220 protein-coding genes, 3 tRNA genes, 2 pseudogenes and 1 riboswitch (2 of these 226 running past the window's edge) are annotated in these 224,386 nt (G+C 63.5%); of the genes and pseudogenes, 95 read left to right on the top strand and 130 right to left on the bottom strand.

What is annotated here, in order from left to right:
- Positions 1-18, bottom strand: partial view of a DUF2165 domain-containing protein gene (locus FJ443_RS19795; protein WP_140494019.1) — the start only. 483 nt of this gene lie to the left of the window's left edge; 18 of the gene's 501 nt are visible here — the first part of the coding sequence; it begins with the start codon at positions 16-18; its stop codon lies beyond the left edge, outside the window.
- On the opposite strand from FJ443_RS19795, the gene FJ443_RS19790 reads away from it, so the two are divergent.
- Positions 1-331: the 3' portion of a hypothetical protein gene (locus FJ443_RS19790; RefSeq protein WP_246681225.1), read on the top strand. 11 nt of this gene lie to the left of the window's left edge; the window shows 331 of its 342 coding nt (coding positions 12-342); the start codon falls outside the window, past its left edge; its stop codon occupies positions 329-331. The genes FJ443_RS19795 and FJ443_RS19790 overlap by 29 nt on opposite strands.
- Positions 332-356: 25 nt before the next feature.
- On the opposite strand, the gene FJ443_RS19785 is transcribed toward FJ443_RS19790, so the two are convergent.
- The 5 genes from FJ443_RS19785 to FJ443_RS31220 all read right to left on the bottom strand — a co-directional run bounded on the left by FJ443_RS19785 (position 357) and on the right by FJ443_RS31220 (position 4,718).
- A complete protein-coding gene (locus tag FJ443_RS19785; protein WP_140494023.1) occupies positions 357-1,106 on the bottom strand; it encodes an ABC transporter permease in 750 nt (249 codons plus the stop codon).
- Positions 1,103-2,041: an ABC transporter ATP-binding protein gene (locus tag FJ443_RS19780; RefSeq protein WP_140665445.1), complete on the bottom strand. Its 939-nt coding sequence runs from the start codon at positions 2,039-2,041 to the stop codon at positions 1,103-1,105. Before FJ443_RS19780 ends, FJ443_RS19785 begins: the two co-directional genes overlap by 4 nt.
- Positions 2,038-3,201 carry an ABC transporter permease gene (locus FJ443_RS19775; RefSeq protein WP_140583725.1) on the bottom strand — a complete coding sequence of 388 codons (1,164 nt, stop codon included), beginning with the start codon at positions 3,199-3,201 and terminating at the stop codon, positions 2,038-2,040. The genes FJ443_RS19780 and FJ443_RS19775 overlap by 4 nt, the downstream gene beginning before the upstream one ends.
- A gap of 316 nt (positions 3,202-3,517) precedes the next feature.
- Positions 3,518-4,429 (bottom strand): ABC transporter substrate-binding protein, encoded by a 912-nt coding sequence (locus FJ443_RS19765; RefSeq protein ID WP_140665442.1) that lies wholly within the window; start codon positions 4,427-4,429, stop codon positions 3,518-3,520.
- A gap of 79 nt (positions 4,430-4,508) precedes the next feature.
- Positions 4,509-4,718 carry a hypothetical protein gene (locus FJ443_RS31220; RefSeq protein WP_181165181.1) on the bottom strand — a complete coding sequence of 70 codons (210 nt, stop codon included), beginning with the start codon at positions 4,716-4,718 and terminating at the stop codon, positions 4,509-4,511.
- Here FJ443_RS31220 and FJ443_RS19760 point away from each other — a divergent pair.
- On the top strand, positions 4,635-5,207 hold the full coding sequence (locus FJ443_RS19760) for an NADPH-dependent FMN reductase (protein ID WP_140494031.1): 573 nt from the start codon (positions 4,635-4,637) through the stop codon (positions 5,205-5,207). The two genes, FJ443_RS31220 and FJ443_RS19760, sit on opposite strands and share 84 nt — an antisense overlap.
- Before the next feature lie 14 nt (positions 5,208-5,221).
- Here the strand turns inward: FJ443_RS19760 and FJ443_RS19755 are convergent, their stop codons facing one another.
- From FJ443_RS19755 to FJ443_RS19695, 13 genes are all read right to left on the bottom strand, one after another.
- Positions 5,222-6,436, bottom strand: a complete 1,215-nt coding sequence (locus FJ443_RS19755) for an MFS transporter (RefSeq protein ID WP_140494033.1) — start codon at positions 6,434-6,436, stop codon at positions 5,222-5,224.
- Positions 6,433-6,933 carry a transcription antitermination factor NusB gene (gene nusB / locus FJ443_RS19750; protein WP_140494035.1) on the bottom strand — a complete coding sequence of 167 codons (501 nt, stop codon included), beginning with the start codon at positions 6,931-6,933 and terminating at the stop codon, positions 6,433-6,435. The genes FJ443_RS19755 and nusB overlap by 4 nt, the downstream gene beginning before the upstream one ends.
- Positions 6,930-7,424, bottom strand: coding sequence for a 6,7-dimethyl-8-ribityllumazine synthase (gene ribH / locus FJ443_RS19745; protein WP_140494037.1), 495 nt, complete (start codon positions 7,422-7,424; stop codon positions 6,930-6,932). Before ribH ends, nusB begins: the two co-directional genes overlap by 4 nt.
- 237 nt (positions 7,425-7,661) lie before the next feature.
- A complete protein-coding gene (locus FJ443_RS19740) occupies positions 7,662-8,279 on the bottom strand; it encodes a riboflavin synthase (RefSeq protein ID WP_140494039.1) in 618 nt (205 codons plus the stop codon).
- An 11-nt stretch (positions 8,280-8,290) separates the two neighbouring features.
- Positions 8,291-9,421 carry a bifunctional diaminohydroxyphosphoribosylaminopyrimidine deaminase/5-amino-6-(5-phosphoribosylamino)uracil reductase RibD gene (gene ribD / locus FJ443_RS19735; protein ID WP_181165168.1) on the bottom strand — a complete coding sequence of 377 codons (1,131 nt, stop codon included), beginning with the start codon at positions 9,419-9,421 and terminating at the stop codon, positions 8,291-8,293.
- Positions 9,418-9,897 (bottom strand): transcriptional regulator NrdR, encoded by a 480-nt coding sequence (nrdR, locus tag FJ443_RS19730; RefSeq protein WP_010915593.1) that lies wholly within the window; start codon positions 9,895-9,897, stop codon positions 9,418-9,420. Before nrdR ends, ribD begins: the two co-directional genes overlap by 4 nt.
- Positions 9,898-10,036: 139 nt before the next feature.
- Positions 10,037-10,621, bottom strand: a complete 585-nt coding sequence (locus tag FJ443_RS19725) for a hypothetical protein (RefSeq protein ID WP_140494043.1) — start codon at positions 10,619-10,621, stop codon at positions 10,037-10,039.
- Positions 10,622-10,702: 81 nt separating this feature from the next.
- Positions 10,703-12,016 (bottom strand): serine hydroxymethyltransferase, encoded by a 1,314-nt coding sequence (glyA, locus tag FJ443_RS19720; RefSeq protein ID WP_140494046.1) that lies wholly within the window; start codon positions 12,014-12,016, stop codon positions 10,703-10,705.
- A 181-nt stretch (positions 12,017-12,197) separates the two neighbouring features.
- Positions 12,198-13,838, bottom strand: coding sequence for a Na+/H+ antiporter (locus FJ443_RS19715; RefSeq protein ID WP_140494048.1), 1,641 nt, complete (start codon positions 13,836-13,838; stop codon positions 12,198-12,200).
- Between the two features lie 163 nt (positions 13,839-14,001).
- Positions 14,002-15,255 (bottom strand): murein L,D-transpeptidase, encoded by a 1,254-nt coding sequence (locus FJ443_RS19710; protein WP_140494050.1) that lies wholly within the window; start codon positions 15,253-15,255, stop codon positions 14,002-14,004.
- 346 nt (positions 15,256-15,601) lie between these two features.
- Positions 15,602-16,117: a winged helix DNA-binding protein gene (locus FJ443_RS19705; protein ID WP_013896002.1), complete on the bottom strand. Its 516-nt coding sequence runs from the start codon at positions 16,115-16,117 to the stop codon at positions 15,602-15,604.
- Positions 16,118-16,354: 237 nt separating this feature from the next.
- Positions 16,355-16,777 carry a DUF6163 family protein gene (locus FJ443_RS19700; protein ID WP_140665439.1) on the bottom strand — a complete coding sequence of 141 codons (423 nt, stop codon included), beginning with the start codon at positions 16,775-16,777 and terminating at the stop codon, positions 16,355-16,357.
- Positions 16,774-17,817, bottom strand: a complete 1,044-nt coding sequence (locus FJ443_RS19695) for an enoyl-CoA hydratase/isomerase family protein (protein WP_140665436.1) — start codon at positions 17,815-17,817, stop codon at positions 16,774-16,776. Before FJ443_RS19695 ends, FJ443_RS19700 begins: the two co-directional genes overlap by 4 nt.
- Positions 17,818-18,012: 195 nt before the next feature.
- On the opposite strand from FJ443_RS19695, the gene FJ443_RS19690 reads away from it, so the two are divergent.
- The 3 genes from FJ443_RS19690 to FJ443_RS19680 all read left to right on the top strand — a co-directional run bounded on the left by FJ443_RS19690 (position 18,013) and on the right by FJ443_RS19680 (position 20,831).
- Positions 18,013-18,843 (top strand): DUF2066 domain-containing protein, encoded by an 831-nt coding sequence (locus FJ443_RS19690; RefSeq protein ID WP_140565191.1) that lies wholly within the window; start codon positions 18,013-18,015, stop codon positions 18,841-18,843.
- A gap of 88 nt (positions 18,844-18,931) precedes the next feature.
- Positions 18,932-19,963: a porphobilinogen synthase gene (gene hemB / locus FJ443_RS19685; protein WP_140631536.1), complete on the top strand. Its 1,032-nt coding sequence runs from the start codon at positions 18,932-18,934 to the stop codon at positions 19,961-19,963.
- A gap of 220 nt (positions 19,964-20,183) precedes the next feature.
- Positions 20,184-20,831 carry a dihydrofolate reductase family protein gene (locus tag FJ443_RS19680; protein WP_140665434.1) on the top strand — a complete coding sequence of 216 codons (648 nt, stop codon included), beginning with the start codon at positions 20,184-20,186 and terminating at the stop codon, positions 20,829-20,831.
- A gap of 43 nt (positions 20,832-20,874) precedes the next feature.
- Here FJ443_RS19680 and ppk2 read toward each other — a convergent pair.
- Positions 20,875-21,794 (bottom strand): annotated as a pseudogene (ppk2, locus tag FJ443_RS19675) (polyphosphate kinase 2).
- Between the two features lie 239 nt (positions 21,795-22,033).
- Between ppk2 and FJ443_RS19670 the strand changes: the two are divergent.
- Both FJ443_RS19670 and FJ443_RS19665 read left to right on the top strand, forming a co-directional pair.
- Entirely contained in the window at positions 22,034-23,077 is a 1,044-nt protein-coding gene (locus tag FJ443_RS19670; protein WP_140515679.1) for an aldo/keto reductase, read from the top strand.
- 80 nt (positions 23,078-23,157) lie between these two features.
- Positions 23,158-23,304, top strand: a complete 147-nt coding sequence (locus FJ443_RS19665) for a hypothetical protein (RefSeq protein ID WP_140494066.1) — start codon at positions 23,158-23,160, stop codon at positions 23,302-23,304.
- A 27-nt stretch (positions 23,305-23,331) separates the two neighbouring features.
- Here FJ443_RS19665 and FJ443_RS19660 read toward each other — a convergent pair whose 3' ends face one another.
- Both FJ443_RS19660 and FJ443_RS19655 read right to left on the bottom strand, forming a co-directional pair.
- The gene (locus tag FJ443_RS19660; RefSeq protein WP_140494068.1) at positions 23,332-23,592 is read right to left on the bottom strand and encodes a DUF982 domain-containing protein; all 261 of its coding nucleotides are present in this window, start codon (positions 23,590-23,592) and stop codon (positions 23,332-23,334) included.
- Between the two features lie 103 nt (positions 23,593-23,695).
- Positions 23,696-24,361: a GntR family transcriptional regulator gene (locus tag FJ443_RS19655; protein ID WP_140494070.1), complete on the bottom strand. Its 666-nt coding sequence runs from the start codon at positions 24,359-24,361 to the stop codon at positions 23,696-23,698.
- A 118-nt stretch (positions 24,362-24,479) separates the two neighbouring features.
- Here FJ443_RS19655 and FJ443_RS19650 point away from each other — a divergent pair, with 118 nt between their 5' ends.
- Together FJ443_RS19650 and FJ443_RS19645 are read left to right on the top strand one after the other, a co-directional pair.
- A complete protein-coding gene (locus FJ443_RS19650) occupies positions 24,480-25,733 on the top strand; it encodes a multidrug efflux MFS transporter (protein ID WP_140557018.1) in 1,254 nt (417 codons plus the stop codon).
- 36 nt (positions 25,734-25,769) lie between these two features.
- On the top strand, positions 25,770-26,135 hold the full coding sequence (locus FJ443_RS19645; RefSeq protein ID WP_140650032.1) for a DUF423 domain-containing protein: 366 nt from the start codon (positions 25,770-25,772) through the stop codon (positions 26,133-26,135).
- Between the two features lie 15 nt (positions 26,136-26,150).
- Here FJ443_RS19645 and FJ443_RS31215 read toward each other — a convergent pair whose 3' ends face one another.
- Positions 26,151-26,300, bottom strand: coding sequence for a hypothetical protein (locus tag FJ443_RS31215; protein WP_181165119.1), 150 nt, complete (start codon positions 26,298-26,300; stop codon positions 26,151-26,153).
- A gap of 64 nt (positions 26,301-26,364) precedes the next feature.
- Complete coding sequence (locus tag FJ443_RS19640; protein WP_140494076.1) at positions 26,365-26,508, bottom strand: hypothetical protein; 144 nt, start codon at positions 26,506-26,508, stop codon at positions 26,365-26,367.
- 164 nt (positions 26,509-26,672) lie between these two features.
- On the opposite strand from FJ443_RS19640, the gene FJ443_RS19635 reads away from it, so the two are divergent.
- Entirely contained in the window at positions 26,673-27,749 is a 1,077-nt protein-coding gene (locus tag FJ443_RS19635) for a substrate-binding domain-containing protein (RefSeq protein ID WP_140665431.1), read from the top strand.
- Between the two features lie 15 nt (positions 27,750-27,764).
- On the opposite strand, the gene FJ443_RS19630 is transcribed toward FJ443_RS19635, so the two are convergent.
- Entirely contained in the window at positions 27,765-28,943 is a 1,179-nt protein-coding gene (locus FJ443_RS19630; protein WP_140665428.1) for an OpgC family protein, read from the bottom strand.
- 201 nt (positions 28,944-29,144) lie between these two features.
- Between FJ443_RS19630 and FJ443_RS19625 the strand changes: the two genes are divergently transcribed.
- The gene (locus tag FJ443_RS19625) at positions 29,145-29,804 is read left to right on the top strand and encodes an alpha/beta hydrolase (protein ID WP_140515667.1); all 660 of its coding nucleotides are present in this window, start codon (positions 29,145-29,147) and stop codon (positions 29,802-29,804) included.
- Between the two features lie 24 nt (positions 29,805-29,828).
- Here the strand turns inward: FJ443_RS19625 and FJ443_RS19620 are convergent, their stop codons facing one another.
- Positions 29,829-30,449: a TetR/AcrR family transcriptional regulator C-terminal domain-containing protein gene (locus FJ443_RS19620; RefSeq protein ID WP_140494084.1), complete on the bottom strand. Its 621-nt coding sequence runs from the start codon at positions 30,447-30,449 to the stop codon at positions 29,829-29,831.
- An 80-nt stretch (positions 30,450-30,529) separates the two neighbouring features.
- On the opposite strand from FJ443_RS19620, the gene FJ443_RS19615 reads away from it, so the two are divergent.
- The gene (locus tag FJ443_RS19615; protein ID WP_140665423.1) at positions 30,530-31,720 is read left to right on the top strand and encodes a TCR/Tet family MFS transporter; all 1,191 of its coding nucleotides are present in this window, start codon (positions 30,530-30,532) and stop codon (positions 31,718-31,720) included.
- A 24-nt stretch (positions 31,721-31,744) separates the two neighbouring features.
- Here the strand turns inward: FJ443_RS19615 and sthA are convergent, their stop codons facing one another.
- Positions 31,745-33,133, bottom strand: coding sequence for a Si-specific NAD(P)(+) transhydrogenase (gene sthA / locus FJ443_RS19610; protein WP_140494088.1), 1,389 nt, complete (start codon positions 33,131-33,133; stop codon positions 31,745-31,747).
- 201 nt (positions 33,134-33,334) lie between these two features.
- On the opposite strand from sthA, the gene FJ443_RS19605 reads away from it, so the two are divergent.
- From FJ443_RS19605 to FJ443_RS19595, 3 genes are all read left to right on the top strand, one after another.
- A complete protein-coding gene (locus FJ443_RS19605; protein WP_140521755.1) occupies positions 33,335-33,805 on the top strand; it encodes an RDD family protein in 471 nt (156 codons plus the stop codon).
- A 138-nt stretch (positions 33,806-33,943) separates the two neighbouring features.
- On the top strand, positions 33,944-34,708 hold the full coding sequence (locus FJ443_RS19600; protein WP_140494092.1) for an arginyltransferase: 765 nt from the start codon (positions 33,944-33,946) through the stop codon (positions 34,706-34,708).
- Between the two features lie 126 nt (positions 34,709-34,834).
- Positions 34,835-35,731, top strand: a complete 897-nt coding sequence (locus FJ443_RS19595) for a DMT family transporter (RefSeq protein WP_140631524.1) — start codon at positions 34,835-34,837, stop codon at positions 35,729-35,731.
- Here FJ443_RS19595 and FJ443_RS19590 read toward each other — a convergent pair.
- Positions 35,719-36,918: an AI-2E family transporter gene (locus FJ443_RS19590; RefSeq protein WP_140515657.1), complete on the bottom strand. Its 1,200-nt coding sequence runs from the start codon at positions 36,916-36,918 to the stop codon at positions 35,719-35,721. The two genes, FJ443_RS19595 and FJ443_RS19590, sit on opposite strands and share 13 nt — an antisense overlap.
- 244 nt (positions 36,919-37,162) lie before the next feature.
- A complete protein-coding gene (parC, locus tag FJ443_RS19585) occupies positions 37,163-39,415 on the bottom strand; it encodes a DNA topoisomerase IV subunit A (RefSeq protein ID WP_140557024.1) in 2,253 nt (750 codons plus the stop codon).
- A gap of 312 nt (positions 39,416-39,727) precedes the next feature.
- On the opposite strand from parC, the gene FJ443_RS19580 reads away from it, so the two are divergent.
- Complete coding sequence (locus tag FJ443_RS19580; RefSeq protein WP_140557026.1) at positions 39,728-40,918, top strand: hypothetical protein; 1,191 nt, start codon at positions 39,728-39,730, stop codon at positions 40,916-40,918.
- A 123-nt stretch (positions 40,919-41,041) separates the two neighbouring features.
- Here FJ443_RS19580 and aspS read toward each other — a convergent pair whose 3' ends face one another.
- Complete coding sequence (aspS, locus tag FJ443_RS19575; protein WP_181175033.1) at positions 41,042-42,832, bottom strand: aspartate--tRNA ligase; 1,791 nt, start codon at positions 42,830-42,832, stop codon at positions 41,042-41,044.
- Positions 42,833-43,011: 179 nt separating this feature from the next.
- Positions 43,012-43,878 (bottom strand): LysR family transcriptional regulator, encoded by an 867-nt coding sequence (locus tag FJ443_RS19570; protein ID WP_140624643.1) that lies wholly within the window; start codon positions 43,876-43,878, stop codon positions 43,012-43,014.
- Here FJ443_RS19570 and FJ443_RS19565 point away from each other — a divergent pair.
- From FJ443_RS19565 to rnd, 3 genes are all read left to right on the top strand, one after another.
- On the top strand, positions 43,878-44,882 hold the full coding sequence (locus FJ443_RS19565) for a DMT family transporter (RefSeq protein WP_318012625.1): 1,005 nt from the start codon (positions 43,878-43,880) through the stop codon (positions 44,880-44,882). The two genes, FJ443_RS19570 and FJ443_RS19565, sit on opposite strands and share 1 nt — an antisense overlap.
- A gap of 99 nt (positions 44,883-44,981) precedes the next feature.
- Positions 44,982-46,226, top strand: coding sequence for an MFS transporter (locus tag FJ443_RS19560; protein WP_140494106.1), 1,245 nt, complete (start codon positions 44,982-44,984; stop codon positions 46,224-46,226).
- 75 nt (positions 46,227-46,301) lie between these two features.
- Positions 46,302-47,453 (top strand): ribonuclease D, encoded by a 1,152-nt coding sequence (gene rnd / locus FJ443_RS19555; protein ID WP_140494108.1) that lies wholly within the window; start codon positions 46,302-46,304, stop codon positions 47,451-47,453.
- A gap of 30 nt (positions 47,454-47,483) precedes the next feature.
- Here the strand turns inward: rnd and FJ443_RS19550 are convergent, their stop codons facing one another.
- The 5 genes from FJ443_RS19550 to FJ443_RS19530 all read right to left on the bottom strand — a co-directional run bounded on the left by FJ443_RS19550 (position 47,484) and on the right by FJ443_RS19530 (position 50,844).
- Positions 47,484-47,903 carry an MAPEG family protein gene (locus FJ443_RS19550; protein WP_140494110.1) on the bottom strand — a complete coding sequence of 140 codons (420 nt, stop codon included), beginning with the start codon at positions 47,901-47,903 and terminating at the stop codon, positions 47,484-47,486.
- Positions 47,904-47,932: 29 nt separating this feature from the next.
- A complete protein-coding gene (locus FJ443_RS19545) occupies positions 47,933-48,562 on the bottom strand; it encodes a hypothetical protein (protein ID WP_140494112.1) in 630 nt (209 codons plus the stop codon).
- Positions 48,513-50,015 carry an IMP dehydrogenase gene (gene guaB / locus FJ443_RS19540; protein WP_140494114.1) on the bottom strand — a complete coding sequence of 501 codons (1,503 nt, stop codon included), beginning with the start codon at positions 50,013-50,015 and terminating at the stop codon, positions 48,513-48,515. The genes FJ443_RS19545 and guaB overlap by 50 nt, the downstream gene beginning before the upstream one ends.
- Positions 50,016-50,152: 137 nt before the next feature.
- Positions 50,153-50,602, bottom strand: a complete 450-nt coding sequence (locus tag FJ443_RS19535) for a PIN domain-containing protein (protein ID WP_140515645.1) — start codon at positions 50,600-50,602, stop codon at positions 50,153-50,155.
- Entirely contained in the window at positions 50,599-50,844 is a 246-nt protein-coding gene (locus FJ443_RS19530; protein ID WP_140521745.1) for a type II toxin-antitoxin system prevent-host-death family antitoxin, read from the bottom strand. Before FJ443_RS19530 ends, FJ443_RS19535 begins: the two co-directional genes overlap by 4 nt.
- A 209-nt stretch (positions 50,845-51,053) precedes the next feature.
- Between FJ443_RS19530 and FJ443_RS19525 the strand changes: the two genes are divergently transcribed.
- Positions 51,054-52,475 (top strand): MFS transporter, encoded by a 1,422-nt coding sequence (locus FJ443_RS19525; RefSeq protein ID WP_140624640.1) that lies wholly within the window; start codon positions 51,054-51,056, stop codon positions 52,473-52,475.
- A gap of 6 nt (positions 52,476-52,481) precedes the next feature.
- Here the strand turns inward: FJ443_RS19525 and FJ443_RS19520 are convergent, their stop codons facing one another.
- Entirely contained in the window at positions 52,482-53,279 is a 798-nt protein-coding gene (locus FJ443_RS19520; RefSeq protein WP_140665420.1) for an RlmE family RNA methyltransferase, read from the bottom strand.
- Between the two features lie 343 nt (positions 53,280-53,622).
- Positions 53,623-54,972 (bottom strand): Ppx/GppA phosphatase family protein, encoded by a 1,350-nt coding sequence (locus FJ443_RS19510; protein ID WP_140656146.1) that lies wholly within the window; start codon positions 54,970-54,972, stop codon positions 53,623-53,625.
- 427 nt (positions 54,973-55,399) lie between these two features.
- On the opposite strand from FJ443_RS19510, the gene FJ443_RS19505 reads away from it, so the two are divergent.
- From FJ443_RS19505 to FJ443_RS19490, 4 genes are all read left to right on the top strand, one after another.
- Positions 55,400-56,332 (top strand): lysylphosphatidylglycerol synthase domain-containing protein, encoded by a 933-nt coding sequence (locus FJ443_RS19505; protein WP_140494126.1) that lies wholly within the window; start codon positions 55,400-55,402, stop codon positions 56,330-56,332.
- Between the two features lie 123 nt (positions 56,333-56,455).
- Positions 56,456-56,529: transfer RNA gene (locus tag FJ443_RS19500), tRNA-Gln, on the top strand.
- 151 nt (positions 56,530-56,680) lie between these two features.
- Positions 56,681-57,175: a hypothetical protein gene (locus FJ443_RS19495; protein ID WP_224519168.1), complete on the top strand. Its 495-nt coding sequence runs from the start codon at positions 56,681-56,683 to the stop codon at positions 57,173-57,175.
- A gap of 350 nt (positions 57,176-57,525) precedes the next feature.
- Positions 57,526-58,530: a L,D-transpeptidase gene (locus FJ443_RS19490; RefSeq protein WP_140665544.1), complete on the top strand. Its 1,005-nt coding sequence runs from the start codon at positions 57,526-57,528 to the stop codon at positions 58,528-58,530.
- Between the two features lie 94 nt (positions 58,531-58,624).
- On the opposite strand, the gene FJ443_RS19485 is transcribed toward FJ443_RS19490, so the two are convergent.
- On the bottom strand, positions 58,625-59,311 hold the full coding sequence (locus FJ443_RS19485) for a D-lyxose/D-mannose family sugar isomerase (protein WP_140560557.1): 687 nt from the start codon (positions 59,309-59,311) through the stop codon (positions 58,625-58,627).
- Between the two features lie 186 nt (positions 59,312-59,497).
- Here FJ443_RS19485 and FJ443_RS19480 point away from each other — a divergent pair, with 186 nt between their 5' ends.
- Positions 59,498-60,556 carry a D-TA family PLP-dependent enzyme gene (locus tag FJ443_RS19480; protein WP_181175115.1) on the top strand — a complete coding sequence of 353 codons (1,059 nt, stop codon included), beginning with the start codon at positions 59,498-59,500 and terminating at the stop codon, positions 60,554-60,556.
- A 24-nt stretch (positions 60,557-60,580) separates the two neighbouring features.
- Here the strand turns inward: FJ443_RS19480 and FJ443_RS19475 are convergent, their stop codons facing one another.
- The 8 genes from FJ443_RS19475 to hutI all read right to left on the bottom strand — a co-directional run bounded on the left by FJ443_RS19475 (position 60,581) and on the right by hutI (position 78,443).
- Positions 60,581-61,345, bottom strand: a complete 765-nt coding sequence (locus tag FJ443_RS19475; protein WP_140521733.1) for a heme ABC transporter permease — start codon at positions 61,343-61,345, stop codon at positions 60,581-60,583.
- Positions 61,346-61,512: 167 nt separating this feature from the next.
- On the bottom strand, positions 61,513-63,285 hold the full coding sequence (locus FJ443_RS19470) for a glucan ABC transporter ATP-binding protein/ permease (RefSeq protein ID WP_140521731.1): 1,773 nt from the start codon (positions 63,283-63,285) through the stop codon (positions 61,513-61,515).
- A 354-nt stretch (positions 63,286-63,639) separates the two neighbouring features.
- Positions 63,640-72,216 carry a glucoamylase family protein gene (locus FJ443_RS19465; RefSeq protein ID WP_140560554.1) on the bottom strand — a complete coding sequence of 2,859 codons (8,577 nt, stop codon included), beginning with the start codon at positions 72,214-72,216 and terminating at the stop codon, positions 63,640-63,642.
- Positions 72,217-72,483: 267 nt separating this feature from the next.
- Positions 72,484-73,071 carry a HutD family protein gene (locus tag FJ443_RS19460; protein WP_140557047.1) on the bottom strand — a complete coding sequence of 196 codons (588 nt, stop codon included), beginning with the start codon at positions 73,069-73,071 and terminating at the stop codon, positions 72,484-72,486.
- 11 nt (positions 73,072-73,082) lie between these two features.
- Positions 73,083-74,753, bottom strand: a complete 1,671-nt coding sequence (gene hutU, locus FJ443_RS19455; RefSeq protein ID WP_140521725.1) for a urocanate hydratase — start codon at positions 74,751-74,753, stop codon at positions 73,083-73,085.
- A 36-nt stretch (positions 74,754-74,789) separates the two neighbouring features.
- Positions 74,790-75,605: an N-formylglutamate deformylase gene (hutG, locus tag FJ443_RS19450; RefSeq protein ID WP_140494141.1), complete on the bottom strand. Its 816-nt coding sequence runs from the start codon at positions 75,603-75,605 to the stop codon at positions 74,790-74,792.
- A gap of 70 nt (positions 75,606-75,675) precedes the next feature.
- Positions 75,676-77,211, bottom strand: coding sequence for a histidine ammonia-lyase (hutH, locus tag FJ443_RS19445; protein ID WP_140557048.1), 1,536 nt, complete (start codon positions 77,209-77,211; stop codon positions 75,676-75,678).
- On the bottom strand, positions 77,208-78,443 hold the full coding sequence (gene hutI / locus FJ443_RS19440) for an imidazolonepropionase (RefSeq protein ID WP_140631501.1): 1,236 nt from the start codon (positions 78,441-78,443) through the stop codon (positions 77,208-77,210). The genes hutH and hutI overlap by 4 nt, the downstream gene beginning before the upstream one ends.
- Positions 78,444-78,539: 96 nt before the next feature.
- Here hutI and FJ443_RS19435 point away from each other — a divergent pair, with 96 nt between their 5' ends.
- Together FJ443_RS19435 and hutC are read left to right on the top strand one after the other, a co-directional pair.
- Positions 78,540-79,895 carry a formimidoylglutamate deiminase gene (locus FJ443_RS19435; RefSeq protein WP_140646439.1) on the top strand — a complete coding sequence of 452 codons (1,356 nt, stop codon included), beginning with the start codon at positions 78,540-78,542 and terminating at the stop codon, positions 79,893-79,895.
- Between the two features lie 13 nt (positions 79,896-79,908).
- Entirely contained in the window at positions 79,909-80,655 is a 747-nt protein-coding gene (gene hutC / locus FJ443_RS19430; RefSeq protein WP_140557053.1) for a histidine utilization repressor, read from the top strand.
- 61 nt (positions 80,656-80,716) lie between these two features.
- Here the strand turns inward: hutC and FJ443_RS19425 are convergent, their stop codons facing one another.
- Positions 80,717-81,061 (bottom strand): RidA family protein, encoded by a 345-nt coding sequence (locus FJ443_RS19425; protein ID WP_140631496.1) that lies wholly within the window; start codon positions 81,059-81,061, stop codon positions 80,717-80,719.
- Positions 81,062-81,281: 220 nt separating this feature from the next.
- Between FJ443_RS19425 and aztA the strand changes: the two genes are divergently transcribed.
- From aztA to FJ443_RS19405, 4 genes are all read left to right on the top strand, one after another.
- A complete protein-coding gene (aztA, locus tag FJ443_RS19420) occupies positions 81,282-82,115 on the top strand; it encodes a zinc ABC transporter ATP-binding protein AztA (RefSeq protein WP_140494152.1) in 834 nt (277 codons plus the stop codon).
- A complete protein-coding gene (aztB, locus tag FJ443_RS19415; RefSeq protein ID WP_140631493.1) occupies positions 82,115-82,990 on the top strand; it encodes a zinc ABC transporter permease AztB in 876 nt (291 codons plus the stop codon). Before aztA ends, aztB begins: the two co-directional genes overlap by 1 nt.
- 29 nt (positions 82,991-83,019) lie before the next feature.
- Entirely contained in the window at positions 83,020-83,961 is a 942-nt protein-coding gene (gene aztC / locus FJ443_RS19410; protein WP_140631491.1) for a zinc ABC transporter substrate-binding protein AztC, read from the top strand.
- A gap of 144 nt (positions 83,962-84,105) precedes the next feature.
- On the top strand, positions 84,106-84,444 hold the full coding sequence (locus FJ443_RS19405) for a TIGR01244 family sulfur transferase (RefSeq protein WP_140494156.1): 339 nt from the start codon (positions 84,106-84,108) through the stop codon (positions 84,442-84,444).
- On the opposite strand, the gene FJ443_RS19400 is transcribed toward FJ443_RS19405, so the two are convergent.
- A complete protein-coding gene (locus FJ443_RS19400; RefSeq protein WP_140515609.1) occupies positions 84,441-84,908 on the bottom strand; it encodes an Lrp/AsnC family transcriptional regulator in 468 nt (155 codons plus the stop codon). The two genes, FJ443_RS19405 and FJ443_RS19400, sit on opposite strands and share 4 nt — an antisense overlap.
- Before the next feature lie 138 nt (positions 84,909-85,046).
- Between FJ443_RS19400 and hppD the strand changes: the two genes are divergently transcribed.
- The 3 genes from hppD (at position 85,047) to FJ443_RS19385 (ending at position 86,828) form a co-directional block, all read left to right on the top strand.
- Positions 85,047-86,159: a 4-hydroxyphenylpyruvate dioxygenase gene (gene hppD, locus FJ443_RS19395; protein WP_140515607.1), complete on the top strand. Its 1,113-nt coding sequence runs from the start codon at positions 85,047-85,049 to the stop codon at positions 86,157-86,159.
- A 70-nt stretch (positions 86,160-86,229) separates the two neighbouring features.
- The gene (locus tag FJ443_RS19390; RefSeq protein WP_023813589.1) at positions 86,230-86,454 is read left to right on the top strand and encodes a type II toxin-antitoxin system prevent-host-death family antitoxin; all 225 of its coding nucleotides are present in this window, start codon (positions 86,230-86,232) and stop codon (positions 86,452-86,454) included.
- Positions 86,451-86,828, top strand: a complete 378-nt coding sequence (locus FJ443_RS19385; protein ID WP_140494162.1) for a type II toxin-antitoxin system VapC family toxin — start codon at positions 86,451-86,453, stop codon at positions 86,826-86,828. The genes FJ443_RS19390 and FJ443_RS19385 overlap by 4 nt, the downstream gene beginning before the upstream one ends.
- A 9-nt stretch (positions 86,829-86,837) precedes the next feature.
- Here FJ443_RS19385 and FJ443_RS19380 read toward each other — a convergent pair whose 3' ends face one another.
- The 3 genes from FJ443_RS19380 to hmgA form a co-directional block, all read right to left on the bottom strand.
- Positions 86,838-87,374: a DinB family protein gene (locus FJ443_RS19380; RefSeq protein WP_140665413.1), complete on the bottom strand. Its 537-nt coding sequence runs from the start codon at positions 87,372-87,374 to the stop codon at positions 86,838-86,840.
- A gap of 19 nt (positions 87,375-87,393) precedes the next feature.
- Positions 87,394-88,407: a fumarylacetoacetate hydrolase family protein gene (locus tag FJ443_RS19375; protein ID WP_140665410.1), complete on the bottom strand. Its 1,014-nt coding sequence runs from the start codon at positions 88,405-88,407 to the stop codon at positions 87,394-87,396.
- 118 nt (positions 88,408-88,525) lie between these two features.
- Positions 88,526-89,839, bottom strand: coding sequence for a homogentisate 1,2-dioxygenase (hmgA, locus tag FJ443_RS19370; protein WP_140515599.1), 1,314 nt, complete (start codon positions 89,837-89,839; stop codon positions 88,526-88,528).
- 99 nt (positions 89,840-89,938) lie between these two features.
- Here hmgA and FJ443_RS19365 point away from each other — a divergent pair, with 99 nt between their 5' ends.
- From FJ443_RS19365 to FJ443_RS19350, 4 genes are all read left to right on the top strand, one after another.
- Positions 89,939-90,382 carry a MarR family transcriptional regulator gene (locus tag FJ443_RS19365; protein ID WP_140494170.1) on the top strand — a complete coding sequence of 148 codons (444 nt, stop codon included), beginning with the start codon at positions 89,939-89,941 and terminating at the stop codon, positions 90,380-90,382.
- A gap of 158 nt (positions 90,383-90,540) precedes the next feature.
- Positions 90,541-91,179 (top strand): lysophospholipid acyltransferase family protein, encoded by a 639-nt coding sequence (locus FJ443_RS19360; protein WP_140665407.1) that lies wholly within the window; start codon positions 90,541-90,543, stop codon positions 91,177-91,179.
- The gene (locus FJ443_RS19355) at positions 91,176-92,126 is read left to right on the top strand and encodes a phosphatidate cytidylyltransferase (RefSeq protein ID WP_140494172.1); all 951 of its coding nucleotides are present in this window, start codon (positions 91,176-91,178) and stop codon (positions 92,124-92,126) included. The genes FJ443_RS19360 and FJ443_RS19355 overlap by 4 nt, the downstream gene beginning before the upstream one ends.
- Positions 92,127-92,130: 4 nt before the next feature.
- Positions 92,131-92,778 carry a CDP-alcohol phosphatidyltransferase family protein gene (locus FJ443_RS19350; protein WP_181168490.1) on the top strand — a complete coding sequence of 216 codons (648 nt, stop codon included), beginning with the start codon at positions 92,131-92,133 and terminating at the stop codon, positions 92,776-92,778.
- A gap of 39 nt (positions 92,779-92,817) precedes the next feature.
- Here FJ443_RS19350 and tdh read toward each other — a convergent pair whose 3' ends face one another.
- Positions 92,818-93,852, bottom strand: a complete 1,035-nt coding sequence (tdh, locus tag FJ443_RS19345; RefSeq protein WP_140494176.1) for an L-threonine 3-dehydrogenase — start codon at positions 93,850-93,852, stop codon at positions 92,818-92,820.
- Between the two features lie 52 nt (positions 93,853-93,904).
- Positions 93,905-95,092 carry a glycine C-acetyltransferase gene (locus FJ443_RS19340; protein WP_140565147.1) on the bottom strand — a complete coding sequence of 396 codons (1,188 nt, stop codon included), beginning with the start codon at positions 95,090-95,092 and terminating at the stop codon, positions 93,905-93,907.
- Between the two features lie 306 nt (positions 95,093-95,398).
- Here FJ443_RS19340 and FJ443_RS19335 point away from each other — a divergent pair, with 306 nt between their 5' ends.
- Both FJ443_RS19335 and FJ443_RS19330 read left to right on the top strand, forming a co-directional pair.
- Positions 95,399-97,471 carry an EAL domain-containing protein gene (locus FJ443_RS19335; RefSeq protein ID WP_140494180.1) on the top strand — a complete coding sequence of 691 codons (2,073 nt, stop codon included), beginning with the start codon at positions 95,399-95,401 and terminating at the stop codon, positions 97,469-97,471.
- Between the two features lie 65 nt (positions 97,472-97,536).
- A complete protein-coding gene (locus FJ443_RS19330) occupies positions 97,537-98,271 on the top strand; it encodes a polysaccharide deacetylase family protein (RefSeq protein ID WP_140665402.1) in 735 nt (244 codons plus the stop codon).
- Positions 98,272-98,330: 59 nt separating this feature from the next.
- On the opposite strand, the gene FJ443_RS19325 is transcribed toward FJ443_RS19330, so the two are convergent.
- Complete coding sequence (locus tag FJ443_RS19325) at positions 98,331-98,729, bottom strand: MarR family winged helix-turn-helix transcriptional regulator (protein ID WP_224619525.1); 399 nt, start codon at positions 98,727-98,729, stop codon at positions 98,331-98,333.
- A gap of 146 nt (positions 98,730-98,875) precedes the next feature.
- Here FJ443_RS19325 and FJ443_RS19320 point away from each other — a divergent pair, with 146 nt between their 5' ends.
- The gene (locus tag FJ443_RS19320; protein WP_140560537.1) at positions 98,876-99,283 is read left to right on the top strand and encodes a hypothetical protein; all 408 of its coding nucleotides are present in this window, start codon (positions 98,876-98,878) and stop codon (positions 99,281-99,283) included.
- A 128-nt stretch (positions 99,284-99,411) separates the two neighbouring features.
- Here the strand turns inward: FJ443_RS19320 and FJ443_RS19315 are convergent, their stop codons facing one another.
- Positions 99,412-101,457 (bottom strand): NADH:flavin oxidoreductase, encoded by a 2,046-nt coding sequence (locus tag FJ443_RS19315; protein WP_140560536.1) that lies wholly within the window; start codon positions 101,455-101,457, stop codon positions 99,412-99,414.
- A gap of 141 nt (positions 101,458-101,598) precedes the next feature.
- Between FJ443_RS19315 and queF the strand changes: the two genes are divergently transcribed.
- The gene (gene queF / locus FJ443_RS19310) at positions 101,599-102,060 is read left to right on the top strand and encodes a preQ(1) synthase (RefSeq protein ID WP_140515582.1); all 462 of its coding nucleotides are present in this window, start codon (positions 101,599-101,601) and stop codon (positions 102,058-102,060) included.
- A gap of 9 nt (positions 102,061-102,069) precedes the next feature.
- On the opposite strand, the gene FJ443_RS19305 is transcribed toward queF, so the two are convergent.
- From FJ443_RS19305 to FJ443_RS19285, 5 genes are all read right to left on the bottom strand, one after another.
- Complete coding sequence (locus FJ443_RS19305) at positions 102,070-102,675, bottom strand: hypothetical protein (protein ID WP_140515580.1); 606 nt, start codon at positions 102,673-102,675, stop codon at positions 102,070-102,072.
- A gap of 4 nt (positions 102,676-102,679) precedes the next feature.
- Entirely contained in the window at positions 102,680-103,159 is a 480-nt protein-coding gene (locus tag FJ443_RS19300) for a DUF3828 domain-containing protein (RefSeq protein WP_140650049.1), read from the bottom strand.
- Between the two features lie 140 nt (positions 103,160-103,299).
- Positions 103,300-105,282, bottom strand: coding sequence for an FAD-dependent oxidoreductase (locus FJ443_RS19295; RefSeq protein WP_140665399.1), 1,983 nt, complete (start codon positions 105,280-105,282; stop codon positions 103,300-103,302).
- Between the two features lie 115 nt (positions 105,283-105,397).
- Entirely contained in the window at positions 105,398-107,047 is a 1,650-nt protein-coding gene (locus FJ443_RS19290) for an ABC transporter substrate-binding protein (RefSeq protein WP_140665396.1), read from the bottom strand.
- Positions 107,048-107,085: 38 nt separating this feature from the next.
- Positions 107,086-108,633 (bottom strand): trimethylamine methyltransferase family protein, encoded by a 1,548-nt coding sequence (locus FJ443_RS19285; RefSeq protein WP_140515574.1) that lies wholly within the window; start codon positions 108,631-108,633, stop codon positions 107,086-107,088.
- A 92-nt stretch (positions 108,634-108,725) separates the two neighbouring features.
- Between FJ443_RS19285 and FJ443_RS19280 the strand changes: the two genes are divergently transcribed.
- Both FJ443_RS19280 and mutL read left to right on the top strand, forming a co-directional pair.
- On the top strand, positions 108,726-109,628 hold the full coding sequence (locus FJ443_RS19280; protein WP_140557078.1) for a LysR substrate-binding domain-containing protein: 903 nt from the start codon (positions 108,726-108,728) through the stop codon (positions 109,626-109,628).
- 67 nt (positions 109,629-109,695) lie between these two features.
- On the top strand, positions 109,696-111,573 hold the full coding sequence (mutL, locus tag FJ443_RS19275) for a DNA mismatch repair endonuclease MutL (RefSeq protein ID WP_140665541.1): 1,878 nt from the start codon (positions 109,696-109,698) through the stop codon (positions 111,571-111,573).
- A gap of 246 nt (positions 111,574-111,819) precedes the next feature.
- On the opposite strand, the gene FJ443_RS19270 is transcribed toward mutL, so the two are convergent.
- Entirely contained in the window at positions 111,820-112,713 is an 894-nt protein-coding gene (locus FJ443_RS19270; RefSeq protein WP_140665393.1) for an EamA family transporter, read from the bottom strand.
- Positions 112,714-112,806: 93 nt separating this feature from the next.
- Here FJ443_RS19270 and FJ443_RS19265 point away from each other — a divergent pair.
- Positions 112,807-113,732, top strand: a pseudogene (locus tag FJ443_RS19265) (LysR substrate-binding domain-containing protein).
- 116 nt (positions 113,733-113,848) lie between these two features.
- Here FJ443_RS19265 and FJ443_RS19260 read toward each other — a convergent pair.
- Entirely contained in the window at positions 113,849-114,277 is a 429-nt protein-coding gene (locus FJ443_RS19260) for a hypothetical protein (RefSeq protein WP_210239612.1), read from the bottom strand.
- A 269-nt stretch (positions 114,278-114,546) separates the two neighbouring features.
- On the opposite strand from FJ443_RS19260, the gene FJ443_RS19255 reads away from it, so the two are divergent.
- On the top strand, positions 114,547-114,780 hold the full coding sequence (locus FJ443_RS19255) for a DUF2093 domain-containing protein (protein WP_140494196.1): 234 nt from the start codon (positions 114,547-114,549) through the stop codon (positions 114,778-114,780).
- A 92-nt stretch (positions 114,781-114,872) separates the two neighbouring features.
- Here the strand turns inward: FJ443_RS19255 and lpxK are convergent, their stop codons facing one another.
- The 6 genes from lpxK to FJ443_RS19225 form a co-directional block, all read right to left on the bottom strand.
- On the bottom strand, positions 114,873-115,898 hold the full coding sequence (lpxK, locus tag FJ443_RS19250; protein WP_140665388.1) for a tetraacyldisaccharide 4'-kinase: 1,026 nt from the start codon (positions 115,896-115,898) through the stop codon (positions 114,873-114,875).
- A gap of 1 nt (position 115,899) precedes the next feature.
- Entirely contained in the window at positions 115,900-117,216 is a 1,317-nt protein-coding gene (gene waaA, locus FJ443_RS19245; RefSeq protein ID WP_140494199.1) for a lipid IV(A) 3-deoxy-D-manno-octulosonic acid transferase, read from the bottom strand.
- On the bottom strand, positions 117,213-118,004 hold the full coding sequence (locus tag FJ443_RS19240) for a lysophospholipid acyltransferase family protein (protein WP_140521674.1): 792 nt from the start codon (positions 118,002-118,004) through the stop codon (positions 117,213-117,215). Before FJ443_RS19240 ends, waaA begins: the two co-directional genes overlap by 4 nt.
- Positions 118,005-118,009: 5 nt before the next feature.
- Positions 118,010-118,255, bottom strand: a complete 246-nt coding sequence (locus tag FJ443_RS19235; protein WP_140494203.1) for a DUF4170 domain-containing protein — start codon at positions 118,253-118,255, stop codon at positions 118,010-118,012.
- A 76-nt stretch (positions 118,256-118,331) separates the two neighbouring features.
- Entirely contained in the window at positions 118,332-119,135 is an 804-nt protein-coding gene (locus FJ443_RS19230) for a 3'(2'),5'-bisphosphate nucleotidase CysQ (protein WP_140665385.1), read from the bottom strand.
- Entirely contained in the window at positions 119,122-120,465 is a 1,344-nt protein-coding gene (locus tag FJ443_RS19225; RefSeq protein WP_140494207.1) for a TldD/PmbA family protein, read from the bottom strand. The genes FJ443_RS19230 and FJ443_RS19225 overlap by 14 nt, the downstream gene beginning before the upstream one ends.
- A gap of 157 nt (positions 120,466-120,622) precedes the next feature.
- Between FJ443_RS19225 and FJ443_RS19220 the strand changes: the two genes are divergently transcribed.
- Positions 120,623-121,039, top strand: a complete 417-nt coding sequence (locus tag FJ443_RS19220) for a VOC family protein (RefSeq protein WP_140521668.1) — start codon at positions 120,623-120,625, stop codon at positions 121,037-121,039.
- Positions 121,040-121,065: 26 nt separating this feature from the next.
- On the opposite strand, the gene epmA is transcribed toward FJ443_RS19220, so the two are convergent.
- Positions 121,066-122,112 carry an EF-P lysine aminoacylase EpmA gene (gene epmA, locus FJ443_RS19215; RefSeq protein ID WP_140583787.1) on the bottom strand — a complete coding sequence of 349 codons (1,047 nt, stop codon included), beginning with the start codon at positions 122,110-122,112 and terminating at the stop codon, positions 121,066-121,068.
- Between the two features lie 123 nt (positions 122,113-122,235).
- Between epmA and efp the strand changes: the two genes are divergently transcribed.
- The gene (gene efp, locus FJ443_RS19210) at positions 122,236-122,805 is read left to right on the top strand and encodes an elongation factor P (RefSeq protein WP_140494213.1); all 570 of its coding nucleotides are present in this window, start codon (positions 122,236-122,238) and stop codon (positions 122,803-122,805) included.
- A 190-nt stretch (positions 122,806-122,995) separates the two neighbouring features.
- A complete protein-coding gene (locus FJ443_RS19205) occupies positions 122,996-123,538 on the top strand; it encodes a dihydrofolate reductase family protein (RefSeq protein WP_140583789.1) in 543 nt (180 codons plus the stop codon).
- 97 nt (positions 123,539-123,635) lie between these two features.
- On the opposite strand, the gene FJ443_RS19200 is transcribed toward FJ443_RS19205, so the two are convergent.
- From FJ443_RS19200 to FJ443_RS19180, 5 genes are all read right to left on the bottom strand, one after another.
- Positions 123,636-124,505, bottom strand: coding sequence for a patatin-like phospholipase family protein (locus FJ443_RS19200; protein ID WP_140521662.1), 870 nt, complete (start codon positions 124,503-124,505; stop codon positions 123,636-123,638).
- Positions 124,502-125,878 (bottom strand): pitrilysin family protein, encoded by a 1,377-nt coding sequence (locus tag FJ443_RS19195; RefSeq protein WP_181168491.1) that lies wholly within the window; start codon positions 125,876-125,878, stop codon positions 124,502-124,504. Before FJ443_RS19195 ends, FJ443_RS19200 begins: the two co-directional genes overlap by 4 nt.
- A 2-nt stretch (positions 125,879-125,880) precedes the next feature.
- Positions 125,881-127,263 (bottom strand): pitrilysin family protein, encoded by a 1,383-nt coding sequence (locus FJ443_RS19190; protein WP_140557097.1) that lies wholly within the window; start codon positions 127,261-127,263, stop codon positions 125,881-125,883.
- A 140-nt stretch (positions 127,264-127,403) separates the two neighbouring features.
- Positions 127,404-127,958, bottom strand: coding sequence for a 16S rRNA (guanine(966)-N(2))-methyltransferase RsmD (rsmD, locus tag FJ443_RS19185; RefSeq protein ID WP_140557099.1), 555 nt, complete (start codon positions 127,956-127,958; stop codon positions 127,404-127,406).
- Positions 127,955-130,003 (bottom strand): pseudouridine synthase, encoded by a 2,049-nt coding sequence (locus FJ443_RS19180; RefSeq protein WP_140665383.1) that lies wholly within the window; start codon positions 130,001-130,003, stop codon positions 127,955-127,957. Before FJ443_RS19180 ends, rsmD begins: the two co-directional genes overlap by 4 nt.
- 182 nt (positions 130,004-130,185) lie before the next feature.
- Between FJ443_RS19180 and FJ443_RS19175 the strand changes: the two genes are divergently transcribed.
- Positions 130,186-130,635: a nucleoside deaminase gene (locus tag FJ443_RS19175; RefSeq protein WP_140515808.1), complete on the top strand. Its 450-nt coding sequence runs from the start codon at positions 130,186-130,188 to the stop codon at positions 130,633-130,635.
- Between the two features lie 43 nt (positions 130,636-130,678).
- Here FJ443_RS19175 and FJ443_RS19170 read toward each other — a convergent pair whose 3' ends face one another.
- Together FJ443_RS19170 and ileS are read right to left on the bottom strand one after the other, a co-directional pair.
- Complete coding sequence (locus FJ443_RS19170) at positions 130,679-131,356, bottom strand: hypothetical protein (RefSeq protein ID WP_140494227.1); 678 nt, start codon at positions 131,354-131,356, stop codon at positions 130,679-130,681.
- 202 nt (positions 131,357-131,558) lie between these two features.
- The gene (gene ileS, locus FJ443_RS19165; RefSeq protein ID WP_140665380.1) at positions 131,559-134,522 is read right to left on the bottom strand and encodes an isoleucine--tRNA ligase; all 2,964 of its coding nucleotides are present in this window, start codon (positions 134,520-134,522) and stop codon (positions 131,559-131,561) included.
- Positions 134,523-134,818: 296 nt separating this feature from the next.
- Between ileS and FJ443_RS19160 the strand changes: the two genes are divergently transcribed.
- Together FJ443_RS19160 and FJ443_RS19155 are read left to right on the top strand one after the other, a co-directional pair.
- A complete protein-coding gene (locus FJ443_RS19160; protein WP_140494231.1) occupies positions 134,819-135,262 on the top strand; it encodes an antitoxin Xre/MbcA/ParS toxin-binding domain-containing protein in 444 nt (147 codons plus the stop codon).
- A gap of 2 nt (positions 135,263-135,264) precedes the next feature.
- Entirely contained in the window at positions 135,265-135,699 is a 435-nt protein-coding gene (locus FJ443_RS19155; protein WP_140665377.1) for an RES family NAD+ phosphorylase, read from the top strand.
- 12 nt (positions 135,700-135,711) lie between these two features.
- On the opposite strand, the gene FJ443_RS19150 is transcribed toward FJ443_RS19155, so the two are convergent.
- Entirely contained in the window at positions 135,712-136,482 is a 771-nt protein-coding gene (locus tag FJ443_RS19150; protein WP_224519163.1) for a MipA/OmpV family protein, read from the bottom strand.
- Between the two features lie 227 nt (positions 136,483-136,709).
- Here FJ443_RS19150 and FJ443_RS19145 point away from each other — a divergent pair, with 227 nt between their 5' ends.
- Positions 136,710-137,264 (top strand): HdeD family acid-resistance protein, encoded by a 555-nt coding sequence (locus tag FJ443_RS19145; RefSeq protein WP_140494237.1) that lies wholly within the window; start codon positions 136,710-136,712, stop codon positions 137,262-137,264.
- 43 nt (positions 137,265-137,307) lie between these two features.
- On the opposite strand, the gene FJ443_RS19140 is transcribed toward FJ443_RS19145, so the two are convergent.
- Both FJ443_RS19140 and FJ443_RS19135 read right to left on the bottom strand, forming a co-directional pair.
- Positions 137,308-138,288 carry a bifunctional riboflavin kinase/FAD synthetase gene (locus tag FJ443_RS19140; protein ID WP_140495019.1) on the bottom strand — a complete coding sequence of 327 codons (981 nt, stop codon included), beginning with the start codon at positions 138,286-138,288 and terminating at the stop codon, positions 137,308-137,310.
- 6 nt (positions 138,289-138,294) lie between these two features.
- Complete coding sequence (locus tag FJ443_RS19135; protein WP_140656312.1) at positions 138,295-139,155, bottom strand: TIGR01459 family HAD-type hydrolase; 861 nt, start codon at positions 139,153-139,155, stop codon at positions 138,295-138,297.
- Positions 139,156-139,404: 249 nt separating this feature from the next.
- Between FJ443_RS19135 and FJ443_RS19130 the strand changes: the two genes are divergently transcribed.
- The 3 genes from FJ443_RS19130 to FJ443_RS19120 all read left to right on the top strand — a co-directional run bounded on the left by FJ443_RS19130 (position 139,405) and on the right by FJ443_RS19120 (position 144,247).
- The gene (locus tag FJ443_RS19130; protein WP_140665375.1) at positions 139,405-141,330 is read left to right on the top strand and encodes a pilus assembly protein; all 1,926 of its coding nucleotides are present in this window, start codon (positions 139,405-139,407) and stop codon (positions 141,328-141,330) included.
- 193 nt (positions 141,331-141,523) lie between these two features.
- On the top strand, positions 141,524-143,500 hold the full coding sequence (locus FJ443_RS19125) for a TadE/TadG family type IV pilus assembly protein (protein WP_181175114.1): 1,977 nt from the start codon (positions 141,524-141,526) through the stop codon (positions 143,498-143,500).
- A 114-nt stretch (positions 143,501-143,614) separates the two neighbouring features.
- Complete coding sequence (locus FJ443_RS19120; RefSeq protein ID WP_140494241.1) at positions 143,615-144,247, top strand: LysE family translocator; 633 nt, start codon at positions 143,615-143,617, stop codon at positions 144,245-144,247.
- Positions 144,248-144,269: 22 nt separating this feature from the next.
- On the opposite strand, the gene FJ443_RS19115 is transcribed toward FJ443_RS19120, so the two are convergent.
- Positions 144,270-145,094 (bottom strand): DUF2189 domain-containing protein, encoded by an 825-nt coding sequence (locus FJ443_RS19115; protein ID WP_140650058.1) that lies wholly within the window; start codon positions 145,092-145,094, stop codon positions 144,270-144,272.
- Between the two features lie 327 nt (positions 145,095-145,421).
- Here FJ443_RS19115 and FJ443_RS19110 point away from each other — a divergent pair, with 327 nt between their 5' ends.
- Positions 145,422-145,928 (top strand): CAP domain-containing protein, encoded by a 507-nt coding sequence (locus tag FJ443_RS19110; protein ID WP_140665372.1) that lies wholly within the window; start codon positions 145,422-145,424, stop codon positions 145,926-145,928.
- 53 nt (positions 145,929-145,981) lie between these two features.
- On the opposite strand, the gene FJ443_RS19105 is transcribed toward FJ443_RS19110, so the two are convergent.
- The 7 genes from FJ443_RS19105 to FJ443_RS19075 all read right to left on the bottom strand — a co-directional run bounded on the left by FJ443_RS19105 (position 145,982) and on the right by FJ443_RS19075 (position 153,965).
- Complete coding sequence (locus FJ443_RS19105) at positions 145,982-147,514, bottom strand: DHA2 family efflux MFS transporter permease subunit (protein WP_140494247.1); 1,533 nt, start codon at positions 147,512-147,514, stop codon at positions 145,982-145,984.
- 310 nt (positions 147,515-147,824) lie between these two features.
- Complete coding sequence (locus FJ443_RS19100) at positions 147,825-149,003, bottom strand: HlyD family secretion protein (RefSeq protein ID WP_140494249.1); 1,179 nt, start codon at positions 149,001-149,003, stop codon at positions 147,825-147,827.
- On the bottom strand, positions 149,000-149,479 hold the full coding sequence (locus FJ443_RS19095; protein ID WP_140495025.1) for a MarR family winged helix-turn-helix transcriptional regulator: 480 nt from the start codon (positions 149,477-149,479) through the stop codon (positions 149,000-149,002). The genes FJ443_RS19100 and FJ443_RS19095 overlap by 4 nt, the downstream gene beginning before the upstream one ends.
- 128 nt (positions 149,480-149,607) lie before the next feature.
- Positions 149,608-150,627 carry an iron ABC transporter permease gene (locus FJ443_RS19090; protein WP_181165125.1) on the bottom strand — a complete coding sequence of 340 codons (1,020 nt, stop codon included), beginning with the start codon at positions 150,625-150,627 and terminating at the stop codon, positions 149,608-149,610.
- An 8-nt stretch (positions 150,628-150,635) separates the two neighbouring features.
- Positions 150,636-151,583, bottom strand: a complete 948-nt coding sequence (locus FJ443_RS19085; RefSeq protein WP_140521643.1) for an ABC transporter substrate-binding protein — start codon at positions 151,581-151,583, stop codon at positions 150,636-150,638.
- Positions 151,584-151,622: 39 nt separating this feature from the next.
- Positions 151,623-152,411: an ABC transporter ATP-binding protein gene (locus tag FJ443_RS19080; protein ID WP_140560513.1), complete on the bottom strand. Its 789-nt coding sequence runs from the start codon at positions 152,409-152,411 to the stop codon at positions 151,623-151,625.
- 256 nt (positions 152,412-152,667) lie between these two features.
- Positions 152,668-152,877: riboswitch (cobalamin riboswitch) on the bottom strand.
- Positions 152,878-152,939: 62 nt separating this feature from the next.
- Positions 152,940-153,965 (bottom strand): LacI family DNA-binding transcriptional regulator, encoded by a 1,026-nt coding sequence (locus FJ443_RS19075; RefSeq protein ID WP_140494255.1) that lies wholly within the window; start codon positions 153,963-153,965, stop codon positions 152,940-152,942.
- A 181-nt stretch (positions 153,966-154,146) separates the two neighbouring features.
- Between FJ443_RS19075 and FJ443_RS19070 the strand changes: the two genes are divergently transcribed.
- The 7 genes from FJ443_RS19070 (at position 154,147) to FJ443_RS19040 (ending at position 159,997) form a co-directional block, all read left to right on the top strand.
- Positions 154,147-155,178, top strand: coding sequence for a Gfo/Idh/MocA family oxidoreductase (locus tag FJ443_RS19070; RefSeq protein WP_140631406.1), 1,032 nt, complete (start codon positions 154,147-154,149; stop codon positions 155,176-155,178).
- A 2-nt stretch (positions 155,179-155,180) separates the two neighbouring features.
- Positions 155,181-156,086: a sugar phosphate isomerase/epimerase gene (locus FJ443_RS19065; protein ID WP_181175113.1), complete on the top strand. Its 906-nt coding sequence runs from the start codon at positions 155,181-155,183 to the stop codon at positions 156,084-156,086.
- 85 nt (positions 156,087-156,171) lie between these two features.
- A complete protein-coding gene (locus tag FJ443_RS19060; protein WP_140565111.1) occupies positions 156,172-157,179 on the top strand; it encodes a substrate-binding domain-containing protein in 1,008 nt (335 codons plus the stop codon).
- Positions 157,180-157,264: 85 nt separating this feature from the next.
- Positions 157,265-158,062: an ATP-binding cassette domain-containing protein gene (locus FJ443_RS19055; protein WP_140560600.1), complete on the top strand. Its 798-nt coding sequence runs from the start codon at positions 157,265-157,267 to the stop codon at positions 158,060-158,062.
- Complete coding sequence (locus FJ443_RS19050) at positions 158,059-159,102, top strand: ABC transporter permease (RefSeq protein ID WP_140557115.1); 1,044 nt, start codon at positions 158,059-158,061, stop codon at positions 159,100-159,102. The genes FJ443_RS19055 and FJ443_RS19050 overlap by 4 nt, the downstream gene beginning before the upstream one ends.
- A 219-nt stretch (positions 159,103-159,321) precedes the next feature.
- On the top strand, positions 159,322-159,549 hold the full coding sequence (locus FJ443_RS19045; RefSeq protein ID WP_140515532.1) for a DUF4160 domain-containing protein: 228 nt from the start codon (positions 159,322-159,324) through the stop codon (positions 159,547-159,549).
- Positions 159,542-159,997 carry a DUF2442 domain-containing protein gene (locus FJ443_RS19040; protein WP_181175112.1) on the top strand — a complete coding sequence of 152 codons (456 nt, stop codon included), beginning with the start codon at positions 159,542-159,544 and terminating at the stop codon, positions 159,995-159,997. Before FJ443_RS19045 ends, FJ443_RS19040 begins: the two co-directional genes overlap by 8 nt.
- A gap of 139 nt (positions 159,998-160,136) precedes the next feature.
- Here FJ443_RS19040 and FJ443_RS19035 read toward each other — a convergent pair whose 3' ends face one another.
- The 3 genes from FJ443_RS19035 to FJ443_RS19025 are packed head-to-tail and all read right to left on the bottom strand — an operon-like array spanning position 160,137 to position 163,759.
- Positions 160,137-161,276: an alanine racemase gene (locus FJ443_RS19035; RefSeq protein ID WP_140665364.1), complete on the bottom strand. Its 1,140-nt coding sequence runs from the start codon at positions 161,274-161,276 to the stop codon at positions 160,137-160,139.
- A complete protein-coding gene (locus FJ443_RS19030) occupies positions 161,273-162,565 on the bottom strand; it encodes a D-arabinono-1,4-lactone oxidase (RefSeq protein WP_140665361.1) in 1,293 nt (430 codons plus the stop codon). The genes FJ443_RS19035 and FJ443_RS19030 overlap by 4 nt, the downstream gene beginning before the upstream one ends.
- A gap of 12 nt (positions 162,566-162,577) precedes the next feature.
- On the bottom strand, positions 162,578-163,759 hold the full coding sequence (locus FJ443_RS19025; RefSeq protein ID WP_140557121.1) for an MFS transporter: 1,182 nt from the start codon (positions 163,757-163,759) through the stop codon (positions 162,578-162,580).
- A gap of 126 nt (positions 163,760-163,885) precedes the next feature.
- Between FJ443_RS19025 and FJ443_RS19020 the strand changes: the two genes are divergently transcribed.
- The 3 genes from FJ443_RS19020 to groL all read left to right on the top strand — a co-directional run bounded on the left by FJ443_RS19020 (position 163,886) and on the right by groL (position 166,929).
- Positions 163,886-164,512 (top strand): TetR/AcrR family transcriptional regulator, encoded by a 627-nt coding sequence (locus FJ443_RS19020; RefSeq protein ID WP_246681224.1) that lies wholly within the window; start codon positions 163,886-163,888, stop codon positions 164,510-164,512.
- A gap of 395 nt (positions 164,513-164,907) precedes the next feature.
- Complete coding sequence (gene groES, locus FJ443_RS19015) at positions 164,908-165,204, top strand: co-chaperone GroES (protein ID WP_006203049.1); 297 nt, start codon at positions 164,908-164,910, stop codon at positions 165,202-165,204.
- 69 nt (positions 165,205-165,273) lie between these two features.
- Positions 165,274-166,929 carry a chaperonin GroEL gene (gene groL / locus FJ443_RS19010; protein WP_140494274.1) on the top strand — a complete coding sequence of 552 codons (1,656 nt, stop codon included), beginning with the start codon at positions 165,274-165,276 and terminating at the stop codon, positions 166,927-166,929.
- A 100-nt stretch (positions 166,930-167,029) separates the two neighbouring features.
- Here the strand turns inward: groL and FJ443_RS19005 are convergent, their stop codons facing one another.
- A complete protein-coding gene (locus FJ443_RS19005; RefSeq protein WP_140494276.1) occupies positions 167,030-167,641 on the bottom strand; it encodes a TetR/AcrR family transcriptional regulator in 612 nt (203 codons plus the stop codon).
- Between the two features lie 97 nt (positions 167,642-167,738).
- Between FJ443_RS19005 and FJ443_RS19000 the strand changes: the two genes are divergently transcribed.
- The 4 genes from FJ443_RS19000 to FJ443_RS18985 all read left to right on the top strand — a co-directional run bounded on the left by FJ443_RS19000 (position 167,739) and on the right by FJ443_RS18985 (position 170,009).
- Entirely contained in the window at positions 167,739-168,749 is a 1,011-nt protein-coding gene (locus tag FJ443_RS19000) for an NAD(P)-dependent alcohol dehydrogenase (RefSeq protein ID WP_140494278.1), read from the top strand.
- A 36-nt stretch (positions 168,750-168,785) separates the two neighbouring features.
- Positions 168,786-169,232 carry an OsmC family protein gene (locus tag FJ443_RS18995; RefSeq protein ID WP_140494280.1) on the top strand — a complete coding sequence of 149 codons (447 nt, stop codon included), beginning with the start codon at positions 168,786-168,788 and terminating at the stop codon, positions 169,230-169,232.
- Between the two features lie 17 nt (positions 169,233-169,249).
- Positions 169,250-169,624 (top strand): nuclear transport factor 2 family protein, encoded by a 375-nt coding sequence (locus FJ443_RS18990; RefSeq protein ID WP_140494282.1) that lies wholly within the window; start codon positions 169,250-169,252, stop codon positions 169,622-169,624.
- 106 nt (positions 169,625-169,730) lie between these two features.
- Complete coding sequence (locus FJ443_RS18985; protein WP_140494284.1) at positions 169,731-170,009, top strand: hypothetical protein; 279 nt, start codon at positions 169,731-169,733, stop codon at positions 170,007-170,009.
- Positions 170,010-170,109: 100 nt separating this feature from the next.
- Here FJ443_RS18985 and FJ443_RS18980 read toward each other — a convergent pair whose 3' ends face one another.
- From FJ443_RS18980 to FJ443_RS31675, 9 genes are all read right to left on the bottom strand, one after another.
- Positions 170,110-170,721, bottom strand: a complete 612-nt coding sequence (locus FJ443_RS18980) for a LysE family translocator (protein WP_140494286.1) — start codon at positions 170,719-170,721, stop codon at positions 170,110-170,112.
- A 77-nt stretch (positions 170,722-170,798) separates the two neighbouring features.
- On the bottom strand, positions 170,799-171,182 hold the full coding sequence (locus tag FJ443_RS18975) for a YkgJ family cysteine cluster protein (RefSeq protein ID WP_140521623.1): 384 nt from the start codon (positions 171,180-171,182) through the stop codon (positions 170,799-170,801).
- Between the two features lie 4 nt (positions 171,183-171,186).
- The gene (locus FJ443_RS31210; protein WP_181167560.1) at positions 171,187-171,354 is read right to left on the bottom strand and encodes a hypothetical protein; all 168 of its coding nucleotides are present in this window, start codon (positions 171,352-171,354) and stop codon (positions 171,187-171,189) included.
- A 1-nt stretch (position 171,355) separates the two neighbouring features.
- Positions 171,356-171,760: a hypothetical protein gene (locus FJ443_RS18970; protein WP_140494290.1), complete on the bottom strand. Its 405-nt coding sequence runs from the start codon at positions 171,758-171,760 to the stop codon at positions 171,356-171,358.
- Entirely contained in the window at positions 171,760-171,987 is a 228-nt protein-coding gene (locus FJ443_RS18965; protein ID WP_140515521.1) for a hypothetical protein, read from the bottom strand. Before FJ443_RS18965 ends, FJ443_RS18970 begins: the two co-directional genes overlap by 1 nt.
- A gap of 334 nt (positions 171,988-172,321) precedes the next feature.
- Positions 172,322-172,531 carry a cold-shock protein gene (locus FJ443_RS18960; protein WP_010915421.1) on the bottom strand — a complete coding sequence of 70 codons (210 nt, stop codon included), beginning with the start codon at positions 172,529-172,531 and terminating at the stop codon, positions 172,322-172,324.
- 491 nt (positions 172,532-173,022) lie between these two features.
- Positions 173,023-174,156, bottom strand: a complete 1,134-nt coding sequence (locus tag FJ443_RS18955; RefSeq protein WP_140665359.1) for a metallophosphoesterase — start codon at positions 174,154-174,156, stop codon at positions 173,023-173,025.
- Positions 174,157-174,266: 110 nt separating this feature from the next.
- The gene (locus FJ443_RS18950) at positions 174,267-174,932 is read right to left on the bottom strand and encodes a TetR/AcrR family transcriptional regulator (protein ID WP_140665356.1); all 666 of its coding nucleotides are present in this window, start codon (positions 174,930-174,932) and stop codon (positions 174,267-174,269) included.
- The gene (locus FJ443_RS31675; protein ID WP_224671835.1) at positions 174,929-175,219 is read right to left on the bottom strand and encodes a hypothetical protein; all 291 of its coding nucleotides are present in this window, start codon (positions 175,217-175,219) and stop codon (positions 174,929-174,931) included. Before FJ443_RS31675 ends, FJ443_RS18950 begins: the two co-directional genes overlap by 4 nt.
- Here FJ443_RS31675 and FJ443_RS18945 point away from each other — a divergent pair.
- From FJ443_RS18945 to FJ443_RS18930, 4 genes are all read left to right on the top strand, one after another.
- Complete coding sequence (locus FJ443_RS18945) at positions 175,112-175,834, top strand: NIPSNAP family protein (RefSeq protein ID WP_246675646.1); 723 nt, start codon at positions 175,112-175,114, stop codon at positions 175,832-175,834. The genes FJ443_RS31675 and FJ443_RS18945 overlap by 108 nt on opposite strands.
- A 376-nt stretch (positions 175,835-176,210) precedes the next feature.
- On the top strand, positions 176,211-177,608 hold the full coding sequence (gene fumC / locus FJ443_RS18940; RefSeq protein WP_140665354.1) for a class II fumarate hydratase: 1,398 nt from the start codon (positions 176,211-176,213) through the stop codon (positions 177,606-177,608).
- A gap of 179 nt (positions 177,609-177,787) precedes the next feature.
- A complete protein-coding gene (locus tag FJ443_RS18935) occupies positions 177,788-178,210 on the top strand; it encodes a DoxX family protein (RefSeq protein ID WP_140494302.1) in 423 nt (140 codons plus the stop codon).
- Positions 178,211-178,382: 172 nt separating this feature from the next.
- Positions 178,383-178,787 carry a DoxX family protein gene (locus tag FJ443_RS18930; RefSeq protein WP_140494304.1) on the top strand — a complete coding sequence of 135 codons (405 nt, stop codon included), beginning with the start codon at positions 178,383-178,385 and terminating at the stop codon, positions 178,785-178,787.
- Between the two features lie 280 nt (positions 178,788-179,067).
- Here FJ443_RS18930 and ppx read toward each other — a convergent pair whose 3' ends face one another.
- Complete coding sequence (gene ppx, locus FJ443_RS18920) at positions 179,068-180,603, bottom strand: exopolyphosphatase (protein ID WP_140515513.1); 1,536 nt, start codon at positions 180,601-180,603, stop codon at positions 179,068-179,070.
- Positions 180,603-182,795 (bottom strand): RNA degradosome polyphosphate kinase, encoded by a 2,193-nt coding sequence (locus tag FJ443_RS18915; protein WP_140494308.1) that lies wholly within the window; start codon positions 182,793-182,795, stop codon positions 180,603-180,605. The genes ppx and FJ443_RS18915 overlap by 1 nt, the downstream gene beginning before the upstream one ends.
- A 202-nt stretch (positions 182,796-182,997) precedes the next feature.
- On the opposite strand from FJ443_RS18915, the gene FJ443_RS18910 reads away from it, so the two are divergent.
- Together FJ443_RS18910 and FJ443_RS18905 are read left to right on the top strand one after the other, a co-directional pair.
- Positions 182,998-183,243: a zinc-finger domain-containing protein gene (locus FJ443_RS18910; RefSeq protein WP_140494310.1), complete on the top strand. Its 246-nt coding sequence runs from the start codon at positions 182,998-183,000 to the stop codon at positions 183,241-183,243.
- 19 nt (positions 183,244-183,262) lie between these two features.
- Positions 183,263-184,486, top strand: a complete 1,224-nt coding sequence (locus tag FJ443_RS18905; protein ID WP_140665351.1) for an FAD-dependent monooxygenase — start codon at positions 183,263-183,265, stop codon at positions 184,484-184,486.
- A gap of 34 nt (positions 184,487-184,520) precedes the next feature.
- Here the strand turns inward: FJ443_RS18905 and FJ443_RS18900 are convergent, their stop codons facing one another.
- The 5 genes from FJ443_RS18900 to FJ443_RS18880 all read right to left on the bottom strand — a co-directional run bounded on the left by FJ443_RS18900 (position 184,521) and on the right by FJ443_RS18880 (position 189,558).
- Entirely contained in the window at positions 184,521-185,183 is a 663-nt protein-coding gene (locus FJ443_RS18900; protein WP_140665348.1) for a TIGR02117 family protein, read from the bottom strand.
- 115 nt (positions 185,184-185,298) lie between these two features.
- Entirely contained in the window at positions 185,299-186,102 is an 804-nt protein-coding gene (locus FJ443_RS18895; protein ID WP_140494315.1) for an amino acid ABC transporter ATP-binding protein, read from the bottom strand.
- Positions 186,103-186,117: 15 nt separating this feature from the next.
- Entirely contained in the window at positions 186,118-187,275 is a 1,158-nt protein-coding gene (locus FJ443_RS18890; RefSeq protein ID WP_140565096.1) for an amino acid ABC transporter permease, read from the bottom strand.
- 3 nt (positions 187,276-187,278) lie between these two features.
- Entirely contained in the window at positions 187,279-188,466 is a 1,188-nt protein-coding gene (locus FJ443_RS18885; RefSeq protein ID WP_140656239.1) for an amino acid ABC transporter permease, read from the bottom strand.
- Positions 188,467-188,529: 63 nt separating this feature from the next.
- Positions 188,530-189,558: an amino acid ABC transporter substrate-binding protein gene (locus FJ443_RS18880; RefSeq protein WP_140494320.1), complete on the bottom strand. Its 1,029-nt coding sequence runs from the start codon at positions 189,556-189,558 to the stop codon at positions 188,530-188,532.
- 591 nt (positions 189,559-190,149) lie between these two features.
- On the opposite strand from FJ443_RS18880, the gene FJ443_RS18875 reads away from it, so the two are divergent.
- From FJ443_RS18875 to FJ443_RS18855, 5 genes are all read left to right on the top strand, one after another.
- Positions 190,150-191,334 carry a cystathionine beta-lyase gene (locus FJ443_RS18875; RefSeq protein WP_140515505.1) on the top strand — a complete coding sequence of 395 codons (1,185 nt, stop codon included), beginning with the start codon at positions 190,150-190,152 and terminating at the stop codon, positions 191,332-191,334.
- 212 nt (positions 191,335-191,546) lie between these two features.
- A complete protein-coding gene (locus FJ443_RS18870; RefSeq protein ID WP_140494324.1) occupies positions 191,547-192,635 on the top strand; it encodes an HPP family protein in 1,089 nt (362 codons plus the stop codon).
- 90 nt (positions 192,636-192,725) lie between these two features.
- On the top strand, positions 192,726-193,394 hold the full coding sequence (locus tag FJ443_RS18865; protein WP_140521609.1) for an RNA polymerase sigma factor: 669 nt from the start codon (positions 192,726-192,728) through the stop codon (positions 193,392-193,394).
- A gap of 115 nt (positions 193,395-193,509) precedes the next feature.
- Positions 193,510-194,034 carry a DUF4142 domain-containing protein gene (locus FJ443_RS18860; protein WP_140521607.1) on the top strand — a complete coding sequence of 175 codons (525 nt, stop codon included), beginning with the start codon at positions 193,510-193,512 and terminating at the stop codon, positions 194,032-194,034.
- Positions 194,031-194,351: a cupredoxin family copper-binding protein gene (locus FJ443_RS18855; protein WP_140521605.1), complete on the top strand. Its 321-nt coding sequence runs from the start codon at positions 194,031-194,033 to the stop codon at positions 194,349-194,351. Before FJ443_RS18860 ends, FJ443_RS18855 begins: the two co-directional genes overlap by 4 nt.
- A gap of 103 nt (positions 194,352-194,454) precedes the next feature.
- Here FJ443_RS18855 and FJ443_RS18850 read toward each other — a convergent pair whose 3' ends face one another.
- The 5 genes from FJ443_RS18850 to FJ443_RS18830 form a co-directional block, all read right to left on the bottom strand.
- Positions 194,455-195,675 carry an anion transporter gene (locus FJ443_RS18850; RefSeq protein WP_140656247.1) on the bottom strand — a complete coding sequence of 407 codons (1,221 nt, stop codon included), beginning with the start codon at positions 195,673-195,675 and terminating at the stop codon, positions 194,455-194,457.
- A 153-nt stretch (positions 195,676-195,828) separates the two neighbouring features.
- Positions 195,829-196,617: a GGDEF domain-containing protein gene (locus FJ443_RS18845; protein ID WP_140494334.1), complete on the bottom strand. Its 789-nt coding sequence runs from the start codon at positions 196,615-196,617 to the stop codon at positions 195,829-195,831.
- 185 nt (positions 196,618-196,802) lie between these two features.
- Entirely contained in the window at positions 196,803-197,027 is a 225-nt protein-coding gene (locus tag FJ443_RS18840; protein ID WP_140494336.1) for a hypothetical protein, read from the bottom strand.
- A 289-nt stretch (positions 197,028-197,316) separates the two neighbouring features.
- Positions 197,317-197,393, bottom strand: a tRNA-Arg gene (locus FJ443_RS18835).
- Positions 197,394-197,451: 58 nt separating this feature from the next.
- Positions 197,452-197,757: an ETC complex I subunit gene (locus tag FJ443_RS18830; RefSeq protein ID WP_140494338.1), complete on the bottom strand. Its 306-nt coding sequence runs from the start codon at positions 197,755-197,757 to the stop codon at positions 197,452-197,454.
- 141 nt (positions 197,758-197,898) lie between these two features.
- On the opposite strand from FJ443_RS18830, the gene FJ443_RS18825 reads away from it, so the two are divergent.
- From FJ443_RS18825 to FJ443_RS18810, 4 genes are all read left to right on the top strand, one after another.
- Positions 197,899-197,975 (top strand) — tRNA-Pro (locus FJ443_RS18825).
- A gap of 308 nt (positions 197,976-198,283) precedes the next feature.
- Positions 198,284-199,153, top strand: coding sequence for an ABC transporter ATP-binding protein (locus tag FJ443_RS18820; RefSeq protein ID WP_140494340.1), 870 nt, complete (start codon positions 198,284-198,286; stop codon positions 199,151-199,153).
- Complete coding sequence (locus tag FJ443_RS18815) at positions 199,150-199,938, top strand: ABC transporter permease (protein ID WP_140665345.1); 789 nt, start codon at positions 199,150-199,152, stop codon at positions 199,936-199,938. The genes FJ443_RS18820 and FJ443_RS18815 overlap by 4 nt, the downstream gene beginning before the upstream one ends.
- 27 nt (positions 199,939-199,965) lie before the next feature.
- On the top strand, positions 199,966-200,976 hold the full coding sequence (locus FJ443_RS18810; RefSeq protein ID WP_140665343.1) for an ABC transporter substrate-binding protein: 1,011 nt from the start codon (positions 199,966-199,968) through the stop codon (positions 200,974-200,976).
- A gap of 395 nt (positions 200,977-201,371) precedes the next feature.
- Here FJ443_RS18810 and hdaA read toward each other — a convergent pair whose 3' ends face one another.
- The 3 genes from hdaA to FJ443_RS18795 are packed head-to-tail and all read right to left on the bottom strand — an operon-like array spanning position 201,372 to position 203,827.
- On the bottom strand, positions 201,372-202,076 hold the full coding sequence (gene hdaA, locus FJ443_RS18805; RefSeq protein ID WP_140515482.1) for a DnaA regulatory inactivator HdaA: 705 nt from the start codon (positions 202,074-202,076) through the stop codon (positions 201,372-201,374).
- 34 nt (positions 202,077-202,110) lie between these two features.
- Positions 202,111-203,298: an AI-2E family transporter gene (locus tag FJ443_RS18800; RefSeq protein WP_140494346.1), complete on the bottom strand. Its 1,188-nt coding sequence runs from the start codon at positions 203,296-203,298 to the stop codon at positions 202,111-202,113.
- Positions 203,270-203,827: a CDP-alcohol phosphatidyltransferase family protein gene (locus FJ443_RS18795; protein WP_140495033.1), complete on the bottom strand. Its 558-nt coding sequence runs from the start codon at positions 203,825-203,827 to the stop codon at positions 203,270-203,272. Before FJ443_RS18795 ends, FJ443_RS18800 begins: the two co-directional genes overlap by 29 nt.
- Positions 203,828-203,999: 172 nt before the next feature.
- Here FJ443_RS18795 and purM point away from each other — a divergent pair, with 172 nt between their 5' ends.
- The 5 genes from purM to FJ443_RS18770 are packed head-to-tail and all read left to right on the top strand — an operon-like array spanning position 204,000 to position 207,000.
- Positions 204,000-205,076 carry a phosphoribosylformylglycinamidine cyclo-ligase gene (gene purM / locus FJ443_RS18790; protein ID WP_140494348.1) on the top strand — a complete coding sequence of 359 codons (1,077 nt, stop codon included), beginning with the start codon at positions 204,000-204,002 and terminating at the stop codon, positions 205,074-205,076.
- On the top strand, positions 205,073-205,786 hold the full coding sequence (gene purN, locus FJ443_RS18785) for a phosphoribosylglycinamide formyltransferase (RefSeq protein ID WP_140665340.1): 714 nt from the start codon (positions 205,073-205,075) through the stop codon (positions 205,784-205,786). The genes purM and purN overlap by 4 nt, the downstream gene beginning before the upstream one ends.
- Before the next feature lie 60 nt (positions 205,787-205,846).
- Positions 205,847-206,101: a type II toxin-antitoxin system HicA family toxin gene (locus FJ443_RS18780; RefSeq protein WP_140558881.1), complete on the top strand. Its 255-nt coding sequence runs from the start codon at positions 205,847-205,849 to the stop codon at positions 206,099-206,101.
- A complete protein-coding gene (locus FJ443_RS18775) occupies positions 206,098-206,439 on the top strand; it encodes a type II toxin-antitoxin system HicB family antitoxin (protein WP_140494354.1) in 342 nt (113 codons plus the stop codon). Before FJ443_RS18780 ends, FJ443_RS18775 begins: the two co-directional genes overlap by 4 nt.
- 51 nt (positions 206,440-206,490) lie before the next feature.
- Complete coding sequence (locus FJ443_RS18770) at positions 206,491-207,000, top strand: histidine phosphatase family protein (protein ID WP_140515478.1); 510 nt, start codon at positions 206,491-206,493, stop codon at positions 206,998-207,000.
- Between the two features lie 47 nt (positions 207,001-207,047).
- Here FJ443_RS18770 and FJ443_RS18765 read toward each other — a convergent pair whose 3' ends face one another.
- From FJ443_RS18765 to FJ443_RS31205, 6 genes are all read right to left on the bottom strand, one after another.
- Positions 207,048-207,287 (bottom strand): DUF680 domain-containing protein, encoded by a 240-nt coding sequence (locus FJ443_RS18765; protein WP_140584470.1) that lies wholly within the window; start codon positions 207,285-207,287, stop codon positions 207,048-207,050.
- A gap of 189 nt (positions 207,288-207,476) precedes the next feature.
- A complete protein-coding gene (locus FJ443_RS18760) occupies positions 207,477-207,704 on the bottom strand; it encodes a DUF680 domain-containing protein (RefSeq protein ID WP_140494359.1) in 228 nt (75 codons plus the stop codon).
- Between the two features lie 44 nt (positions 207,705-207,748).
- Positions 207,749-207,952, bottom strand: coding sequence for a DUF680 domain-containing protein (locus FJ443_RS18755; protein ID WP_140515477.1), 204 nt, complete (start codon positions 207,950-207,952; stop codon positions 207,749-207,751).
- Positions 207,953-208,455: 503 nt separating this feature from the next.
- Positions 208,456-209,229, bottom strand: coding sequence for a 4-hydroxy-tetrahydrodipicolinate reductase (dapB, locus tag FJ443_RS18750; protein WP_140665337.1), 774 nt, complete (start codon positions 209,227-209,229; stop codon positions 208,456-208,458).
- Between the two features lie 8 nt (positions 209,230-209,237).
- The gene (locus FJ443_RS18745; RefSeq protein ID WP_140494365.1) at positions 209,238-211,331 is read right to left on the bottom strand and encodes an ATP-dependent helicase; all 2,094 of its coding nucleotides are present in this window, start codon (positions 211,329-211,331) and stop codon (positions 209,238-209,240) included.
- 69 nt (positions 211,332-211,400) lie between these two features.
- Positions 211,401-211,574: a hypothetical protein gene (locus FJ443_RS31205; protein ID WP_181165130.1), complete on the bottom strand. Its 174-nt coding sequence runs from the start codon at positions 211,572-211,574 to the stop codon at positions 211,401-211,403.
- A gap of 110 nt (positions 211,575-211,684) precedes the next feature.
- On the opposite strand from FJ443_RS31205, the gene FJ443_RS31200 reads away from it, so the two are divergent.
- Entirely contained in the window at positions 211,685-211,825 is a 141-nt protein-coding gene (locus FJ443_RS31200) for a hypothetical protein (protein ID WP_181165131.1), read from the top strand.
- Between the two features lie 213 nt (positions 211,826-212,038).
- On the opposite strand, the gene FJ443_RS18740 is transcribed toward FJ443_RS31200, so the two are convergent.
- From FJ443_RS18740 to FJ443_RS18730, 3 genes are read right to left on the bottom strand one after another with little or no spacing between them, the layout of a single operon-like run.
- Positions 212,039-213,196 (bottom strand): M20 aminoacylase family protein, encoded by a 1,158-nt coding sequence (locus tag FJ443_RS18740; protein ID WP_140665334.1) that lies wholly within the window; start codon positions 213,194-213,196, stop codon positions 212,039-212,041.
- Between the two features lie 18 nt (positions 213,197-213,214).
- Positions 213,215-214,441 (bottom strand): Zn-dependent hydrolase, encoded by a 1,227-nt coding sequence (locus tag FJ443_RS18735; protein ID WP_140656267.1) that lies wholly within the window; start codon positions 214,439-214,441, stop codon positions 213,215-213,217.
- Positions 214,438-215,646 carry a diaminopropionate ammonia-lyase gene (locus tag FJ443_RS18730; protein WP_140515473.1) on the bottom strand — a complete coding sequence of 403 codons (1,209 nt, stop codon included), beginning with the start codon at positions 215,644-215,646 and terminating at the stop codon, positions 214,438-214,440. The genes FJ443_RS18735 and FJ443_RS18730 overlap by 4 nt, the downstream gene beginning before the upstream one ends.
- Positions 215,647-215,742: 96 nt before the next feature.
- Here FJ443_RS18730 and FJ443_RS18725 point away from each other — a divergent pair, with 96 nt between their 5' ends.
- On the top strand, positions 215,743-216,228 hold the full coding sequence (locus tag FJ443_RS18725) for an Lrp/AsnC family transcriptional regulator (protein WP_181165174.1): 486 nt from the start codon (positions 215,743-215,745) through the stop codon (positions 216,226-216,228).
- Positions 216,229-216,297: 69 nt separating this feature from the next.
- Positions 216,298-217,422, top strand: coding sequence for an NAD(P)/FAD-dependent oxidoreductase (locus tag FJ443_RS18720; protein WP_140665331.1), 1,125 nt, complete (start codon positions 216,298-216,300; stop codon positions 217,420-217,422).
- Positions 217,423-217,447: 25 nt separating this feature from the next.
- Here FJ443_RS18720 and FJ443_RS18715 read toward each other — a convergent pair whose 3' ends face one another.
- The 4 genes from FJ443_RS18715 to FJ443_RS18700 all read right to left on the bottom strand — a co-directional run bounded on the left by FJ443_RS18715 (position 217,448) and on the right by FJ443_RS18700 (position 223,066).
- The gene (locus FJ443_RS18715; protein WP_140665328.1) at positions 217,448-219,556 is read right to left on the bottom strand and encodes a molybdopterin oxidoreductase family protein; all 2,109 of its coding nucleotides are present in this window, start codon (positions 219,554-219,556) and stop codon (positions 217,448-217,450) included.
- A gap of 213 nt (positions 219,557-219,769) precedes the next feature.
- Positions 219,770-221,647 carry an ABC-F family ATP-binding cassette domain-containing protein gene (locus FJ443_RS18710; RefSeq protein WP_140494379.1) on the bottom strand — a complete coding sequence of 626 codons (1,878 nt, stop codon included), beginning with the start codon at positions 221,645-221,647 and terminating at the stop codon, positions 219,770-219,772.
- A gap of 136 nt (positions 221,648-221,783) precedes the next feature.
- Entirely contained in the window at positions 221,784-222,233 is a 450-nt protein-coding gene (locus FJ443_RS18705) for a MucR family transcriptional regulator (RefSeq protein WP_140494381.1), read from the bottom strand.
- Between the two features lie 320 nt (positions 222,234-222,553).
- The gene (locus FJ443_RS18700) at positions 222,554-223,066 is read right to left on the bottom strand and encodes a DinB family protein (protein ID WP_140494383.1); all 513 of its coding nucleotides are present in this window, start codon (positions 223,064-223,066) and stop codon (positions 222,554-222,556) included.
- A gap of 65 nt (positions 223,067-223,131) precedes the next feature.
- On the opposite strand from FJ443_RS18700, the gene FJ443_RS18695 reads away from it, so the two are divergent.
- A complete protein-coding gene (locus FJ443_RS18695) occupies positions 223,132-223,824 on the top strand; it encodes a glutathione S-transferase family protein (RefSeq protein WP_140515470.1) in 693 nt (230 codons plus the stop codon).
- Positions 223,825-223,888: 64 nt separating this feature from the next.
- Here the strand turns inward: FJ443_RS18695 and FJ443_RS18690 are convergent, their stop codons facing one another.
- Positions 223,889-224,137 carry a DUF2934 domain-containing protein gene (locus FJ443_RS18690; RefSeq protein ID WP_224620106.1) on the bottom strand — a complete coding sequence of 83 codons (249 nt, stop codon included), beginning with the start codon at positions 224,135-224,137 and terminating at the stop codon, positions 223,889-223,891.
- Between the last annotated feature and the right edge of the window lie 249 nt (positions 224,138-224,386).

The raw sequence follows: 224,386 nt of genomic DNA, 5'->3' as shown, positions 1-224,386 counted from the left end.
GGAGAAGCGCAAGGTCATGGCAAGAACTCCTGCTGAAGGATCGGGGCATCGGCCCAATCAATCGCCGAGTCCCGAAGATCGCGCAACTGGCAGGCGGGTGTTGATTACGCTCACGGCCAGCGCAAGACATTATGCCGGCAAGCAAGTCCTCGCCGAACCCATCGAGGCGCTCCAGCTCGGCAGCGATTGCGCCGTGGGTGATCTTGTCTCGTTCGTGAAAGCCGGCACACAACACGACTTTGCCGTCATCTGCCGCCGCTGGATCTGCAAAGAGCAGGGCATCAAACTCGAACTGACGCTCGACCACCCTGCCCGTTCAAGTGGACGTTGAAAGATCGGAGCACCGGGACAGAAGCCTACTCGGCCTGGCGCCCCATGCGCCGCGCGGCATAGCGTTCGACCGCCGACAACCCATCATAGATCAGCACGGCCAAGGCGGCGACGATCAGGCCGCCCTGCAAGATGAAAGCGAGATTGTTGGACAAGAGCCCGGCAATGATCACCTCGCCCAATGTCTTCGCTGCAACCGTCGAGCCGATGGTGGCGGTGGCCAGGCTGATAACCACCGACAGCCTTATGCCGCCGAGGATGACCGGCGCGCTGAGCGGCAATTCGACCTTCAGCAGCCTTTGCCAACCGGTCATGCCGGCACCGCGCGCCGCTTCCATGACATTGCCGGGCAACGTCGTCAGGCCGGTCAGCGCGTTCTCGAAGATCGGCAGCAGACCATAGAGGAACAATGCGATCAGCGTCGGCTTCTCGCCGAACCCGACCGCCGGCACGGCAAGCGCCAGCACCGCCACCGGCGGGAAAGTCTGGCCGATATTGACCAGGCTGCGTGACAGCGGCAGGAATTCGGCGCCGGCAGGCCTGGTGACCAGGATGGCGAGCGCGACCGCCACGATGGTGGCGGCGAGCGTGGCGATCAGCACGGTGCGCAGGTGCAGCAGCATCAGCGTCAGCAGGCTGCCCTGATTGTAGATCACCGGCGCGCCGTTCTCGGTCAGCGGCTTGAGCAGCGGCTCGAACCAGCCGGGGCTGGTGACGAAAGCGACCAGCAGCACCACCAGCGCAAGCCTGAGCAGCAACGGCAGCCAGGCTTTCATGCCGGCCTCGCCGCACGCTTCACCAAGCCGTCGATGGTAACGCGACCGAGCGGCTTGCCGTCGGCATCCTTGACCGGCAGCGCCGGACGGCCAGACCAGAGAAGTTCGGCCAGCGCGTCGCGCTGGCTGGCGTCGCCAGGAATCGCCTCACCTTCCGCCGCGCCCTTTTCGACTGCGTCGCGCACGCGGCCGAGCGACAGCAGCCGAAACGGTTTTTCGCTGGCGCCGACCAGGGTCTCGACGAAGCCGCTGGCCGGCCTCGCCAGTATCTCCGCCGGCCTGGCATATTGTACCAGCTTGCCGGCATCCATGACGGCGATCTTGTCGCCCATATGCACGGCCTCTTCCATGTCGTGGGTGACGAGGATGATGGTGGTGCCGAAGCGCCTCTGGATCGCAAGCAGATCTTCCTGCGCCTTGGTGCGGATTATGGGGTCAAGCGCGCCGAACGGCTCGTCCATTAACAGCACATTGGGTTCGGCCGCGAGCGCGCGGGCGACGCCGACGCGCTGTTGCTGGCCGCCGGAGAGCTCGTGCGGATAGCGCGGCCCGTAGGCCTGCGGGTCGAGCTGGTAGAGCGTCATCAGTTCGTCGACACGGGCCTTGATGCGATCCTTGTCCCAGCCAAGCAGCACCGGCACGGTGGCGATGTTCTGCGCCACCGTCCGGTGCGGGAACAGGCCGTGGCCCTGGATGGCGTAACCGATGCTGCGCCGCAGCTCGTAGCCGGGCACCGAGCGGTTGTCGGCGCCGTCGAGCTTGATGACGCCGGAAGTCGGCTCGACCAGCCGGTTGATCATGCGAAGCAGCGTCGTCTTGCCGGAGCCCGAGGTGCCGACGATGACGCAAAGGGTGCGGGGCTCTATGATCATCGAGACTTCATCGACCACCGTGGTCGCATCGTAGCGCTTGGTAATGCCTTCGATCTCGATCATGCGGGGTCCGCCCTGCGCTTGGTTGAGGTCATTTCGATCACCGCGTCGAGAATGATGGCAGCAGCGAAGGCGAGCGCAACCGTCGGCACGGCGCCAAGCAGCACCAGGTCCATCGCGGTCTGGCCGACGCCCTGGAACACGAACACGCCGAAGCCGCCGCCGCCGATCAGGGCGGCGATGGTGGCGAGGCCGATGTTCTGCACAAGCACGATGCGGATACCGGTGAGGATCACTGGGAAGGCCAGCGGAAACTCGACGCCGAACAGGCGTTGGCGATCCGTCATGCCCATGCCGCGCGCCGCGTCATTGGCGGCACGCGGCACACCGGCAAGGCCGACCACGGTATTGGCGACGACCGGCAGCAGCGAATAGAGGAACAGCGCCACGAACGCAGGTGCCGTTCCGATGCCGCGGATACCGAGCGCGGCCGCTCCCGGCACATGCGCCGCCACCCAGCCGAGCGGCGCGATCAGCAGGCCGAACAGCGCGATCGAGGGAATGGTCTGGACGATGTTGAGCACGTTGAGCACGCCGGCGCGCAGGCGCTCGACGCGATGGCACAGGATGCCAAGCGGCAGGCCCAGTATCACCGCCGCCGCCAGCGAACCAAGCGCCAGCGTGACATGTTTGGCGCCCTCGGCCCAGAAACTGTCGGCACGGTTGAAATATTCCTTGAGGATCGAAAGGCTGTCCCAGGATCCCGATATGAGCAGCAGCCCGATGGCGAGCGCGGCAACGACAAGCACGCCGACACGTGACCAGGGAGACAGGTTCATTCTCGTCAGCACGTCGGCCAGCAGGAGGGTAAAGGCAAAGATCAGCAGCCAAAACCCGGAGGCCGGCGAAACGCGCGCGAAGGTATTGCCTGCCGGGGTCAGGAATGTCCCGGTGACGCCGATCAACAGCGCGAGAGCCGCCAGCGTGATCACGCTCGCGGCAAGGCGCAGGACGAGCGGCGTTTTCAGCAGCGCGACAAGCGCGGCTGCGACAACGATGGCCAAAAGCAGCGGGCCGGCCAGTGCCGGAAGTGCCTCTACGATCGAGCGCGCCTGGCCGGGCACGATGCGATTGGCGCGGAACGTGGCGAAGGGTGCTACGAAAGCCGCATAGGCAGCGATCGCGGCGATGACCACGCCGAGCTTGTCGAAGCGGAGGGTCATGGCTGCCCCTCAAAGGGGGAAATCTGCCACGAGGTACACAGTTGGCTGGCGACTGGCGAAAGCCGACGCGATTTCCGATCTCCCCCCTTGCGGGGGAGATGGCCGGCAGGCCAGAGGGGGGTGTGAAGGATCGCCAACTTTCGAGCGTCGGCTTGTTCGAAAACGGTCCTGTCCGAGCGCGCAGCTGTGACGAGTTGAGAGGTCGGCGGGACAGCACCCCCCTCTGTCCTGCCGGACATCTCCCCCGCAAGGGGGGAGATCGGCAGCTTCCAGAGGGGGGCGCCTCGCACCAGCATCACGGTCAGCTAAGCGCTGACTACTTCAAGAACCCATTCTTCTTCAAAAAGTCTTCCGCCACACCGTTGACCGGCTCTCCGCCGACCTGGACGCGGCCGTTGAGTTCCTGCAGCGTGATGAGGTCGAGCTTGGCGAAGACCGGCTTCAACAACGTCTCGATCTCGGGATGCTCCTTCAGCACCGCCTCGCGGATGATCGGCGCCGGCTGGTAGACCGGCTGCACGCCCTTGTCGTCGTCGAGCACGACCAGCCCGGAGGGCGCGATGCCGCCGTCAGTGCCGTAGACCATGGCGGCGTTGGCGCCATTGGTCTGGTTGGCTGCCGCCGCGATGGTCGCGGCCGTGTCGCCGCCGGAGAGCGTGATCAACTGGTCAGGCTTCAACGTGAAGCCGTAGGTGGTCTGGAACGCCGGCAGGGCCGCGGCTGAATTGACGAACTCGGCCGAGGCCGCGAGCACCACCTTGCCGCCGCCGGCGACATATTTGCCGAAATCGGACAGGGTGGCGAGCTTGTTGGTTTCGGCCACCTCCTTGCGCAGTGCGATCGCCCAGGTGTTGTTGGCCGGCGACGGCGACAGCCAGACGATCTTGTTGGCGTCGTAATCGAGCTTCTTGGCCGTCTCATACGCCTTGGCGGCGTCCTTCCAGACCGGGTCGTCGGTCTTCTCGAAGAAGAAGGCGGCATTGCCGGTGTATTCGGGATAGATGTCGATCTCGCCGGCGGTGATCGCCTTGCGCACCACCGGCGTGCCGCCGAGTTGGATGCGGTCAGTGGTCTTGATGTTGTTGGCGTTGAGGACGAGCTGGATGATATTGCCTAGCACGCCGCCCTCGGTGTCGATCTTTGAGGACACAACCACCTGAGCATTCGCCGATGCCGCCGTGATGCCGAGCGCGAGCGCCGCGCCAGCCAGAAGCTTGATTGAAAACATTGTGAAAATCCCTTGCTGTGAACCGGAATTCGGTGCCGCATATGAGCACGGCTCCAACGTCTCGTCGGGGCACACGGTTTCATAACAAGTGGTACAGACGCAATATTTTTGTTCGGAAGGCCAATTGCGACGCGACGCTGGCGATCTGCTGCCATCTGGCGGATAATGCGGTGAGGGTGCGGGTGGCAAACACGGAGAGCGTGTCATGGCCATACACAAAGTCGGTTACCTCATCGGCAGTCTTGCCCGGGAATCCATCAACCGCAAGCTCGCGAAGGCGCTCGTTCAACTTGCCCCTCCCGAACTCGACATGACCGAAATCGCCTTCAAGGATCTGCCACTGTACAGCTACGACTATGACGCCGACTTCCCACCGGCAGCCCGGGATTTCAAAAAGGCGATCGCCTCCGTCCAGGCCGTATTGTTCGTCACCCCGGAGTACAACCGCTCGATCCCTGGTGGATTGAAGAACGCAATCGACTGGGCCAGTCGGCCCTACGGCAAGAATTCGTTCGCGCGCAAACCGTCGGCCGTCATCGGAACATCGCCGGGCGCCATCGCGACCGCCGTTGCCCAACAAAGCCTTCGAAGCGTTCTGAGTTTCTGCAATTCGCCCCAGATGAACGCGCCTGAAGCCTACATACAGTTCACGCCGGGGCTGATCACCGACGACGGCGAGGTGACGGTCGAATCCACTGAGGACTTCCTGCGCAACTACATGGCTGAGTTTCACATGTTCATAGCGCGAGTGCTTCAGGTTCTGCCGCCGGACGCATAAATTCAAATTGGGCGTCAAGCCAGACGCAAGCTCGCAATCCTCAGCGCGCCGAGCGCGACGAAGCATAGCACGGTGACGGGAAAGATCATCCAGTTCAGCATGGTCCAGCCCCAGGCATTGTAGACCATGCCCGACATCAGCGAGGCGCAGGCCACGGAGCCGAACAGGACGAAGTCGTGGAACCCCTGCACCTTGCCCTTTTCGGAAGGCCGGTAGCTTGCCGCGACCATGGCCGTGGCGCCGATGAAGCCGAAATTCCAGCCGAGGCCGAGCAGGATCAGCGCCGTCCAGAATTGCCATAGCGCCAAGCCGGACAGCGCGACGACCGCACAGCCGATCAGCAGCAGGAGGCCGACCGCGACAATGCGTTCAGCACCGAAGCGATGGATCAGCGATCCGGTGAAGAAGCTCGGCCCGAACATTGCCATGACATGCCACGAAATGCCGAGCGTCGCATCGTCCTCCGACAGGCCGCAGCCGACCATGGCGAGCGGCGCGCCGGTCATGACGAAGCTCATCAGGGCATAGCTGCCGACCGCGCAGAAGAGTGCCGCGACGAAACGCGGCTGCGTGACGATCTCGGCCAAGGGCCGGGCATCGCTGCCGGCAATTTCCGTTCCGCCGGCGGCGGCCCTCGCCGGCAGGCGCAGCAATGACAGGATCGCCGCGCCGACGGCGGCTAGCACCAGGATGGATGCGAACGAACCGGCAAACATCACCGGTGCGAACAACTCGCGGGTGAAGATGACGATCTGCGGTCCGAGAATGGCGGTGATGATGCCGCCCGCCAGCACGAAGGAGATGGCGCGCGCCTTGAACTGCGGCGGCGCATTGTCGGCGGCGGCAAAGCGGAACTGCTGGACGAAGGCGCCACCGACACCGATCACCGTCAGGCCGAAGGCAAACAGCCAAAAACTGCCATGGAAGAGTGCCAGCGTCGCGACCAGACCGCCAAGCGCGGTGACGATCGTACCGGTCATGAAGCCGCCGCGCTGGCCCATGGCGCGGATGATGGCCGCCGCCGGCAGCGCACCGAGTGCCACGCCGAGATTGAAGCCGGTGATCGGCGCCGTCGCCAGCGACTTGTCCGGGCCGAGCAGATATTGACCGGCAAGCGCGCCCATGGAGATGGCGATGGGCGCTGCCGAACCAATGATCGCCTGCGAGGCGGCGAGGATCAACGCGGTGCGCCGCGCCTCCCTGGCCGCCTCGATGGCGACCGCCGTCATGAAGCGTCCTTGCCGCGTCCCTCGCCACGCACCCGACGGGAGACGCGATCGAGCACGGCGTTGACCAGCTTCGGCTCGTCTTCCTCGTAGAAAGCCTTGGCGATATCGACGTATTCGGAAACGATCACCGCCACCGGCACGTCTTCGCGCTTCATCAGTTCGTAGACACCGGCGCGCAGGATTGCGCGCAGTGTCGAATCGAGGCGCGACAGCGGCCAGTCATCGGTCAGCGCCTGGCGGATAACCGGATCGATGGTTTTCTGGTCCTCGACGACACCGGTGAGGATGGCGCGGAACCATTGGGCATCCGCCTCGCGGTAAAGCGCGCCATCGACTTCCTTGCCAAGGCGAAACGCTTCGTATTCGGCAGTGATCTCGAAGACGCCGCTGCCGGCGACATCCATCTGATAGAGGGCCTGCACGGCGGCAAGCCGCGCCGCGCCGCGCTTGTTGGCGTGGCGCACCGTGGGCTGTCCGGGCGAAGCGGGGTCGCTCACGATCGCGCTCCCAGTCGTTCCTTGAGCGCGATCATGGTCAGCGCCGCGCGCGCGGCAAAGCCACCCTTGTCGCCCTCCGAACGCTTGGCTCGCGTCCAGGCCTGTGCGTCGTTTTCCGTGGTCAGGATGCCGTTGCCGATACAGACCGAGTCCTGCACGGACAGGTCCATCAGTGCGCGGCTGGATTCATTGGCGACGATATCGAAGTGATAGGTGTCCCCGCGGACGACGGTGCCAAGCGCGACGAAGCCGTCATAGTTCATGCCGCCTTCCGCCGCGCCGTCCAGCGCGAAGGTAATGACGGCGGGAATTTCGAGCGAACCTGGAACGGTGACGACGTCGTAGGTCGCACCCGCTTCGTCAAGCGCGCTCGTCGCGCCTTCGAGCAGCGCGTCGGCAAGATCGTCGTGGAAGCGTGCCTCGATAACGAGAAGGTGGGCCTTCTTCTTCGGGCGAATGAACGCTTTGCCGTGTTGGGATGTGCCAGCCATAAATGTCTCCGGGATCGCCGGTGACTTAGGCCGAAGCCGGATTGATCGCAAGCACAAGATTGCCTCATTGGGACGGGGTACCGAGATCGGACAGTCTGTAGCGAGGCTTTGAGCCCAGGCAACAATGGCGTGGGCCACTACTCGGCCAGCATCTACATCGGCCACCCCAGCCGCGCTTGCACTTTGGAATTCCTGTTTTCCATCACCGCTAGTTCCTCATGAACAGCTCGGCGATGCTCAAAGCCCCTCTTTCGCCGCTTCCGCCAGGCGCGCCGCATAGCGGGCCATGGTATCGATCTCGAGATTGACGCGGTCGCCGACCTGGCGCTCACCCCAGGTGGTGACGGTCAGCGAATGGTGGATCAGAAGCACGTCGAAGCGGGTGCCTTCCACCTTGTTGACGGTGAGCGAGGTGCCGTCGAGCGCGACGGAGCCTTTCGGCGCGATGAACTTCGCCAGCTCGCGCGACGCTTCCAGCGTGAAGCGCACCGCATCGCCCTCGTCCTTGCGCTCGACGATCTCGGCGGTGCCGTCGACATGGCCCGACACGATATGGCCTCCAAGCTCGTCGCCGATCTTCAGCGCCCGCTCAAGATTGATGCGCGTGCCTGACTTCCAGCCCATCGCCGTCGTCAGCCGGAGCGCCTCCTCCCAGGCCTCGACTTCGAACCAGCGCGCGTTCGAGCCGCTGTCGGGCAAGGCCGTCACGGTAAGGCAAACGCCGCCGCATGATATCGAGGCGCCGATGGCGATGGTTTCGGGATCATAGGCGGTGTCGATACGCAATCCCACGCCTTCCCGCAGCGGCTTGACGGCCGCGACGGTGCCTATGTCGGTAACAATGCCGGTAAACATCGGTGTTGATCCTAAAAGTCTCTTATCCACTCGGCGTAGCTGTCCTCGCCGAACCGCATCTCGCGCAGTTTGCGAAATCCCGCCGGGACATGGTTGGCATCGATGGGCGATGCAATGCCCCCCTTGCCAATCGCCTCCGGTCCTCGGAACAGCACGATGCGGTCGACCAGGCCCTCCGACAGGAAGGCGCTGGCCACCTTGGCTCCACCTTCGACCAGCACGCTGGCCATACCGAGCGCAGCAAGATCCTCGAGCAGTTCCGGCAGCGCCACGCCGCCTTCATGCGTCTCGGTGCCGATGAAACGCACGCCGGCGCGTTCGAGCGTTGCCCGCCGCAGAGGATCGGCTTCCAGGCAAGCCGCGACGTAGAGCGGCACCCTGTCGACACCGGACACCAGTTTCGAAGTCTCAGGCAGCCTGATCTGCCTGTCGAGCACAATGCGCGCCGGCGACCGGTTCTCCAATCCCGGCAAGCGCACCGTCAGCGCCGGGTCGTCCTCCAGCGCCGTGCCAATGCCGATCAGGATGGCATCGGCTTCGGCGCGCATTAGATAGACTTCACGGCGCGCAATGTCGCCTGTGATCGACACCTGCCCAACACCTTCCATGCCGATCTTGCCGTCGCTGGAAAGCGCTAGCTTGAGAGTCACTTCCGGCCGTTTCCTAAGCGATCGAATGAGATAGCCGGCCATCTGCTCGGCGGCCTCCGCCGCCAGGACATTCTCCACAACATCGACGCCCGCGGTGCGCAGGATCGCGTAGCCTTGGCCTGACACGCGCGGATCGGGGTCGCTGGCGGCGCCAACGACGCGCGCGATGCCGGCATTGACCAGAGCGTTGGCGCAAGGCGGCGTGCGTCCGTGATGCGCGCAAGGCTCCAGCGTGACGTAGGCGGTGGCGCCGCGCGCCAGTTCGCCCGCTTCGGCGAGCGCCTCGGTCTCGGCATGCGGGCGGCCGCCGACAGCGGTGACGCCGGTGCCGACAATCATCGGGCCCAAGCCATCGTCGCGCACGATGAGTGTACCAACGGAAGGATTGGTTGAGGTCCGGCCCGCATTCCTGCGCGACAGTCTGAGTGCGGCTGCCATGAAACGGCGGTCAAGGGCTGCCTGTCCGGCCTCGCTGTGTTCCGCCATGCTCAGCCAGCGTCCTCTTCGCTCTTGTCCTCGTCGCCTTTCAATTCCCCCAGCAGCTCATGGAAATCCTTGGCCTCGCGGAAATTGCGGTAGACCGAGGCGAAGCGGACGTAGGCGACGTCGTCGAGCGACTTCAGCGCTTCCATGACCAGCCGCCCAACCTCGCCCGAGGCCACTTCGGTCTCGCCGGAGCTTTCCAGCTGGCGCACGATGCCGGTCACGGCACGATCAATGCGCTCGGGATCGACATTGCGCTTGCGCACCGCGATCTCGACGGAGCGCAAGAGCTTGTCGCGGTCGAAAGGCACTTTTCGCCCCGACTTCTTGACCACGACGAGGTCGCGCAACTGCACGCGCTCGAAGGTGGTGAAACGGCCGCCGCAATCGGGGCAGACGCGACGCCTGCGGATCGCCGCGCCATCCTCGGCGGGGCGCGAATCCTTCACCTGCGTATCTTCGGACTGGCAATAGGGACAGCGCATTGAGAGCCTTGGGTTCACGAATCTGGTGAGGCGAAAAGGCTTAGAGCCTTTTGCCACGATGGCAAGGCACGCAGACCCTTTCGCGTCAGAGATAGCGAGCCGCGAGGCAGATTGCCAGCACCCGCCTTCGCGCGCTTGGCTAGGGTGCAACGTCCTTGGTCGGAAAGCCGCATGATGTGCCGAGGTTGCGGTAGGCTTTAGTGAAGCCGTCCATCGGAATGCTGGCGAAAGCCTCTTTGCCGAAAGCGACATCGAGCGAGGTGACTTTGCGCATGGCTCGCAAGAGCGCGAGACTGGTCTTGGGCTGGTTGTCGACCGTCCAGCTGGGACGGCCGTTCACGGCATCGTTCGAATAGACGGTGGCGGAAACCTTGACGCCAGGATCACCAAAAGTCGCGGCGATCTTCTTGCCAGTGGGCAGGTTCCGGTTGTCGACAATAAGCATGATGGCCGGGTAGGCGTCCGGCGGCATGGCGTCGCCGTTCGAGATCGACAGCGTCAGCGTGCCCGAATTGCCGCTGGCATCGAAAAAGGCAGTCGAAGCGGCGCAGGTCTTGCGCGCATCCTGCCCGGTGTCGAGCGTATCGACGATGGTTGTCCATCTGCCGAAGGTAGCGGTGGCGGGCACTTCAGGGGCGGTCTGCGCAAGGGCAGTCCCGGGCAATGTCAGGGAAACGGCCAGCAAGCCATGGGCGCCAAGGATGGCGGGACGGAAATTACGCATCGTCTGGTCTCCAGTTCGGCGCGTCGACCGATCGGGGGTCGGCGCGCCGCTGGCGGATAAGAGATGACGCGTGGCGCGAGGTCAACCGAGATAAGGGTAGAGCGGGAATCGATCGGTCAGCGCCACGACCTTGGCCTTGACCGCGGCCTCGACCGAGGCATTGCCCTCATCGGAATTGGCGGCCTTGAGGCCATCCAGCACCTCGGCGATCAGCTTGCCTATTTCGCGGAACTCGGCCTGGCCGAAGCCGCGCGTTGTGCCGGCGGGCGTGCCGAGCCGCACGCCGGAGGTGACGAAGGGCTTTTCCGGGTCGAAGGGGATGCCGTTCTTGTTGCAAGTGATGTTGGCGCGCCCAAGCGCTGCCTCGGCGCGCTTGCCGGTGGCATTCTTGGGGCGCAGGTCGACCAGCATCAGGTGGTTGTCGGTGCCGCCCGACACGATGTCGAGGCCAGTCTCCTGTAGGCTGGACGCCAGCGCCTTGGCGTTGGCGGCGACGCTCTCGGCATAGAGCTTGAAGCTCGGCTTCAGCGCCTCGCCGAAGGCAACCGCCTTGGCGGCGATGACATGCATCAGCGGTCCGCCCTGCAGGCCGGGGAACACCGCCGAGTTCATCTTCTTGGCGATCTCCTCGTCGTTGCACAGGATCATGCCGCCGCGCGGGCCGCGCAGCGACTTGTGCGTGGTGGTCGTCACCACATGGGCATGCGGCAGCGGCGAGGGATGCACGCCGCCGGCGACGAGGCCGGCGATGTGGGCCATATCAACCATGAGGTAGGCGCCGACCGCATCGGCGATCTCGCGAAAGCGCTTCCAGTCCCAGATGCGCGAATAGGCGGTGCCGCCGGCCAGGATCAGCTTCGGCTTCGTCTCATGCGCCGTCTTCTCGATGGCGTCCATGTCGAGCAGGTGGTCGTCCTTGCGCACGCCGTAGGACACGACCTTGAACCATTTGCCGCTCATGTTGACTGGCGAGCCGTGCGTCAAATGCCCGCCGGAATTGAGGTCGAGGCCCATGAAGGTGTCCCCCGGCTGCAAGAGAGCCAGGAACACCGCCTGGTTCATCTGGCTGCCGGAATTGGGCTGCACATTGGCGAAGTTGCAGCCGAACAGTTTTTTCGCGCGCTCGATCGCCAGCTCCTCGGCGACATCCACGAACTGGCAGCCGCCATAGTAGCGCTTGCCCGGATAACCCTCGGCGTATTTGTTGGTCATGATCGAACCCTGCGCTTCGAGCACGGCGCGCGAGACGATGTTCTCAGACGCGATCAGTTCGATCTCGTGGCGCTGGCGTCCGAGTTCGTTGCGGATCGCGCCGAAAATTTCCGGATCGGCATCTTCCAGCGTGGTTTCGAAGAAGGATTCGAATTTGTTCGACGCTGCCGCTGCTGTTGCCATGGCCTGAATTCCTTAGGTCCGGAGGTCGGTTTTGTCTTGCGCATGCCGTTGTCCCAAACCCCTGCACATTTTTGTGTGACAGGATTGGGTTCGCCGCGCCATTAACACAGTTGTTTTCGCCTCGCCACGTTTGCGGCGCGAAATTTGCTGGCCCGATTGCGGCAAGCAGAGCGGCGAACCGTTATTTCCTGTCGCGCCGCTGCTTCAGAAGAGCCTCGGTCAAGGTGATCTCGGAAAACAGCGCCCGCATCGTATGGTCATTGATCTCGCGGCTGAGAAACATGGCGCGTAGCGCGGCGCGCTCGGCTTCTATGCCGGCCGCCCTGAGTTCAAGCTCCAGACGGCTCGCCTCACGCGCCTCGGCACGCGCTTCGTCGGCCTCGTCGGAGGCGGCGATGCGGCGCCGGTAGCCGGCGACGATGCTGTCGGCAACGGCGAGCCGTGCCTCGACGGCCCCGCCCTCGCCTGCCTCATTGGCGATGCTCTCGATCCTGGCGATCGCCGCATTGGCTGCGCCGACCCGCGCCCGGCGCTCCTCGGCCGCTGCCGGGTCCTCGCCCGGTTCGACCAGCCCGCGAGCGATCTTCGGCAGCGCGAGGCTGGCGATGGCCAGCGAGCAGATGATGACCCCGGCGGCGAGGAAGATCACCACGTCGCGGGCCGGGAACGGCGAGCCGTCCTGCAAGGTGAGCGGCAGCGACAGGATACCGGCCAACGTGATCGCTCCGCGCACGCCGGCGACCGATCCGGCGAGCCGCACGCGCAGGCCGAACGGCTCGGCCTTTCGCTTGCCGAGCCGCGCCGCCATGGCGCCCGCCATGTCGCCGATCCATATCCACAGGAAACGCAGGCCGATCAGGCAAAGGGTCAGCAGCAGGACTGTCAGCACCGGCTCGATGATCCAGTGCCGGCTGGACAACTCCGGCGGCACCTTACGGATGATATCGGGAAATTGCAGGCCAAGCAGAATGAAGAGCGCGCCGTTGAAGACGAAGGACAGCGTCGACCACAGCGACATCGTCTGCATGCGCGCCGAGACACCGAGAAAGCGGAACATGCCGGAAACTCCGGTCAACAGGCCGGCGGTGACCGCCGCCAGGATGCCCGAGGCGCCGATATGCTCGGCGCCGAGATAGGAGACGAAAGGCACCAGGATCATGACCAGAACCTGCGCCTCCGCCGGCACGCCGCCGATGCGGTTGAGCAGTTGCAGCGCCTTGGCGGCAACGAACAGCGCCGCCATGCCGGCGAGGATGCCGGCAGCCACGGCATAGAGAAAGCTCAGCGAGGCCGCGGCAAAGGAAAAGCTGCCGGTCAATGCCGCCACCACGGCAAAGCGGAACATGACCAGACCCGACGCGTCGTTGAGCAGCGACTCGCCTTCCAATATGTGCATCAGCCGCGCCGGAACGATGTTCCTGTCGACTATGGAAGACACCGCCACCGCGTCGGTCGGCGACAGCACCGCGGCGAGCGCGAAAGCGACGACGAGCGGGATGCTGGGCACGAGCCAATGCAAGGCGTAGCCAAATCCGACGATGGTGAAGAAGACCAGTCCAATGGCAAGGTCGAGGATAGGGCCACGCAAGGCGACAAGCTCGCGTTTGGGCGCAGCAAAGGCATCGGCGAACAGAAGCGGCGGAATGAATACGAGCAGGAACAGTTCCGGATCGATCTCGACATGCAGCCCGCGCGCCGGCCAGGCCAGCGCAGCACCCATGGCGATCTGCAGCACCGGCAGCGGCACCCGCACCAGCCGCACCAATGCACCGGAAAGCGCCACTAGGACGAGCACGACGAGGATGAAGACGGCAACTTGCATGGTCCGATTCCGGCAGTTTTGCCGACCATGCGCAATCGCCCGCGCTTCGTCCAGCCGGAGCGCGCCTACGCAGAGTTGGAGGTCAGCGGCGGTGTGAACGGCCTAGCGGCGGCGACAGAAAAAGGCCGCTCAAGAGCGGCCTTTTCCCTGAATAATCAATCGCTTAGAGCGACGAAGTGATCTGCAGCTCGTTGTTTCCGTCGAGGCCATATATGTCGTCGCGGAACTGGACGACGCCGGGGCCCGTCGACCAGGCCGAGAGATAGAGGAAATGCACCGGCACCGGGTTGGTGACCTGGACCGGCGTGTTTTCGCCGGTCTTGATCGCAGCCTCGAAATGCTGACGGTCCCAGCCGGGCGTGTCGCGCAGGATCCAGGTGACGAGGTCGCGCACGTTCTGCACGCGCACGCAACCCGAGGAATCGAAGCGCATCATCTTGCCGAACAGGCTCTGCTGCGGCGTATCGTGCATGTAGACACCGTCCGGGCTCGGGAAATTGATCTTCACCGACGCCATGGCGTTGTCCGAACCGGGGTCCTGGCGGAAACGGTACTTGGCCGCGTCATCGGTCGACCAGTCCACATTCATCGGATCGACTTCGCTGCCGTCTGGCGCAAACAGGCGAATATGGCTGTTCTTGAGATAATCGGGGTCCTTGCGCATCAATGGGATGATGTCCTTGCGCACGATCGACACCGGCGCGTTCCAATATGGATTGACGATGATCTCGTTGATCTTGGAATTGACGATCGGTGTCTGGCGATCGATCTTGCCGACGATCGCGGTATGGCGAAGCACGACGCGATCGTTCTCGACCGCCTCGACCTGCGCTGCCGGAATATCGACCAGCACATAACGGCTGCCAAGCGTGCCCGCCTTCTCCTTCAATCGCTGGAGATTGGTTTGCAACTGGCCGAGCCGGATCTGCGCCGAAACGTTCATCGCCGCGTAGGTATATTTGCCCAGCGCTCCGTCGGCCGGCAGGCCGTGGCGCAATTGGAAGCGCTTGACCGCCGAGTCGACATAGGAATCGAAGGCCGTCGAGATGCCGGCGCTCTGCGACAGGTCGCCGGCGACCATCAGGCGCTTGCGCAGCGGCACGACATCGGGATCGTCGACGCCGAGCTGCAGTTTCTTGGTCGCGGGAACCTCGACCCAGCCGCCCTGCCCGACAATGTTCTGGTACTGCGCCACAGCCTGCTCGGTGAAGGCCACGGTCTGCGGGCTGAAGATCGGCAGCGTCGAGGCCACCTTGCCGCCTGCGCTGGCGCGGGCGTCGAACTGATCGTCCCAGTTGCCGCGCGCCGAGGACTTCAGGATGTCCCCGATCACATCCTGCGCGCTGGCGCGGCCGGCAACAACGGCGGCTGCGAGCGCGGAGGCTCCGGAAAGGAAGAAACGGCGGCTGGTTCTCATGGACGTTCCAGACATTTGTAGCAGTTCGAACACTTGCTGCGTTGATCATCGGGCGATCTCGCCCGCACTCTAAAATTGGCAATCTTAACAATTAGCCAACCATGGTCCGCATCACCTCGGTGTGAAAACGCGCAAGGCTACGCGGCTGCGGGTGAACTCATGGTCTTCACCACAGCATCACTGCCATCTTCGGTTCCATTGGAATATGGCGGCAACGTGGCCTTGGCCCCCAATTTGCTTCGGCCAGCGCAACGAAAAGAAAAGACCGATGCTTTTCGGCACCGGCCCTGACTGGAGGTCGCTGTTGCGGCCGCGCTTCTGTGGCGCGGCTTCTGATTGGTGTGGCTTACATCCGGTAAGCGATGGTGTCGTTCCAGAAGCGGTCGAGGCGCTGGAGGGCGCGGTTCATCTGCTTGAATTCGTCGGTGTTGATGCCGCCGACCTGCTCGATCGAGCCGACATGGCGCTCATAGAGACCGGCGACCACGTCTGCCACCTCGTTGCCCTTCGGCGTCAGCGAGACGCGGACCGAACGACGGTCGATGCGCGAGCGCTGGTGGTTGATGAAGCCGAGATCGACAAGCTTCTTGAGATTGTAGGAGACGTTCGAGCCGAGATAGTAGCCCCGCGAGCGCAACTCGCCGGCGGTCAGCTCCGAATTGCCGATGTTGAAGAGCAGCAGCGCCTGGATGGCATTGATGTCGGAACGGCCATTGCGGTCGAACTCGTCCTTGATCACGTCGAGCAGACGGCGGTGCAGGCGCTCGACCAGTTGGAGCGATTCCATGTACAGGGAACGGATTGCCTCGCGGCGGTCGTCGGAAACGTTGGCGGTCTTTGCCGCCGGACGCGAATTGATCATTGTCTTTGCCTCTCGTTTGTCGCCCTGGTGATTTTTTGTTTTTCACCTTGATCGCGACACTATCGAATACTCATAAAATTCGACTTAAACGCCAAGGCTAACAAGAGCTTACCGGTAATAGGTTTCGCAAGACGCTTAACGAACGGTCACTCGAGCAAGGATAATTAACCTAAAGATTTAGCCAATGATTTCAGGGCGAAATCCGATCCGCCGGATCGCCGGCGGCGCGTGCCGGCTTCAGGTCCGGGGCGACCGCTTCTGCAGATAGATGACGAGGCGGAAAACGACATAGAGCAGCGCCACCCCCGCATGCGAGACGACGATGAGCGGGCGGTGGCCGAAGAGTTCGGGAAAGCCGGCATACATGACGATCTCCGTCGCGGCGCAGATGAACCAAATCACCGGCCCCCAGGAAGCCAGCATCCATAGGCCGGCTGCGGCAAAGGGAAAAAACACGGCGAGCATCACCGCTGTCACCTGCCAGTGGACCGGCATCAGGTCGAAGCGCCACAGCGAGCCGGGATAGAAGCCGATAAGCCTGATCCAGTACAGGATACCGAACAGCAGGCAGTATCCTGATATGATTCGCTGGAACCAGGCGAAGATAACCTCCACCCCTGAAGGCTGAAGCACGACGCGTCTGGACGTCACCTCACTCATAACGCGAGTTCCCGTTCACCGAGCGAGGAAAAATAGGCATCGACATCCGCGTCGTCGACCGCATCGAGGGTTGCCGGCAGCCATTGCGGCTTGGAACCCTTTTCGATGATGGTGGCGCGTATGCCTTCGTAGAAATCGTGGCCCGCGAGCATCCGGTTGAGGATGCGGAACTCCATCTTCATGCATTGATCCATCGGCAGCGTCAGGCCGGCAGTGATCTGGCGCCAGGCGACACGAAGGCTGGTCGGCGAGCGCGTCAGGATCGTCGCCAGCGTCCTTGCCGCAAACTCATCGCTCCCTGCCGCCTGCTCCAGGCTGCCGATGATATCGGCAAGCGACGCCTGCGCGAAGTGATGGGCGATCGCCTCCAGCACCTGCCTGTCCGTCCCGCGCTTCGCCGGGATGAAGAAGCCGCGCAGCACCGATTCGGGATCGCCGGTGGCGGCGAGTTGGTCGAGAAAGCCAGCCTGGTCCTGCGCCTTGATCGTATGCGTGGCCAGCCCGGACCACAACGCGTCGCCATAGCGGATACGATTGCCGGTCAGCGCCAGGTACATGCCGAAGGAACCGCCAAGATCGGGCAGCAGATGGCTGGCGCCGACATCCGGGAAAAAGCCGATACCCACCTCCGGCATGGCGAACTGCGCATTTTCCGTCATCACCCGGTGCGATCCATGAAAGGAGATGCCGACGCCGCCGCCCATGACGATGCCGTCGATCAGCGCCACATAAGGTTTTTTGAAACGCGCGATCTGGGCGTTCAGCCGATACTCGTCGGCGAAGAACTCGACAGGCGGCTTACCGGCCCGGCCGGCCTCATAGATGTGGAGAATGTCGCCCCCGGCCGAAAACGCCCTACCCTCGGCCTTGACGACGACGACGTCGACGCTCCAGTCCCGCTCCCAAGCGTGCAATGCCTTGGCGAGTGCATTGACCATGCCGTGCGTGACCGCATTGAGTGTCCGCGGCCGCGTCAACGTGACGATGCCGGCCCGGCCCAGATGTTCGAAGCGGATCTCGTCGCCTCCGCCAAAATCCATCGTGAAAGAATCCCTCCCCCGCTCCGCCGGGACTGAAGTGCTAAAGCGTGGCCCATGGCCGCGTCAATGCCGGCATGCCGGCAGCGCGTCTTGGCTCGTGCCGGAGCCTAGTGCTAAAAGAGCCGTTGTCGCCGCAACGCCGGGAACCGCACGGCGACTGCGCAGCTGTAGCGGGTTTCCAATGGGGTGTTGCTCATGGCTGGATTTGCGCGCCTCGTGCCGATGACGATCGGGCTGATCGTCATTTGCCTGGCTTTGCAACCGACCCTGGCGGCAAGCCTCGCCGATCTTTACCAGTCGCAGACCATCGTCAACGGTCGGTACGAGAAGAACCGCCAGGCCGGCTTCAAACGTTGCCTCGACGCGGTTCTGGTCCGGGTTTCCGGCGACCAGCGCCTGCCGGCGAAACCGGAGATGGCGGCGCTGCGCGACAAGGCCGGCAGCTTCGTGACGGCCTTTCGCTACCGCGATCGCATGGAAGGCATTCCCAACCATGACGATCAGGGCACGTATGATCGGCCTCACAATCTCTACTGCCAGTACAGCCCGGCGATGATCGATCCGGTGCTGGCTTCGCTCGGCAGCAGGCCATGGCTGACCGAAAGGCCACGGCTGGCGGTGTTCTTGTCGACCGAGCGCGGCGTCAAGCATTTCGCGCTCGATGCCGATGACGAGCGCGGCGTGCTGATGCGCGAGTCGTTCGGCAATGCCGCCGCGCCGATCGCCATGCAGGTAACCTTCCCCACGGCAGCGCTGCTGTCGAAGGCGGGGCTGGACGACAGGATCATGCGCGACGCCGACATGGCGAAGCTGGACACGGTTGCGAAAATGGCCGGCGCCGACCAAGCGCTTTCCGGCAGCATCGTCTGGAGCGACAAGGAGTTGGGCTGGATCGCCGACTGGCGGCTGGCCAAGGCCGGCAAGACCTACGCCTGGCAAGTGCGCGGCGTCGGCTTCGACGAGGCGTTCCGTGTCGGCATGCGCGGTGCGGCGCAGATCCTTTCGGGCAACGGGCAACCCGAATAAGGACCCGACCGGATTGCTGGCACAAACGTGTCGCATTGGTCAGCACCACGGGTGCGTGATAAAAGCCGGCCAAACGAGAGTTTTGGCGATGAACAGATTCACCCCCGCAAAACCTGCCGGCGCGCGCAGCGTCGACGACATCACCGGCAGCCGCCGCTTGCGACGCATGCGCAAGGCCGACTGGTCGCGGCGCCTGGTGCAGGAGAACAGGCTTTCCGTCGACGACCTGATCTGGCCGATCTTCGTCGTCGACGGCAGACAAGTGCGCGAGCCGATCGCCGCCATGCCGGGCGTCTTCCGCCTGTCGATCGACCTTGCCGTCAAGGAGGCCGAACGCGCGGCGAAGCTCGGCATCCCCGCGCTTGCCACCTTTCCCAATGTGGACATTTCGCTGCGCGACGAGACCGGCTCGCATATCCTCGATCCCGACAACGTCATCAACCGCGCCACGCGCGCGATCAAGGACGCGGTGCCTGAGATCGGCGTCATCACCGACGCCGCGCTCGACCCGTTCACCAGCCATGGCCATGACGGCATTCTGCGCGACGGTCTCATCGTCAATGACGAGACGGTGGAACAGGTGACCGCGGCGGCCGTCATACAAGCCGCGGCCGGCGCCGACATCATCGCGCCGTCCGACATGATGGACGGCCGCATCGGCGCCATCCGCGACGCGCTCGACGCAAACGGTTTCCAGGACGTGGCGATCATGTCATATGCAACGAAATTCGCCTCCGCCTTCTACGGGCCGTACCGCGAGGCGGTCGGCACGGCCGGCCTGCTCAAGGGCGACAAGAAGACCTATTACATCGACCACGCCAATTCCGACGAAGCGGTGCGCGAGGCCGAGCAGGACCTGGCCGAAGGCGCCGACATGCTGATGGTCAAGCCCGGCCTGCCCTATCTCGATATCATCCGCAGGCTGAAGGACGAATTTGCGGTGCCGACCTTCGCCTACCAGGTGTCGGGCGAATATTCGATGATCAAGGCGGCGGGCGCCAATGGCTGGATCGACGGCGAAAAGGCTATGCTGGAATCGCTTCTTGCGTTCAAACGCGCCGGCTGCGACGGCATTTTGACCTATTTCGCCCCTGAGGTGGCGGAGATGCTGAGAGCATAGTTTCCTCCCAGCGCCTTCAAACCATATGCTCTTCATGGAACTCACCGGCGAATGAGCCGGATGGCGGCTGTCTCGGCAGCCGCCACTTTCACTCTGGACATCGCATGGGCGAAGTACGGATATGCATCTTCTCGATCGCTGAAAATACTACTTGCAATTTGCAATCGGTTTGCTAGAAAGTAACTGCTTGCAAAATACAACTGGTCTGAGGAGGCTTTCCATGTCCAGACTTCGCGTCAACGCATTCACCTTGTCGCTCGACGGTTACGGCGCCGGTCCCGACCAGGATTTGAAAAACCCGCTCGGCGTCGGTGGGGAAGCCCTGCACAAATGGATGATCGGTACCCGCACCTTCCGCAAGATGGTGCTCGGAGACGATGGCGGCACAACCGATATCAACGAGGCGTTCGCGGCGCGCAGCTTCGAGAATGTCGGCGCCTGGATCCTCGGCCGCAACATGTTCGGGCCGATCCGCGGCGAATGGCCTGACGAAAACTGGAAGGGCTGGTGGGGCGACAACCCGCCCTATCATGTGCCGGTCTTCGTGCTGACCCACCATGCGCGCGAGCCGATCGTCATGGAGGGCGGCACGACCTTTTACTTCATTACGGATGGCATCCATTCGGCGCTCGAGCAGGCAAGGGCAGCGGCCAATGGCAGCGATGTGCGGGTCGGCGGCGGCGTCGCCACCATCCGGCAGTACCTCCAGGAGAGGCTCATCGACGAGATGCATCTGGCGATCTCGCCGGTGCTGCTCGGCTCCGGCGAGCACCTCTTCGCCGGTCTCGACATGGTCAAGCTTGGCTACCGCTGTACCGAACAGACCGCGACGCCCGACGCCACACATGTGGTTATCGAGCGAGCCTAGCCTGACGCGGGTGCCGCTCTCGAGCGACACCCGCTCGCCTCACTCAATACTTCTCCGGCACGTAAAGCTCGCGCGGCAGCACCTGGCGCTCGTATTCGGGATTGAAGACGCGCTCGGGCAGCGTGATCTCCTCGTGCGGCACCTCTTCGTAGGGAACCTGCTGCAAGAGGTGGTCGATGCAGTTCAGCCGGGCGCGCTTCTTGTCGTTGCCCTCGACGATGAACCAGGGCGCCTCCGGAATGTTGGTACGGGCGAAGGTCTCTTCCTTGGCCTTGGTGTACTGTTCCCAGCGCACCCGCGACTGCAGGTCCATCGGCGACAGCTTCCACTGCTTCATCGGATCGTGGATGCGCATCAGGAAGCGCATCTGTTGTTCCTCGTCGGTGATCGAGAACCAGTATTTGACCAGCGTGATGCCGAACGGACCAGCATGCGCTCGAACTCCGGCACGTCACGGAAGAATTCCTCCACCTGATCGGCCCCGGCGAAACCCATCACCCGCTCGACGCCGGAGCGGTTGTACCAGGAGCGGTCGAACAGAACGATGTCGCCGCCGGCCGGCAGATGCGGCACATAACGCTGGAAATACCATTGCGACGTCTCTCGCTCGGTCGGTGCCGGAAGCGCCACGACGCGGCAGATGCGCGGGTTGAGCCGCTGGGTGATGCGCTTGATGACGCCGCCCTTGCCAGCCGAATCGCGGCCTTCGAAGATCACCACAAGCTTCTTCTTGTGGTAGGCGACCCAGGATTGCAGCTTGATCAGCTCGGATTGCAGCCCGATCAGGTCGCGAAAATACTGCATGCGGTCGATAGAAGGCGGATGCGCGTTCTTGTAGATCCTGGCGATCTCCAGCGACAGCGCCGGTTCCGACATCTCCAGTTCATAGTCCTCGTCGAGCGTGTCGGCGAGTTCGGCTTCCAGCCAGTCCCGGGCGCCGGACTTGGGTATGGATTCATTCATCGGTGTTCCTCCATCTGCAAGCTGCCGCCTCCGGCAACGACCGGGCGCACTGGTCGCGTCCTGACGGCGGCGCGCAACGCCCTGATCGACTGAGTATAGGCCGGCAATGACGGTTTTATTGCAGGGGCACGCCACGGCCGCTCATCGGTGTGCTGGGGCCGGAGGGCGACAAGCCGCACGGATTGTCCTACAAATCCAGCAACCTGATCGGGCCATTCTTCTCAATCGCGAGGACTGACATGGAATACCGCACTCTCGGCCGTTCCGGCCTGAAGGTTTCGGCGCTGACGATGGGCACCATGACCTTTGGCGGCGCCGGCCCGTTCGCGGCTGTGGGCAACAGCGATCTCGCCGAGGCGAAGCGCATGATCGATCTGTGCATTGATGCCGGCATCAATCTCATCGACACGGCCAATGTCTATTCGGACGGCCTGTCGGAGGAGATCATCGGCGAGGCACTCGGCGGCAAGCGCAGGAACGACGTGCTGATCGCCTCCAAGGCGCGCATGCGCATCGGCGACGGTCCCAATGACGAAGGCCTGTCGCGCCATCATTTGATCCGCGAATGCGAGAAAAGCCTTAAGCGGCTCAAGACCGACGTCATCGATATCTATTTCCTGCACGAATGGGACGGCGTGACGCCACTCGAAGAGACCATCGCCGCGCTCGACACGCTGGTCGGCCAGGGGAAGATCCGCTATATCGGCTGCTCCAACTATTCCGGCTGGCAGGTGATGAAGGCGCTCTCCATCAGTGACACCCGCCATCAGCCGCGCTTCGTCACCCAGCAGATCCACTACACGCTCGAAGCACGCGAAGCCGAATACGAGCTGCTGCCGATCTCGGTCGACCAGGGATTGGGCGTGCTGGTGTGGAGCCCACTGGCGGGAGGCCTGCTGTCGGGCAAGTATCACCGTGACAGCCCGACCGCGCGCCAGGTCGCCGGCTGGTCCGAACCGCCAATCCGCGACGAGGACCGGCTGTGGCGGATCGTCGATGTGCTGGTCGAAATCGGCAAGGCCCGCGGTGTGTCCGCCGCACAGGTGGCGCTTGCCTGGCTGCTTGGCCGGCCGGCTATCAGCTCGCTTGTGATCGGCGGGCGCAACGAGGCCCAGTTCAGGGACAATATCGCGGCGGCCAGCCTGACGCTGGCCGGCGAAGAACGTGATCGCCTCGACGCGGTCAGCCGCCCGCCCCTGCTCTATCCCTATTGGCATCAGCAGCTGACGGCAAAGGAGCGTTTCGGCGCCGCCGACCTTGTGATCGACCGAAGCAGCTTATAGGAACCCTGGTGCCGGCTCCGAGACGTCGGAAGGCGAACGACGCGTAGTCAGCCCACAAGAACAGCAAAAAAGGAGCCGCTATGGCACGAGCACCAAATTACGATCAGGAACGCAAAGAACGCGATCGCCAGAAGGCGGCCAAGAAGGCCGAAAAGCTGGCGGCCAAGGCTGCGGCGCGGGAGCGTCAGAAACCCGAGACTGACGCCGAGATTGAAACAGAGGAATGACGGCGCGCGGCGGCAATCCGGCCTGGATCAGGCCGGCGCCTTGTCGCTGACGAAGACGTCCACTTCACGCGCCGCCGCGATAAAGGCGCGCCTTGCGTTCATGGCCGGCTTGTCGCCGGCCAGCGCATCGTGGCAGGCCTGCAGCGCCGCGCGATGCTTGGGGGTGCGCTTGCCGGGCCAGCTGTTCATGAGATAGTCGGAAGCCTCGCGGGCCGAGCGTAAGAGCTGTGTACTTCCCGCCGTGACTGATTTGACGGTCACGGGTACTTCAAATCGGTTGTTTTCCATCGCCCGGTCCTACGCCATCGGCGTCCGCGAAGCGAGGCCGAAAGTGGGGCTCGGGGCCGGTGGTCCTTTTTTCGGCGGCGAGTGGCCTGCCCTGCAGGCCGCATTATGCCGCCACGACGGCAAATCCCCTGGCGCGAAGGCCGCGGCGATCATTGGCCAGCGACGTCAACAGACGGTCGCGACTGCCCACGATATGCTGCGAGAGCAAGCGCGCGGCTTCCTGTGCATCGCCGCTCCGCACGGCGGCCAGGATGGCATGATGTTCGGCCCACGCGCGGCCAAGGGCCGCTCCATCGCGTACCTCCAGCCAACGGGCGCGCGAAAGCCTGGTCATCGCGTCGCGGACGGCCCGAAACAGGAATTCATTGCCGGACAGTCGCGCCAGCTCGATGTGGAAATCCATGCCGACGCGATGCCATTCCTCGCGCGGAGTGTCGTCGTCGCAGGAGACGAGCATAGCCTCGATGACATCGACGGCACTTCTGTCGGCAAGCCCGCATGTCAGCCGCAAGGCCGCGACCTCGACCGCTTCGCGGTAGACCGCGATCTGCTCGAGTTCGGCCAGGTTGATGGGCGAGACCGTCCAGCCGCGCCCGTCCCTGCCGACCAGCCCTTCGGTTTCGAGCCGCAGCAGCGCAGCCCTGACCGGCGTGCGCGAGGCGCCGAAGCGGCTTTCGATCCAGCGCTCGGTGAGTTTCTCACCCGGGCCGATCTCAAGTCCAAGGATCATCTCGCGGAGCTGCCGTTCGACGTTGTGCATCTGCGACATCGTTGTTGCCTTTTCACGTGCCCGCATTGACAGCGGTCGGGCTGTGGGTCCATGACGGATACCGACTTGGTATCCCAAAATGGTATCCACAACAATCCCTGGCACACGCAGGCACGGCATGACGCAGAACGATACGGAACAGGGCGGCTACAATATCCACTGGCGGCGCAATCTCGCCGTCTGCTTCGCGGGTTCGTTCAGCACGCTCATCGCCATGACCCTGCTCTTGCCGTTCCTGCCGCTCTATGTCGAGCAACTGGGCGTCGAGGGCCATGCGGCGATCGTGCAATGGTCGGGCATCGCCTATGGGGCGACCTTCTTCGCGGCGGCGCTCGTTGCGCCGTTATGGGGACGGCTCGGCGACCGCTACGGCCGCAAGCTGATGCTGGTGCGCGCCTCCTTCGGCATGGCGATCTGCATGTCGCTGACCGGAATGGTCGAGACGGTCTGGCAATTGGTGCTGCTGCGCCTGCTGATCGGCTTTGCCGGCGGCTATTCCTCCGGCTCGACCATATTGGTGGCCATGCAGACGCCGAAGGACCGCTCCGGCTGGGCGCTCGGTGTCTTGTCCGCTGGCATCACGGCAGGTTCGCTGGTCGGCCCCTTGCTCGGCGGCGCGCTGCCGCCGGTAATCGGCATCCGCGCGACCTTTCTGTTGTCCGGCGGCGTCATCTTCCTTGCCTTTCTGGCGACGACATTCCTGATCAAGGAGAACCAGCGCCCGCAAGCAAGCAAAGCCGCGACGGCGGCAAAGCCGAAGAGCGGCTGGTCGCAAATTGCCGACAAGCGTCCGGTCGTGGCCATGCTGACGACCGGCATGCTGCTGGCCTTCGCCACCATGTCGATCGAGCCGATCATCACCGTCTATGTGCAGCAGCTGATCGAGGACCAGAGCCGGGTGACGCTCGTTGCCGGCGTGGTGATGTCGGCGGCCGCCCTTGGCGCAATCCTGTCGGCGTCATGGCTTGGCAGGCTCGCCGACCGCGTCGGTCACTGGAACGTCGTCGTCGGCGCGCTGGCCGTGTCGGCGCTGCTGCTCATTCCGCAGGCCTTCGTCACCGACGGCTGGCAACTGATCGGGCTGCGCTTCCTGATGGGCCTGGCGCTCGGCGGTTTGCTGCCTTGCATCACCAGCGTCATCCGCCACAACATTCCCGACGGCGTCGGCGGCAACGTGCTCGGTCTTTCGATCTCGGCCCAATATGTCGGCCAGGTCGCCGGACCGCTTGCCGGCGGTTTCGTCGGCGGCCATTTCGGCATGCGGGCGGTGTTTCTCGGCACGTCGGTGCTGATGGCGCTCGGCGCGGTCTACAACTGGATTGTCCAGGCGCGGCGGACGCGGCATATGTTGATGGAAGCGGGCAAGCCCTGACGAACTGCCCAGCCGATCAACCGAAGGAGCGTCGACATGAACCTGACCGAAACGACCGGCAGCCGTCTGCTTGTGCTCGCCGCCGGCGTCGTGGGCGCGGCCGGCGTGGCGCTGTCGGCGGCCGCCGCACATCTCGGCGGCGCCTTCACCGGTACGGCGGCATCGTTCCTGCTGATGCACGCACCGGTGTTTCTCGCCGTCGGTCTCCTCGACGCGAATCGCCCGCTGCGGTTAGCCAGCCTGGTGCTGCTCGTCGGGCTCGTGCTTTTCACGGGCGATCTTCTCGCCCGCGATTTTCTCGGATCGAGGCTGTTTCCGATGTCGGCGCCGATCGGAGGCACCCTGCTCATCGCAGGCTGGCTGACCATAGCTGTCTCCGCCGTGGTGCGTCGGCGACCCTGAGATGCGCGGCCGGTTTCAATCCCGGCGACGTTCAAGTCGGATCCAAAGATCGCGGTTGCGCGCCGAGAGCGTCGCGCGGCGCGGCGCCTCTGGCCGCTCCGCGGCCGTGCCGATGCCCCAATAATTGCGATAAATGTCGTCGAACAGATGCTTCATGGGATGCATGGCTCTTCTCCTCTTGATTTGAATTGAATCGATCCAATAGGCCGACGCAAAAAATTCACGCCAGTCAGCTCCGCTTGCGCGCCACCAGGAAGCGCAGATCGCGAATCCACGGGCTTGTTCCGCCGCGGCGCTTGGACTTGTTGGCGGCCGACCCGATGCTCCAGTCGTTGCGGTAGATGTCTTCGAACAGATAGTTAACAGGATGCATGGCGCACCTCCCATCTAGGTTTAATCCAGCAGGCAGATCTTAGTTGGATCGATTCAAAGATAGGCCTATGGAAGCCGCCGGTCAAGCAAAATTTGAATCGATCCAACGAAAGTGCTAGATGCAAATCGGGAACGTGCTAAATGCATGTCAGGAGGCACGCGCAAATGGCGTCACTCACCGCAGGCAATCGACGACCCGTCCGGCTGGCCGACATCGCCAAGGCAGCCGGTGTTTCGCACGGCACCGCCTCCAACGTTTTCAGCCGCCCCGAGATCGTGCGCGAAGAAGTCCGCGAACGGGTCCGTGCGGCGGCCGAGGCGATGGGCTATGCCGGCCCCGATCCCAAGGGCCGCCTGCTGCGGGCCGGCAAGGTCAACGCCATCGGCGTGGCCACCGCGGAGCCCCTCTCCTATTTCTTCGAGGATCCCTTCGCGCGCGTGATGATGGCCGGTATCTCGCAGGCCTGCGATGCGACCGGGGCCGGTATCTCGTTAGTCTCGGCGGCCAACACCGAACAGCTTGCCTGGAATATCCAGAGCGCCCTTGTCGACGGCTTCATCGTCTTCTGTATCGAAGGCGGCTCGCGCCTTGTCGAATTGGCGCGTGAGCGCAAACTGCCCTTCGTGGCGCTGGACCTGGATTCGGAGGATGGATCCGTCGCGGCGATCGGCGTCGACAACATCGCCGGCGCCAGCCTGGCGGCGCGCCATCTGACGGAACTCGGGCATCGCCGCTTTGCCGTGCTGGCGCTGCCTTTCGCCGACGGCAGGACAGGCATCATTTCGCCCGAGGAGCTTCGCGCCGCGGCCTATGCGGGGACACGCGATCGCCTCACCGGCTACTTCCGGGAGCTTTCGCGGGTTGGCATCGATACATCCAAAGTGCCCGTCTACGAAACCGCCAACGATGCCGCCACCACAAAGGCGGGGCTGGAAACGATCTTTGCTTCCGGCGAACCACCCACGGCCATCCTGGCGATGTCGGACAGGATGGCCTTGGCAACGCTTGAATGGCTGAGCGCGCGCGGGCTGAATGTCCCCGATGATGTTTCGGTCATCGGTTTCGACGGCGTTCCCGAAGCAGCGCTATCCGAGCCGCCACTGACCACCGTCGCACAGCCGATCGCCGAGATGGGCCGGCTTGCGGTCAAGGCGATCCTGGAAAACGACGGCAAGGTCAGTCGGCAATTGCTGCCGGTCGAACTGATTGTGCGCGCCTCCTCGGCTCCACCGCCCCGCTGAACCGACTCGCCGACCTCAGCGGTTGGCTCTAGCCACGGCCGAGATACCGAACGACCCCTGGACGGGCTTGGCGTCCTTTTGCGTCGTCCTGGCTTTCCCCGAACCCCCGATGGTCGACAACCATTCGAGGTAGAAAGCGAGCGCGAACTGCATGGCGATGCCGGCGGCGAGCAGCAGGCTGTCATAGGCGAGGCCGCCGGGATTGATCAGCTTCATTACCTGGGCGACCATGGCGATCAGCGTGCCGGCGATGAACACCGGCAGCGAGCGCTTGCCGAGTATCGCCAGCGGATGGTCGGGTCCGGTGCGGAACAGGTTCGAGACCGCAGGCAGTGCCACCACCAGATAGCTGACCGCCAGGATGTGCAGCAGCCGCGGGAGCGACAGGAATGTCTTGTCGAAGCCGGTCAGCACCACCGGCAGGTCGAACCAGGTCACCTGGCCCCAAAGCGGACTATGCACCCATGCCAACGCGGCCAGCACATAGGCAGCGGCGGGACCGATCAGCCAGCGGTTGGCTGGAATGACGCCGCCGCGCCTGACATGCAGCATGGCGGCAAGGCCGATGTTGAACAGGAACTGCCAGGACAGCGGATTGAGGAACCACAGGCCGGGCTCGGGATAGTTCGGCGGGGCGATCTGCCAGATGCCGGCTACAAGCCACAGCAGGCCGGACACGGTCAGCGCTGCAAGCGGCCTGTAGCTGATGAACAGCAAGAAGGCCGGCGCCAGCAAAAGCAGCACCGCGTAGACCGGCAGGATGTTGTTGTAGCCGAGTTGGTGGCCGAGCGTGACGATGCCGACCAGCACCTCGGGCGTGTCCTTCATCAGCGGTTCGATGTTGATCAGCTTCAGCAGTTCCGGCCGCCGGCCGAACACCGCCGCGGCACAGAACAATGCCATTACCGCCATCGTGGTGACGATATGGGCGATATAGAGCACGCCTGCCCGCCGCCACATTTTCAGCGTCGCGAGCAGCCGGCCTCCCGGGCGGAACTTCGTGCCATAGGCAAGCGCGACCGAAATGCCCGATATCAGCACGAAAGCCTCGGCCGCATCCGAAAAGCCGAAATTCTTGTAGGTCAGGGTGTCGAAAGCCGTGCCCGGCACATGGTCGACGAAGATCGTCAGCAGCGCGAGCGCACGCAGCACATCGATGCGCGTATCGCGCTCGGTTGGAACTGGGGTGGTCATCGACAAAAGGCCTCAAAGCTGGTTGTTCATGCCCAGCAATGCGACCCCCGGCGCACCGCTTCGATTCCTCCGCGATGGAGTATATCGGCGCAGAAACGGACTGAAATGCGCCCGGTTCAATCAACTTTCGCGGAGCATGAAAATATTGCGTTTTGAAGCCGGCAAATTGAGTGAAACGAAATGTAATCAAAAGGATACGGCATGAGCGATACAAGCGTCGAAAACAGCCTGCCGCGGCTGGATCTGGCCTTTCCCTATCGCTTCTTCGGATCCGGCGGGGCCAGCGACGAATGCCTGTTCCTGCTGCATGGATCAGGTGTCGACGAGACGACCCTGGTGCCGCTGGCGAGGCAGATCGCACCGCATGCCTGCCTGGTCGCCGTGCGTGGCCGCATCGTTCAGGACGACGGCTTCCGCTGGTTCGAGCGGATCACGCCGACCAGCTTCGAGCAGGCCAGCATCCGCCGCGAGACGGCCGCTTTCGCACGCTTCATGGCCGAGGCCATGAAGCGGCACCGGATCGATCCGAAGCGCGCGGCTTTCCTCGGCTATTCCAACGGCGCCAATCTGGTTTCCAGCCTGATGCTGCTCCATCCCGGCCTTGTCGGACGGGCGGCACTGCTGCGGCCGATGCCGGTGCTGGACGAGACGCCGGCAACCGATCTGACCGGCATCAAGGCGCTGATTGTCGCCGGCGCCGCCGACCTGACCTACGGACCCTTCGCGCCGGCCCTGGTAACGCTGCTCAGCCAGCGCGGCGCCGAGGTCGACGCGCGTATCGTCGCTTCGGGCCATGAAATCGGCGACCCCGATGCCGCGATCGTGCGGCAATGGCTTGCCCCGCCCGCTCCTGCCGCCTGACGGGCAAGACGCGGATCGCCGCGCTCAGCCTCCTTCAGCGATGCCGGCCTGCGCCCCGGCAATCAGCAAGTCGAGGCCGCTTTCGAACAGCGCCTCGTGACCGCCCGCACGATAATCGGCCAGGGCCTGGCTGAGCAGCGGGTAACCGCTTGCCTTGGCATCGAGCGCTGCACCTCGACCCGGGCCGGCCGGATATTCTGCCTGTTCCTCGAGGACGCAGCCCACCGTGTAGCGCCCGACGATCATCAGCAACCGCATGGCCATGACGGAAGGCATGCCGGCCTCGCGCAGAAAAGTGAGCAACCGTTCGACATGTTCGAGATCGCCCGGATCGGCCTCGGTACCGGCATGGACGCGCGCACCGTCGCGATAGGCCATCAAGGCGCCGCGGAAGCTGCGGGCGTTGTTGCGTACGAATTCCTGCCAGCTCTCGCCCGGCAGCGGTACCTGATGTCCATGGCCGCGCCGCAGGATCTCCTCGTTCATTGCGTCGAGCAGGGCGCGCTTGTTCCTGAAATGCCAGTAGAGTGCCGGCTGCTGGACCTTGAGCCGCTGCGCCAGCAGCCGGGTCGAGAGCGCATCGATGCCGACGTCGTTCAACAGCTCGAGCGCCTGCGCCACGATCAGCGCCTTGTCCAGCTTCATATGCACCTCGCTTGCCCAGCCAATTTATCGGTGATAAACGCTACCTTATCACCGATAAACTTTAGGAAAGAAGCATCTCGATGAAAAGGGCCTATCTCGTCGTGCTGACGGCAATGGCGCTGGACGCGGCCGGCATCGGGCTGATCATGCCGGTGCTGCCGGGGCTGTTGCGCGAGGTTGGCCATGTCGAGGACATTGGCTGGATTTTCGGCGCGTTCCTCGCCGCCTATGCCGCAATGCAGGTGCTGTTTTCGCCCCTGCTCGGCGCGTTGTCCGACCGCTACGGCCGCCGGCCGGTGCTGCTTCTGTCGCTTGCCGGGTCGATGCTGGATTATCTGTTCATGACCTTCGCGCCGTCGCTGCCGCTGCTGTTCGTCGGCCGACTGATCGCCGGCCTAACGGGCGCCAGCATGGCGGTGGCCTCCGCCTATATGGTCGACATCAGCAGCGAAGAGCGGCGCGCCCGCGCCTTCGGCCATCTGAGCGCCGCTTTTGGCGTCGGGTTCATCGCCGGTCCGGCGCTCGGCGGCCTGCTCGGCGATGTCTGGCTGCGCGCGCCGTTCCTGGCGGCGACAGGGTTCACCGGCATCAATCTGGTGCTGGCCTTCCTTCTGCTGCCGGAGCCGGAGCGGGTCGGCGGCACAGGCGAGCCGCTGTCGTTCAACCCGCTGGCGCCGCTGCGTTGGGCCCTGACTTTTCCGGCCCTCCTGCCGCTGCTCGGCGCCTTTGCCGTGCTCGGCCTTGTCGGCGAAGTCGGCGGCACCGTCTGGGTTCTCTACGTGCAGGACAAATTCCGCTGGAGCCTTTTCACTGTGGGCATCTCGCTGGCATTGTTCGGCCTCTTCCATGCCGGAGCCCAGTGTTTCGTCGCCGGACCGATCGCCGAGCGCTGGGGCGAAAGGCGAGCGCTCATGGTCGCCATCCTTGCCGACAGCACGGCCTATGTGTCGATCGCGCTGGCCTGGCAAGGCTGGATGGCGTTCGCGCTGTTGCCGCTTTTCTGTCTCGGCGGCATCGGAGCCCCGGCGCTGCAATCGTTGCTGACGTCACGTGTCGCGGCAGATCACCAGGGGCGATTGCAAGGTGTGCTCACCAGCATGACGAGCCTGGTCTCGGTGCTCGGACCACTCGTCATCGCCATGCTCTATTTTCGCACTCGAATGGTCTTCCCAGGCATGGTGTGGGTCGCGGGCGCGACGCTCTATGTCCTCTGCCTGCCCCTGCTGCTCGCAACCGGATCGCCCACGGCCAAACGGGAGGCGGCGGAGTGAGGATAATAGTGGCCGGCGACAGGGTTATCCCTGCCCCATCCTGTTCCAGGCGTCCAGCCCGGCGATCTTATAGGCCTCGGCCAGCGTGGGATAGTTGAATGTATTGTTGACAAAGAAGTCGACCGTGCCACCCAGATTGATCACCGCCTGGCCGATGTGAATCAGTTCGGTGGCGCCCTCGCCGACGATATGCGCGCCGAGCAAGCGGCGTGTCTCGATCGAGAACAGAAGCTTCAGGAAGCCGGTGTTGACGCCCATGATGTGGCCCCGCGAGGTCTCGCGGAAACGGGCCACGCCAACCTCGTAGGCGGCGCCGCTCTCGCGCACCTGTTCCTCGGATTGGCCGACGGTGGAGATCTCGGGCACCGCGTAAATGCCATAAGGAAAGGTTTCCGGCGGCGGCGGCAATGTCACGCCGAAAGCATGGCACGCGGCTACCCGGCCCTGCTCCATCGAGGTGGAGGCCAGGCTCGGAAAGCCGATCACGTCGCCGGCGGCGTAAATGTTGGGCACGCTGGTCTGGAAGGTGTGCGGATCGACCTTGATGCGTCCCCTGGAGTCAGCCTCGATGCCGACCGCATCGAGGCCGAGGCTACCGACATTGCCGGTGCGGCCCGCGGCGTAGAGCACGATCTCGGAACGTATGGTGCGCCCGTCGGCCAGCGTGACCTCTGCATGGTCGGGCCTGGAGGCAATCTCCTTCACGGCGCTTCCCAGCCGGATGGTCATGCCGCGGTCGCGCATCTGGTGGATGAAGTCGTCGACGATCTCGCGGTCGACGAAATCGAGGATCGTGTTGCGCGGCTCGACCAGCGTCACCGGCACGTCGAGTGCCGAAAAGATCGTCGCGTATTCGACGCCGATGACCCCGGCGCCGATGACCGTCAGCGTGCGCGGCAAGCGGTCGAGCTCGAGCATTTCGTCACTGTCGAACACGCGGCTCTTGTCGAACGGCACGTCGCCCGGCCGGTGCGGCCTGGTGCCGACGGCGATCAGCGCATTGGCGAAGCCGACCTCGCTGTAGTCGCCATTGTCCGATGTCAGGCTGACCCTGTTGGGCCCGAGAAATTTCACCGCGGCGCGGGAGCTCTTGACCGTGTTGCGCATGAACTGGTGCTGCAGCACCTCGACCTCGTGGTCGAGCGTCTTGTGCAGGCGCTCGACCAAGTCTCCGACCGAGATGTCCTGCTTAACCCGATAGCCGCGCCCATAGAAGCCGCGCTCACGCCAGCCCGAGAGATTGAGCACGGTTTCGCGCAGCGTCTTCGACGGAATGGTGCCCGTGTGCACGGAAACGCCGCCCAGGCGCCGCCCCCTGTCGACGACCAGTACCGATTTGCCGAGTTTGGCCGATTGTACAGCGGCACGACGGCCGGAAGGGCCGCTGCCAATGACCAGCATGTCGTAATCCATCCTGCCCGTCCCTGCCCCTTGGCGCTTTTGGTGCGCCGCAACAAGCTAACGCCATGTCAGGCGCGAATTCAACCGGCCCGCCGGCCGCTTCCCCCGCCTTGCGCACCGGGAAAGGCTCAATCTTGATTCCGCCATCAGCCTTTACCATTTTCCCAGCAGGTGGGGCGCAGGCTAAGCAGGCCCCTGTTACGAGGAAATTACATGAACGCTCGCGTTCTCGACGGTGAAATCATCAATACCAGGCTCGACGACGTGAGGGCCTATGAAGGCGTACGCACGCGGCGTGTCCTGGCGGTCATGATCGACTATGTCATTGTCGCGCTGCTCATCATCCCTGTCGCCATATTAGTGTTCTTCCTCGGGCTTTTGACCCTCGGCCTTGGCTGGATGCTGTTCGGCGTCCTGGTCCCGGCCGTCGCGATTCTCTACATCTGGAACACGCTTGGCAGCGCCAACCAGGCGACCACGGGCATGAAGATGATGGGCATCCGGCTCGATCGGCTCGACGGCAGGCCGATCGACGGGCTCACGGCAGTGGTCCATTCGGTGCTGTTCTGGGCCGGCAACGTCATCCTGTCGCCGCTGGTGCTGCTGGTGACGCTGTTTTCCGATCGCAAGCGCACGCTGCACGACCTGCTGCTCGGCACGGTGGTCAGCCGCACCGGCCGCTGAGGCGCATTTTCGCAAGCATCGCCGCGGCGTCGGCACAAATGTGAAGGCGTCCGCATGGCCACGCCTTCACAATCCTGTTGAATTTTTCGCTTTCCGCGCCAAAGGTAGAGCGATTCGAAGGAGTGTTTCCGAGACTCGATGACGCAGCACCCGACCCAGTCGCCGCAGTTCTTCCTGACCGCGCCGTCGCCGTGCCCCTATCTCGACGGCCAGTTCGAGCGCAAGGTGTTCACGCATCTGGTCGGCGACAAGGCGTCAGAGATGAATGATCTCCTGACCCAAGGCGGGTTCCGCCGCTCCCAGAACATCGCCTACAGGCCGGCCTGCGAAACCTGCCGCGCCTGCGTCTCCGTGCGCATCCTGGCGCAGGAATTCGTCGCCAGCCGCAACATGAAGCGCGTGCTGCAGCACAATTCCGATCTCGTCGGCGCCATGCACAATGCCGAGCCCTCGACCGAACAATATTCGCTGTTCCGCAGCTATCTCGATGCCCGCCACCGCCGCGGCGGCATGTCGGACATGACGGTTCTGGACTACGCCATGATGGTCGAGGACACCCATGTCGACACCAAGGTCATCGAATATCGCCGGCGCGGGCCCGATACTTTCATCACCGGCAAGGGACAGGGCGAGCTGATCGCGGTGGCGCTCACCGACAAGATGGCCGACGGCCTGTCGATGGTGTATTCCTACTTCAATCCCGACTTCGAGGAGCGGTCTCTCGGCACGTTCATGATCCTCGATCACATCGCTCGCGCCAGGGCGATGGGGCTGCCCCATGTCTACCTGGGATACTGGGTCAACGGCTCGCGCAAGATGAATTATAAGATGCGCTTCATGCCGCAGGAGCATCTCGGCCCGAAGGGCTGGGAGCGCTACACCAACGAAGCGGTCTCACGCTGAGTTTTTCCAAGATCCACGTTTAACTGTTTCAACGCAGGGGATGCTGGTCTTTCAGCCGCTTGGCGGGAGAGTGCGTCATTGCGCCGATCGGCTGTCCCATCTGTATTTCATTACGAAAGTTTGCAAATGACGTCCCACAGCGACCACCAGAAGGGCCTTCTGATAACCGCCATTGGCGGCCTGACGCTGACCCTCGACATTCCGCTGATCCGCCTCGCCGATGGCGGCGCATGGACGATCCTGCTCTTGCGCGGGGCCGCCACCTTCATCGCCGCAATGATCATCTGGGCTGTCTGGCGGGCGCTCAGCCGAAACGCGCCTCAGCTCATTCCAGGCTGGTCGGGACTGGCGGCCGCGATATGCTACGGGCTGACCTCGATCACCTTCGTCACCGCCGTCTTCTACACCTCGACCGCCGACCTGGTGTTCATCCTGGCCTTCAACACAGTGTTCGCCGCGCTCTTGTCCTGGTTGTTTCTCCAGGAAAAGCCGCGGGCGGTGACGCTCGCGGCGATGCTGGTCATGATCCTCGGCGTGCTGGTAATCGTCGGCGGATCTGTCGGCACCGGACACCTGTTCGGCAATTTCATGGCGCTGTGTTCGGCCTTCTTCATTTCCGTGGCCATCACCATTTCGCGGGCCAGCGGCAAGGACATGGGCTTCACGGCGCTCGTCGGGGTGGTTCCGTCGCTCGTGCTGGCGGCCTTCATGGTGTCAGGTGAAGACATCCATGTGAGCGCGCCCTGGTGGATCATCTTTAATGGCGCCGTGATCATGCCGATTTCGTTCTTCTGCCTGGCGGCCGGCCCCAAATACATCTCCGGACCGGAAGTGGCGATGTTCTACCTTCTGGAGACCGTGCTGGCACCGGTGTGGGTATGGCTGATCTTTTCCGAAACGCCGTCACGCAACAGCCTGATCGGCGGCGCGATCCTGATCGTCACATTGGTGGTCCATTCGGTGTGGCAGTTGCATGACGGACGCAGGCGCCGCGCCGCCCTTGCGGTGCGTCATCCGGCCTGAATCTTCTTCGCCTCGCCGTCGATCTCGATCAGCGACGGCGAGCCTTCCTGTTCAGGGGAAGCAGGCATCTCGTCCATCATTTCCACCTCGCGCAGCCATTCGCGCCAGATCGCCACCAGCAGTGCCATCAGCACCGGGCCGATGAACAGGCCGAGAAAGCCCATCGTCTTGACGCCGCCGATCAGGCCGAAAAAGGTCGGCAGGAAGGGCAGTTTTATCGGCCCGCCGACGAGCTTCGGTCGCAAGGTCTTGTCGACGATGAACAGTTCGACCGTCCCCCAGATGAACAAAGCCAGGCCGGCCACCGGTGAGCCGCTGGCAGCGAGATAGATCGAAACCAGCGTGAAGGACAGCGGTGCCCCGCCGGGAATCAGCGCCATGACCCCGGTGAGCGCGCCAAGCGTCACGGGCGACGGCACGCCGGCCAGCCAGTAGGCGATGCCGAGCACCAATCCCTCGCCGATGGCGATGACGGTCATGCCGGTCACGGTCGAGGAAATGGTCGCCGGCACGACCCGCGAGATGCGCTCCCACCTCGTCGGCAGGATGCGCTCGCCCAGGCGATCGACCTGGCCCGCGAAATGCTCGCCGTCGCGATAGGCGAAGAACAGCGCGATCATCATGAACAAAAGCGTCAAAAGCAGGCCGAAGGCGCTGCCGCCAGCGGCAAGGACGCCGCGATAGATGCTGCCGATATTGGCGCCGCTGACCAGTTGGATCAGTTCGCCGATGCCGCCGGGATGGCCGAGATTGGTCGTCCATTGCTGGTTCAGCCATTCTCCTACGATAGGCAGCGTGGCGATCCAGTGCGGTGTCGGGGCGCCGTGCCGGTTGGTCTCGATCGCCCAGCCGACCCATTCGCGCACCTCGTTGATGGCGTAGGTGCCCGCGAGCGCGATCGGTATGACCAGGAAGGCAAGGATGAACAATATGGCGAAGGTGGCGGCGATGGTGCGGTTGCCGCCGACACCGGCCAAAAGCCGCCGGTAAAGCGGCCAGCTTGCGAAGGCGATGACCAGCGCGGCCAGCACCGGGAACAAGAAGCCGTGGAAGAAATAGACGCCGGCGGCAACGATCAGCACCAGCAGCCAGCGCGCCGCCGAGAGCGGTGGGATGACGGCGGCTCTGAGCGGCGTCGACAGACCGAACAGGCGCTGCCCCGGTTTCTGGATTTTCGCTTCCTTCAAACGCTCGTCTCTCCCCGGCCATCCCGCGGCTTATGCTCTGATATAGTGCAGCAATCGTGACGATAGTTCAAAAGGTGATGGTGAAGCTGCGGATCTCCCCCCTCGAGGGGGAGATGGCCGGCAGGCCAGAGGGGGTAGCCGCGCGTAAGGCGCTAGCATTCTTTGTTCAAAGCAATGAGGTTGCGTCCAGTCGAACCGACCCCCTCTGTCGCCTTCGGCGGCATCTCCCCCTCGAGGGGGGAGATTACCCAAATTTCCCGGTCCTCGGGAAACCCTTCGGCACCATGCGGCCAGCCGACGCGCGGGCGCCGATCCATTCGGCCAATTCCTCGCGCGACCTTGTAAAGGTGCGGTCGGCCGAATCCTGCCAGGAAAGACCGGTCTCCAGCGTAAATGGCTTGAGATCAAGAAGCCCGCCATCCTTGTATTTCTGCAGCCGCACCCCCTTGCCGCGGCTCATTTCCGGAATGTCGGACAGCGGAAACACCAGCATCTTTCGGTTCTCGCCGACGATAGCCAGATGATCGCCGCCGACCGGCACGCAGCGCTTGGCTTCGTCGGGCGCCTTGACGTTCATCACCTGCTTGCCCTTGCGGGTGTTGGCGACGACCTCTTCCTCCGGCACGATGAAACCGTTGGCGTCATGCGAGACCAGCAGCAGCTTGCGCTTCGGATCGTGGACGAAGGCGGTGACGATGTCCTGGTCATTGTCCATGTCGACGATGATGCGGATCGGCTCGCCATGGCCGCGCCCGCCCGGCAGCCGATCGGCGCCGATGGTGTAAAATTTGCCGCCGGTGGTGAACACCAGGATCTTGTCGGTCGTCTGCGCATGGAAGGCGAGTTTCAGGCTGTCGCCTTCCTTGAACGCAAGCTGCGAATGATCGGTCAGATGACCCTTCATCGCCCGCAGCCAGCCCTTTTCCGAAACCACCACGGTGACCGGCTCGCGCTCGATCATGGCATGTGCGATGTCGGTCAGGTCATGCTCGGGCGCGTCGGCGAACTGGGTGCGGCGCTTACCGAGCTCGGTCTCGGGGCCGAATTTGTCCCGCAGGCTCGCAACCTCCCACTTGATCGTCCCCCATTGCTTGGCTTCGGACGCAAGCAGCGCCTCGATCTGCTTCTTTTCGGCAGTGAGGCCGTCGAATTCCTTGCGGATCTCGAATTCTTCCAGCTTGCGCAGGGCGCGCAGGCGCATGTTGAGAATGGCTTCGGCCTGGGTGTCGGTGAGCGACCAGCGGGCCATCATGACCTGCTTGGGCTCATCCTCCTCGCGGATGATCTTGATCACCTCGTCGATATTGAGATAGGCGATCAGGTAGCCGGCAAGGATCTCCAGCCGTCTTTCGATCTCGCCGAGGCGATGTTTCGAGCGGCGGATCAGCACGTCGCGGCGATGCTCGAGCCATTCCTGCAGCACGCCCTTCAGCGACAGGACATTGGGCACCTTGCCGCGCGACAGCACGTTCATGTTGAGCGGGAAACGGCTTTCAAGCTCGGTGAGCTTGAACAGCGATTCCATCAGGATGCCGGGATCGACGGAACGGCTCTTGGGCACCAGCACGACGCGGATGTCCTCGGCGCTCTCGTCCCTGATGTCCTCGAGCAGCGGCAATTTGCGCGCCATCAGGAGCTCGGCGATCTTTTCGATCAGGCGCGCCTTCTGCACGCCATAGGGGATTTCGGTGACGACGATGCTCCAGGTGCCCCTGCCCTGGTCTTCCTGGCTCCATTTTGCCCGCACGCGAAAGCCGCCACGGCCGGTTTCATAGGATTCGAGGATGGAGGCTCGGCTATCGACGATGATGCCGCCGGTCGGGAAATCCGGGCCCTGGACGAAATCCATCAGCTTGGCCACCGGCGCGTCCCGATGCTCGATCAGGTGAAGGGCGGCGTCGCAAAGTTCGGCCGCGTTGTGCGGCGGGATCGATGTCGCCATGCCGACAGCGATGCCGGACGAGCCATTGGCCAGCAGATTGGGGAAGGCGCCCGGGAGCACCACCGGCTCCTCGTCCTCCTCATTGTAGGTCGGCCGGTAGTCGACGGCATCCTCGGTGATGCCCGCGAGCAGCTCGGTCGCCACATCGGTCATGCGCGCTTCGGTGTAGCGCATGGCGGCGGCGTTATCGCCGTCAATGTTGCCGAAATTGCCCTGGCCGTCGACCAAGGGGTAGCGCATCGAGAAATCCTGCGCCAGCCGCACCAGCGCATCGTAGATCGACTGGTCGCCATGCGGGTGGAACTTGCCCATCACCTCGCCGACGATACGAGCGCATTTGGCGAAGCCCTGGTCGGGGTTCAGGCGCAGCAGGCGCATGGCGTGCATGATGCGGCGATGGACCGGCTTCAGCCCGTCGCGGACATCGGGCAGCGCCCGGTGCATGATGGTCGACAGCGCATAGGCAAGATAGCGCTCTTCGAGCGCCTTCTTCAGATCGACCGGTTCGATGTGATCGCCGCCACCATTGTCAGGCGGCAAAAGCCTTTTTCCCATGGGCTGGAACTAGCCGAGCGGGTGATTCGCGGCAAGAGGGCAAGCCTTGAAGTGGGTGCATGCCCTGCCCTGCAACACGAAGTCGCAGGCAAGCCCGCCAGCCAACATCAATCCGTTACATGCCGTCTCTATTGCGAAGCGCGACGACGCTCGGCGGCCCGGTCTCCAGCATGTTCGGATCGAGTTTGCCTTTCGTCGCGATTTTTGACCATTGTGGCGGGATGCGCCTTTTTCCCGTCCAGTTCGTCACTGAAGGGTGATGGCGCCAAAAATTGAAAAATAATTTTCAGGACACTCGCAGGGGCATTCGCGATGACAATCAAACGCTCGACTCTCAGGAAATTCGCCTTTTCGACCTTCTTGCTCACATTGCCGCTGAACGCGGCGCTCGCCCAGGACACCGCGGTCGCCGACCGGCTGAAGGCGGCACTTGCCGCGCAGGGCGTCAACATCTCCTGGACCGGCGTGACCGGCGACAACGCCAGCATGGTGTTGCAGGGCGTATCCATCAAACCGGGCGCGGAAAAAGAAGCCCTTGCGATCGGCGACGTCAAACTCGAAGGCGTGACCGAAGCCAATGGCGGCTATGATATCGCAACCGTGTCGACCTCGGCATTCGAACATAGCAAGGACGGCGTCACCCTCAATTTAAGCCCCCTCGTCATCCACGACATGATGGTTCCGGCCAGCGGCGCCAGCGGCCCGCTGGGCTCGCTGATGATGTACAAGTCCGCCGAACTCTCGAACATGAGGGTCAAGATCGCCGACAAGACCGCTTTCTCGATGGACGGGCTTGCCATCGAAATCACGCCGCCGGCCGACGGCCAAGCGATGAAATTCACCGGCACCACCGAGAAGTTCAATGCCGACCTGACGCTGGTCGAGGATCCCAAGTCGAAGGAAGTCATCAACGCACTCGGCTACCAGAACATTGCGGGCAATTTCGAGATGGCCGGCACCTGGCAGCCCACTGACGGCAAGATGGAGCTGTCGAAATACAACATTTCGGTCGAGAATGCCGGCACGCTCGGCATGACCTTCGATCTCGGCGGCTACACGCTCGACTTCATCAAGTCGCTGCAGGAAATGCAGAAGAAGATGGCCGCGCAGCCCGAAGGGGCCGACAACTCGGCGCAAGGCATGGCCATGCTCGGCCTGTTGCAGCAGCTTTCCTTCAACAGCGCCTCGATCCGTTTCGACGACGATTCGCTGACGGGCAAGGTGCTGGACTATGTCGGCAAGCAGCAAGGCATGTCGGGCAAGGATATCGCCAACCAGGCCAAGGCGATCGTGCCGTTCGGCATGGCGCAGCTCAACAATCCCGAGCTGACGGCGCAGGTAACGGCGGCGGTCGGCAAATATCTCGACGATCCGAAGAGCCTCGAAATCTCGGCTAAGCCGCCGGCGTCGGTGCCGTTCGCACTGATCATGGCGGGCGCCATGTCCAATCCGACCGACCTGCCGAAGACGCTCGGCGTCACCGTCAAGGCCAACGAAGACTGATCGAAGCGACCTCGACTTGCTTCAAGATACGAAAAGCCCGGCAGCGATGCCGGGCTTTTGCCTGCGATTCTCAATCGAACGAGTCACTTCGGAGGCTTCTTTAAAGCGCCGTCCGGAGCGCCATCATGCCTCTTTCTTGATCGGTGCGACACGCAGCGACAAGTCGCGAAGCTGCTGCGGCGTGGCTTCCGACGGCGCATTCATCAACAGGTCGTAAGCCTGCTGGTTCATCGGGAACATGGTGATCTCGCGCAGGTTCTTGGCGCCCACCAGCAACATCACGACGCGGTCGATGCCGAATGCCGCTCCGCCGTGCGGCGGGGCGCCGTACTGAAACGCACGGTAAAGGCCGCCAAAGCGCTCCTCGACGGTCTGGCGATCCAGTCCGACCATCTCGAAGGCCCTGACCATGGTTTCGGGCAAATGGTTGCGGATGCCGCCCGAGGCAATCTCGAAGCCGTTGCACACGGCGTCGTACTGGAATGCCTTGATGCCGAGCGGCTCCTGGTTGTTGAGGGCGTCGATGCCGCCCTGCGGCATCGAAAACGGATTGTGGGCGAAATCGATCTTCTTCTCGTCCTCGTTCCACTCGAAGAACGGAAAGTCGACGATCCAGCACAGCTCGAAACGGTCGCGGTCGACCAGGTTCAGTTCCTCGCCGGCGCGGGTGCGCGCAGCACCCGCGAAGGAGACGAATTTCTTGGGATCGCCGGCGACGAAGAAGGCGGCATCGCCATCGGCAAGGCCCAGCTGAAGGCGGATCGCCTCGGTGCGCTCCTCGCCGATGTTCTTGGCAAGCGGACCCGCGCCTTCGAGTTTCTCGCCTTCCTTGCGCCAGAAGATGTAGCCCAATCCGGGCTGCCCCTCGCCTTGCGCCCAGCTGTTCATGCGGTCGCAGAAGGCACGGCTGCCCCCGGTCTTGGCCGGAATGGCCCAGACCTCGGCCTTGGGATCGTTGGCCAGGATGTTGGCGAAGACCTTGAAGCCGGAATCACGAAAATGGTCAGAGACCGCCTGCATCTCGATCGGGTTGCGCAGATCCGGCTTGTCGGTACCGTATTTGCGCATCGCAACATCATAGGGAATGCGCGGCCAGTCCTTCGTGACGGGCTTGCCGTTGGCAAAGGCCTCGAAGACCGATGTCATCACCGGCGCCATGGTGGAAAGCACGTCATCCTGCTCGACAAAGCTCATTTCGAGGTCGAGCTGGTAGAATTCGCCGGGCAGGCGGTCGGCGCGCGGATCCTCGTCGCGGAAGCAGGGCGCGATCTGGAAATAACGATCGAAACCCGAGACCATGATCAGCTGCTTGTATTGCTGCGGCGCCTGCGGCAGCGCATAGAAAGTGCCGGGGTGAATGCGCGACGGCACCAGGAAGTCGCGCGCGCCTTCGGGCGACGATGCGGTGAGGATCGGCGTCGAGAATTCGGTGAAGCCGACCTCGCCCATGCGCTTGCGCATCTCGGCGATGATCTTCGTGCGCGCCACGATGTTCCTGTGCAGCGTCTCGCGGCGCAGGTCGAGGAAGCGGTATTTCAGCCTGATGTCCTCGGGATAGTCCGGCTCGCCGAAGACCGGCAGCGGCAATTCCTTGGCCGCCGAAAGCACTTCGATCTCGCGCGCGAAAATCTCGATCTCGCCGGTCGGCAGGTTGGCATTGGTGGTTTCAGGCAGGCGCACCTTGACCTCGCCGTCGACGCGGATCACCCATTCGCCGCGCACTGTTTCGGCGATCTTGAAGGCCGGCGAATCGGGATCGGCGACGATTTGGGTCAGGCCATAGTGGTCGCGCAGGTCGATGAACAGCAGGCCGCCATGGTCGCGCACGCGATGCACCCAGCCCGACAGGCGAACGGAAGCGCCGACGTCGCTCTTTCTCAACTGGGCACAGGTATGGCTGCGGTAACGGTGCATTGTCATGGGCAAAAGTCCGGGATGTTGGGTTGCCGGCCGAAGCATCGCGGCCCGGCCTGAAAAATTTGCGCGAAAAGCGCATGGGAGGCCCGGTTTGTCAAGGCGAGTGGGCGGAGGGCCAGGGCAACGAACCCGGGTTGACGGGTTCTTTCGGAGCATTCGCCGGCGCGCAGGTCGCCCTATGAACCAAGGCTTGACAACCGCAGGCGATGCGCGAGGTGATCGACGACCAATGCGGCGCTTGCGGAAGACGTTGTGGCCCGATGAAGGCGGATCTCCGCCCCGGGCAGCGGCGGCACATAAGGGCCAGGATGGACATCGCGCAGGCCGGGCGCGAGCATGCTGCCCTTGACCACGGTAACCGCAAGGCCCTGCTCGACGATCGCCTCCGTCGCGGCAAGGCTCGGGCTGACATAGGCCAGTCGCCACGGCCGGCCCGCTCTGTCGAGCGCGTCAGTCGCCCATGCGCGAAACAAGCAATCAGGGTCCGACAACGCGACGGGCAGCGGATCGAGTTCTTCGACAGAGTGGGTCCTCGCCGCCGCCCATATCGCTCTTTCGCGGCATATCAGATCGCCCTCGGCCACACCTTCCGGATGCATGGCGATGACCGCGTCAAATGATGAGCCGAGCCGTTTCAGCAGCCGCGCCGTGAGGCCGATCTCCATTTCGACCTGCATGAGCGGAAATCGCACGGCGATATCGGCGAGGAGGCGTGGCAGGATCTTGGTGCCGTAGTCCTCCATGACGCCTATCCGGATGCGTCCCGCTACCCGTTGGTTGGAGACACGGGCAATCGCCTGCTCGTTAAGTGCAAGAATGCGGCGTGCGTCGATCAGAAACCCCTCGCCGGCGGCCGTAAGCTCGACATGGGCCGTCGATCGACGGAACAGCGAAATGTCGAGGCGCTCTTCAAGGCGCTTCACCTGCAAGCTGACGGTGGCTTGCGTTCGATTGAGCTGCTCGGCGGCTCGCGTGAAAGAGAGCCGCTCGGCAACGACGACGAAAGTCCGCAACAATTCCGGATCGAGACTCCGACTGCTCATTGCGCAAGCTTATCAAGCTCATTGCATTTATTCGATTCCTTTTACCCGGTTTGCCCGATACCGCTGGACTCCGAACTGGCAGAGGGGAAGCGATGGAAACTGGAGGCGTGCTCGCGGCGATTCTCTCCAGCGCCTTTGGCGGCACCGCTGTCGGTGCAACGCGCTATCTCGCGCGTTCGCTGGATCCGCTCACCATCGGCGCGATCCGGTTCGGGGGTGGTTTTCTAGTGCTCGCCGCCGTAGCGCTTCTGCGGCGGGACAAGTGGCCTGCGAAAAGCGATTGGCCGGGCGCCGCCGCATTGGGCCTGCTGTTCTTCGGCCTATTCCCGGTGCTCTTCAACGGAGCCCTTGTCTACACGACGGCGGCGCGAGGAGCTCTGGCGCTTTCGACGCTGCCTGTGCTCACAATGCTCGCAGGCGCGGTTCTAGGGATCGAACCGCCGACGACGCGCAAGATCGTCGGCGTCCTGGTCGCGATGGCCGGAGTGGCTGTCGCGCTTGGCAGCAGCCTGACGACAGCTCCCCAGGGCGCCTGGCGCGGAGACCTCCTGATGATCGCGGCGGCATTCTGCATGGCGCTCTACAATGTCTGGTCGCGACCTTTTCTCACCCGCTGCGCGCCGACATCATTCGCCGCGTTTGGCATGGCCGTCGGCACGGCCTGCCTGTTGGCGCTGTCGACTTTGACTGGAGGCCTGACGCGACTTGCCGCGCTTGAGGCGTCGCAATGGGTTGCCAGCGGATACCTGGCCGTAATTTGCGGCGCCCTGATCTTCTTCCTCTGGGCGTTCGCGCTTGAACGTGCGCCGCCAACGCTGGTTGCCGTTTCAGTTGCCGTGAACCCCGTGACGGCATCGATCTTCGGCGCCGTCTTTCTCGGTGAGCAAATCAATGCAAACCTAATTGTCGGGCTCATCGCTGTCCTCGCGGGAATAGCCATCGCGTCGGGAGCAGCCGGGCGGTTCGCCGTGGGACGTCGAGGAGGCAGGCGCCGACTTCCTTGAACAGAAAGGCGGACACATCCTGTTGGCGCGGGGAATTGCCGCTGGTATTGACGGAAGCGATGGTTCAAGAAGGGATCACAGACATGTGATCGCCTCTTAATGTCCTCCATCCGTCCGCTGATCCCGCTCCTCATCGCCGCAGGCATCCTGCTCGGCGGCAATGGGCTGCAAAGCACGCTGATCGCGCTGCGCGGCGCGCAGGAAGGTTTTTCGGCTTCCGACATCGGCCTGATGGGCACGTTCTATTTCGCCGGCTTCCTGCTCGGCTGCCTGGCCGTCACCCGCATCCTGAAGGCGGTCGGCCATGTCAGGACCTTCTCGGCGCTGGCCGCGGCCGCCTCGGCCGGCACATTGCTCCTGGTTCTGGTCATCGACCCGGTGATGTGGTGCGCGGTGCGTTTTGCCGGCGGTTTCTGCTTCGCCGGCCTGTTCACGGTGATGGAGGCCTGGCTCAACTCCGGGGTCAGCAACAAGGACCGCGCCCGCGTGCTTGCCATCTACCGCATGGTCGACATCGGCTCGGTCACCGGCGCGCAGTTCCTCATCCCGATCTTCGGAGCAGGCGGCTTCGCCATATTCGCCATCATGTCGATGATGATCACGCTGTCGCTGGTGCCGGTATCGCTGGGCGATCGCTCCAACCCGACGCCGCCGGAAGACGTCAAGCTCGACCTGGCGCGGGTCTGGCGCATCTCGCCGCTCGGCTGTTTCGGCTGCATCGCCGTCGGCGTCACCAACAGCGCGTTCCGCACGCTGTCGCCGGTCTATGCCGAGCAGATCGGCATGTCTGTCGCCGATGTCGTCACCTTCGTCAGCGTCGGTATCTTCGGCGGCGCACTCATCCAATACCCGCTAGGCTATCTCTCCGATCGCTGGGACCGGCGCTCGGTGCTGCTGGCGACGACATGCTGCGCCATGCTGGCAGCGCTGGCGCTTGCGTTCGTGGCGGGAGCCGACCCGTTTCTCAACTTCCTCATCATCTTCATCTTCGGCTGTTTCGCCATGCCGCTCTACTCGCTGTCGGCGGCGCACTCCAACGACCGCGCCGGCGCGGGCGAGTTCGTTCTGATCAACGCCGCCTTGATGCTGTTTTATTCCTTCGGCGCCATTGGCGGCCCTTTCGCCGCATCGACGGCGATGCAGTATTTTGGCCCAAGCGCGCTGTTCGTGTTCAGCGCGCTGGTCTATGCAATCTTCATCGCCGTCATCCTCTATCGGATGCGGGCACGATCGGGCGTGCCGGCTGGCAAGCGCAGCCGCTTCACCGCGCTGTTGCGCACCTCGACGGTTTTCGCCCGGCTGGCGAGAAGAAACGGCGATCCGGACGGGCCGGACGGGCCGTGATGCGAGCGCCAACGCTTGACGAAAGCCTTCCCGGCTGAAATCTAGGAAGACCCTACTCCTGCCAAAAGCGATTTGATGCACGTCATCACCACCCAAAAAGAACTCGAGACCGTTCTCGCCGCTTTCGAAAAATCGGATTTCGTCACCGTCGACACCGAATTCATCCGGGAAACGACCTTCTGGCCGATCCTGTGCCTGATCCAGATGGCGGCGCCCGGAATAACGGCGCTGATCGATCCGCTGTCGCCAGACATCGACCTGAAGCCGTTTTTCAGGCTGATGGCCAATGAATCTGTCGTCAAAGTCTTCCATGCCGCGCGGCAGGACATCGAAATCATCGTCCATCTGGGCGATCTCGTTCCCCATCCGGTGTTCGATACCCAGGTTGCGGCGATGGTCTGCGGGTTCGGCGACAGCGTTTCCTACGATCAGCTCGTGCAGCGCGTCACCGGCGCGCGGCTCGACAAGTCCTCGCGCTTCACCGACTGGCGCCACCGGCCGCTGTCCGAAAAGCAGCTCGACTATGCGCTTGCCGACGTCACCCATCTTATCGAGGTCTACCAGCATCTCAGCGCCGAACTGGAGCGGGAGAACCGCGCCCACTGGCTGAACGAGGAGATGGACGTCCTGACCTCGCGCGAAACCTACGATCCGCACCCCGAGGATGCCTGGAAGCGGCTGAAGATGCGGCTGCGCAAGCCGCAGGAGCTGGCGATCGTGCAGGCCGTGGCGGCATGGCGCGAGCGCGAGGCGCGCGAACGCGACGTACCCCGCGGCCGCGTGCTCAAGGACGACGCCATCTACGAGGTGGCGCAGCAGGCGCCGCGCGACGCGGCCGCGCTGGCCAAGCTGCGCACGATACCGAAGGGCTGGGAGCGCTCCTCGACCGCGGCGGCGCTGCTTGGCGCGGTCAACACCGCACTAGCTCTGCCCAAGGAGCAATTGCCGAAGCTGCCAAAGAGTTTTCAGCCGCCCGAGGGATCGAGCGCCGCCGCGGAGCTGTTGAAGGTGCTGCTCAGGATCGTGGCCGAAAAGCAAGGCGTCGCATCGAAGGTCCTGGCTTCCAGCGACGACATCGACCGCATCGCTGCCGAAGGCGAAGCCGCCGACGTGCCGGCGCTGCAGGGCTGGCGCCGCGCCGTTTTCGGCGAGGCGGCGCTGAAGCTGGTGCGCGGCGAGATCGGCATCAAGTTCGACAAGCGCAAAATAGCGGTGTTCGATTTGTAGGCGGAGCGCCCCAACGAAGGGGAGTACTGCTCAAACCACCCGGAGCAGGTGCAGCGCGAGCCAGATCCAGCCCAGCAAAAGAATCACTGCCCCCAGGGAGAAAGACCGGCTGCGCAGGAGCAGATTGTTGCTGGTCAGGTGAACCCAGGCATGAAAATAGCGGGTCGCGACAAAGATCCACATCAGGGCCAAGGTCAGATAGTTGACGCCGTTGGTCAGGTGCAACATCAGGCACAGCACATAGAAAAGCACCGGCAGTTCGAACTGGTTGCTGAGGTTGCTGGCAACTGTCACGCAGGAGGCCGGCTCGGTCGAGCGCGCCTTGTACTGGCTGACTTTGGCTTCGCCCGATTGGATGGCGACATACCTGCGCCGGGCCATGGCGCCATAGACGATGTAGACCAGCAACACGTGCGCCAGAACAGGCCAGAAAATCGATGTCTGGTTCATGAACCCTCCCCGCCCGGTGCCGGGTCAGATCAATTCTGTTTCTGACCCGCCAGCCAGAAGACGGCGATGACGATCACCGGAATTGCGAGCAGCGCGAATTTGGTGACGATCAGCGCCGAGGCGAGACCCAGGGAATCGGGATTGGCCGACAGGAAATCCGACAGAAGGCGGGCCACGGCGATGTTCTGGGCGTAGTTGGCGATCGTGTAGGGCAGCACCAGGATCAGTGCGAAGATCGATTGCATCTGGCCCGGAAGCACGCGGAAATTCCTCAACCGCCTTCCCGTTGCCAGGATCAGGCTGACCAGCGTCACCGACAACAGCGCGGGGAACAGAAGATCGAAGGTCAGATAGTGCCAGACCAGGATGATCTCGCCGCCGCGCCGGCCGAGCGCCGTCAGCCAGGCCATGCCTTCATCCGGCGTGAAGCCAAAAACGCGCATGTCGAGCGACGGCAAACCGCCACTCAACTGGCGGAAATAGAAGAACTCCATGAGCGTCATGGCGATGAAAACCGCCACCGATGCGGTGCAAAGGGCGGCAGCGTGGCGCGATAGCCGCAAGATGGTCGCGGCCAGATTGCGCCAGAACGTGTACTGGTCGGGCCGATCAGGCTCCGCCGGGATAGTTGGGGCTTTCGCGGGTGATCGTGACGTCATGGGCGTGGCTTTCACGAAGTCCGGCGTTGGATATGCGCACAAAGGTGGCGCGTTCGCGGAAATCGGCAAGGTCGCGGCCACCAACATAACCCATAGCGGCTTTCAGGCCGCCTGCAAGCTGGTGCAGCACGCCAGACACAGGTCCTTTGTAGGGGACCTGCCCCTCGATGCCTTCCGGCACCAGTTTCAGCGTGTCGCGAACCTCCGCCTGGAAGTATCGGTCGGCCGAGCCGCGCGCCATGGCGCCGACCGAACCCATGCCGCGATAGGCCTTGAAGGAGCGGCCCTGGTGCAGATAGACCTCGCCCGGGCTTTCGTCGGTGCCGGCAAGCAGCGAGCCGATCATGGCGGCACTGGCGCCGGCGGCAAGCGCCTTGGCCAGATCGCCGGAATATTTGATGCCGCCATCGGCGATCACCGAGGCGCCCGATTTGTGCGCAGTTTCCACCGCCGACATGATGGCCGACAGCTGCGGCACGCCGACGCCGGCGACGATGCGGGTGGTGCAGATGGAGCCGGGGCCGATGCCGACCTTGACGGCATCGGCGCCGGCATCGATCAGCGCCTGGGTGCCCTCGGCGGTGGCGACGTTGCCGGCCAGGATGCGCACCGAATTGGAGAGTTTTTTCGCCCGCGTGACGGCATCGAGGACACGCTGCGAATGGCCATGCGCGGTGTCGATGACCAGAAGGTCGACGCCCGCCTCGATCAGGCGCTCGGCGCGCTCGAAACCGTCGTCGCCGACGCTGGTGGCGGCCGCGGCGCGCAGACGCCCCTGCGCGTCCTTGGTGGCGTGCGGGTTGAGCTGCGATTTCTCGATGTCCTTGACGGTGATCAGCCCCACGCAATTGCCCTGCTTGTCGACGACGACGAGCTTTTCGATGCGGTGCTGATGCAGAAGCCGCTTGGCCTCGTCCTGGTCGACATTCTCCTTGACCGTGATCAGGTTCTCACGGGTCATCAATTCGTAGACCTTCTGCGCCGGATCGGAGGCGAAGCGCACGTCGCGATTGGTCAGGATGCCGACCAGCCGGCCGCTCTTGTGGCCGCCGGAGCCGCCATTCTCGACCACCGGAATACCCGAGATCGAGTAGGTGCGCATCAGCGACAACGCGTCGGCCAGCGTCGCGTCGGGACCGATGGTGACCGGGTTGACCACCATGCCGGATTCGAATTTCTTCACCTGCCGCACCTGCTCGGCCTGCTCGGCCGGCGAGAAATTGCGGTGGATGACGCCGATGCCGCCGGCCTGCGCCATGGCGATGGCAAGCCTTGCCTCCGTGACGGTATCCATGGCCGCCGACAGGATTGGCACGTTGAGGTCGATGTCGCCGGCAATTCGGGTGCGGATGTCGGTCTGGCCGGGCATGACTTCGGAATGGCCGGGCTGCAAAAGCACGTCGTCAAAGGTCAGCGCCAGCGCGCCGGTGGACGTTTCGATGATTTTTGCCATGGCCAGCCCTTTGAATGCGGGAAAAGCGCTGGACCGGGATGGACAGCGCGACTCTCTTCTTCCCTTTCAGGATTGGCGGTGGCTGGTACCACGTCCCGGCACGGAAGAAAAGCCGATCGTTGAGGACGCTTCAGCTTCTATTGCGAACCAAGGAAAGCATCCAGCAAAGCGTGACGCGGCGATGCAAAGGGGTTGACGACGGTTACACCGCCCCAGGTGAAGCCGTCCTGCAGGTCTTCCGACAGAAGCAGCCGGCAACCCGTTTGGGATGCAGCCGAAAGAATGACGGCATCCCAGATGCCGAAGCGATGGTCCGCCGCAAGATCGACAGCCATCGTCATCACCTCCGGCGTCGTCCCAGCAACCGGGAACGCGTCGCGCCAGCTAAGCAGCGCATCCCGAGCCTCCTGGCGCGACCTTCCGGCTTTGCGGACGAGGACATTGAACAGTTCACCCAGCACCTGAACCGGAACAATGGCAGCGTCTTGTGGAACCTTGCGCAGCAGTTCGAGAACGTGGTCGCGTTTGTCTACGTTGTTAACGCCCTCTGCGTAGGCAAGAATGTTGGTGTCGAGCGCGACCCTCACAGGTCATCCTCGTAGAGTTCATCGCGGGTCCAGCGTCCTGCATCGGCAACCGGCTGCCGTTCGAGTCGCGACAGCAATGCCGCGCGCGAGCGGGAGGCCACACCCTCGTGCCTCTCCGCAGGCACGATCCGTGCCACCGGCCGACCATGGCTTGTCACGACGTAGCTCTGGCCCTCGCGTACCTCACGCAGGATGCGAGAAAATCTGCGATTGGCATCGGCTGCCGAAACGGCCTCTTCCATGATCATAACGTCCTGTAGTTATTTTCACTACAATAGGGATAGTGTCCGCTTTTTGCAAGCAATCGTGTATCGCAGCCGCCACCGGAGGTTGCGGTCGCATAAAAGTGACAGCAATTTAACACGACATTGGTGTCCAGCCGTGATAACCGCCCTGCCTGCCGGCAAACTCCCGGTCGGCAACATCTGGAATCAAGCCCGGACGCGTTCCTTTGAACCGAACCATTCCGCTCATATTGGCGGTCGCTCTTTTCATGGAAAACATGGATTCGACCGTCATCGCCACATCGCTGCCGGCGATCGCCCTCGACATCCACACCAGCCCGATCGCGCTCAAGCTGGCGTTGACCTCCTATCTTGTGTCGCTGGCGATCTTCATTCCCATCAGCGGCTGGATGGCGGATCGCTTCGGCGCCAAGAACGTTTTCCGCGCCGCGATCGCGGTGTTCATCGTCGGTTCGGTCGCCTGCGCCGTTTCGGGCTCGCTGCCGGCCTTCGTGGTGTCGCGCTTCCTGCAAGGCATAGGCGGCGCCATGATGACGCCGGTCGGGCGCCTGGTGCTGGTGCGCGCCACGCCCAAGAGCGAACTTGTCGCGGCGATGTCCTGGCTGACCGTGCCGGCATTGGTGGGCCCGCTGGTCGGACCGCCGATCGGCGGCTTCATCACCACCTACTTCACCTGGCACTGGATCTTCCTGATCAATGTGCCGATCGGCCTGATCGGCATCTGGCTGGCCACCCGCTTCCTGCCGGAAACCGAATCGATGGAGACGCCGCCGCTCGATTTCGTCGGCTTCATGCTGAGCGGGCTGGCGGCGTCCGGCGTCGTGTTCGGCCTGTCAGTGATCAGCTTGCCCTATCTGCCGCCGGCGACCGGCTTCATCACCGTGGGCGTCGGGCTGGTGTCGGGCGCTCTCTACCTCATGCATGCGCGCCGTGCCAGGAACCCCCTGCTGGCGCTCGACTTGTTCCGCAACCAGGTATTCCGCTCCTCCGTGCTTGGCGGCGGACTTTTCCGCATCGGCATCGGCGCCGTGCCGTTCCTGCTGCCGCTGATGTTCCAGATCGGTTTCGGGCTGACGCCGTTCCAGTCCGGCATGATTACCTTCGTCTCCGCGATCGGCGCCATCGGCATGAAATTCGTCACAGCGCTGATCTTCCGCGTCGTCGGCTTTCGTCGCGTGCTGATCGTCGGCTCGCTGGTGGCCGCCGCGTCGATCGCCGTCAACGGCCTGTTCACGCCCGATACGCCCTATCTCTTGATGCTGGCCATGCTGCTGGTGGGCGGCTTCATCCGCTCGATGTTCTTTACCGGCATCAACGCCCTCGCCTACGCCGAGGTTTCAGCCGAGGACACGAGCAAGGCAACACCGATCGCCGCCGTGTTCCAGCAACTGTCGATCGCGCTGGGCGTGGCGGTTGCCGGCGGCATCCTGGAAGTATCGACGGGTATCCACGGCGGCCCGTTGACATTGCCGGACTTCCATACCGCCTTCTTCATCGTCGCGGCAATTTCCGCCGCCGCATCGCTGTCGTTCATGCGGCTGGCGCCCGATGCCGGCAACGCCGTATCGGGCCACGGCCGCCTGACCATGCCCAAGCCGCTGGAACCGGTGAGGTCGCCGGGGGAGTGAGACGGTTCAGCCGTCGCCGTCCGCCGGCCCTTCGCCATGGCTCCGTGCGCTCAAGTTCTTCGAGACATCCACTGGACGTTCCGATCCGCCTGATGGCGGACCGGATTCTCGCCCTTTGAAATCCTTCGCCAGTAGGTACAGCTCCACCGACTCATCGCGCGACGCAGGCGGCTTGACGTGGTGGACGGACCGGAAATTCTTCTTCAGCATCGAGAGCAGCTCGTTTTCGGCGCCGCCCTGGAACGTCTTGGCCAGGAAGTGGCCGCCCGGCTTCAGCACCGACAGCGCGAAATCGGCGGCCACCTCGCACAGATGCATGGTGCGGATGTGGTCGGTCCGCTTGTGGCCGGTGGTGGGCGCCGCCATGTCGGACAGCACGACATCGGGATCGCCGCCAAGCGCCTCGGCCAGCTTCCGCGGCGCCTCGGGATCGAGGAAATCCATCAACAGCACCGGCGCGCCGGGCACCGCGTCCATCTCGAGATAGTCGATGCCTACGACATGCGGATTTTTCGCGGTCGATTTGGTCCGCGCGGCCGCGACCTGGCACCAGCCGCCGGGGGCCGCACCAAGGTCGATCACCTTCATGCCGGGTTTCAGCAGATGGTGCTTGTCGTCGATCTCGATCAGCTTGTAGGCCGCGCGCGAGCGGTAGCCGTCAGCCTTGGAGCGCTGGACGTAGGGATCGTTGATGTGACGCTGCAGCCAGCGGCGCGACGATTCCTTCAGCCCGCTTTTCTTCTTGATCCGCGTCTTCAGCACGCGAATGCCGGCCGAGCCCGGCTTTTCCGGTTTCTTGGTCATTGGTTGACTTCTTGTCCAAGTTTTCTCGCTTGCCGGGTTGTGGCCGTTTTTCGGCGGCAGCGCGTTTGGCAAACGGCTTCCCCCACTCCGTCGCTGCTTCGCAGCGCCACCTCTCCCCCCTCCGGAGGGAGAGGAAGGGCGCCAAGATTGGCTAGCTCGCGCCAATCCTCTCCCCCGTCGATCGGGGGAGAGGTGTCGAGCGAAGCTCGACGGAGTGGGGGTCGACTGCTCACCGGAGCAACGCTTGCGCCAGCTTGCCCGAGCGTGACTTCTGGACAAACGGAACCGTTTGTCCGCGAAAACCGGTCGCCACTTTTCGCTGACGCGGTCCTGCGGTTCGGGATCATGTTCTGCCGCGCCCATCGTTGCGCCAGACGCCGTCATCGGCCATCAGCTCGCTCAATATGCCCTCGCGCAAGCCACGGTCGGCAACGCGCAGCCGCTCCGACGGCCACACGGCGCGGATCGCTTCCAGAATGGCGCAGCCGGCCAGCACCAGGTCGGCGCGGTCCGCGCCGATGCAGGGATTGGCGACACGCTGCTGGAAATCCCAGCCGACCAGCTTTTCGACCATGCGGTCGACGCTGTCCCTGTCCATCCACAGGCCGTCGACGCGGCGGCGGTCGTAGCGCTCGAGATCGAGATGGACGCCAGCCAGCGTCGTCACCGTTCCGGAAGTGCCCAGCAGATGAAATTTCGGGCTGGCCTTGAGGTGGCTAAGCCGATCGCGGCCATCGAAGGCGGCGAGCCGGGCGGCGACGTCGTCGACCATGGCGCCAAAAATCTCGCGCGTCACCGTGCGGCCGCCGAAACGCTCGGCCAGCGAGACGACGCCGACCGGCAGCGACGTCCACGACACGATATGGTTGGCGAGCCGCGGCGAGCGGCGGCCGGTGAGATCGATCAGCGCGATCTCGGAGGAGCCGCCGCCGATGTCGAACAGCACGACGCCCTGCGTGTCGCGCTCGACCAGCGAACCGCAGCCGGACACCGCCAGCCGCGCTTCGGTCTGTCGGTCGATGATTTCGAGCTTGAGGCCAGCCTCGCGCTCGACGCGCTCCAGGAACTCGACGCCGTTCGCCGCCGAGCGGCAGGCCTCGGTGGCGATCAGCCGCGCCTTCCTGATCTTGCGGTTGCGCAGTTTCTCGCCGCAGACCTTCAGGGCCTCGACCGCGCGGTCCATCGCCGGTTGGCCGAGGCGGCCGCTGGCCGTGAGCCCCTCGCCCAGTCGCACGATGCGCGAAAAGGCGTCGATGACACGAAACTGGCCATGACGCGCCGGCACGGCGACCAGCAGCCGGCAATTGTTGGTGCCGAGATCGAGCGCGGCAAATACCGGCAATTCCGGCATCGTCGGGCGACGGGCCCCCGGTTCGGGCCGAGCCACCGCGATGGGCGGTGTGGCTATGCCTGCAGGCGCCGCGCCAGCCGCGGCGGCGCGTGGCGCCGGCGCCCCATTCGCCGCGGGACGGATATCGTCGCGCGCAAAAACCTTGCGCCCGCGCCGGCGTTTGCGCCTTTTCTTGGCCTTGCCCTTTTGGTGGTGGTTCGCGTCGCTCGCCTGCCCGTCGGCGGAGCGTGGCTCCGTCGGGCGGCGTTGCTGCCATTTGGCGGTCCCCGGGCCTGCCGGCCTCGGGGAAGCGCTGGACGCGCCCACCTCCGGCGCGCCGGCGCCGGTGTCGCGGTCTTCCACTGTCGTTCCTTCCGGCGCCGCGCGAACCGGCGAACGGACGCAGCAGGCGCTTCTTTGTTTCAAGTTGCCGCCAGACTAACAGCGCCGGCCCGGATCACCAAGTGCCGCGTGGCACGAATTTTGCCGGGCTGTCCGCAAACCGCCCGCTGCCGCGTCTTACGCAAAGTGGGGGTAAACAGCGACTTTCAGCACAAATGCGTGTGGGGACGGTCGCATGGCCGGGCCGATATTCCCGCTCGGCTGTCGATTTTCCGCCTCTCGACGACGATAACGATTGCGGCTTGCCATGGCGGCAAGGGCCGGCGGTTGAATAGCCGGCTTCGATGAGGCATCTCTGAAATAGAGGGGGCAAAGCGATCGGAATCGCCGACCGCTTTCCCGCAATGACAGCGAAGGCAACGGGCCCGCAACGCATGGCAGTCAGGCAATGAACTGGAGACGCTATTTCTGGCCGGTCGTCGGCGTCGGGGCGGTGATTTTCTCGCTCCTGCTGCTCTGGCACGAATTGCGCGGCATTTCGCTGGACGATGTCTGGGACGGTATTGCGGCGATCCCGGCCCGCGGCTGGATCCTCGCGGGGCTGAGCTCGGTTGTCGCCTATGCCTCGCTCGCCGGCTACGACCACATCGCGCTCCTGCATATCGGCAAACGCGTGTCGTGGCTGTTCGTCACGCTGTGCTCCTTCACCACCTACGCGCTGTCGCACAATATCGGCGGCTCGGTGTTTTCGGGCGCCGTCATCCGTTATCGCGCCTATGGCACGAGGGGATTGAGCGGACAGGACGTCGGCGTGCTGGTGGCGATCTGCTGGATTACCTTCGTGCTGTCGACGGTACTTGCCTCCGGCCTCGTTCTGGTGCTCGAACCGCAGATCATCGACCGCTTCTCCGGCATAGCCCATCACGGCCTGTCGCGGGCTGCGGGCATCGTCATGCTTGCCGTCGTCGCCGCCTATATCTTCGGCAGCTGGCTGCATCTGCGGCCGCTGAAGATCGGCAGCTTTCAGATTCACTATCCGGCCCTGCCGATCGTGGCGCGACAATTACTGATCGGCCCGATCGAACTCCTGGCGGCAGCCGCGATCATCTTCTTTGCCCTCCCCGGGACCCATAACCCCGGCTATTTCGTGGTGCTCGGCGTGTTCCTCGTCTCCTTCTCGATCGCGCAGATCTCGCACGCGCCGGGTGGGCTGGGCGTGTTCGAGGTGGTGTTCCTGGCCGGGCTCTCCGACATGGACCCCGTGGGCGTGCTGGCGGCCCTGCTGGTATTCCGGCTGTTTTATCTCATCGTCCCGCTGTTTCTGGGCCTGGGCATCGTGCTCTATTTCGAGCGCTCGCAGTTCGGGCGGACAGGCAATTGAAAAGCCGCGCCGAAACATCACAATTGAAACACCGGCAGGCTTGACTATTTTCTGCTGGCGGCTACAAGGCAGCGCTCACAGCGGTTCGCCCGCTCGGCCCGCGCGGTTTATGACCTCGCCTGCTGGGGAATAGGTTAACGGTAGACCCACGGACTCTGACTCCGTTAGTCCTGGTTCGAATCCAGGTTCCCCAGCCAGCTTCACTCCCACCGTCCGCACCAGACCAACCAGCCTGATCCGCCGTCTCGCGATCGAACAGGCAGCCCGATCATCGCGGGTTGAAATATCGGGGCGGCCTCTTACCTCGGTGAAGGGCGGGCGAACAATCCAGCAGATCGGAGAGCGGTTTTGGCGTCTCGCGGGATTCGACTACCGGCTATCCTGTTTCTTCTCACCGGCACGGGCGCGCTCTGGTCCTGCGTCGTTCCCGACGATACGTCCAAGCTTGCGAAAGAGGATCCCACAACGGCTGCCGCCCAAAAGGAAATGGTCGGCCTCAGCGAAGCGGACCTGCGAATGTGCGCGGGGTTCCCCACCGCCACCGCCGACGAAGGAGCATCGGGGCAAATCTGGAGCTATGAGCGCGCGGTGCAGCGGGGCAATGTCAATGTCGTGCTTCCTACCTTCGCGGTGGGCCCCATCCCTTCCGTCGGCGGGTCGTTGAATGTCGCTCCGGGAGGTTATTGCAACACACAGGTTCGCATCGTCGATGGCCGTGTGGCTGAGGTCGCCTATGCGGGCGACAACAACCTTCCAAACCGCCGCGATGGGCTGTGTGTCAGCGCCGTCGACGCATGCGTCGTCTATGCCCGCAAACAAAACAAGGGCAGGCCTGGCAGTTAATGGCGTTCGACACCGGTGCGGGTGAGCCCGGCGTTGCCATAGGCGCTGCACGGGCTGGTGGAATGCCTGACACGGCGCGGCGAAGCGAGGCGTTGCCGGCGCTGCAAGCAAGGTTGGCCAAGACGGATGTACCAATCAGCTCGTCATGCCTGTGCAGGACGAGCGTGCAGCCGGCGCCGAGTTCTTGCCGTTAAGTCTATCATCACATGCATCCGCGCGACCGCCGGACGTCCCGATCCGTATTCCTCATACTGGCGGTCGGTGATCGCGGCTCAAATGCAGGGGGGAATGGAACCAGATCGGCCCTGCAACGTCATAGAAGCAGGTGCTCATGCAGGAGTGTGACGTCGATGACCAGGCTCCTTCTCGTCGCGGCTGTCGTGCTCGCCATGGCATGTGACGTATCGGCGGCGGCAAAGCTGGACGTCGCAGCCGTCAACAACGCGCAATTCGACGACAGCGAAGCAAAAGGCGTCAGTGCGACCGTGCTGAAGGCACAGATCCTTCTGGATCGCGCGCGCTTCTCGCCGGGCCTGATCGACGGCCGCGCAGCAGAGAACTTCGCCAAGGCGGTCCGGGCGTTTCAGGCGGCCAACGGGCTGCCCGCCGATGGTAAGCTCACCCGCCAGACCTGGGACAAGCTGGTCGCGACCTCCCCGAGCCCGGCGCTCGAGACGTACGAGCTGACGCGCAAGGATGTGCACGGACCGTTTACCAGGCGAATTCCGGCGCGCATGGAGAAAATGGCCCGCCTGCGCAGGCTCGGCTACCACAACGCGGCGGAAAAAATAGCGGAGCGCTTCCACGTCAGCCAACAGTTGCTTCAACGGCTCAACCCTGGCGTCGGCTTCAGGAAGGCCGGGCAAAAGGTGCTGGTGCCTGCCGTCACCCGAGGCGATCCGCCCGCGGGTGTTGCTGAGGTCGAGGTCGACAAGGGCGCGCGCCAGCTTCGCGTGCTCGACCCGTCCGGCAAAGTGCTTGCGGTGTACCCCGCCTCGATCGGCAGCCAGGAGAAGCCGGCGCCGAGCGGCCAGGCAGAGGTCAAACGCGTGGTGCACAACCCGACCTATCACTACGATCCCGACTTCGCCTTCAAGGGGGTCAGGACCAAGCGCCCCTTCACGATCGCCGCCGGGCCAAACAATCCGGTGGGATCGGTGTGGATTGATTTGTCCATCGAAAGTTACGGCATTCACGGGACTCCGGACCCGAGCAAGATCGGGAAAACCTTCTCGCATGGCTGCATCAGGCTGACCAATTGGGACGCCGAAGACCTCGCCTCCGAAGTGCACGAGGGCACGAAGGTCATCTTCACCGGCGAAGCGGTGGGATCGATCGACCAGGGATCGCCGTAGAGGCAACCGGGGGACTCACTTTCACTTGGCTGCTGCCATTGAGGCGCTGCCGGCCTTGGCCGTTAGCCGGCCGGCGCCTCAGTTTACTGCGAAGTTACCCCAGCCACTTCTCATAGTCGGACACCAGCAGGTGCAGCGGGGCGACGTCCTCGTCGATGTTGGAGAAGCGACCGATCGGCTCGCGAAATACATTGTCGGTGAGATCGTCATTGACGGTCGACACCTCGCCGATCAGTACGTCCTTGCCTTCGGCCCAGAAGGCATGCCAGACGCCGGGCAGCAGCGTGACGCTCTGGCCCGGATCGAGCTTCAGCAGCCCGCCCGCCGGCAACCGGTGGATGGTGCCGTCGACAGGCACCGACACCTCGGCCTTGGGATCGATGCCGCCGTCGCGATCGTGCATGAACAGTTCCAGCACCAGCTTGCCGCCGCCACGGTTGATGATGTCCTCGGCCTTGATGTTGTGGCGGTGCATCGGCGACAACTGGTCCTTGCGCGAGATCATGATCTTCTCGGCATAGAGCATGCCCATGCCCTTCTTCATGTCCTCGTAGCGGCCGTTGCGCACGGTGAACAGGAACAGGCCGAGCTCCTTGAACTTTTCCTGGCCGTAGTCGGTGATGTCCCAGCCGAGCCGCGAGGTGAAAATGGCCGAGGAATCGACCTGGCGCGCCTTCATCTCTTCCGGCGACCAGTAGGCGAAGGGCGGCATGATGTAGCCGAACGAGCGGATGAAAGCGTCGGCTTCGCGGATGATGTCGTTGATGGCGGAGCGTTTCATGATCGTGGTCCTCGTGTCGACTTCTCCAACAAATCGCATAGCCGAACGACGATGCGGTGTCGATCCGTATTGCCTCGCACCGGCTTGCAGCGCGGACGCATGGAACCACGGATCCGCCCGGCTGGCCGCGTGACATAAGGCGCTTTCAGGGCCATAACCCCTGCGGATTCCACAGGGTGACAGATGATGCCGACCATTCACGACCTCGATACGCCATCGATCCTGATCGACGCCGCGCGCGCCGAAGCCAATATTGCCCGCGCGCAGGCGCATGCCGACCGTCACGGGTTGAAGCTCAGGCCCCACATCAAGACGCATAAGCTGCCCTATTGGGCGAAGAAGCAGGTGGCGGCGGGCGCGGTCGGCATCACCTGCCAGAAGATCGGCGAGGCCGAGGTGATGGCCGATGCCGGGCTGACCGACATTTTTCTCCCCTACAACATCCTTGGCCGCGCCAAGCTGGAGCGGCTGAAGGCGCTGCATGGGCGCGTCACCCTGTCGGTGACGGCGGACAGCATGGAGACGATCGAAGGCTTGGCCGCCACCTTCACCGATGCCGGCCATCCCCTGCCGGTGCTGGTCGAATGCGACACCGGCATGGGGCGCTGCGGCGTGCAGACGGCCGGTGAAGCGGTTGGCCTGGCAAGACAGATCGAGACGGCAAAGGGCCTCGCCTTCGGCGGGTTGATGACCTATCCGGCCGCGGGCCGTGCGGGGGAGGCCGAAGCCTGGCTCGCCGGCGCCAGGCAGGTGCTGGCCGCCTGCGGTCTCGCCTGCGCGCGCATCTCCAGCGGCGGCACGCCCGACATGTGGCGCTCGGGCGAAGACAGCGTCGTCACGGAATACCGCCCCGGCACCTACATCTATCTCGACCGCTACCAGGTCGCCAAGGGCGTCGGCAGCCTCGACGATTGCGCGCTGAGCGTGCTGTCGACCGTGGTCAGCCATCCGACGCGGACGCGTGCCATCCTCGACGCCGGCAGCAAGGCGCTGTCGAGCGATACGCTGGGGCTCGCCGATTTCGGCGAGTTGCTCGGCGTTGCGGGAGCGCGGGTGACGGGCCTGAGCGAGGAACACGGCACGGTCACGCTCTCAGGCGATGGCAAGCTTCGCATCGGCGAGCGCGTGCGCGTGGTGCCCGACCATTGCTGCGTCGTCACCAACCTGTTCAATGAGGTCAATTTGATCGACGGCGAGACGGTGCTGGAAACCCTGCCGGTGGCCGCACGTGGGCGGATGGGATGACTTCTTTGGCCAGGCGCGGGTGATTCAAGCCGGCTGACGCTCAGCCTGCCGGGCCGCGACCCTGCGCATCGCAATCACCCGCCGCCGGTGGATTTCGGTACGCATCGCCATCAGGTGCAGCGCGAAGAACAGCACCGTGAAGCCGATGGCCATCACCAGCAGCGGCCATAGCATCGAGGGGTCGATGGTCGATCCGCCCATGCGGAACACCGAGGCCGGCTGATGCAGCGTGTTCCACCAATCGACCGAGAATTTTATGATCGGGATGTTGATGAAGCCGACCAGCGTGATGATGGCGGCGGCCCAGGCGGCGCGGCCGGCATCATCGAGCGCGCGGGTCAGCGCGATGATGCCGAGATACATCAGGAACAGCACGAAAACCGAAGTCAGCCGCGCGTCCCACACCCACCAGGTGCCCCACATCGGCTTGCCCCAGATCGAACCGGTGACCAGCGCCAGCGCGGTGAAGACGGCACCTATGGGGGCCGCCGATTTCAGTGCGACATCGGCCAGCGGATGGCGCCAGACCAATGTGCCGAGCGCCGAGAGCGCCATCAGCGTGTAGCACATCATGGCCAACCAGGCGAAAGGCACATGGATGTACATGATGCGGACGGTGATGCCTTGCTGGAAGTCCTCGGGCGCGGTGAAGCTCATATAGAGGCCGGCGGCAAGGGTCAGCGCCGCAATCGTCGCCAGCCACGGCACCACCCGGTCGGCAAGCGCCACGAACCGTGTCGGGTTGGCAAGATCGGTCCAGCCGCTCAGGCGTGAAGTGCTGTCGCTCATGCCGCTTTAAATAGCCCGGCTATGCGTCTGGGGCAATCGAGGGAGTGTCGCAGGCCTTGTCACCTCCCCTTGGGGAGGGTCGCTGCGAAGCAGCGGGGTGAGGACGGCGGCGCTCCCCGACCGGACCTTCGGTCCGACCTCCCACGGGGGGAGGTAAAAGAACCCGCTCAGGCGGCCTCGCCCTGTATCGAGCGGCTGAGGCGGCGGACCTCTTCGTCGTTGAGCAGGCCGCCGGCGCGCAGCAGGCTGGCGAAACGGCCGTTGCGCAGCGACAGCTCGGCGAAGCCACCCATTTCGACCACCCTGCCCTTGTCCATGAACACGACCAGATCGGCGTCGCGGACGGTAGTCAGGCGGTGGGCGATGATGAAGGTGGTGCGGTCGCGGCGCAATTCGTCGATCGCTTCCTTGACGCGGTCTTCTGTCTCGACGTCGAGGGCGCTGGTCGCCTCATCCAGCACCAGGATCGGAGCATCCTTCAGCACGGCGCGGGCAATGGCGATGCGCTGGCGCTCGCCGCCAGACAACTGGCCGCCGCGTTCGCCGACCACCGTGTCGTAGCCATTGCTCTTGGCCAGGATGAAGTCCTGTGCGGCAGCCGCGTCGGCGGCGGCATGGATCTCGTCGTTGGTCGCATCGGAGCGGCCGACGCGGATGTTGTCCTCGATCGAGCGGTTGAGCAGGCCCGCATCCTGGAACACGGTGGCGATCGAATGGCGCAGCGACTTGCGGGTCACGGTGCGGGTGTCGATGCCGTCGATCAGGATACGGCCGGTGGACGGCGAGAAGACGCGCTGCAACAGATTGATGAGCGTGGTCTTGCCGGCGCCGGTCGGCCCAACGATGGCTACGGTCTGGCCCGCCTGGACCTCGAAGGAGACGTCGTGGATGCCCTGCCCCGAATTGGCGAATTCGAAGCCGACATTTTCGAAACGGACATGGCCGGTGACGTTCGTGAGATCGCGCAGCCCGTCCGGTTCGGCGGCGTCGGCCGCTGAGTCCTCGAGATGGTAGAAATCCTCGAGCTTGGCGCGGGCCTCCGAAATCTGGTTGGCGAATGCCGACATCTGGTCGAGACGGGCGATCAGCAGCGTTGCAAAACCGGTGAAGGCGATGACGTCGCCGATGCGCAGCTGGCCGTGGGTGACCAGATAGGCGCCGATCAAAAGCACCACCATCATCGAAATCGTCGACGACAGGCGATGCAGCGCATTGGCCATGGCCCACCAGTCGAGCACAGGGTTCTGCGCATCGAGCAGGTTCTTGACGTAGCGGCGCAGCGTATCGGCCTCATGGCCGAGGCGGTTGTAGCTCTGCAAAACGGCGACGTTGCTGACCGAGTCCGTCACATGGGCGAATACGGTATGATAGTGGCGCTCCACGGCGGCCTGGCCCGCCTTGGTCCGCTTCATCACCAGCCGGCCGATGCCGACATAGAGCACGCCGAGAGCCAGCAGCACCATCGACATGCGCACGTCCATGCTGAGCGCGGTCGGGATCAGCAGGAACAACGCGACGGCCGTGGACAGATGCTGGCGCATGAATTCGAGCCAGAGACTAAACAAGGTCTCCACGGCACGCAGCAGCGTGTGCAGGGAATTGGACGTGCCGCGCTGATGATGCCAGGCGAGCGGCATGGTGATGACGCGCTCGAAGGAGTCGCAGAGCACTTCGCTGCGCCGGGCGTGGGCGAAGCGGTCGGCGCCGCGCGCCACAAGAACGAACGCGATGATGTTAAAGGCGCCCAGGCCGGCCCAGAGGGCGAGGGTCGAAAAGACGGAGCCGTGTGCGGAAATCGCGTCGATCACGCGACCGAACATGATCGGCTCCAGGATGGCGATGATGGCCAGCGCGACATTGGCTGAGCAGATCAGCGCTACGCGTTTCCTGTCAGCTGCCAAATAACCGAGCGCTCGCCAGTAGATTTGCAGAAGGGACACTTCAGCTACTCCGCCAAAACATTTATTGTGCACCGCACCATTTCTTGACACGTATCGGTTAACGCGTCGCAAAACAATGCCCGTCTATCCCTTCCGTTCCCGTTTAGCGAACAAAAGATGACGACGATGCGAAATCTCACGTGATCACCTAACGGGTTGAGATAAAAGGTGAAATGTCAGCCTTGCGGCAAAATCATGGCAGCCGCTGAGCGCTGCCACATTTTTAATCACGGCGATCTTGCCCGGCATGGCCCGACCGGATCCGCCGGCTGCCCAAGCGGAGATCTGCAAATAGACAAAAGACTATCCCGCGCATTCCGGAGGATGCGCGGGACAGGGTTGAAGCTGTTGATTTTACGAGGGTATCTTCACGACAACTTCGACCTTGCTACCAGCCTTCGGTTGGAAAGACGCGGATTTCGTCTTCGAACCATCAACTTCAAGCGAGATCGACTTGGTCTTTTTGTCGCGGACGACACGCACCGTGACTTCGGCGCCCAGCATTTTGAGCGTGGCGGCGTAGCCATCCCAATGGCTGGGCAGTTTCGGCCTAAACGTGATCTGCTTTCCACGCCGCTCGATGCCGAGAATGCCTTCGACCGCCGCCCGGTACAGCCAGCCCGCCGAGCCCGTGTACCACGTCCAGCCACCGCGGCCGCCCTTGTTGTCGCTGGCATTGCCGTCGCCGGCGTAGATATCGGCCGCAACCACGTAGGGCTCGACGCGGTAACGCTCGGCCGAGGCCTCGTCCAATGCGTGGTTGACCGGGTTCAGCATCGAGAAGCAGCGATAGGCCTCGTCGTTCAGCCCCATTTCGGCCAGCGCGATGACGAACCAGGTGGCGGCATGGGTGTACTGGCCGCCATTCTCGCGAACGCCCGGCGGGTAGCTCTTGATGTAGCCCGGATCCTTCTTCGTCTTCGAAAAGGGCGGCGTGAACAGCTTGAGGATCTTGAGTTCGTCGTCGACGAGCAGCTTGGTCGCCTGCTGCATCGCCGTCGTCGAACGCGCCGGATCGCCCTCGCCCGAGAGCACGCTCCAGGACTGGGCGATGGAGTCGATCCTGCACTCCTGGGATGAGCGCGAACCGAGCGGCGTGCCATCGTCAAAACTGCCGCGCCGATACCATTCGCCGTCCCACGCCGTGCTCTCCAGCGCGCGTTTCAGCGCGTCGGCATGCTTTGCCCAGGCCTGCGCGTGCTTGGCATCACCCTCCGTCTTGGCCACGGCGGCGAAGTCGCCCAGCGTCCGCAGCAGGAACCATCCGAGCCAGACGCTCTCGCCCTTGCCTTGCTCGCCGACGCGGTTCATGCCGTCATTCCAGTCGCCGCCGAGGATCAGCGGCAGCCCGGCGGGACTGCTGCGCGCAATGGCAAGATCGAGCGCACGCGCGCAATGCTCGTAAAGGGACGCCGTCTTTTTCGAAATTTCGGGCGTGAAGAAAGCATCGTGCTCGCCCTCGCCGAGCGGCTGTCCATCGATGAAGGGCAGCTGCTCCTTCAGGATGGTGGCGTCACCCGTCACCAGCAGGTAGCGCGCGGTGGCATGGGCCAGCCAGACCACGTCGTCGGAGATCAGCGTACGCACACCCGCCCCGGTGCGCGGCAGCCACCAATGCTGCACGTCGCCTTCAGGGAACTGCCGACGCGCCGCGTTGAGGATCTGGTCTCGCGCCAGTTTGGGATCGTGCGCCAGCAGAGCCAGCGTGTCCTGCAACTGGTCGCGGAAGCCGAAGGCGCCACTGGCCTGATAGAAGGCAGAGCGGGCGCGGATGCGGCAGGCGAGGCTCTGGTAGGGCAGCCAGTGGTTGACCATGGCGTCGAGCGCCTTGTCCGGCGTTTCGACCTGAATGGTGTCGAGGAAGCCGCGCCACTCGCGCTCGTTGTCGGCCAGACGCTGGTCGAAATCCCTGCCCCGATGCTTGCGCACCAGGGCGCTCGCTTCCGCGGCCGAGCCGGCGTCCCCGAGCAGCCAGAACAGCGTGACGTCGCCGCCGGCCGGAACATCGATGTCGCGGGCGATTGCAGCGCAGGGATCGTCGCCGGCCTCCACGCGGCCTGACAGTCCCGCGCCGCTCAGCACCGCCTGCGGAAACTCGCTGGTGCCGTGCCGGCCCAGGAATTCAGTCCGGTCTGCTGTCACCGAATGCACGCCGTCATCGGCGGCGAGGAAGGCGACGCGCTCCCCGAAATCGAGCCCGTAGGGGTTCTGTGCCAGCAAGGCGCCGGTGGCGGCATCGCGCGACGGAACGATGGTCGCCGCCGTGCGCGAGCGATGTCCGCCCAGCACCCATTCGGCATAGGCATAGACGCGCAGCCTGGCCGGCGCCGGGCCGGCATTCTGGATGCGCAGGCGGGAAATCTTCACCGGGTCGACCGGGTCGACGACATGGGTGAGGTCCATCGACAATGAGCCGCGCTTCGACCGGAAGGTGGAGAACCCTTGGCCGTGCCACGTCTCGTAAGTCATCGACGGATCGCGCACCACGGCGGCGAGCGGCGAGAATGCCCGGCCACTGGCGTGATCATAGATATAGATGCCCTCACCGGGCCGGTTCGAAACCGGATCGTTCGACCACGGCGTCAGCTGGTAGTCGCGGCTGTTGCGGCTCCAGGTGAAGGCAGCGCCTTCGGCGGAGACGTGGAAGCCGAACGAGGCGTTGGAAATAACATTGATCCAGGGCTGGGGCGTGGTGCTGCGGCCGGCCAGGCGCACGACATAATGCCGCCCGTCGCCCTCGAAACCACCGAACCCGTTCCATTGGCTGAGCCCGTGCCCGTCCGCCGCTAGGGCCTGCGAGCCAAAGGAATGTGTCATAGACGCCAATTCAGGCAATGCCGCCGGCTGCTGGGCATCGCGCGCCTGCAAGGCCGCCACCTCGGCCCGCTCGATCTGATCGAAGATGGTGCCGTTGCGCGTGTGCAGAACCACGCGGGCAACCGCAAGCAGCGTCTTGTAGGTGGTCTCGTCCATCAGGTCGCGGCGCACGGCGAATATGTGCTGGCGCGGTCCGAGCTCCTTGCCGCGCAAACGGCTGTTCTCGCATAGGGATTCGACCGCCCGCTGCAGGTCCTGCACATAGGAGGAGGCCTGTTCGTTGACGACGACGAAATCGATCATCATGCCACGGGTGCGCATGTATTCCTGGAAACGCAGTGCCTGCGCGACGATTTCGAGATCGGCGACGTCGCCGATCCTGACCAGGAAGATCGGGAAATCGCCCGAGATGCTGGTCGGCCACAGGCTCGACTGCTTGCCCAGTCCCGAAGCGATGGATTCTGCCGGCAGGCGCAGGAATGGATCCGGATAGATCAGGTAGCGCGCCAGCTTCTGTACGTTGGCGGCGTCGGCCAGGCTGAGGCCGAGATGCCGGGTCTGCACCTGGCTGCGCGTCCAGGCGAGCATGGCCTGGCGGGCAAAGCTCTCCGGGTGGTCGAGCCGGGCAATGGCCTCCTCCAGCTCCGCGCGGTTGGAACCGACGACGGTCCAGAAGGTCAGCGATATCTTCTTGTTGGCGGGCACGCGCACCTGGCGGCGCAGCGAAGCGACCGGATCGAGGGTAAAGCCGGAATGGCCGCCAAGCCGGGCGCCCGGATCGAAAGCCGCAGCGTCGACGATGGTGCGGCCACGGCCGATAAAGGCGCGCCTGTCGGTCTCGGCTTCGGCGTCGCGCGCCGGACCGGACGGGTCGGTGACGAAATGCACCATCGTCACGTCTGGCTCGCTGGTCTCGCGCTTGCGCCGCGTGGCGAAGATCGCCCCATTGTTGGGGGCAATTTCGGTCTCCACGAACATTTTCGAGAAGGCGGGATGGGCATTGTCGGATACCTCCAGGCCCAGCACCAGCTCGGCGAAGGAGGTCACTTCGATGTGACGGTCGGTCGGTCCCTCGTTGAACAGCGTCACGCGGCGGCCTTCGCCATTGCCTTCCGAGATGACGATGCATTCGACCTCGGAGCGCAGCGTGCCGACCAGTTTGACGAAGCTCGCCTTGTCGTCGGAGAACAGCGTCTGGGTGCGCTCCTCGGCCGCGCGCTTCGGCTCCGCCGTCGCCGACCACCAGTCGCCACTGCCTGCGTCGCGCAAGAAGATGTAGGAGCCGAGCCGGTCCTCGGTCGGATCCGGCTGCCAGCGCGTGACGGACAGATCGCCCCACCGGCTGTAGCCGGAGCCTGTCGCGGTGACCATCACCGAATAGCGGCCGTTCGACATCACGTTGGTCGAACGCAGTGCCCGCACAGGATCGAGCACGATGCGGGTGTCGGGACTCTCGGTTTCGGTCTCGTCCTTCGCCCGTTCGTCCGCCTCGGTTCTGACGGTCGCAGTCGGGATGTCGCGCGGCGCCCTCTCCTGGAGCAGAAGTTCGGCCGACTCGATGACCGGATCGCTGTGAAAACGGTCGCGCAGGCGACCCTCGAAAATGGCATCGGCGACCGCCGCGATCGACATACCGGAATGGTGGGCCATGTAGTTCTGCACGACGACGTGATCGGTGCCTTCCGGCACGCGCTGCGGCGTGAAATCGACCGCGTCGTAGTAACCATGGCGGCCAAGCGCGCCGAGCTCCCGCAGTCGCGCTAGGTTCTGCACCGCTTCGCGCGGGTTGAACTGCGCGGCCAGCACGGTGGCGTAAGGCGCGATCACCGTGTTCTGGCCAAGGCCGCGCTTCAACCCGAGACCAGGCACGCCGAAATTGGTGTACTGGTAGGTCAGCTCGCGGTCGCGGGCGTTGTAGGCCGCTTCCGAGATGCCCCAGGGCACGTTCTTCTGGCGGCCATACTGGATCTGACGTTTGATGATCAGCTTGCTGGTCTGGTTGAGAATCGAACCTTGCGGTTCCTTCATCACCAGCGGCGGCATCAGATACTCGAACATCGAGCCGGACCAGGACATCAGCGCGCCCTGGAAGCCTATCTCGACGATCGGCCGGCCAAGCCGGAACCAGTGCTCAGTCGGCAGGTCGCCCTTTGCGATGGCGAACAGGCTGGTCAGCCGCGCCTCGGAGGCCAGAAGATCGTAGCAGCTCTCGTCGAGCTGGTGCTCCTCGACCCGGTAGCCGATCGACAGCAGCTTGCGCTCCGGCCGCATCAGGAACGAGAACTCCATCTCGAAGGCGAAGCGGCGCGTGCGCTCGCGCAGGGTGAGCAGCTTGGCCCGCAGCGCCTCGACCGCGTTGTCGTCGCTGTGGGCGTCGTGGACATGCGCCTCGCAGGTCGCTTCGAGCCTGGCCGCCCAGTCGACGATGACATCGCTCTGTGGCGATGCCGCCTCGGTGTGGATGGCGGTGGCGAGCTTGCGGATCTCGCCGGCCAGCACAGCCAAATTGATGGTGCGGATCGAGGCCATTTCCGGCTGCGCCTTGATGGTGTCGACGGCGCGCCGCATGCCGTCGAGGCGGTCGGCAAGGCGCTGGCGCAGCGGCCGCAGCTGACGGCGGTCGTCGGGCAGCTCATCCAGGCTCTCGCCGAGGATGGTCACTGTGTCGAGGATGCCCTCGAAATCGCCCTGGAGATGAACGGACGGCGCCTCGGCCCATTCGGCGCAGGCCGCCGCCACCGCCACCAAATGGCCGGCGAGATTGCCGCTGTCGACAGCCGAGATGTAGAGCGGATAGAGCGGCTTCAGTGTGGTGGTGTCGTACCAGTTGAAGAGATGGCCGCGGTTGCGCGGCATGCTCTCGATGGTCGTCATGGTGGCATCGATGCGGGTGATGGCGTCGGACAGGCTGATCCAGCCGAAATCGCGAGCCGAGACGACCGACAGGAGATAGACGCCGATATTGGTCGGGGAGGTGCGCGGCGCGACCACCGGCGCCGGGCTCTCCTGGAAATTGTCCGGCGGCAGGTGATGATGCTCCGCCGTGACGAAGGTTTCGAAATAGTGCCAGGTGCGGCGCGCCACGGTGCGCAGCGCATGGATGTCGGCCTGCGAGATGCGCAGCCGGTCCTCGGTCTCGGCCGAGCGGCTGATCCAGCTGGCGATCGCCGGGGAGCCGATCCAGAACAGAGCGAAGAAAAAGGCGACGAAGGCGCCGGTGGAATCGGCCAGCACCGGAATGGCGAGGCCGACGAAGCCGATGATCACGGCGCCGTACATCATGCCGTAGTAGGAGCCGATGTCGTTGTCGCCGGCCTTGTGCGCCTGCGAGGCGGTGCGCCATTCCAGCAGGTTCTGCCGGGAGACGAACAGCCGGTAGAGCGTGCGCACGATGGCGTCGCCCATCATCCAGGCGTTATGCGCCATCAGCACGATCTTCAAGGCCACCATGGCGGTGCCGAAGGCCACGTCGCGCGCCAGCGCGGAGAAATGGCCGCGCGGCGTCTGGTCACCGCTCTTGGGCAGTATGGCGTTGACGACGTCGAAAGTGGGCGCCATGAACAGGCTGAGGATCAGCAATGCCTGCCATTGTGCTGCCTGCGTGAAGGGCAGCAGCGTCCAGCCGGCGATCGCCGCCATCACCCAGAAGATCGGCGTCAGCGAGCGGCGCAGATTGTCGACCATCTTCCAACGCGACAGCGCCGGGACGCCGGAGCGCGGATCGAGGATGAAGCCCAGGAGCTGCCAATCGCCGCGCGCCCAGCGATGGTGGCGCGAGGCGTCGACCGAATAGCGGGTCGGATAATCCTCGACCAGTTCGACGTCGGTGACGAGCGCAGAACGCGCCAGCGCGCCTTCGAGCAGATCGTGGCTGAGGATGGTGTTTTCCTCGATGCGGCCCTGCAACGCGGCCTCGAAGGCATCGACGTGGTAGAGGCCCTTGCCGGTGAAGGAACCGTCGCCGAAGACGTCCTGGTACAGGTCGGACACCGCAAAGACATAAGGATCGAGGCCGCGATTGGCCGAGAAGACCCGTTGGAAGAACGACGCCTCGTCGCCGCTGGTCAGCGAAGCGGTGATACGTGGCTGCAGGATCGTGTAGCCCGAGGTGACGACGCGCCTGGTGGCATCGAAATGCGGTCGGTTGAGCGGGTGGCAGAGCTTGCCGACAAGCGTAGCGACCGCATCGCGGGTGGTGCGCGTGTCGGCGTCGAGCGTCATTACGTGAACGACTTTTTCCGGCAGCGGCACATCGAGCGGCAGGAAGGTGGTGTCGCTGTCGCCGCGCAGCAGCAGGTCAAGCTCGTGCAGCTTGCCGCGCTTGCGCTCCCAGCCCATCCAGCATCCCTGCGCGGCATTATAGAGCCGGCGCCGGTGCAGGAGATAGAAGCGCGGCGCGCCTTCGGCGGGATAGCGGGCGTTGAGGCGGGCGATCTCGTCACGGGCGAATTCGAGAATCTCGGTGTCGGCCGCGTCGATCTCGGTCTTGCTGTCGGGCCAGTCCGACAGCAGGGCGAAGTGGATCTCGTCCGCCAGATTGGCGAGGTAGTGCACTTCGATGTTGCGGATGTTTTCCTCGACGTCGTCGCGCGAGCCGATCAGCGACGGCACCACCACCAGCGTGCGTGCCTCGGACGGCACGCCGTGCCTGTAGTCATAGCCGATAAGGCGCGTCGGCTTGAGGAACAGCGAGACAACGGTATTGAAGAAAGCGAGCGCGCCTTCGCTGGCCGGCACGGCAAACAGCGCCAGCATCAAGACGATCGAAGGCACAGACAGGCCGAGATTGGCAAGGGCATTGCCGGACACCACCAGCAGCAGCACGGTCAGCGCAAAGACCGGCAGGACGATGCCCAGCCATCCGGTCTTGGCAAAGGTGCGCTTGACGGTCTGACTGACGGTCGGTCGGTAGCCGATCGCCTTTTCCAGCTCCAGCCGGCGTGGCCCGACAAGGAAAAAACCGACATCCGTGTGCGCTAAAGGAGCCGCAAGGCCATCTGCGCCGTCGGCGGCGGATGCAATTTCGTTGGTGATCTGGCCGGCCAGTTCGATCGCTTTTTCGGCGACGCGATATTCCGACAGATTCGAGCGGCGGGCCAGCTCTTCGATCGCGGTCCGGTACTGGTCACGCGAGAAGAAATCGAGCGCGGCGAAGTCGGTGCGCTCGCGCAGCACCGTGTCGATACGGCTGACGCCCTCGAACCACACCGTCCAGTCGATATCGTTGATGAGACGCAGGCCGCGTATGATGTTGCCGGTCGTCACATTGCCGCTGGACAGCGTATGATGCTCGGAAATGATGATTTCCTCGGCGTCCGAGCCGGTCTTCTCGAGTTCGCCTTCCAGCCACTCCAGCGCCTTGCCTGCATTCTGCGAGCCGTCGCGCAAGCGGTAGAGCAGTTGCGTGGCAAAGGTGGTGTCCTGGGCGTGCGCGCTGAAATTGGCCAGGATCGCTTGCCGGTCGCGGGTATCGTCGGTCGCCAGCACCTTGTCGGCGACATCATTGGCGATCTGGCGCATCTGCCGGGTGCGGTTGACCCTGACCGCAAGGCGGCGAAGATTTTCGATCAGAACGAAGCGCAACAGCGACGGCAGCGCCCAGAGTTCGCCGATCTTCAGCGGCTCGACCGACTGGAAGCCCTGGACGATGGCCTTGAACATGGTCGCGGAGACGGAACTGTCGGAATGCGCCACATAAGTCCAGGCCAGCGCCAGCGCGCGCGGCACGCCGCCGCCGTCCGGCAGCTTCAGCGTCGGCAGTTGACGATAGAAGCGGCGCGGCAGGTCGCGCTTGACCTGGAAAATGGTTTCCTCGACCAGATAGTTGTTGTCGAGCAGCCATTGCGCCGCGGGCGTGATGGTCTCGCCCCTCGCCTGCGCGGCGTTGGTCGAACGGTAGACTTCGAGGATCTTCTTGGCGCTGTCGCGGATGCGGGCCTGGAAATCGAATGGCGTCAGGCCGAACAGATCCGCGAGATCGCCCTTGGCCAGGCTTTCACCGAGCAGCCGAAGGCGTTCCTCCGGCAGGAAAATGGATCTTATCGGTTCTTCCGTGATGGGCGGGAAGCTCGCGCTGGTCTTTTCGATTTGTGCTGGATTCGTCTGAATATTCATTGAAAATTCCGTAAGCGGGCACTCAGCGGCGTCACCGCCACGGCAATGGCCCTAAAACCGATTCAAATGCAATTGGTTGCATGCCCAGCTTTTGCCGAAAATTGTTTCCGCACCACGACAAGGCATCGTCTTTTCGACCGTTTCAAAGACGAACGCCTCTCACTCCCGCCGAGACCGATCGACGGAAAGGATTCAGGCTTTTTCGTGATCCCGGCTGGAGCTTACCCTATATTTCGCCGGCATCGCGATCATGTTTGGAAACAAGCGTTAATCGTTGGCTCGAATGCCATCGATCCGGACCACGAATACTGTCGTGTCGTCGATCGGCTGGATGCGCAGGCCAGTTGTGGCTGAGGCAGTCAGGAGCGCGTCGAGGTGGCCAAGGCGAACAGGCTCAGCGGCGGCAACCACGAACTCCCCACCCAGACACAGGACGAGGGTCGCGCGGCTTTCAGTTCCGATTTCCAAAGGGTTCGAGATTACGAGGCGTTCGACGGAATGCCTCATGCGGCCGCGACGGGTCATTACGTTGAGATCGGTGATCGGGCCGGCGATCAGTTCGGCACTGGTCGGCCGGTCGGCCGGAAAGGAAAGCGGGGCTGAAGCGGCGGTCAGGCGCGCCGGCGGCTGGCCGGCGACATCAAGAACGATCCCCTCGCCTTCCAATACCGACAGGGTGCGGTCAATGCCGGCAAAGCTGGAGAACGGCCCGCTGCCTTCGACGCGGGCCATCGAGACACGCCAATCGAAGGTGTCGAGCCCGGCATCGGCCGGCGAGACGGCGATTTCCGTCGTCACGCCGCCGCCGTTCTTCCACGGCATCGATTTGTATTCGGCTGCCCGCAGGACGCGCATCGGTCGGCCTACTATCCCAGAATGCCGGGCAAATTGAGCTGATGCTCCCTGGCGCAATCGATGGCGATGTCGTAGCCGGCGTCGGCGTGCCTCATGACGCCGGTCGCCGGATCATTCCACAGCACCCGCTCCAGGCGCCTGGCTGCCTCAGGCGTGCCGTCCGCGACGATGACCATGCCTGCATGCTGGGAAAAGCCCATGCCGACACCGCCGCCATGGTGCAGCGACACCCAGGTAGCGCCCGATGCCGTGTTGAGCAAGGCGTTGAGCAGCGGCCAGTCGGAAACCGCATCCGAGCCGTCCTTCATCGCCTCTGTCTCGCGGTTCGGCGAGGCGACCGAGCCGGAATCGAGATGGTCGCGGCCGATGACGACAGGCGCCTTGAGTTCGCCTTTGGCGACCATCTCGTTGAAGGCGAGGCCCAGCCGGTGGCGGTCGCCGAGGCCGACCCAGCAGATGCGCGCCGGCAAGCCCTGGAAGGCGATGCGCTCGCGCGCCATGTCCAGCCAGTTGTGCAAATGGGTGTTGCCGGGCGTCAGTTCGCGCACCTTGGCGTCGGTCTTGTAGATGTCCTGCGGATCGCCGGAAAGGGCCGCCCAGCGGAAGGGGCCGATGCCGCGGCAGAACAGCGGCCGGATATAGGCCGGCACGAAGCCTGGGAAGGCAAAGGCGTTCTCGAAGCCTTCTTCCTTGGCGACCTGGCGGATGTTGTTGCCGTAGTCGAGCGTCGGCACGCCGGCGTTCCAGAAGGCCACCATCGCCTCGACATGCTCGCGCATCGAGGCGCGGGCGGCTTTCTCGACTGCTTTCGGGTCGGACGTGCGCTTCTCGCGCCACTCGGCCAGCGTCCAGCCCTTGGGCAGATAGCCGTTCAACGGATCGTGCGCCGAAGTCTGGTCGGTGACCATATCGGGGCGCACGCCGCGCCGCACCAGCTCGGGCACGATATCGGCGGTGTTGCCGACCAGGCCGACCGACTTCGCCTCGCCTGCCCTGGTCCAGCGCGCGATCTTCTCCAGCGCCTCGTCAAGCGTATCGGCACGCTCGTCGACATAGCGGGTGCGCAGCCGGAAATCGATGCGGTCGGGATCGCATTCGACGGCCAGGCAGCAGGCGCCGGCCATGACGGCCGCGAGAGGCTGGGCGCCCCCCATGCCGCCGAGGCCGCCAGTCAGGATCCATTTGCCCCTGAGATCGCCGCCATAGTGCTGGCGTCCGGCTTCGACGAAGGTCTCGTAGGTGCCCTGCACGATGCCTTGCGTGCCGATATAGATCCACGAGCCGGCCGTCATCTGGCCGTACATCATCAGGCCTTTCCTATCGAGCTCGTTGAATTTCTCCCAGGTCGCCCAATGCGGCACCAGATTGGAGTTGGCGATCAAAACGCGCGGCGCGTCGGGATGAGTGCGGAAGACGCCGACCGGCTTGCCGGACTGCACCAGCAGCGTCTCGTCCTCGCCAAGCGTCTTCAGCGAAGCGGCGATGCGGTCGAAATCGTTCCAGGTGCGCGCCGCCCGGCCGATGCCGCCATAGACGACCAGTTCGTTGGGATTTTCGGCGACATCGGGATCGAGATTGTTCATCAGCATGCGCAGCGGCGCTTCGGTCGTCCAATACCTGGCATTGAGCTTGTCGCCGCGGGGGCTGCGCACTTCGCGGATGTTGTGGCGAGGATCGGTCATGTCGTCACTTCCCTTTCAGATGAGTGCGGCGAGGCGTCAGCTCTCGACCCACGAAATCGCGGTCTCGAGGATGGATGTCAGCGTGGCGCGGATCGGCGCGGCGAAGGCGGCGTCGTAAGGCACCGGCCAGTTGTCGGGCGCGCCCTTGCCTTCGGGCTCTCGCATGTAGCCGCGGTTGGACAGTTCCATCTGCAGCGCATGGACGCCGTTTTGCGGCTGGCCGAAATGGCGCGTGATCCATCCGCCCTTGAAGCGGCCATTGACCACGAAGGTCTCGCCGGTCTCGGCCAGGATCCCGGCGACCTTTTCCTGCAGCGCCGGATCCGTGCTCTTGCCGTCATTGGTGCCGAGATTGAAGACCGGCAGCGTGCCATCGAACAGGCGCGGCAGCACAGAGCGGATCGAGTGGCAGTCATAGAGGACGATTTTGCCATGCAATCCGCGCAGCCGGTCGATCTCGGCCTGGAGCGCGGCATGATAGGGCATGAAGAATTTTCGGCGGCGCTCGTCGATTTCCGACGGCCCCGGTTCCTCGCCTGTACGGTAGAGCGGATCGCCGTCGAAGGTTTCGGTCGGGCACAGCCCGGTCGTCGCCTGACCAGGGTAGAGCGAGGCGCCTGACGGATCGCGATTGACGTCGATGACGGTGCGCGAGATGGCGGTGTGCACGACGGTGGCGCCAAGACCTGCGGCGAAATCATAGAGCTTGTCGATCCACCAGTCGCAGTCGCGCTGGCCAAGCCAGCTCGAGACCAGCCGGTTGTCGAGACCGGCGAGATCGATGCCGGTGTGCGGCATGGAAACCAGCAGCGGCGCGGTGCCTTGTTTTACCGTCAGCCAAGGAGGTGTCATGCGAGGCCTCCGCAGGTTGGAGCTCTACGGCTGGGATGAGAAGGAACGTAACCTACCATGCCAAGCATTCTCATGAGGCAATTCCCGGCAGCGCCACCGCGCTCGCCGCCTTCACCGCTGCACCGCTGCGCACCATGGCGATGGCTTTCTCCATGTCGGGATGGAAATGCCGGTCGTTGTCGAGATGCGGCACCTCCGCCCTGACCAATTTGCGCACCGCTTCGAGTGCGGTGCTGGAAGCGAGCGGCGCGTGGAAATCGCAGCCCTGGGTCGCGGCCAGCAACTCGATGCCGATGACGGCCGTGGCGTTCTCGACCATGCCGATCAGCCGGCGCGCACCATGTGCGGCCATCGAGACGTGATCCTCCTGGTTGGCCGAGGTCGGGATCGAATCGACGCTTGCTGGATAGGCCTTCTGCTTGTTTTCGGAAACCAGCGCTGCCGCCGTCACCTGCGGGATCATGAAGCCGGAATTCAGGCCGGGCTTCGGCGTCAAAAAGGCGGGCATGCCCGACAGCGCAGGGTCGACCAGCATGGCGATGCGGCGCTCCGACAGCGAGCCGATCTCGCAGACGGCGAGTGCGATCATGTCGGCAGCGAAAGCCACCGGCTCGGCATGGAAATTGCCGCCCGACAAGGCGGTGTCGTCCTCGGCGAAGATCAAGGGATTGTCGGTGACGCCATTGGCTTCCGTGCCGAGCGTGTCGGCCGCCTTGCGCAACACGTCCAGAGCGGCCCCCATCACCTGCGGCTGGCAGCGCAGGCAATAGGGATCCTGCACGCGCTCGTCGCCGACGCGGTGGGATTCGCGGATGGCGCTGCCGGCCATCAGACTGCGCAGCGCATTCGCCGTCTCGATCTGGCCGCGATGCTTCCTCAAGAGATGGATGCGCGGATCGAAGGGGGCGTCCGAGCCCCTGGCGGCGTCGGTGGACAGTGCACCCGCGACCAGTGCCGACTGGTAGAGAACTTCGGCCTCGAACAAGCCCGCCAGCGCGTAGGCGGTCGAGAACTGCGTGCCGTTAAGCAGCGCCAGCCCTTCCTTGGCGCCAAGGATGACAGGCTCCAGCCCATGCGAGACGAAGGCGACCTTGGCCGGGAAGCGGCCATGCGGCGTGAAGCATTCGCCGACGCCGATCATCACGGCCGTCATGTGTGACAGCGGCGCGAGGTCGCCGGAGGCGCCGACCGAACCTTGCGCCGGCACCACCGGGATGACATCGTTGGCCAGCATCGCTTCCAGCAGCTCGATGGTGCGCGACCGCACGCCGGAGGCGCCCTGCGCCAGGCTGGCAAGCTTCAAGGCCATCATCAGCCTGCAAACAGCGACCGGCATCGGCTCGCCGACGCCGGCGGCGTGCGAGAGCACGATGTTACGCTGAAGCGTTTCGAGATCCTGGGCAGGAATGCGGACGCTGGCCAGTTTGCCGAAACCGGTGTTGATGCCATAGACCGGCTCGCCCTTGGCGACGATGCGTGCGACAGCCTCCGCACTCGCCTTGATCTTTGGCCGGCAGGCATCGTCGAGCCTGGGCACGGCGCCGCGATAGATGGCGCGCCAGTCGGCCAGGGTCACGTTGCCGGGTTTCAGTACGAGTTCGGTCATTGTCCTCTCCAGATGCGCGCGTGCAAGGGGTTGAAGCCCATGCGGTAGACGAGTTCGGCAGGGCGCTCGATGCTCCAGATCGCTAGATCGGCGGATTTGCCCGCCTCCAGCGTGCCGGTCTGTCCGAGCAGACCCAGTGCGCGGGCGGCTTCGCGGGTCACGCCCGCGAGGCATTCATCGACCGTCATGCCGAACAAGGTCGCCGCCATGTTCATGGTCAGCAGCAACGACGTCAGCGGCGAGGTGCCGGGATTGTTGTCGGTGGCGACGGCCATCCTGACGTCATGCCTGCGGAATAATTCGATCGGAGGTTTCTTCGTCTCGCGAATAAAATAGTAAGCGCCGGGCAGGATCGTCGCCACGCTGCCCGATGCAGCCATTGCCGCCGCGCCTGCCTCATCGGTGTATTCGAGATGATCTGCCGACAGCGCGCCATAGCGCGCGGCAAGCTCGGCGCCATGCAGGTTCGACAATTGGTCGGCATGGAGCTTTACCGGCAGGCCAAGCGCCTTTGCGGCTTCGAAGACCCGTGCCATCTGCTCGACCGAAAACGCGATGCCTTCGCAGAAACCATCGACGGCGTCGGCAAGCCCGTCGGCAGCGATGGCCGGCAGGATCGTGGCGGCCATGAGATCGATAAAGGCGTCCTTGTCGCCCTTGGCTTCCGGCGGCAAGGCATGGGCGCCGAGAAAGGTCGTGCGGATCGTCACCGGGCGCTCGGCGCCCAGGCGGCGCGCCGCGCGCAGCGACTTTTTCTCGTTTTCCAGGTCAAGGCCATAGCCGGACTTGACCTCGACGGTGGTAGCACCCTCGGCGATCAGCGCATCCAGACGCGGCAGTGTCTGAGCGACCAGTTCGTCCTCACCCGCGGCACGCAAGGCCCTGACCGACGAGACGATGCCGCCGCCGGCCTTGGCGACCTCCTCATAGGTGGCGCCTGCCAGCCGCATCTCGAACTCGTTGGCGCGGTCGCCGGCATGGACGAGATGGGTGTGGCAGTCGATCAGGCCGGGCGTGATCCAGCGGCCCTCGCAATCGACGATCTCGGCACGCTGCTCGAACGCCGCCGGAATATCGGCTTCGGCGCCGGCATAGACGATGGTGCCGTCACGCGCGGCGACGGCGCCCTTTTCGACGACGCCCTGCCCTGCTGCCCCTTCGGCAAAAGTCGCCAGGCGCGCATTGCGCCATATGCGAACCGCCGCCGCCCGGCCTCTGCTTTCTCCAGCCATCATATTTTCCCTTTGAAAGGATGGCGTTTATGTATATACATATTAAAAAGCACCGCAAGTGCTATTGTCATCATAAGCCAGGATTCGGAGAACAACGTGACGGCGATCTTTGCGGAACAGGCGCTTCTGCCGGAAGGCTGGCGAAGCAATGTGCGCATCGCCCTGGGCGGAGGCCGCGTTGCGGCAATCGACGCCGGGGTTGCGCCGAACACCGGCGACGAACGCCACGCCATCGTCCTGCCGGGCATGCCCAACCTGCATAGCCACGCGTTCCAGCGCGGCATGGCCGGACTTGCCGAGTTGCGCGGCCCGTCGGCCGACAGTTTCTGGAGTTGGCGCGAGGTGATGTACCGTTTCGCGCTGTCGATGACGCCCGACCAGGTCGAGGCGGTCGCCGCCCAGCTCTATGTCGAGATGCTGGAGGCCGGCTTTTCGCGTGTGGGCGAATTTCATTATCTGCATCACGACCGCGACGGAAAGCCCTACGCCAACATTGCCGAAATGGCCGAGCGCATCGCGGCCGCCGCCGCAGAAACCGGCATAGGCTTGACGCTGCTGCCGGTCTTCTATGCACACTCTTCTTTCGGCGGCGCGGCTCCCAACGAAGGTCAGCGCAGATTTCTCAATGATGTTAACCGGTTCTCACGCCTGGTTGAGAAAAGTCGCGAATGCGTTCGCGCCTTGAATCAAGCGGTCATCGGCGTCGCCCCCCATAGTTTGCGTGCCGCGACGGTCGAGGAGTTGCGACAAGTCGCTGCGATGGCGCCGGACGGACCGATCCACATCCACGTCGCGGAACAAGTGAAGGAGGTCGAGGACTGCATTGCCTGGTCGGGGGCGCGTCCGGTCGAGTTTCTGCTTGGCCATGCCAATGTCGACCGGCGCTGGTGCCTGATCCATGCCACCCATATGACCGATGCCGAGACCATGGCGATGGCAAAAAGCGGCGCGATCGCTGGGCTGTGCCCGATCACCGAAGCCAATCTCGGCGATGGCATTTTTGCGGCGCCGCTGTTCGCGCAACATGGCGGCCGCTTCGGCGTCGGCTCCGATTCCAACGTGCTGATCGGGCTGCCGGACGAACTTCGGCAACTCGAATATTCGCAGCGTCTTGCCCACCGCGCCCGCAACGTGCTGGCGGTCGCCGGCGGCTCGACCGGCCGCGCGCTGTTCGACGCAGCGCTTGACGGCGGCAGCGTCGCCCTTGGCGCCGGCGCCTCGCGGATCGCCATTGGCGCATCCGCCGACCTCGTATCGCTCGACCACAGCCAGGCTTCGCTTGCCGGCAAGACCGGAGACGCGATCCTCGACGCCTGGATCTTCGCCAACGGCACCAAGGTCGATTGCGTCTGGGTGCACGGCCAAAAGCAAGTCAGCGGCGGCAGGCACGCCAGGCGCGACGCCATCGCGGCGTGTTTCCGCAATGTCATGACCGCGCTTTCGGCAGGCTGATCAGGGACAGCCCATGAGCATGGTGGCGACAGCGGAGACGGAGGGCGGCGAGACGGTGTCGCTGCATCAGCGCATCCTGTCGGACATAAGCGAGAAAATCCTGTCCGGCGCCTGGGCGCCGGGGCATCGCATCCCGTTCGAGCACGAGCTGACGGCCGAATATGATTGCTCGCGCATGACGGTGAACAAGGCGCTGTCGCAGCTTGCCAAGTCAGGACTGATCGAACGCCGCCGGCGCTCAGGCAGCTTCGTGCGTCAGCCGCAATCGCAAGCGGCGGTGCTGGAAATCCACGACATCAGGATCGAGGTCGAAGCGCTCGGCCTGCCCTATCGCTATGAGCGGCTGGCGCGCCTGAAGCGGCGCAGCAGCGCGCAAGACCGGTCGCTGCTCGGGCTTTCTGCCTCGGGTTGGGTACTATCGCTGGAATGCCTGCATTTCGCCGGAGAGCGGCCGTTCGCGCTCGAAGAGCGGCTGATCAATCTCTCCGCCGTCACGGAAGCCGGCGAGGAAGAGTTCCTCGACATTGCACCGGGCCCGTGGCTGATCGGCCGTGTGCCGTGGAGCGAGGCCGAGCATCGCATTCGTGCTGTTGCCGCCGACGAGCGTGTTGCCGATGCCCTCGACATCGGCCTTGGTGCGGCCTGTCTTGTGGTCGAGCGCCGGACATGGAGTGCCGAGCACCCGGTCACCCATGTGCGCTTCACCTATGCAGCCGAGAGCCACACGTTGGTGGCAAGATTCACGCCGTCACACGGATAGCATCTCTTCCCTTCTCCCCTTTTTGCCTCGCAAGGAAGGGGAGAAGGGAAAGCGCAGCGCCTCAGATCGCCGCGGTGATAATGATCTCGACCAGATATTCCGGACCGGCGAGCTTGGCTTCGCCGGTGGCGCGAACGGGCGTGTGGCCCTGGGGCACCCACTTGTCCCATTCCGAGTTCATCTCGGCGAAAGTACCCATGTCGGCCAGCCAGATGATCGCCTGGACGATCTTGGTCTTGTCGGTGCCGGCCTTGGCCAACAATTCGTCGATCGTCGCCAGAATATCGCGGGTCTGCGAGGCGACATTACCGCCCGGCTCCCCAACCTGGCCGGCCAGATAGACGGTATTGCCGTGAATGACGATCTGGCTCATGCGTGGGCCAACATCGATGCGACGAATGCTCATGGGAGTTTCCTTCCTTTGTGATCGCGCCTCTTTAAAGTTGGCACCGGCTTCGGGCAAGGCCGAGCGTTCCAAATCCCCTTGGACCAGCGGCGCCGGAGAGTCACGGCAAGTTGAGCCGGCAGCCACAATTCCGCTCGATTGGCTTGTTGACTAATGTAATAACATCACATATCCAATCGGCGCTGCCCGGCAGCCGCACTACCGCCCCACGGACCGTCAAATGACCGAAACCTGCCTGACATTCCGTGACCTGACGCTTGGCTATAACAGCCATCCGGCGATCCATCATCTGGACGGCATCATACGCAAAGGCTCGCTGACCGCCGTCGTTGGCGCCAATGGCTCGGGCAAGTCGACGTTGATGAAGGGTATCGTAGGCGTGCTGAAGCCGATGGCCGGCGCGGTGACACGGGCGCCAGGCGTGCGCGCCGCCTATCTGCCGCAGCAATCGGAACTCGACCGCAGCTTTCCGGCCCGGGTCGTCGACCTGGTCTCGCTCGGCCTGTGGCCGAAACGCGGGCTGCTCGGCCGCCATACCAAGGAGGATCGCCAATCCGTCAGCGAGGCGTTGATGGCGGTCGGCCTTGGCGGCTTCGAGACCCGCCCGATCGACACGCTGTCGGGCGGCCAGTTGCAGCGCACCTTGTTTGCCCGCGTGCTGTTGCAGGATGCGGATCTCATCCTGCTCGACGAGCCGTTCAACGCCGTCGATGCAAAGACGATGGGCGATCTTATTGCGCTGATCAAGCGCTGGCATGGCGAGGAACGCACAATCATGGTCGTCGTCCACGACCTCGACCTTGTCCGGCAGAATTTTCCCGAAACGCTGCTGCTGGCCCGCCAGCCTGTCGCCTGGGGCGAGACGAAGGAGACGCTGCGGCCTGAGAATCTCCTGCGGGCCAGGCGCTTCCATGAAGCGTGGGAAGAGAACGCGCCATGGTGCGAGCCGGGCGGACCCGATCATGACCATGACGGACATGATCACAATCATGATGAGCCTGCCCATGCACAGGATCGTCACCACCATCATGGCGCCGGACCAAGGGCTGCATGATGAACGTATTCTACGAACTCTTCATCGCGCCTTTCGCCGATTTCGCCTTCATGCAGCGGGCGCTGTTCGGCTCGCTGATGCTGTCGCTCGGCGCCTGTCCGGTCGGCGTGTTCCTGATGTTGCGGCGCATGAGCCTCTCGGGCGACGCCATGGCGCACGCGATCCTGCCGGGCGCCGCCGCCGGCTTCCTGCTTTACGGGCTGGAAATCCTGCCGATGACCATTGGCGGCCTGATCGCCGGCATCGTCGTTGCACTCGGCGCGGGCGCCGTCTCGCGATTCACCATCCAGCGCGAAGACGCCTCGATGGCCGCCTTCTATCTGATTTCGCTCGCCGTCGGCGTGCTGATGGTTTCGGTCCGCGGCTCCAGCGTCGACCTCATGCATGTGCTGTTCGGTACGGTGCTGGCGCTCAACGATGAAGCGCTGACGCTGATCGGCGGCATCGTGCTGGTGACGCTCGCCAGCCTTGCCATCTTCTGGCGGGCCTTGGTCGCCGAATGCCTCGACCCGCTATTCCTGCGCTCGGTCAGCCGGTGGGGCAGTCCGGTGCATTTCATTTTCCTCGGCCTCGTCGTGCTCAACCTCGTTGGCGGCTTCCAGGCGCTGGGCACGCTTCTATCGGTCGGGCTGATGATGCTGCCGGCCGCCGCGGCCCGTTTCTGGACCGTGCGCGTCGAACCGATGTGCGTGCTGGCCGTGCTGATCGGCTTTGCCTCCTGCATCGCCGGACTGCTTCTGTCCTACCACGCCTCGCTGCCCTCAGGCCCGGCGATCATCCTGTCGGCAGGCGTCGTCTATTTCGCCTCGATCTTGTTCGGCACACGCGGCGCGCTGCGCGCCCGCATCGTCCATCACCGTCATCGGACGGCCTGATCCATCCCCAGCCTCCAAGGAGACCGCCCATGTTGAAATCGATCCGCGCCGCCCTTACGATGAGCGTTATAACATTAACTGCTCTCGACGCGTCGTCGGCCTTTGCGGCGCCCTTGAAAGTGGTCGCAAGTTTTACCGTCATTGCCGATTTCGCCAGGAATGTTGGCGGCGACCGCGTCAACATCACCACCATCGTGGGACCCGACGGCGATGCGCATGTCTACGAGCCGAGCCCGGCTGATGCGGTCGCCATGGCGGGCGCCGATCTGGTGCTGGTCAACGGCCTGCATTTCGAGGGCTTTCTACAGCGGCTGGTCGATGCCAGCGCCACCAAGGCCTCGATCGTCACCCTGACCAAGGGCGTGGCGGCGATCGACTTCAAACCGGAATTCGCCGATGCGGACGCGGCGGAGGGCGCGGGTACCGGCGGCGGCAAGACGGTCACCGACCCACATGCCTTCCAGTCGATCGCCAACGCCAAGATCTATGTGAAGAACATTGCCGAGGCGTTCTGTGCGGCCGACAATGATGGCTGCGTCAGCTACCAGACCAACGCCGCGGCTTACACAAAGAAGCTCGACGCGCTCGAAGGTGAAGTGAAGGCGGCGATCCAGTCCATTCCCGAGGCAAAACGCGTTGTCATCACCTCGCATGACGCGTTCGGCTATTTCGAGCACGAATACGGCCTGACCTTCCTAGCGCCGGAGGGCGTCTCGACGGACTCCGAACCGTCGGCCGCCGACGTCGCCAAGCTGGTCGAGCAGGTCAAGCAGGACAAAGCGGCGGCGATCTTCGTCGAGAACATCACCAATCCGCGCCTGATCGAGCAGATCGCCAGCGAGACCGGCATCAAGGTCGGCGGCACGCTCTATTCCGACGCGCTGTCGCAGCCCGACGGCCCGGCCTCGACCTATGTCGACATGATGCACAACAACATCACGCAGATCAAAGGCGCGATCCTCGGCAGTTGAGCCGCTCCGACCCAACCGGGCCCTCGCGGCCCGGTTGGATTTTCCGGTCAGCACTCGCTATTTGGCAGAGAAATCCCTCGGCGTGGATTGCCGGCCGTGCCGGGGAGTGGCAAGACTGCCCAACCAGATTGCGAGGACACCACAATGGAATACCGCGAGATCAGCGAGGACTATTCGGTCTCGGGCCAGATCCAGCCCGAGGACGTCGCCGCCATCAAGGCAGCAGGCTTCAAGAGCGTGATCTGCAACCGGCCGGACGACGAGCAGCCCGGCCAGCCTTCGGCCGACACGCTCAAGGCCGCAGTCGAGGCTGCCGGGCTGGCCTTCCGCTACATTCCCGTCATCAGCGGCCAGATCACCGCGGAGAATGTCGAGGACCAGGGACAAGCGCTCGACGAGCTGGAAGGCCCGGTGTTCGCCTACTGCCGTTCCGGCGCCCGCTGCACCAATCTCTATGGGCTGATTCAGCAGTCGAAGGGTTAGATTGGCAGCGCGCCCGTCTCCTTGAGCGTCTCGAGCACAATCGCCGTCTTGACGTGCTGCACGGATTCGTGCGGCAAGAGCACGCCATTGACGAACTCCGACAATGATTTCAGGTCGGGCGTAACCACCTTCAGGATATAATCCATTTCGCCGGTCAGCGCGTGCGCCTCCTGCACTTCGGGCAGCCGCGCCACCAGTTCGCCGAAGCGCCGCGCATTGTCGCGGTTGTGAGTGGCCAAGGTCACCGAGATGACGTTGACCAGCGAAAAGCCCAGCCGGTCGCGGTCAAGCACGGCGCGATAGCCCTTGATATAGCCGTCCTCCTCAAGCCGCTGGCGGCGGCGCGAGCATTGCGAGGCCGAGAGGTTCACCCGCTCCGAAAGGTCGTTGTTGGTGAGCCGTGCGTCACACTGCAACAGCGCCAATATCTTGCGATCAAACTGATCAAGACGCGCATCATTCATGATACTTCCAAAAACCATGCACATTTCATGCATCATATAAACATTTCAAGCGTTTGAATGCAAGCACCGTGCGACCTGCCCGCGCTATGATGAGTTGAGATGGCCCATCCAGGCCAAGCCAGCTTCCGGAGGATTATCATGGGTCCCTTCCCGCACGACGCCCCGCCCGCCAAGATCAGCAAGACCAACCCTGCCGGCACCGACGGTTTCGAGTTCGTCGAATTCGCGCATCCGGAGCCGCGGAAGCTGGCCGAGTTGTTCACCCGCATGGGCTACGTAGCCGTGGCCAGGCATCGCACCAAGGACATCACTGTCTGGCGGCAAGGCGACATCAACTATGTCGTCAACGCCGAGCCCAGCTCGCATGCGATGAAGTTCGTCGACAAGCATGGCCCATGCGCCTCCTCGATGGCGTGGCGGGTCGTGGACGCCAAGCATGCCTTCGAACACGCGGTATCGAAAGGAGCCACGCCTTACGAAGGCGCCGACAAGACGCTTGACGTGCCGGCGATCGTTGGCATCGGCGGCTCGCTGCTCTACTTCATCGAAACCTATGGCGAGAGGGGTTCGGCCTATGATGCCGAATTCGAATGGCTGGGCAAACGCGACCCCAGGCCGGAAGGCGTCGGCTTCTATTTCCTCGACCACCTCACGCATAATGTCTACCGCGGCAACATGGACAAATGGTGGGATTTCTACCGCGACCTGTTTGGCTTCAAGCAGATCCATTTCTTCGACATCGACGGCAAGATCACCGGGCTGGTCAGCCGGGCGATCACCTCGCCCTGCGGCAAGATCCGCATTCCGCTCAACGAGTCCAAGGACGACACCAGCCAGATCGCCGAATATCTGAAGAAGTACAATGGCGAGGGCATCCAGCACATAGCGGTGGGCACCGACGCGATCTACGAGGCCACCGACAAGCTTGCCGCCAATGGGCTGAAATTCATGCCCGGCCCGCCGGAGACCTATTACGAGATGTCGCATGCACGCGTGAACGGCCATGACGAGCCGATCGAGCGCATGAAGAAGCATGGCATTTTGATCGACGGTGAAGGCGTGGTCGACGGCGGCACGACGAAGATCCTCTTGCAGATCTTCTCCAAGACCGTGATCGGACCGATCTTCTTCGAATTCATCCAGCGCAAAGGCGACGAAGGCTTTGGCGAAGGCAATTTCCGCGCACTGTTCGAATCGATCGAGCAGGACCAGATCAAGCGCGGCGTGATCAAGGTGCAGGCCGCGGAGTAGATCGATCCCGACCAGGCGGCTTGCGGTTCGATAAATTATGACCTAAATTATGGTCACAAAGGATCGAGCCATGAATGTTTCCATCGCCGAGGCCAAGGCCAAATTGTCGGAACTCGTCAGCCGCGCGGAAGCCGGTGAAGAGATTGTACTCACGCGCCACGGCAAGGTGGCTGCGCGTATCGTGCCTCCGGCAGCGGCGGAACCCTTGCCGCGTATCGGCGCGTTGAAAGGCAAGATCTGGATTGCGGACGATTTTGACGAACTCGGCCCCGAATGGGACGAGTACGTCAAATGATGATCGGCCCGTTTCTCGCCGATACACATATCATCCTTTGGTCGATTTCGGACGATCGACGTCTTAGCAAGCACTACCGCGCCATCCTGGCTTCGGAAGCGGTGGTGTTCGCCAGCGCGGCAAGCGTCTGGGAAATTGCCATCAAGCGCTCAATCAGAAAACTCGATGCGCCGGATGATCTGCCAACACTGCTTCCAAGGATGCAATTTCAGCCGCTCGCCGTCACCTTCCAGCATGCGAACGCTGTCGCCGGCCTACCCCACCACCATGGCGATCCATTCGACAGACTACTGATTGCGCAGGCGCAAATGGACAAACTAACCATCATGACATCCGACCCGCATTTCGCCCGCTACGACGTCGCCCTGACATAAGCAGTGGTCTCACAAACCCAGCCGTCCAACCTCCTCCTGCCTCAGCTTCAAATCATAATCGAGCAGGAACTCGTCGAGTTGCGGCGGCGCGACCGACGTGCCGGACAGCATCGCGTGCACCTGGCCGCGATGGTGGATGTCATGCAGGAAAACATGGGCGAGGATATCGCCGATCTTTTCCGGGATCATGCCGTCTCCACGCCGGTCAGTGATGACATGGCGGTCGAGGTCGGCTTCCAACAAGGCATCGCAGAAGGTGATCAGCTTGCGGTCGAACTTGATCTGGGCCACTGACAAGTCGGCTGCGCTATCGAACGGCACGAAATCATCGTACACCGCGGCGCCGATACCGCCCTGCTCCAGAAAATCGAGATAGAGAAGATCGACCGCAAGGATGTGGTTGAGCGTCGCCCTTATCGACGGGAAGAAGCTGATGCGATTGGCTTCGAATTCACCAGGCCCCAGCATAAGCACGGCGCGGTAGAGCCGGTCGTTCGACCAGCGATTGTTGCGGGCCATGCGGCGCAGATGATCAAGCAGGTTCATCCTTCAACTTTTTGCGCTCTCACCCTTCATATTTCTCGACCGTCTGCTCGATGGCGCCGAAGATCGAATGCCCGGCCTTATCCTTCATCTCTATGCGCACCGTGTCGCCGAAATGCAGGAACGGCGTCTTCGGCTCGCCTGTCTCGATGGTCTCGATCATGCGCAGTTCGGCGATGCAGGAATAACCCGCGCCGCCGGCCGAGACAGGTTTGCCAGGCTCACCGCCGAGCTTGTTGGAGACGGTGCCGGAGCCGATGATGGTGCCGGCCGCCAGCGGCCGTGTTTTCGCCGCGTGCACGATGAGCGCGGGGAAATCGAACGTCATGTCGACGCCGGCATTCGCCCGGCCGAAAGGTTTGCCGTTGAGGTCGGCAAGCAGCGGCAGGCTGACCTTGCCGCCATCCCAGGCCTCGCCCAACTCGTCCGGCGTCACCGCGACCGGCGAGAAGGCCGAGGACGGCTTGGATTGAAAGAAGCCGAACCCCTTGGCGAGTTCCGGTCCGGTAATGGCACGCAGCGTCACGTCGTTGACCAGCATCATCAGTCGAATCGCCTCCCGCGCTTTTTCAAGGCCAGCGCCCATCGGCACATCATCGACAACGACCGCGACTTCCGCCTCCATGTCGATGCCAAAGGCCTCGTCGGCCATGCGGATCGGGTCTCGCGGCGGGATGAAGCTGTCGGAGCCGCCCTGATAGATCAGCGGGTCGGTCCAGAAGCTTGCCGGCATTTCGGCGCCGCGTGCTTTTCGCACCAGCTCGACATGGTTCACATAGGCCGAACCGTCAGCCCATTGATAGGCGCGCGGCAGCGGCGAATGGGCATTATGTTCGTGAAAGCGCGCCGACGGCACCGCATTGCTCTCGAGCGACTCCGCCATTGCGGCCAAATGCGGCGAAATCCGCCGCCAATCGTCGAGCGCCGCCTGCAGCGTCGGCACCAGGAAGGAGGCATCAGTGAAGCGTGTAAGATCGCGCGAGACGACGACGAGCTTTCCGTCGCGCGTCCCGTTCTTCAATGTGGCAAGCTTCATGCGGTTTCCTCTCCTGACGCGGCCTTGCGCCGCAAGGCCCACAACAAGGCTGTTATGGGCAATCGTCAAGCCGCCGGCTCAACTTTCCTGAAGGCAGTTTTCCGGCGGCAGCGATCCTTCAGGACCAATCGCCCTCGGGCGTGCCATTGAAGCGCTTCTTCAGATCGGCCCAGCAGTCGATGTAATTGTCCTGCCTGGTGTCGAGTTCGGCGGCGTAGCGGGTCAGCATCTGCGGGAACCGGGTCTCGAACATGAAGGCCATGGTGTTGTCGAGCTTGACCGGTTTCAGATCCGCGCGCGAGGCCTTTTCGAAGCCAGGTGCATCCGGGCCATGGGCCAGCATCAGATTGTGCAGACTGATGCCGCCGGGAACGAACCCTTCTTCCTTGGCGTCGTACTGGCCGTGAATCAGCCCCATGAACTCGCTCATGATGTTGCGGTGATACCAGGGCGGGCGGAACGTATCCTCCGCCACCAGCCAGCGCGGCGGAAAGATGACGAAATCGATGTTGGCGGTGCCCTCCTCGCCGCTCGGCGCCGTCAGCACCGTGAAAATCGACGGATCGGGGTGGTCAAAGAGGATCGCACCAACCGGCGAAAACGCCGCCAGATCATATTTATAGGGTGCATAGTTGCCGTGCCACGCCACCACATCGAGGGGCGAATGGCCGATTTCCGTGACATGAAAATGTCCGCACCATTTGACGATCAGCCGGCAGGGCGTCTCCTTCTCCTCAAACCAGGCGCAGGGCGTCTTGAAATCGCGCGGATTGGCCAGGCAGTTGGCGCCGATCGGGCCGCGGTCGGGCATCGTCAGCTTGGCGCCGTAGTTCTCGCAGACATAGCCGCGCACTTCGGCATCGACCAGTTCGACCTTGAACACGAGGCCGCGCGGCAGGACCGCGATCTCGCCGGGCCTGAGCTCGATGACCCCCATCTCGGTGACGAAGCGCAAGGCGCCTACCTGCGGCACCACCAGCAACTCGCCGTCGGCGTTGAAGAAATGGTCGTCGACCATCGACCTGTTGGCGACATAGACATGCGCCGCCATGCCGGTCTGCCCAAGCACGTCGCCGGCGGTGGTGATCGAGCGCATGCCGGCGATGAAATCGGTCGGCTCCTTCGGCATCGGCACCGGGCTCCAGCGATACTGGCCGAGCGCCAGCTCATGATCGCCGACATTGGGCGCACTTTTCCAGAAGGGATAGCTCACCGACTTGAAGCGCCCGGTATGTCTGACGCTCGGCCTGATGCGGTAAAGCCAGGAGCGCTCATTGGTGCCGCGCGGCGCGGTGAAGGGCGAACCGGAGAGCTGCTCGGCATAGAGGCCGTAGGCCGGCCGCTGCGGTGAATTACGCCCGTGCGGCAGCGAACCCGGCAGGCTTTCGGTTTCGAAATCGTTACCGAAACCCGGCATGTAGGAAAAGGCCATCGCTTCCTCCTCGCGAATGCTTGACCAAATTGGTTTCATTTGTAACCATCCAAAATGTAACTATCAATGCCGTGCGCGGGCATTTCTCGACGGCTGGTCATGGAATCCGAAATCCTGGAACTCGAAAGCTTTCTGCCCTACCGGCTGTATCGGCTGGCCGATGCGCTGAGCCGCGAATTCTCTCGGATCTACAAGGAGCGTCACGGCCTCACACGGCCGGAATGGCGTACGCTTTCGGGGCTTGGCCAGCGCGGCACAATGACCGCGACGGAACTCGGCGCGCAGTCGGCGATGCACAAGACAAAGGTTTCGCGTGCCGTGGCGGAGCTTGAGCGTCGCCGCTGGCTCATCCGAACCACTGACGAGAACGATCGCCGCGTCGAGCACCTGGCGCTGACCAGAGCCGGACTTGCGGCCTATAGCGAGATGGTGCCACTGGCGAAGGCTTTCGAACGGGAGCTGCTGGCCCAGTTGAGCGCCGACCAGCAAGCCTCCATCGTCAAAGGCGTTGCGTCATTGGAAAGCGCGTTGGGTCTGAGATAGCGGCTATCGGCAGATAGAATATGAGACGGTGGCTCGACGCGACAGCGCCTTGAAGCAGAGACTGTCTGGCGGTCATTTTCGATCGCTGCTTGCTCGGTGGCGGATTTTCAGTGCTGTATGTCAGCCGGTGATCATCGACGGGCGAATTGGGGGGAAGGATGAAGTCGCTGCTCGCGAGGCCGGTGGCCGTGGTCGTCTTGCTGTTTGCCCGAGCCATCACCGCCGTGCGGCCGTTTTGGCATGAAGGCAGATTGCCTCGGCGTCGCTCGATCTTCTTTGCCAATCACTCCAGCCATGGCGATTTCATCTTGATCTGGGCTGTTCTGCCGCCGCGCCTGCGGCGGCGGGTGCGTCCCGTAGCGGGTGCCGACTACTGGCTGAAATCAAAAGTCCGAGCCTTCATCGGCCGTGACGTTTTCAATGCCGTCCTGATCGAGCGCAATCGCGACGGACGCACGATGGATCCTGTCGAAAGCATGGGAGAGGCGATAAGGGAAGGCTCTTCGCTCATTCTCTTCCCGGAAGGCACGCGCAACCAATCCGACGCGTCCTTGCAGCCATTCAAGTCCGGCCTGTTCCATTTGGCGGCATCGCACTCGGATTTCGAGTTGGTGCCGGTATGGATCGCCAATCTCAACCGGGTGATGCCGAAAGGGGAATTCGTGCCTATCCCGCTGATCTGCACGGTGACGTTCGGCGAGGCAATGCACCTGGCTGACGGCGAGAGCAAGGATATGTTCCTCGAGCGGGCACGCGGGGCGCTGCTGGCGCTGGCACCGAAAAAGGCAGCGGAATGAGCTCAACCCAATTCGATATGATGGTTCTCGTGCTCGGCGTCTGCGGGATCCTGCTCGTGGCCTCTTTCGTGGGGCATATCCTGGAGCGACGGCTGTCGCCGGAAGGCTCCAACCCAGCCATCGAGAACCTCAACGCCCGTATCAATGCCTGGTGGGTAATGGCGATCCTCATCGCCATAGCATTCATCGCCGGGCGGATCGGCGTCCTGCTTCTCTTTGGCTTCTGTTCCTTCGCCGCACTTCGCGAATTCGTGACGCTGACCAATACCCGGCGTGCCGACCACTGGGCGCTGGCCACAGCGTTTTTCGTCGTGCTGCCGGTACAGTATGTGCTGCTCTGGATCGAGGACTACGGGATCTTTTCTGTTTTCATCCCGGTCTACGCCTTCCTGTTGATGCCAATCATCTCAGCCACACGGGGCGACACCCAGCACTTCCTCGTTCGAATTGCCGAGGTGCAATGGGCGTTGATGATCTGTGTTTTCTGCGCCTCCCACGTCCCGGCTCTTCTGACGTTGCATATTCCCGGCTACGAGGGCCGCAATGTGCTTCTGATAGCCTTCCTTGTCATCGTCGTGCAATTGAGCGACGTACTGCAATATATCTGGGGAAAGGCGATCGGGCATACGAAGATCGCACCAAAGCTTTCGCCGTCCAAGACGCTTGAAGGTTTCCTCGGCGGCGTTGCAAGCGCCAGCCTCATCGGCGCTGGCCTGTGGTGGATCACGCCGTTCTCTCCGCTTCAGGCGGGCGCGATGGCCTTCCTGATCACGCTGATGGGTTTTTTCGGCGGCCTTGTGATGTCCGCCATCAAACGTGACCGCGGCGTGAAGGATTGGGGCCATCTGATCGACGGCCATGGCGGCCTGATAGATCGGCTGGATTCGGTGGTTTTCTCCGCTCCGATCTTCTTCCATCTCACTCGTTATTTCTGGTCACCGGGATGAGGCAGTGATGAACACGGGCGATCGCAGACCACTTGCAAGCCGCGACACGCGCTGGGCACAAGCGACGGCCAGACGTCTCGCCGCACTCTCCGTGACCCCCAACCAGATTTCGCAGGCCAGTATCCTCGCCGGCGCGCTGGCAGGCACGGCTTTCTGGCTTGGCGGGCAGAGCGGCGGCACTTCTCGTTTGCTGCTGTTGCTGGGCGCGGCGCTGTTTTGCCAACTGCGGCTGCTGTGCAATCTGTTCGATGGCATGGTCGCCGTCGAGGGCGGCAAGGCGTCGGCCGACGGGCCGTTCTGGAACGAGTTCCCGGACAGGCTCGCCGATATCTCCATCATGGCCGGCATAGGTTACGGCATCGGCATGCCTGGCCTTGGCTGGGCAGCGGCCTGTTTTTCGGTTCTCACCGCCTATGTGCGGGAATTGGGGCGGGCCAACGAGACGCCGAGCGATTTCACCGGACCGATGGCCAAGCCACATCGCATGGCAGTCGCAACCGTCGCGGCGCTGCTATCTACCGGAGAATTCCTTTGGAATGGCCACAACGAAGTCTTGACGCTTGCGCTCGCCGCCATTGCCATCGGCGCCGCCGCAACTGCGTTGCGGCGCGCATGGCGACAGGTGCGATGGCTGAAAACCAGGCGACCCTAGCATCGCCTGCCTCGAAGCCTGAGACTCCCGGCGCATCGATTACCAGTCCATCACCACCTTGCCCGAACTGCCGCTGCGCATCGCGTCGAATCCAACCTGGAAATCATCGATGCCGATGCGGTGCGTGATCAGGCCTGAGACGTCGAGCGGGCCCTGGACCAGCGCGATCATCTTGTACCAGGTCTCGAACATCTCGCGGCCATAGATGCCCTTGAGATGCAGCATCTTGAAGATGACCTTGTTCCAGTCGATCTCGAACCCGGTCGGCGCAATGCCGAGGATGGCGATCTTGCCGCCATTGTTCATGGTGTCGATCATGTCGCGGAAGGCGGGGGCTGCCCCCGACATTTCCAGGCCGACATCAAAACCCTCCGTCATGCCGAGCGCCGGCATCACGTCGCTCAGTTTTTCCTTGGAGGCGTCGACGACGTGCTGGACGCCAAGCTTGCGCGCAAGATCCAGCCGAACCGGATTGATATCGGTGATAACGACCTTCCTGGCGCCGACGCATTGCGCCACCAGCGCGCCCATGATGCCGATCGGTCCGGCGCCGGTGACCAGCACGTCCTCGCCGACCAGATCGAATGACAATGCGGTGTGAACCGCATTGCCCAGGGGATCGAAGATCGCGGCGATCTCGTCCGGCACATCGTCGGGGATCGGCACGACATTGTGCTGTGGGATCGCCAGGTACTCGCCGAAGGCGCCCGGGCGATTGACGCCGACGCCGAGCGTGTTGCGGCACAGATGCCCCCTGCCCGCGCGGCAGTTGCGGCAATGTCCGCAGACGATGTGGCCTTCGCCCGACACGCGTTGGCCGACCTTGTATTCGGTGACCGCGGCGCCGAAATCCGCGACGGTGCCGACGAATTCATGGCCGGTCACCATCGGCACGGGCACCGTCTTCTGCGCCCACTGGTCCCAATTGTAGATGTGGACGTCGGTGCCGCAGATCGCAGTCTTCTTCACCTTGATCAGGACGTCGTTGGGGCCGATTTCCGGCACCGGCACCTCTTCCATCCAGATGCCCGGCTCGGCCTTGGCCTTCACCAGCGCCTTCATCATGTTCGACATTCTTTTGTCCCTTGAATCTCTTGATCCGGAAGCGGTTTGCGGCGCCGGTCGCTCAGGAAATCACACCTAGTTCCTTGCCAACCGCACCGAAAGCCTCGACCGCCCGATCAATGTCGGCGCTGGAATGCGCAGCCGACATCTGCGTGCGGATGCGCGCCTGGCCCTTGGGCACCACCGGGAAGGAGAAGCCGATGACATAGATGCCGCGTTGCAGCATGCGCGCCGCCATCTCCTGCGCCAAGCTCGCATCGCCCAGCATGACCGGGATGATCGGATGGCCGGCGCCTGCCAGCGTGAAGCCGAGCTTCCCCATCTGTGTCCGAAACCGTTCCGCATTGGCATATAGGCGCTCGCGCAGGGCATCGCCATTGCGGATCATGTCGAACACTCTGATCGAGGCGCCGGCGATCGCCGGCATCAGCGTGTTGGAAAACAGATAGGGCCGCGAGCGCTGGCGCAGCCAGTCGACCACCTGTTTCTTGCCGGACGTGTAGCCGCCGGAAGCGCCGCCCAGCGCCTTGCCGAGCGTACCGGTGATGATGTCGACCCTGCCCTCGACGCCGCAATGCTCAGCCGAGCCGCGGCCGTTCCTGCCGACGAAGCCGACCGCGTGACTGTCGTCGACCATGACCATGGCATCGTATTTTTCGGCCAGATCGCACACACCCGCGAGATTGGCGATGATGCCATCCATCGAGAACACGCCGTCGGTGGCGATCAGCCGGAACCGGCAATCCTTCGCCTCCTTCAGCCGCGCCTCGAGATCCGCCATATCGTTGTTGGCGTAGCGGAAGCGCTTGGTCTTGGACAGCCTGACCCCGTCGATGATGGAAGCGTGGTTCAGCGCATCGGAGATGATCGCGTCCTCCTCGCCCAGAAGCGTCTCGAACAGTCCACCATTGGCATCGAAGCAGGAGCCGTAGAGGACGGTGTCGTCCATCCCGAGGAAGGACGATATCGTCGCTTCCAACTGCTTGTGCTCCTCCTGCGTGCCGCAGATGAAACGCACCGAAGCCATGCCGTAGCCGTAGCGGTCGAGCGCGTGCTTTGCCGCCTCGCGCAGGTCGGGGCTGTCGGCGAGGCCGAGATAGTTGTTGGCGCAGAAATTCAGCACCTTCTCGCCGCCGACCTCGATCTCAGCCGACTGCGTGGAGGAAATTACCCGCTCGGACTTGTACAGTCCGGCCGATCTGAGCCCCTCAAGTTCGCCGTCGATATGGGAGAGAAATGCTGCGGTCATGATCGTGCCTCGTTTGACGTGGGCCGACTGTCGTCCCGCACGCACAAAAAATCCACCGCAAAAGCGACCGGATCAGGTGGCTGGGTAATGTCGAACGGATGCCGCAGGCATGGCTCGAGGGACGATCCGGATCACATGGGCCGGCGAATGTTCAAATGCGGACCGGCCGCGAAAGAGGCCGATAACCATTTCGCGACCTTTAAGCCTTTCCCCTTGTCGGCCAGCTGTCGATTTCCAGTCCTGTTAATGTTTGCAGTTCAATGATGCTCATACAGGAATCCGTTGGCGAGAGGGCCGCCCCCCAAGATGTCGCAGCAGCCGGTGCAAACCGTTTCAGGCAAGCTCATACTGCTGATCAAGGCTGGTTATTGGCTGGCGCTGCTGATCATCGCCGCCATGGTGGTGGCTTCCTTCATCCTGCTGCAGCAGGTGATGGCCACCCAACGGCACAACCATACGCTGCTCGATATCGTCAGCACGCAAAAGACGCTGTCGCAGCGCATCGTCTTCCTCGCCGGTGCGACCGGTGCTGCTTCGCGCGACAAGCAGCCGGCGCTCGTCAACGCGCTCAAGCAGGCGACGGCGGAGTTCGAAACCAACTATGACCTGCTGCTCAAGCAGACGGCCGCCGATCCAAAGTCGCCGGCCAGGCTCGATCCGAAGACGATCGAGAACGTCCTTTTCGGCAAGCCTTTCCATCTCGACTATTTTTCCGTCGGGCTGGTCGCCAATGGCGAACGCCTGGTATCGGCCTTCTCGTCCCAACTCGCACTCGGCGACAATGGCGGCTACAAGGGCGGTTACGAGCGCGTCACCCTCGACGCCTCGGTCGCCAACGCAACATTGTCGGGCTATTCGGCGCTGGGCCAGCGCATCAGCGCTTTCGCCGACGAACGATCCGAAAAGATGCTCGATCTGCACCGCACGCTGTTTTACGCCACGATCGGCGTCATCGTTCTGGTGGCGCTGTTCATCTTCCGGCCCATGTCAAACGCGATCCTGCGCAAGACGCGCGAACTCGTCGATGCGCGCAATTCGATGGCCTTCATCGCCGTTCATGACGGGCTGACAGGTCTGCACAACCGCACATTCCTGACCGACCATTTCGACACGCTGATCAAGAGCGCGCATCGTCGGCGCGAACGTCTTGCGGTGGTGCAGCTTGATCTCGACCGGTTCAAGCAGATCAACGACACGCTCGGCCACGCCGCCGGCGACTATGTGCTGGTCATCACGGCCCAGCGCATGCGCGATTCCTGTCGGGCGTCGGATCTGTGCGTGCGCCTCGGTGGCGACGAGTTCGTGATGATCCTCAACGGCGCCGGCGGCAGCGAAGACATCAACATGCTGGCACGGCGCATTCTTGCGCACATCAACGAGCCGATCGTCTTCCAGGGCACGACCATTCTACCGGGCGCCAGCGGCGGCATCGCCGTCTATCCGATCGACGCCGACAACGCCCAGGACCTGCTGGTTCACGCCGATCTGGCGCTTTACTCCGCCAAGAAGATGGGCGGCGGCAATTTCTCGTTCTTCTCCGAGGAATTGCGTCGCGAACTCGATTATCGCAAGCAACTCGAGCACGACATCAAGGTTGCCATTTCACAGCAGGCATTCCAGGTCTATTTCCAGCCGCAGGTTTCACTGAGCGACGGCACGATCAGTGGCATCGAGGCGCTGGTGCGCTGGAACCATGCCGAGCGCGGCATGATCTCGCCTGGCGAATTCATTCCCGTCGCCGAGAAATGCGGTTTCATGCCTGATATCGGCCGCATCGTCATCAGCAAGGCGATCAACGAAGCCGCCGAATGGAACCGCGACGGCATTGCTTTCGGACGACTTGCGGTCAACGTATCCGGAACCGAATTGCGCGAGCACGACTTCGATGCTTTCCTGTTCGAGACGCTTGAGAAGGCTGGCCTGCCGCCGCAGAAACTGTCGCTGGAAATCGTCGAATCCGTCATTCTCGATGACGAGAAGACAGGCATCGCGGCAAAGCTACGCCATATCAGGGCCGCCGGCGTCCATCTTGAGCTCGACGATTTCGGCACTGGCTACGCGTCGCTCAGCCACGTCAATCCCAACGAGATCGACCGGCTGAAGATCGATCGCCGCTTCGTCCAGAACATCCATGAGAACGGTGACAACTCCAAGATCGTGCGCGCCATCACCGAGCTCGCGCGCGGCCTTGGTATCTCGATCGTCGCGGAGGGCGCCGAGACCGAAGCCGAACTCGATTCACTGATGGCCATCGGATGCGACCAGGTGCAGGGCTACTCCATCGCCTTCCCGATGCCGCAGGACAAAGCCCGTGACTGGCTGAGCGCCCGCATGCCGAAGAAGGCCAGGCTAACGGTGCTGCAGGGAAGCCTGGCGTAGGCAGCCCTCACCCGCGCTTGACAACTCATCACCGAGATGGCGCCCTGTGCAAACGGGTAGTTCCGATGCCGCTTCTGCTTGCTTTGCTGACCATGCTCGCCGCATTTCCCGCTTATGCAGTGGATCGCACCATCTATCTGACTTTCGATGACGGACCGCTGAACGGCACCAGCAACATCCTCGACGTGCTGGAAGCGCAGCAGGTGCCGGCGACGTTGTTCATGGTCGGCATGCATGCGCAGGCGAGCGCGGGCAACAAGGCATTAGTCAGACGCGCAAAAGCTCTGCCGCTGGTGACGGTCGGCAATCACAGCTACAGCCACGCCAACAACCGCTACCAGCATTTCTATGCCGATACGGAAGGCGTGGTGGCAGACATGCTGCGGGCCAACGCCGTGCTCGGGCTCGCTCCAGCGGTTCATGCGAGGCTGCCTGGGCGCGACGTGTTCAGACTGCCTTCAATGTCGAAGAACGACACCTCGCTCGGCCTTGCGCAGGAAGGCCGTGAGGAGCCGGACTATGAATTCGTCGCCGCTTCCGGCTTCTATCTCTATGGCTGGGACCATGAGTGGGTGCATGACGACACAGGCAAGCCGGTGCAGAGCGTCGACCACTTGGTCAGCGAGATCGATCACCTGTTCGGCTATGGCCGCTTCGTCAAGCGCGGAAAGATGATCCTGCTCATGCATGACGAGATGTTCCAGGACGGCTTCGACGGCAAGACGAAACTGACCAGGCTGATTACAGCGCTGAAGCAGCGCGGCTATGCTTTTGGGACAATCCAGAGCTATGACGACTGAGCGGGCGATCCCTAGAGCGCGTAGTGTCGAAAGAGATTACGTGGCGCGCCTGGACATCGTCAGCTTTCCACATTGGCCCGCAAGGTCGCCAGCACTTGCGCAAACTCCGCCAGCCTGTCGTCTGACAGGCCCACGCGCAGCCGCTTGTCGAAGGCAAGCGCCGCCTTGCGCAGTGTCTCGAACATCGCCTCTCCGGCCTCTGTCAATTCCACCAGATGGACCCGGCGGTTGACGGGGTCGCGGCGGCGCGTCAGCAATCCCTGCGCCTCCATCGCGTTTAGATGATGGGTGAGCGTCGCTCCCTGTATGCCGATCATTCCGGCAAGCTCACGCTGGTTGGCAAGCTTGCTCGATTTGACCGACAGCAGAGTAAGCCAGACGGGCAACGTGCCGCCCGCTTCAACCAACGCGGTGTCGAAGGCCTGTGCAACAAGCTTGGCGGTGCGGCCGAGATTCATGCCGACCGGCGGGCGTTCAAAGGGCGTCATGGCAGGACACTAGACGGTGTTTTCCACGGATGGAACTGGCACTCATTTATACATTGACATCTAACAGTTAGATCTCTAACTATTTAGGCGACGGCGGGCAAGAGAGGAGAGCTGGTATGCAATATGTCTACATCATCACCATCGGTCTTCACGTCATGGCGGGGGTGTTCTGGGCCGGCACCACCATCACGCTGGCGCGCGACCCCGAGATCCGGGCTGAACGCTTCATTGGACCGCAAATGGGAGCGGCCGGCATGGTGTTTCTCACCGGTGCGCTGCTCTGGTATTTTTTCCATGGTGCCTATTTCGGCTCGATGGAAATGGTGCTGGCCCTCGGCATCGTTGCCGCTTTCGCCGCGGCTGGAGTGCTCAGCGCCATGGTCCGCCGCACCAGCACGCAGCTTGTTGGCGCCGACGCGGCCACCGAACCTGCCCTGCGCGCGAAGATGGCCCAAGGCGAGCGAATCGCCGCCTGGCTGCTGGTTCTCACCGTGCTCTGCATGGCCACCGCCAGAATGTTCTGATCACGGATCGTACGGTGCCGGCGCAAGCAGGCGGCGTACGCGGCGCGCAACGAACCAAGGCAGCAGATGGCTCTCCTTGCGGAGGTTCCGTTGCGCGCCTCCTCGAAATTGTTAGCGACAGCAGCCTTTCAAATCCTTAGCCCGAACCGGATGCCGTCATAGATGGCGGCGTGGATGTTGCGCGAGGCGACGGCATCGCCGATGCGGAACAGCACGAAAGATCCTTGCGGATTGCGCTCGGGAAAAATGTCGCCGCCACTCACCAGCCGCTCATAGTCTATGGCGCCGCCGTTCGTCGCCAATGGCTTCAGCGAGAGATAAAGGTCGTCTAGCGGCGCCGTGCCATGCTCGACCACCACCTGGTCGACCCGCCGCTCGCCGCGCCAGCCGTCGGCGAAATCGGAGGCAAGCTCGGCAACCAGTTGATTGCCCTCGCGGCGCACCGAGCGCAGCCTTGTGTTGATAGTGATGGTGACCCCCTTCTCCTGGAAGGCGCGCATGTAGGGTACGTGGTTCATGCCGCCCATTTCCGGCGCGAAGAATCGCTCCGGCGAAACCAGTTCCAGCTTCGAACCGGCAGCCGCGACGAGTTCCGCAGCGCCCATTCCCTGATGGCCTCCATTGTCGTCATAGAGCAGCACGTTTTCAGCCGGCTTGACGCTGCCAGCCATGATGTCCCAGCTCGATGTGACAAGAGTGTCGCCCGCCGTCAGCGGCGGATTCTGCGGCAGTCCGCCGGTGGCGATCACCACGACATCGGGCGACAACGCCAGAACGTCGTCCTTCTCGGCCCAACTGTCGTAGCGGATCTCGACGCCGAGCCGGTCGAGTTCGGCCAACCGCCAGTCGACGATGCCGATCAATTCCTTGCGGCGCGGGTTCTGCGTCGCCAGCCTGACCTGTCCGCCGGCCTGGCCCGATGCCTCCAGCACCGTCACCTGATGGCCGCGCTCCGCGGCCACGCGCGCTATTTCCAGTCCGCCTGCACCAGCGCCGATGACGACGACTTTTCGCTTTGGTCCCTCGGCCTTGGTGATGATATGCGGAATGTCCGCCTCGCGGCCGGTCGCCGCATTGTGGACGCAGAGCGCCTCGCCGCCTTCGTAGATGCGGTCGAGGCAGTAGGTGGCTCCGACACACGGGCGGATTTCGTGCTCGCGCCCTTCCATCACTTTGCGGACGATGTGCGGATCGGCGATGTGGGCGCGGGTCATGCCGACCATGTCGAGCTTGCCGGCGGCGATGGCGTGGCGCGCAGTTGCGACGTCGGAAATTCGCGCCGCGTGGAAGGTCGGGAATTTCGTCGCCGCCCTCACCTCGCCGGCGAAGTCGAGATGCGGCGATGAGCGCATGCCGGTCACCGGAATGACCTTGGTCAGTGCCGCGTCGGTCTCGATCGAGCCCCGGATGATGTTGAGGAAATCGACCTTGCCTGATGAGGCAAGCCGCCTGGCGATCTCGACGCCCTCCTCTTTCGACAGGCCTTGCGAAAAATCCTCGTCGGCGACCATGCGTATGCCGACGACGAATTTTTCGCCGACGGCCGCCCGCACGGCGTCGAGCACCATGTCGGTGAACCGCAGCCGGTTGTCGAGCGAGCCGCCGAACTCGTCCTCCCGATGGTTGGTGGACGGAGACCAGAAGCCGTCCATCAGATGGCCGTAAGCCTCGAATTCGATGCCGTCGAGACCGGCGGCCTGGCAGCGCTGGGCGGCGGAAGCATAGTCGGAAACGATGCGTTCGATATCCCAATCCTCGATGGTCTTGGGAAAGGCGCGATGCGCCGGCTCCCGCACCGGCGAAGCCGACAGGACGGGCAGCCAGTCGGCCTTGTTCCAACCGGTTCGACGGCCGAGATGGGTGATCTGGATCATCACCTTGCATTCATGCTCGTGGCAGGCGTCGGTCAGTTCCGCGAGCCATGGCACGATCCCGTCATCATAGAGATGCAAATTGCCGAAGGCGGCCGGGCTGTCGCGTGAAACGATGGCCGAGCCGGCGGTCATTGTCAGCGCCATGCCGCCCTTGGCCTTCTCCGTGTGGTAGAGCCGGTACCGCGCCTTGGGCATGCCGTCTTCCGAATAGGCAGGCTCGTGGCTGGTCGACATCACCCGGTTCTTCAACGTCAGATGCTTGAGCTGATAGGGCTGGAGAAGCGGATCGTTGCTGGTCATCGTCTTCCTGCGGTTTCAAATTGTGTTATTGAGCGGCCAGATGCGCCGCCCCTGAGTGGATTGCGGCGTTTATTCCAATCTTCGTTCGCGCCGACCGCCATGGAAGCGTGCTTCCGGCGACAGGCAGGCAAGGAGCCGTCCATGATCGATACCAAAACCCTCACCCAGCTCGGCGCGCATGTCGAGACGCCACAGAGCCCGGAAGCGGCGGTCCTGGAAACCGTGCCGTTTTCGCGCGGCGACGGCCCGCCGGCCATCGTGCGCTTCACCTGCCCGGAATTCACGTCGCTGTGCCCTGTCACCGGCCAGCCTGATTTCGCCCATATCGTCATCGACTACGCACCCGACGCGGCTCTGGTGGAATCGAAGTCGCTCAAGCTGTTCATGACCTCGTTTCGCAATCATGGTGCTTTCCATGAGGATTGCACCGTCATGATCGGCCGCCGCATCGTGGCGGCAACGAGCCCGCTATGGTTGCGCATCGGCGGCTATTGGTATCCACGCGGCGGCATTCCGATCGACGTGTTCTGGCAGACGGGCGCGCCGCCGGAAGGCGCCTGGCTGCCCGAGACCGGAGTGGCGCCCTATCGCGGGCGAGGCTAGCTCGAACCATCATTCGCATTGGTATTGGCTGAGCGCCCATTCACCGGTCACCGACAGCAGGTCCGATATCTTCCATTCGCCATCGACCTTCTTGAACTTCCACTCAAGGCGGTGCGGGTTGCCCGCGACGACGAAGGCGACGATGACCTTGGCCTGGTCGCCATTGATCGCCTCGAGCGTCTTCAGGCTTTTGTCGATCTCGCCCTTATCATAGTCGGCATTGTCGAGCGCCATGTTGGGGTCCAGGCACTCGCCCTGCCCGGATTTGCGCAGCGCATCGCTCTTGTCGAGCACCGTTTTCGCCGGATCGACGAAATGGCGGCGCTGCGACGGACCGACCTCCAAGCCGACCTGGTCGTAGAATGGCCGCACCACCGCTGTCGGCGAGCCCGGCTGAATTGGGGCGGCAGGTATGCTTGGCGAGGCAGCCGGTGGCGTTGCCGGCTCGGCGGCTCCGCGAGGTGCAGGCGCTGGCGGCGACCCGTGGTCATCGGGCGCGGGGGCAGCCGGAGCATTCGCCGGCGGCGTGCCGAGTAGCCCCTGCGCGGCGCCGCCACTCAAGTCCGCCGCCATAATGCACACGGCCGACAGTGCCAGGAACCGGCGGCGGGCCATCGGATCACTCCGGATCTTGGCCCGCCAGACATTCGAGCTGGCTCAGCGTCCAATCGCTGGTCTTCGATGCGATGTCCGATATCCTCCACTTGCCGTCGATCTTCTTCAGCGACCAATGCATTTCGCGTTGTGCATCGTCTCCTTCCGGAAAGAGGCTGAAGCTCGCCACCACCTGGGCAGTATCGCCATCCACCATCTCGGACACTTTCAGGGTCTTGGAGACGGTCTTCTGGTCGAAATCCTGCGCATCGAGGCCCGGATCGAAATCGATGCAGGCGACCTGGTCCGGATTCTTCCTCGTTGCCTGATCGTTGAGGTCGAACAGTCTTGTCACCGGCTCGGTGAAGCGATCCCGGTATTTTGCGTCGGCCTCGAACTTGACATCCGGAACATAGAAGAACTTCACGGCGTCCGACGCCGGACCGGCCAGGGCGACAGCGGGAAAGGCCGTCGAAAGGGCGGCAAGGAGCACTGTCAGTCTCATGCAGAATCTCCGGCTTTTGATGGCTTGGCGCAATCCAGTAGCACGCATCCTGCATATCGGCTTTTTTGCGGCTCATGAAGCCCGAGGGCGGCTCGCCGCCGATGCAGGCCATCCGACAGGCGCGCGTGCCAAGACTGCGATCAGAGACCAAGCGCCACCTTGCGTCCATCATGGATGGCAAAAGCCGCCTGCCTTGAGGCGGTACAATCACCAATCGACGTGTGGGCAATTTTGCGCCTGTCGAGCTCGATGGAAAGCATGTCGGCTGCCATACTCGTCGTGGCGAAGATCAGCGCATCGGCTTCGACGTCCTGCTCGGTTCCGTCGAGCAGGGAAGCGACCCTGGCGGCCTTCCCGTCCCAATGAACGATGGCGCTCTCGGTCAAAAACCGCACCCGCAGCCTGGCGAGTGCGCGGCGCAGCGGCGCGTCGACTGCCATTCGCTGAAGCTCTTTGCCAACCAGGGCGTCAGGTGTCACAAGCGTCACATTGTGACCGTCCTCGGCGAGTTTCCAGGCGGTGCCGCACCCTTTCCAATTGCCGCCATCGTCGAGCAAGATAACATTTTTGCCTGGTCTCGCCTCACGGGCCATCACGGCTTCGGCCGAGAGAACCAGCCCGCCGCCCGGGATGCTTTCCCACTGCGGCAATGCCCGTTGGAAAGCGCCGTCTGACGGCATCGAGCCGGTTGCGATGATGACGTGGTCCGCGCCTTCGCGCTCGACATCCTCCGCCTCGACATATTGTCCGTACCGGACGTCGACCTGAAGCTGGCTGAGCTGGCGCTGGTACCAGTCGATCAGATCCAGAATCTGGGCGCGGCGCGGTTGCAGCCCCGCAAGGCGGAACTGCCCCCCAAGACGGTCGGAAGCCTCGGCCAGCGTGACACGATGACCGCGTTCGGCTGCTACACGCGCCGCTTCGAGGCCGGCGGGACCGCCGCCGACGACCAGTACGCGCTTGGGTTGGCTAGCCGGGGCGAAGCGATCTCCGCCCCATTCCCATTCCCGCCCCGCCGAGGGATTGATGACGCAGCTGATCCAGTAGTCGCGGCTGCGTCGGCCCCAGCACATCTGGTTGCAGGACAGGCACCCGCGAATGTCTTCCGGCCGTCCGGCGGCGGCCTTTGCGGCCAGGTGCGGATCGGCGATCTGCCCCCGCACGATGGAAACCAGATCAGCGTGGCCTTCGCTCAGCACACTTTCGGCATTCTGCGGCGTACGGATGTGACTCTCGGCGGTGACCAACGCGTGGCGCACGGTGGATTTGAGCACGGACGCCAGGTCGGCGCCGAGCTTTTCCGGATAAACAAAGGTCGGGATGATTTTGTAGAAATCGAAGTAGGAGCCCGTTCCACAAGTCACATAATCCATCAAAGAATCGCGGTCGTGGAGGTCGATTATCTCGGCCAATGCTTCGCGCTTCAGCGCCACCTCCACTTCCGGTTCGTCGTTGACCGCAAGGCCGATGATGAAATCATCGCCGCATTCCCGGCGAATTCTGCTCATCACCTCACGGCTCATCCGGGTGCGATTTTGAAGGCTGCCGCCCCACCGGTCGTCGCGGCGATTCGACCAGGGCGTCCAGAACTGGTCCAGTATCGAATGATACGCCGCCCAGACCTCGACGCCGTCGAAACCGGCCTCGCGGCAACGGCGCGCCGCCTGCACGAAACCGTCGATCGTTTCTTCGATCTCGGCTTCGGACATTCGATGCGAACCGTCAGAGTCGTGATAACTCGGCAGTCCGGAAGGGGACCAGCCGGCATGGAACGAGTTGTCCGCGTCCGCGTGCTGACCGACATGATAGAGCTGCTGGATGGCGACGGCGCCATTGCCGCGGATCGCTTCCGTCACTTTGCGGAAATGGGCGATCACGCTGTCGTCGGAAGGACGGAAGTTGCCGCGGGTAAGAATCGCGGCCCGGTGCACCGGCATCGGCTCGACGACGATCATGCCCGCGCCGCCGATAGCGCGTTCGGCATAATAGCCGACATGCCGTTCTGTCGGCAGTCCCTCTACCGCCATGTTCGCGGTATGGGCTCCGAACACGATCCTGTTGCGTAAGGTCTTGCCGCGCAGAGCAATCGGCGTGAACAACCGGTTGAAGACCTGCCCAGACATGTACCGCTCCTCAAAAGCCCTAGCGGCAGCACCCGAGCGCCAGCGCCCGCAGCCATAATCGATTTGCCGGACAGCCGGCACCTGAAAGGGTGCCGGCATTCGCCAACCATTGCAGCTAGGCGTCCAGCCAGACGTTCTGGAGGTCCATTTCAAAAGTCTGGTGGACGCCGTAGTTCTTCACCTTCTTGCTCGTATGACTGTAGAGCTTCTGCCAGAACGGCTGGATGATGACGCCGGAATCCTGCAGGATCTGCTCGACATCCTTCATCACCTCCTTGCGCTTGGCGACGTCGATCAGCGATAGCGCCTGCTTGAGCTTGGCGTCGAAATCGGGATTCGAATACGCCGATTCATTCCAGGCCTCGCCGGTGCGATAGCCGAGCGCCAGCACCTGGACGCCGAGCGGGCGCATGTACCAGATCGTCATCGAATAGGGATATTTCGTCCAGTCGTTCCAGAACGTCGAGCCCGGCAGCACCGTCCGTTTCACCTTGATTCCGGCCTCGCGCAGCTGGCCCGCGATGGCATCGCCGGTGTTCTTCTGCCAATCGTCCTCGATGGTGATCAGCTCATGCTCGAAGTCGGCCTGACCCGCCTCCGCCATCAGCTTCTTGGCGCCGGCGGCATCACGCTCCTTCTTGGGCAGCGGATAATATTCCGGATGGATGGGGCTGACATGGTGGTTTTCGCCGACCGTGCCGCGACCGCTGTAGCCGAGCTGCAGCACCGCGTTGTTGTCGACCGCCATCTGGAGCGCGTTGCGAACACGCTTGTCATCGTAGGGTTTGTGCGTGACGTTGGTGCGCGCAACCAGGGTGGTCGCGGTCGCCACCTCCGATTTCTCCAGCCCCATCTTGTCGAGGATGTCGATAAAATCGGCAGGCGACTCGAAATTGAGGTCGATTTCGCCGGAATCGAAGGCATTCACCGTGGCGTTGAAATCGGTGCCGTAGTCGATGAATTCGACGCCGTCGAGCGGAGCTTCGCCGCCCCACCATTTGCCGTTCTCGCGGCGCTTGACGACGGCTTTCTGGCCGACATCGTAAGAGACCAGCTCGAAGGGTCCGGTGCCGATCGGCTTCTTGATCGGATCGGCGCCATCGGCATCGAAATTGCGGTGGACGACGAGCGCCGGATAGTCGGTGAAGTTCGGGATCAGCGAAATGTCGGGCTCGGAGAGCTTCAGCTTGACCGTGTTGTCGTCGACCTTGGTGATCGCGCCGTCCCTCGCCTTGCCGGTCTTGGCGTCGATCAGCGCGCCGACACGCGCGGCCATGGAGTTGCCGGCGACGCCCTTCTCGCACCAGCGCGTCACATTGTGCACCACATCATCGGCGTTGAAGGTATCGCCATTGTTCCAGGTGATGCCCTTGCGCACATGCAGCGTATATTCGGTGGCGTCGTCGTTGATGTCCCAGCTTTCGAGCAGCACCGGCTCGAAGGTGAACTGCCTGGTATAGCGCACAAGCGGCTCCAGCCAGGTGCGCGAGATGTTGGCAAGCTCAACCCAGTCGTAGGTGCGCGGATCCTTCTGCGCCTTGACCGACATCGAGACACGCAGCGTTCCGCCCTTCTTCGGCTCCTCGGCCAAGGCGTCCGTCGGCGCGGCAAGGCCGATCATGCCATAGGCCAGAGCCGTCGATGCCCCGAAGGCGCTTGCCAACGCCAGGAATTCGCGCCGATCGAACCTACCCGCACGCGCCTCGTTGGCCATCTCCTCTATGGCGCTTGGAACACGATCACCATTGCTTTTGAAAAGCGTCATTTTTTCCTCCCTGTGGTTCCCGTCAGATCTTCGTCCCGTCAGCTAACGCTGTCCGGCAATTTCTCCTCGCGCAGCGCGATAAAATCCCTGAGACCGTCGGCGATGCCCACATCGAGCTTCGGCTCCTCATAATCGGCCAGCATGTTGCGCGCTTTCTCCCGGCCGCGCGTGTCGTGGTCCTTCGCCCCTTCGGCCTTCCACTGTTCATAGGAATTGAAATCCATGATGCTGGGCATGAAGAAGGCCCGCTCGAAATGCTCGAGCGTGTGCTGGGTGCCGAGGAAATGGCCCTGCGGCCCCACCTCGCGGATGGCGGCCATCGCTTCCTTGAAATCGTCGAACGGCAGCCCGCCGGCATATTTGTACCAGCCGACGAGCTGTTCGCAATCGGTCGCGAACTTCGAATAGCCGCAGGTGAGACCCGCCTCGAGCCATCCGGCCGAGTGCCAGATGTAGTTGGCTCCGGCAAGGATGGCGGCATGCATGAGCATGTTCGCCTCGTAGCCGGCCTGGGCATCGTTCAGCTTCGAGCCGACATGGAAGCCGGACGTGCGCCACGGCAGCCCGTATTTCCGCGCCAGCGCGCCCATCAGATACATCATCTGCGCGGCCTCCGGCGTGCCGCCCATCGGAGCGCCGGTCTTCATGTCGACCGTGACCATAAACTGGCCGTAGATTTGAGGCGAGCCGGGACGCAGGAGCTGGGTGAACGCTACACCGGCAAGCGCCTCGGCATTGACCTGCGCCACCGCGCCCACGGCCGAGGCCGAGGTCGAGGCGCCGCAGAGCGCGAAGGGCGCCAGGATCAGCGGCTGATTGTGACGGGCATAGACCTTCATCGCATCCAGCATGGTGGCATCCCATACCAGCGGTGAATTGCAGTTGGTGATCGACACCAGCACAGGGTTGTCGCGCACGTAATCCTCACCGAACACGATGCCCGCCATCGCCATCGTGTCTTCCGCCCGATCCTTCGACGTCACGATGCCCATGAACGGCTTGTCGGAATGCTTCAGCGCCGAATGGATGATGTGGAGGTGACGCTTGGGCACCGCTATTTCCATCGGCTCGCAGATGATCGAGCTCGAGGAATGCAGGGCTGGCGCCATGTAGGCGAGCTTGTGGAAATTGTTGAGGTCGGCGAGCGTGCCGTAGCGCCTGACATTGTCGAGGTCACGCACATAAGGCGCGCCATACATCGGCACGAAGATGGAATTCTTTCCGCCCACGCGCACCGTACGCTCAGGGTTGCGCGCGTTGAGCGTGAACTCCGACGGCACCTTCGAGACGAGCTCCATCAGCAAGGCCCGGTCGATCCGCACTCTTGTCTCGGAGACGTCCGCGCCGGCGGCCTTCCACATCTCGATGGCCTCATCGTCGCGGAACTCGCATCCCACGTCCTCCAGGATGGCGAGCGATTCCTGGTGTATGAGTTCCACTGCCTCGTCCGGCACCATCTGATAGACGGGGATTTGGCGGACCAGTGTCGGAAACGACGTTACCGGAGCTCCCCGCAGCGCCTTGCGCCCCAGGCGGCCGCCGGCTCGACGATTGGCGTGTTCGGTCACAGCGGCCGGTGCGTTCATGGCAACTCCATTCCTCTTATACCTCGCAGCCTAGACGCACAAAACAGGAATGTGACGCTGGAAAATCCTGATCTCTTGTATAAGCTCTGCTTATGCGAAACCTGCGCCACCTCCTTCCCTCGGCCGGCAGCCTGATCGTCTTCGAGGCGGCGGGCCGCCTGTCGAGCTTCACCGCCGCCGGGCGAGAGCTCGGCATGACCCAGGCCGCCGTTTCCTACGCGGTGCGCGGGCTGGAGGAACAGCTCGGCGCCAAGCTGTTCCAGCGCCGTCACCGGCAGGTCAGCCTGACGGAGGCCGGCGAGCGTTTCCACGCCGACGTTTCGCTGGGCCTGTCCCACATCCGAAAGTCGGCGGAGGATCTGCGCCTGCAGGCGACCGGAGGCCACGTGACGCTTGCCGCCTCGACTGCGTTCGGCTCCTTCTGGATGATGCCGCGGCTGCAGCAGTTCCGCGACGAACTGCCGGGCATTGATCTGCGCATCCAGACCGCCGACCGCGACCTCGACATCATCGCAGAGGGAATCCCGCTTGCCGTGCGCGGCGGCGAACCGAGGGACTGGCAGGACTATCATTCGCTGCCGCTTGCCGACGAAGAGATCTTTCCCGTCGCCGGCACCAGCTACGCGGCGAAGTTCGGCCTGCCCAAATCGGTCGCGGAACTGGCCACGCACCGTCTCATCCATCTTGAGGAGCCCTATCGGGAGGCGGCGAGCTGGAATGAGTGGTTCGAATCGGCCGGCGCCCGTCTCGGCGATACCGCGCGCGGCCTGCGCATCAACGATTACGGGCTGGTAATCCAGGGCGTCATGGAAGGGCAAGGCATCGCGCTCGGCTGGCGCCACCTTGCCGAGCGGATGCTCGCGACGGGACTGCTGGTGCCGGTGACGGACCATGTGCTCAAGACCGGCAAGGCGTTCTATGTCATCTGGCCGAGGAACCGGGAGCTTAGCGAGAATGCCCGCAAGGTACGGGATTGGCTGGCAGCGCAAGCGTGAGGTCGTTCACTGTTTTCACCGTATTTCACCCTCGCCCGCTCGGCACGAATCCGCCTATACTGTCACCATGCCCATACGCCAGCTTTCCGAAACGATGATCAACCAGATCGCCGCCGGCGAAGTCATCGAGCGTCCGGCAAGCGTGGTGAAGGAACTGGTCGAGAACGCGCTTGATGCCGGTGCGGGAAAGGTCGAGGTCGTCACATCAGGCGGCGGGTTGAACCTGATCCGTGTCACCGACGACGGCTTCGGCATCCCCGAACAGGAGCTTTCGCTGGCGATCGCACGCCATTGCACCTCCAAGCTTGCCGAAGACATCCACGACATCCGCTCGCTCGGCTTTCGCGGCGAGGCGCTGCCATCGATCGGCTCGGTATCGCGCTTGTCGATCCGCTCGCGCACGGCGGCAAGCGACAGCGCCGCCGAGATCGGCATCGAGGGCGGCAGGATCTCGCCCGTTAGGCCGGCGGCGGCCAATCGCGGCACCACCGTGGAGGTGCGCGACCTTTTCTTCGCCACCCCGGCAAGGCTGAAATTCATGAAAGGCGAGCGCGCCGAAAGCTCGACGACCAGCGACGTGGTCAAGCGCATCGCGATCGCCTTTCCGACCGTTCGCTTCACGCTCAGCGGTTCCGACCGCTCGACGCTTGAATTGCCGGCGACCGATGACAGCGCGGACGGACGCCTGCGCCGCATCGCCCAGGTGATGGGGGCCGAGTTTCCCGACAATTCCATTGCCATCGATGCGATGCGCGAAGGCGTGCATCTGACCGGCCATGTATCGATCCCGTCCTTCACCCGCGCAAACGCGCTGCAGCAATATGCCTATGTCAATGGCCGGCCAGTGCGCGACAAGCTGATCGCCGGCGCTATCAGAGGCGCCTTCGCCGACGTCCTGCCACGCGACCGCCATGCGGTCACGGTGCTTTTCCTGACACTCGACCCGGCGATCGTCGACGTCAATGTCCACCCAGCCAAGGCCGATGTCCGCTTCCGCGACCCCGGCCTGGTGCGCGGGCTGATCGTCGGCGCCATCCGTCAGGCGCTTGCCGAAGCCGGCATCCGCGCCGCCACTTCCGGTGCCGCCGGCATGATGGCGGCGTTCCGGCCGGGAGCGGCGTCATACGCCCATGGCGGCCCGGCCAATGGTCACCGCAGCTACGAAGCGGCCTACCGCGCCTCGGGTTCTGCCGGTTTCGACCACGCACGCTCGCCGCAACGGCCACTCGACATGGAGTTCCAGGGTTCAGGATTCGAACGAAACGGCGGGTTCGGCGAAAACGAGCAGGCGGCGTTCGATGCCGGCCCGATCGCCAGCGCCGACGCCCGGGCAGGACAGGGCGAAGCGGCGGAGACGCTGCTTGGCACGGTGCTCGGTGCGGCACGGGCGCAGGTGCATGAGAACTACATCGTCGCCCAGACCAGGGACTCACTTGTCATCGTCGACCAGCATGCCGCGCATGAGCGGCTGGTCTACGAGGCGTTGAAGAACGCGCTGCACGCGCGCGCCGTGCCGTCGCAGATGCTGCTTCTGCCGGAGATCGTCGACCTGCCTGAAGAGGATGCCGAACGGCTCGCCACGCATTCCGAAACGCTCGCCCGCTTCGGGCTCGGCATCGAGCGTTTCGGGCCGGGCGCCGTGGCCGTGCGCGAGACACCGTCGATGCTGGGCGAGACCAACGTCCAGCAATTGGTGCGCGACCTCGCCGACGAGATCGCCGACAACGACACCGTCGACACGCTGAAGGAAAGGCTGGACAAAATCGCGGCGACCATGGCCTGCCATGGTTCGGTGCGTTCCGGCCGCCTGCTCAAGGCCGAGGAGATGAACGCGCTGCTGCGCCAGATGGAGGCCACGCCCGGCTCCGGCACCTGCAACCACGGTCGCCCGACCTATATCGAACTCAAGCTGGCGGACATCGAGAGGCTGTTCGGGCGGCGGTGAAGGCTGCCTGCGAGGTTTGCCGGTGCAGCCCCCACCCCGCTGCTTCGCAGCGACCCTCCCCACAAGGGGGAGGGTGAGGAAGCGCCCTGCCCATCTACAGGAAAGCACTTTTATGAGGACGCGGAAAAGCGGAGTTCCCTACCTCCCCCTTGTGGGGAGGTCGGACCGAAGGTCCGGGCGGGGGTCCGAAAAGAGCCGCTTCCAAGCGGCTCTTTTCGAATCAAGAAGTGACCCCAACTCCCTGGTTCACCTCTTCAAATTCACTACGATGACGCCCCCTAGCGCCAGCGCGCCGCCAAGCAGGCCGAGCAGCATCGGGACTTCGCCCAGCCAGAAGAAGCCGATCAGGGCGGACATGGGAGAGACCAGATAAAGGAAGTTCGAGGCACGCGCCGCAGGCAAGCGCGAAAGCGCCGTCGCCCAGGCGGCATAGGCGATCAGGCTCGGCACGACGCCGAGATAGATGACGGCGCCCAGCCCCCCCATATCGGCGACCGCCGCCTGCGAAAAAGCTGCCGGCAGGAAGGGCGCCAGGCAGAGCGCGCCGAGCACCATATTCGAGGCCGCAATGGTCAGTGGATGATGGCGGGCGAACAGCGGCTTCTGGACGATGGTGTTGACCGCCGAACAGAGCGCCGATCCCAGCACCAGGAGCGCACCCGTGTCGAAATGCAGGCCCTGTCCGTCGGCCATGGCGATAATGCCGATGCCGCTGAAGGAAATGGCAGTACCGACCCAGGCCATCGTCGAGAATCGTTCGCCGAGCAGCGCCATCGCCATGATGGCGGTGAAGATCGGGCTGACATTGATGATGAATCCGGCAGCACCGGCCGAAACCGTCAGTTCGCCGAAATTGAGCATGGCGGTGTAGAGCGCGACGAAAACGGCGCCGCCAAAGGCCAGGCGCCACAACTCGCCTATGCGCGGCAGCGTCGGCCGCCTGACAGCAAGGAAGATCGCCGCAGGTACCGCGGCGATGGCAAAGCGCAGGGCGCCGAGTTCGAGCGGCCCGAACGCGGCGAGGCCAGCCCGGATCGCCGGAAAGGCCGAGGCCCAGCCAATCACCGTCAGCGCCACCGCTACGGCCGCGGTGGTGTCCATCCGCTGTGCTGGATTCAACGTGCTCGTCATCGCCCTCATCTCATCGTCCTCCCGTTCTTTCGCCTCTCGATGGGGAGAAAACGCTTTTTCGGACCAATTGACAAACGACCAAATCGAGGGTCAGCTGTGACTATGGATCACAGCTTAGACGACATCTTGCCGCTCGAGACACTGCGCGCCTTCGATGCAGCGGCACGCACGGGGAGTTTTTCGGCAGCCGCGCAGAGGCTCAATCTCACCCATGGCGCTATCAGCCGGCAGATCGCCAAGCTGGAGGGCTGGCTTGGCCTGAAGGTTTTCGAACGCGGGGCGCGCGGCGTGACGCTGACGAACGAAGGCAATCGCCTGCATCTCAGGACCACCGAAGCCTTCGCGTTGATCTCGGTCAATTCGGACCGCTGGGTTGAACCGCGCGGCACCGCAGTGGTGCGGCTGGCCTCGATCCCTCGGTAAGCGGCCTATGGCTGATGCCACGCATGGCGGCGCTTGAGAATGATCCCACCCGCCTGCGCATCGTGCTGGATGTCGATAACCGCCAGGCCGATCTCGCCGATGAAGGCATCGATCTGTCGGTGCGCTGCGGACGCGGCCGCATCCCGGGCCGCGTTTCGATGCAGTTGTTCGAGGAGTATCTGTTTCCGATCGCCTCGCCGAGCCTCGCGCCGGAGATCGGCTGCGGCGACCCGGCCCGGCTGCTCAAATTCCCGCTGATCAACGATTCCGACGCATCCGGCTGGCGCGCCTGGTTCGCCGCGCAGGACATGGATTACCGGCCGCGCCCGCAGGACCGCCGCTTCGAAGACTACAATCTGGTGCTCGATGCCGCCGCACACAGCCTGGGCATCGCGCTGGCACGCCCGCCGCTCACCGAACACCAGATACGGTCGGGGCGTGTCGTGGCCGTCGACGACCGCGTTGTGCTCAATCCCGTTTCCTACTGGCTCGATCGTCCTGCCGGGAGGCCCCGCGCCGCTGCCGCCGACCTGTCGCGCCGCATCGCGGCGCAGGCCGGTGTGTCGGCGGAAAAGATCGAACACTTCGTCGAAGCCGACACGTAGGTTTCAGAGCAGTTCACCGTTTCACGGAAACGGCGAACCGCTCTATGTCTTTGTTTTGCGCAATTCCATAGGGAAAGCGCTACGCGCGTTTCCCGGGAAAACCGTACACACTTGCTTTAGCGAATGGCCAACCAGACAAATGCAATGAGCGCGGCAACCAGCAGGCCCGTTGCGATGGGGCCGATGCCGACCGCGCCTTGTTCGCGATTCCCCGGTGCGGCTCCCTTTGGTTGGCCGGTCATGCACCCCGGCACCACATTGTCGGCTGACGCCTTTTGCACGACGGATACCCGCGGCGAGACGAACGCCGGCCACGAGAGCGGCGCGGGCCGGGCAGCGCCGCCGTCTTCGGCTCTTGTGACGGCCACTGGCACGCCGCGCTGAGCCTCGTCACCTGGCGACGCCTGCTTACGCGCCGAAATCTCGGAAACGGCCTTTTCGGCGGTGTCCATGTCCGGCTCCATCGCCGCCTGATAGGCCCGTACGATCTGCGGTGCGGCCAATTGCTGCGACGTCTCGGCCGACGCGGGCGGCAGGGCCGCCAACGCTTCCAAGGCCGGTTGCGGGCGGTCGCAAGGCCACCTTGACCAGCGCTGCCTTGAGCACATCGGGTTTCGCCGGCGGCACCGCCTGCGGCGTCATCGCCTCCTTGAGCAAGGAAGCCAGCCGAGCGGAAGAAATGTCCATCATGTCCCCACCAATGGTACTCTTCGGCTCATCAAATAGGATATCAGCATTGCCTCGAGCTTGTCCCATGCTTGACCTTGCCGGCAATTTGTGGCGATGAACTCGGCATGAAGCTCGGCACCAAAGCATGATGAACCGTTTCGAAGGCCCCGGCGGCAAGGAAGCCCGTATTCGCTATCTCGACGGCGACTTCCAGGTGACGAGCCCGGGCGCGTTCGTGCGCTGCGCGGTGACCGGCGAAAGCATTCCGCTCGACGAGCTGAAGTACTGGAGCGTTGAGAGGCAGGAGCCCTACATCAACGCCGCGGCCTCATTGCGCCGCGAGATCGAGGCGCATCCGGAATTGCGCAAGCGAAGCTGAGCAAATCCCGGAATGCGCAGCCGTTTCTGTCCGCCGTTGCGTAAAAACCAAGAAGCAGAGCGGGTCGGCGATTCCATCGAAGGCTGAACGCCTTAGCCCTTAAGCTTACGCTGGCGCCAGGCATCGAGCGTCTCCTCGATGATACGTTCGGGAACGTGGTCGAGTTCGAAGACCGCGTCGATTTCCAGCACGTCGAGACGATCGAGAAAGTCCTTCGAAGCGCCGTGGCGCAGCCGGGCGGCATCCTTGGCGGTGGTGATGAGGCCGAGCCCTTCGGCGCGCGCGGTGGCCGCCAGTTCAGCAAGCTCATCCTCGGCGTAGAAATGATGATCCGGAAACGGCCGCTTCAAAGCCACCTCGCCGCCGGCCTCCTCTACCGTGTCGAAGAATTTCTCGGGGTGGCCGATGCCGGCGAAGGCAAGATAACGTTTGCCGGCGAGGCGCTCCTTGCCGCTCGGCTCGGTGTGAGCCTCGAAGATCGGCCGGCCGGCGCGCGCCGCCTGGCGCACCACCGCGTCGGCGGCGGTGCCGTCACCCATCTTCAGCAACCCGCTGGTGAAGACCAGCTGATCGACGACCCTGGCCCTGAGCGGTCCGCCCGGGATGACACGGCCGTTGCCAATGCCGTAGCGCGCGTCGACGACGACCAGCGCATAGTCGATATGGATGCGCGCGCTCTGGAAACCGTCATCCATGATCAGGAAATCGCAGCCATGGTTTTCCATGAGCAGCCGTGCTCCGGCAGCGCGGTGCGGCGTCACTGCCACGGGCGCGTGTTCGGCCAGCAGCAGCGGCTCGTCACCGACATGCCTGGCGCTGTCGTGTTTGATGTCGACGACATGCGGCTCGGCGAAGGAGCCCCCATGGCCGCGCGAGAGGAAACCGGGTTTGAGCCGCATGCGCCTGGCGTGTTCGGCCATGGCGATCGCCACCGGCGTCTTGCCCGTCCCGCCGACGGTGAAATTGCCGATGCACAGAACCGGCGCTTCGACCTTCTCGCGCCTGGCCCGCCGCATGCCACGGCCGGCGACGAATGCATAGGCGGCCGACAGCGGCGACAGCGCGAAAACGCGCCAGTCCGGCTCCTCCCACCAGAACGGCGGTGCTTCGGAGGCCATTTTACCGCCCGTTCGCGCCCTTCAGGCGCGCCTTGACGACCAGCGGCTGGATATAGGGCTCAAGCGACTTCAGCGTGCGCGCCAGCGCGCCGCGCATCTCATCGACGGTCGCGGCGCCGGCCGCCATCATCTCATGGCGCGCGACTTCGTTGGTGAGCAGGAAGTTGACCGCACCGGCCAGCATGTCGCGGTCGCGCACCAGCTTGGCGCCGCCGCTGTCGAGCAGGCGCTGGTAGGCCTCGCGGAAATTCTGCACGTTGCGTCCGGCAAGGACCGCCGTCTCGAGCATGGCTGGCTCGAGCGGGTTCTGGCCGCCTTCAGAGGTGAGCGAACGGCCGACAAAGGCGATCTCGGTCATCCTGAGATAGAGTCCCATCTCGCCGATCGTATCGCCGAGCAGGATGTCGACATCGGGCCCGATCCTGTCGGCCTTGCTGCGCCGCGCTACCTTGAGGCCCATGCCGGAAATCTGCTCGGCCAGGGCCCCGGCGCGGTCGGGATGGCGCGGGACGACGATCGTCAGCAGGCCGTGGTGACGCTTGTGCAGCATCGCATGAACCTCGGCGGCAACCACTTCCTCGCCGTCATGGGTCGAGATCGCCGCCCAGGTCGGACGGCCGCCAATCTGCCGCTGCAAGGTGGCCAGCGCCCGTTCGTCGACGGGCGGCGGGTTGGTGTCGACCTTGAGATTGCCGGAAACGGTTACCGGCCGGGCGCCGAGCGCGCGGAAACGCTCGCCGTCGACATCGGACTGGGCAACGACATGGGCAAGGTTCTCGAACAGCGCCTCGGCGATGTTGGGGCGCTTCTTCCAGGACGTGAAGGAGCGGTCGGACAGCCTGCCATTGACCAGAACCTGCGGCACGTGGCGGGCGCCAAGCTCGAGAATCGTCATCGGCCAGATCTCCGATTCGGCGATGATCGCCAGATCCGGCTTCCAGTGGTCGAGGAAACGGCTGACCGCCGGCTTGAGGTCGAGCGGCACATACTGGTGGATGATGCGGTCGCCCAATCTCTCGTCGGCGACCTTGGCCGACGTTACGGTGCCGGTCGTCAGCACGATATTGACGCCGTAGTCGAGTATGCTCTCGACCAGGGGAACGACAGCTATGGTTTCGCCGACGCTCGCGGCGTGGATCCAGATAACAGGCCCATCGGGGCGAGGCCGGCCGGCGACGCCGTAGCGTTCGCGGCGGCGGTTGCGGTCTTCCTTGCCGCGCGAGGTGCGCCAGGCAACATAGGGTCCGACCAGCGGATAGGCGACAGCGCCCGCCAAACGATATGCCGTCAGCATGGTACGCGCCCAGCGACCGCTCATCGCGGGGCATCCACGAGACGGTAGGCCTCGGCGGTCGCGGCATTGAGCGAGGCCGTCACTTCGAGGCGCTTGCGCTCCATCTCGGCGTCATCGGCATTGGCCGGCACGAAAACCGGTGTACCGATGATGATGGACGAGCGGCCGAACGGCAGGTTGATGGTCGTCTTGTCCCAGCTCTTCTCCAGCACCTTGCGGCGGCTGGTGGCAATGGCCGCCGGCAGGATCGGCCGGCCGGAGAGCCGCGCCAGGAGCACGATGCCAAGCCCCGCATCGCGCGGCGTGCCATGGGGGATGTCAGCGATCATGGCGACGTTCTTGCCGGCGACGAGCGACTTTTTCAGGGCGATCAATGCCTTGGCGCCGCCCTTGTCGAGATGTTTGGCATTATCGCGCCCGCCGGAGCCGCGTACGGCCTCGATGCCGAATCTCTCGATCATCAGGGCGTTGAGTTCGGCATCGGCACTGCGCGACACCATGGCGACGAGCGGCCTGCCCTTGGGGTAGTAGGCCGGCGTCAACAGATGCTGGCCGTGCCAGAGCGCAATGATGCCGGGCTCGAACTGGGCATAGGCACCGCCGGTCAATTTCGCCGAGCCGTCGACGACGCGGTTGGTCAGGCGCACCAGCCGAACGAACTGCGCCAGCAGGCCGACGATGATGTTCTTGACGAATCGCGACTGCGCCAGCGGCTTGCGGATCCTGCGCCAGAAGGCCTTGGTGGCGCGGCTGCGGCCCCTGCCCGTCGGCGTAGCCTGGCCGGGCGGCGCTTTCGCCAGATCATTATCCATCGAAGTCAACCGACAGCCTTGTGGTCGGGGTCCAGGAGCCGATGCAGGTGCACGACGAAATAACGCATATGGGCATTGTCCACGCTGGCCTGCGCCTTGGCTTTCCATGCCGTATGGGCGGATTGATAGTCGGGATAGATGCCGACGATGTCGAGCGCGTCAAGATCGCGGAATTCGGTGCCGCCAAGCTTCTTCAGTTCGCCGCCGAACACCAGGTGCAAAAGCTGTTTCTTTCCGTCTTCCGCGGCCATTTCGGTCCTTCACATATTGTGAGTTTGTGACAGGTCTAGACCAAAGCCGCCGACTTTGGAACCTTCGATAATGCTTTCAATCATCCAGTCCGGCAATGACGCCCACGAGCACCGCCAGCAGTTCACCGCTGCCGGCGGCGAGCGCGCCGTGGCGGGTCACCTCGCCGGCATAGAGCGGCGCGCGGCCATGCGGGTCGAGCAACTGGCCGCCCGCCTCGCGCAGGATAAGGTCGGCGGCGGCGATATCCCAGTCGTGCGCGTTCGGCTTTACGAAAGTGGCATCGAGCGTGCCGTTGGCGATCATTGCCAGGCGATAGGCAAGCGAAGGGCTGTAGGGCGCCCGCTTCAGCCGTTCCTGCCAGCCGGCCGGTATCCTGTCGAGCAACTGCTTCAATCCGGAAATTTCGGCCTTGTCGCCGGGCTGGCGCACCGCGATGCGCCTGCCGTTACGGAAGGCGCCCTGGCCAGGCAGCGCCCAGTAAGTCTCGTTAAGCGCCGGACACTCGAGCACGCCGGCAAGCGAACGGCCATGCTCCACGACGGCGACGCTGACACACCAGGTGCGCTGGCCTTCCAGGAAGCCGCGGGTGCCGTCGATCGGATCGACGACAAAGGTTCGGCGCGCCGAAAGCCGCACTGGATCGTCGACCGTCTCCTCGGACAGCCAGCCATAATCCGGCCGCGCCGCAAGCAGGGTCTGGCGCAAATACGCATCGGCGGCGTGATCGGCCTCACTGACCGGCGAGGTCCCGCCCTTCATCCAGACCTGCGGGCTGTTCCCGAAGTAACGCATGGCGATGACGCCGGCCTCGCGGGCAGCGTCGCGCAGCAGCGGCAGATCCTCCGTGGCGCCAGTCGTGGTCAGATCATGCTCCGGCAAGGGTCATGCCTTCGATCAGCAACGTGGGGGCGGCGGTGCCGAAATTGCGATCGAGATCGCTTGCCGGCACCATGTTTAGGAACATCGTCTTCAAATTGGAGGCGATCGTGACTTCGGCGACGGGATAGGCAAGCTGGCCGTTGTCGATCCAGAACCCGGATGCGCCGCGGCTGTATTCGCCGGTCACCATGTCGACACCTTGCCCGAACACCTCGGTGACGTAGAAGCCCGTCTTGAGCGAGGCGATCAGTTCTTCCGGCGAGCGCTCGCCCGGCTCGATGGCAAGATTGGTCGAAGACGGCGAGACGGACGAGCCGCTGCGCGAACCGCGTCCATTGGTAACGAGACCCAGTTCCCGCGCCGCCGAGGTCGACAGGAACCAGTGGTTGAGCACACCGTTCTCGATCATCAAAAGCTTGTCGCCTTCAACGCCTTCGCCGTCGAACGGACGCGAGGCCTGGCCGCGCCGCCTCAGCGGCTCGTCGGTGACGGTAATGGCCGATGCAGCCACCTTTTTGCCCATCATGTCGCGCAGGAACGACGTCTTGCGCGCGACGGCAGCGCCGTTGATGGCGCCCGCGAGATGGCCGGCAATGCCGCGCGCCACGCGCGGATCGAACACCACGTCGACCGGTCCGGTCGCGGCCTTGCGCGCGCCGAGCCGGCGCACGGCGCGTTCCCCGGCCTTGCGGCCTATGTCTTCCGGCGCATCCAGGTCGGCAAAATGCTGGCGCGAGGAGAATTCATAATCGCGCTCCATGCCGGTACCCTCGCCGGCGATGACGCTCGTGGAGCGCGAGAAGCGCGAGGCGACATAATGGCCGAGGAAGCCGTGCGAGGTGGCCAATACCAGCCCTCCGAGCCCGGCGCTGGCATTGCTGCCCGCCGAATTGGTCACGCCTTTGACGGCCAGAGCCGCCGCTTCCGCGGCCAGTGCCGCTTCCTTCAACTGGTCGGCCGATACTTCTGTTGCATCGAACAGGTCGAGATCGCGCGTCTGCCTGGCCAGCAGCGCCGGATCCGCGAGGCCCTGGTTGGGATCTTCGGGAGAGACCCTGGCCATGGCGACGGCACGTTCGGCAAGCGCCTTCGGATCGGACGCGGCAGTCGCGGAAACACTTGCCACCCGCTGGCCGACAAAGACACGCAGCGAAACGTCGTCGCCTTCCGACGCCTCGGTGTTTTCGACCTTGCCCAGCCGCACCGACACACCGGTCGAGCGGCCACGCACCGCGACGGCATCCGCGGCATCGGCGCCAGCTTTTTTGGCAGCCTCGACCAGGGCCGCGACGCGGTCGGTCAATCTTGATGCGTCCGATATATCGCTCATGCGCGTGATCCTGCTGTTGCGGCTGGCCCGAGAGCCGCCGTCCCCCATCTATTGTTCCGGTCCGGCTTGTGCAATGGCACAAGCTTCAATCAAAATGCATCGGTTCAGCCGCCCATCGCGAAGCGCGGCACCGCATCGCCAGCACGGAGCATTTCCAATGACGCCTTTCCATCTTGCCTTCCCGGTCCGTGATCTCGATGAAACACGCGCTTTCTATGGCGAGGTGCTGGGTTGCGCCATCGGCCGCTCTTCGGAGACCTGGGTCGATTTCGACCTGTTCGGCCACCAGATGTCGGCGCATCTGCGGCCACGGGCCGCGCCGGCCGCCAGCGACGGCAAGGTCGACGGCATGGCGGTGCCGATCCCGCATTTCGGCGCCGTGCTTTTGATGGATGACTGGCAGCGGCTTGCCACGCGGCTGGAAGCACGCGCCGACATAGACTGGCTGGAGCGGCCGATGATCCGCTTCAAGGGAGAGCCCGGCGAACAGGCGACGCTGTTCATCCGCGATCCCTCGGGCAACGCGCTGGAATTCAAGGGCTTTCGTTCGCTGGAGCAGATTTTCGCGCATTGACATGGTGCAAGCCGTGGCGCGCGGACTCAGGACCCGGCAACAGGCGTCCAGATCACATCCTCGATTTTTTGCGCGCCCGTGGCCAGCATCGCCAGCCTGTCGAAGCCGAGCGCGATGCCGCTGGCCTGTGGCATGACCGCGAGTGCCGCGAGAAAATCCTCGTCCAGCGGATAGCGCTCGCCATAGACGCGCTCTTTCTCGTCCATTTCCATGATGAAGCGCCGGCGCTGCTCCTCGGCGTCCGTCAACTCGCCGAAGCCGTTGGCAAGTTCGACGCCGCAGCAATAGAGCTCGAAGCGCTCGGCGACGCGGGGGTCGCGTGGGCTCGGTCGCGCCAGAGCCGCCTCGGCGACCGGGTACTCGCAAAGGATGGTCGCGCGGCCGATACCGAGATTGGGCTCGATCTTCTCCACCATCACCCGGCTGAACAGGTCGGCCCAGCCGTCGTCGGGCGCGGTACGCAGGCCGGCACCGGTCAGGGCCTGATGGAGCGAATCGCGGTCGGTGATGCCGTCGGCGCTGACCGTCGCAAGCAGATCGATCCCGGCATGGCGCGCGAAGGCGTCCGCCACCGTCAGCCGCTCCGGCTCCGCGAAAGGATCGCAGTCGCGGCCGCGAAAGCTGAAGCGCGTGGCCCCTGCCCTTGTCGCGGCCAGCGCCAGCAGATCCGCGCAATCCCGCATCAGGCTCTCATAGGTTTCGCCGACCCTGTACCATTCGAGCATGGTGAATTCGGGATGGTGCAAAGGGCCACGCTCGCGGTTGCGATAGACCGGGCCGAAGCTGAAGATCCTGGTCTCGCCGGCAGCGAGCAGCTTCTTGCAGGCGAATTCCGGCGACGTGTGCAGATAGAGCGGCTTGCGATGCCCGTCCGGCGCGACCGCCTCGGTTGCGAAGGCCGCCAGATGCGCCTCGTTGCCGGGCGATATCTGCAGGGCCGATGCCTGCACCTCGATGAAATCGCGACGGGCGAACCAGTCGCGCAAGGCGGCGGCAAGGCCGTTGCGCAGCATCAGGCGCGAACGGCGATCGGCATGCACATGCGGCGTCCACCAGGGCGAAGCGGCGGTCATGGGCGGTTTGAAGGCGCGCTGGTTCGCGTTGGGGGCTGGCGGTTCGCGCCGAGATGCGCTAGGCCCCCATCCAGCGCCGCGCAAGCCGGCAAACGCCCGTCAACTCTCGCAGGATAAAAAACCGTGGTGAAAGTCATCGCCAGTTCGCTCCGCAAAGGCAATGTCGTCGACAAGGACGGCAAGCTTTATGTGATCCTCTTTGCCGAAAACATCCACCCAGGCAAGGGCACGCCCGTGACGCAGCTCGACATGCGCCGCATTGGCGACGGGGTGAAGGTTTCGGAGCGCTACCGCACCACCGAACAGGTGGAGCGTGCCTATGTCGAGGAGCGCGAGCACACCTTCCTCTACGCCGACGGCGAAGGCTATCACTTCATGAACCCCGAGACCTACGACCAGGTGGCGGTGTCGGAAGCCGTCGTCGGCGATGCCGCCCCCTATTTGCAGGAAGGCATGCCGGTTCAGGTCTCGCAGTTCAACGGCATCGCTATCTCCCTGGTGCTGCCGCAGCGGGCCACCTTCGAAGTGGTCGAGACCGAGCCGACGACCAAGGGCCAGACGGCGTCCTCTTCCTACAAGCCCGCCCTACTCTCCAACGGCGTGCGCACCGCCGTGCCGCCGCATATCGCGCCAGGCACCCGCGTGGTGGTGATGACGGCCGATGGGTCCTATGTGGAGCGCGCGAAGGACTGAGAGCACGGCGCCAGGCGTCGCCAGCTTCTCAGCCGGACCCTATTTTTAGCCGCTGACGATGATCGGCGGCATCGCCAATTGGCGCCTGCCGAGGCCGGCGCTGCCCGGGCAAACAACAAGCGCAGCGTTATTTCCAGAAGCGTGTCGCACAAAGCCATCATCGTTCGTCCTTGTGGAAAGGAGAACGCCAATGAGAAAGCTTATCGTCACCGAATTCATCAGCGTCGATGGTATCGCCGAGGTCGAGAAACTGCCCGGCGTGACCTGGAACGACGAGATGAACAGGTTCAAGGAGGACGAGCTGGCTGACAGCGGCGCCATGCTTTTGGGGCGCACGACCTACGAGATTTTCGCCGGCTCGTGGCCGAGCGAAACCGGAGACTTCGCCGACCGGTTCAACGCGCTGCCGAAATATGTCGCGTCCAGCAGTTTGAAGGTGCTCGACTGGAAACCGGCCGAGCTGCTCAGTGGGCCGCTGCCGAAGGCGGTCAGGACATTGAAGCTAGGCAGCGGCGGCAACATCTATGTGCATGGCAGCCTCAGCGTCGCGCAGGAACTGTTGCGCCATGGTCTGGTCGACCGCGTCAGGCTGCTGAGCTACCCCGGCACCGTTGGCCAAGGCAAAAAGCTGTTTCCGGCCGGCGATCCGGTGTCGTTTGAGTTGATTTCCGCCAAGCCATTCAGTAATGGGGTGGTGGCGCTGGAGTATGCGCCGGTGCTGGCGAAATCGTAATCGGTTAGAGTGCCCTTCTTCCAGAGAGGACTGGAGGGCGCCTGGCTTTCGGGATCAAAGCTATAGCGGTGACGTGAGGCAACGTGTGGACCTCGCGTCACCCGGTCTGCTTTCCCCGTCTTTGCTCGACAGCAGCACTTTCCCTAGCCTCCACAACCCTCTCCACCTCGCGCTTCAGCTGGTCCTTGATATCCGCCGTCTCGGTCATCAGGACCTCGATCTTGAGGAAGTCGAGCACGCGGTATTTGGACACCGCCGGGCGGATCAGGATGTCGGGCTGGCACTGCTTCAGCTTGTTGGCGATGATCGACTGCATCATCAATTGCGTGGCGCCGAACATCAGGTCGACAGAGGTCGGCCGCCTGTGGTCGGCCTCTTCCGGCGCGCCGACCACGTCGACGCCGATGATGATGTCGGCATCATCCTCGATAAGGTCGAAGGGCACGGGGTTGTAGATGCCGCCATCGATCAGCAGCCGGCCGTCGCGCATCACCGGGCGGAACACGGCAGGAATGGCCGCTGAAGCCGCGAGCGCCGAATGCAGGTCGCCTTCGGCGAACACGGCCAGCTTGTGGCCGAAATAGTCCGTCGCCGTCACCTTCAGCGGGATTTTCAGCTCGGCGAAGGTTTCGGGAATGGCTTCGGGCAGGAATGCCTTGAGGATGCGTTCGACATTGAACTGGCTGACGCGGATGCCGGCCTGCATGGCCTCGGCGATGGTGCCGGGCCGCGCCCGCCACATGCGGCTCGCCACCTCGGCGCGACGGCCGAGGATCGAGCGGGCATAATCATGGATGTCCTTGCCGGTCATGCCGGAGGCCATGCCGGCGCCCATGATGGCGCCGATCGACGAGCCGGCGATTGCGACCGGCCTGATGCCCAGTTCGTCCAGCGCCTCGATGACATGGATGTGCGCCAGACCGCGCGCGCCGCCGCCGCCAAAGGCGATGCCGAAGGTGAGGTTCATCCCTTGTTGGCTCCGGCCAAGGGCGGTCCGACGACCATGATGGTCGGCTCGGCCGACAAAAGCTTCTTCGCCGCGGCCTTGACCTGGTCGAGTGTCACCGCGTTGATGAGGCCGGTGCGGCGCTGAATGTAATCGACGCCGAGGTCGTCGAGCTGCAGCTCGACCAGGGTCGCGGCGATGGCGCTGGAGGAGTCCAGGTTGTTGATGGCGTAGGCGCCGATCATGTATTTCTTGGTCGCCGCCAGTTCCGCGTCGGTCGGGCCGTCCTCGGCAAGCCGCTTGACCACGTCCCGCACGATGCCAAGGGTTTCGGCGGCCCGGTCCGATCGTGTGCCGGTGGTGACGATCAGAGCGTCGGCATGGTCCTGGTTGATGAGCGAGGAATTGACGCTGTAGGCCAGCCCGCGCTTCTCGCGCACCTCTTGGAACAGGCGCGAGGTGAAGGTGCCGCCGCCGAGAATCTCGTTCATCAGAACCGCGGGGAAGAAATCTGCCGCCTTGCGCTTCACGCCGGGCCAGGCAAGCTGCAGCGAGGTCTGCGGCAGGTCGTAGTCGACCTCGATATGCCGCGCCAGATTCGGCTCGACGTCGGCAACCGGCGCGAGCGCCTGGTTCTGCGGCAGGTTGCCGAATACCATGTCCAGTTTCTTCTTCAGCGTTTCCGGGTCGATGGCGCCGACCACCGCGACATGCAGTCCGCTCCGCGCGAAGACCGCCTTGTGCAGCGCCTTCAGATCGTCCCGCGTGATGGCGGCGATGCTCTGCCTGGTGCCCTGGTCGGAGCGCGAATAAGGATGATCGCCATAGAGCGCGCGCGCCCACCTGTCCTGCGCGATCGTATCGGGGTCGTTCTCTCCGGCGATGATGCCGGACAGGATCTGGGCGCCGATGCGATCGATCGGCGCCTGGTCGAAACGCGGCTCGTTGACCGCCAGCCGCAGCAGGTCGAACGCCTCGTCGCGCTGCTCGGCCAACATGCGCATGGAACCGTAGATGCCGTCGCGGGTCTCCTCGAAGCTCATCTCGGCGCCGGCGTCGTCGAGCTTCACCTGGAAGGCGTCGCTGTCCAGAGGGCCTGCGCCTTCGTCGAACAGACCGGTCATCAGATTGGCCAGCCCTTCCTTGCCCGGCGGATCCTGCGTCGAGCCGCCCCCAAAGACGAAACGGATGGCCACCATCGGCACCGAATAGTCTTCGACCAGCCAGGCGGTGACGCCCTTGGGCGAGGTGACCTGCTGGATGTCCATGGCGCGGGCGGCAAGCGCCGGCAGGACCAGGAAGAAGATGGAAAGGAGCAAAGTGACAAGCGCTGCGCGTGCCCTCCCTTCTCCCCGTTTGGGAGACGGGAAAGAGCCGTGTTGCTCGCTCTTCATCATCAATTCCCCGCCTGTTGCTGCGGCAAGAGATAGCCGGTCGTCGACCGGGCCAGCACCAGATAGCGCGCGGCGACGGCCTTGATCTCGCCGGGAGTGATGTTGCGGATGCGCTCCGGCCATTGCTCGATGTCCTGCACATTGCCGCCGGTGGCAAGCTCGGCGCCATAGATATTGGCCATCGAATCCTGTTTGTCGCGGGCGAAAACCATCGAGCGGACATAGCGGTCCTTAGCCTTGTCCAGCTCCTTGACGGTGACGCCTTCCCTGGCGATGCGCACGACCTCCGCGTCGACGGCCGCCTCGACATCGACGAGCCTGGCGTCGCCGCGCGGCGTGCCATAGACGGTGAAGTTGGTGTCGTCCAGCATGGTGCCCTGGAAATAGGCCCCGGCGTTGGAAGCGATGCCTTGCCTGACCACCAGCGCCTGATACAGCCGGCTGCGGTTGCCGCCGCCCAGTATTTCCGCCAGCAGGTCGAGCGCCTCGGCTTCGCCGGGCTTGGCCGTGTGGTAGGACGGCACCACCCATTGGGTGGAGAAATTCGGCACGCTGACGCGGGCGTCGGACAGCGTCACCGTGCGCCTGGTGTTCTGCTCCGGCTCGACCGGGCGGACGCGCGGCGGCAGGTCGGGCCCGCGCGCGATCTTGCCGTAGGTTTTCTCGGCCAGAGCCTTGACCGTGTCGGGCTCGACGTCACCGGCCACGATCAGCACCGCGTTGTTGGGCTGGTAGTATTTGTTGTAGAAGGCGATGGCATCGGTGCGGTTCAACTGCTCCATCTCCTGCATCCAGCCAATGACCGGAATTCGGTAGGGCTGGTTCTGCCACAGCGTGGCGTCGAGTTCCTCTTCGAGCACCGCCTCGGGACTGTTGTCGATGCGCGAACGGCGCTCCTCCAGGATGACGTCGCGCTCGGTCTTGATGACATCGTCGGTGAGGATGAGGTTGCGCATACGGTCGGCCTCGAAGCTCATCATCAGCTCGAGCGCCGACGGCGCCACCGTCTCGTGGAAGGCGGTGTAGTCGTAGGAGGTGAAGGCATTGTTGGAGCCGCCTATGTCGGAGACGGCGCGGTCGAACTCGCCGGCGGCGTGATTGGCCGTCGCCTTGAACATCAGATGCTCGAAGAAATGGGCGATGCCGGATTTGCCTGGCGGCTCGTCGGCGCTGCCCACCTTATACCACACCATATGGGTGACGATCGGTGAGCGATGGTCGGGAATGACGACCACTTCCATGCCATTGTCGAGCAGAAAATCCGTTACCTTGAACTCGGCCGGCCGCTTGTCGGCGGCGAAGGTCGCCGGGGCCAGTCCGGCAATGACCAAAGCCAGCGATGTGGCCAAGAGCGTCTTGCGCAGCCATTCAGCCTGAAATGTCATCAATGGCTCCGGTTTCTCATGACGGACGATAGGCGGCGAGCCGATGTTGTGAAAGTGAATTGTTGATTACCGGCATGGCACGACCTGCTCCCCTGGGAAGAGGGCTCGCGTTCCATCTTCGCCCGCAAATGAAGCTTAACTCAGGCGGCCTCGACAAGCCGGATCAGCGTCTCGCCATAGTGGCGCTCGTCGACAACTGAAAATCCCGGTCCCGGCTCGAAAGGCGCCGCCGCTGCCTCCTCGACCACGCACAGCGCGCCGGGACGCAGCCAGCCGCCTTGCTTGGCCGACCTCAGCGCGCGTTCGCCAAGACCCTTGCCGTAAGGTGGATCGGCGAAAACGAGCTCGAACGGCGCCAGCGTGCCGGCCTCGCCCAGAGCCGTCGCATCGCGCCGGAATATCTTGGTGCGGCCGGTCAGGCCGAAGGCCTCGACATTGTCGCGGATCAGGCCGCGGCCTTCGGCCGACTCCTCGATGAAGACGCCATAGGACGCGCCGCGCGACAGCGCCTCGAGCCCGAGCGCGCCTGTGCCTGCGAACAGGTCGAGCACGCGCGCGCCCTGCAGCCGATCGGCAAAGCGATGCGCCAGCACATTGAAAACAGCCTCGCGGGTGCGGTCGGTGGTGGGGCGGATGGCGCTGCCGCGGGGCGTCGCCAGCGGGCGCCCGCGAAACTCGCCGCCGACGATCCTCATTTCGCCCTTGGACCCTTGAAACCGCCGCGCGGCCGCTCGCCGCCGCCACCCGGACGTTCGCCACGCGGCTTGCCGAACGGCTTTGGGCCGCCCGGCTTGCCGCCGGGCTTGCCATAGGCCGGCTTGAAAGACGCCTTGCGGGCCTTGGCTTCAGCGGCTTTGGCAGCATCCGCCTCCGCCCTGCCCTTGCCGATCGGCCGCGCGCCCGGCGCCATCCAGACATTGGCCTTGCGCTGGCCGGGCGGCTCGATCGGCCGCTGCTCGCGCTCGGATTTCTTGCCGCCCGGTTTGCCGCCAAAACCACCGCGCGGCTTGTCGCCGAAGCTACCGCGTTCGGGTCTCGGGCCGCGGTCGCCAAAGCTTTTTTCCGGCCTCGCGCCTCTGTCGGGGCTGGTCGACAGTTTGCCCAGGGCTTCATCACGGCTGCCTTCGCGGCGCTTGCGGTTCTTGATCAGGCCGCCCTCGCCGATCGGCCGGTGGTCACCCTCGCGCGAAAATCTCGGCCGCTCGGCCTCCTCGCGGCGCGGCTCGACCCGCCGCACCGGCAGGTTGGAAAACGGCTTTGTTATCTCGGCATCGAAATTGGCGCCGGATTCCTCTATCAGGCGTTCGCCGAGCTGATCGCGCAACACCTTGCCCTTGATCTCCAGCACATGGCCTTCGGGGAGTTCGTCGAGCTGGAACGGGCCGTAGGAGATGCGGATCAGCCGCGTCACGTCGAGGCCGAGCGCGCCGAGAATGTTCTTGACCTCGCGGTTTTTGCCCTCGCGCAAGCCGATCGTCAGCCAGGCGTTCGAGCCTTGCTCGCGATCGAGGCTCGCCTCGATGGCGCCATAGAAGACGCCGTCCACGGCAATGCCTTCGCGCAAACCCGCAAGCGCACTTTCCTCGACCTTGCCATGGACGCGCACCCGGTAACGGCGCAGCCAGCCGGTGGCCGGCAGTTCGAGCACGCGAGACAGGCCGCCATCATTGGTCAGCAGCAGCAGGCCTTCGGTGTTGATGTCGAGGCGGCCGATGGTCATCAGCCGGGGCAATTCAGCCGGCAGCACGTCGAAGACGGTCTTGCGGCCCTCGGGGTCGCGGTTGGTGGTCACGACACCGGCAGGCTTGTGGAACAGGAACAGCCGAGTGCGCTCGATCGGCGGGATCTCCATGCCGTCGAGATGGATGATGTCGCCCGGCATCACATTGAAAGCCGGCGAAGACAGAACCCGGCCGTTGACCTTGACGCGGCCGGCCGCGATCAACTCCTCGGCGTCACGGCGCGAGGCAAGCCCGGCGCGAGCCAGCCGCTTGGCGATCCGCTCGCCGGCTTCCTCGGGCGCCTCCGCAGGACGCGGACGGGACTTGAAACCGCCTTGCGGCCGGTCGGCAGCGAAATCGCGCTTCGGACGGTCTGCGAAATCGCGCTTCGGACGGTCAGAGAAGTCGGGCTTGGGCCGATCGGCAAAATCACGCTTAGGACGATCGAAGCGTCTTTCACCCGTCGCACCTTCAGCCGCCATTGGCCGCTCGCCGCGCGGTGCATACGGCTTGCGCGGGCCTTCGCGGTTTTCATAAGGCTTGCCTTGCGGACGCGGACCCTTGTTGAAGGGCCGCTCCGAGCGCCCGCCTTCGCCGCCTTCGCGCGGCTTATACTCACGCTTCTGGGGCCGTTCGCCATCGGCGGTCATTGGACGGTCGCCACGCCGCGCGTAGGGCTTGCGCGGCCCTTCGCGCTTCTCATAAGGTTTGCCTTGCGGACGCGGACCCTTGTTGAACGGCCGCTCCGAGCGCCCGCCCTCGCGCGGTTTGTACTCGCGCTTCTGGGGCCGTTCGCCATCGGCGGCCATCGGCCGCTCGCCGCGCGGCGCGTAGGGCTTGCGCGGCCCTTCGCGTTTTTCGAAGGGCTTGCCGCCGTCGCCACGCTTGGCAAACGGTTTCTTGGCGCCGAAGGCTGGCTTGCCGCCTTTGCCGGCATCGCGCCCACGCGCGCCCGCCGGTTTCGGACCGCTTTTGCCCGGACCCTTCTGGCGCGGAGATTTCTTGTCGTTGTCGTCCATGTGGCCTTTGTCCGTTTGCGCTGCTACAGCGTGGCGCATCCTTTCGGGCGCGCAACGAACGCTGTAGCATTTTTGATTTGGCGCATGATCATTTCCGAAAACCGTACCCGATTTTCGAGGTTATGCGCTCAATAACAGGATCACCGTCGAGTGGCGAGGAGATAATCGGAATGGAAACCCGCGTGAAGCGGCCCGATTTCATGGCGCTGGCGCTGGAGGAGGCGCAAGCGGCAGCCTCGCGCGGCGAAGTGCCGGTCGGCGCCGTCATCGCCAGCGCCGGCACGGTCGTGGCCAGTGCCGGCAACCGCACCCGGGAGCTTGCCGATCCCACGGCCCATGCCGAGATGCTGGCCATCCGCGAAGCCTGCCGAAGGCTGTCGAGCGAGCGGCTCACCGGACACGATCTCTATGTGACGCTGGAGCCTTGCGCCATGTGCGCCGGCGCCATCTCCTTCGCCAGGTTGCGCCGGCTCTACTTTGGCGCCGCGGACGAAAAGGGCGGCGCGGTGGTCAACGGCGTGCGCTTCTTCGCTTCGCCGACCTGCCATCACACGCCCGACATCTATGCGGGCATCGCGGACGCCGAATCGGCCCTGCTGCTGAAGGATTTCTTTCGGGAACGCCGCGACTGAACGGGATGCGATACCCGTCAGCAAAGCAAATGCGCCCCGCTTTTTACAGGGACGGCAGCCAGTCGAACCAGCCACCCTTCTTGCCTTCCGCCTCTCTCTTCAGGCGGCGTTCCTTTTTGTACTCGTCTTCGCCGAGTTCGTTTTGCGGCGCCGTGCCGGATGCGACGCGATAGGCAAGGGGCGGTTCGCTCAGATATTTGCGGGTATTCGGATCGCCCTGCTTGCTTTCGGCAAGGCGGCGCTGGATATCGGCGGCGCGGCCCTTGTCGGAATCGGCAGGCGTCCAACGCGGCGGGTGACTCGAGCCAGATTCTTCCATCGCCTTCTTCACCGAGGCGGGATCCGTCTGCACGTCGTCGACGATCTGCGACTGGTAGGACGGATCATCCTGGTGTGCGGTGGCGTCGGCGCGCAGGCGGGCACGGCGCTGCTCGGGCGATTCGGGCCATTCGGCGCTTGCGGTCTCGATGCTATCCTGTGGCGCCGGCAGCGCTTCCTTCTGACCAGGCGCCGGCTTCACCAGGGTCGGACGCGGCTTGTAATCGATGTGTTCCTTCCGCTTCGGCGCGAACGAAAAAGCGCCCGTGAGATCGCCGGCCAATTGTTCGCCGGCGGTCTTGTCGGTGCCGTAGGTCGGAGAACCGACACATCCGGACAGAGCGAGCCCCGATGCGACAAGCGGCGCCAACAGCGCGAGGCGCGCGTTAAATCTCTCGGTCATGCCAAAAAGTCCCACTCTAGACAGCCTCTCGATCGCCGCCGGCCCCAAGGTCCGGTCCCCGTGTCCAAGCACTTGCGACGAAAATCCGGCGACAATTTGTCTTCCGGAGTTTCGCGTGTTTACCTCAACCACTCGTTAAGGGCAACGCACGGACGGATTTGCGCCGCCCGGCGTGGCATTTGTGCACCGATATGCCTGGCCTTCAAAGCCGGCCGAGCGCCCTAAGCTCATGCAGCACGGCGGCGTCGCGCGCCGAGACATCGGGAAACGCAGCGTCCTGCCCGACATCGGCGGTGTAACGCCACGACCGCGCGCATTTGACCAGGCCGCGGTCCTCGGCCTTTTCGATCACCACGGCGACGCCCTTCACGTCTTCGAGCGTGAAGGCGCCTTGTTGCGCCTCGCCATGGGCGATGACGAGATCGCTGGTGATCGCCATCTCGGCCATGTCGACATCCGATATCGCGGCTTCGAGCGCCGCATCGTCGATGGTAACGACCGGCACCGCTTCCAGCGACGAGCCGATCACCTTCTGGGCACGCGCGATTTCCAGCGCACCGGTGACGACGCGGCGCACCTGCCGCACTTTACGCCATTTCTCCGCCAGCGCCTCGTTCTTCCAGTTTTCCGGGATCGCCGGGAACTGGTCGAGATGCACCGAGACGGCATCGGGATGGCGGTCGAGCCAGGCCTCTTCCATGGTGAAGGGCAGCATCGGCGCCAGCCATCTCACCAGACAGTCGAAAAGGTGGCGCACCACCTGCACCGAGGCCTTGCGCTTGGCGCTCGACGGCGCATCGCAGTAGAGCGCGTCCTTGCGGATATCGAAATAGAAGGCCGACAGCTCGACCACCATGAAATCGAGGAGCGCACGGGTGATGCGCTTGAACTCGAAGGCATCGTAGCCCTGGCGCACCACCTCATCGAGTTCGGCGAGGCGATGCAGCATCAGCCGTTCCAGCTCCGGCATCCCTTCCAGCGGCACCTCCTCGCCATCGTCATGGGCGAGCGTGCCCAGCATCCAGCGGATGGTGTTGCGCAGCTTGCGGTAGGCGTCGATGTTGGTCTGCAGCACGTTCTTGCCGAGTCGCTGGTCTTCCCAATAGTCGGTCGTCACCACCCAGAGCCGCAGGATATCAGCGCCGGATTGCTTGATCACGTCCTGCGGGACGACGGTGTTGCCGAGTGACTTCGACATCTTGCGGCCGTCCTCGTCCATGGTGAAGCCATGCGTGACGACGGTGTCGTAAGGCGCCCTGCCCCTGGTGCCGCAGCTTTCGAGCAACGAGGAGTGAAACCAGCCGCGATGCTGGTCGGAGCCTTCGAGATAGACATCGGCCGGCCATTTGAGGTCCGGACGATCCTCCAGCGTGAAAACGTGGGTCGAGCCTGAATCGAACCAGACGTCGAGGATGTCCGTCACCTGCTTCCATCTGGAGGCATCGTGATTGCCGAGGAAACGGTCCTTGGCACCGGCGGCGAACCAGGCATCGGCGCCTTCTTTCTCGAAAGCGTCCATGATGCGCTGGTTGACCGCCTCGTCCTGGAGCACATTGCCGTCGGCGTCGGCGAAGACCGCGATCGGCACGCCCCAGGCGCGCTGGCGCGACAGCACCCAGTCGGGCCGTTCCTCGATCATGGCGCGAATGCGGTTCTGCCCCGCCCCCGGCACGAAACGGGTGTCGTCGATCGCCTTCAGCGCACGGCTGCGCAGCGTCGTGCCGTCGCCGAGGTCCTTGTCCATGTAAACGAACCATTGCGGCGTGTTGCGGAAGATGACCGGTTTCTTCGACCGCCAGGAATGCGGATAGGAGTGTTTCAGCCGACCGCGCGCGAACAACGCGTTGCGCTTGATCAGCTCATCGATGACCGCTTGGTTGGCATTGCCCTTCTTGCCGTTGTCGTCAAGGACGCGCGCCGCGCCACCCTCACGATCCGGACCGAAGCCCGGCGCGTCCTTGGTGAAAAAGCCGGCATCGTCGACGGTGAACGGGATCGCGGTGTCGACGCCGCGCGCGCGCAGGTCCGGGGCCGCGTCCATCCAGGCGTCGAAATCCTCGCGACCATGGCCCGGCGCCGTGTGAACGAACCCGGTGCCCGCATCATCGGTGACATGGTCGCCGGCAAGCATGGGCACCGGAAACTCATAGCCGCCTTCAAGACCCTTGAAGGGATGCGAAAACGTAAGACTTCCAAGCTCTTGCGCCGACACGCTGCGAAGACGATTCAAGGTGACTTTGGCCTTGACCGAAGCCTCTTCAGCCAGTGTATCGGCAAAGATCAGCTTTTCGCCCGGCTGCGGGCCGAAGGCGTTCTCGGCTGCCGTGACCTCGTAGAGGCCGTAGTCGATGCGCGGCGAATAGTTGACGGCACGGTTGCCGGGGATCGTCCAGGGCGTCGTCGTCCAGATGACGACGTGGGCCTGCAGCAGATCGAGAGCGCCCTCGGTCAGTGCGGCCTCTCCGTCAGCGACGGGGCGCACCAGACTGGCGACGGGGAACTTCACCCAGATCGTATCCGACTCGTAGTCCTGGTATTCGATCTCGGCCTCGGCGAGCGCGGTGCGCTCGACGACACTCCACATCACCGGCTTGGAGCCGCGATAGAGCTGGCCCGACATGGCGAATTTCAACAGTTCGCCGGCGATACGCGCCTCGGCGTGGAAGGCCATGGTCGTATACGGATTCTTGAAGTCGCCGATGACGCCAAGGCGCTGGAATTCCGCCCCCTGAACGCCGATCCAGTGAGCGGCGAAATCCCGGCATTCCTTGCGGAATTCGTTGACCGGCACCTCATCCTTGTTCTTGCCCTTGGCGCGGTACTGCTCCTCGATCTTCCATTCGATCGGCAGGCCGTGGCAGTCCCAGCCGGGCACGTAATTGGCGTCGCGGCCGCGCATCTGGAAGGAGCGGTTGATGACGTCCTTGAGGATCTTGTTCAGCGCATGGCCGATATGGATGTTGCCGTTGGCATAAGGCGGGCCGTCATGCAGCACGTATTTCGGGCGACCGGCGGAGGCCTCGCGCAACTTGCGGTAGAGATCCATCTCCTGCCAGCGCTGGACCAGCACCGGCTCCTTCTCGGGCAAACCGGCACGCATCGGGAAATCCGTCTGCGGCAGGTAAAGCGTCTTGGAATAGTCGATCGTTTCAGCTGTATCGGTCATTGGTCTGCCATTGTGGATTGCCCGGCGGCAAGGGAGCTCGGGCCTGAACTATCATGATCTGGAAAAAGCGCGAGGGGTCGCGCGCAAGATTCCCGGCGGCTCCGACAGCTCTCAGGCCGTCCGGAACACCGGGCTGGTAATTCGTATCGTAATCGCGACGGAACGCGAGACCACTGTCATGGCCGCGCTTTTAAACGAGGTGGGCCAGCTTGGAAAGCCCGAACTCCAAGGCACTCGCCTTGCCGCTTGTGCCAATTGCGCATATATGTTTGGGCAAATGGCACCGGAGGCGCGTCATGTCCAATCCGCATCGCAAGGTCCACGTGCCGGCTGCCAGACGGGCCGCCCGTAAGGAGAAGGTCGAGCGTGCGCAGGATGGCTTGGTCCGGGATGCCGCAACGGGGCAATTCCTGGTCAGCTTCACCAAGGTGGAAGAACTCCGCCACCGTGGGTTCAGCAATGACGAAATCTACAAGATCGTAGGATCGCGGCGCACTTTGGCGCGCAGGAAAGAACGCAATGAGAAACTGAGTATTGCCGAGTCCGATCGCGTCATGCGCATCGAGCGCATTTCCACAATGGCGGATCGTGTTTTCGGAGACCACGAAAAAGCGCAACGTTGGTTGCGCAAACGCAGCCGGGTGCTCAACGAAGCGCCTATCACGCTCCTGCAGTCGGAAACCGGTGCTTCCCTGGTGGAAGAGGAACTGCATCGCATCGATTATGGCATTTTCGCCTGACGATGCGTCTATGGCGTATCTCCAACTTCGCCGACCTGTCCGGCCGGGGCGGCATGCTCAGCTCCGGCCGTTGGAACATCAAGGGCACCGCCATTGTGTACTGTGCGGATCATCCCGCCACGGCGCTTCTTGAAATTCTCGTTCATGTCGACGTGGAAGATTTGCCGCCCACGTTCCAGCTCCTGGAAATCGAAGTGCCTGACGGCGTCTCCATTGCCGTCCCCGATTTGCCCGAGGGCTGGAAAGACAATCCGGCCAAGACACGCGAGATTGGCAGCGATTTTGTCAGTGCCGCCAGCCATCCAGTCATGGAAGTTCCTTGCGTGATCGTTCCCTTCGCCAGAAACTATATTCTCAATCCCGCCTTGCTGGAACGCGAAGGCATCGCCATCGTCGGCACCACAAGTCAACAGATCGATACGCGATTGCTGGAATAAGGCCGATACCGGCTACATCTTGAAATCGAAGCGATAGGTCGTCGATACGCCGATCATGAACTGGTTGCGGTCGCCGCGCTCCTTGACCAGGCTGGAATCGGCGGCCGGGCCTTCGAGGCGTGAATATTCCCCGAACAGGCTGGCGGTCATCGGGTCGGTCACCTTCCACGTCACCGCACCGCCAAGGCCGACCGATTTCAGGCCGCCGCCGGGATTATACTGGTTCAACCCCGAGGCCACGGCTTCCTGCGCGTCGACGCCGTAATAGGCGTCGAAATATTTGGCGGAGGCGAACGAGACGCGCGGCCCGCCAGAGATCCTGACGGTTGGCGTCACATCGTAGAAGGCGTCGGCGGCGATGTCGGCGACGAAGCCGTTATGGGCGCGGATGCCGTGCCGCAGCTCGGCACGCGCACGTATCCAGTCCGTCGGATAGAATTCGAAGAAGCCGCCCACCTCGCCGCCCCAGCGGACCGGATCGAGGCCCTTCAACTCGTCGGCATCGCCATCGTCGCGCGAGAACAGGAACTTGCCGGTCAGGCCGGCGCGAACGCCGCCGTCATCGACCAGCGCCAGCGAAATGTTGTCGTTGCGTGAGGTGAAGCGGGCCGCCGGGCCAGCCTTGCCCAAGGAGATGATCGGCGAGGCGCTGAGCAGGTACTTCTTGCCGCCCTCGAAATTAGGCGCCACCATGCCGGTGGCGCCGACCGTCAGATACCAATCGCCGGACAGCCAGCCGAAGGCGCCCTCGCCGGCATCGGCCGCACCCGAGGTAGCCAGCATGACGGTAGCCAAGGCTGCAGAAATTTTCCCGACCGGACTCATGACTACCCCATTAACACGATACGACTGTCTTTCGGTCACAGCTTTGAAGAGGCTTTGGTAAAATTTGATTTAAGGTCGAGACGTCCGGCTCGCATTGCTCACCATCCGGCCGCCGTCGGCTGGACGCGGGTCGGCACCGAGGGTAACTTCATTCCCTGCTGGCGGTCCTCGATGGAGGTGGCGACATGACCTTGCACGGCGATGCACTGAAGAACGCGATCGGACAGACGCGAGCAAAGTGGGGGTGGTTTGTTGGCCTGGGCGTGTTGCTGCTGATCCTCGGCGGCATTGCGTTCGGCAACCTCTTCATTGCCACGGTGGCTTCCGTCTATGTCGTGGGGTGGCTGATGCTGGTGGCCGGCATCATCGAGATCATGCATGCCTTCGGGGTCAAGACGTGGGGCCGCTTCTTCTACTGGCTGCTCAGCGGATTGCTCTACGCGGTCGCGGGCTTTTTCGCCTTCGACAACCCGCTGCTGGCCTCGGCGGTGCTGACCTTCCTGCTGGCCGTCGCGCTCGTCGCTTCCGGCGTGCTGCGCGCTTGGGTCGGCTACAGCCACCGGCCTGAGCGCGGCTGGGGCTGGATCGTCGCGGCCGGCGCCATCAGCGCGATCGCAGGATTGATCATAGCCATGGGCTGGCCGGTCAACAGCGTATGGGTGCTCGGCCTGTTCCTGGCAATCGACCTGATCTTCCAGGGCTGGACCTTCATCGCCGTCGGTCTGGCGCTGAAAAAGTAACGTCTGATTCGAGCATGATCTAACCCGAAAACCGGACCATGCTTCAAAAAGCCATGGCCGCGTCGAGTTGCGAAAGTGGCTTGACGCCGGCCAGCAGTGCTCTCGCCTCAGCCTCGTCGCGCTTCATCTGCGCGACCAGCGCATCAAGCCCGTCGAACTTCACCTCGCTGCGCAGGTAACCGAAGAACGACACCTGGCAGATCTCGCCATAGAGGTCACCGGAAAAATCGAAGACGAAGGTTTCCAGAAGCGGCGCGCCATCATCGTCGACGGTCGGACGGCGGCCAAAGCTGGCAACGCCATCATGCAGCCTTCCGTCGGCGCGGCGAAAGCGAACGGCATAGATGCCTTCCCTGAGGGTGGCCTCGGCGGGAAGCCTCATGTTGGCGGTCGGAAAGCCGAGCGTTCGCCCCAGTTTCTGGCCGCCCACGACTTCGCTCTCCACCGTGAAGCGATAGCCGAGCAGGCCGGCGGCCTCGGCCACCGCGCCTTCGCAAAGCAAGGCGCGGATGCGGCTCGATGAAACCACCTCGGCGCTTTCGTCCCGAAATGCATCGACCAGCGTGACGCCGAAGCCATGGCGCTCGCCAGCCGCCATCAGATAGGCCGGCCCGCCCTGGCGGTCCTTGCCGAAATGGAAATCGAAGCCGGTCACGGCATGGGTGATGCCAAGCGTTCTCTCAAGCACGTCGGTCACGAAGGCTTCCGCCGATAGCGAGGCGAAGTCGCGCGTGAAAGGCTGTTCGACGAGCGCGGCAAAGCCCAGCAGCGACAGGAGCCGCGCCTTCATCGGCGGCGGCGTCAGCACGAACAGCGGTATCTCGGGCCTGAATATCTTTCGCGGGTGCGGTTCGAAAGTCAGCACCAGCGCCGGCACGCCACGCCGCCGCGCCTCCGCCAATGCCCGTTCGAGCACCGCCTGATGACCGCGATGGACACCGTCGAAATTGCCGATCGCGACAACGCCGCCGCGCAAATCGGCGGGCAGCGGAGCGGTTGCCGAAAGGTGCTGGAAAGCGTCCATCGCCATCTACCGCAGCCTGGGAATGACGGCCACTGGATGATAGCCGTGCCTGTCAAGAAACGCGGCGAGCCTTGCGGGATCCGGTTGCGATGCATCGCCATAGTCGCGGGCATGAATGCCGCCTGAGACATAGAGAACGTCGAAACCGTTGTCGGCCGCGCCCTTGATATCGGTCAGCATGCCGTCGCCGATGGCCAGCACCTGGCGGCGCTCGACCGGCCGGCCAAGGATCTCCGCCACCTCCTTCATCGCCACATCATAGACCGGCGCATAAGGTTTTCCGGCGATCAGCGTGCGGCCGCCGAGCTGTGCGTAGTCGCGCGCCAGGGCGCCGGCGCACCAGATGATGCGTTCGCCGCGCTCGACCATGATATCCGGGTTGGCGCAGATGAAAGGCAGGTTCCTGGCGCGCAGCCGCCGCAGCAGCTCCGCATAATCTTCGGGCTTCTCCACTTCGTCATCGAACAGGCCGGTGCAGACGACGCCGGATGCCTCGAACTCCTCGACGAGATCGACGTCGAGCCCGTCATAGAGGGTCAAGTCTCGCTCGGCGCCGACATGGAAGATCTTTCGCGGGCCTTCCACGATCAGGTCGCGGGTCACGTCGCCCGAGGTGACCACGCGGTCGTAGGCCCATGGGGGAACGCCGATGACGTTCATCTGGGCCACGACGTCGGCGCTGCGGCGCGGCGAATTGGTGATCAGGACGACGGGAATGCCGGCCGTACGGGCAGCCGCCAGCGCCGACGCAGCCGCGGGAAAATGCGTTTCGCCATTGTGCACCACGCCCCAGACATCGCAGAGAATGGCCGAATAGTTCTTCGACACGTCTTCGAGCGAACCGATGATGTCAGGCGAGGCCGCCATGCCGTATCCTTCAGTCATGATCGTTGCGGTGCCGCAGCCGACGGTTCGCCGCAGCCGGTTGGAATTATCCGAACCGGCCCAGCCTGTCACCAGCTTTCGCCCGCCTGTACCGACATCCACCACCGTTCACTGGTTGGTTAACGAGCTTTGAAAATGCAGCCTGACCTTGGACATATTCCAGAAACCTGAAATTTAACGATTTATGACACCGTCCCCACTGACTATCGATTTGGCGGGGCAGCTGTGACAATGATCCGAAGATTCGGACGCGACCGGCGTGGCAACTATGCGCTGATGACCGTGCTCGCCATGGTGCCGCTGATGGGCGCCGTGGCTATCGCCGTCGACTATACGGAAATGGTGGGCCAAAGGCAAAACGCCTTGAATGCCTTGGACGCGGCCGGCTTCGCCACGGCCCAGCAGATCGTTGCCGGCGCCAGCGAAGCCGACGCGGTGGCCTATGCCAAGAATTTCTTCGAAGCCAATCTCGCGCATATCGATCCGGCCAACACCACGCTGGCCGTGACGCTGCCCAACAACAACACAGGCGGCGGGACGCTGAAGCTCTGCGCGACCTTGGTCTACAAGCCCTATTTCGAGCCGACGGCTAAACTACTGCTGGGCGGCAGCGCCGGCAGCACCGATATCGGCTTCAGCACCTGCTCCGAAGTGCGCCTGAAGAACACGCTGGAAGTGTCGCTGGTGCTTGATAATTCCGGTTCGATGAAGGAGCTCGGCAAAGGCTCGAACAAGGTGCGGTTCGACCTTCTCAAGAGCGCCGCCAAGCAGTTGGTCGACCAGTTGGCCGGCCAGGCCCAGCAGATGAGACAGGTCACCAAGCCGGTCCAGTTCAGCCTCGTTCCCTTTGCCGCCTCGGTGAATGTCGGTGCGGGCAACGCTTCGGCGGCGTGGATGGACACGACCGGCATATCGCCTATCCATCATGAGAATTTCGACTGGACGAACACCATGACGCAGGAAAAGTCGCCGTGGGGGACGACCAAATACGCGCAAAACATCGCCGGCATCTGGTATGCGAAAGGCACCGGCTGGGACGCGAGCCAGAAAGACCAGCCGCTGACCCGGTTCTCGATCTACAAACAGATGAAACGCATTTCAGCGTGCAGTCTCAAGAATTGGGACGGTACTTGTGCATCGAACGCGACCTTCACCTATGCGCCGGTCGCGAGTTGGGGTGGCTGCGTCGAGTCGCGCCCATATCCATACAATATCCAGGACACAGCTGCATCGACAACACTGCCTGCAACGCTTTTCGTGCCGATGTTCGCGCCCGACGAAACCGACCGCGTCGATAGCTCTTCAAGGCCAGCCAATAACAATTGGGATGTCGACGCCCCAGTGAGTTCAGGCGCGTCCGACGCCGCACGCCAGCGCTACATGCCAAAATATTTCGACTGGGTGAACAAGGTCACGCCGGCCTACGGCATGGACGCCGGGCCGAATACAAGCTGCAGCACGACGGCAATCACGCCACTGACCGATGTTTCCACGACAGCCGGCGCAACTTTGATCAAGAACGCCATCGATGCCATGGCCGACGACGGCGCCACCAACGTTCCGGAAGGCATGGCCTGGGGCTGGCGGACCCTTTCCAGCACCGCACCTTTCACCGAGGGCCGGCCCGAAACGGAAAGAGGCAACGACAAAGTACTGATCGTGCTGACCGACGGCGCCAACACCTACTACACGCCGACCTCGGTGACGGCGCAGACCTACTCTGGAACCAATTGGAATTCTGGCGGTAACGACCTGGCTGGCAGCAAGGCGATCTATTCGGCTCTCGGTTACGTCGTTCCCTACAGCAACGGCTACAGCTACGGCCGCATGTTCCTCGGAACGGATGTCACCAAGGACGACTACAGCAACGCCAACTACACTAAGGCCATGAACGAGCATTTCACCGCGCTCTGCAATAACGCCAAGGCCGCCGGGGTCATGGTCATGACCATCGCGCTTGATCTGGACGCCACCAAGACGGCGGAGAAAACGCAGATGGATGCGCTGAAGGCCTGTTCTTCTGATTCCCGCTTCAGCAAGGACAAGACCGATCCGAGCAAGCCGATGAAGCTGTTCTGGAATTCGACGGGCGCAACGCTGTCCGACGATTTCAAGGCGATCGGCAACGAGCTGTCCAACCTGCGCATCGTCAGCTGATCCGACGAATTCCACGTCGACGCTCTGCATCCAGCGGGGCGTCGTTCTGGACGGCACCAGGGGTCGCTCCAGATTGGTTAGTGCTTGGTGAAGCGCGAACCAAGCAATCGAGCGGTTTCCCAAACCCGTCCTTCAGCGTTTTGTGGAAAGCTGGCGTCGAACGAGAATCCGCCGGCGGGGGCCGCTGCAAGACATGCGTGAAATCTGGCGTCAGTTCCGCCGCGACAGGCGCGGCAACTATGCTCTCATGACGGCCTTCGCGATGGTCCCGCTGATGGGCGGGCTGGCGCTCGCGGTCGACTTCACGGAAATGAACCGCCAAAAGCAGACGGTGTTGAACGCGCTCGACGCCGCCAACTTCGCCACGGCACGCCGCCTGACGGAAGGCGCCACCGACGACCAGCTGAGGGCCTATGCGCTCGACTTCTTCAACGCCAATCTGAACGATGTCGATGCCGCCAACACGACGCTCAACCTCACTTTGCCCAGCAACGCCGCTGGCGGCGGAACAATGAAGCTTTGCGGCACCTTGACCTATAATCCTTACTTCCTGCCAACGGCGAAGATACTGCTCGGCGGCACCGGCGCCACCAATATCGGCTTCACCGCGTGCTCGGAGGTGCGGCTGAAGAACACGCTCGAAGTGGCGCTAGTGCTCGACAATTCCGGATCGATGGTCACGCCCGGAACCGGCTCGGGGCAGAAGCGCATCGATCTCCTCAAGACCGCGGCGAAGCAGTTGGTCGACACGCTTGCCCAACAGGCCGCGATGATCAAGCAGGTCGACAAGCCGGTGCAGTTCGGCCTCGTACCCTTTGCCGCCTCGGTCAATGTCGGTCCTGGCAATGGCAATGCGTCCTGGATGGACACCGAGGGCCTGTCACCGGTGTCGAGCGAGAATTTCGACTGGTCGACGCTGAACGCCGCCAACAAATACGCCCAGCAGACCAACGGCATCTGGTACAAACGCGGCACCGGCTGGGGCGACGAGGAAGGCCAGATGCTGACCCGGTTTTCGCTCTACCGCGACATGAAGGTCGTCACCAGCCATGAGCGTGTTAAAAACAGCAAGCACGTTGTTTGTGCTGAATACAACTGGAACAATACCTGCAAGCGCAGTTACGACGCATACGACTATGTCGATTCCTACGGTCCGTTCGCCAGCTGGCAAGGCTGTGTCGAAGCCCGGCCCTACCCCTACAATGTCAACGACGCCCCGCCGTCCGGCGGCTCGGCCAACACCGGGATAGGCGTGGGCGATCCGGCGACGATGTTCGTGCCGATGTTCGCCCCGGATGAACCCGGCAATCACTGGAAGATCACCCAGGATCCCAACGAAGCCGCACCAAAGACCTACGGCGCCATCAACAGCTGGTGGAACGACGATCCTTCGAGCAGCAGCGGCCAAGCCCGGCTGCGCAACATGACCAAATATTTCCAGCCGCGGCCGATCGATGCGCCGGTATTGCCCGCAGGCAACGGCCCGAACTACAGTTGCACCACCAACCCGATCACGCCGCTGACCGACGTCAGCGTCGCCGATGGGCTCGCCACGATCAAAGCCGCGATCGACCTGATGCAGCCGGATGGCGGCACCAATGTTCCCGAGGGCATGGGCTGGGGCTGGCGGGTGGTCTCGAGCGGCGAGCCGTTCACGCAGGGGCGCCCGGAAACAGAAAAAGGCAACGACAAGGTGGTGATCGTGCTGACCGACGGCGCCAACACCTATTACACGCCGTCTTCGCTCAGCTATTCCGACCCCGCCGATTCGAAGTCGACCTACGCGTCCTACGGCTATCTCAAGCCCGGCTATGCCGGCACCTCGGTCGGGCGCCTGTTCATGGGCACATCGAGCGCCATCGGCCAGTTCGACTATTCGAACGGCAATTACACCAGCGCGCTCAACGAGCAGATGACGACGCTTTGCAACAACGCCAAGGCGGCCGACATCATGGTGATGACGGTGGCTCTCGACCTGTCCACGACCAAGACCACCGACAAGAACGCCATCGATGCGCTGAAATCATGCTCGTCGGTCTCGCGCTTCCGCAAGGACCCGGCGGACCCGAGCAAACCCGCCAAGCTGTTCTGGAATGCGACGGGCGCCAGCCTGTCCAACGATTTCAAGGAAATCGGCAACGAATTGTCGAACCTGCGCGTGGTCGGTTAACCGAACTCTGGCGCAACGCCCGACGCCGCCAAGCCCTTGTGGGCGCCTGCCGCAACGGGCACATAATGGCTGCACGCTGGATCGCATCCATCGCGGCACGCCTGGGAACGAACAATGCCCGATACCGCCAACCACCTCGCCTTCGCGCTGGTCTGCCTGGGCATGGTGCTGACGCCGGGTCCAAACATGATCTACCTGATCTCGCGCTCCCTGTCGCAAGGGCCGAAGGCCGGGTTGATCTCGCTTGGCGGGGTCGCCGTCGGTTTTCTCTTCTATGTGCTGTCGGCGGCATTCGGAATCACGGCGCTGCTGCTGGCCGTACCCTTCGCCTATGACGCGCTGCGCTTTGCCGGCGTGCTCTATCTCCTGTGGCTGGCCTGGCAGGCCGTGAAGCCGGGCGGACGCTCGCCATTCCAGGTGCGCGACCTGCCGAAAGACGGGCCGCGCAAGCTGTTCGCCATGGGCCTGATGACCAATCTGCTCAATCCGAAGGTGGCGGTGCTCTATCTGTCGCTGCTGCCGCAATTCATCAGCATTGGCAAAGGCCATGTCCTGTCTCAGCTTCTTGTGCTCGGCGCGACGCAGATTTCGATCAGCCTGACCGTGAATGCCATCATCGCGGTGACGGCCGGCTCGATCGCCGCGTTTCTCGCCGGGCGGCCTTTGTGGCTGGTCATCCAGCGCTGGATGATGGGAGGGGTGCTGACGGCGCTGGCGCTGAAGATGGCGACCGACGCACAGCGCTGAGGGCGGCGGTCCCGGCGTTGGTCTACATCGGCCGCCTTGTCTGCTGCGTCCGCTCCGGTTCCACCACCTTGCGGTAGAGGTGCCAGGTGGCATGGCCAAGGATGGGCATAACGACCGCGAGCCCGGCAAACAGCGGGATCGAACCGATCACCAGCAGCACCGCGACCGTCAGGCCCCAAAGAGCCATCTGCAGCGGATTTGCCATCACCGCGCGCGCCGAGGTTTCTATGGCCGAAACGGCGCCGACGTCACGGTCGAGCAGCAGCGGGAAGGCGACGACAGTGGTGGCCAACACGATCACGGCGAAAACGAAGCCGGCGGCGTTGCCGAGAAGGATCAACGTCCAGCCCTTGCTGGTCGTCAGCACGTCGCGGACAAAGGCGCCGATCGAAGCCGGCGGCTGGTCGCCGAACAGGCTGGTGTAGATCGACTGCGCGGTGAACAGCCACAACAGGAACAGCACGAACAGCATGATGCCGATGACCGCGATCGAAGGCACCGCCGGCGAGTGGCGGACATCGAGGGCATGCCGCCAGTTGGTGTTCATGCCGAGCTCGCGCCGGCGGCTGATCTCGTAGAGGCCGAGCGCGGCGAAAGGGCCGACAAGGGCGAAACCCGACATCAAGGGATAGGCGAGCTGAATGGCGTTGGAGCCAGACGTCCACTGCGTCAGGATCAGGCCGACGATGGGATAGATCAGGCACAGGAAAACGTAGTGAGACGGTTTTGCCCAGAAATCCTCGGCACCGAGCCGCAGCGCATCCCAGAGGTCCGATGTGGTGATGTGGCGCACCGTGGGCTGCACATGCATACCACGCGCGTCCGCCATGACATGAAAGCTGGCCATAAGCTTCCTCCCGTTGTCGGGGGCGGTCACCACCGTGATGGCCGCCCGTAGCTGCCACTAGTAGATGTAACAGCATACCCGATTTGCCAGGGGCTGTCGCCAATTCGATGGTTCCGGACAGGCCATCACGGGATTGTCATCGCTGCCCGGCAGAAGCCGCGATCTTCGGCATCGGATTTCTCGGATGATGGGCCATTCGAAGCTGGATGGCCAAACGGAACGTTTGAAGACTACGCGGTGCGATCAGCGAAGGCCAAGGCATCAATTTCCTCGACAGTTTTTTCGGCTTGCCCGTCAAAAGCCATGATCGCGACTATGCAGGCAGGAATGAACACTGTCATCGACCTCCCTCCAGAACCGCGCCGGACAAGGCGCTCCTTGCTGATCGGCCTTGCGGCCATTGCCGGGCTTGCCGCCTGCACAACCGTTTCCGTGCCCACCGGTGAGGGCGCAGGTGTCTCTTCCTCCGCCACGGCCACCCTGGCCAACTTGCGCGCTGCGGCCGGGCGGACTCCGCTGACCGCGGACACCCAGCTCGAACAGGCAGCGTTGCAGCAGGCCGGCTACATGGCGTCGCGGACGCGCATGAGTCACACCACCGGCTGGGGCAAGGATTTCGCCTCGCGCATGAAGGACAATAGCGTGCACGGCGCTGCGGCCGAGAACATCGCCGAAGGCCGCTTCGACCAGCAGAAACTGTTCGATATCTGGATGCATTCGACCGGCCACCGGCGCAACATACTCGACCCGGACTTCAGTCGTTTCGGGCTTGCCTATGTCCGCGACGGCCGCGACCCCAGCCTCCGCTACTGGGCCCTGGTGCTCGGAAGGTAGCAAAGCCATCGCCGGCAGCGGCATCGCCGGCAGCGGACAGCCGTCGGCGAATATCAATCCATATGTGCCGCCGGCGCGCCGCCAGCCGGCGCCGTCTTCGGCTTGCGCAGCAGGATCACGAACGGAATGGCGGCCAGCGTCATTATCATCAGGATTTTGAAGTCGTTGACGTAAGAGATCATCATCGCCTGGATGTTCACCATCCTGTCGACCTGGGACAATGCCATCTGGTCGCCGCCGGCCGCCGCCGGCGAAACCGCCCACAGATTGGGGTTGAACGGATTGATAAAGGTGGAAAGCTCGGCGTGATTTATCTGTGTATTGCGCACCATGAGCACCGTCACGACCGATACGCCGATGGACGAGCCGAGGTTGCGCACAAGGCTGAACAAAGCCGTGGCATCGGTGCGGAAGCGTACGTCAAGCGTGGCGAAGGCCACCGTCGACAGCGGCACGAATACCATTCCCATTCCCAGGCCCTGGATGATGCCGGAAGTGATGATCAGCCAGTTGTCCATCTGGGGCGAGAAGCCGGCCATCGTGTAGAGCGACTGCGCGGTCAGGAGGAAGCCGATGACGACGAGGATTCTGGCGTCGACCTTGCTCATGAGCCGGCCGACGACGAGCATCGAGATCATCGTCCCCACGCCGCGCGGCCCGATCACGATGCCGATGGTGATGGTCGGATAGCCGAAGATGGTCGACAGCATCGGCGGCAGCAGCGACATGCTCGCCAGGATGAGCACGCCCATGACGAAGATGAACGCCAGCCCGGTCACGAAATTGCGGTCGAGGAAGATCTTGGGGTCGATGAAGGGATGCTCTGCCGTCATCGTGTGGATGATGAACACCCAGAAGCCGGTTATCGAAAGGCCAAGCTCGATCCAGATCTCGACCGACGAGAACCAGTCGACCTCGCCACCACGATCGAGCAGCAGCTGCAGAGCGCCGACGCCGAGCGATATCATGGCGAAGCCGAAGAAATCGAAGCTTCGCACCCGCCGCGCAATGGCCGGCAGATAAGCGGCCATGCCGAGGAAGGCGACGATGCCGACCGGCAGGTTGATAAAGAACACCCAGCGCCAGCTGAAATTCTCGGTCAGCCAGCCACCAAGCGTGGGACCCAGAATCGGCCCCAGCATGATGCCGGCGCCCCAGATGGCCATTGCCTGGCCGTGGCGTTCCTTCGGGTTGATGTCGAGCAGGAAGGTCTGCGACAGGGGCACGATCGCGGCGCCGAACACGCCTTGCATGAGCCGGAACAACACAATGGTTTCAAGGCTCCAGGCCAGGCCGCACAGCATCGAGAAGATGGTGAAGCCGACCACCGCCGTCAGGAACAGTTCCTTGCGGCCGAAACGGTCCGCAAGCCAGCCGGTGACCGGCGTCATGATCGCCGCCGCCACGATGTAGGAGGTCAGCACCCAGTTGATGTTGTCGGGCGAGGCGCCGAGATCGCCGGTCATGGTCGGTAGCGCGACGTTGGCGATCGTGGTGTCGAGCGCCTGCATGATCGTCGCCAGCATGAGCGCAACCGTGATCAGGCCACGATGCGGCACTTCTTTGAAAGGTTCTGGCGTGCTCATAATGCGGAACTTCCAGCCGGTAACAAAAACGTGTACACAGGGTTTCCGGGCGGCAAAGCCTTCCGTTGAGAGACCCTCATCGCGGTGGGACGCGATTATCGATGTGGGGGTTACATCGACCGAAAGTCTCGATTGAGCGGATGCCTGCCGCCCGGAAACATGAGGACCGACGGGTCCGTGTCGAAGATTTCAGCTTTCGATCAAGCCGCGATGCGGTTTGCCCCGAAGGCTGCCCCTTCAACTCCTCCCATCAGACCAATCCCCCTGCTCAGTGCGTCCACCCGCATGATCCCCGCGGGCTTCCGCTGATTTACTTCGCGACCTCGCCAGCCGTGGCGTGGCCGAAAATGCCAGGCAGGCCGCGCGCCACGCCCGTGTCGACGGTAACGGCCGCGCTCATGCCTGTGCGCAGCATCATCTTGGCGTCGGGATCGCTCAGCTCCAGGCGGACCGGAATGCGCTGGGTGACCTTGACCCAGTTGCCGGTAGCGTTCTGGGCGGGCAGCAGCGAGAAGTCCGCTCCGGTGCCGGCGCCGATAGCCTTGACGGTCGCTTCGAAGGTCCTGCCCGGATAGGTGTCGACCACGATTTCTGCCTTCTGGCCCGGCTTCATATTGGTCAGCTGTGTTTCCTTGAAATTGGCGTCGATCCAGGTATCGCCGGTCTCGACCAGCGAGAACAGCGGCGTGCCGGAGCCGACATACTGGCCGACCTTGAAGGACGCGGCCTGGTAGACGACGCCATCGGCAGGCGCCTTCACCGTGGTCTGCGCCAGGTCGTAGGCAGCCTTGTCGCGCGCTGCGAGCGCCGACATCACGGTCGGATGTTTGTCGGTCTCGATATCGGGATTGCCGCCCAGCGCCGCCTTGGCGCTGACGATGCCCTGTTGGGCGACGGCAAGCTGCTGCTTTGCCTTATCGAGATCGTTCCTGGCCTCATCGAGCGAAGACTTGGCGTTGATGCCTTTCTGGGCGAGATCGGCGGCACGGTCGTATTGCGACTGGGCATAGGCAACTTCGCTGCTGGCGGATTTCTCCTGCGCCATGGCCTGGCTGTAGGCGGCGCGCAGCTGTTCGACGTTGAGCCGCGCGGCGGCCACCGCCGCGTCGGCCTGCGCAAGTGCGATCCGGTAAGGCTCGGGGTCAATGGCGAAGAGAAGATCGCCTTGCTTCACCCTCTGATTGTCCGAGATGGCGACCTGAACGATGCGGCCCGCCGTGTCCGAGGCGATCGATACCTTGGCCTGCTGCAGGTTGGCGTTCTCCGTCTCCTGGTAGCGCCCTCCAGTGACCCAGACATAGCCGCCACCAATGACCAACGCCGCCGGCAGTGCGAACATCAACAAGAAGCGGCCGAGACGGCGCTTCTTCTTTGGCACCGGCGCCGGCTCTGCCGGAGGTGTCATTGTAACAGGGGCCGCGGCCGGCTGCTGCGGCGCTTCCATTTCCACTTTGGCGGCGTTTTCGTCGACCTTGGCTACCGCGTTCATGCTGCTGCGCCTTCCGTATTCTTGACCTTGTCGCAGGACGGTGAATCGCCATCCGCGAGATTCTGTGCCATCGCATCCAATGCCCTGATCAGGACGCGGCGATCGTCCGGCGAAACGCCGGTCAGCGACTCCTCATAGACTTCGCCGGCGAGGCTCTTGACCTCCGCATACGCGGCACTTGCCTTGGGAGTTGGGAAGATCATGCGCACGCGGCGGTCGGCGGCGTCGGAGCGGCGCTCGATCCAGCCGCCCTCCTCCATCCGGTCAACCAGCCGCGAGACGCTGATCGGCTCGATTTCAAGCAGTTCGGCAAGCCGCGCCTGCGAAACGCCCGCTTCCTTGGCGACGCGAACCATCAGGCGCCATTGCGCCGAGGACAGGCCAAGGCCGCTGGCGCGCGCTTCGAAGCGCTTTCGCATCAGCCGCTGCACGTCGTGGATCAAAAATCCCAATCTGTCTACGCCTTCGGAAACCATGAGTGGCATATATAATAAGCGTGCTTATCATTCAAGTCCGGCATTGTTCCAGAAGCCGGCAAACGTGCATGGCAGCCGTGCAGCACAATCATGGCTGCGTCCGATGATCTCGGCCGCCGCGACACCCATTACAAGCGGTTGCGGATCAGCATGGTGACAACGAAGAAGGCGCCGAGCGAGCTGGTGATGATGCCGATCGGCAGTTCCTGCGGCGGCAGCAATGTGCGCGCCAGAAGGTCGCTTGCCAGCAACAGCACCGCCCCGAACAGCGCGCAACTTACGATCAGGCGCAGATGCAGCGCGCCGGCCAGCGGCCGCGACAGATGCGGGATCATGAGGCCGACGAAGCCGATGACGCCAGCGACCGAAACCAGGATCGCGGTCGAAAAAGCGGCGACCAGAAACGTCGTCCGTCGCATTCGCGCCACCGGCACGCCAAGACTTTCGGCGGCATTTTCGCCGGCCAGGAAAGCGTCCAGCCGGCGATGATTCCACAGCCCGTACGCCGCAATCGTGCCGGCCCCAAGCGCACCCAGCCAGATATTGTCCCACCGCGCAAGGCCGAGCCCGCCCATCGTCCAGAACAGCACCGAATGGGCGGCGCGCTGGTCACCGGCAAAGACCAGGTAATTGGTCAATGCGGTGAACATGAAGGAGACCGCAAGTCCGGCGAGGATCAGCCGTTCGGGGCCTTGTCCCCTCACCCGCGCAACCAGCAAAAGCACAACGCAAGCCGCCAGAATACCGCCGGTGAACGCAGCGATCGGTAGCGTCCAGATCCCGAAACTGTCGCCGAAGACGGTGATGACGGAGACAGCGCCGGCGGCGGCTCCCGACGAGAGGCCGAACAGGAACGGATCGGCAAGATCGTTGCGCGTCACCGTCTGTAACAGCGCGCCGACCACGCCCAGGCCGCCGCCGACACAGATGGCCAGGATTATGCGCGGCAATCTGAGGTCGACGACGATCCTGCCGACCGGGCCGGACACGTCATGCCCCTTCAATCCGATCGCATGGCCAAGTGCTGCAACGACGTCGCCCAACGGAATCATCGTCGAGCCATAGGCGATCGACAGCAGCGCGAACGCGGCGATTGCCAACGCCGCCGCCGTCATGGCCAATAGGAATGCCTTGTGCCGCAAAGTCATGTTCCCGGTTAAAACGCTTCCGGATGCATCGCCCTGGCAATCTTGCCGATCGCGTCGATATTGGCCGGCCCGGGTGTCAGTTCGGCATAGCGAAGCGCCACGAAGCGTTCGTTCCTGACCGCGTCCGTCTCCTTCATTGCCGGATGCGCTTTCAGGAAATCGAGCAGCTTCCGGTAGCCGCCGCCATCCTGATAGTCGAGCAGGATGAGGAATTGCGGATTGCGCGAGGCCACCGTCTCCCAATCCGTGTTGCCCCAGCTGGTGTCCATGTCGGCCATGATGTTGTCGCCGCCGGCCGCGGAAATCATGGCGTTGGGAATGGCGAACTTGCCTGATGTGAACGGCTTGTCCTCGCCGGAATCATAGAGGAACACGCGCGTTCCCCTGCGGGCGCCGACCTTGGCCGTGATTTCGGCGAGCTGCGCCTTCCAGCCGGAGACGAGCTTATCCGCTTCGGCCTCCTTGCCGAAGATCTTGCCCAGCTTCTCGACATCGCCATAGAGCAGGTCCATCGAAGCGGCGGGGCGGTTCTTGTCGAGATGGACGCAGCTTTCCGTCAGCACCAGGGTCTTGATGCCGTGTTGCGCCAGCGTATCGGGCGTCACCTCGCCGCCCGGCTTCATGCCGTAGTACCAACCGGCGAAGAAGAAGTCGGGCTCGACAGCGACCAGGTTTTCCAGCGTCGGATATTTGGGCGCCAGTTCCGGGATCGAGCCTTGCTCGGCCTTGAATTCGGGGCCGACCTTGTACCATCCGGTGATGCCGGTCAGGCCGACGATCGACGGCTGCAGCTTCAGGGCGAAGGCCATCTCGGCCATGTTGAGATCGTGAATGACAGCGCGCTTTGGAGGCGCGTCGAAGGTCAGCGACTTGCCGCAGCTGTCGACCGTCACCGGAAAGGCGAAGGCCGTAGAGGCCAGCAGGGAGAAGGCAAGAGATACGGCAAGGCGTTTCACGGATGTTGCTCCTTCGTTGCACGGGAATTGGATCTGCGCTCACGAAGATGGCGCGGCACGGTTCGGAACCTCGAACACCGTCAGCTCGCGGTCCTCCATCGGGTGGCGCAACCTAAAGACGTCGACACCGAAGATCTCGCGGATCAGCTGCTGAGTGAGTGCTTCGCGTGGCGGCGCCAGCACATGCAACCGGCCATGGCTCATCACCGCGACCCTGGTGGCGAAAGGCGTCACCAGCGCCAGATCGTGCAGCACCGCGATCACGGTCATGCCGAGGCCTGCAACCAGTTCGAGCAACTCGCTGCGCGCCCGCGGGTCGAGATGGTTGGTCGGCTCGTCGAGGAACAGGATCTTCGGCTCCTGTGCGATGGCGCGGGCAAGCTGGGCGCGCTGGCGCTCGCCGCCCGACAGCGAGCCGATGGTGCGGCCAAGCAGCGGCAACAGCCCGGTCCGGCGCAGCGCCTCGACGACAATGTCGCGTTCCTCGCTCCTGTGCCTGCGGCCGGTATGCGGAACCCGGCCGAGCTCGACATAATCGATCACCGCCAGCCGTGGATCCGGTTGATCGGTCTGGCCGACGACGGCGATGTGCAGCGCCCGCTCGGCGGTCGAAATCCTGTCCAGCAGGCGCCCGGTGAGCTTCACTTCGCCCGAACTCGGCCGCAGCATGCCCGACAGCATGCGCAGCAATGTCGTCTTGCCGGCGCCGTTGGGACCGATGATGGCGAGACGGTCGCCCGCCGCCACCGAAAGGCTGACCGGATGCACCAGATGCAGGCCATCCGCCGCCGCGGCCAGGTCGCGGGCCTCGAGAAGCGGCGCGGTCATGGGCAATTCCTTGCAGGGCCTGCCGGAATACGGGCCAGCGTCTTGCTTGCCAATCCTGCCGGACGCTGGCCTGAATTCACCTCGGTGGCGATATCGCGGCAAAGCGTGCACACGATGATGCGATGCATGGGAATGCAGTGAATGCGATCGATGGAGCCGTCCAACTTCCGTCACTTTCAAAAATGGCGACGGAAGGAAGCTGGCTTGAACCGGTCGACAAGACCGAACCCCGCGTCTCCTCCCGGCACACCCCGTCCGGTCAACTCATGCAGATGGCAGGTCTCCTGGCTCGCGGGTCGTTGCGCCATCCTGCCTTCCCAGCCTTGCCGGCCAGTGGCTTCTCGGATTTTGCTCGCCGCTTACAGTTGCGGGGGCAGCCATGGCTTCGACCCGAAAATCGGGCCTCACCATGTTCCCTTTTTACCCCTCGCCTTGCGGCGCGGGGACCATCACGAGTCGCAGCCTAGGATGCAGGCAGCGTCAAGGCAAGGTCGATGTATGTTCTGTTATAACAATACAATCGTCTGGTCAATCGCTATCGCGCGCCACCAGTTCCAGCGGCCAGACCTCGCGAATGATCTCTGGCCCTTTCGCGCCGGCGAAAGCCGGGAGCGAGGCGAGCAGGATTTCGCCGAGGCGCCGCCCCATCGGATCCAGGCTCGGGCGAAAGCCGGTCAGCGCCGGCGAGAAATAACGGCAGAGCGGCGTGTCGACGATGACGATCACCGCGACATCCTGCCCGGGCTTGATCCCCATTTCGGCGAGCGCTTTGCAGCCGCCGAGCGCCATCGAGTCGTTGTTGAAGATAATCGCGGTCGGCGGATCCTTCGACCGCATGACTTGCGGTGTCACCGCGTAGCCACCGGCTTCGTTGATAAAACCGTCCACAATCAGGCCGGGATCGACTTCGATGCCGTGCCGCCGCAGCGCCTTGCAATAACCCTCCAGAAACAGATAACCGAAATTCAGGTCAAGCGACGGCCGGATGGCGGCGATGCGGCGGTGGCCACGCGCAACCAGCCGGTCGACCGCATCGGCGCCCGCCTTCTCGAAATCCAGATCCAGAGAGGGATAGCTGTCGTCGCCGGACCGGCTTCGGCCGAGCGTCGCGAAGGGAAAGCCGGCCTTGCTCAGATAGTCGATGCGATCGTCCTCGCGCCGCGTCCAGGCCAGTACGACGGCATCGGCACGACGCGTCTCGACGACGCGGCGCAGCCGCTCCTGTTGATAATCCGCCGGCGCGCCCATGACGATGATCAGGTCCAGCCCGCACTCGGCCAATGTCGCTTGCAGTCCGGTGAGGAACGGAATGAAGAACGGCTCGCCATACTGCTGGTCGCCCGGATGCGGCTGCAGCATGAAAGCCACGGCATGGGTGGTGCCGCGGCGTAGGTTCCTGCCCGAGTGGTTCGGTGAATAATTGAGCTTCCGGGCCGCCTCGAGCACGCGCTGGCGTGTCTCGGCGTTCACGTCGGCGCGCCCGTTAAGCGCGCGCGAGACTGTACCGATCGAAATGTTCAGGTGCCGCGCAAGATCGTGAATGCTGGACGCCAAGACCTCCCCCTCCTGCTTCTGGCTAGCACCAGCCGGTCGTGCGGCCAAGGCGTTTCAGAGCCGACGGTACAAATCCGATTGACAATATATGCCATCGGGTGTGTCATCGTAAACGTTTACGGAAGTCATTTACGGACTGCCGTGGGTGCCAGCCAGGAGGGGTTGGCCGGAGGAGCGCTGGATGATGCACGTCGTCCTGGTCGGGTGCGGAGCCATGAGCAAAACCTGGCTCGAGGCCATCAGCCAATCCCCTGCCGTCAAGATCGTCGGTCTCGTCGACCTCGACGCCGACAGGGCGCGCCAGCGGGCACGCGAATACGACCTCGCCGGGGTCGCGATCGGGACCGATCTCGACGTCGTTCTCTCCCAGACCAGACCCGATGCGGTGTTCGACGTGGTCGTGCCTGCCGCCCGTCGCGCCGTGGCGAATTCGGCCTTTGCCCATGGCTGTCATCTGTTGACGGAAAAGCCGCTGGCCGACAGCCCGGACAATGCGCGCGCCATCATCGACGATGCGCGGCGCGCCCGGCGCATCCATGCCGTGGTGCAGAACCGCCGCTACGTCGCCAACGTCCGGCGCATCCGGCGCTTCCTCGGCTCCGGCGCCATCGGCGCTGCGACCAGCATCCATGCCGATTTTTTCATTGCGCCGCATTTCGGCGGTTTCCGCGAAGGCATGCGCCATGTGCTGCTGCTCGACATGGCGATCCATACATTCGACGCCGCCCGCTACATGGTCGATGGCGAGCCGACCGAAGTGTATTGCCGGGAATGGGAGCCGGCCAATTCCTGGTACCGGCAGGGATCGTCGGCAAGCGCCACCTTCGAGCTCGGCCAGGGCAAGATGTTCACCTATCGCGGCAGTTGGTGCGCCGACGGTTTCCGCACCAGTTGGGAAGGCAGTTGGCGCATCGTCGGCGAACGCGGCAGCCTGACCTGGGATGGTCATGACGAGTTGAAGGCCGAAGCCGTGCTGCCGGAACGCGAAGGCCTGCTCGACAAGGTCGTGCCGGTAGCGGTGCCGCCGCTCGACCCTGCCGACCGCATCGGCGGGCATCTCGGCGTCATGGAAGATTTCGTCCGCGCCGTGGAAACCGGCACCGAGCCGGAGACGCGCGGCGCCGACAATATCAAGAGCCTGGCCATGGTTTTCGCGGCGATCGAAAGCGCCGAGACCGGGCGCCGGATCGAAATCCCCAGGCAGGAAGGATGACCATGGCGGACCCGCTTCTCGACATCAGGATCGGCACCATGGTGCGGGCCAATCTCGAAGACCCGGCCGCCTATGTCAGGCAGATCCTGCCGCTCGGTTTCGAGAGCGTCCAGCCCTTCTTCTGGCAGACGCTGGGCGGCAAGGACCTGGGGCGGCTCGCCGGCGAGATCCGCGACGCGATCGGCGATGCCGATGTTAGCGTCAGCTCGATCGGCGTGTTCGGCAATCCACTCGAGAGCGGCGACACCGACCGCCGCGTGCTCAAGGCCTGGGAAACGGCGATCGACAGCGCGCATCTGTTCGGCACCAATCTGGTCAGCGGTTTTACCGGCCGCATCCGCGGCAAGCCGCTGACCGACAGCCTGCCGCGCTACCGCGAAGTCTGGGGCGAATTGGCCAAACGCGCGGCCGACAAGGGCGTGCGCATCGCCTTCGAGAATTGCGCCATGGATGGCAACTGGGCCGCCGGCGACTGGAACATCGCCCATAATCCGGACGCCTGGGAACTGATGTTCAACGAATTGCCGGATGAGAATCTGGGTCTGGAATGGGAGCCCTGCCATCAGTTGGTCTATCTGATCGACCCGATCCCGCAGATCCGCAAATGGGCGCATCGCATCTTCCATGTCCACGGCAAGGACGCGACGGTGCGCTGGGATGTCATACGCGAGCACGGCGTCTTCGGCCGCCTGCCCTTCGTGCAGATGCGCACGCCCGGCTTCGGCGACAGCGACTGGACGCGGGTGATCAGCGAATTGCGGCTGGCCGGATACAAGGGCGCCATCGACATCGAAGGTTGGCACGACCCGGTCTATCGCGACGATCTTGAAATGACAGGCCAGGTCCGCGCGCTGGAATACCTCCAGCAATGCAGGGGAGGCCTGAGCTACCTGCCGAACCCGACGTGAGGATTGGCCGGCGGGAGGAGCCGGACGGGATTGCCGAAGCAGATGTCGAAACCCTCGCTCGCGAGGACAAAAGGGAGGAACGTGCATGAGCATCGCCAAGAGAACGACACTTCTGCGCACGACCGTGGTGGCGACCGCCACGGCGCTCGCCGCCGCCATCTCCACCTTGCCGGCACAGGCGCTCGACGCGCAATGGTGCAAGGACGTCCACATCCGCTTCTTCGTCGGCGGCGCCGAGGGCGACGCTTTCGGCACCATTGTCTACAATGGCGCCAAGCAGGCTGCGGCCGATCTCGGACCGAAAGTGGATTACATCTTCTCAGGCTGGGACATCGAAAAAATGGTCCAGCAGCTGCGCGAGGCGGTCGCCGTCAAGCCCAACGGTATTGCCATGATGGGCCACCCCGGCGACGCCGCCATCATGCCGCTGGCCGAACAAGCGCATAAGGACGGCATCAAGATGATGTACCAGAACGTGCCGGTGCCGACGGTGGTGACGGCCTTCGGCGGCGGCTATGTCGGCGCGCAGCAGGAACAGCAGGGCCGCGCGCTCGGCGCGGAAGCCTTCAAGCTGGCCAAGCTCAAGGCCGGTGACAAGGCAATCATGATCGGCCCGTTCGAGAATGAGAGCCGCGGCGCCCGCGAGCGAGGAACCGTCTCCGCCTTGAAAGAGGCCGGCATCGATGTCGTTCAAATCAATTCCGCAACCGAATGGGCGGCCGATCCGAATCTGGCGATCCCGGTGATCACCGCCGCCTTGCTCAACAACCCCGGCGTAAAGGCCGTCGGCTACCCCGGCGGACAGATGCTCGGCAACGTCCAGACCTATATGACGGCGGCGGGCCGGAAGCCGGGCGACATCTTCAATTTCGGCTTCGACACCAGCCCGCAGATCGTCGAGGCCTTCAAGGGCGGCTGGGTGCAGCTGACCGCCGATCAGCAGCCGTTCATGCAGGGCTATCTGCCGATCCTCAGCCTCTGCCAGCAAGTGGTGCTGGGGCTGGCACCGATGAATGTCGATACCGGCGCCGGCTTCGTCACGCCTGAGAATTACAAGATCGTCGCCGAACTGGCCAAGCAGGCACTGCGCTGACCTCCCAAGCCGCCGGCCGGGGGCTCAGGCCCGGCCGGCGGGACCGCCGGCGAGGCCCGGCATGCGACAAGCAAGCGAGGACCCGATGGCCGAACGCATCATCGAACTGCGCGACATCACGAAATCCTACGGCCAGGTTTACGCGCTTGGCGGGGTCAATCTCAGCGTCGACCGCGGCGAGGTGGTCGGACTGATCGGCGACAATGGCGCCGGCAAGTCGACGCTGATCAAGATCCTCGCCGGCGCGGTCAAGCCGACCAACGGCGAGATCCTCGTTCGCGGCAAGCCGGTCACCGGCTGGAACGCGGCGCGCTCGCGCGACGCCGGCATCGAGACCGTGTTCCAGGACCGGGCGCTGGCCGTGCAGCAGACCATCGTGCGCAATATCTTCATGGGACGCGAACTCACCGGCTTCCTCGGCTGGCTGAAGGTCGGCACCGAAATCAGGGAGGCGAGCCGGCTTATGCGCGAGATCGGCTTCACTTCGAAAGTGTTCACGCCGCAGTCCGTCGTCGGCCAGCTTTCCGGCGGCGAGCGCCAGGGCGTGGCGATCGCGCGCGCCATCTACAAGCAGGCCGACCTGATCATCCTCGACGAGCCGACAACGGCTCTGTCGCTGACCGAAACCGCCAAGGTCTTCCACTTCGTGCGCCAGGTGCGGGCGAGCGGGCGCTCGATCCTGTTCATCGGCCACAACATCCACCATGTCTTCGACATCGCCGACCGTTTCGTCGTGCTCGATCGTGGCACTGTGGCGCTGCAGGCCGACAAGCGCGACATCAAGTCGGCCGACACGCTCGTCAATTTCATGGAAGACCTCGCGCATCCCGGCGGACTGCCCGGCTTGGGCGAAGCCCAGCGCGCGGAGGACACAAGGCCATGAGCAACATCGCCGAGCCCAATCGCCAGGCTCCCTCGCCCCATACCGAAATGGGCGAAGCGGCGTGGAAGCACCCGTCGGATCATTTGCTGCGCGGCTTCGTTCTCGACAATCGCGCGGCGCTGGGCACGCTCGGCGTTTTCGTGGTGATGATGGTCGCCTTCACCATCGCCAATCCGACGGTGTTCACCACCTGGTTCCTCTACAGCTCGGTGCTGACCACGCTGCCGGTGGCGCTGTTCGTGGTCGTGCCGCTGGTCTTTGTCGTTACCGCCGGCGAAATCGACCTGTCGTTTCCGGCGACGATGGGTTTTGCCTCCTGGGTTTTCGCGCTGGTCGTTCAGGCCGGCTACGATCCCTTCCTCGGCATCGTCGCAGCACTCGCCACCGGCATGCTGCTCGGCTTCCTGGTCGGCGTGCTGGTCGTCTATGGCAGCCTGTCGTCGCTGATCGCCACGCTCGGCATGAACTTCCTGCTGCGCGGGCTGATCCAGATCATCAACGAAGGCAAGTCGACCGCGCTGCCGACGCTCGGGCAAAGCTGGACCTATACGATCTTCTCCAGCCAGGTTTACGGGATTCCGGTACAGATCCTGTGGGCGCTCGCCTTCGTCGTGTTCGCCGCGCTGCTCTACAACCGCCACCGCTTCGGCGCGCAGGTGAAGGTGGTCGGCGACAATCCCGACAGCGCCCAGCAGATGGGCATCGACGTCAAGCGGGTGAAGGTCAAGGTGTTCGTCTTCGTCGGTATCGGGGCCGCGATCGGCGGCACCTTCTCGACGATGATCAACTTCACCTGGTGGCCAACCGCCGGCGACGGCTATCTGTTGCCGGTGCTGGCTTCGGTGTTCGTCGGCGGCACGCCGACCTGGGGCGGCATCGGTACCGTGCTTGGCGGCGCTATCGGCGCGCTGACGGTGGCGTTCATCCAGACCGGCGTCGTCGCTGCCGGCCTCAGCGGCTTCTATGTGCAGTTCTTCAACGGGCTGATCATCATCCTGTCGCTGCTTGGCCACCGCTGGAACCAGGCGCGCTACCGCTGAAACGCTACCCAAGGCCGGCCGTTCGGCGCGACCGTCCGAGCTCAATCCGGTAGCGACAACGGCGGCCGCGCGGACGAGAACGCAGGGCCGGGGTCGTCGATTTACGTCACGCGCAATATCGATCAAACTGATGAAATGCGACGCTTTGGGTGCACCCAGTGCACTTTCGCTTGATTTAGTGCACCCTCTGCATTAAATTTGGCGCGATGGAACAGCCACATGCCCACTTTGAAGGTTCTCGACGGCATCAAGATTCAGGTCTTTGCGGATGACCATAACCCGCCTCACTTTCACGCGTTGAAGGGTGAGTATGAAGTCCTGATCAGGATTGGCTCATGGAACGTGTTGCGTGGCCAAATGCATCGCAAAGACCTCGATGCCGTAATCGCTTGGGCTAACTCGCATGAAGAGGAGTTGCGCAATGAATGGACCCGCCTCAATGGTTGACGACATCGTAACAGTCGGCAATCCGCTCCCCAGGATCGCCTCGGTCACCATGATTGATGGCCGCCGCGTGCGCATCACCTGGCGAGACGGCCGCTCCAATACGGTTGACCTGAATCCAGTATTGAATAGCCATCGACACTTCATTCCGCTTCGCGACAATGACGAGCTGTTTGGAACCATGCGGGTTAACGAAGACGGCAATGCAATCGAGTGGGACGGGGGAATCGAGTTGTCAGCCGAATGGATCGATACCCTGCCCTCAATTGGTATGGAGAACCGGGAATTCCGCCATATCATGGACGATCTGCTGAAATTCTCGCTTGAGGGGATGGCGCTCCAGTTGGAAATCTCCAGGCGCCAAATTGCCAACTATAGAGGATCGACACCGATCCCCAATTCAATCGCGTTGGCTACTCGATATCTCGCCGAGAAGGCCGGTCAACGATGACCCCGTCTGGAGGCGGATAGGCTCGCTGACTGTTCCAAGCATGCGGCTGCTGGCCGCCAGCGCATCGTGGCTTTGGGTTGACGGTCGGTCTGTTACATCGAAGCGTCTGGTTTGGCCTCATCGTAACGAGGCACCATGTCTACCCCATCGGCAGCGCGGGCCAGCGGTCCACGAGGCTGCCGCCCGAAAAAACCGCGATCGATCCGAACTGCTGCAGCACCGCCTCGCTTTGCGTCGGGCGCAGGAAGGCGTAGTCGCCTGACCTGGTGGCGGCATCGCCGGGCAAGCCCATGAATTGCTGGTTCGAGGAAAGGCCAAGCAGGCCATTGGTCTCCATGCCTTCGGGAAACACCGGTTCGGCCATCCATTTGCCGCCATAGAGATAGCAACCCTTGCGCGGAAACCGGCCGACCGTCTGCAGCAGGCGGGTGACCGCCGGCGGGCCTGGAAGCATCGGCTCGACCACCTTGAGGATCGGCGTGGCGATGAAGGCCGCGGGCTGGAAGCCGCCGAGGCCGGGCGTGTCGAAATCCCCGGGCAGCACGAAGGCCGACCCGATCGACACTTCGTTGGCCATGCCGCCATGGTGAAGCAGTGCGGTCTTCGAGCCGCCGATGTTCAGCGTTCGGTGCTGGTCCTCGCCGAGAGCCGCGATGAATGCCGCGGCCCGCTGCGACGCCTCTGCCAGCGCCTTTTGGGGACCGCCGAACAGACCGGGAATGTGCGGCGCGTGCGCCTCGTAGGCCATGACGCCTTCGCAGCGCAACCGGGCGGGCAGCGCGTTCAATGCCTTCGACAGCGCGCGCGGTTCCGCGAACCCGCCCCGATGCAGCCCGACATCGATCTCGAAAGCGATGCGCAACCCGATGTCCAGTTCGGCGGCCAGAGCGCCGTATTCAGCCAGTCTCTCTTCGCTGTCGATCAGCCAGCAGACGCGCGACCAGTCGGCGGTACCGCTTGAAATCGCCTGCTTTGCCACGCCGACTGGCATCGGCTTGCCGTAGAGCATGTCGGCATCGGGAAAAGCGTCGAGCACGGCCCTTGTGATCGGCGGATGAAACGTCATGAATCGATGGGTGCCGAGCGCCCCGGCGATGTGCGAAAGCAGCGGCAGGCAAGCAAGCGACTTGTCGACCAGCCGCACGGCAAGGCCGGGCGCCAGTCTCTGCTTCACCAGGTCGATGTTGCGGTCCAGCCGGTCGCGGTCGAGCACCAGACAAGGCTGAAAGACGCCGGCCGCCCTCAACGCATCCGACAGCGTGGTGAAATAGCCGCTCATTGGCCGATGCCGAATAGGCCGGCCATGTAGGGCGAGACGAAACGGTTCTCGGGATCGATGTCTCGCCGAACGGCCATCGCATCATCCCAGCGCGGATAGAGCTTTTTGAGATCCGCCGCCTTCAGGCTGTGCATCTTGCCCCAATGCGGCCGGCCGCCATGCCTGCGGAAGATCGGCTCGGCCGCCCGCATGAAGGGCTCAGGGTCGTTGGCGGCATCGTGGTGAATGGCGATCGAGCAGGTCAGACGCTTGTAGAAGGGCGAAAGCCAGAACATGTCGGGTGCCACCGAGCGCACCTCCATCGGAAAATAGACTTCTGGAAAGTGCTTCTCGGTCAGCTCGATGATCTGCGTGATCACCTTCGGCCCCTCCTCGAAAGGCAGATGATACTCCATCTCGTTGAACTTGGTCTGGCGGTCGCTGGCATAGACATTGAGCCAGTCCTGCACATAATCCTCGGCCGGCACCTTTTTCACGGCGCCGCGGATCAAGGAGCGGCGCAGCCATGGCAGCCGGCGCAGCGCCCTGCTCAGCTTGCGTAGCGTCGCCAGGCCGGCCTCGTCGTGCTCGGTAGGCCTGGTGGTCGGGTTCGCGTCGCTGAGGTCGCTGGCGATAAACTGCGCGTAGCCGGAAAACGGGATGTAGTAGAATTCGGCCGACCGGTGCGCGGCCATCATCGTCTCGAAATCGCGCAGCATGTCGGCGATCGGCAGCACCCACTTGCGGCGGCGCAGCCGGTAGGTCGCGATGTTGTTCAGCGTGACTTCGCTCAAGATGCCGAAGGCGCCGAGAGCGACCCCCATCGCATGGATCATATCCTGGTCGCGGGTCCGATCGAATTCGCGCAACTCGCCCCGCCCGTCCACGATCTGCACCGTCTCCAACTGGGTGTGATAAGCGCCCAGCGTCAGCCCGGAACCATGGGTGGCGGTGCCCAGCGCGCCGCCGATCGCCTGGCGGTCGATGTCGCCCATATTTGGCAGGCCCTGGCCGATGCCGTGCAGCATGTGCATTAGCGGGCCGAGCCGGGTCCCTGCCCGCACCCGCGCGCGATGGCTTTGTATGTCGTGCGAGACCAGCCCCTCGATCTTCTCCAGGGAAACGATCGAGCTTTGCGATGCCACCAGCGCCGTGAAGGAGTGGCCAGCACCCGCCACCCGCAGCGGCCCAGGTGCCGTGCGCACCAGATCGGCAAGCTCGCCGGCGTCGGTTGGAGTGGCGATCAGCTTCGGCTCGGCGCGCACGAAGCCCGACCAGTTGCTCCAGTTCCGCGCGGTGATCGTCGACATCCAGCCGTCCCGTCAGACGCGCCGACGGCGCATAGTGGCCACGAACAGGCCAAGCAGGGCCACGCTGGCAAACGCGCTTGCCGCGGCGAATTCCGGCACGGGCCGGAAATCCTTGCCATTGATGAGCAGCGACGCCGCCACCGGCCCGATCGCCAAGCCGAAGAGCTGTGCGGCCGGCACCAGCAGCACGGCGGTACGCGTCTCGTCGGCCGTGATCGCCAGCCGGATCTGATAGGGTACGATGAACAACAAGATGAAGCCCATGACCAAGGCGGCGATCCAGAATGTCGTCAGGCCAGGTGCGCTGGCAAGAACAAGGGAGGAGACCAGCGCGACGGCACCGATGGCCGTAATGGCAATGCGGTAATCGATGCGCGCCTCGAACACGGTCGCCGTCATCGCGCCCAGGACCTGCGTCGCCAGGCTGGCCGAGACGATCAGACCGACGGTCCAGCTATCAATCCCATATTGCGCACCGAGCGGTTCCAGGAAGGCCCAGATCGCGCCGAAGAACATGAAGTAGCAGAAGACCGACAATAGCGCGGTGATCGACGGAACCGTCAGCACATTGGCCAGGTTCTCCCCTTTCGGCAGGTCGGCGTAGTCACCGGGTACGGTGAAAGCGGCCGCCAGCGAGACGACGCAGACGACGGCAAGCACGATGAAGCCGCCGGACGACCCCGCCTCGGGAATGACATAGAGTGCCAAAAGCAGAGCGAGCGCACATTGCGCCAGGGTCTGCAGCGTCACGAAATAGCCGCCGATGCGCTCCGCCCGGCGCGAACGAGCGATCAGTTCAGTGGCGATCGCGACCAGGCCGCCCTCAGCCAGCCCGGCGATGGCGCGGGCGGCGATCAGCGCATTGGCGCTTGCGGCATGGGCGGTCCATACATTCGCCAGGGCCAGCAGGATCAAAAGGACGGCGCTTTTCCAGCGCATGTTGCGCGCGGAAAGCAGCATCGCCACCACGGCTGAACCGATGGCGATTGCGATCATCTCCGCCGTGGCGACCAGCGCCAGTTCATCGCCGCTGACATGGCCCTCGGTGTAGAGCGCGCCAAGCAGCACGGGCTGAAGCCCGAGGATCAGCAGCCCGACCGAGCCGATCCATAATGCGGAGCCGAGCTCGACGCCGGTCGGGTTGCCGACCAGCCAATCGCCATTTTCCGCTTGTACGGCTTGCGTCGCAGTCACGAGGCGCCTCCCAACGTCCTTGCAGTGCGATAAAAAAGCTGACAACTTGTCAGCATTACGAAACTGATACTTGATCATGTTTCTTGTCAACCGGGAATTTTGAAGCTCTCGCGAGAGATTGGGCGCATGGCAGAAGCAAGCCGGATGGCGACGGCGCCGAGGCGCAGGCCCAAGCAGGAGCGGAGCCGCGAACGCATCGACGCGATCCTTTCGACGACCATGCGGCTGATCGGCGAAAAAGGCATCGACGCGGTGACGATGAAGGAAGTGGGCGCACTGGCGGGCGGACCGATCGCCACCGTCTACCATTATTTCCCCAACAAATCGGCGATCCTGGCGATGCTCTATGAGCGCTTCTCGGAGGAAAGCCGCGCACGCTTCGGCGAGATCATCGCCGAAATAAGTGGGCTTGAGGACGTGACGGCTGCCGCGGACCGCATGATCGAGGACTATTACCGGCGCGTGGCCGACGACCCGGCCATCCAGGATCTGCAGAACGCGATACAGGCTGACAAGGCGCTGCAGAACCTCGACATTGCTGAGACAAGGCACCAGGCCAAGATGTTCTGCGACCACGTCGCTCCGATGCTGCGGCCCGACCAGCGCGAAGACTTCGCGCGCGTGGTGTTCCTGATCTTCCAGCTTGCCGGCGGCGTCGTGCGGCTAGCGCTGACGCAGGACGAGAAGGAAGGCCGGCGCACGATCGACGACTACAGGTCCATCATCCACACGCAGCTGAGACTGTTTCTATAGTTTTCGGCGGCGGCTTTCGCGCCCCTCTCTCCCGTGACATCAACACCTCTTGCGTATCGAAGTGTCGGGCGGCAGGATCTCTGACCGGTAGCGGCGGAGCACCCCTCCGCGCCTTGTTTCGCCGTCGATTGCGGGAGGAACCGGCGCATTTCGCATGAAAGGCCAGCGGCAACTGGCACGTTCTGCGAGCGGGCTTTCGCGGAAAACAAAATTTCGCGCCGCTGCCCGCTCGCGCGCGCCTTGACTCTCGCCAGCCAGCAGCCTATTTCACCGCCACGTTAGCACTCGCCCTGGGTGAGTGCTAACCACAGGTCCGGTACCGCCGGGCTTTGTAGATTGTCCGGCTTCGCCGGACGGAGGAACTGTTTCTCACCGTTCTCATCGAGGAAGAAAACATGGCAAAGTCGAAGTTCCGCCCGCTTCATGACCGCGTGGTCGTACGCCGGGTCGAATCCGAATCCAAGACCGCCGGCGGGATCATCATCCCCGACACGGCGAAGGAAAAGCCGCAGGAAGGCGAGATCATCGCCGTCGGCTCCGGCGCCCGCGACGAAGCTGGCAAGCTCGTGCCCCTGGACGTCAAGGCTGGCGACCGCATCCTGTTCGGCAAGTGGTCGGGCACCGAAGTCAAGCTCAATGGCGAAGACCTTCTGATCATGAAGGAATCCGACATTATGGGCATCATCGGCTGAATATCGGCCTTCCCATCAACTGAATCTTAAATCTTCGGGCTCGATCCGAGCCCCTGCCAGGAGTTGAACATGGCTGCCAAAGACGTAAAATTCTCCCGCGACGCCCGTGAGCGCATGCTGCGCGGCGTCAACATCCTCGCCGACGCGGTGAAGGTCACGCTCGGCCCCAAGGGCCGCAACGTCGTCATCGACAAGTCGTTCGGCGCACCGCGCATCACCAAGGACGGCGTCACCGTCGCCAAGGAAATCGAACTTGAGGACAAGTTCGAGAACATGGGCGCGCAGATGGTCCGCGAAGTCGCTTCGAAGACCAACGACATCGCCGGCGACGGCACCACGACCGCGACCGTTCTGGCGCAGTCGATCGTCCAGGAAGGCCACAAGGCGGTTGCCGCCGGCATGAACCCGATGGACCTGAAGCGCGGCATCGACCTGGCCGTGACCGAAGTGGTCGCAGCTCTCGGCAAGGCCGCCAAGAAGATCAAGACCTCCGAGGAAGTCGCCCAGGTCGGCACCATCTCGGCCAATGGCGACGAGTCGGTCGGCAAGATGATCGCGGAAGCGATGCAGAAGGTCGGCAACGAAGGCGTCATCACCGTCGAGGAAGCCAAGACCGCCGAGACCGAGCTGGAAGTCGTCGAAGGCATGCAGTTCGACCGCGGCTATCTCTCGCCCTACTTCGTCACCAACCCCGATAAGATGGTTGCCGATCTCGAGGACGCCTACATCCTGCTCCACGAGAAGAAGCTCTCCAATCTGCAGGCCATGCTGCCGGTCCTGGAAGCGGTCGTGCAGACCTCCAAGCCGCTGCTCATCATCTCGGAAGACGTCGAAGGCGAGGCCTTGGCCACGCTGGTCGTCAACAAGCTGCGCGGTGGCCTGAAGATCGCTGCCGTCAAGGCTCCGGGCTTCGGTGATCGCCGCAAGGCCATGCTGGAAGACATCGCCATCCTCACCGGTGGCCAGGTCATCTCCGAAGACCTCGGCATCAAGCTCGAGAATGTCGGCCTCAACATGCTCGGCCGCGCCAAGAAGGTGTCGATCTCGAAGGAGAACACCACCATCGTCGACGGCGCCGGCAAGAAGGCCGAGATCCAGGGCCGCGTTGCCCAGATCAAGCAGCAGATCGAGGAGACCACCTCGGACTACGACAAGGAGAAGCTGCAGGAGCGTCTGGCCAAGCTCGCCGGCGGTGTTGCCGTTATCCGCGTCGGCGGTGCGACCGAAGTGGAAGTGAAGGAAAAGAAGGACCGCGTCGATGACGCCCTCAACGCGACCCGCGCGGCCGTAGAAGAAGGCATCGTTGCCGGCGGTGGCGTGGCCCTGCTGCGCGCTTCGGGCAACCTCAAGGCCACCGGCGTCAACTCCGACCAGGCCGCCGGCATCAACATCGTTCGCCGCGCACTGCAGGCCCCGGCCCGTCAGATCGCTGCCAACGCCGGTGCGGAAGCATCGATCGTTGCTGGCAAGATCCTCGAGAACAAGGGCGCGACCTTCGGCTACAACGCCCAGACCGGCGAATATGGCGACATGATCGCCATGGGTATCGTCGATCCGGTCAAGGTCGTGCGTACGGCTCTCCAGGACGCGGCCTCGGTCGCCGGCCTGCTGGTCACCACCGAAGCCATGATCGCGGAGGCTCCGAAGAAGGAGTCGGCTGGCGGCGGCATGCCTGGCGGCATGGGCGGCGGCGGCATGGGCGGTATGGGCGGCATGGACTTCTAATCCAGCCATCTGCTTTATGCATGCGGAAAGGGCGGCAGCGATGCCGCCCTTTTCTTTGCACATTCAGGCTTTGCTTCAGCGTAGTCGGTTGGAACCAGCGTCAGACAGCAGTGCTCTCCGCTTGCCGCGTCGCCTTGCCGGCGAGGACTGCCTGCTCGATCAGGGTAGCCACCTCATCGGCCACGACGTTGATCGATGAGCGATCGCGGGTGGCGCGGGCAATCACCATCAGGCCTTCCAGCGAGGACTCGACCAACAGCGCCAGCGCCCGTGCGCGGCGCTCGACCACCCCTGCCCTGACAAACGCCTGGCGCAGCAGGCCGATCCACTGCTCGAAAGCGGAGCGGCAGATTTCCTCCAAGTCCGGCACGTCGTTCGGCGCATCGAGCACGACCGGCGCGATCGGGCAGCCGAGCGAGAATTCGTTGTCCTCCAGCATGCGAGCGACCGACTGGTAAATGTGGTGAACGGCAACCGCCGGATCGCTTTCCGCCGCCAGCTCGGCGCCAAGCCTCTCAGTCACCTCAGCCACGCTGGCGCGCGTCACTTCGACGACCAGCTGATCCTTGCCACCGGGAAAGTGGAAATAGAGCGAGCCGCGCGGGGCGCCGCTGGCGCTCAGTATGTCATTGAGCGAAGTGCCGTGATAGCCGCGCCGCCTGAGCAGCAATCCGGTCGTTTCGAGTATGCGGGCTCTCGTATCGTTCGCCATGTCAACCTCTGTCAGGAGAGATCCTTATAAGCCTTGCCAGAAATATGACAACTGGTCTACATAATATGTAGATCAGTCTATATAATCGAGAGCCGAAATGCGCAGCTATCGTCTTGAGGGTTTGGGCGGAACCGAATGTCTGGTGATGCGGGAAGAGGTGCGACCGGAGCCAAGTCCCCAGGAGATCGTGGTGCGGGTGCGCGCCACCTCGCTCAACCGACGCGATACGATGATCCTCAATGGCACCTACCCCCTGACACCGCGCCGCGGGATCGTTCCGCTCAGCGACGGCGCCGGCGAGGTCGTCGCCATCGGCGATGATGTCACACGCTTTGCCGTCGGCGACCGTGTCACCGGCAGCTATTTCGCCCGCTGGATCGATGGCCGCATCAATGCCGGACTGATCGACCAGCTCGGCTGCACGCTGGATGGCATGCTCGGCGAGTACGCCGTGCTTGACGAGCAATGGGCGGTGCGAGTTCCCGAGCATCTCGACTGGCGCGAGGCGGCAACGCTGAGCTGCGCCGGCCTGACAGCCTGGAACGCACTGACCGGGGCGGAGATTCCCAAGCCCGGCCAATGGGTTCTAGTCATAGGCTCGGGGGGCGTCTCGCTGTTCGCGTTGCAGTTCGCCAAGCTGCTCGGCTGCCGCGTCGTCGCCGTCACCTCTCGCGCCGAGAAGGTCGGCAAGCTGCGGGCGATGGGGGCCGACCTCGTCGTCTCCTCGACCGACATGCCGGAATGGGGGGCGATGGTGCGTGGCGAAACCGGCGGTATCGACCTTACCGTCGAAACCGGCGGCCCGCCGACCTTCGCGCAGTCGCTGATCGCCAGCGCGCTTTATGGGCGCATCGTGCTGCTCACCATTCAGGATGCGAAGGGCGCAACGGTGCAGATCCCCGGCGCCGTCTATCAGCGCAGCCTCGTCACAATCGGCCGTCTGTTCGTCGGCAGCCGCGCAAACCTCGAAACGATGCTCAACGCCGTCTCGGCGCACCGGTTGAGACCGGTCATCGACAAGGTCTTCCCCTTCGCCGAGGCCCGCGACGCCTACCGCTATTTCCAGCAGGGCGACGTCTTCGGGAAGGTCGTCATCGACGGAGCCTGATCTTTCATATCGATCGAACCAGAAGGGAGAACAGCAATGACAATTCGTGAAGCTTCGGCCGAGTGGCAAGGCACGCTGAGGGAAGGTTCAGGCCGGCTGCGGCTCGGCAGCGGTGTGTTCGAAGGCGCCTATTCCTTTCCGTCGCGTTTCGAGAACGGCCCCGGCACCAACCCGGAAGAACTGATCGCGGCCGCGCATGCCGGCTGTTTCTCGATGGCGCTGACCTTCATCCTTGGCCAGGGAGGTCATGTTCCCCGGGACATCCGCACCATCGCCAGGGTGCACCTCGGAGCGACCGAGGCCGGGCCGACCATCACCCGCATCGACCTTGAAACGGCGGTGGAGGTCACGGGGCTCGCCGAAGACCAGTTCGAGCGCCTTGCCCAGTCCGCCAAGGCGAGCTGTCTCGTTTCGCGCGCGCTGGCCGGCGTGGCCCAGATCAACCTCAAGGCGACCCTCGTGGGTACCGCCGCGCAACAATGAATCAGGAGAAGTACGAGATGAGCAGCATCATGGACGGTCATCCAGAGTCGCGGCGGACAGCCGAGATCATGCGGCGCTTCAACGATGTGTTCCAGTTGCACGATCCGTCGGCGCTTGCCGAGTTGGTGGGCGAGGACTGCGTGATTGAAAACACCGTGCCGGCACCGGACGGTGCGCGCCATGCCGGCAAGGCGGCCTGCGTCGGGCTATGGACGGCGATCGCGACCCAGCCCGGCACGCGCTTCGACATCGAGGAGACCTTCGTCGCCGGCGAGCGGGCGACGATCCGCTGGCGCTACTGGATGGCGGACGGCAATTCGCTGCGCGGCGTCAATCTGATGCGCGTCGAGGGCGGGCGGATCGTCGAGGCGATGGGCTACGTCAAGGGATAGGCCGGCTTCACCATATGAGTTACTCCTAATACACATCGGTTTGTGCTAGGAATAGAGTCCGACCGCCATTCGACGATCGAGAAAGACCATAGGGAGGACTAATGTCATGAACATCAGAACCGCCTGCTTTGGAGCACTCGCGTTGACCGTTCTCAGCGGCACGGCACTTGCCGGAGCGCTCGACTCGCCCAAGATGATGGAACCGTTCTTCACCGATGCGAGCATGAAGACGATGAAATCCGACGCCGAGATGAAAGCCGCCTGGGCAAAAATGTCCAAGGACGACCAAGCCATGATGATGAAGGAATGTCAGGATGCGGCGATGAGCAAGCCGTATGCCCCGTTCTGCGAAAAATTGAAGGCGCTCGGCGGCGCGAACAAATGATTGCCGGCTAGTCCGGAGTTGAAGAACAAAAGAAGGCGGGCCAAGGCTCGCCTTCTCATTGTTCGGCATCGATTTCGTGCCAAGGCGAGGCGAACGAATTCTACCTGTCCGCCAGCGCAAGCTTGGCGCCGAGCATGACGAAAGCGCCGGCGAACGTGCGGCGCATCCAGGTCAGCACCCTCGGCCGCGACGCGACATGGCTGCGGATCGAGGCGGCGAAGATGCCATAGCCGACGAAGATGACGAAGGTCAAAAGCATGAAGACGCTGCTCAGTTCCAGCATCTTCGACAGCGCGTGCGGCTCGGTCGTGCTGACGAACTGCGGCAGGAAGGCAAAGAAGAAGATCGACAGCTTCGGGTTGAGCACATTGACGAGGATGCCTCTCGCAATCACCTTGCCGGTGGAGCGCGGCGCGACATTGTCCTCGACGTTCAGACCACCCCTCTCCTTCAGCGTGTTCCAGGCCATGTAAAGGAGGTAGGCGACGCCCAGATATTTCAGCGTCTCGAAGGCGACCGCGCTGGTGTGCAGGAGCGCGGCGAGGCCGGTGATGGCGGCAGCCATATGCGGGATGATGCCGAGCGTGCAGCCGAAAGCGGCGACGATTGAGGCGCGGGCGCCGCGGGAAAGCCCGGCGCTCAGCGTGTAGAGGACGCCGGTGCCGGGCGAAGCCACCACGATCAGCGACGTCAACAAGAATTCGATGCTCACGATTTGGTCCTCCGCTGTGCTGCCCGGCGGGCAGCGTAGCAGCGAAATCCCCGCGCACAAGCCGCGGCGCCGTCAGATCAGAGGACAGGCAGCCCGTGCGCCCGACGCGCCATCAGGCAATCCTCGTCGCCGGGCATGCAGGCGCGGCAGACATCCGGGCGCAGCTCGTAGATGCCGCAAGCGGTTGCCTTGCCCACTTCGCCACAGAGGGCCGAACAGCGCGGGCCCTCGCAACGCATACCCGACAGATCGGTCGCGACATACTTGTCCGGGATACGGTCGAGGTGCGCGTCGTCCTCGGTGGAAAAGCGCGGCCACTCGGCCGAGTAGGAGCAACAGGCGCCGCAGCTCTGGCAATCAAATGCCGGGACGGTGCCTCGTTGCGACGATGAAAGGCTGGCTGCGGCCACCGGGTTGAACAGCCCCTGCGCAGCAGGATTGCGGTCGGCGTCTTGCGGCAAGGCGCTATTTCTTCTTGCCTGCCTTGCGCGACGGCGCCTCGGCCGGCGACTTGAATAGATCGGTCGCGGCCTCGGCAGCTGCATCGGCCTTCGGCGCGGCAGCCGGCTTGACCGGCTTTGCAGCGGCGGCGGGCGCCGGCGGTTGGTCCTTGGCGGAGAATTTTATGGCCATCTCAGTCCTCGTCGGCGAAGCGCGATGGTGCGCGCGGACTGCGCAAACGGCCGATCAGGGCCGAAACCGCCGTTATGTTCATTTCCTCAGGCGACCAGTTCCTCGCCTCCGCGATGTGATGCGGCGCCAGTTCGCGATGCGTGCTGCCGCTGTAGGCGGCGTCCTGATGGGTCACCGGCTCGCGGGTCTTGGCGTCTTGGCGGACATATTCGATCAAATAGTTCGGGCACTCGGCGCGGCCCCGCACGCCGACGCGCACCTGTGCATCGCCATGGACGCGCTTGCAGCGTTCGAGTTTTTCCAGCACACGCCGGACATATTCGACTGGCTTGTCCAATGTTTCGACCATATCGGCGATGGTCGCATCAGCGGCGATTGGTGTCGCCGGCACACGCTTCGTCGCCATCAGCGTCTTCCGGCCCGTTTCGGCAACGCCGCCTGTGCGGCCGCCGCAGCCATTTCATCTGCCTCTTTTTCCAGGCGCAGTTCGCGCAAACGCGCGGTCTTGGCTTCACGCGCCTGGGTAAGGGCATCGCGTTCGGAAATGATGCGGTTGAGCGACATCGACTGGGTTTGCGTCTTGCTGAACAAGGGCACTGCCTGATCAGCAGCTGTTTTCGAATTGGCGGTCAAAATCTTTCTCCTGTCAGGAGTCTCGTGCCGATAGGGCAAGACCGGTCTTCAGTCAGGACCCACGCACAAAAGCATTGGGGCGGCGGATTCAACTTGCTGGAGCGTCCCTTAGCACGTTCAGGCCGACGCGCAGCGCATTTTCGGCGGCGAGACCCACAAAGTGAAAAAGGCCAGGCACCGCCTGACCTTCCATGAGAGCGTCGCGCATCCAGTGGATGCACAGGACGCTCCGGCACGCAGCGTGCGAAAACTCAGGTTTCCGCCGCCATGCGCCCGAATTCGCCATTCACCAGTGCCAGTACATCCGTGGTCACCGGGAAGGCTGAATCCTTTTTCAGGCCGCCTTCAACTGGTCGGCCGACATCTTGCCGGACTTGTTGTCGCGGACCATCTCGTAGCCGAGCTTCTGGCCCTCGACGATGTCACGCATGCCGGCGCGCTCTACGGCCGAGATGTGGACGAAAACGTCGGCAGAGCCGTCGTCAGGCTGAATAAAACCAAAACCTTTGGTGGCGTTGAACCATTTAACTGTGCCGGTGCTCATGACGAACCCTTTCCATGGCAAATACTCGTTCGCCGTCATGCGGATGCACAACGTCGTTTGTCTCGATTTTTGATGTGGGAAGTTCGTCAAAGGCGCGCTGCAAAGCGCGGATAACAAAAGTCAGTCAACAAATATCGACAAAGGTCTTGTAAGCTATTTAAACGGCCATGTCAATTCTTGGCTCACCCGCCGCGACGGTTCACGCCAATCGGGCACTGAACAAAGCGGCCCTAAAAAAATCTGGACGCGCCGGGAGCCATTTCGGTCGAAGCACGTTTCATGGTTGTCGTCAGCAATTCACGAGAGCAATCGAAGGAAAAGCGAACGGCAAAGACGCCCCCCGCACGATAAAAGGTGCGAGGGGCGTTTTCTTTCGGCCCCTACATCGCGGCGGTCATCATCGGCGGCATCTCGTAGCGGAGGCCGAGGCCCGAGCGCACTGCCAGGTCGACGTCAGTCAGCGTCCGGGACGAAAAGGCCGCCGCGGGCTTTCATGTCTGGAACGGTTTGCTGAAGGCGTTGGTGAATGTGACCCCGCCGTGATCGTCGCTGGCTTCGCCCAGCACGACATCCATGCCATCATTGGTGACCCGCGCCAGTGCGAACCCGCCCATATAGGCCGCCTTTGGCTTGAAGAGATCAAGGCCGTCGCGCTGATAGATCATCGGCACCTCGTGCTGATGGCCATGGAAGATGGCAATCACGTTGTAGCCTTTCAGGGCCGCAAGCAGTGCCTGACGGTCCGCATCGCTCCACCAATGCGGCGGCCTCTTGCCGTCGTCGTCGAACGCCTTTTTGGCGGGATCCCATCGCTCAGTCGAAAAATTATCCCAGCCATAATGCTGAAACAGGATGACCGGGCGGCCGTCCGCCGCATAGGTCGCCAGATCCTGCTTCAGCCAGGGCAGGCTGCTGTCCGCGCCATGGCCGGTGTCGCCAGCGAAACGGTGGGTCTGGACGAGATGCAGCCCGCCCCAGTCCCACGCATAGCAGTCGGTCTCGACATCGTAGTCGGTGGCTGGAACCGGTGGCTTGAAGAACACGCCGGCACGGTGATTGACTTCGACATAGTCGCGCATTTCGCGCCGGTACCAGTCAACGTGATGCCGCGGGCCGTTTTGGTCGAGGTCATGATTGCCGAGCCCGACATAGACTGGAACATGCACGCGGTCAGGCCCCATGCCTTGCTGGTAACGCTGGCTGAATTGCAGCAATTGCGTGCCTTCACTCGGCTGGGTGATCTGACCACCGCCATCGTCGGTCATGTCGCCGCCGATGACGAGGCCGAGCGGCGTGCCGATTCGGCTGCCGGCGGAGCGTAGGCCCGTCGGGACGCCGCCGATCTCGACGGGCCATGTCTTGTCGCCAATGCCGTTCAGAGCCGCCACATTGCGCAGCAAGGCAGCGTCGGTCTTGCCTTCCTGCTGGCAATTGGGACTCAAGCCGCTGGCCATGCGGCAGGCATGGACATCGGCGATGAACAGGAAGGTGGCGTCGACAGGCTGAATGCGCTGCCCGGTCTGGCCGAGCGCCGGGCGTGGAAGCGCAAGGGCCGTGGCAAGACCGGCGGCCCGCGCCAGAAAACGGCGTCGTGATACCGATTTTGGTGAGAAGCGCTTCATCATGGGTTGAAGTTCAGCACGGACACCGGTCAGCAGTAAAGTTCAGCGCCCGGTCCACGGCTGCCCTCCCCCAGAACGGAACTGAGTTGTAGGGATCGTTCCCGTCCTCGGCATCAAAGGTTTCCCGGTGGCAGCAATATCCTGCGACGCCGCCTCGTTGCGGCCATGGGCGAAGCTTGGGCGACATTCTGCTCCAGCCCCGCCAGGCAATCGCGCAACATGCCGGCATCCTGCGCCGTCTTGGCCATCGACATCGCGCCGGAATAGGCCGCGACGGCCAGGGCGGCGAAACGCTGCGGGTCGGTGTCCTGCTCCCTGCCCGCCTGCTGATCAGCCCGGACCTTGTCGGCGATCGCCTGGCGCCAGCCGGCAAAAATGCCGGCAAGGGCGGCGCGCAATTCGGCATCGGCGAGCGACAGTTCATGTGCAAGGTTGTTGAGGGGACAGCCGCGCACGAAGCCTTGTTGCTCAAGTTCCGCCGCCACGGCTTCGAAGGCTGCACGCACGCCTTCGCGCGCCGAAGCGGCCGCCCGCAAAGGCGCCATCCATGTCTCTTCGACCGCCGCGGCCACACGCTCTTCGATCACCGCCAGCGCCAACGCTTTCTTGGTCGGGAAATGATGATGCAACGCGCCGCCGCTGACACCCGCCACCGCCATCAGATCGCCGAGACTGGACGCGTGATAGCCGCGTACCTGAAAGGACTCCTGCGCGGCATCGAGCACTCTGTTGCGCATGCCTTCGGGATCATTGGTGCGCTTCTGGGCATGCCCTGTCATCGGGAATCTCCACCGTGCCCCTCCAGGAGGGAAGAAAAAGAAGCTAGCAGATTGACAAAACAGGACAACCGGTCTGTTTTATAAAACAGGATGATCACCCTGTTTTTGGAGACGAGCTTATGAGCCTGCCCCTGAGTGCCACATCGGAGACAGCAGCGCTCGCCTCCCCGGTCGTCGAACTGCGGCAGTACACGCTGAAACCCGGCAAACGCGATACCCTTATCGACCTCTTTGACGGCAAGCTGATCGAAGGCCAGGAAGAGGCCGGGATGACCATCATCGGCCAATTCCGGGATCTCGATCGCCCCGACATGTTCGTCTGGCTGCGCGGTTTCGAGGACATGGAGGCGCGCAAACGTGCCCTGAGCGCCTTCTATGACGGTCCGGAATGGGCAGCGCACCGCAATGCCGCCAACGCCACGATGATCGATTCCGACGATGTGCTGCTGCTCAAACCTGCGTGGACCGGGGCTGGCTTCGATCTCTCCGGCGCATTGCGCGCGGGCTTGGCTGCCGACGAAAAGCCAGGCAGAAGCACGCCGCTGTCAGGGATGGTCGTGATTCGGATTTATCATTTGCGGCCGGGCGCAGAGGCCGCGTTCGCCAGCCGCTTCGAGGCCAAGCTGGCGCCGATGACGGCGTCACCCGGTGCGCGGCTGCTCGCCGCTTTCGTCACGGAGCATGCGGAAAACAGCTTTCCACGCCTGCCGGTGCGAGCGAGTGAGAATGTTTTCATCAGTGTGATGGGTTTTGATGGCGAAGAAGCGCAGGCCCAGCATGAAACCGCGCTTGCCGCCTCACCTGCATGGCAGGCCTTCTCGCACGCCGTCCGACATGACCTGGCCAGACCAACCGAAACCGTGCGCCTGTCGGCGACATCGCGCTCGCGGCTTTGTTGCTGATCTCCAGTCCGCCCGGAGACGGCGTCTGATCAGAGGCGGGGCGGCGTCTTTGCGGTGGACGGCGGGTATACGGCGGAGTGAGTGGACAGCCGATCTCCCCCCTCGTGGGGGAGATGGCCGGCAGGCCAGAGGGGGGCGCTGTCCCGCCGATCTCTCATTCGATTGCACTTCCGCGCTTGTTCTAACCTGAACGCAGTTGAATGACGACAGATAGCGTTCCTTCGCGCCCCCGCCGCCCTGCCGGGCATCTCCCCACGAGCGGGGAGATTGGCTCCGTCTTCAACCGATTTGCATCTTCATCGCCCGCAATCTCCGCTTGATGCGTTTTGTGCAACGCGATACGCCGTTGCCCAAATCGACAGACCGGAGACTTGCCGTGAGCGCTGCCAAGACCAGAACCGAAACCGATACGTTCGGTCCCATCGAGGTCGCCGCCGACCGTTATTGGGGCGCGCAGGCGCAGCGTTCGCTCGGCAATTTCAAGATCGGTTGGGAAAAGCAGCCGGCATCCGTCGTGCGCGCGCTCGGCATCGTCAAGCGGGCGGCGGCGGAAGCCAATATGGAGCTGAAGCGGCTCGATCCGGCGATCGGCAAGGCGATCGTCGAAGCGTCTCAAGAAGTCATCGACGGCAAGCTCAACGACCATTTCCCGCTGGTGGTCTGGCAGACCGGCTCGGGTACGCAATCCAACATGAACGCCAACGAGGTGATCTCCAACCGGGCGATCGAGATGCTGGGCGGCGTCATGGGCTCCAAGAAGCCGGTGCACCCGAACGACCACGTCAATATGAGCCAGTCGTCGAACGACACCTACCCGACCGCCATGCACATCGCCTGCGCCGAACGCATCGTGCATGACCTGTTGCCGGCGCTGAAGCACCTGCACAAGGCGCTCGCCGCCAAGAGCAGAGAGTTCAACCATATCATCAAGATCGGCCGCACCCACACGCAGGACGCCACCCCGCTTACGCTGGGCCAGGAATTCTCGGGCTACGCCGCGCAGGTCGCTTCGTCGATCAAGCGCATCGAGCTGACGTTGCCCGGCCTGCAGGAACTGGCGCAGGGCGGCACCGCCGTCGGCACCGGCCTCAACGCGCCCGTCGGCTTCGCCGAGCTGGTGGCCGATCGCATCGCAGCCATCACCGGCATCGCCTTCGTCACAGCGCCGAACAAGTTCGAGGCGCTCGCCGCCCATGATTCCATGGTATTCTCGCACGGTGCCATCAACGCCGCTGCCGCCGCGCTGTTCAAGATCGCCAACGACATCCGCTTCCTCGGTTCCGGCCCGCGTTCGGGCCTTGGCGAATTGTCGCTGCCGGAAAACGAGCCTGGTTCCTCGATCATGCCGGGCAAGGTCAATCCGACGCAGTGCGAAGCGATGACCCAGGTCTGCGTGCAGGTGTTCGGCAACAATGCGGCGCTCACCTTTGCCGGCAGCCAAGGCCATTTCGAGCTCAACGTCTACAACCCGCTGATGGCCTACAACTTCCTGCAATCGGTGCAGTTGCTCGCCGACGCTTCGGTCTCCTTCACCGACAATTGCGTCGTCGGCATCGAGGCGCGCGAAGACAACATCAAGGCGGCCCTCGACCGCTCGCTGATGCTGGTGACGGCGCTTGCGCCCACCATCGGCTACGACAACGCCGCCAAGATCGCCAAGACCGCGCACAAGAACGGTACCACGCTGCGCGAGGAAGCGCTGGCCACCGGGCTGGTCAGCGAAGCCGATTACGATCGGATCGTGCGGCCGGAAGATATGACCCATCCTGGGTGAAGGCACTTTTTCGGCGGGAAAATATGCTCCCGCCACCGCATCGACCGGCACGAATTTCCGTTTTTCACCGGTTCACGGAAACGTATGTCCTGTGAACAATGTGTCGCCAGACAGGCGGCTTTGGTGAACAGTCAGCATGATCTATCTGACGGGCGATCAACCCCATTCGGAGAGCCACCATGTCCACCAACACTTCCTTCGCCGGCACCGGCACCGCGTCCAACAGTTCTGTCACGATCCTGCTCGGCCGCATCCTGCTCGCGGTCATTTTCCTGCTTTCCGGTTTCGGCAAGCTCAGCGCCCTTTCCGGCACCGCGGCCTATTTCGGCGGCCTCGGCCTGCCCTTGCCGACCGTGACGGCCATCGTCGTCGGCCTCATCGAACTGCTCGGCGGTCTGGCCATTCTCGTCGGCTTCCAGACCCGGATTGCCGCCTGGGTGCTGGCGATCTTCACCGTCGCCACGGCCCTGGTCGCCCACACCGGCTGGGCCGACCAGATGCAGATGATCAACTTCATGAAGAACCTGGCGATCACCGGCGGCTTCCTCGTGCTGGCTTCCTCAGGCGCCGGCGCCTATTCGGTCGACGCCAAGCGCGGCTGAACTTCCCTCCCCCGTCTTTGACAGCAGTGGCGCGGAATTTTCCGCGCCACTGTTTCGTTGTCGGTCCAGAAGCCTCAATTCAGCGCCCGGATTTGCCGGGGCATTGGTGGTAGGATCGATCGGTCCGGGGTGGGTAAAGGCCCAAACCGGCCAACCGACAACGGAGGTGACCATGCCTCGCAACGCACTGCTTCTGGCTTCGCGGCTGCTGCTTGCCGCGCTGTTCGTACCGTCAGGCTTCCATGCGCTCGCCGACATTGCCGGCACATCGGGCTATTTCGCCGGCCTTGGCCTGCCGCTCCCGGGGCTCGCCGCGTGGGGCACGGGCCTGTTCGAGCTGATCGCCGGACTGCTGATACTCATCGGCTTCCAGACCCGGATCGTGGCTCTGCTTTTGGCCGCCTTCTGCATCGTTGCCGGCTTCATCGGCCATTACGGCCAGGGCGCCGATGATGCGACGCTTGCCTTCTTGCACCAGCAGATGCTGATGAAGGACATCGCGATATCGGGCGGCTTTCTGGCGCTCGCCATGGCCGGCGCCGGCGCCTGGTCGGTCGACGGGCGGGCTGCTGTTTGATATCGCCTAAATCCAAGGGCAGGCCCGGAACCAACCAGACAAATGCCCCGGGTTGGACTCTCAATGCCCGAGCCAAGCCAACGCCCGTGTCAAGTCGACCCCCACTCCGTCGAGCTGCGCTCGACACCTCTCCCCCGATCGACGGGCGAGAGGTGGCTTGGCGAAGCCAAGACGGAGTGGGGGAAGCCGGTCTTCAAACACGAAGCCGCTGAACAAGTGGCGCGATTGAGTTGGTCAATATCGGCGTGGATCAGATAACTCACGCTCTGGTAGGCCGTACCTATTTCACCGAAACGCTCGGCCCACCCTCGACCGCCAGTACCAGGCGGCGGCCGGTAATTCGCGCCAGTTGCGCCAGGCGCCCGGCCGGGCGCTCGCCATAGAGATCTGCCAGCGATGCCGGCAAGACCAGCGCCAGCACGCCATTGCCGCGCTGCTCCCATTTCAGTCTCGGCATGACGCCGGGCATCGAGGCGGTCAGCAGGTAGACGACGCGCATCGATGCCGCCAGCACCCGCGCTCGCTCCAGATAGCGCGGTGTCGCCAGCGCCTTGATCTCGGGCGCGATGGCTTCGTTGAAGATGCCGTCGTGCCGATAAGCGTTGGCCATCGCCAGATAGGCGCGGCCAGGGTGGTCCACGCCGAAAAAGGAGGCGTGGGCGATGATGTTGAGCGATTGCTTGCCGCGATATTCGGGATGCGCGCGCCAACCGATGTCGGCCAGCAATGCCGCCGCGTGGCGGTAGCGCGCCTCGTCCTCGGTCTCGTCGATGCCGAAAGCGGCAAAGGTCTTGGCCGTCCAGTCGACGAGTTCATGCGCATGGGTGACCGAGCGCGAGCGCAGCCGGGCGAGTTCCTCCGATGCCGAGATCAGCGGATCGGCCTTCTGCTCGGCCTGGTCGAGCAGCGAATAGAGGAAGCCTTCGCGCACGCCGAGCGCCGAGACGATGATCTTCGACGGCTGCATCGCCGCCATGATCTCCTGCAGCACGATGGCACCGTAAGGCAGGAGCGAGCGGCGGTTCTTCGAAACGCCCTCGATGCCTTTGATCTTCTCGATCTCGCCTTTCGCCACTTGCCGCAGGAAATTGGCGGCACTTTCGACGCCGATCTCGTAGTGGTGCATGACGCCAAGCGGATAGTTGGTCATCTCCATGTGCAGCCGGGCGAGATTTCGCCAGGTGCCGCCGACGGCATAGAAAGGCCTGCCTTGCCCGCCTTTGAGCAGCTTCGCCCGCCCCAGCTCGTCGCGCACGATTTTCGCTGCCTGCGTGAGGGAGTTCTTGGCCATATCCTGGAGGCGCAGGCCGCCCAGCGGCAACGTTATGCCGTCGCCGATCGCTTCGCCATTGACGTCGACCAGTTCAAGGCTGCCGCCGCCGAGGTCACCCGCGATACCGTTGGCCGGATGAAAGCCGCAGATGACGCCGAGCGCGGAATAGTAGGCTTCCTCGCGGCCGCTGATCACGCGGATCTCGGTCTTGAGCACGTCTTCGGCGCGGTGGATGAAATCGGGGCCGTTGACGGCCTCGCGGGCAGCCGCGGTCGCCAGCACGTACATGTGCTCGGCGCCGGCCTGGTCGGAGAGCGCGCGGAAGCGGCGGAACTCCTCCATTGACCGTGTCACGCCCTCGGGGTCGAGCTTCCCCGTCGACACAATGCCGCGGCCGAGGCCCGCCAGCATCTTTTCGTTGAACAGCATGGTCGGCGAGCGCGCCAGCCCCTCATAGACGACAAGGCGGATCGAATTCGAGCCGATGTCGATGATGGACAGCGGTCGGCGATCCTGCAGCCGGCCCTGGGAATCGGACAGCATCAGGCGGCAGCGTTCTTCTTACGGCGCTTGAATTGCGCGATCCGCTTCGGCGCATGCGATTTCAGCGCATCACCCCGTCCCGACAGGCTCGGATTGGTCATGAAATATTCCTGTGCGTTGAACGGCTCCTCGCCCTCCTCGAGCACGACGCGCCGGGAGGTTCCATCAGCCAATACGTCGAAACTTTGCTGATTGTCCATGATGTTGCCGAGCATGATCTGGCCCAGCACCTGTTCATGCACAGTTGGGTTGGTGATCGGCACCATGGTCTCGACGCGGCGGTCGAGGTTGCGCGGCATGAGGTCGGCCGAGGAGATGTAGACGACGGCCTCGTCCGACGGCAGGCCGTGGCCATTGCCGAAGCAATAGATGCGGCTGTGCTCGAGGAAACGGCCGACAATCGACTTGACCCTGATGTTTTCCGACAGGCCCGGCACCTGCGGCCGCAGGCAGCATATGCCGCGCACGACCAGGTCGATCTCGACGCCCGCTCGGCTGGCGTCGTAGAGCGCGTCGATGATGATCGGATCGACAAGGGCGTTCATCTTCATCCAGATGCGTGCCGGCCGTCCCTCGAGTGCGTGGGCGACCTCATCGGAAATGTGCTGCAGGATACGGTTCCTCAGCGTGAAGGGCGAGATCGCCAGCCGCATTTCGGCGGTCGGCTCGGCATAGCCGGTGATGAAGTTGAAAAGCTGGGCGACATCGCGTGCGATCGTTGCATCGGTGGTGAAGAAGGACAGGTCGGTGTAGATGCGCGCGGTCACCGGATGGTAATTGCCGGTGCCCAGATGCACATAATTGCGCAGCTTGCCGTCCTCGCGCCGCACCACCAGCGACATCTTGGCGTGGGTCTTGAGCTCGAGGAAGCCGAACACGACCTGGACGCCGGCGCGCTCGAGGTCGCGCGCCCAGCGGATGTTGGCCTCCTCGTCGAAGCGAGCCTTGAGCTCGACCAGTGCCGTCACCGACTTGCCGGCCTCGGCGGCGTCGACCAGCGCACGCACGATCGGGCTGTCGTTGGAGGTTCGGTAAAGCGTCTGCTTGATCGCCACCACTTCCGGGTCGGCCATCGCCTGGCGCAGGAACTGCACCACGACGTCGAAGGATTCGTAGGGGTGGTGGACGATGATGTCCTTCTCGCGGATGGCGGCGAAGCAATCGCCGCCATGCTCGCGGATGCGCTCGGGGAAACGCGGATTGTAGGGCGTGAATTTGAGGTCGTCGCGGGCAACGGCGACGATCTCCGAAATCTGGCTGAGCGCCAGCGGGCCGGTCAGGACGCTGATGCGGCTCGACGAAACGCCGAGTTCGCCGGCGACGAATTCGCGCAGTTCGGCCGGCATGAGCATGTCGAACTCGATGCGAATGACGGAGCCGCGGCGGCGGCGCTTTAGCGCAGTCTCGAACAGGCGCACGAGATCTTCCGATTCCTCCTCGACCTCGATGTCGCTGTCGCGAATGATGCGGAACGTGCCGGAGCCCTTGACCTCGTAACCCGGGAACAACTTGCCGATGTAAAGGCCGACCGCCTCTTCCAGCGGGATGAAGCGGACATGGTGCTTGCGGTCCGGCAGGCGGATGAAGCGCTTCAGCGCCACCGGCAGGCGCAAGAGCGCGCTCATCTCCTCGCCGTTCTTGCGATGGCGAAGCTGCAGCGCCATAGAGAAGCCGAGATTGGGGATGAACGGGAATGGGTGCGCCGGGTCGATCGACAATGGCGTGAGAACAGGAAACACCTGGTCCTGGAAGTGCTCCTCCAGCCAGGCCTTCTCGTCCTTGGTCAGCGCGTCGCGGGTGATGCTCTCGATGCCTTCCTTGTTGAGCAGCACGGTCAGCGCCGAAAGGCTCTTCTGCTGGTCTTCCTGCAACCGTTCGACCTCGCGCAGCAGCTGTTCGAGCTGCTGTTCGGGGGTACGCCCGTCCGGACTTCTCAACACGATGCCTTCGCGAACCTGGCCGGCCAGGCCGGCGACGCGCACCATGAAGAACTCATCGAGATTGGCCGCGGAGATCGACAGGAAACGTACCCTCTCCAGCAGCGGATGGTTTGTGTTCTGCGATTCCTCGAGCACGCGGCGGTTGAACTGCAACCAGGAGAACTCGCGATTGACGAAACGATCCGGATTGCCTTCCGGGCTTGCCGCTTCCGCATTGATGAACTCGCTCTGGACCGGCTTCAGTTCGTTCATGGTTCCTGCTCTTCCCACGTCTGGTTGCTTCGCCGCTTTTTCGGGCGGCGCCCAGGCTGTTGCGCCTGGCTGCGATGCTCCAGCCGGTTAACCGGCTTAACTTATCCTCTGACAGGCTTTTGCGACAGTTTCATTTCATCGAACTTGCAAACAGACCGGTTATGATCCAAACGCTGAGCAGACTGCGCTAAAGGAGACGACGATGGCAGGCGGTTCCATTCCCCATTTCCAGAACGATGCGGGCCATCCGGCGATCGATATCGGAGTCAAGGAATTCATGTGCACCGGCGCCAACCCGCCTTTCGACCATCCGCATGTGTTTCTCGACATGGGCGACGACAATGAGAAGGTCTGCCCCTACTGCTCGACGCTCTACCGCTATTCGCCGAAGCTGACGGCGATGGAAACGCTGCCGGCCGGCTGCCTCTACATCGATCAGGCCGCCTGACCTCCAGCGGGCCGGGCCAATGGCAGACGCACAGTCCCGGCAAGTCATCATCGCCGGGGCGGGTATTGCCGGGCTGACCGCGGCACTGGCTTTCGCCGAGCGCGGCTATACCGTGCGGATCTTCGAACAGGCGCAGCGCCTCGAAGCGGCGGGCGCCGGCATCCAGCTTTCGCCCAACGCGACACGCATCCTGCGTGAGCTCGGCGTACTCGACGCACTTCTTCCCAATGCCGTCAGGCCGGAAGCCGTGGTGCTGAAGGATGCGGCAACCTTGGGCGAACTGGCGCGCGTGCCTCTTGGACGAGCAGGCGAGGCGCGCTGGGGTGCGCCCTACCTCGTGGCGCATCGAGCGGACCTGCAAAACGCGCTGATGGCGCGCGTGGCTGCCATGCCCGATGTTCATCTCACCACCGGCGCGCGCCTTGACAGCGTCACGATCAGCAGTTCAGGCATCACCGCGGCAGCCGATGTGGGTGGTAGGCTCGTCGCGGCGGAAGGTTTCCTTCTGGTCGGCGCCGATGGCGTCTCGTCGTCGGTGCGCGGACTTGCCGACCAAGGAAGGAAAAACAGGCTTGCGAAAAGCCACTTCTCCGGCGAACTGGCCTGGCGGGCAACCGTCAGCGCAGACAGTCCTGCCGGGCAAGCTTTTGCAGAGATCGGTGCGCCGGACTGCGTCACCACCTTCCTGCATCCCGGCTTTCACATGGTCGCCTATCCCGTCAGCAAGGGCAGCGCCATCAACCTCGTCGCTTTCACCAGGGGCGAGCGTATCGCCGAAGGCTGGTCCGGCCATGCCGATCCCGCAATCCTGGCCGGCGCCATGCGCCGCACCACGCCGGCGCTGGCAAGGCTTGCGGAGTTGGCCGGCCCTTGGGCGGCCTGGCCGGTCCATACGGTCGATCAGAAGCCGCCATGGGTAAGGTCGGGCCGCATCGCACTGGTCGGCGACGCGGCGCATGCCATGACGCCGTTCGCGGCACAGGGCGCCGCGATGGCCATCGAGGATGCCGCCACGCTTGCCGACGTCATGGCCGCCTCCCCTGCCGATCTCGCCGGAAGTCTTCAAATCTGGGAAGGCCTGCGCCGGCCGCGCGTCGCGAGAGTGGCACGTCGCGGCGCCCTCAACCGCCTTGCCTGGCATGCCTGGGGTCCGGTGGCGTTGGCGCGCAACCTTTTCCTGAAAATGCGGGCGCCGGAGAAGCTCGCCGCGGATTTGGACTGGCTTTATGGGTGGCGGGCCTAGAACTCGAACGAGGCGTTGGCGTTATCTGCGCGACCTACCAATTATACAGCCTCAACGACCACCCGAGCGAGACCGGCAACGGGTTCCACCAACCGGTGCGCAGGCCGGCGGTTCGCAAGGCGGCCGCGGTCCAGGTGTTGCAGCCGGCCAGCGCATTGAAATGGCCGTTCGCCTCATAGAAGCGGTCGAAATTGGAATAGGCGGCCCCTGCGATGACGATCGGCCCGCCTGGTCCTTGCTGAAAACTCGCATCGATGAAGTCGAGCAATGCCGCAAAGCGGTCTTCCGGGATGTCGAAACCGGCGACGTCGGGTCCGGAGATATTGCCGGCGACCTCGACATGCATCACTGAAGCGTCAAGCGTCAGGGCCTTGAATACGGGCATCGCCTTCAGCTGCGACCAGGTCGGCGTCTCCAGGTAGAAGGCGCGGCCGCCCCAGCCGAAGACGATGTAGCGCACCTCGGGCGCGTCGGAAGGCTGGCCGGCAGCGGCGAGGAAGCGAAAGCGCCGGCGCACGCCGTCATCGACGGGAATGGCGATGTCGGTGTGGATCGGATTGCTCAGCACCAGAATGTGCCTGGCGCCCTCGCCGGCCGCGGCAGCCGGCCAGAGTGGCCGCGGCACCAGCGTGCCGAGTGCCGCGACCAGCACCACCGCGGCAACCAGCACGGCCAGGAAACGAAGGCGTTTTCTCATCCGGGCATAGTTCTTGCGATTCCATCACGTTTCAATCGAAACGATCCGATCGGCCAAATATGAAAAAGCCCGACCGTGGCGCGGCCGGGCTCCTTCCATTTCGACGAAGCAGCGCTCAGTGCAATATCTGCGACAGGAACAGCTTCGTGCGCTCGTGGCGCGGGTGATCGAAGAACTCGGCCGGCGTGTTCTGCTCGACGATCTGGCCCTGATCCATGAAGATCACCCGGTTGGCGACTTTCCGCGCAAAGCCCATCTCGTGGGTGACGCACAGCATGGTCATGCCTTCCTCGGCAAGGCTAACCATGGTCTCCAGCACTTCCTTGATCATTTCCGGGTCGAGTGCCGAGGTCGGCTCATCGAACAGCATGATGCGCGGGTTCATGCACAGCGAACGGGCGATCGCCACGCGCTGCTGCTGACCGCCGGAGAGCTGGCCCGGATATTTGTTGGCCTGCTCGGGGATCTTGACGCGCTTGAGGAAATGCATGGCCATCTCCTCGGCCTGTTTCTTCGGGGTCTTGCGGACCCAGATCGGCGCCAGCGTGCAGTTCTCCAGGATGGTCAGGTGGGGGAACAGGTTGAAGTGCTGGAACACCATGCCGACCTCTCGGCGCACCTCGTCGATCTTCTTGAGATCGTTGGTCAATTCCTTGCCGTCGACGAAGATCTTGCCCTTCTGGTGTTCTTCGAGCCGGTTGATGCAGCGGATCATGGTGGACTTGCCGGAGCCGGACGGGCCGCAGATGACGATGCGCTCGCCGCGCATCACCTTGAGGTTGATGTCCTTCAGCACATGGAACTCGCCATACCATTTGTGCATGGCGATGATGTCGATGGCGACATCGGTGGTCGAGATGTGCATCTTCGCGGCATTGACCTTGATCTCTTCCGCGCTGACGGCGTTTTCGGTGGCCATGAACCAATCCCCTTTTTATCGTTTGTAACCGGTGTCGAGCCGGCGTTCCGTATACATTGAATAGCGCGACATGCCGAAGCAGAACAGCCAAAACACGAAGGCGGCGAACACGAGACCGGATTTCGCGGTCTGCGGCGTCGCCCAGTTGGCGTCCGAGAAGTTCTGCTTGACGACGCCGAGCAGGTCGAACATCGAAATGATGAGGACCAGGCTGGTGTCCTTGAACATGCCGATGAACGTGTTGACGATGCCGGGAATGACCAGCTTCAGCGCCTGCGGCAGCACGATCAGTCCCATCTTCTGCCAATAGCCGAGGCCGAGCGAATCGGCGCCCTCATATTGGCCCTTGGGGATCGCCTGCAGGCCGCCGCGCACCACTTCCGCCATATAGGCGGCGGCAAACAGCGACACGCCGATCAGAGCCCTCAGGTACTTGTCGAAGGTGACGCCGGCGGGCAGGAAAAGCGGCAGCATGACGCTGACGAAGAACAGCACTGTGATCAGCGGGATGCCGCGCACAGCTTCAATGAAGATGATGCACAGCATCTTGACGATCGGCATCTTGGAGCGCCGGCCGAGCGCCAGCACGGTGCCCAGCGGCAGCGACACGGCGATGCCGACGAAGGAGAGGCTGAGCGTGATCAGCAGTCCGCCCCACCGCGACGTCTCGACATGCGGCAGGCCGAACACGCCGCCGACCAGAAGGAAGAAGGCGACGATCGGCAGCACGAGGAAAAGCAGGATGGCGTTCAGGCCCTTGCGCGGCACGCTGGGGACCAGCATCGGCACCAGCAGCGCCGCGAACAGGATGGCGACCAGGATCGGCCGCCAGCGCTCCTCGACCGGATAGGTGCCGAACATGAACTGGCCGAACTTGGCGTTGACGAAGGCCCAGCAGGCGCCGCTCCAGCCATCGGGCTGGATGCCGCCCTGCGCCACTGTCGCGCAGACGGTCCGGTCCGGCCCGGTCCACTGGGCATTGATGAAGGCCCAGTTGATGACCTGCGGCAGGACCCAGGCGACGATGATGATGCCGAGTATCGTGAGAATGGTGTCGCCGACCGAACCGACGAGGTTCTTGCGGACCCAGGCATACAGGCCGCGCTCGCTGATCGGCGCCGCCTCCGCCAGGGCCATTTCGGTGCGCACCCAGGACATGTCGTGTTCCTGCATGGCCTACCTTTCCACCAACGCCATTCTGGCATTGACCACGTTCATCACGGCGGAGGTCACCAGGCTAAGTATGAGATAGGCGATCATCATGATCAGCACGCCCTCGACCGCCTGGCCGGTCTGGTTGAGCACCGTGCCGGCGGTCGCCGTCAGGTCCGGATAGCCGATGGCGATGGCCAGCGAGGAGTTCTTGGTCAGGTTGAGATACTGGCTGGTCAACGGCGGGATGACGATGCGCATGGCCTGCGGCACCACGACCAGCCGCAGGATCGATCCCGACCGCAGTCCAAGTGCCGCGGCGGCCTCGGTCTGGCCCTTGCTGACACCCCTGATGCCGGCACGCACGATCTCGGCGATGAAGGCCGCCGTGTAGCAGGACAGCGCCAGATAGAGCGACAGGAACTCCGGCTTGACCTGGAAGCCGCCGGTCAGGTTGAAGGTCGACTGTTTCGGAAAATCGAAGCTCAGCGGAAAGCCGCTCAGCGCGTAGGCGAGCAGCGGCAGGCCGACGATGAGCGCGACGGACGTCCAGAACACGGGAAACTGCTGACCCGTCGCCATCTGCCGCTGGCGCGCCTTGCGGGCGACGAACCAAGCCATGGCGATGCCCACGATGAGCGCCACGAATATCAGCCAGGAGCCCTCGGCCCAGACGGCGCGCGGAAAATAGAAGCCGCGCTGGTTGAGGAAGGAACCGAAGGGCAGGTTATAGCTCTCGCGCGGCGGCGGCAGCACGGCCAGCACGCCCGAATACCAGAAGAAGATGACCAGCAGCGGCGGGATGTTGCGGAAGATCTCGACATAGACCGTGCAGATCTTGCGGATCAGCCAATTCTGCGACAGCCGGCCGATGCCGATGACGAAACCGATAATGGTCGCGGTGACGATGCCGGCCACGGCGACGATGATGGTGTTGATCAGGCCGACAATGATGGCACGACCGTAGGTCGAATCGGACGTGTAGGCGATCGGCGTGTCCGAGATGTCGAATCCGGCGCGGCCCCTGAGGAAGCCGAAACCGGAGGCGATATGGAGACGCTGCAGATTGTCGATGACGTTCTGCACGATCCACCAGACGGAGCCGAACAGAACGACGATGACCAGCGTCTGGAAAAAGAGGCTGCGGACTTTCGGGTCGTTGATAAAGGACCCGCGATTTGTGTCCTCGCGAAGGATTTCCTGCGATGCCATCACCGTCCCCTGTGAAAGAGAAACCGGAAGGCAGATGGTTCTGCCTTCCGGATCACATTTCGATCAGCGGATCGGCGGAGCGTATTGCAGGCCGCCCTTGGTCCACAGCGCGTTGATGCCGCGAGCGATCTTCAGCGGGCTCCCCGAGCCGACATTGCGGTCGAACATTTCGCCGTAATTGCCGACCGCCTTGACGATGTTGACGACCCAGTCGTTGGAGACGCCGAGATCGGTGCCGATCTTGGTGTCGGCTTCCTGGCCGAGCACGCGTTTGATCTCAGGGCTGGCCGAGTTCTTCATCTCGTCGACATTGGCCTTGGTGATGCCGAGTTCCTCGGCATCGAGCAGCGCGAAATAGGTCCACTTGACGATATGGTACCACTGGTCGTCGCCCTGGCGCACTGCCGGTCCGAGCGGCTCCTTGGAGATGATCTCCGGCAGCACGACGTGATCGGCCGGCGCACCCAGCGTCAGGCGGATGCCGTAAAGGCCCGACTGGTCTGTGGTGTAGACGTCGCAGCGGCCGGCGTCATAGGCTGCGTTGACCTCTTCGAGCTTCTCGAAAACGACCGGATTGTACTCCATCTTGTTCGCCTTGAAGTAGTCGGCGAGGTTGAGCTCGGTGGTGGTGCCGCTCTGCACGCAGACGGCGGCGCCGGACAGCTGAAGCGCCGAATTGACGCCCGGCAGCTTCTTGGCGTTGATCATGAAGCCCTGGCCGTCATAGTAGGTGGTGCCGATGAAGTTCAGGCCAAGTGCCGTGTCGCGGTTAATGGTCCAGGTGGTGTTGCGCGACAGGATGTCGATCTCGCCCGACTGCAGCGCGGTGAAGCGCTCCTTGGCGCTGAGCGGCGTGAACTTGACCTTGGAGCCGTCACCGAAGACGGCGGCCGCCACGGCGCGGCAGAAATCGGCATCGATGCCTTGCCAGTCACCCTTGTCGTCCGGCGCCGAGAAGCCGGCCAGGCCCGTCGACACGCCGCACTGGATGAAGCCCTTCTGCTTGACCGTGTCGAGCGTGGTGGCTGAAGCCGTTGAAGCCACGGCTCCAAGCGCGGCGGCCCCAAGGATGCCGATTGCAATGTGTTTCATGACCCACAGACCCTTTTCTGTTTTCAGGCAAACCTGATCTTTTTTTCCCGCGTGAACGCAGCTTTCCGTTCCGGCCCATTTCCGGAACTCCGCATCGCAGTCGACGCGCCGCCTCCCATTCACGAACAGCATCGAAGGCGATAATTCCTGTGAGGTCAAGGAAAATGACCGAATTCAGATGGGTTTGAAAATCGTTTGCCGCAATTGCCTGAATCGCAGACAAACGCGCCCGCAATTTAGTCACAAGCGCGAATAAAGCCGGCGAAGCTCGCCCTACGCCAGGCTGCGCTCTGTCCGCAAAAAATCCATCCGCCCGATTACTCTGCGTTACTGTGCTCTGCCGGCCGGTTGCGTGCCGATGTCTGCGCCCTCTGGCTGGATCTGGGTCATGGTGAGGTGCGCTTTGCGCTATCAGGCGACGCATGCCGCTGCCGGCGGCGGGCTTTCTGGCCGCGGCATTACCGCTTGCAGTCGGCCTGCGGCGGCTCGGCAATTGGCACATTCGAAGTCGGGGTCCTGGCGAAAGCCGGCTGTTGCGCGGTCCATGTCGCCGCACTATGGCTAGCGGCTTACCAAAAAAGGCGACGACGAATGGCAAAAGACGGCAACGAGCCGGTGACTGGCAAAATGGGCATCAACACGCGGCTTGCCCATTCGGGCAACAACCCGCACGACTATTTCGGCTTCGTCAATCCGCCTGTCGTGCACGCCTCCACGGTGCTGTTCCGCAATGCCGCCTCGATGGCTGGACGGGACCAGAAATACACCTACGGCACGCGCGGCACACCGACCACCGACGCCTTGGCCCAGGCCATAGACGCGCTGGAGGGGTCGGCCGGCACGATCGTGGTCCCGTCGGGCCTGGCGGCGGTGACGGTGCCGCTGCTTGCCTTCGTTTCGGCGGGCGACCACCTGCTGATCGTCGACAGCGTCTATCATCCGACGCGCAACTTCGCCGACACGATGCTGAAGCGGCTCGGCGTCGAGGTCGAGTATTATGCTCCCGGCATCGGCGCGGGCATCGCCGCCTTGATCAAGCCGAACACCAAAGTGGTGTTCACGGAATCGCCGGCCTCAAACACGTTCGAGGTGCAGGACATACCAGCCATCGCCAAGGCCGCGCACGCCGCCGGTGCCATCGTCATGATGGACAATACCTGGGCGACGCCGCTTTATTTCCGTCCGCTCGACCATGGCGTCGACATCTCGATCCATGCGGCGACGAAATATCCCGCCGGCCATTCGGACGTGCTGCTGGGTACGGTGTCGGCCACCGAAGCCTGCTGGAAACAGCTGTATGAAAGCTTCTGCACGCTTGGCTGCTGCGCCGGACCCGACGACGTCTACCAGGTGCTGCGCGGCTTGCGCACCATGGGGGTGCGCCTCGATCACCATCAGCGCAGCGCGCTCGCCATCGCGGCATGGCTGGAGGGCCAGAAGGGCGTGGCGCGCGTGCTCCACCCTGGCCTTCCCAGCCATCCCGACCACGCGCTGTGGAAACGTGACTTTTCCGGCTCCAGCGGCATCTTCTCCATCGTGCTTGCCGGCGGCGGCCAGAAACAGCAGCACGCGTTCCTCGACGCATTGCGGATCTTCGGTCTCGGCTACTCCTGGGGCGGTTACGAGAGCCTTGCCGTGCCGGTCTGGCTCGGCGACCGCGTCGTTGCCAAGGGCCCCTATGAAGGGCCGTTGATTCGTCTCCAGATCGGCCTCGAGGATGTCGAGGACCTCATGACCGATATTCTTCGCGGGCTCACCGCCGCCGCAGCGGCCTGACGCGACCTCTCGGACCGATACCAGCAACGCCCGCAAGGCCTTGACGCGATTGAGCAAACGGGGGCCGCACGCGGCGCCCCGGTCCGGCCATGTTGGCAATATTATTCTCCCCATCCGCAGTTTTGCGGATTTGTTTGACTTCCAAATTGCCGGCTTCCGCTTCATTGCGGCAGCGGAAATCATTCCCCAGCCACCGCACCAAGAGCCTGCCCATGGCGTTCCGCCTCTTTGTTCCCATTCTTGCCGGCGCGACGCTGCGCGAACGCATCATCGCCTGCGTCGGTGCGATGATCGGCATTGCGCTGACTGGCGCGATCAGCGGACTCACACTGGGTAGCGGGCCACATGTGCCGCTGCTGGTGGCGCCAATGGGAGCATCGGCGGTGCTGTTGTTCGCGGTGCCCGCCAGCCCGCTGGCGCAGCCCTGGTCGATCATCGGCGGCAACACGATCTCGGCGCTTGTCGGCGTGATCGTGGTGCAATTCGTGCACCAGCCGGTGCTCGCCACCGGTATTGCGGTAGCGCTGGCGATTGCCGCAATGTCATTCACGCGCTGCCTGCATCCACCCGGGGGTGCGGCGGCATTGACCGCGGTGTTCGGCGGCCCAGCCGTGATCAGCGCCGGCTTCCTTTTTCCTTTCGTGCCGGTGGCGGTCAATTCGATGCTGCTGGTGGCGCTTGGCTACGGCTTCCACAAGCTGGCCCGGCGCAACTACCCGCACGTGCCGGCCCCGGCGCCGGTAAACAGTCACGGCACCATCGATCCGCCGGCGCAATTGCGTGTCGGTTTTCGCTCCGAGGACATCGACGCCGCGCTTGGAGCGCTCGACGAGACCTTCGACATCGATCGGGGCGATCTCGACCGGTTGCTGCGGCAGGTCGAATTGCAGGCCATGGTGCGCGAGCACGCGACGTTGCGGTGCCAAGACATCATGTCGCGCGACGTCATCTCGGTGGACGAGCACACGCCAGCCGCCGCTGCGCGCCAATTGCTGCTTGACCACAACATACGAACCTTGCCGGTGGTGGATGCCGAGGCAAGGCTGGCCGGAACCGTGGGCTTGCGGGAACTGACACTGGCGGCCGGCACGGTCGGAACCGTGATCTCGCCGGCGGCAACCGCAACTGCCGGCTCGAACGCCATGGCGCTGCTGCCAGTGCTGACCGACGGGCGCAGTCACGCCGTCATCATCGTCGACGATAAAAACCACATCCTCGGGCTGATCACGCAAACCGATCTGCTGGCCGCGACGGCGCGGATGCAAAACACCGGCACGGAGCCGGCCAAAGTGCTAGCATAGGTAGCCAGGCGATCGGCCCGGCGTGATTTTTCGGGAACCTTTTTTCGAAACCTGCATCCAATCTTTCGTGCAAGGATCGATGGAGGACACATGCCCGCGCTGACGGCAACATCAACAGCGACGGACGAGCTTCGGCTCGTGGCCCGCGCGCTCGCCCGCGACAGCGATGCCTTTCGCAAGATCATGAAGCTGAACAACCAGCGGCTCTACCGACTGGCGCGCGGCATGGTGCGCAACGACGGCGAGGCCGAGGACATCGTGCAGGAGGCCTATGTCAGGGCCTTTACCAATCTCGGCACCTATCGCGGCGATGCTTCGCTTTCCACCTGGCTGTCGCGCATCGTCATCAACGAGGCGCTCGGGCGGCTTCGCAAAGGACGGCGAACCGTGGCCATGCCTGAAAACCCGGAAGCGCAGATCATCCGGTTTCCCCTCAACCCAAGCGACGATCCGGAGCGGACGATGGCGCAGCGGCAGATCCTCGGGCTTGTCGAGCGGGCGACCGACAGCCTGCCCGACGCCTATCGCGCGGTTTTCGTGGCCCGCGTCATCGAGGGGCTGAGCATCGAGGAGACCGCCGACCTGCTCGGCGTGCGGCCCGAGACCGTCAAGACGAGACTGCACCGCGCCCGCGTTTTGCTGCGCAAGGCGCTGGACGACGAGATCGGGCCGGTGCTGCTCGACGCCTTTCCCTTCGCCGGCCGGCGCTGCGAGCGGCTGACGCAGGCCGTGATGAAACGGCTCGGATTCGACGGGTGATCTTTAAGGCCAGATCTTTCGCCGATTTGTCGGGAACGTTTCTGCGCCATCCTCATCCAATGAATGTCAACCCAGATGAAGCCCGCTGCCCAGCCTGTCGGGCGAAGGAGATGCCATGCTTATCCGACATACCACAGCGTTTGCCGCCCTCTTGCTGCTTGGCGCTGCCCCATTTGCGCAAGCTGCCGACAAGCCGACCGACCCGCAGATCGCCCACATCGCCTACACAGCCGACATGATCGACATCGAGGCGGCCAAGCAGGCAATCAAGAAATCCAAGAACAAGGAAGTCGTCGATTTCGCCAAGGACATGGAGCGCGACCACGAAGCGGTGAACAAGCAGGCGCTCGACCTGCTCAAGAAGCTCAAGGTGAAGCCGGAAGACAATGCCACCAGCCAGGCGCTGACCAAGGCGGCGAAAGAGGAACATGCCAAGCTCGCCAAGCTGAAAGGGGCTGCCTTCGACAAGGCCTATATCGAAAACGAGGTGGCCTACCACAAGCAGGTCAATGGAGCGCTCGAAACCCTGCTCATTCCGTCGGCCAGCAATGCCGAGCTGAAGAGCCTGCTCGAAACCGGCCTCAAAATCTTCCAGGGGCATGAGCAGCATGCCGAACATGTCGCCGGCATGTTGAAATGAAAGCGGCCGTGCTGATCCGACCGCTCCTTGCCTGGCTGGCGCTGGTGCTTGCCGCCGGCCCGGCGCCGGCCGCGACGATCGAGGTGACGATCGAGAAGCTCGTCTTCTCGCCCGCAAGCGTCGAGGCCAGGGTCGGCGACACGATCGAGTGGGTGAACAAGGACGCATTCGCCCACACGGCCACGGTGAAGGGCAGCTGGGAGGTGATGATGCCGCCGAAGGCGAAGGGAAAACTGACCCTCAAGACGGCGGGAGCGGTTGATTATTTCTGCCGCTTCCATCCCAACATGAAAGGCCGATTGGTAGTGGCGCCCTGAAAATCTGGGCCGGTGGCGGGACTTGGCCGCAAATACCAAGCCCCGTCACTCCGGAGCACCCGTCACTCCGGAGCAATTGAGCACGGAACAGTCGCGCCAGGGATCAGAGCGCCAGCCATGCCGTGCCAGCCGCCAGCGTCAGCAGCGTCAATGGCAGGCCGACTTTGAAGAAAGCGCCGAACGACAGCGACGTGCCGGCGGCGCGCGCCTGCTCGGCAACGATCAGATTGGCGACCGAGCCCAGGAGCGTGAAATTGCCGGCCAGCGTCGAACTCATGGCGACGACCAGCCAGGCGCGCTCGGGGTTTTCCAGGCCGGGGATGAAGGGCCGCAGCGCCAGCACGGCCGGCACGTTGCTCATTATGTTGGAGAGCAAGGCGGTGAAGCCCGACAGGCGCCAGACGTCGTCCAGCCCGAGGTTCTTGGCCGATGCGACGATGTCCGGTGTCAGCAGCGTTCTTTCGGCGCCGGCAACCACGATGAACAGGCCGGCGAACATGAACAGCAATGGCCCGTCGATTTCGCGATAGATGCGCTCTGGTTTGATGGCGCGGGTGAGCAGGAGGATGGCGCCGCCGATGAGCGCCGCCTTGGCGACAGGCACACCGGCGAAGAAGGCAACGGCCAGTCCGATGCAAACCACCACCGCTTTCAGCACCTGGCGGCGATGCATGCGGCCGCGCGAGACCTGTGGCGTCAATTCGCCGTTGCGCGCGAATTCGGTGCGGTAGACGATGCGAACAATGGCGATGACCGCGACGAGACCGAACAGGGCAACCGGAGCCAGAGCCGCTGAAAAGGCCGGATAGGAGATGCCCGACAGCGCACCGATGACCATGTTTTGCGGATTGCCGGTGATGGTGGCGACACTGCCGCAATTTGACGCGGTGGCGGTCGCGATGAGGTAAGGAACCGGATTGCGTTTGATGGCGCGGGTGACGTGAACGACGATCGGCGCCATGACAAGACAGATGGCGTCATTGACCAGGAAGGCCGACAGCAGGCCGGTCAGCAGGGTCACCATAACCAAAAGCATGAACGGCGCATGCGCATGCTCGATCGCGATGGCACCGAGGCCGCGAAAGGCGCCCGAGACCTTCAGATGCGCCACTACGATCATCATGCCGAGCAAAAGCGTGATGGTGTCGAAATTGATGGCGCGGTAGGCATCCTCCAGGCTGATCGCCCCGATGGCTATCATCGCGGCCCCGCCGAGCAGTGCGATCCCCGCCCGATCGAGGCGCAGGCCTGGTATGCGGCCGACGGCGACGCCGGCATAGGTCAGGACCAGGATCAGCAGTGCCGCCGCGCCCATCAATGTCATGCGAAGAAGGCCCTGCCCGATGCATTCAGCCCCGGCCGGAGCTGTGGCCACCACCTTTAGCGGGCGGCGCGCAAAGCGAAAATACCTTCTGCGTGATGGCTGCAGAAATCCCCAGCGACGCGCCCCCGGCGCCGGTGGCTGGCCGGATCCGCCTCAATGAACCGTGATTGTCGCGGCTGGCGGCGTTTGCTGGGAAACCATCGGATCGAAACTGACCTGGTCGCGTCCATTTGACTTGGCGGCATAGAGCCGCCTGTCGGCTGCCGAGAATATCTCCTCATAGGTGGTCGGCCCGTTAAAGGCGGTACCGCCAATGCTGACGGAAAGCGGACAGGACCGGCCGCCCGGCGAAAATTCCACCTCGCGAATTCGCCGGCGGATGCTTTCGGCAACCAGCCAGGATTGCGAGGGATCGACGCCGGGAAGAAACACGCCGAATTCCTCGCCGCCGATGCGGCCGACGATGTCGGTGCCGCGGAGCTGATCCTTGATCGTCTGCGCGATCAGTTTGAGCGCCTGGTCGCCGCAGTCATGCCCAAGCCGGTCATTGATCGATTTGAAGTGATCGGCGTCGATGATCAGCAGCGCACCGGAATTGGCCGACGCCTGTTTGCGGACCTGTTCGAGATAGGCTTCGACCAGCATGGAGAAAGCGCCGCGGTTGAGCACCGCCGTCAGGCTGTCGGTGGCGGCAACGACGGTGAGATCGCGCTGGGCAATGGCCAACTGGCGTATCTTCCACATCAGGAAGAAGAGAAACGATCCACCCAGCACCAGGGGCAACAGAATGTCGGTCAGCTGAGCCCGCCACACAGCTTCGGGCGAAAGATACGGGAAATTGAACGAATCGACGAAAAACGCCACGCCAATGAAGAACGCCGTGCCGGCGGCGGTGACGGCGATCACCCTGCCCCAACTCGTCGGCGACAGGTCGAGCTTCATCTCTTCAACTCCGTTAGCCGCGTCTACTATGACGCGCCAACGCAAACAAAACGATAAGACTTTCCCTCCAATTCGACGGCAGAGGTTGCAGGGTTACGGCCGCCGGACCGGCGGCCGCCTCCGGCCTGCGTCTCGAAGATTTGTCCGGATGATCGATCCGGACCTACGACAGGAGGGTCCTGCCGTCAGCCGTTGGGCGCCGATTCGCCCAGCGTCTCTGCAACAAAGGATGCCGCGATCAGATCGTCGGCATCCAGGCCTAGAGAGCCTTCGCCCGCTCCCATGATGGCGGCAACCTTATGGAAGGTCTTCAGCTCATGGTCGGAAATCCGGGCGGTTTGCATCTTGGCTTTGAGCTCGGCGATACGTCGCCCCAAGGCGGGCGACGTTCCAATTTCACGTTTCGACATGACGCGGTTTTCTCCTTCCCCAACCCATGCTTGTTTTGCCCGCCATTCGCAGCCCGAATGCTTACTTTTATGAGGGACCGCGAATACAAGGCCCCGAACGCGTGATCGTTACGAAGGTTCCCGCGCGACAAGGTCACGAAATAATACGGAAAGGGCGCCGCGGCGGCGGCGTGCCGCCGTCGCGCCGGCAAGCGCATTCGTGAAGACGAGAAGGGATGAAAAGTTCCGACCGGATTCCTGCCCGCGTTGAAATTTCTCACGTCCAGAGCAGCTAAGCCGTTGAAATTATTGGCGATCCCGACAGGATTCGAACCTGTGACCATCGGCTTAGAAGGCCGGTGCTCTATCCAGCTGAGCTACGGGACCGCTGGCCGGCTCGGAGCCGGTAAGATGTCTGCGCTGGCGCCCGCCCGGGCTTTGCCGGTCAATGCGTCCAGGGCGTCCTGCGGTCATAGCGGAAATTTTCCGCATAGGAAATCTGGCGGCGCTTGGGCTCTTTCGGCTCCTCGACGCGGTAGGCGAGCCCTTCCTTCTCGGCATAGGCCACGGCCTCTTCACGCGTGTCGAAGGTCAGCTTGATCTGGCTCCTCATGTCGCCGGAAGTGGTGTAGCCCATCAGCGGGTCGATTTTCTTGCGCATCTCGGGATCGAATTCCAGCACCCAGTGGCCGGTCTTGGCCGTGCCGGACTGCATCGCGGTTTTGGCTGGACTGAAAATGCGCGCGGACATGACCACCTCATTGCTGTGCAAGGCAGCATGGCCGCCTCTTCGCCCGTCATTACTGCGCAATGCCGACGGCGGCAAGGTTTTTGCACCCGCAGGTTTTTGCACTTGCCATGGAACACTGAAATGAATAGGCAACAGACCGTTCGGAGTGTAGCGCAGCCTGGTAGCGCATCTGGTTTGGGACCAGAGGGTCGGGAGTTCGAATCTCTCCACTCCGACCACCTTTCACCGAAAAGGCAATCGAGAGCCGCTGGCGCCTGCGAATGGCAATGTGTCGGGTGCAGAATGGGGCTGTCGGCAATCTCCGCGCGCGTCCAGTGGTCTTTGCTGCTGCATGTCACGGTCGCAACAAAAAGCCGCGGACGGCAAAGTTGCCTGCTCCACCGCATCGACTATTGTGAGCCGGAACACGGCACGGTGTGGGGCGACAGATGCCCATCGGACATCGACGGTCTCCGCTAAAGCCTCACGGAGGAACCATGAGCGACAGTTGGACACCCACCCGTCTCGGCGCAGGGCGGCATTCGGCATGACGACGGAAACCGCCACGGGCGGCACGGAGACAAAATTCAGACAGCCGCCAGCCGGAACCGGGATCGCGGTCGATCTCGATGGAGTGACCATAGATTTCGCATTGGCGGCCGGGCGAAGCTTCCAGGCGGTCGCCCGCGCCGATCTGAAAGTCGGCGACCAGGAATTCGTGGCGATCATTGGGCCGACGGGCTGCGGCAAGTCAACGCTGCTGAATGCCGGCGCAGGGCTTCTCGAGCCTTCGGCAGGCAGCGTCCGTGTGTTCGGCGCCCCGCTTCGCGGTCTCAACAGACAGGCTGGCTACCTCTTCCAGCAGGATGCATTGATGCCCTGGAAGACCGCTCTGGACAATGTGGCCATCGGGCTGGAAGTGGCAGGCGTGCCCTCTTCCGAAGCAAAGGAACGCGCGCGAGCATGGCTCGGACGCGTCGGCCTGGCTGCTTTCTGCGAGCGCTACCCTCACATGCTTTCAGGCGGCCAGAAAAAGCGCGTTGCTCTTGCGCAGGTGCTGATCCGCGACCCCAAGATCATCCTCATGGACGAACCCTTCGGACCGCTCGACGCACAGACGCGGCTGATCATGGGCGGCCTTTTGCTCAAGCTGTGGTCGGACGACCGCAAGGCGGTGATGTTCGTCACCCACGACCTCGAGGAAGCAATCGCGCTGGCTGATCGCGTGGTGGTGATGTCAGCCGGTCCCTCGGCACGCATCATCGGCGACTTTCCAATCCCGCTGGCGCGTCCACGCGATATTTCGGAAATCAGGCTGGAACCGCGCTTCCAGGAATTGCATCGCGACATCTGGCACATGCTGAAGAAGGAAGTGCTCAAGGCTTACGGCGAGATTGAAGAAGGAGCGATCCGATGAAAAGGACGACGCTGCTTTTCGCACAGCTAACCGTGGCCGTCATCGTCATCGCGCTCTGGCAGGCAGCGTCGACGACGCACCTGATCGGCGATCCGAACAATATTTCCTTCTTCTTCTCGACCCCGTTGGCGGTGGCAGGCCAGATATGGAAGTGGTTTGCCACCGGGACGATCTGGCATCATCTGTGGATCACGCTGTGGGAGTCCATGCTGGCCTTCGCCATCGGCTCGCTGGCAGCGATCGCGATCGGCTTCTGGTTTGCCCGCAAGCCAAGACTTGCGGCCGTCTTCGATCCCTATGTAAAGGCGGCCAATGCGCTTCCCCGCGTCGTGCTGGCGCCGATCTTCACGCTTTGGTTTGGCCTCGGCATCTGGTCCAAGGTTGCCTTGGGCGTGACGCTGGTTTTCTTCATCGTCTTCTTCAATGTCTACCAGGGCGTGAAGGAGGTGAACACGACGGTGCTGGCCAATGCCCGAATGCTCGGCATGAACGAACGGCAATTGCTGCGCCACGTCTATATGCCATCGGCATTGTCCTGGGTGTTTTCATCGCTCCATATCTCCGTCGGATTTGCCGTGGTCGGCGCCGTGGTCGGCGAATATCTCGGTGCGGCCGGGGGACTAGGCTATCTGATACAGCAGGCCGAAGGCGTTTTCGACGTAGCGGGCGTCTTTGCCGGAATGTTCGTCCTCGCCGCTTTTGTGCTCTTGATCGACTGGATCGTCACGCTGGTCGAAAAGCGGCTGCTTGTCTGGCGGCCTGAATTCTCGAAACCAGGCCGATAGGGCCCAATCCAGCTCAAGGAGGAGATCATGAGGATCATTTCGAAACTGGCGGCCGCCGCCGTCGTATTGCTCGCGGTGGCCACAGACGCGGGGGCCGCCGAAAAGGTCACCATTTCGATCGGCGGAGCGTCATGCCTCTGCTATATGCCGACCGTGCTCGCCAAACAGATCGGCGCTTACGAAAAAGCCGGCATCGATGCAGACCTCGTCGATTTCAAGGGCGGTTCTCAATCGCTGACCGCAGTATTGGGTGGCAGCGCGGATGTGGTGTCCGGCTATTTCGATCACACGGTGAAATTGGCCGCCAAGAACCAGCGCCTGCAATCCTTCGTCGTTTACGACCAGTTCCCGGGACTGGTGCTGGCGGTGGCGCCGGGCCAGACCGGCAAGATCAAGTCAGTGAAGGACCTTGCTGGCAAAAAGGTCGGCGTGACCGCTCCCGGTTCCTCGACCGACTTCTTCCTGAAGTTCCTTCTGCAGAAGAACGGCATCGACCCGACATCCGCCGCCGTGATCGGCGTTGGGCTGGGCGCTACCGCCGTCGCCGCCATGGAGCAAGGGCAGATCGACGCCGTGGTGACGCTCGATCCGGCCGTCACCGTGCTTCAGGCCAGGCATAAGGACCTGACCATCCTGGCGGACACGCGCACCCAGAAGGATACCGAGGCGGTATTCGGAGGCGACTATCCCGGCGGAGCGCTTTACACCCGGCCGGAATGGATGGCCGCGCATCCCCAAGCAACGCAGGGATTGACCAATGCCATGCTTGCCACGCTGGATTACATTCGCTCCCACAGCGCCGAAGAGATCATGGCCCAGATTCCCGACAATCTGATCGGCAGCGACAAGGACGCCTATCTGGCCGCGTTGAAAAATGCGATCCCCATGTATTCGACCACCGGGCTCATGGATCCAAAAGGCGCGCAGGCCGTGCTCGACGTTTTCTCTCTCGGTTCGCCTGATGTGGCCAACGCCAAGATCGATATCACGCAGACGTACACGAACGACTATGTGAACAAGGCGAAGAAGGCCAACTGACGAGATCAACGTCAAGCAGCGGGCATATGGCTCGTTCGCCTCAGCCACAGAGTTCACCGAGCGCCGGCATTTCAGCGACTCTGTGGCCTCGTCGCCATTTTGGGTATCCGTCAATTGACGAATACCCGTTCTTCTCTCACCTAGCTTGGCATTGCGCGGGCAAGCCGAACGCGCAGCAATAGTGAGGGTGACTGAAGTCACATGAAGGTAAGCTCGCCGGGCGAGAACCCCAACCGCCCCACTCCCGGCGAGCCTACAACCTGATTTGGAACGCAATCAGGACCGGGGTCAGCCGGCAAGCTTGTATCGCAAGATCGGTGCCAGCTTTGTTTCCCGAAATGGGACGGTTAAAGGGACATGGAACCACCATTTGCTGGCCGGCCGACAATCGCGCCCTAAACCTCGAACTCGCCCTGCCCCTCGTCCATGGCGCTGACGGTTTCAGCCGCCAGCGCCCGGGTGATCGGCGTCTTGCGTTCGAGCGCGGCGCGGTCCAGCCGCTCTACCACGCGCATGGCCGTCGCCAGGGAGCGCTCGATGCGGCGCACCAGATATTGCACGACATGCGGCTCGACCTCGACCTGTCGGTCGGCGAACAGCTTGGTGATGACACCTGCCAGCAGGAGATCGTCGGGTTCGTGGATCTCGACGGTTGCCGCAGCCTTCAGCCGCGACGCCAGATCCGGCAGCGTGACGCCCCAGGCCGAGGGAAAGCGGCGCGCCGTCAAAAGCAAATGCGAGCCGCTGCCGCGTACCGCATTGATCAGATGAAACAGCCCCTGCTGGTCGACTGTGCCGGTATCGACGTCGTCGATCAGCGCCGGCCGGGCACCGAGATTTACAATGCTGTCGCCAACGCGGTGCGCGTCGACCTGAACGGCATCCGCCCGTGCCCGCCAGATCGAGGCCAGATGGGTCTTGCCGGAACCGGCCGGACCGGCGAGCACGACCACCGGCGAGGGCCAGTCCGGCCAGCGGTCGACCAGCGCCACTGCCTGGTTGTTGGTGCCGGAGACGACGAGTTCGTCTCGCGAATAGCCGGTGCCATGGCCGAGATCGAGCGGCAGCTGGCGCGGCGGGTCGGCCCTCTGGTCGCTCATGCCAGGCTCAGCCGCGCGACCCGGCCAGGCCGGATCATGGATTGATGCCTTTGCGACGATCGGCCGGCAATGGCGGCACGGCCTTGCCGTGACCCTTGTAGAGCGGCGATTCCAGATAACGCGCAATGGCAAAGCGCACCAGCACCGCGACCGCGGCCGATGCAGGCACCGCAATCAGCAGGCCGACGAAGCCAAACAGCGCGCCGAAGGCAAACAGCGCGAACATCAGCCACACCGGATGCAAGCCGACGCTTTTGCCGACCAGCCGCGGCTGCAAGATATTGCCCTCGATGAACTGGCCGATGAAGAACACCACCGCGACCGCTACGACCATGGTCCAGTCCGGCCAGAACTGGACGAAGGCAACGCCGACGGCCAGCACCAGTCCGGTCAGCGAGCCGACATAGGGGATGAAGGAGATCAGCCCGGCGAACAGGCCGATGAGGATGCCGAAATTGAGACCGGTTAGCGTCAGGCCAGTGGCATACATGGCGCCCAGCACCAGGCACAGCGTGCCCTGCCCGCGCACGAAGCCGGCCGTTGCCGTGTTGATGTCCCTGGCGATGGCGCGCACCGTGGCGACATTGTCCCGCGGCACCCAGCTGTCGATCACCGCCACCATGCGGTCCCAGTCGAGCAGCATGTAGAAGGCGACCACCGGCGTCACCACGAACAGGCTGATCACCGAGACCAGCGCCACGCCCGAACTCCATATCGAGGTGAACACGGTCGTCAGCAGACCGAAGCCGGATGTCAGCAGTGAGTTCAATCCGTCGCGCAGGCCATTGGCGTTGACGCCGAATTTCTGTTCCAGCCATTTCGGATCGAACGAGGTGATCAGGCTCTGCAGCCGCGTCAGGTACTCAGGCAACTTGCCGGCAAAATCGGCCATCTGCGTCGCCAGCACCGGGATGAGGATGACAAAGGCCAGCACCAGCACGACAAGGAAGGTGATGAGGATGACCACCGTTGCCATGAAACGGCTGAGGCCGAGCCGCTGCAGCCGGTCGGCCACGGGATCGAGGAAATAGGCGAGCACCATGCCGGCCACGAAGGGCAAGAGGATGGCGCTGAAAACATAGAGGAAAAGCGCGAGCGCGGCTACGCCGGCAAGCCAGAAGAAGATCTGCCGGCGGAATCCGGCGGATGGATCATCACCGGCGGCCGCCGGCGCGCTCGCCGCAGCTTCTTTGTCAGGTGCCCGGGGTGGAGCCTTCGCCATAGCCGCTCATATGCCTCAGCCAAGCCACGAGATAGGCTGCGGCCGAAGCCACGGTCAAGACCCCGGACAGCATTATGAGGGCGGGACGAAGTGGATCGAGATGGATCGAAAAAGCAAGCTCACCCAGCACCAGCGCCGCCAGTACAATCTGGATGGCGGTGTTGACCTTGGAGACGAGGAGCGGCTTCATCTCGACGGGGTGGGCCATCACGGTGGACAACAGCACCGCGCAAATGATCAGCGCGTCGCGCGACACCATGGTGACGACCAGCCACAGCGGCAATTGCCCGATGAAGCCCAGCACGACGAACACGGAAACCAGAAGCAGCTTGTCGGCTACCGGATCGAGATAGGCGCCGAGCTTGGAATGCTGGTTGAACCGGCGGGCGATGAAGCCGTCGACGCCGTCCGAGATGCCGGCAACGAGGAACCCGGCAAAGGCCCAATCCCAGCGCGCCTGGAGCATGGCCAGCACCACGGCAGGCACCAGGACAAGGCGCATGATTGTGATCAGGTTGGGGATGGTCAAGCGCATGTCCCGTCGCTTCTGTCTGAACGATAGATGATGGAGATGGGGGATGGGCGCAAGAGAGAAGCTGCCGAGCTTCCCCTGGTGGGGAGCGGCAGTTTCAGCGCCGTTTTCCTTGCGGACCGAAACCGTTCATGCGAAGAGCCGCAAAGGAAACAGCGACAAGCCAGATATGAAGCGCGATACAGTCAAGCGTAAGAACGGGCTCACCTATGCCGAGGCTGGCGTCGACATCGATGCCGGCAATCTCATGGTCGAGAAGATCAAACCGCTGGTCAAGGCGACGCGCCGGCCGGGCGCCGATGGCGAGATCGGCGGTTTCGGCGGCTTGTTCGACCTCAAGGCCGCCGGCTTTACCGACCCGGTGCTGGTCGCTGCAAATGACGGCGTCGGCACCAAGCTGAAGATCGCCATCGACGCCGGCAAGCACGACACGATCGGCATCGACCTCGTCGCCATGTGCGTCAACGACATCGTCGTGCAGGGTGCCGAACCACTGTTCTTCCTCGACTATTTCGCCACCGGCAAGCTCGATCCGGACCAGGGTGCGGCGATCGTCGGCGGCATCGCCGCGGGCTGCCGGCAGGCCGGCTGCGCGCTGATCGGCGGCGAGACGGCGGAAATGCCGGGCATGTATCACGGCAAGGACTATGACCTTGCCGGTTTTGCCGTGGGCGCGGCCGAGCGCGGCCAGCTTCTGCCCACCGACGACATCGTCGAGGGCGACGTGCTGCTGGGGCTGGGTTCGTCGGGCCTGCATTCGAACGGCTTTTCGCTGGTGCGCCGCATCGTTGCGACCAGCGGCCTGGCATGGACCGATCCGGCTCCCTTCAATGACGAGGCCACATTGGCCGAGGCGCTGCTCGAGCCGACCCGGATCTATGTGAAATCGATCCTGAAGGCGATCCGCAACACGCACGGCATCAAGGCGCTGGCCCATATCACCGGCGGCGGCTTCCCCGAAAACATTCCGCGCGTTCTGCCGAAGGAGTTCTCGGCCGAGCTCGATCTCGACGCCATCGACGTGCCGCCTGTGTTCTCATGGCTGGCCAAAACCGGCGGTGTGGCGCCCGAAGAGATGATGCGCACCTTCAACTGCGGCATCGGCATGATCCTGGCGGTGGCGTCCGGCCAGGCGGCGCAGGTCGCTGCCGTCTTGCAGGAAGCCGGCGAGACGGTGACGCCGATCGGCCGGATCGTGCCGCGCCGCGACGCCGGCGTCATCTATCGGGGTTCGATCGGTCTATGAGTGCGCAGAAGAAACGCACTGTCGTTCTGATCTCGGGGCGCGGTTCCAACATGACGGCGCTGATCGCCGCCGCCAGCGACCCGGCTTTCCCCGCCGAAATCGTCGGCGTTATCTCCGACAAGGCGGACGCCGCCGGCCTCGGCATGGCGAGGGCGCGCGGCATCGCCACCCAGGTGATTTCCCGGGCCGACCATGCCAGCAAGCAGGCGCATGACGCCGCGATCGATGCCGCGCTCACGGCCTTCAACGCCGAGATCGTGGCGCTGGCCGGCTACATGCGCATTTTGACGACCGGCCTCGTCCAGAAATGGCAAGGCCGCATGATCAACATCCACCCCGCGCTGTTGCCGGCCTTCAAGGGGCTCGACACACATGCGCGCGCGCTGGCGGCGGGCATGCGCATTCATGGCTGCACGGTGCATTTCGTCATGTCCGAGATGGATGACGGCCCGATCATCGCACAGGCGGCGGTGCCGGTAATGGTCGGCGACAATGCCGACATGCTGGCCGCACGGGTGCTCAAGGTCGAACACCAGCTCTATCCGCTGGCGCTGGGGCTGGTCGCCGAGGGCAAGGCCCGGATGGAAAAGGGCCGCACCGTGTTTGCCCGCTTCGCCGACGATGCCGACAATGCAACCTCGATGATCATTGCACCGAGCCCGCTGCGCGAGGAAATCGATTTCGAGCAATTGGCGCGGATCACGCCGTAGGCATTTTTGCAGTCATAATTTGATTGCAAACTTTGGCGCACTCGCCTATCTCATGCTTGCATGAACAGCAAGCATAGACGCGTGCTCAAGGCGATATTCACCGATCCAGTTTCGGGCAGTATCGAATGGATTGCCGTCGAAACCTTGCTGGTCGCCGTTGGTTGCCAGGTGATCGAAGGAAGCGGCTCACGCGTGCGTTTTGTCTTTAAGAGCGAAGTCGAGACGTTCCACCGGCCACACCCTTCAAAGGAAGCAAAGCGATATCAAGTACGGGATGCTCGCCAATTCTTGTCGAGGATCGGAGTGAAGCCATGAATGCGATGACCTACAAGGGCTATTCGGCCCGTGTTGATTATGATGACGATGACGAGATTTTCTTCGGCCGTATTGCCGGTATTCGAGACGGCGTATCCTTCCATTCAGAAACTGTCGCGGGGCTAAAAGCCGCCTTCCATGAAGCCGTGGACGACTATGTCGAAACTTGCGCGAAAATCGGTAAGTCGCCGCAAAGACCTTATTCCGGCAATCTCATGTTGCGCGTTGACCCCTCGGTTCATTCAAAAGTCGCAATGGCAGCGGAACTCGCAGGCAAGAGCCTGAACCAGTGGGGAGAAGAAGTCTTGCGCGAGGCCGCCGAAAAGCAAATTGCCTGAACCAGCAGCTGTCCTGCCTCCATCTGCATCCGCCATTCGACCGGGAGTATCGTGAAACAGTTGTTTGTGCTGCGCCACGCCAAGTCGAGTTGGGACGATCCCAACCTCCCCGATTTCGACCGGCCGCTCGCCGAACGCGGATTGAAGGCGGCCCAATTGATAGGGCGCGAACTCGCGACGCGCGGGTGGCTGCCGGACCAGGCGCTGGTATCGCCGGCGCTGCGCACCCGTGAGACCTGGCGGCTGGTGGACGCGGAGTTGCCAGCGCATCCACGAGTCGCGTTCTCCGAGGCGCTTTATGAAGCCTCAGCGACGGATATTCTGAGCCAGATTCGTCAAGCCGATCCGTCGAACGACAGCTTGCTGGTCGTCGGCCACAATCCCGGTCTGCAATATCTGGCGAAACAGCTTGCCGGGCCAGGGTCAGAGGCCAAGGCGCGCAGGAGGCTCGAAGGAAAATTTCCAACGGCAGCCTTTGCGCGCCTCGTTTTCCAGGGCGACTGGTCCAACCTGTCGTCCGCGCGGCTGACGCATTGCCTGCGTCTGAAGGATCTGCGCTAGAAATCCAGGGTTGAGCGGGCAACCAGGGCCACTGCGCGCCCGGGCCGCTAGTTGCCCCAGATGCCCTGGCCGGGTTCGGGCCAGTCGGTAGTGGGCTTCGTCTTGGCATCGCCTGTCTCGTGGCCGGCCATGCCCGTATCCTTGAGCGCGCCGGTGACAAGGTGGTCCACGCCCCCCATCGGGGCGACGGGCTGGTTGGCATTGTCGGAGCCATAATGGTCGCTGCCGGCAAAGGCGCTGCCGGTCGCAACGAGGATGGCGGCGGTGGCGAGGGCGATCTTGTTCATTTCAATCTCCTGGATTCATCCGTTAGGCGGCGTCTTGGGAGGACGGTTCCGCTAAGGACAAGACCCCAGGCACTCCTGTTTTATTCCTGGGCTCGGATTGTTTCTGCCGAGCTTGGAGGATTGGTCATGCGCAAAAAACAAGAGCGGCGGGCCAGGCCCACCGCTCTTTGTGGTCGAAGACTTACAGAATCAACGGCCCCAGATGCCCTGGCCAGACTGAGCCGGCACGTTGGCATTCGCGTCGCCCTGCGCCTTTATGGACTTGGTGATCGAGCCGGTATGCGTGGTGTCGATGTTGGAGGTCGACTGGTTGGCAACCGGCTGGTTGACATTGTTGGAACCATAATTGTCGCTGCCGGCAAAGGCGCTGCCCGTGGCAATGAGAATGGCGGCGGCGGTAAGAGCGATCTTGGTCATTTCTTTACTCCTGAGTTCAAGTTGGTTGATGTCGGCAGTCGCGATTAGCGGCCGAAAAGGTTGCGGTCGGCGCCCTGCGAAGCCGGGGCCTGGACGGTTCCGTTCGTCTTCGAGGTCGAAGCGGTGACGGAATGGTCGACAGCGGCGGCGGGCTGATTGGCGTTGGCCGAACCATAATTGTCGCTGCCGGCGAAAGCGGTGCCCGTGGCAACGAGGATGGCGGCGGCGGTAAGAGCGATCTTGGTCATTTTGGTTACTCCAGTATGTTTGTTCTGTCCGTCTAGTGGCGTGCCCTTGGGAGGATTTCGCGTCGCTCGGACCACCCCGTGATGGGTCTGCGGTGTTGTCGTTTCCAGTCACGAAAATGTGCCAAAAAAGCTGTGGGACGGCCCTTGAAATTGAAACGACATCGCTGGCTGCCACAATTTTATCTTGTTGAACCAACGGTTTATTGAGAAAACTCCATTGAGCCCACCCGTTTGCGCAGAGCGTACGTTCACCGTTTGATGTACGGTCCGTCAACATAAATCGAACCGAACGGTTCGGTCTTATCTACGTAAGGCCCGCGCAAGTGGCCGCATCCGGGCGTTTGCTTTGCGGCTGGGTCGACATTGTCGCTTGCAAACGGGCTGAAGGACGCGCCAAGAGGCGCCGCATTCTCCACGCGGAGGCTTCGCCTCCGGTCGCGGCAGGCGCAAGCTTTCAGTCATTTTGCCGACTGGAGAAATGGAAAGCGGCGGGTTCTGGCCCGTCAAGAAGCGCCAAAGCCAAGGACGTCGCGCATACCGTATTCACCGGGCGGTCGCCCGGCCACCCAGAGGGCTGCGGCGATGGCGCCACGGGCGAACATGACGCGGTCCTCGGCCGCATGCGACAGGGTGACGATCTCGCCCCCGGTGCAGAAGCTGACGCTGTGCTCGCCGACGATGCTGCCGCCGCGCAGCATCGCGAAGCCGATCTCGCCGGCAGGCCGCGCACCGGTGACACCGTTGCGAACACGCCTCGCCATCGCATTGAGTTCGACGCCGCGTCCGTCGGCAATGGCTTGGCCGAGCATCAGGGCGGTGCCCGATGGCGCATCGATCTTGTGGCGGTGATGCGCCTCTAAAATCTCTGCATCCCAGTCCGCGGGACCGAGCGCTCTCGCCGCCTGCTCGACCAATCCGACCAGCATGTTCAGCCCAAGCGAAAAGCTCCCGGAGCGTACGATGACAACGGTTTTCGCGGCATCGGCGATGGCTGCCAATTCAGCGTCATCGAAACCGGTCGAGCCAATGACCATGGCAGGCCCGCGACGGCCGGCGCAGGCTCTCGCCAGATCGGCCGATGCCGCCGGCGTGGTGAAATCGACGACCACATCGGCCAGGCCGAGCGCCTCGTCGCGGCTGACCAGGCCATCGCCGGCAATGCCCGGTCGATGAAAGCGGGCAGTAAGCGCCAGCCGCGAGTCGGCCTGCACGGCGTCCGCCATCTGGCGCCCCATGCGGCCGAGCGCACCGGCAATTGCGATCCTGACTGGCGCCATCGCCGCGGCTATTTCCACATGCCGCGCATGCGCGCGCCAATGTCGACGCGTATCTCCGGCCGGGGCGCCCTGCCCGGCGCTGCTTGCGCTGCCGGCCATACCGTCTGTTCGAATGCCGCAAGGAGGGAGGCCGGGATGAAGCGCGTGCGCGAGGCATAGACATGGCGGTCGCCGCGCGCCGCCTGGCCATGCGCAAAGAAGCGCTGCGGCATGACCAGGTTGAGGCTGTCCTTGGCCCTTGTCATCGCCACGTAAAGCAGCCGGCGCTCCTCCTCGATATCTTCCCTGGTACCAACGCCGAGATCGGCCGGAATGCAGCCATCGACGGTGTTGAGCACAAACACGTTCTTCCACTCCTGGCCCTTGGCCGAGTGGATGGTCGACAGGATCAAATAATCCTCGTCGCGGTGCGGCGGCCCGGCCTGGTCGCTGGTCGCGTCCGGCGGATCGAGCGTCAGCTCGGTCAGGAACCGTTCGCGCGAAGCGTAGCCGGATCCGATCTGCTCGAGCTGCAGAAGGTCGGCCCGGCGCGTGGTTGCGTCCTCGTGGATGCGCTCGAGATGCGGCTCGTACCAGAGCCTGACCTGTTCGAGATCGGCCGGCCATTTGGCGCCGGCACGCAGGCCGGAGTAGAGCGAGACGAAGCCCGGCCAGTCATCCGCCGCGCGCTGCGGCGGCCGCCAGCCGGCAAGGCCCATCGCCTCGTCCAGCGCCGATGTCATCGTCTCCACGACCTGCGCCGCGGCCGAGGGGCCGATGCCCGGCAAAAGCTGCAGCACGCGAAATCCGGCGACGCGGTCGCGCGGGTTTTCGGCAAAGCGCAGCACCGCCAGCACATCCTTGACATGAGCGGCATCGAGGAATTTCAGCCCACCGAACTTGACGAAGGGAATGTTGCGCCGCGTCAGCTCGATTTCCAGCGGCCCGCTGTGGTGCGAGGCGCGAAACAGCACCGCCTGCGATTTCAGCGCCGTGCCGGCCTCGCGCTCGGCCAGGATGGCCTCGCAGACGAAATTGGCCTGTTCGACCTCGTCGCGTACAGTCACCAGCCTCGGCTTGGCGGCGGATTTGCGTTCCGACCACAGATTTTTGGTGAAGCGTTCCGAGGCCTCGCCGATCACCGCATTGGCGGCGGCCAAAATGGTTTCGGTCGAGCGGTAGTTGCGCTCCAGCATCACCACATCGGCGGCCTGCGCGAATTGGTTTGGGAAGTCCAGGATATTGCGCACCTCGGCGGCGCGGAACGAATAGATCGATTGCGCATCGTCGCCGACCACCGTCAGCCCGGCGCCATCGGGTTTGAGCGCCATGAGGATCGAGGCCTGCAGCCGGTTGGTATCCTGGTATTCGTCGACCAGCACATGGTCGAAGCGCCCGCCCAGATGCGTCGCTATCTCCGGTTCCGCGGTCATCTGTGCCCAGTAGAGCAGCAGGTCATCGTAATCGAGCACGTTCTGCGCCTGCTTGGCCTCGACATAGCCGGCGAACAGCTGCTTCAGCTGTTCGGCCCATCCGGCGCACCATGGAAAGGCGGAGCCCAGCACCTCGCCGAGCGGCGCCTGCGCGTTGACGGCGCGCGAATAGATGGCAAGGCAGGTGCCCTTGGTGGGAAAGCGCGCTTCCGTCTTCGAGAAGCCGAGTTCGTGGCGCACCAGGTTCATCAGGTCGGCCGAATCCTCGCGATCGTGGATGGTGAACGCCGGATCGAGGCCGATCTCCTGCGCGTAATCGCGCAGCAGCCGTGCACCGATGCCATGGAAGGTGCCGGCCCAGGTCAGCGCGTCAGTGACGATCGAGGCGTCACGGCCGAGCACCTCGCCGGCGATGCGCTCGACGCGCCGGGCCATTTCGGAGGCGGCGCGGCGTGAAAACGTCATCAGCAGGATGCGGCGCGGATCAGCGCCCTTGACGATGAGATGGGCTACGCGATGCGCCAGCGTGTTGGTCTTGCCCGAGCCGGCGCCGGCAATGACCAGCAGCGGTCCGGCGATCCTGCCGTCGCCATGCTCGACAGCCTGGCGTTGGGCATCGTTCAGCCTTGCGAGATAAGCAGGCTGGTCGGTCGGTTCCCGAAATGTCGAATCATGAGCGGCAAGGTTCATCGCCCATCAAGCATCGTTTCCGCTTTGTTCGCAACAAGGAAGCGGCGCGGCGAGCTCAGGGTCGACAGGTCAGCGTTCCGGATCGACACCCATCGCTGCCGACTGCCTGCGCAATGTCTCCCGATCATTCTTCGGGACTGGCAGCAACAGGGGATCTACGGTGTCGGGTACGTCCTCGATCAGCTTGCGCGCGAGGCGGTAAGTGACGAAGGCGATGGTGCAGGCCAAGAGCAGACGGATCATCCAGCAGTCCTCCTTTGCCTGATCCAACCGGAGACATGAGCTTTTGTTCCTCGGCTTGATCGTCGCAACCAAACGGAAGTCGTCTCGTTGTCAGACGAGAGGAGGTAGCGATGAAGAAGCTCTCCCTAGGCCTTCTGCTGATCGTTCTGGCCGTGTCGGCCTGCGACAACAACGTCCCGCCAACCAAGGCTCCGGCAGCGGAAAACCCGCACGCCGACGGCAATCCTGTAGCCGATAAGACCGGCAAATGAGTTGACATGCGTGCAGCAACGCCGCGGACCACGGCGGGACAGCACAAAGCACAGCCTGGAAAGGACGGCCGGCGCCGCTTGGGAGGTGCCTGATAGCGCCGGCCAGGCGGATATCAGGTCCGCCGCAATATGGATGTTAGCTGAGTCTTGCCGTAGCGTCATGGGGATTCCACCCCTTTGGCTTCCCGCCAAATTCCGGAACGACCGCGCCGTTCATGCTCCCAATCGCCGTCTGACGACCGCGGCATGGAAATTCGTGCCGAACAGCAGGCCGTCATCGTTGAAGTCGTAGCTCGGATTGTGCAGCGGCGCCGTGTCGCCATTGCCGAGGAAGACGAAGCAACCGGGCACGTGAGCGAGGAAACGGGCAAAATCCTCAGAGCCGGTCATCGGCTCGCGGGCGACGGCGACGCCTTCGGGCGCGAACACGTTTCCGGCGGCTGCAAAGGCCTCGTCGACCAATTCGGCGTCGTTGTGCAGCGGCACGAATTCCCTGCTGTAGGCGACCTCGGCGGTGACGTTGTAGGCGGCGGCGGTGCCGGCGGCGATGGTGCGCATCTGCTTCTCGATCTCGGCGCTGACCTCGGGGCGAAAGCTGCGGGCGTCTCCCAGGATACGGGCAAGGCCGGGCAGCGCGTTGCGGGTGCCGTCGGTGATCAGCTCGGTTACCGAGACCACCGATATGTCGGCCGGGCTCAGCCGGCGCGAGACGATGGTTTGCAGATTGGTGACCAGCGCGCAAGCGGCGACCAGTGTCTCCCGGCCGTCCTGCGGCCCGGCAGCGTGGCCGCCGCGGCCTCTCAGAACAATCTCGAAGATATCCTCGGCCGACATCATCGGGCCGGAGCGGGTTTCGAAACGGCCAATCGGCAATCCGGGCAGATTGTGCAGGCCGAAAATCTCATCGAAGGGAAAGCGGCGCATCAACCCATCGTCGAGCATGGCCAGCGCGCCCCTGCCCCACTCCTCGGCCGGCTGAAAGATGAAGCGCACCGTGCCGTTGAACCCGCCCTCCCCGGCCAGCAGCTTCGCCGCGCCGAGCAGCATGGTGGTGTGGCCGTCATGGCCGCAGGCGTGCATGATTCCGGGATTTTGCGAGCCATAGGCCACAGCCGATTGCTCGGTGATGCGCAGGGCATCCATATCGGCCCTGAGCGCGATCGCCCTGTTGCCGCTGCCGCGCTTCAGCGTGCCGACGACGCCGGTGCCGCCGACGCCCTCGGTCACATCGTCGAGGCCGAATTCGCGCAGTTTGGCAGCGACGAAGGCCGCGGTGCGCTTTTCCTCGAACCCGAATTCCGGATGGGCATGCAGATCGCGCCGCCAGCCGGTCATCTCCTGCTTCAAGGCATCGAGATCGATTTTGGCCATTTCTCCGCCCCTCTCAAACTAGGTTGCAAGTCGGGTGACGACATCGAGCAGAATGTTGGCGCCGGCGACGAGCTCGGTATCCTCGGTGTATTCGCGCGGATTATGGCTGATGCCGCCGGCGCTCGGCACGAAGATCATCGCGGCAGGTGCGATACGCGCCATCATCTGCGCATCATGGCCGGCGCCGGACGTCATGCGCTTCGAAACCAGCCCGCGACTGATGGCAGCGGCCTCGATCAGCTCCACGATGCGGCTGTCGAAGATCACCGGCTCGAAGCGCGCCAGCCGCTCGACCGAGATCGTCACGCCTTCGGCGGCGGCGAGTTCTTCGAGGTGAGCGGCGAGTGCTGCTTCCTCCGCCTGCAGCCGGTGCTCGAAAGGATCGCGCAGGTCGATGGTGAAGACCGCTCGCGAGGGAATGACGTTGATGGCGTTGGGCTCGAAAAGCATCGTGCCGACGGTGGCGACGGTCGGCGTGTTCGAAGCCTTGGCACGATCGTGCAGGAAGGCGACGACACGGGCGGCCGCATGGCCGGCGTCGCTGCGCATCGACATCGGCGTGGTGCCGGCATGGTTGGCGACCCCGTCGATGGTGATGCGCTGCCAGGAGATGCCTTGCAGGTTTTCCACCGCGCCGATCGGCACGCCTTCGCGCTCCAGCACCGGGCCCTGCTCGATATGCAGTTCGAGATAGGTATGCGGCTTGAGGAAGCCCGGCTGCTCGTCGCCGGCATAGCCGATGCGCGCCAGTTCCTGCCCGAGCACGCTGCCGTCGGTCCCCACGGCCGCCAGCGCCTCGTCGATCGCAACACCGCCGGCATGAACCAGCGAGCCCATCATGTCGGGGGAATAGCGCACGCCTTCCTCATTGGTGAAGGCGGCGACGGCCAACGGGCGCGACAGGACAAAGCCTGACGCCTTCAGTGTCTCGATTGCCTCCAGCCCAGCCAGCACGCCGTAGCAGCCGTCATAAATGCCGGCATCTATGACCGTATCGATATGCGAGCCTATCAGGATCGGCGCCTGCCCGGCATTCCCAGGCGTCCGCCAGATGCCGAAGATATTGCCCATGCGGTCGATGGCGACTTCGAGCCCCGCCTCGCGCAACCAGCCGACGAAGCGGTCGCGGCCCTGCCGGTCGGCGTCCGAGGCGGCAAGCCGCACCAGCCGGCCCTCGCCGTCGCGGCCGATGGCGCCGAGGTCCCGAATACGGCCAAGCAGCCGCCGCGCGTCGACCGAGATCATGGCGTTGCTCCAGAAAGTACCTTGCCCGCAAGCACGTCCGCGGCGGCCACGCCGACGAGTTCGGCATAACGCCTGGGATCGGTTGCGCCTTCGGTGTTGACGACCAGCACCCGCGAGAGCCGGTCGAGGCCGAGTTCGGCCTTGTTGTCGGCCAGCGCCCGGATCAGTCCGGCCAGGCCGACCCCGCCGCTTTCGCCGGCAACGATGGCCGGATCGCCGCCGGCCGGCCGCGCAAGCCTCCGCATCACAGCGACCGCATCCTCCTCGTCGACGGTCATGAAGGCATCGGCGGCACGCGCCAGCACGCGCCAGGCGACAGGCGACGCCTCGTAGCATTCGAGCATCGCCATGACAGTCGCTTCGCCATGCGCGATCTTGACAGGATGGCCAGCCCTGGCGGCGCCCAAGATACAAGCGGCACGTGCGGGCTCGACCACGGTGAAGACCGGCCTGGCATCACCGAGCACGATGGCGAGATGGCCAGCCACGGCAGCGGCAATGCCGCCGACCCCGGCCTGGACGAAGACGTGGGTGGGCGGTTCGCCGAGCTGGCGCAGCGCCTCGCGCATGATCGCGGTGTAGCCTTGCATGACGAGGCCTGGAATGCGCTCATAGCCCGGCCACGACGTATCGGACACGACGGTCCAGCCCTTGTCCGCCGCGACGCGTGCGGCTTGCCTGACCGAATCATCGTAGTTGCCGTCGACGCGGATCATCTCGGCGCCGTAGCGGGCGATAGCCGTGATGCGCTCGTCGCTGACGCCGGCATGGACGAAGATCGCCGCCCTCGCGCCGACAAGCCGCGCGCCCTGTGCCACCGAGCGGCCGTGATTGCCGTCGGTCGCGCAAGCCATCGTCATGGTGGCGGCGACCGCCCTGACATCGGGCTGATCGAGATCGGCGATGCCGAGCGGCCTGCCAAGCCGGCGGCCGGCTTCCTCCAGCACCAGATGAACGACGGCATAAGCGCCCCCAAGCGCCTTGAAGCTACCGAGGCCGAGGCGAAAACCCTCATCCTTGAGGTGGATGGCGCCAATGCCCAGTTCGGAGGCCAGCGCCGGCAGCGCATGCAGCGGCGTCTCCTGATGATTGTCGCGATGGGACAGGAAACGCTCGGCCGCGTCGGCCCCCGCAACCCCGAGCGTTTCGGCGTCGACCGGATCGAGTGGGCTGCCGTGCAAGGCATTGCGGTTGAGCAGGAACATCAAGGCCTCCTTGGCTGACGACGAGACTATATTGCAAGGCAGGCGCAAAAAGCGCTGTATTCAAGGTGCCGAAATGCAAGTTTGTTTCTTCAGGACATGCCATTGCCCGCTTTGCCAGCCTCGCTCGACAGTTTCGACCTCGCCATTCTCGCCGTGCTGCAGAAGGACAACACGACGCCGCAGCGACTGATCGGCGAGGCCGTGAACCTGTCGGCGCCGGCGGTGCAGCGCCGTATCAAGCGCATGCAACAGACCGGCGTCATCGCGGCCAATGTCGCGGTCATCGAACCGGCGGCGGTCGGCCAGCCCATCACCATCTTCGTCGAGGTCGAACTCGAAAGCGAACGCACCGAACTGATCGACGCGGCCAAGCGGCAATTCCTGGCGGCGCCGGAAGTCCAGCAGTGCTACTATGTGACAGGCGAGGCCGACTTCATCCTGGCCATCACGGTGGCCGACATGAGCGCCTATGAGGCGCTGACGCGGCGCCTGTTCTTCAACAGCAACAATGTCCGCAAATTCCGCACCTTCGTGGCCATGGACCGCGTCAAGGTCGGCCTGACGGTGCCGCTGCCGGGATGAGCGATCAGGTTGCATGTCTGGCATGCTTTCGCCATTCTCCGCATCGCGAATTAGCGGCGGGAGGCGCGCTTGCACGACACCACCCCGGTTGCGATCATCGGTGCCGGGCCGGCGGGCCTGGCCGTTGCCGCGTGCCTGCGGCAGGCCGGGGTCGACTTCATCCTGCTTGAAAAAGAGCAGCAGCCCGCTCCCGCCTGGCGGCGCCACTACGAGCGCGTCCACCTGCACACGACCAAGCGCTATTCATCCCTGCCCTTCGTGCCCTTCCCCAGGCATTATCCGCGCTATGTGCCACGTGATCTGTTCGTCGAATACCTCGATACCTATGCGCAACGCTTCGATCTGCGGCCCCGCTTTGGAGAAGCGGTGCGTGCGATCCGCCGGCAGGGCAGAAGCTGGGGCGTCGAAGCGACATCAGGCACCGTACGCGCTTCCCATGTGGTGATTGCCTCGGGATACAATGCCGAGCCGCTGATGCCGGCATTCGCCGGCGCCGGCAGTTTCAAGGGCAAAAGTCTGCACAGCGCGGATTACCGCAACAACACGCCGTTTGCCGGCCAGTCGGTGCTGGTCATCGGCATGGGCAACACCGGCGCCGAGATCGCGCTCGACCTGGCAGAAGGCGGCGCGCATCCGACGATCTCCGTGCGCGGCGGCGTCCATATCGTGCCGCGCGAACTGCTCGGGGTGCCCATCCAGGTCGTCGGCATGGCGACGCGCCTGGGGCCGCGACGCGTCAATGACGCCGTCTTTCCTATCATCCTCGATCTGGTGTTGGGCAGGCTGGAGAAATATGGGCTCAAACGGCCCAAGCAGGGATTGCTGGAGCAGATATCCCTGGCGTCGCGCATCCCGGTGATCGATGTCGGCACCATCGGTAAGATCCGCGAAGGCGCGATCAAGGTCGCGCCCGACATTGCCGAGATATCAGAGGGCGGCGCCCGTTTCGTCGATGGTCGGCACAGCGACTTCGACGCGATCATCTTCGCCACCGGCTACCGCCCAGCCTATGCCAAATTCCTCCAGCCCGGCGTCGAGCCTGGCGCCAGCGGCGTCAATGCGCGCGCTTCGGAACTCGGTCTTTATCTCGTCGGCTTCCACAATTCGGTCACCGGCCTGCTGCGCGAAATCGGAATCGAAGCCCAGGCGATCGCCGACGACATCCGTCTCCGGCAGAACAGAAAAAGGACGTAGAAGCCCTGCCGGTGTGAGCTGGCGATCACCCCGCCTTGCGCAGCCACACCTTGTTGTCGTGGAATGCCGCGCCGCCATAGGGTGCGGGCGCGTCGGCGCCAGTCAGCACGTTGATGCCCTCGCCGCGCTCATGCGCGCTGTTCGGCCAGATGCCTTCGGCAATCACCACGCCGCGCTTGATGCCGTCGAACAGCTTTGCATGCAACACCACTTCGCCGCGCGCATTGCCGAGTTCGACACGGTCGCCCTCTGCCAAACCGTGTGCGGCGGCATCGTCGGGATGCAAGAGCAATTCCGGCCGGCCCTCCTTGGCCCTCGACACCGGCGTTTCGGAAAAGGTCGAGTTGAGGAAGTTGCGTGCCGGCGACGTAGCCAGCCGGAACGGATGCGCCTCGTCGGCAACCTCGATCAGGTCGACATGATCAGGAAATTGCGGCAACTGCTCCACCGGGCCGAACAGGCCCATGCTTTTCGGCGGCCTATTGGGGGCGGCTTGTCCGGTCCAATCGGCGCGGAAGCGGAATTTGCCGTCCGCATGGCCGAAGCCCTTGGTGAAATGCGCGGTTTCGAAATCCGGCTGCAGGTCGACCCATTTCTGCTCCTTCAGGCTGGCAAAGCTGCCCAACCCGCGCTTGCCCAGGATGATATCGATATGCTGCTGTTCGGTGAGGCCGAAGCCCGGCCTGTCGGCGACTCCGAGGCGCTCAGCCAATTGCTCGATGACGAAATGGTTGGTGCGCGGCCCTTCCGGCGGCTCGATCAGTTTCGGGCCGAGCGTGATGTGCTGGTTGCCGCCGCCCTTGTAGATGTCGTCATGCTCGACGAACATCGTTGCCGGCAGCACGACGTCGGCGAGCTTGGCCGTGTCGGTCATGAACTGCTCGTGCACGCAGGTGAACAGATCCTCACGCAAGAAACCCTGCTTCACCAGCCGCTGCTCGGGCGCGACATTGGCCGGGTTGGTGTTCTGGATGAGCAGCGCCGTCACCGGCGGCCCGCCATAGAGCGCATCCGGCGCCCCCGTCAGCACCGGGCCGATGCGCGAATGATCGAGAAAGCGGATCGAGGGATCGCGCATGCGCGTGCCCTCCAGCACCTCCTGGTTGAGCTTGAAGATGCCGGAATTGGAATGGAAGGCGCCGCCGCCCTCATATTGCCAGGCGCCGGTGACGGCGGCGATGCAGGAGGCGGCATGCATGTTGACCGCGCCGTTGCGCTGGCGGGCAAAGCCGTAGCCGAGGCGGAAATAGGTTTTCCTGGTCGTGCCGACGAGACGGGCAAAACTCTCTATCTCGGCCACAGTCAATCCGGTGATCGCGGCCGCCCATTCGGGTGAGCGTGTGCGCAGATGCGCTTCCAGACCTTTCGGGTCATCGGTGTATTTCTCGAGATAGGCGCGGTCAGCCAAGCCTTCCCTGAACAGCACATGCATAACCGCGCAAGCCAGCGCGCCATCGGTGCCAGGCTTCAGGACAAGGCCCATATCGGCCTGCTTCATCGTGGCGTTCTCATAGACGTCGATGACCACGATCCTGGCACCGCGCTCCTTGCGTGCCTTGATGGCGTGGGTCATGACGTTGACTTGGGTCACCACGGCATTGGTGCCCCAGATCACCACGCAATCGGACTTGACCATTTCGCGCGGGTCGGGACCGCGCAGCGCGCCCGCCCCCATCATCCAGCCGGTCCAGGCCAGGTTGGTGCAGATCGAGCCGAAGAAGCCCGAATATCTCTTCGCATGCCGCAGCCGCTCGATGCCGTCGCGCTGCACCAGCCCCATCGTGCCGGCATAGAAATAGGGCCAGACCGTCTCCGAGCCGTATTTTTCCTCGGCCGCGATGAACTTTTCGGCGACGAGGTCCAGCGCCGCCTCCCAACTTATTTCCTGCCAGGCGCCCTCGCCCTTGGCGCCTTTGCGCACCAGCGGCTTCAGCAAGCGGTCGGGATGGTGGACGCGGTCGGCGTAACGAGCAACCTTGGCGCAGACGACGCCGGCCGTATAGCTGTTGGACTTGGCACCATGGACGCGGCCGATGCGGTTGCCGTCAAGCAACTCGACCTCGAGCGCGCAGGTCGACGGGCAATCATGCGGACAGGCCGAATGGCCGATGCGAAGGCTGGCGTGCTGGTTCATGGGGTTTGTTTAGCGGGTTTCGGGCAAGGCGTGTAGGGCCAGATGGCGCCTTCCCTTCTCCCTTGTGGGAGAAGGTGGATCGGCGCGCAGTGCCGAGACGGTTGAGGGGTGCGTGCCGGAATGAGGCGTTGGCATTCCCTGGAACACCCCTCATCCGACCTCGCTTCGCGAGGCCACCTTCTCCCACAAGAGGAGAAGGAAGCGGCGCTCTCCCTACTCCGCCGTGCCTTCCTCGTATTCGGCCGACATGGTCAGCCACTTTTCCTCGTGGCCGGCGAGCGTCTGGGCGAGTTGCGATCGCTCCTTCGCCAGCCTTGTCGCCGTCGACGGGTCCTTTTCGTAGATCGCCGGATTGGCCAGTTCGTCCTCGATGCCGTCGATGCGCTTGCGTATGCGGTCCATCAGCGCTTCGGTGGCGCGAATTTCCTTAGCCAGCGGCTCAAAGGCGGCGCGGCGCTGGGCCGCCTCGCGGCGGCGGTCGGCCTTCGAGGCTTTTTCCGCCTCGCGCCGCTCGCGCCGGTCGCCGGACACGCCGGTGACCAGCGTCTTGTAATCTTCGAGGTCGCCGTCATAGGGATTGACCGCGCCATCCTTGACCAGCCACAGCCGGTCCGCCGTCGCTTCCAGGAGATGGCGGTCGTGCGAGATCAGGATGACGGCGCCGGGGAACTCGTTCAGGGCATGGATCAAGGATTCGCGGCTGTCGATGTCGAGATGATTGGTCGGCTCGTCAAGGATGAACAGGTTCGGCCCCTCGAAGGCCGACAGACCCATCAACAGCCGCGCCTTCTCGCCGCCGGACAGGTCTTTCGCCGCCGTGTTCATCTTTTCGGTGGTGAGCCCAAACTGGGCGACACGGCCGCGCACTTTCGATTCCGGCGCTTCCGGCATCAGCCTGCGAACATGCTCGTAGGCGTTTTCCTCAGGCCTGAGATCGTCGAGCTGGTGCTGTGCGAAGATCGCCACCTTCAGCCCGGGCGCCACGGTCATGGTGCCGGTCTCCTGCTTCAGGCGGCCGGACAGAAGCTTGGCGAAGGTCGACTTACCGTTGCCATTCGCGCCCAGCAGCGCGATGCGGTCGTCGGCATCGATGCGCAAGGTCATCTTCTTCAGGATCGGCTCACCGGGTGTATAGCCGACATTGACATTGTTCAGCGCGACGATCGGCGAGGCCACCGTCTTCACCGGCTCCGGGAAAGAGAATGGCCGCACCGTGTCGTTCACGATGGCCGTGATCGGCTTCATCTTTTCAAGCGCCTTGATGCGGGACTGAGCCTGTCTTGCCTTGGATGCCTTTGCGCGAAAACGCTCGACGAAGGATTCCATATGCTTGCGGGCGGCTTCCTGCTTGATGCGGCCCTTTTCCTGCTGTTCTTTCTGCTCGGTGTACTGGCGTTCGAACTGATCGTAGCCGCCGCGCCAGAAGGTCAGCTTCTTCTGGTCGAGATGGACGATCGAGTTGACGGCGCGGTTAAGCAGGTCGCGATCGTGCGAGATCAGCAGCACCGTGTGCGGATATTTGGAAACATAGTTCTCGAGCCACAGCGTGCCTTCGAGATCGAGATAGTTGGTGGGCTCGTCGAGCAGCAGAAGATCGGGTTCGGAAAACAGCACGGCAGCGAGCGCCACGCGCATGCGCCAACCGCCGGAAAACGAGGAGGCCGGGCGGCGCTGCGCGGCGTCGTCGAAGCCGAGACCGGCCAGGATGGTGGCGGCGCGCGACTCGGCCGAATGCGCGTCGATATCGGCCAGCCGCATATGGATGTCGGCAATACGGTGCGGATCGGTCGCCGTCTTTTCCTCCTCGAGCAGCGCCGTGCGCTCGAGGTCGGCCTTGAGCACGATCTCGATCAGCGGCTCCTCGGTTCCGGGCGCTTCTTGCGCCACCTGGCCGATCCGCGTGTTCTTCGGCAGGCTGATCGAGCCCGTCTCGGAAGGGAAATCGCCTGTTATGGCCTTGAACAGCGTGGTCTTGCCGGTACCGTTGCGGCCGACAAGTCCGGCCTTGGTGCCGGCCGGCAAGGTCAGCGAGGCATGGTCGAGAAGCAAGCGCCCCGCCATGCGCAGCGAGAGGTCGTTGATGATAAGCATGGCCGCGCTTTTGCACGGGAGACCGGCGCTTCGCAAGACCTTCCGGGCCGGTTGGCCACGCAAGGCATGAAAACGGCGCGCGCAATGGCGCCGTCAACATCGCAGCTCAGAGGCTTCCGGCTGCGGTCGGCCGCGCTCAGGCGCTGGCTTTGCCGCGCTTTGTCGCCTTGGCCACGGGGGCCGGCGCTGCCGGCTTGCGGCCAAGTCCCGTCGACTTCGCCAGCGCTGACCGTGTCGCTGAGTAGTTCGGAGCGACCATCGGATAGTCGGGCGGCAGGCCCCATTTGGTGCGATACTCATCCGGGCTCAGCCCATAGTCCGTCCTGAGGTGCCGCTTGAGCGACTTGAATTTCTTGCCGTCTTCCAGGCAGACGATGTAGTCGGGAAAAACCGACTTCTTCGGGTTCACCGCAGGAACCAGGCTTGGGCTTTCCGCGACAACGGCACCTCCGAGCTTTCGCACCGAGGCACTGACGCTGGCAATCAGGTCAGGCAGGCCGGAAACCGGCAGCGGGTTGTTGCCGACATAGGCCGAGACAATGTCAGCGGTCAGCTCGATAACGGTCTTATCCTCGATATTTGACAAATCTTTCACCCTATTTGCGACAAAATCATCTACCCCAGAGAAGAATTTCGTCGATGCATTTATTTAACCGCGTCCCCCAAACGGACCAGCAAATCTCAAAACGAATCAAGACTTGCAGTCAAATATTTTTTAGGGAAATCGGCTCCGTGCAAACTAGAAAAGCTAATTTTTCGGGTCGGCAGACTTGGGCGGCCCGGTTGGAAGGCCAATATCTGTAAAACACGCGCCGTCGGTCATAACGCGCTCCAACGTCTTTCGGCCCTCAGTTCGCAGTTTCCGTGAAACGGTGAAAACTGCTCTATCGCAGCCGGCGGCCGAAATCAGGCGTATGCGCGCCCTTCCTCGGTGCGCTGGAAATGCGCCAGATCGAGCTGCACTGAAGGGCGGCCCAGAACCGTCAGGATCATATGGGCCTGGCCGCGGTGGTGGGTCTGGTGGTTGAAGACGTGGTCGAGCGCCGGAGCCAGCCGTTGCGAGACGGTGCGCATGTCCGATACCGTCATGTATATAAAGCGGCCCGACAGCGCCTTGTCGCTCAAACCGCCAACCCAGTCGACGATCCGCCGGTCCTCCGCCTCGCGCGCCATGCGCAGGCCCGGCAACGCCTGGTACAGTATGGCGTCCAGCGCCGTCGGCGCATCGCCCTCGCCGGTAAAGCGCTTCATCCAGATGCGATCGGCGGCCAGGAGATGGTTGAGCGTGCCCTTCATCGAGCCGAAGAAAGCGCCGACGTCGCGATTGAATTCCTCTTCGTCGAGATCGGCGGCGGCATCGTAGATGCGGCCATTGGCCCATTGATTATAGGCCGCAAACATCATGAAGTGCCGTTTCATCTTTTCTCCCGCCGGCCTGTGTCGAGGCGTTGCGGGATACCTAAACCGCAAGGAAGCCGCCGCCAATGACCATTCTGCTTTATGATCTCGTCGGACGCGACGCCACCCGCCCGTTCAGCCCGCATTGCTGGAAGGCGACGATGGCGCTGGCGCATAAGGGGCTGGAGATCAGCGCGGTGCCGACGCGTTTTCTCGAAGTGCCCCGCGTCGAGGGCGGCGCATCGAAACTCGTGCCGGTGATCCGCGACGGCGAGACGGTCGTCGCGGATTCCTTCGCCATCGCGCTTTATCTCGACGAAACCTATCCGGACCGGCCGTCGCTGTTTGGCGGCGAAGGCGGCAAGGCCATGGCGCGCTTCATCGAGCGCTGGTCGCAACTGACCATCCATCCCTATGTGACCACCGCCGCGATCATGGACCTTTATGCCATGCAGGATACGGAGAACGCCGCCTATTTCCGCCAGAGCCGGGAGCAGCGCCTGGGCAAGAGCCTGGAAGAGGTGATGGCCGCGCGGGACGCCGGGCTTGGCAATTTCAGGGCTTCGCTGGAGCCGCTGCGCTCGATGCTCGCCTATCAGCCATTCATAGGCGGAGATTCGCCCCTGTTTGCCGACTATATCGTGTTCGGCGCGCTGCAATGGGCACGCATCGCCTCGCCCTACCCATTGCTCGACGACCACGATGTCGTGGCGCAGTGGTTCGCCCGCTGCCTCGACCTGCATGGCGGGCTGGGTCGGACGGTTGCGGCGGCCGCGTGAAACCTTAGCGCCTGACCTTGCGGCAGGGCCAACGACGAGCCATCGGCTCCGCTATGGCCAGGTCTTATTTGGCCGCCTTTTTTGGCTTGCCGGGCTTGGCGGCGGTCTTGGCCTCTTTGGGCGCGGTTTTTGCCTTGCTGGCGACGGCCGCCTTTCTTGCTGGCTTCTTCACCGCGGATGACCCTGCGTCCTCCTGGTCGATGTCGGCCGTCGCCTGTTGCCAATGGCGCTCATGCTGTCCGGCCGGTTGCCCTTCTTCCTGCCAGATATGATGTGCGCGGCTGCGAATGCGCTCCTGGCGATCGTCTGTCATGGTCATGGTCTCCATCCGGGCCGACCTCAGCGCGGCGCCGACATGTGACTATAGCAAGCAAAGCCTAATATTGCAGCCGTCCGATCTCGGGCTGGCGGCATCGCCGATATCGGCCCGGCACGCAAACGCGCATGGCGTCGACTTCCCCTGTCGACACCTCTGTCGACTTCCTCTGTCGGTAGCTAATCAAGTTGTCCGGTTTGGTAGCACATGATCTGTCCGCTTCTGTTTTGGCGTCGAAGCGGTTCA

Origin of the sequence: Mesorhizobium sp. B2-6-1, from assembly GCF_006440475.1 — a bacterium.
Classification (GTDB): Bacteria; Pseudomonadota; Alphaproteobacteria; order Rhizobiales; family Rhizobiaceae; genus Mesorhizobium.
The sequence above is the reverse complement of the archived record's forward strand: the minus strand, read 5'-3'. Positions and strand labels throughout refer to the sequence as shown.

Bases quoted from the DNA above. Each gene is read 5' to 3' on its own strand.
- FJ443_RS19785 (WP_140494023.1), bottom strand. From the start codon at position 1,106: ATGAAAGCCTGGCTGCCGTTGCTGCTCAGGCTTGCGCTGGTGGTGCTG.
- FJ443_RS19780 (WP_140665445.1), bottom strand. From the start codon at position 2,041: ATGATCGAGATCGAAGGCATTACCAAGCGCTACGATGCGACCACGGTG.
- FJ443_RS19775 (WP_140583725.1), bottom strand. From the start codon at position 3,201: ATGACCCTCCGCTTCGACAAGCTCGGCGTGGTCATCGCCGCGATCGCT.
- FJ443_RS19765 (WP_140665442.1), bottom strand. From the start codon at position 4,429: ATGTTTTCAATCAAGCTTCTGGCTGGCGCGGCGCTCGCGCTCGGCATC.
- FJ443_RS19760 (WP_140494031.1), top strand. From the start codon at position 4,635: ATGGCCATACACAAAGTCGGTTACCTCATCGGCAGTCTTGCCCGGGAA.
- FJ443_RS19755 (WP_140494033.1), bottom strand. From the start codon at position 6,436: ATGACGGCGGTCGCCATCGAGGCGGCCAGGGAGGCGCGGCGCACCGCG.
- ribH (WP_140494037.1), bottom strand. From the start codon at position 7,424: ATGGCTGGCACATCCCAACACGGCAAAGCGTTCATTCGCCCGAAGAAG.
- FJ443_RS19740 (WP_140494039.1), bottom strand. From the start codon at position 8,279: ATGTTTACCGGCATTGTTACCGACATAGGCACCGTCGCGGCCGTCAAG.
- nrdR (WP_010915593.1), bottom strand. From the start codon at position 9,897: ATGCGCTGTCCCTATTGCCAGTCCGAAGATACGCAGGTGAAGGATTCG.
- FJ443_RS19725 (WP_140494043.1), bottom strand. From the start codon at position 10,621: ATGCGTAATTTCCGTCCCGCCATCCTTGGCGCCCATGGCTTGCTGGCC.
- glyA (WP_140494046.1), bottom strand. From the start codon at position 12,016: ATGGCAACAGCAGCGGCAGCGTCGAACAAATTCGAATCCTTCTTCGAA.
- FJ443_RS19715 (WP_140494048.1), bottom strand. From the start codon at position 13,838: ATGCAAGTTGCCGTCTTCATCCTCGTCGTGCTCGTCCTAGTGGCGCTT.
- FJ443_RS19710 (WP_140494050.1), bottom strand. From the start codon at position 15,255: ATGAGAACCAGCCGCCGTTTCTTCCTTTCCGGAGCCTCCGCGCTCGCA.
- FJ443_RS19705 (WP_013896002.1), bottom strand. From the start codon at position 16,117: ATGATCAATTCGCGTCCGGCGGCAAAGACCGCCAACGTTTCCGACGAC.
- FJ443_RS19700 (WP_140665439.1), bottom strand. From the start codon at position 16,777: ATGAGTGAGGTGACGTCCAGACGCGTCGTGCTTCAGCCTTCAGGGGTG.
- FJ443_RS19695 (WP_140665436.1), bottom strand. From the start codon at position 17,817: ATGGATTTTGGCGGAGGCGACGAGATCCGCTTCGAACATCTGGGCCGG.
- FJ443_RS19690 (WP_140565191.1), top strand. From the start codon at position 18,013: ATGGCTGGATTTGCGCGCCTCGTGCCGATGACGATCGGGCTGATCGTC.
- hemB (WP_140631536.1), top strand. From the start codon at position 18,932: ATGAACAGATTCACCCCCGCAAAACCTGCCGGCGCGCGCAGCGTCGAC.
- FJ443_RS19680 (WP_140665434.1), top strand. From the start codon at position 20,184: ATGTCCAGACTTCGCGTCAACGCATTCACCTTGTCGCTCGACGGTTAC.
- FJ443_RS19670 (WP_140515679.1), top strand. From the start codon at position 22,034: ATGGAATACCGCACTCTCGGCCGTTCCGGCCTGAAGGTTTCGGCGCTG.
- FJ443_RS19665 (WP_140494066.1), top strand. From the start codon at position 23,158: ATGGCACGAGCACCAAATTACGATCAGGAACGCAAAGAACGCGATCGC.
- FJ443_RS19660 (WP_140494068.1), bottom strand. From the start codon at position 23,592: ATGGAAAACAACCGATTTGAAGTACCCGTGACCGTCAAATCAGTCACG.
- FJ443_RS19655 (WP_140494070.1), bottom strand. From the start codon at position 24,361: ATGTCGCAGATGCACAACGTCGAACGGCAGCTCCGCGAGATGATCCTT.
- FJ443_RS19650 (WP_140557018.1), top strand. From the start codon at position 24,480: ATGACGCAGAACGATACGGAACAGGGCGGCTACAATATCCACTGGCGG.
- FJ443_RS19645 (WP_140650032.1), top strand. From the start codon at position 25,770: ATGAACCTGACCGAAACGACCGGCAGCCGTCTGCTTGTGCTCGCCGCC.
- FJ443_RS31215 (WP_181165119.1), bottom strand. From the start codon at position 26,300: ATGCATCCCATGAAGCATCTGTTCGACGACATTTATCGCAATTATTGG.
- FJ443_RS19640 (WP_140494076.1), bottom strand. From the start codon at position 26,508: ATGCATCCTGTTAACTATCTGTTCGAAGACATCTACCGCAACGACTGG.
- FJ443_RS19635 (WP_140665431.1), top strand. From the start codon at position 26,673: ATGGCGTCACTCACCGCAGGCAATCGACGACCCGTCCGGCTGGCCGAC.
- FJ443_RS19630 (WP_140665428.1), bottom strand. From the start codon at position 28,943: ATGACCACCCCAGTTCCAACCGAGCGCGATACGCGCATCGATGTGCTG.
- FJ443_RS19625 (WP_140515667.1), top strand. From the start codon at position 29,145: ATGAGCGATACAAGCGTCGAAAACAGCCTGCCGCGGCTGGATCTGGCC.
- FJ443_RS19620 (WP_140494084.1), bottom strand. From the start codon at position 30,449: ATGAAGCTGGACAAGGCGCTGATCGTGGCGCAGGCGCTCGAGCTGTTG.
- FJ443_RS19615 (WP_140665423.1), top strand. From the start codon at position 30,530: ATGAAAAGGGCCTATCTCGTCGTGCTGACGGCAATGGCGCTGGACGCG.
- sthA (WP_140494088.1), bottom strand. From the start codon at position 33,133: ATGGATTACGACATGCTGGTCATTGGCAGCGGCCCTTCCGGCCGTCGT.
- FJ443_RS19605 (WP_140521755.1), top strand. From the start codon at position 33,335: ATGAACGCTCGCGTTCTCGACGGTGAAATCATCAATACCAGGCTCGAC.
- FJ443_RS19600 (WP_140494092.1), top strand. From the start codon at position 33,944: ATGACGCAGCACCCGACCCAGTCGCCGCAGTTCTTCCTGACCGCGCCG.
- FJ443_RS19595 (WP_140631524.1), top strand. From the start codon at position 34,835: ATGACGTCCCACAGCGACCACCAGAAGGGCCTTCTGATAACCGCCATT.
- parC (WP_140557024.1), bottom strand. From the start codon at position 39,415: ATGGGAAAAAGGCTTTTGCCGCCTGACAATGGTGGCGGCGATCACATC.
- FJ443_RS19580 (WP_140557026.1), top strand. From the start codon at position 39,728: ATGACAATCAAACGCTCGACTCTCAGGAAATTCGCCTTTTCGACCTTC.
- aspS (WP_181175033.1), bottom strand. From the start codon at position 42,832: ATGCACCGTTACCGCAGCCATACCTGTGCCCAGTTGAGAAAGAGCGAC.
- FJ443_RS19570 (WP_140624643.1), bottom strand. From the start codon at position 43,878: ATGAGCAGTCGGAGTCTCGATCCGGAATTGTTGCGGACTTTCGTCGTC.
- FJ443_RS19560 (WP_140494106.1), top strand. From the start codon at position 44,982: ATGTCCTCCATCCGTCCGCTGATCCCGCTCCTCATCGCCGCAGGCATC.
- rnd (WP_140494108.1), top strand. From the start codon at position 46,302: ATGCACGTCATCACCACCCAAAAAGAACTCGAGACCGTTCTCGCCGCT.
- FJ443_RS19550 (WP_140494110.1), bottom strand. From the start codon at position 47,903: ATGAACCAGACATCGATTTTCTGGCCTGTTCTGGCGCACGTGTTGCTG.
- FJ443_RS19545 (WP_140494112.1), bottom strand. From the start codon at position 48,562: ATGACGTCACGATCACCCGCGAAAGCCCCAACTATCCCGGCGGAGCCT.
- guaB (WP_140494114.1), bottom strand. From the start codon at position 50,015: ATGGCAAAAATCATCGAAACGTCCACCGGCGCGCTGGCGCTGACCTTT.
- FJ443_RS19530 (WP_140521745.1), bottom strand. From the start codon at position 50,844: ATGGAAGAGGCCGTTTCGGCAGCCGATGCCAATCGCAGATTTTCTCGC.
- FJ443_RS19520 (WP_140665420.1), bottom strand. From the start codon at position 53,279: ATGACCAAGAAACCGGAAAAGCCGGGCTCGGCCGGCATTCGCGTGCTG.
- FJ443_RS19505 (WP_140494126.1), top strand. From the start codon at position 55,400: ATGAACTGGAGACGCTATTTCTGGCCGGTCGTCGGCGTCGGGGCGGTG.
- FJ443_RS19490 (WP_140665544.1), top strand. From the start codon at position 57,526: ATGACCAGGCTCCTTCTCGTCGCGGCTGTCGTGCTCGCCATGGCATGT.
- FJ443_RS19485 (WP_140560557.1), bottom strand. From the start codon at position 59,311: ATGAAACGCTCCGCCATCAACGACATCATCCGCGAAGCCGACGCTTTC.
- FJ443_RS19480 (WP_181175115.1), top strand. From the start codon at position 59,498: ATGCCGACCATTCACGACCTCGATACGCCATCGATCCTGATCGACGCC.
- FJ443_RS19475 (WP_140521733.1), bottom strand. From the start codon at position 61,345: ATGAGCGACAGCACTTCACGCCTGAGCGGCTGGACCGATCTTGCCAAC.
- FJ443_RS19465 (WP_140560554.1), bottom strand. From the start codon at position 72,216: ATGAATATTCAGACGAATCCAGCACAAATCGAAAAGACCAGCGCGAGC.
- FJ443_RS19460 (WP_140557047.1), bottom strand. From the start codon at position 73,071: ATGCGCGTCCTGCGGGCAGCCGAATACAAATCGATGCCGTGGAAGAAC.
- hutU (WP_140521725.1), bottom strand. From the start codon at position 74,753: ATGACCGATCCTCGCCACAACATCCGCGAAGTGCGCAGCCCCCGCGGC.
- hutG (WP_140494141.1), bottom strand. From the start codon at position 75,605: ATGACACCTCCTTGGCTGACGGTAAAACAAGGCACCGCGCCGCTGCTG.
- hutH (WP_140557048.1), bottom strand. From the start codon at position 77,211: ATGACCGAACTCGTACTGAAACCCGGCAACGTGACCCTGGCCGACTGG.
- hutI (WP_140631501.1), bottom strand. From the start codon at position 78,443: ATGGCTGGAGAAAGCAGAGGCCGGGCGGCGGCGGTTCGCATATGGCGC.
- hutC (WP_140557053.1), top strand. From the start codon at position 79,909: ATGAGCATGGTGGCGACAGCGGAGACGGAGGGCGGCGAGACGGTGTCG.
- FJ443_RS19425 (WP_140631496.1), bottom strand. From the start codon at position 81,061: ATGAGCATTCGTCGCATCGATGTTGGCCCACGCATGAGCCAGATCGTC.
- aztA (WP_140494152.1), top strand. From the start codon at position 81,282: ATGACCGAAACCTGCCTGACATTCCGTGACCTGACGCTTGGCTATAAC.
- aztB (WP_140631493.1), top strand. From the start codon at position 82,115: ATGAACGTATTCTACGAACTCTTCATCGCGCCTTTCGCCGATTTCGCC.
- aztC (WP_140631491.1), top strand. From the start codon at position 83,020: ATGTTGAAATCGATCCGCGCCGCCCTTACGATGAGCGTTATAACATTA.
- FJ443_RS19405 (WP_140494156.1), top strand. From the start codon at position 84,106: ATGGAATACCGCGAGATCAGCGAGGACTATTCGGTCTCGGGCCAGATC.
- FJ443_RS19400 (WP_140515609.1), bottom strand. From the start codon at position 84,908: ATGAATGATGCGCGTCTTGATCAGTTTGATCGCAAGATATTGGCGCTG.
- hppD (WP_140515607.1), top strand. From the start codon at position 85,047: ATGGGTCCCTTCCCGCACGACGCCCCGCCCGCCAAGATCAGCAAGACC.
- FJ443_RS19390 (WP_023813589.1), top strand. From the start codon at position 86,230: ATGAATGTTTCCATCGCCGAGGCCAAGGCCAAATTGTCGGAACTCGTC.
- FJ443_RS19385 (WP_140494162.1), top strand. From the start codon at position 86,451: ATGATGATCGGCCCGTTTCTCGCCGATACACATATCATCCTTTGGTCG.
- FJ443_RS19380 (WP_140665413.1), bottom strand. From the start codon at position 87,374: ATGAACCTGCTTGATCATCTGCGCCGCATGGCCCGCAACAATCGCTGG.
- FJ443_RS19375 (WP_140665410.1), bottom strand. From the start codon at position 88,407: ATGAAGCTTGCCACATTGAAGAACGGGACGCGCGACGGAAAGCTCGTC.
- hmgA (WP_140515599.1), bottom strand. From the start codon at position 89,839: ATGGCCTTTTCCTACATGCCGGGTTTCGGTAACGATTTCGAAACCGAA.
- FJ443_RS19365 (WP_140494170.1), top strand. From the start codon at position 89,939: ATGGAATCCGAAATCCTGGAACTCGAAAGCTTTCTGCCCTACCGGCTG.
- FJ443_RS19360 (WP_140665407.1), top strand. From the start codon at position 90,541: ATGAAGTCGCTGCTCGCGAGGCCGGTGGCCGTGGTCGTCTTGCTGTTT.
- FJ443_RS19355 (WP_140494172.1), top strand. From the start codon at position 91,176: ATGAGCTCAACCCAATTCGATATGATGGTTCTCGTGCTCGGCGTCTGC.
- tdh (WP_140494176.1), bottom strand. From the start codon at position 93,852: ATGTCGAACATGATGAAGGCGCTGGTGAAGGCCAAGGCCGAGCCGGGC.
- FJ443_RS19340 (WP_140565147.1), bottom strand. From the start codon at position 95,092: ATGACCGCAGCATTTCTCTCCCATATCGACGGCGAACTTGAGGGGCTC.
- FJ443_RS19335 (WP_140494180.1), top strand. From the start codon at position 95,399: ATGTCGCAGCAGCCGGTGCAAACCGTTTCAGGCAAGCTCATACTGCTG.
- FJ443_RS19330 (WP_140665402.1), top strand. From the start codon at position 97,537: ATGCCGCTTCTGCTTGCTTTGCTGACCATGCTCGCCGCATTTCCCGCT.
- FJ443_RS19325 (WP_224619525.1), bottom strand. From the start codon at position 98,729: ATGAATCTCGGCCGCACCGCCAAGCTTGTTGCACAGGCCTTCGACACC.
- FJ443_RS19320 (WP_140560537.1), top strand. From the start codon at position 98,876: ATGCAATATGTCTACATCATCACCATCGGTCTTCACGTCATGGCGGGG.
- FJ443_RS19315 (WP_140560536.1), bottom strand. From the start codon at position 101,457: ATGACCAGCAACGATCCGCTTCTCCAGCCCTATCAGCTCAAGCATCTG.
- queF (WP_140515582.1), top strand. From the start codon at position 101,599: ATGATCGATACCAAAACCCTCACCCAGCTCGGCGCGCATGTCGAGACG.
- FJ443_RS19305 (WP_140515580.1), bottom strand. From the start codon at position 102,675: ATGGCCCGCCGCCGGTTCCTGGCACTGTCGGCCGTGTGCATTATGGCG.
- FJ443_RS19300 (WP_140650049.1), bottom strand. From the start codon at position 103,159: ATGAGACTGACAGTGCTCCTTGCCGCCCTTTCGACGGCCTTTCCCGCT.
- FJ443_RS19295 (WP_140665399.1), bottom strand. From the start codon at position 105,282: ATGTCTGGGCAGGTCTTCAACCGGTTGTTCACGCCGATTGCTCTGCGC.
- FJ443_RS19290 (WP_140665396.1), bottom strand. From the start codon at position 107,047: ATGACGCTTTTCAAAAGCAATGGTGATCGTGTTCCAAGCGCCATAGAG.
- FJ443_RS19285 (WP_140515574.1), bottom strand. From the start codon at position 108,633: ATGAACGCACCGGCCGCTGTGACCGAACACGCCAATCGTCGAGCCGGC.
- FJ443_RS19280 (WP_140557078.1), top strand. From the start codon at position 108,726: ATGCGAAACCTGCGCCACCTCCTTCCCTCGGCCGGCAGCCTGATCGTC.
- mutL (WP_140665541.1), top strand. From the start codon at position 109,696: ATGCCCATACGCCAGCTTTCCGAAACGATGATCAACCAGATCGCCGCC.
- FJ443_RS19270 (WP_140665393.1), bottom strand. From the start codon at position 112,713: ATGAGGGCGATGACGAGCACGTTGAATCCAGCACAGCGGATGGACACC.
- FJ443_RS19255 (WP_140494196.1), top strand. From the start codon at position 114,547: ATGATGAACCGTTTCGAAGGCCCCGGCGGCAAGGAAGCCCGTATTCGC.
- lpxK (WP_140665388.1), bottom strand. From the start codon at position 115,898: ATGGCCTCCGAAGCACCGCCGTTCTGGTGGGAGGAGCCGGACTGGCGC.
- waaA (WP_140494199.1), bottom strand. From the start codon at position 117,216: ATGAGCGGTCGCTGGGCGCGTACCATGCTGACGGCATATCGTTTGGCG.
- FJ443_RS19240 (WP_140521674.1), bottom strand. From the start codon at position 118,004: ATGGATAATGATCTGGCGAAAGCGCCGCCCGGCCAGGCTACGCCGACG.
- FJ443_RS19235 (WP_140494203.1), bottom strand. From the start codon at position 118,255: ATGGCCGCGGAAGACGGAAAGAAACAGCTTTTGCACCTGGTGTTCGGC.
- FJ443_RS19225 (WP_140494207.1), bottom strand. From the start codon at position 120,465: ATGAGCGATATATCGGACGCATCAAGATTGACCGACCGCGTCGCGGCC.
- FJ443_RS19220 (WP_140521668.1), top strand. From the start codon at position 120,623: ATGACGCCTTTCCATCTTGCCTTCCCGGTCCGTGATCTCGATGAAACA.
- epmA (WP_140583787.1), bottom strand. From the start codon at position 122,112: ATGACCGCCGCTTCGCCCTGGTGGACGCCGCATGTGCATGCCGATCGC.
- FJ443_RS19205 (WP_140583789.1), top strand. From the start codon at position 122,996: ATGAGAAAGCTTATCGTCACCGAATTCATCAGCGTCGATGGTATCGCC.
- FJ443_RS19200 (WP_140521662.1), bottom strand. From the start codon at position 124,505: ATGAACCTCACCTTCGGCATCGCCTTTGGCGGCGGCGGCGCGCGCGGT.
- FJ443_RS19195 (WP_181168491.1), bottom strand. From the start codon at position 125,878: ATGAAGAGCGAGCAACACGGCTCTTTCCCGTCTCCCAAACGGGGAGAA.
- FJ443_RS19190 (WP_140557097.1), bottom strand. From the start codon at position 127,263: ATGACATTTCAGGCTGAATGGCTGCGCAAGACGCTCTTGGCCACATCG.
- rsmD (WP_140557099.1), bottom strand. From the start codon at position 127,958: ATGAGGATCGTCGGCGGCGAGTTTCGCGGGCGCCCGCTGGCGACGCCC.
- FJ443_RS19180 (WP_140665383.1), bottom strand. From the start codon at position 130,003: ATGGACGACAACGACAAGAAATCTCCGCGCCAGAAGGGTCCGGGCAAA.
- FJ443_RS19170 (WP_140494227.1), bottom strand. From the start codon at position 131,356: ATGACCGAGAGATTTAACGCGCGCCTCGCGCTGTTGGCGCCGCTTGTC.
- ileS (WP_140665380.1), bottom strand. From the start codon at position 134,522: ATGACCGATACAGCTGAAACGATCGACTATTCCAAGACGCTTTACCTG.
- FJ443_RS19160 (WP_140494231.1), top strand. From the start codon at position 134,819: ATGTCCAATCCGCATCGCAAGGTCCACGTGCCGGCTGCCAGACGGGCC.
- FJ443_RS19155 (WP_140665377.1), top strand. From the start codon at position 135,265: ATGCGTCTATGGCGTATCTCCAACTTCGCCGACCTGTCCGGCCGGGGC.
- FJ443_RS19150 (WP_224519163.1), bottom strand. From the start codon at position 136,482: ATGCTGGCTACCTCGGGTGCGGCCGATGCCGGCGAGGGCGCCTTCGGC.
- FJ443_RS19145 (WP_140494237.1), top strand. From the start codon at position 136,710: ATGACCTTGCACGGCGATGCACTGAAGAACGCGATCGGACAGACGCGA.
- FJ443_RS19140 (WP_140495019.1), bottom strand. From the start codon at position 138,288: ATGGACGCTTTCCAGCACCTTTCGGCAACCGCTCCGCTGCCCGCCGAT.
- FJ443_RS19135 (WP_140656312.1), bottom strand. From the start codon at position 139,155: ATGGCGGCCTCGCCTGACATCATCGGTTCGCTCGAAGACGTGTCGAAG.
- FJ443_RS19130 (WP_140665375.1), top strand. From the start codon at position 139,405: ATGATCCGAAGATTCGGACGCGACCGGCGTGGCAACTATGCGCTGATG.
- FJ443_RS19125 (WP_181175114.1), top strand. From the start codon at position 141,524: ATGCGTGAAATCTGGCGTCAGTTCCGCCGCGACAGGCGCGGCAACTAT.
- FJ443_RS19120 (WP_140494241.1), top strand. From the start codon at position 143,615: ATGCCCGATACCGCCAACCACCTCGCCTTCGCGCTGGTCTGCCTGGGC.
- FJ443_RS19115 (WP_140650058.1), bottom strand. From the start codon at position 145,094: ATGGCCAGCTTTCATGTCATGGCGGACGCGCGTGGTATGCATGTGCAG.
- FJ443_RS19110 (WP_140665372.1), top strand. From the start codon at position 145,422: ATGAACACTGTCATCGACCTCCCTCCAGAACCGCGCCGGACAAGGCGC.
- FJ443_RS19105 (WP_140494247.1), bottom strand. From the start codon at position 147,514: ATGAGCACGCCAGAACCTTTCAAAGAAGTGCCGCATCGTGGCCTGATC.
- FJ443_RS19100 (WP_140494249.1), bottom strand. From the start codon at position 149,003: ATGAACGCGGTAGCCAAGGTCGACGAAAACGCCGCCAAAGTGGAAATG.
- FJ443_RS19095 (WP_140495025.1), bottom strand. From the start codon at position 149,479: ATGGTTTCCGAAGGCGTAGACAGATTGGGATTTTTGATCCACGACGTG.
- FJ443_RS19090 (WP_181165125.1), bottom strand. From the start codon at position 150,627: ATGACTTTGCGGCACAAGGCATTCCTATTGGCCATGACGGCGGCGGCG.
- FJ443_RS19080 (WP_140560513.1), bottom strand. From the start codon at position 152,411: ATGACCGCGCCGCTTCTCGAGGCCCGCGACCTGGCCGCGGCGGCGGAT.
- FJ443_RS19070 (WP_140631406.1), top strand. From the start codon at position 154,147: ATGATGCACGTCGTCCTGGTCGGGTGCGGAGCCATGAGCAAAACCTGG.
- FJ443_RS19065 (WP_181175113.1), top strand. From the start codon at position 155,181: ATGGCGGACCCGCTTCTCGACATCAGGATCGGCACCATGGTGCGGGCC.
- FJ443_RS19060 (WP_140565111.1), top strand. From the start codon at position 156,172: ATGAGCATCGCCAAGAGAACGACACTTCTGCGCACGACCGTGGTGGCG.
- FJ443_RS19055 (WP_140560600.1), top strand. From the start codon at position 157,265: ATGGCCGAACGCATCATCGAACTGCGCGACATCACGAAATCCTACGGC.
- FJ443_RS19050 (WP_140557115.1), top strand. From the start codon at position 158,059: ATGAGCAACATCGCCGAGCCCAATCGCCAGGCTCCCTCGCCCCATACC.
- FJ443_RS19045 (WP_140515532.1), top strand. From the start codon at position 159,322: ATGCCCACTTTGAAGGTTCTCGACGGCATCAAGATTCAGGTCTTTGCG.
- FJ443_RS19040 (WP_181175112.1), top strand. From the start codon at position 159,542: ATGGTTGACGACATCGTAACAGTCGGCAATCCGCTCCCCAGGATCGCC.
- FJ443_RS19035 (WP_140665364.1), bottom strand. From the start codon at position 161,276: ATGAGCGGCTATTTCACCACGCTGTCGGATGCGTTGAGGGCGGCCGGC.
- FJ443_RS19030 (WP_140665361.1), bottom strand. From the start codon at position 162,565: ATGTCGACGATCACCGCGCGGAACTGGAGCAACTGGTCGGGCTTCGTG.
- FJ443_RS19020 (WP_246681224.1), top strand. From the start codon at position 163,886: ATGGCAGAAGCAAGCCGGATGGCGACGGCGCCGAGGCGCAGGCCCAAG.
- groES (WP_006203049.1), top strand. From the start codon at position 164,908: ATGGCAAAGTCGAAGTTCCGCCCGCTTCATGACCGCGTGGTCGTACGC.
- groL (WP_140494274.1), top strand. From the start codon at position 165,274: ATGGCTGCCAAAGACGTAAAATTCTCCCGCGACGCCCGTGAGCGCATG.
- FJ443_RS19005 (WP_140494276.1), bottom strand. From the start codon at position 167,641: ATGGCGAACGATACGAGAGCCCGCATACTCGAAACGACCGGATTGCTG.
- FJ443_RS19000 (WP_140494278.1), top strand. From the start codon at position 167,739: ATGCGCAGCTATCGTCTTGAGGGTTTGGGCGGAACCGAATGTCTGGTG.
- FJ443_RS18995 (WP_140494280.1), top strand. From the start codon at position 168,786: ATGACAATTCGTGAAGCTTCGGCCGAGTGGCAAGGCACGCTGAGGGAA.
- FJ443_RS18990 (WP_140494282.1), top strand. From the start codon at position 169,250: ATGAGCAGCATCATGGACGGTCATCCAGAGTCGCGGCGGACAGCCGAG.
- FJ443_RS18985 (WP_140494284.1), top strand. From the start codon at position 169,731: ATGAACATCAGAACCGCCTGCTTTGGAGCACTCGCGTTGACCGTTCTC.
- FJ443_RS31210 (WP_181167560.1), bottom strand. From the start codon at position 171,354: ATGGCCATAAAATTCTCCGCCAAGGACCAACCGCCGGCGCCCGCCGCC.
- FJ443_RS18970 (WP_140494290.1), bottom strand. From the start codon at position 171,760: ATGGCGACGAAGCGTGTGCCGGCGACACCAATCGCCGCTGATGCGACC.
- FJ443_RS18960 (WP_010915421.1), bottom strand. From the start codon at position 172,531: ATGAGCACCGGCACAGTTAAATGGTTCAACGCCACCAAAGGTTTTGGT.
- FJ443_RS18955 (WP_140665359.1), bottom strand. From the start codon at position 174,156: ATGATGAAGCGCTTCTCACCAAAATCGGTATCACGACGCCGTTTTCTG.
- FJ443_RS18950 (WP_140665356.1), bottom strand. From the start codon at position 174,932: ATGACAGGGCATGCCCAGAAGCGCACCAATGATCCCGAAGGCATGCGC.
- FJ443_RS18935 (WP_140494302.1), top strand. From the start codon at position 177,788: ATGTCCACCAACACTTCCTTCGCCGGCACCGGCACCGCGTCCAACAGT.
- FJ443_RS18930 (WP_140494304.1), top strand. From the start codon at position 178,383: ATGCCTCGCAACGCACTGCTTCTGGCTTCGCGGCTGCTGCTTGCCGCG.
- ppx (WP_140515513.1), bottom strand. From the start codon at position 180,603: ATGCTGTCCGATTCCCAGGGCCGGCTGCAGGATCGCCGACCGCTGTCC.
- FJ443_RS18915 (WP_140494308.1), bottom strand. From the start codon at position 182,795: ATGAACGAACTGAAGCCGGTCCAGAGCGAGTTCATCAATGCGGAAGCG.
- FJ443_RS18910 (WP_140494310.1), top strand. From the start codon at position 182,998: ATGGCAGGCGGTTCCATTCCCCATTTCCAGAACGATGCGGGCCATCCG.
- FJ443_RS18905 (WP_140665351.1), top strand. From the start codon at position 183,263: ATGGCAGACGCACAGTCCCGGCAAGTCATCATCGCCGGGGCGGGTATT.
- FJ443_RS18900 (WP_140665348.1), bottom strand. From the start codon at position 185,183: ATGAGAAAACGCCTTCGTTTCCTGGCCGTGCTGGTTGCCGCGGTGGTG.
- FJ443_RS18895 (WP_140494315.1), bottom strand. From the start codon at position 186,102: ATGGCCACCGAAAACGCCGTCAGCGCGGAAGAGATCAAGGTCAATGCC.
- FJ443_RS18890 (WP_140565096.1), bottom strand. From the start codon at position 187,275: ATGCAGGAACACGACATGTCCTGGGTGCGCACCGAAATGGCCCTGGCG.
- FJ443_RS18885 (WP_140656239.1), bottom strand. From the start codon at position 188,466: ATGGCATCGCAGGAAATCCTTCGCGAGGACACAAATCGCGGGTCCTTT.
- FJ443_RS18880 (WP_140494320.1), bottom strand. From the start codon at position 189,558: ATGAAACACATTGCAATCGGCATCCTTGGGGCCGCCGCGCTTGGAGCC.
- FJ443_RS18875 (WP_140515505.1), top strand. From the start codon at position 190,150: ATGGCAAAAGACGGCAACGAGCCGGTGACTGGCAAAATGGGCATCAAC.
- FJ443_RS18870 (WP_140494324.1), top strand. From the start codon at position 191,547: ATGGCGTTCCGCCTCTTTGTTCCCATTCTTGCCGGCGCGACGCTGCGC.
- FJ443_RS18865 (WP_140521609.1), top strand. From the start codon at position 192,726: ATGCCCGCGCTGACGGCAACATCAACAGCGACGGACGAGCTTCGGCTC.
- FJ443_RS18860 (WP_140521607.1), top strand. From the start codon at position 193,510: ATGCTTATCCGACATACCACAGCGTTTGCCGCCCTCTTGCTGCTTGGC.
- FJ443_RS18855 (WP_140521605.1), top strand. From the start codon at position 194,031: ATGAAAGCGGCCGTGCTGATCCGACCGCTCCTTGCCTGGCTGGCGCTG.
- FJ443_RS18850 (WP_140656247.1), bottom strand. From the start codon at position 195,675: ATGACATTGATGGGCGCGGCGGCACTGCTGATCCTGGTCCTGACCTAT.
- FJ443_RS18845 (WP_140494334.1), bottom strand. From the start codon at position 196,617: ATGAAGCTCGACCTGTCGCCGACGAGTTGGGGCAGGGTGATCGCCGTC.
- FJ443_RS18840 (WP_140494336.1), bottom strand. From the start codon at position 197,027: ATGTCGAAACGTGAAATTGGAACGTCGCCCGCCTTGGGGCGACGTATC.
- FJ443_RS18830 (WP_140494338.1), bottom strand. From the start codon at position 197,757: ATGTCCGCGCGCATTTTCAGTCCAGCCAAAACCGCGATGCAGTCCGGC.
- FJ443_RS18820 (WP_140494340.1), top strand. From the start codon at position 198,284: ATGACGACGGAAACCGCCACGGGCGGCACGGAGACAAAATTCAGACAG.
- FJ443_RS18815 (WP_140665345.1), top strand. From the start codon at position 199,150: ATGAAAAGGACGACGCTGCTTTTCGCACAGCTAACCGTGGCCGTCATC.
- FJ443_RS18810 (WP_140665343.1), top strand. From the start codon at position 199,966: ATGAGGATCATTTCGAAACTGGCGGCCGCCGCCGTCGTATTGCTCGCG.
- hdaA (WP_140515482.1), bottom strand. From the start codon at position 202,076: ATGAGCGACCAGAGGGCCGACCCGCCGCGCCAGCTGCCGCTCGATCTC.
- FJ443_RS18800 (WP_140494346.1), bottom strand. From the start codon at position 203,298: ATGGCGAAGGCTCCACCCCGGGCACCTGACAAAGAAGCTGCGGCGAGC.
- purM (WP_140494348.1), top strand. From the start codon at position 204,000: ATGAAGCGCGATACAGTCAAGCGTAAGAACGGGCTCACCTATGCCGAG.
- purN (WP_140665340.1), top strand. From the start codon at position 205,073: ATGAGTGCGCAGAAGAAACGCACTGTCGTTCTGATCTCGGGGCGCGGT.
- FJ443_RS18780 (WP_140558881.1), top strand. From the start codon at position 205,847: ATGAACAGCAAGCATAGACGCGTGCTCAAGGCGATATTCACCGATCCA.
- FJ443_RS18775 (WP_140494354.1), top strand. From the start codon at position 206,098: ATGAATGCGATGACCTACAAGGGCTATTCGGCCCGTGTTGATTATGAT.
- FJ443_RS18765 (WP_140584470.1), bottom strand. From the start codon at position 207,287: ATGAACAAGATCGCCCTCGCCACCGCCGCCATCCTCGTTGCGACCGGC.
- FJ443_RS18760 (WP_140494359.1), bottom strand. From the start codon at position 207,704: ATGACCAAGATCGCTCTTACCGCCGCCGCCATTCTCATTGCCACGGGC.
- FJ443_RS18755 (WP_140515477.1), bottom strand. From the start codon at position 207,952: ATGACCAAGATCGCTCTTACCGCCGCCGCCATCCTCGTTGCCACGGGC.
- dapB (WP_140665337.1), bottom strand. From the start codon at position 209,229: ATGGCGCCAGTCAGGATCGCAATTGCCGGTGCGCTCGGCCGCATGGGG.
- FJ443_RS18745 (WP_140494365.1), bottom strand. From the start codon at position 211,331: ATGAACCTTGCCGCTCATGATTCGACATTTCGGGAACCGACCGACCAG.
- FJ443_RS31205 (WP_181165130.1), bottom strand. From the start codon at position 211,574: ATGATCCGTCTGCTCTTGGCCTGCACCATCGCCTTCGTCACTTACCGC.
- FJ443_RS31200 (WP_181165131.1), top strand. From the start codon at position 211,685: ATGAAGAAGCTCTCCCTAGGCCTTCTGCTGATCGTTCTGGCCGTGTCG.
- FJ443_RS18740 (WP_140665334.1), bottom strand. From the start codon at position 213,196: ATGGCCAAAATCGATCTCGATGCCTTGAAGCAGGAGATGACCGGCTGG.
- FJ443_RS18735 (WP_140656267.1), bottom strand. From the start codon at position 214,441: ATGATCTCGGTCGACGCGCGGCGGCTGCTTGGCCGTATTCGGGACCTC.
- FJ443_RS18730 (WP_140515473.1), bottom strand. From the start codon at position 215,646: ATGTTCCTGCTCAACCGCAATGCCTTGCACGGCAGCCCACTCGATCCG.
- FJ443_RS18725 (WP_181165174.1), top strand. From the start codon at position 215,743: ATGCCATTGCCCGCTTTGCCAGCCTCGCTCGACAGTTTCGACCTCGCC.
- FJ443_RS18715 (WP_140665328.1), bottom strand. From the start codon at position 219,556: ATGAACCAGCACGCCAGCCTTCGCATCGGCCATTCGGCCTGTCCGCAT.
- FJ443_RS18710 (WP_140494379.1), bottom strand. From the start codon at position 221,647: ATGCTTATCATCAACGACCTCTCGCTGCGCATGGCGGGGCGCTTGCTT.
- FJ443_RS18700 (WP_140494383.1), bottom strand. From the start codon at position 223,066: ATGAAACGGCACTTCATGATGTTTGCGGCCTATAATCAATGGGCCAAT.
- FJ443_RS18695 (WP_140515470.1), top strand. From the start codon at position 223,132: ATGACCATTCTGCTTTATGATCTCGTCGGACGCGACGCCACCCGCCCG.
- FJ443_RS18690 (WP_224620106.1), bottom strand. From the start codon at position 224,137: ATGACAGACGATCGCCAGGAGCGCATTCGCAGCCGCGCACATCATATC.